Annotated in this window: 169 protein-coding genes, 1 other RNA gene and 3 pseudogenes; 70 read left to right on the top strand and 103 right to left on the bottom strand. The window is 64.6% G+C overall.

Features of this window, described 5'->3' with window-relative positions:
* Positions 1–110 precede the first annotated feature (110 nt).
* From AC0Z2B_RS07110 to AC0Z2B_RS07100, 3 genes are all read right to left on the bottom strand, one after another.
* Positions 111–956, bottom strand: coding sequence for a cache domain-containing protein (locus AC0Z2B_RS07110; RefSeq protein WP_476295712.1), 846 nt, complete (start codon positions 954–956; stop codon positions 111–113).
* A gap of 48 nt (positions 957–1,004) precedes the next feature.
* Positions 1,005–1,889, bottom strand: coding sequence for a DMT family transporter (locus tag AC0Z2B_RS07105; RefSeq protein ID WP_416426700.1), 885 nt, complete (start codon positions 1,887–1,889; stop codon positions 1,005–1,007).
* A gap of 138 nt (positions 1,890–2,027) precedes the next feature.
* Entirely contained in the window at positions 2,028–2,660 is a 633-nt protein-coding gene (locus AC0Z2B_RS07100; protein ID WP_476295711.1) for a TetR family transcriptional regulator, read from the bottom strand.
* A 247-nt stretch (positions 2,661–2,907) separates the two neighbouring features.
* Between AC0Z2B_RS07100 and AC0Z2B_RS07095 the strand changes: the two genes are divergently transcribed.
* The 4 genes from AC0Z2B_RS07095 to AC0Z2B_RS07080 all read left to right on the top strand — a co-directional run bounded on the left by AC0Z2B_RS07095 (position 2,908) and on the right by AC0Z2B_RS07080 (position 10,420).
* Complete coding sequence (locus AC0Z2B_RS07095; RefSeq protein ID WP_416426704.1) at positions 2,908–4,059, top strand: efflux RND transporter periplasmic adaptor subunit; 1,152 nt, start codon at positions 2,908–2,910, stop codon at positions 4,057–4,059.
* Positions 4,060–4,062: 3 nt separating this feature from the next.
* A complete protein-coding gene (locus tag AC0Z2B_RS07090; protein WP_476295710.1) occupies positions 4,063–7,236 on the top strand; it encodes an efflux RND transporter permease subunit in 3,174 nt (1,057 codons plus the stop codon).
* Complete coding sequence (gene adeC, locus AC0Z2B_RS07085) at positions 7,233–8,690, top strand: AdeC/AdeK/OprM family multidrug efflux complex outer membrane factor (RefSeq protein WP_476295709.1); 1,458 nt, start codon at positions 7,233–7,235, stop codon at positions 8,688–8,690. The genes AC0Z2B_RS07090 and adeC overlap by 4 nt, the downstream gene beginning before the upstream one ends.
* A gap of 467 nt (positions 8,691–9,157) precedes the next feature.
* Positions 9,158–10,420 carry an OprD family porin gene (locus AC0Z2B_RS07080; protein WP_476295708.1) on the top strand — a complete coding sequence of 421 codons (1,263 nt, stop codon included), beginning with the start codon at positions 9,158–9,160 and terminating at the stop codon, positions 10,418–10,420.
* An 850-nt stretch (positions 10,421–11,270) separates the two neighbouring features.
* Here AC0Z2B_RS07080 and pcaC read toward each other — a convergent pair.
* From pcaC to pcaR, 7 genes are all read right to left on the bottom strand, one after another.
* The gene (gene pcaC / locus AC0Z2B_RS07075; protein ID WP_027976947.1) at positions 11,271–11,663 is read right to left on the bottom strand and encodes a 4-carboxymuconolactone decarboxylase; all 393 of its coding nucleotides are present in this window, start codon (positions 11,661–11,663) and stop codon (positions 11,271–11,273) included.
* A 17-nt stretch (positions 11,664–11,680) separates the two neighbouring features.
* The gene (gene pcaD / locus AC0Z2B_RS07070) at positions 11,681–12,475 is read right to left on the bottom strand and encodes a 3-oxoadipate enol-lactonase (protein WP_476295707.1); all 795 of its coding nucleotides are present in this window, start codon (positions 12,473–12,475) and stop codon (positions 11,681–11,683) included.
* Positions 12,476–12,486: 11 nt separating this feature from the next.
* Entirely contained in the window at positions 12,487–13,851 is a 1,365-nt protein-coding gene (locus AC0Z2B_RS07065; protein ID WP_476295706.1) for a 3-carboxy-cis,cis-muconate cycloisomerase, read from the bottom strand.
* Between the two features lie 48 nt (positions 13,852–13,899).
* Positions 13,900–15,189, bottom strand: coding sequence for an MFS family transporter (locus tag AC0Z2B_RS07060; RefSeq protein ID WP_476295705.1), 1,290 nt, complete (start codon positions 15,187–15,189; stop codon positions 13,900–13,902).
* 135 nt (positions 15,190–15,324) lie between these two features.
* A complete protein-coding gene (gene pcaF / locus AC0Z2B_RS07055; protein WP_416426713.1) occupies positions 15,325–16,530 on the bottom strand; it encodes a 3-oxoadipyl-CoA thiolase in 1,206 nt (401 codons plus the stop codon).
* Between the two features lie 265 nt (positions 16,531–16,795).
* Positions 16,796–18,142, bottom strand: a complete 1,347-nt coding sequence (gene pcaK / locus AC0Z2B_RS07050; protein WP_416426714.1) for a 4-hydroxybenzoate transporter PcaK — start codon at positions 18,140–18,142, stop codon at positions 16,796–16,798.
* 265 nt (positions 18,143–18,407) lie between these two features.
* A complete protein-coding gene (gene pcaR, locus AC0Z2B_RS07045) occupies positions 18,408–19,250 on the bottom strand; it encodes a pca regulon transcriptional regulator PcaR (protein WP_416426716.1) in 843 nt (280 codons plus the stop codon).
* A gap of 579 nt (positions 19,251–19,829) precedes the next feature.
* On the opposite strand from pcaR, the gene AC0Z2B_RS07040 reads away from it, so the two are divergent.
* Positions 19,830–20,030, top strand: a complete 201-nt coding sequence (locus AC0Z2B_RS07040) for a hypothetical protein (RefSeq protein WP_416427463.1) — start codon at positions 19,830–19,832, stop codon at positions 20,028–20,030.
* A 301-nt stretch (positions 20,031–20,331) separates the two neighbouring features.
* Positions 20,332–21,804 carry an inorganic phosphate transporter gene (locus tag AC0Z2B_RS07035; protein ID WP_416426717.1) on the top strand — a complete coding sequence of 491 codons (1,473 nt, stop codon included), beginning with the start codon at positions 20,332–20,334 and terminating at the stop codon, positions 21,802–21,804.
* Between the two features lie 160 nt (positions 21,805–21,964).
* Here AC0Z2B_RS07035 and AC0Z2B_RS07030 read toward each other — a convergent pair whose 3' ends face one another.
* Positions 21,965–23,434 carry a helicase HerA-like domain-containing protein gene (locus AC0Z2B_RS07030; RefSeq protein ID WP_473004391.1) on the bottom strand — a complete coding sequence of 490 codons (1,470 nt, stop codon included), beginning with the start codon at positions 23,432–23,434 and terminating at the stop codon, positions 21,965–21,967.
* Positions 23,435–23,584: 150 nt separating this feature from the next.
* Here AC0Z2B_RS07030 and AC0Z2B_RS07025 point away from each other — a divergent pair, with 150 nt between their 5' ends.
* From AC0Z2B_RS07025 to AC0Z2B_RS07010, 4 genes are all read left to right on the top strand, one after another.
* On the top strand, positions 23,585–25,474 hold the full coding sequence (locus AC0Z2B_RS07025; protein ID WP_476295704.1) for a methyl-accepting chemotaxis protein: 1,890 nt from the start codon (positions 23,585–23,587) through the stop codon (positions 25,472–25,474).
* Positions 25,475–25,555: 81 nt separating this feature from the next.
* Complete coding sequence (locus AC0Z2B_RS07020) at positions 25,556–26,677, top strand: glycosyltransferase family 4 protein (RefSeq protein WP_476295714.1); 1,122 nt, start codon at positions 25,556–25,558, stop codon at positions 26,675–26,677.
* Positions 26,670–27,425 (top strand): DUF2334 domain-containing protein, encoded by a 756-nt coding sequence (locus tag AC0Z2B_RS07015; RefSeq protein WP_476295703.1) that lies wholly within the window; start codon positions 26,670–26,672, stop codon positions 27,423–27,425. Before AC0Z2B_RS07020 ends, AC0Z2B_RS07015 begins: the two co-directional genes overlap by 8 nt.
* On the top strand, positions 27,422–28,417 hold the full coding sequence (locus AC0Z2B_RS07010; RefSeq protein WP_476295702.1) for a lysylphosphatidylglycerol synthase transmembrane domain-containing protein: 996 nt from the start codon (positions 27,422–27,424) through the stop codon (positions 28,415–28,417). Before AC0Z2B_RS07015 ends, AC0Z2B_RS07010 begins: the two co-directional genes overlap by 4 nt.
* 371 nt (positions 28,418–28,788) lie before the next feature.
* Here the strand turns inward: AC0Z2B_RS07010 and AC0Z2B_RS07005 are convergent, their stop codons facing one another.
* Both AC0Z2B_RS07005 and purU read right to left on the bottom strand, forming a co-directional pair.
* The gene (locus AC0Z2B_RS07005; RefSeq protein ID WP_476295701.1) at positions 28,789–28,947 is read right to left on the bottom strand and encodes a hypothetical protein; all 159 of its coding nucleotides are present in this window, start codon (positions 28,945–28,947) and stop codon (positions 28,789–28,791) included.
* Between the two features lie 27 nt (positions 28,948–28,974).
* On the bottom strand, positions 28,975–29,826 hold the full coding sequence (gene purU, locus AC0Z2B_RS07000; protein ID WP_416426723.1) for a formyltetrahydrofolate deformylase: 852 nt from the start codon (positions 29,824–29,826) through the stop codon (positions 28,975–28,977).
* A 313-nt stretch (positions 29,827–30,139) separates the two neighbouring features.
* Here purU and mvaT point away from each other — a divergent pair, with 313 nt between their 5' ends.
* Positions 30,140–30,520, top strand: coding sequence for a histone-like nucleoid-structuring protein MvaT (mvaT, locus tag AC0Z2B_RS06995; RefSeq protein WP_416426725.1), 381 nt, complete (start codon positions 30,140–30,142; stop codon positions 30,518–30,520).
* An 80-nt stretch (positions 30,521–30,600) separates the two neighbouring features.
* Here the strand turns inward: mvaT and sbcB are convergent, their stop codons facing one another.
* Positions 30,601–32,031: an exodeoxyribonuclease I gene (sbcB, locus tag AC0Z2B_RS06990; RefSeq protein ID WP_476295700.1), complete on the bottom strand. Its 1,431-nt coding sequence runs from the start codon at positions 32,029–32,031 to the stop codon at positions 30,601–30,603.
* A 148-nt stretch (positions 32,032–32,179) separates the two neighbouring features.
* On the opposite strand from sbcB, the gene AC0Z2B_RS06985 reads away from it, so the two are divergent.
* From AC0Z2B_RS06985 to AC0Z2B_RS06960, 6 genes and pseudogenes are all read left to right on the top strand, one after another.
* Positions 32,180–32,905 (top strand): RDD family protein, encoded by a 726-nt coding sequence (locus tag AC0Z2B_RS06985; protein ID WP_476295699.1) that lies wholly within the window; start codon positions 32,180–32,182, stop codon positions 32,903–32,905.
* The gene (locus AC0Z2B_RS06980; protein WP_476295698.1) at positions 32,902–33,879 is read left to right on the top strand and encodes a stage II sporulation protein M; all 978 of its coding nucleotides are present in this window, start codon (positions 32,902–32,904) and stop codon (positions 33,877–33,879) included. The genes AC0Z2B_RS06985 and AC0Z2B_RS06980 overlap by 4 nt, the downstream gene beginning before the upstream one ends.
* The gene (locus tag AC0Z2B_RS06975) at positions 33,866–35,389 is read left to right on the top strand and encodes a DUF4129 domain-containing protein (RefSeq protein ID WP_476295697.1); all 1,524 of its coding nucleotides are present in this window, start codon (positions 33,866–33,868) and stop codon (positions 35,387–35,389) included. Before AC0Z2B_RS06980 ends, AC0Z2B_RS06975 begins: the two co-directional genes overlap by 14 nt.
* Complete coding sequence (locus AC0Z2B_RS06970; RefSeq protein WP_476295696.1) at positions 35,386–36,546, top strand: DUF4350 domain-containing protein; 1,161 nt, start codon at positions 35,386–35,388, stop codon at positions 36,544–36,546. Before AC0Z2B_RS06975 ends, AC0Z2B_RS06970 begins: the two co-directional genes overlap by 4 nt.
* A gap of 60 nt (positions 36,547–36,606) precedes the next feature.
* Positions 36,607–37,586: pseudogene (locus tag AC0Z2B_RS06965) on the top strand (AAA family ATPase); the annotation flags it as partial.
* Positions 37,586–38,917 carry a DUF58 domain-containing protein gene (locus AC0Z2B_RS06960; protein ID WP_476295713.1) on the top strand — a complete coding sequence of 444 codons (1,332 nt, stop codon included), beginning with the start codon at positions 37,586–37,588 and terminating at the stop codon, positions 38,915–38,917. The pseudogene AC0Z2B_RS06965 and the gene AC0Z2B_RS06960, both read left to right, overlap by 1 nt.
* A 45-nt stretch (positions 38,918–38,962) precedes the next feature.
* On the opposite strand, the gene AC0Z2B_RS06955 is transcribed toward AC0Z2B_RS06960, so the two are convergent.
* Both AC0Z2B_RS06955 and AC0Z2B_RS06950 read right to left on the bottom strand, forming a co-directional pair.
* Positions 38,963–39,304 carry a PilZ domain-containing protein gene (locus AC0Z2B_RS06955; protein ID WP_416426737.1) on the bottom strand — a complete coding sequence of 114 codons (342 nt, stop codon included), beginning with the start codon at positions 39,302–39,304 and terminating at the stop codon, positions 38,963–38,965.
* Positions 39,305–39,408: 104 nt separating this feature from the next.
* A complete protein-coding gene (locus AC0Z2B_RS06950; RefSeq protein ID WP_476295695.1) occupies positions 39,409–39,783 on the bottom strand; it encodes a tetratricopeptide repeat protein in 375 nt (124 codons plus the stop codon).
* A gap of 179 nt (positions 39,784–39,962) precedes the next feature.
* Here AC0Z2B_RS06950 and pyk point away from each other — a divergent pair, with 179 nt between their 5' ends.
* Entirely contained in the window at positions 39,963–41,414 is a 1,452-nt protein-coding gene (pyk, locus tag AC0Z2B_RS06945; protein WP_473004401.1) for a pyruvate kinase, read from the top strand.
* 218 nt (positions 41,415–41,632) lie between these two features.
* Entirely contained in the window at positions 41,633–44,224 is a 2,592-nt protein-coding gene (locus AC0Z2B_RS06940) for an NHL repeat-containing protein (protein ID WP_476295694.1), read from the top strand.
* On the opposite strand, the gene AC0Z2B_RS06935 is transcribed toward AC0Z2B_RS06940, so the two are convergent.
* Entirely contained in the window at positions 44,217–45,452 is a 1,236-nt protein-coding gene (locus tag AC0Z2B_RS06935; protein ID WP_476295693.1) for a hypothetical protein, read from the bottom strand. The genes AC0Z2B_RS06940 and AC0Z2B_RS06935 overlap by 8 nt on opposite strands.
* A gap of 141 nt (positions 45,453–45,593) precedes the next feature.
* Between AC0Z2B_RS06935 and AC0Z2B_RS06930 the strand changes: the two genes are divergently transcribed.
* Entirely contained in the window at positions 45,594–46,916 is a 1,323-nt protein-coding gene (locus AC0Z2B_RS06930; protein ID WP_476295692.1) for an NHL repeat-containing protein, read from the top strand.
* Between the two features lie 105 nt (positions 46,917–47,021).
* Entirely contained in the window at positions 47,022–48,386 is a 1,365-nt protein-coding gene (locus tag AC0Z2B_RS06925; protein WP_476295691.1) for an NHL repeat-containing protein, read from the top strand.
* On the opposite strand, the gene AC0Z2B_RS06920 is transcribed toward AC0Z2B_RS06925, so the two are convergent.
* Together AC0Z2B_RS06920 and AC0Z2B_RS06915 are read right to left on the bottom strand one after the other, a co-directional pair.
* Entirely contained in the window at positions 48,315–49,253 is a 939-nt protein-coding gene (locus AC0Z2B_RS06920) for an iron-sulfur-binding ferredoxin reductase (protein ID WP_476295690.1), read from the bottom strand. The genes AC0Z2B_RS06925 and AC0Z2B_RS06920 overlap by 72 nt on opposite strands.
* The gene (locus AC0Z2B_RS06915; RefSeq protein ID WP_476295689.1) at positions 49,246–50,352 is read right to left on the bottom strand and encodes a GGDEF domain-containing protein; all 1,107 of its coding nucleotides are present in this window, start codon (positions 50,350–50,352) and stop codon (positions 49,246–49,248) included. Before AC0Z2B_RS06915 ends, AC0Z2B_RS06920 begins: the two co-directional genes overlap by 8 nt.
* Before the next feature lie 336 nt (positions 50,353–50,688).
* Here AC0Z2B_RS06915 and AC0Z2B_RS06910 point away from each other — a divergent pair, with 336 nt between their 5' ends.
* Complete coding sequence (locus tag AC0Z2B_RS06910) at positions 50,689–52,212, top strand: fumarate hydratase (RefSeq protein WP_416426750.1); 1,524 nt, start codon at positions 50,689–50,691, stop codon at positions 52,210–52,212.
* 45 nt (positions 52,213–52,257) lie between these two features.
* Here the strand turns inward: AC0Z2B_RS06910 and AC0Z2B_RS06905 are convergent, their stop codons facing one another.
* From AC0Z2B_RS06905 to AC0Z2B_RS06885, 5 genes are all read right to left on the bottom strand, one after another.
* Positions 52,258–52,608 carry a type II toxin-antitoxin system HicB family antitoxin gene (locus tag AC0Z2B_RS06905; RefSeq protein ID WP_476295688.1) on the bottom strand — a complete coding sequence of 117 codons (351 nt, stop codon included), beginning with the start codon at positions 52,606–52,608 and terminating at the stop codon, positions 52,258–52,260.
* Complete coding sequence (locus tag AC0Z2B_RS06900) at positions 52,608–52,856, bottom strand: type II toxin-antitoxin system HicA family toxin (protein ID WP_476295686.1); 249 nt, start codon at positions 52,854–52,856, stop codon at positions 52,608–52,610. The genes AC0Z2B_RS06905 and AC0Z2B_RS06900 overlap by 1 nt, the downstream gene beginning before the upstream one ends.
* Before the next feature lie 171 nt (positions 52,857–53,027).
* Positions 53,028–53,345 carry a ribbon-helix-helix domain-containing protein gene (locus AC0Z2B_RS06895; protein ID WP_416426752.1) on the bottom strand — a complete coding sequence of 106 codons (318 nt, stop codon included), beginning with the start codon at positions 53,343–53,345 and terminating at the stop codon, positions 53,028–53,030.
* 10 nt (positions 53,346–53,355) lie between these two features.
* Positions 53,356–53,937: a DJ-1/PfpI family protein gene (locus tag AC0Z2B_RS06890; RefSeq protein WP_416426753.1), complete on the bottom strand. Its 582-nt coding sequence runs from the start codon at positions 53,935–53,937 to the stop codon at positions 53,356–53,358.
* A gap of 103 nt (positions 53,938–54,040) precedes the next feature.
* Positions 54,041–55,198 carry a phospholipase D-like domain-containing protein gene (locus tag AC0Z2B_RS06885; protein WP_476295685.1) on the bottom strand — a complete coding sequence of 386 codons (1,158 nt, stop codon included), beginning with the start codon at positions 55,196–55,198 and terminating at the stop codon, positions 54,041–54,043.
* 289 nt (positions 55,199–55,487) lie between these two features.
* On the opposite strand from AC0Z2B_RS06885, the gene AC0Z2B_RS06880 reads away from it, so the two are divergent.
* Positions 55,488–56,435 (top strand): antitoxin Xre/MbcA/ParS toxin-binding domain-containing protein, encoded by a 948-nt coding sequence (locus AC0Z2B_RS06880; protein WP_476295684.1) that lies wholly within the window; start codon positions 55,488–55,490, stop codon positions 56,433–56,435.
* A 13-nt stretch (positions 56,436–56,448) separates the two neighbouring features.
* On the opposite strand, the gene AC0Z2B_RS06875 is transcribed toward AC0Z2B_RS06880, so the two are convergent.
* From AC0Z2B_RS06875 to AC0Z2B_RS06865, 3 genes are all read right to left on the bottom strand, one after another.
* Positions 56,449–56,748 (bottom strand): amidase, encoded by a 300-nt coding sequence (locus AC0Z2B_RS06875; protein WP_476295683.1) that lies wholly within the window; start codon positions 56,746–56,748, stop codon positions 56,449–56,451.
* Positions 56,745–57,836, bottom strand: a complete 1,092-nt coding sequence (locus AC0Z2B_RS06870) for a serine hydrolase domain-containing protein (protein WP_476295682.1) — start codon at positions 57,834–57,836, stop codon at positions 56,745–56,747. The genes AC0Z2B_RS06875 and AC0Z2B_RS06870 overlap by 4 nt, the downstream gene beginning before the upstream one ends.
* Positions 57,837–57,899: 63 nt before the next feature.
* Positions 57,900–58,784 (bottom strand): acyl-CoA dehydrogenase family protein, encoded by an 885-nt coding sequence (locus AC0Z2B_RS06865; RefSeq protein WP_476295681.1) that lies wholly within the window; start codon positions 58,782–58,784, stop codon positions 57,900–57,902.
* 132 nt (positions 58,785–58,916) lie between these two features.
* On the opposite strand from AC0Z2B_RS06865, the gene olsB reads away from it, so the two are divergent.
* Positions 58,917–59,672, top strand: coding sequence for an L-ornithine N(alpha)-acyltransferase (gene olsB, locus AC0Z2B_RS06860; RefSeq protein ID WP_476295680.1), 756 nt, complete (start codon positions 58,917–58,919; stop codon positions 59,670–59,672).
* Entirely contained in the window at positions 59,672–60,442 is a 771-nt protein-coding gene (locus AC0Z2B_RS06855) for a lysophospholipid acyltransferase family protein (RefSeq protein ID WP_416426767.1), read from the top strand. The genes olsB and AC0Z2B_RS06855 overlap by 1 nt, the downstream gene beginning before the upstream one ends.
* Positions 60,443–60,517: 75 nt before the next feature.
* On the opposite strand, the gene AC0Z2B_RS06850 is transcribed toward AC0Z2B_RS06855, so the two are convergent.
* Positions 60,518–61,084 (bottom strand): acyl carrier protein phosphodiesterase, encoded by a 567-nt coding sequence (locus AC0Z2B_RS06850; RefSeq protein WP_476295679.1) that lies wholly within the window; start codon positions 61,082–61,084, stop codon positions 60,518–60,520.
* A 152-nt stretch (positions 61,085–61,236) separates the two neighbouring features.
* Between AC0Z2B_RS06850 and AC0Z2B_RS06845 the strand changes: the two genes are divergently transcribed.
* Entirely contained in the window at positions 61,237–61,542 is a 306-nt protein-coding gene (locus AC0Z2B_RS06845; RefSeq protein WP_416426769.1) for an ArsR/SmtB family transcription factor, read from the top strand.
* 48 nt (positions 61,543–61,590) lie between these two features.
* Positions 61,591–62,640, top strand: coding sequence for an alkene reductase (locus AC0Z2B_RS06840; RefSeq protein ID WP_416426770.1), 1,050 nt, complete (start codon positions 61,591–61,593; stop codon positions 62,638–62,640).
* 113 nt (positions 62,641–62,753) lie between these two features.
* Here AC0Z2B_RS06840 and AC0Z2B_RS06835 read toward each other — a convergent pair whose 3' ends face one another.
* The 3 genes from AC0Z2B_RS06835 to AC0Z2B_RS06825 form a co-directional block, all read right to left on the bottom strand.
* Positions 62,754–63,596 (bottom strand): ATPase, encoded by an 843-nt coding sequence (locus tag AC0Z2B_RS06835; protein WP_476295677.1) that lies wholly within the window; start codon positions 63,594–63,596, stop codon positions 62,754–62,756.
* 96 nt (positions 63,597–63,692) lie between these two features.
* Positions 63,693–64,694 (bottom strand): NAD-dependent epimerase/dehydratase family protein, encoded by a 1,002-nt coding sequence (locus AC0Z2B_RS06830; protein WP_473004417.1) that lies wholly within the window; start codon positions 64,692–64,694, stop codon positions 63,693–63,695.
* Between the two features lie 25 nt (positions 64,695–64,719).
* On the bottom strand, positions 64,720–65,613 hold the full coding sequence (locus AC0Z2B_RS06825) for a LysR family transcriptional regulator ArgP (protein ID WP_476295675.1): 894 nt from the start codon (positions 65,611–65,613) through the stop codon (positions 64,720–64,722).
* 91 nt (positions 65,614–65,704) lie between these two features.
* Between AC0Z2B_RS06825 and AC0Z2B_RS06820 the strand changes: the two genes are divergently transcribed.
* The 9 genes from AC0Z2B_RS06820 to AC0Z2B_RS06780 all read left to right on the top strand — a co-directional run bounded on the left by AC0Z2B_RS06820 (position 65,705) and on the right by AC0Z2B_RS06780 (position 78,848).
* On the top strand, positions 65,705–66,304 hold the full coding sequence (locus AC0Z2B_RS06820) for a LysE/ArgO family amino acid transporter (protein WP_476295674.1): 600 nt from the start codon (positions 65,705–65,707) through the stop codon (positions 66,302–66,304).
* A gap of 165 nt (positions 66,305–66,469) precedes the next feature.
* On the top strand, positions 66,470–67,066 hold the full coding sequence (locus AC0Z2B_RS06815; protein WP_416426779.1) for a superoxide dismutase: 597 nt from the start codon (positions 66,470–66,472) through the stop codon (positions 67,064–67,066).
* Between the two features lie 265 nt (positions 67,067–67,331).
* Entirely contained in the window at positions 67,332–69,383 is a 2,052-nt protein-coding gene (locus AC0Z2B_RS06810) for a putative bifunctional diguanylate cyclase/phosphodiesterase (RefSeq protein WP_476295672.1), read from the top strand.
* Positions 69,384–69,499: 116 nt separating this feature from the next.
* On the top strand, positions 69,500–70,828 hold the full coding sequence (locus AC0Z2B_RS06805) for an imelysin family protein (RefSeq protein ID WP_476295671.1): 1,329 nt from the start codon (positions 69,500–69,502) through the stop codon (positions 70,826–70,828).
* 114 nt (positions 70,829–70,942) lie between these two features.
* Positions 70,943–72,358, top strand: coding sequence for a di-heme oxidoreductase family protein (locus AC0Z2B_RS06800; RefSeq protein WP_476295670.1), 1,416 nt, complete (start codon positions 70,943–70,945; stop codon positions 72,356–72,358).
* A 20-nt stretch (positions 72,359–72,378) separates the two neighbouring features.
* Positions 72,379–73,443: an imelysin family protein gene (locus AC0Z2B_RS06795; protein ID WP_476295668.1), complete on the top strand. Its 1,065-nt coding sequence runs from the start codon at positions 72,379–72,381 to the stop codon at positions 73,441–73,443.
* Positions 73,444–73,445: 2 nt separating this feature from the next.
* A complete protein-coding gene (locus tag AC0Z2B_RS06790) occupies positions 73,446–74,501 on the top strand; it encodes a DUF1513 domain-containing protein (protein WP_476295667.1) in 1,056 nt (351 codons plus the stop codon).
* 182 nt (positions 74,502–74,683) lie between these two features.
* Positions 74,684–75,811 carry an efflux RND transporter periplasmic adaptor subunit gene (locus AC0Z2B_RS06785; protein WP_476295665.1) on the top strand — a complete coding sequence of 376 codons (1,128 nt, stop codon included), beginning with the start codon at positions 74,684–74,686 and terminating at the stop codon, positions 75,809–75,811.
* 13 nt (positions 75,812–75,824) lie between these two features.
* Positions 75,825–78,848, top strand: coding sequence for a multidrug efflux RND transporter permease subunit (locus AC0Z2B_RS06780; RefSeq protein WP_476295664.1), 3,024 nt, complete (start codon positions 75,825–75,827; stop codon positions 78,846–78,848).
* 90 nt (positions 78,849–78,938) lie between these two features.
* Here the strand turns inward: AC0Z2B_RS06780 and AC0Z2B_RS06775 are convergent, their stop codons facing one another.
* From AC0Z2B_RS06775 to AC0Z2B_RS06735, 9 genes are all read right to left on the bottom strand, one after another.
* The gene (locus tag AC0Z2B_RS06775) at positions 78,939–79,160 is read right to left on the bottom strand and encodes a hypothetical protein (RefSeq protein WP_476295663.1); all 222 of its coding nucleotides are present in this window, start codon (positions 79,158–79,160) and stop codon (positions 78,939–78,941) included.
* A complete protein-coding gene (locus tag AC0Z2B_RS06770) occupies positions 79,157–79,876 on the bottom strand; it encodes a lipopolysaccharide kinase InaA family protein (RefSeq protein WP_416426795.1) in 720 nt (239 codons plus the stop codon). The genes AC0Z2B_RS06775 and AC0Z2B_RS06770 overlap by 4 nt, the downstream gene beginning before the upstream one ends.
* Positions 79,877–80,037: 161 nt before the next feature.
* On the bottom strand, positions 80,038–81,315 hold the full coding sequence (locus tag AC0Z2B_RS06765; RefSeq protein WP_416426796.1) for a sensor histidine kinase: 1,278 nt from the start codon (positions 81,313–81,315) through the stop codon (positions 80,038–80,040).
* Positions 81,305–81,988 carry a two-component system response regulator ColR gene (gene colR, locus AC0Z2B_RS06760; protein ID WP_416426798.1) on the bottom strand — a complete coding sequence of 228 codons (684 nt, stop codon included), beginning with the start codon at positions 81,986–81,988 and terminating at the stop codon, positions 81,305–81,307. The genes AC0Z2B_RS06765 and colR overlap by 11 nt, the downstream gene beginning before the upstream one ends.
* A gap of 141 nt (positions 81,989–82,129) precedes the next feature.
* Positions 82,130–83,773, bottom strand: coding sequence for a chaperonin GroEL (groL, locus tag AC0Z2B_RS06755; protein ID WP_158155614.1), 1,644 nt, complete (start codon positions 83,771–83,773; stop codon positions 82,130–82,132).
* 48 nt (positions 83,774–83,821) lie between these two features.
* Positions 83,822–84,115, bottom strand: a complete 294-nt coding sequence (locus AC0Z2B_RS06750; RefSeq protein WP_027976889.1) for a co-chaperone GroES — start codon at positions 84,113–84,115, stop codon at positions 83,822–83,824.
* A gap of 971 nt (positions 84,116–85,086) precedes the next feature.
* Positions 85,087–85,572 (bottom strand): FxsA family protein, encoded by a 486-nt coding sequence (locus tag AC0Z2B_RS06745; RefSeq protein ID WP_416426800.1) that lies wholly within the window; start codon positions 85,570–85,572, stop codon positions 85,087–85,089.
* A gap of 64 nt (positions 85,573–85,636) precedes the next feature.
* Positions 85,637–86,368 carry a HugZ family pyridoxamine 5'-phosphate oxidase gene (locus AC0Z2B_RS06740; protein WP_476295661.1) on the bottom strand — a complete coding sequence of 244 codons (732 nt, stop codon included), beginning with the start codon at positions 86,366–86,368 and terminating at the stop codon, positions 85,637–85,639.
* Positions 86,369–86,555: 187 nt separating this feature from the next.
* Entirely contained in the window at positions 86,556–87,563 is a 1,008-nt protein-coding gene (locus AC0Z2B_RS06735) for a DUF481 domain-containing protein (protein ID WP_416426802.1), read from the bottom strand.
* A gap of 89 nt (positions 87,564–87,652) precedes the next feature.
* Here AC0Z2B_RS06735 and AC0Z2B_RS06730 point away from each other — a divergent pair, with 89 nt between their 5' ends.
* Together AC0Z2B_RS06730 and AC0Z2B_RS06725 are read left to right on the top strand one after the other, a co-directional pair.
* Positions 87,653–88,033: an MGMT family protein gene (locus AC0Z2B_RS06730; protein ID WP_473004427.1), complete on the top strand. Its 381-nt coding sequence runs from the start codon at positions 87,653–87,655 to the stop codon at positions 88,031–88,033.
* 42 nt (positions 88,034–88,075) lie between these two features.
* Positions 88,076–89,626: an AmpG family muropeptide MFS transporter gene (locus tag AC0Z2B_RS06725; RefSeq protein ID WP_476295659.1), complete on the top strand. Its 1,551-nt coding sequence runs from the start codon at positions 88,076–88,078 to the stop codon at positions 89,624–89,626.
* A gap of 85 nt (positions 89,627–89,711) precedes the next feature.
* On the opposite strand, the gene AC0Z2B_RS06720 is transcribed toward AC0Z2B_RS06725, so the two are convergent.
* Together AC0Z2B_RS06720 and AC0Z2B_RS06715 are read right to left on the bottom strand one after the other, a co-directional pair.
* Positions 89,712–90,551, bottom strand: coding sequence for a mechanosensitive ion channel family protein (locus AC0Z2B_RS06720; RefSeq protein ID WP_416426807.1), 840 nt, complete (start codon positions 90,549–90,551; stop codon positions 89,712–89,714).
* A 101-nt stretch (positions 90,552–90,652) separates the two neighbouring features.
* Positions 90,653–91,132, bottom strand: coding sequence for a YajQ family cyclic di-GMP-binding protein (locus AC0Z2B_RS06715; protein ID WP_027976882.1), 480 nt, complete (start codon positions 91,130–91,132; stop codon positions 90,653–90,655).
* A 170-nt stretch (positions 91,133–91,302) separates the two neighbouring features.
* On the opposite strand from AC0Z2B_RS06715, the gene AC0Z2B_RS06710 reads away from it, so the two are divergent.
* From AC0Z2B_RS06710 to AC0Z2B_RS06695, 4 genes and pseudogenes are all read left to right on the top strand, one after another.
* Positions 91,303–92,256, top strand: coding sequence for a GGDEF domain-containing protein (locus AC0Z2B_RS06710; RefSeq protein ID WP_476295658.1), 954 nt, complete (start codon positions 91,303–91,305; stop codon positions 92,254–92,256).
* The gene (locus AC0Z2B_RS06705; RefSeq protein ID WP_476295656.1) at positions 92,253–93,170 is read left to right on the top strand and encodes a putative 2-dehydropantoate 2-reductase; all 918 of its coding nucleotides are present in this window, start codon (positions 92,253–92,255) and stop codon (positions 93,168–93,170) included. Before AC0Z2B_RS06710 ends, AC0Z2B_RS06705 begins: the two co-directional genes overlap by 4 nt.
* A 61-nt stretch (positions 93,171–93,231) precedes the next feature.
* Entirely contained in the window at positions 93,232–95,265 is a 2,034-nt protein-coding gene (locus AC0Z2B_RS06700; RefSeq protein WP_416426812.1) for a sensor histidine kinase, read from the top strand.
* A 3-nt stretch (positions 95,266–95,268) separates the two neighbouring features.
* Positions 95,269–95,829, top strand: a pseudogene (locus AC0Z2B_RS06695) (cob(I)yrinic acid a,c-diamide adenosyltransferase); the annotation flags it as partial.
* 126 nt (positions 95,830–95,955) lie between these two features.
* Here the strand turns inward: AC0Z2B_RS06695 and AC0Z2B_RS06690 are convergent.
* From AC0Z2B_RS06690 to secA, 3 genes are all read right to left on the bottom strand, one after another.
* Complete coding sequence (locus AC0Z2B_RS06690) at positions 95,956–96,900, bottom strand: Nudix family hydrolase (RefSeq protein WP_476295655.1); 945 nt, start codon at positions 96,898–96,900, stop codon at positions 95,956–95,958.
* A gap of 112 nt (positions 96,901–97,012) precedes the next feature.
* The gene (argJ, locus tag AC0Z2B_RS06685; protein WP_416426816.1) at positions 97,013–98,230 is read right to left on the bottom strand and encodes a bifunctional glutamate N-acetyltransferase/amino-acid acetyltransferase ArgJ; all 1,218 of its coding nucleotides are present in this window, start codon (positions 98,228–98,230) and stop codon (positions 97,013–97,015) included.
* Between the two features lie 116 nt (positions 98,231–98,346).
* Positions 98,347–101,085 (bottom strand): preprotein translocase subunit SecA, encoded by a 2,739-nt coding sequence (secA, locus tag AC0Z2B_RS06680; RefSeq protein WP_476295653.1) that lies wholly within the window; start codon positions 101,083–101,085, stop codon positions 98,347–98,349.
* Positions 101,086–101,360: 275 nt separating this feature from the next.
* On the opposite strand from secA, the gene AC0Z2B_RS06675 reads away from it, so the two are divergent.
* On the top strand, positions 101,361–101,819 hold the full coding sequence (locus AC0Z2B_RS06675) for a DUF721 domain-containing protein (protein WP_476295652.1): 459 nt from the start codon (positions 101,361–101,363) through the stop codon (positions 101,817–101,819).
* 172 nt (positions 101,820–101,991) lie between these two features.
* Here AC0Z2B_RS06675 and lpxC read toward each other — a convergent pair whose 3' ends face one another.
* From lpxC to rsmI, 18 genes are all read right to left on the bottom strand, one after another.
* The gene (lpxC, locus tag AC0Z2B_RS06670; protein WP_008365412.1) at positions 101,992–102,903 is read right to left on the bottom strand and encodes a UDP-3-O-acyl-N-acetylglucosamine deacetylase; all 912 of its coding nucleotides are present in this window, start codon (positions 102,901–102,903) and stop codon (positions 101,992–101,994) included.
* A 112-nt stretch (positions 102,904–103,015) separates the two neighbouring features.
* The gene (gene ftsZ / locus AC0Z2B_RS06665; protein ID WP_416426822.1) at positions 103,016–104,206 is read right to left on the bottom strand and encodes a cell division protein FtsZ; all 1,191 of its coding nucleotides are present in this window, start codon (positions 104,204–104,206) and stop codon (positions 103,016–103,018) included.
* Positions 104,207–104,268: 62 nt separating this feature from the next.
* A complete protein-coding gene (gene ftsA, locus AC0Z2B_RS06660; protein ID WP_008365410.1) occupies positions 104,269–105,525 on the bottom strand; it encodes a cell division protein FtsA in 1,257 nt (418 codons plus the stop codon).
* 14 nt (positions 105,526–105,539) lie between these two features.
* Complete coding sequence (locus tag AC0Z2B_RS06655) at positions 105,540–106,409, bottom strand: cell division protein FtsQ/DivIB (protein WP_416426824.1); 870 nt, start codon at positions 106,407–106,409, stop codon at positions 105,540–105,542.
* A 4-nt stretch (positions 106,410–106,413) separates the two neighbouring features.
* Complete coding sequence (locus tag AC0Z2B_RS06650) at positions 106,414–107,373, bottom strand: D-alanine--D-alanine ligase (protein ID WP_416426826.1); 960 nt, start codon at positions 107,371–107,373, stop codon at positions 106,414–106,416.
* On the bottom strand, positions 107,370–108,824 hold the full coding sequence (murC, locus tag AC0Z2B_RS06645; protein ID WP_476295650.1) for a UDP-N-acetylmuramate--L-alanine ligase: 1,455 nt from the start codon (positions 108,822–108,824) through the stop codon (positions 107,370–107,372). Before murC ends, AC0Z2B_RS06650 begins: the two co-directional genes overlap by 4 nt.
* Positions 108,817–109,887, bottom strand: a complete 1,071-nt coding sequence (murG, locus tag AC0Z2B_RS06640) for an undecaprenyldiphospho-muramoylpentapeptide beta-N-acetylglucosaminyltransferase (RefSeq protein ID WP_416426830.1) — start codon at positions 109,885–109,887, stop codon at positions 108,817–108,819. Before murG ends, murC begins: the two co-directional genes overlap by 8 nt.
* A complete protein-coding gene (ftsW, locus tag AC0Z2B_RS06635) occupies positions 109,877–111,091 on the bottom strand; it encodes a putative lipid II flippase FtsW (protein WP_416426832.1) in 1,215 nt (404 codons plus the stop codon). The genes murG and ftsW overlap by 11 nt, the downstream gene beginning before the upstream one ends.
* The gene (gene murD / locus AC0Z2B_RS06630; RefSeq protein WP_476295648.1) at positions 111,088–112,434 is read right to left on the bottom strand and encodes a UDP-N-acetylmuramoyl-L-alanine--D-glutamate ligase; all 1,347 of its coding nucleotides are present in this window, start codon (positions 112,432–112,434) and stop codon (positions 111,088–111,090) included. The genes ftsW and murD overlap by 4 nt, the downstream gene beginning before the upstream one ends.
* A gap of 5 nt (positions 112,435–112,439) precedes the next feature.
* Positions 112,440–113,522: a phospho-N-acetylmuramoyl-pentapeptide-transferase gene (gene mraY / locus AC0Z2B_RS06625; protein WP_416426836.1), complete on the bottom strand. Its 1,083-nt coding sequence runs from the start codon at positions 113,520–113,522 to the stop codon at positions 112,440–112,442.
* Complete coding sequence (locus tag AC0Z2B_RS06620; protein WP_476295647.1) at positions 113,522–114,889, bottom strand: UDP-N-acetylmuramoyl-tripeptide--D-alanyl-D-alanine ligase; 1,368 nt, start codon at positions 114,887–114,889, stop codon at positions 113,522–113,524. The genes mraY and AC0Z2B_RS06620 overlap by 1 nt, the downstream gene beginning before the upstream one ends.
* Positions 114,882–116,345 (bottom strand): UDP-N-acetylmuramoyl-L-alanyl-D-glutamate--2,6-diaminopimelate ligase, encoded by a 1,464-nt coding sequence (locus AC0Z2B_RS06615; protein WP_416426838.1) that lies wholly within the window; start codon positions 116,343–116,345, stop codon positions 114,882–114,884. The genes AC0Z2B_RS06620 and AC0Z2B_RS06615 overlap by 8 nt, the downstream gene beginning before the upstream one ends.
* Positions 116,345–118,081 carry a peptidoglycan D,D-transpeptidase FtsI family protein gene (locus AC0Z2B_RS06610; RefSeq protein ID WP_416427465.1) on the bottom strand — a complete coding sequence of 579 codons (1,737 nt, stop codon included), beginning with the start codon at positions 118,079–118,081 and terminating at the stop codon, positions 116,345–116,347. The genes AC0Z2B_RS06615 and AC0Z2B_RS06610 overlap by 1 nt, the downstream gene beginning before the upstream one ends.
* Entirely contained in the window at positions 118,081–118,374 is a 294-nt protein-coding gene (gene ftsL, locus AC0Z2B_RS06605; protein WP_416426839.1) for a cell division protein FtsL, read from the bottom strand. Before ftsL ends, AC0Z2B_RS06610 begins: the two co-directional genes overlap by 1 nt.
* Positions 118,371–119,318, bottom strand: a complete 948-nt coding sequence (rsmH, locus tag AC0Z2B_RS06600; RefSeq protein WP_416426840.1) for a 16S rRNA (cytosine(1402)-N(4))-methyltransferase RsmH — start codon at positions 119,316–119,318, stop codon at positions 118,371–118,373. Before rsmH ends, ftsL begins: the two co-directional genes overlap by 4 nt.
* Complete coding sequence (mraZ, locus tag AC0Z2B_RS06595) at positions 119,315–119,770, bottom strand: division/cell wall cluster transcriptional repressor MraZ (protein ID WP_416426841.1); 456 nt, start codon at positions 119,768–119,770, stop codon at positions 119,315–119,317. The genes rsmH and mraZ overlap by 4 nt, the downstream gene beginning before the upstream one ends.
* A 309-nt stretch (positions 119,771–120,079) precedes the next feature.
* Positions 120,080–120,439, bottom strand: an RNA gene (gene rnpB, locus AC0Z2B_RS06590) — RNase P RNA component class A.
* 96 nt (positions 120,440–120,535) lie between these two features.
* The gene (rsmI, locus tag AC0Z2B_RS06585) at positions 120,536–121,378 is read right to left on the bottom strand and encodes a 16S rRNA (cytidine(1402)-2'-O)-methyltransferase (RefSeq protein WP_416426842.1); all 843 of its coding nucleotides are present in this window, start codon (positions 121,376–121,378) and stop codon (positions 120,536–120,538) included.
* 210 nt (positions 121,379–121,588) lie between these two features.
* On the opposite strand from rsmI, the gene AC0Z2B_RS06580 reads away from it, so the two are divergent.
* The 4 genes from AC0Z2B_RS06580 to AC0Z2B_RS06565 all read left to right on the top strand — a co-directional run bounded on the left by AC0Z2B_RS06580 (position 121,589) and on the right by AC0Z2B_RS06565 (position 125,035).
* Complete coding sequence (locus AC0Z2B_RS06580) at positions 121,589–123,364, top strand: penicillin-binding protein activator (RefSeq protein ID WP_476295646.1); 1,776 nt, start codon at positions 121,589–121,591, stop codon at positions 123,362–123,364.
* A complete protein-coding gene (locus AC0Z2B_RS06575) occupies positions 123,364–123,735 on the top strand; it encodes a YraN family protein (RefSeq protein ID WP_476295644.1) in 372 nt (123 codons plus the stop codon). The genes AC0Z2B_RS06580 and AC0Z2B_RS06575 overlap by 1 nt, the downstream gene beginning before the upstream one ends.
* A 131-nt stretch (positions 123,736–123,866) precedes the next feature.
* Positions 123,867–124,460, top strand: a complete 594-nt coding sequence (locus AC0Z2B_RS06570) for a phosphoheptose isomerase (protein ID WP_416426845.1) — start codon at positions 123,867–123,869, stop codon at positions 124,458–124,460.
* Positions 124,457–125,035 carry a BON domain-containing protein gene (locus tag AC0Z2B_RS06565; protein WP_416426846.1) on the top strand — a complete coding sequence of 193 codons (579 nt, stop codon included), beginning with the start codon at positions 124,457–124,459 and terminating at the stop codon, positions 125,033–125,035. Before AC0Z2B_RS06570 ends, AC0Z2B_RS06565 begins: the two co-directional genes overlap by 4 nt.
* Positions 125,036–125,180: 145 nt before the next feature.
* Here the strand turns inward: AC0Z2B_RS06565 and AC0Z2B_RS06560 are convergent, their stop codons facing one another.
* From AC0Z2B_RS06560 to rplM, 7 genes are all read right to left on the bottom strand, one after another.
* Positions 125,181–125,603 carry a ClpXP protease specificity-enhancing factor gene (locus AC0Z2B_RS06560; protein ID WP_416426847.1) on the bottom strand — a complete coding sequence of 141 codons (423 nt, stop codon included), beginning with the start codon at positions 125,601–125,603 and terminating at the stop codon, positions 125,181–125,183.
* A gap of 10 nt (positions 125,604–125,613) precedes the next feature.
* On the bottom strand, positions 125,614–126,237 hold the full coding sequence (locus AC0Z2B_RS06555) for a glutathione S-transferase N-terminal domain-containing protein (protein ID WP_416426848.1): 624 nt from the start codon (positions 126,235–126,237) through the stop codon (positions 125,614–125,616).
* A gap of 158 nt (positions 126,238–126,395) precedes the next feature.
* On the bottom strand, positions 126,396–127,172 hold the full coding sequence (locus AC0Z2B_RS06550; RefSeq protein WP_416426849.1) for a cytochrome c1: 777 nt from the start codon (positions 127,170–127,172) through the stop codon (positions 126,396–126,398).
* Complete coding sequence (locus tag AC0Z2B_RS06545; protein ID WP_476295643.1) at positions 127,172–128,383, bottom strand: cytochrome b; 1,212 nt, start codon at positions 128,381–128,383, stop codon at positions 127,172–127,174. The genes AC0Z2B_RS06550 and AC0Z2B_RS06545 overlap by 1 nt, the downstream gene beginning before the upstream one ends.
* Positions 128,383–128,976: a ubiquinol-cytochrome c reductase iron-sulfur subunit gene (petA, locus tag AC0Z2B_RS06540; protein ID WP_416426851.1), complete on the bottom strand. Its 594-nt coding sequence runs from the start codon at positions 128,974–128,976 to the stop codon at positions 128,383–128,385. Before petA ends, AC0Z2B_RS06545 begins: the two co-directional genes overlap by 1 nt.
* A gap of 409 nt (positions 128,977–129,385) precedes the next feature.
* Positions 129,386–129,778, bottom strand: coding sequence for a 30S ribosomal protein S9 (rpsI, locus tag AC0Z2B_RS06535; RefSeq protein WP_027976848.1), 393 nt, complete (start codon positions 129,776–129,778; stop codon positions 129,386–129,388).
* A 14-nt stretch (positions 129,779–129,792) separates the two neighbouring features.
* Positions 129,793–130,221 (bottom strand): 50S ribosomal protein L13, encoded by a 429-nt coding sequence (gene rplM, locus AC0Z2B_RS06530; protein WP_158155250.1) that lies wholly within the window; start codon positions 130,219–130,221, stop codon positions 129,793–129,795.
* A 248-nt stretch (positions 130,222–130,469) separates the two neighbouring features.
* Here rplM and AC0Z2B_RS06525 point away from each other — a divergent pair, with 248 nt between their 5' ends.
* Positions 130,470–131,510 carry an NADP(H)-dependent aldo-keto reductase gene (locus AC0Z2B_RS06525; RefSeq protein ID WP_476295642.1) on the top strand — a complete coding sequence of 347 codons (1,041 nt, stop codon included), beginning with the start codon at positions 130,470–130,472 and terminating at the stop codon, positions 131,508–131,510.
* A gap of 75 nt (positions 131,511–131,585) precedes the next feature.
* Here AC0Z2B_RS06525 and AC0Z2B_RS06520 read toward each other — a convergent pair whose 3' ends face one another.
* Positions 131,586–132,725: an acyl-CoA dehydrogenase family protein gene (locus tag AC0Z2B_RS06520; protein ID WP_476295640.1), complete on the bottom strand. Its 1,140-nt coding sequence runs from the start codon at positions 132,723–132,725 to the stop codon at positions 131,586–131,588.
* A gap of 240 nt (positions 132,726–132,965) precedes the next feature.
* On the opposite strand from AC0Z2B_RS06520, the gene AC0Z2B_RS06515 reads away from it, so the two are divergent.
* Entirely contained in the window at positions 132,966–133,862 is an 897-nt protein-coding gene (locus tag AC0Z2B_RS06515) for a GlxA family transcriptional regulator (protein WP_416427466.1), read from the top strand.
* A gap of 88 nt (positions 133,863–133,950) precedes the next feature.
* Here AC0Z2B_RS06515 and zapE read toward each other — a convergent pair whose 3' ends face one another.
* From zapE to AC0Z2B_RS06500, 3 genes and pseudogenes are all read right to left on the bottom strand, one after another.
* Positions 133,951–135,045 carry a cell division protein ZapE gene (zapE, locus tag AC0Z2B_RS06510; protein ID WP_476295638.1) on the bottom strand — a complete coding sequence of 365 codons (1,095 nt, stop codon included), beginning with the start codon at positions 135,043–135,045 and terminating at the stop codon, positions 133,951–133,953.
* An 85-nt stretch (positions 135,046–135,130) separates the two neighbouring features.
* Positions 135,131–136,480 carry a tryptophan--tRNA ligase gene (locus AC0Z2B_RS06505; protein ID WP_476295636.1) on the bottom strand — a complete coding sequence of 450 codons (1,350 nt, stop codon included), beginning with the start codon at positions 136,478–136,480 and terminating at the stop codon, positions 135,131–135,133.
* Positions 136,481–136,504: 24 nt separating this feature from the next.
* Positions 136,505–137,158: pseudogene (locus AC0Z2B_RS06500) on the bottom strand (alpha/beta hydrolase); the annotation flags it as partial.
* Between the two features lie 120 nt (positions 137,159–137,278).
* On the opposite strand from AC0Z2B_RS06500, the gene AC0Z2B_RS06495 reads away from it, so the two are divergent.
* On the top strand, positions 137,279–137,713 hold the full coding sequence (locus AC0Z2B_RS06495) for a Z-ring associated ZapG family protein (RefSeq protein WP_416426856.1): 435 nt from the start codon (positions 137,279–137,281) through the stop codon (positions 137,711–137,713).
* 79 nt (positions 137,714–137,792) lie between these two features.
* Here AC0Z2B_RS06495 and AC0Z2B_RS06490 read toward each other — a convergent pair whose 3' ends face one another.
* Positions 137,793–138,932, bottom strand: coding sequence for an acyltransferase family protein (locus AC0Z2B_RS06490; protein WP_476295635.1), 1,140 nt, complete (start codon positions 138,930–138,932; stop codon positions 137,793–137,795).
* Positions 138,933–139,045: 113 nt separating this feature from the next.
* Here AC0Z2B_RS06490 and AC0Z2B_RS06485 point away from each other — a divergent pair, with 113 nt between their 5' ends.
* Positions 139,046–139,492: a DoxX-like family protein gene (locus tag AC0Z2B_RS06485; RefSeq protein ID WP_476295633.1), complete on the top strand. Its 447-nt coding sequence runs from the start codon at positions 139,046–139,048 to the stop codon at positions 139,490–139,492.
* Positions 139,489–139,956 carry a DUF2269 family protein gene (locus AC0Z2B_RS06480; protein ID WP_476295632.1) on the top strand — a complete coding sequence of 156 codons (468 nt, stop codon included), beginning with the start codon at positions 139,489–139,491 and terminating at the stop codon, positions 139,954–139,956. The genes AC0Z2B_RS06485 and AC0Z2B_RS06480 overlap by 4 nt, the downstream gene beginning before the upstream one ends.
* Before the next feature lie 178 nt (positions 139,957–140,134).
* On the opposite strand, the gene cysN is transcribed toward AC0Z2B_RS06480, so the two are convergent.
* The 3 genes from cysN to AC0Z2B_RS06465 all read right to left on the bottom strand — a co-directional run bounded on the left by cysN (position 140,135) and on the right by AC0Z2B_RS06465 (position 143,872).
* Complete coding sequence (gene cysN / locus AC0Z2B_RS06475) at positions 140,135–142,036, bottom strand: sulfate adenylyltransferase subunit CysN (RefSeq protein ID WP_476295631.1); 1,902 nt, start codon at positions 142,034–142,036, stop codon at positions 140,135–140,137.
* 14 nt (positions 142,037–142,050) lie between these two features.
* Positions 142,051–142,968 (bottom strand): sulfate adenylyltransferase subunit CysD, encoded by a 918-nt coding sequence (gene cysD / locus AC0Z2B_RS06470; protein WP_476295630.1) that lies wholly within the window; start codon positions 142,966–142,968, stop codon positions 142,051–142,053.
* A gap of 145 nt (positions 142,969–143,113) precedes the next feature.
* Positions 143,114–143,872: a Nif3-like dinuclear metal center hexameric protein gene (locus AC0Z2B_RS06465; RefSeq protein ID WP_416426861.1), complete on the bottom strand. Its 759-nt coding sequence runs from the start codon at positions 143,870–143,872 to the stop codon at positions 143,114–143,116.
* Between the two features lie 115 nt (positions 143,873–143,987).
* On the opposite strand from AC0Z2B_RS06465, the gene algW reads away from it, so the two are divergent.
* Positions 143,988–145,151 (top strand): Do family serine endopeptidase AlgW, encoded by a 1,164-nt coding sequence (algW, locus tag AC0Z2B_RS06460; protein ID WP_416426862.1) that lies wholly within the window; start codon positions 143,988–143,990, stop codon positions 145,149–145,151.
* Between the two features lie 117 nt (positions 145,152–145,268).
* Here algW and hisC read toward each other — a convergent pair whose 3' ends face one another.
* From hisC to AC0Z2B_RS06410, 10 genes are all read right to left on the bottom strand, one after another.
* A complete protein-coding gene (gene hisC / locus AC0Z2B_RS06455) occupies positions 145,269–146,312 on the bottom strand; it encodes a histidinol-phosphate transaminase (RefSeq protein ID WP_476295629.1) in 1,044 nt (347 codons plus the stop codon).
* 3 nt (positions 146,313–146,315) lie between these two features.
* Positions 146,316–147,644, bottom strand: a complete 1,329-nt coding sequence (hisD, locus tag AC0Z2B_RS06450) for a histidinol dehydrogenase (protein WP_473004451.1) — start codon at positions 147,642–147,644, stop codon at positions 146,316–146,318.
* A gap of 138 nt (positions 147,645–147,782) precedes the next feature.
* Positions 147,783–148,418 carry an ATP phosphoribosyltransferase gene (gene hisG, locus AC0Z2B_RS06445; protein ID WP_249671737.1) on the bottom strand — a complete coding sequence of 212 codons (636 nt, stop codon included), beginning with the start codon at positions 148,416–148,418 and terminating at the stop codon, positions 147,783–147,785.
* Between the two features lie 119 nt (positions 148,419–148,537).
* The gene (gene murA, locus AC0Z2B_RS06440; RefSeq protein WP_027976827.1) at positions 148,538–149,803 is read right to left on the bottom strand and encodes a UDP-N-acetylglucosamine 1-carboxyvinyltransferase; all 1,266 of its coding nucleotides are present in this window, start codon (positions 149,801–149,803) and stop codon (positions 148,538–148,540) included.
* A 22-nt stretch (positions 149,804–149,825) separates the two neighbouring features.
* Complete coding sequence (locus AC0Z2B_RS06435; RefSeq protein WP_027976826.1) at positions 149,826–150,065, bottom strand: BolA family protein; 240 nt, start codon at positions 150,063–150,065, stop codon at positions 149,826–149,828.
* A 120-nt stretch (positions 150,066–150,185) separates the two neighbouring features.
* Positions 150,186–150,491, bottom strand: coding sequence for an STAS domain-containing protein (locus tag AC0Z2B_RS06430; protein ID WP_416426865.1), 306 nt, complete (start codon positions 150,489–150,491; stop codon positions 150,186–150,188).
* The gene (locus tag AC0Z2B_RS06425) at positions 150,488–151,129 is read right to left on the bottom strand and encodes an MlaC/ttg2D family ABC transporter substrate-binding protein (RefSeq protein WP_416426866.1); all 642 of its coding nucleotides are present in this window, start codon (positions 151,127–151,129) and stop codon (positions 150,488–150,490) included. Before AC0Z2B_RS06425 ends, AC0Z2B_RS06430 begins: the two co-directional genes overlap by 4 nt.
* An 11-nt stretch (positions 151,130–151,140) precedes the next feature.
* Entirely contained in the window at positions 151,141–151,608 is a 468-nt protein-coding gene (gene mlaD, locus AC0Z2B_RS06420) for an outer membrane lipid asymmetry maintenance protein MlaD (protein ID WP_416426867.1), read from the bottom strand.
* A complete protein-coding gene (gene mlaE, locus AC0Z2B_RS06415; RefSeq protein ID WP_416426868.1) occupies positions 151,608–152,405 on the bottom strand; it encodes a lipid asymmetry maintenance ABC transporter permease subunit MlaE in 798 nt (265 codons plus the stop codon). The genes mlaD and mlaE overlap by 1 nt, the downstream gene beginning before the upstream one ends.
* A complete protein-coding gene (locus AC0Z2B_RS06410) occupies positions 152,405–153,214 on the bottom strand; it encodes an ATP-binding cassette domain-containing protein (RefSeq protein WP_473004452.1) in 810 nt (269 codons plus the stop codon). Before AC0Z2B_RS06410 ends, mlaE begins: the two co-directional genes overlap by 1 nt.
* Positions 153,215–153,445: 231 nt before the next feature.
* Here AC0Z2B_RS06410 and AC0Z2B_RS06405 point away from each other — a divergent pair, with 231 nt between their 5' ends.
* The 10 genes from AC0Z2B_RS06405 (at position 153,446) to AC0Z2B_RS06360 (ending at position 160,493) form a co-directional block, all read left to right on the top strand.
* Positions 153,446–154,420, top strand: coding sequence for a KpsF/GutQ family sugar-phosphate isomerase (locus AC0Z2B_RS06405; protein WP_476295628.1), 975 nt, complete (start codon positions 153,446–153,448; stop codon positions 154,418–154,420).
* Positions 154,420–154,944, top strand: a complete 525-nt coding sequence (locus AC0Z2B_RS06400) for a KdsC family phosphatase (protein WP_476295627.1) — start codon at positions 154,420–154,422, stop codon at positions 154,942–154,944. Before AC0Z2B_RS06405 ends, AC0Z2B_RS06400 begins: the two co-directional genes overlap by 1 nt.
* Before the next feature lie 8 nt (positions 154,945–154,952).
* A complete protein-coding gene (lptC, locus tag AC0Z2B_RS06395; protein WP_476295626.1) occupies positions 154,953–155,525 on the top strand; it encodes an LPS export ABC transporter periplasmic protein LptC in 573 nt (190 codons plus the stop codon).
* Entirely contained in the window at positions 155,512–156,051 is a 540-nt protein-coding gene (lptA, locus tag AC0Z2B_RS06390) for a lipopolysaccharide transport periplasmic protein LptA (protein ID WP_416426873.1), read from the top strand. The genes lptC and lptA overlap by 14 nt, the downstream gene beginning before the upstream one ends.
* Positions 156,051–156,776, top strand: coding sequence for an LPS export ABC transporter ATP-binding protein (gene lptB, locus AC0Z2B_RS06385; RefSeq protein WP_416426874.1), 726 nt, complete (start codon positions 156,051–156,053; stop codon positions 156,774–156,776). Before lptA ends, lptB begins: the two co-directional genes overlap by 1 nt.
* A gap of 171 nt (positions 156,777–156,947) precedes the next feature.
* Complete coding sequence (locus tag AC0Z2B_RS06380) at positions 156,948–158,444, top strand: RNA polymerase factor sigma-54 (RefSeq protein ID WP_416426875.1); 1,497 nt, start codon at positions 156,948–156,950, stop codon at positions 158,442–158,444.
* A 111-nt stretch (positions 158,445–158,555) separates the two neighbouring features.
* A complete protein-coding gene (gene hpf / locus AC0Z2B_RS06375; RefSeq protein ID WP_416426876.1) occupies positions 158,556–158,864 on the top strand; it encodes a ribosome hibernation-promoting factor, HPF/YfiA family in 309 nt (102 codons plus the stop codon).
* A 12-nt stretch (positions 158,865–158,876) separates the two neighbouring features.
* Positions 158,877–159,341: a PTS IIA-like nitrogen regulatory protein PtsN gene (gene ptsN, locus AC0Z2B_RS06370; RefSeq protein ID WP_416426877.1), complete on the top strand. Its 465-nt coding sequence runs from the start codon at positions 158,877–158,879 to the stop codon at positions 159,339–159,341.
* Between the two features lie 2 nt (positions 159,342–159,343).
* Positions 159,344–160,201: an RNase adapter RapZ gene (gene rapZ, locus AC0Z2B_RS06365; protein WP_416426878.1), complete on the top strand. Its 858-nt coding sequence runs from the start codon at positions 159,344–159,346 to the stop codon at positions 160,199–160,201.
* Positions 160,202–160,217: 16 nt separating this feature from the next.
* Positions 160,218–160,493, top strand: a complete 276-nt coding sequence (locus AC0Z2B_RS06360; RefSeq protein ID WP_416426879.1) for an HPr family phosphocarrier protein — start codon at positions 160,218–160,220, stop codon at positions 160,491–160,493.
* A 597-nt stretch (positions 160,494–161,090) separates the two neighbouring features.
* Here the strand turns inward: AC0Z2B_RS06360 and AC0Z2B_RS06355 are convergent.
* From AC0Z2B_RS06355 to pmbA, 5 genes are all read right to left on the bottom strand, one after another.
* Positions 161,091–161,702 carry a superoxide dismutase gene (locus AC0Z2B_RS06355; RefSeq protein ID WP_476295624.1) on the bottom strand — a complete coding sequence of 204 codons (612 nt, stop codon included), beginning with the start codon at positions 161,700–161,702 and terminating at the stop codon, positions 161,091–161,093.
* A 1-nt stretch (position 161,703) separates the two neighbouring features.
* On the bottom strand, positions 161,704–162,135 hold the full coding sequence (locus AC0Z2B_RS06350) for a hypothetical protein (protein WP_416426881.1): 432 nt from the start codon (positions 162,133–162,135) through the stop codon (positions 161,704–161,706).
* 30 nt (positions 162,136–162,165) lie between these two features.
* Entirely contained in the window at positions 162,166–163,542 is a 1,377-nt protein-coding gene (locus AC0Z2B_RS06345) for a class II fumarate hydratase (RefSeq protein ID WP_476295623.1), read from the bottom strand.
* Complete coding sequence (locus tag AC0Z2B_RS06340) at positions 163,535–163,930, bottom strand: FagA protein (protein WP_476295622.1); 396 nt, start codon at positions 163,928–163,930, stop codon at positions 163,535–163,537. The genes AC0Z2B_RS06345 and AC0Z2B_RS06340 overlap by 8 nt, the downstream gene beginning before the upstream one ends.
* A 199-nt stretch (positions 163,931–164,129) precedes the next feature.
* The gene (gene pmbA / locus AC0Z2B_RS06335; RefSeq protein ID WP_416426884.1) at positions 164,130–165,476 is read right to left on the bottom strand and encodes a metalloprotease PmbA; all 1,347 of its coding nucleotides are present in this window, start codon (positions 165,474–165,476) and stop codon (positions 164,130–164,132) included.
* 109 nt (positions 165,477–165,585) lie between these two features.
* Between pmbA and yjgA the strand changes: the two genes are divergently transcribed.
* The gene (yjgA, locus tag AC0Z2B_RS06330; RefSeq protein ID WP_416426885.1) at positions 165,586–166,107 is read left to right on the top strand and encodes a ribosome biogenesis factor YjgA; all 522 of its coding nucleotides are present in this window, start codon (positions 165,586–165,588) and stop codon (positions 166,105–166,107) included.
* Between the two features lie 37 nt (positions 166,108–166,144).
* On the opposite strand, the gene tldD is transcribed toward yjgA, so the two are convergent.
* The 8 genes from tldD to mreB all read right to left on the bottom strand — a co-directional run bounded on the left by tldD (position 166,145) and on the right by mreB (position 177,282).
* Positions 166,145–167,587 carry a metalloprotease TldD gene (gene tldD, locus AC0Z2B_RS06325; protein ID WP_416426886.1) on the bottom strand — a complete coding sequence of 481 codons (1,443 nt, stop codon included), beginning with the start codon at positions 167,585–167,587 and terminating at the stop codon, positions 166,145–166,147.
* A gap of 2 nt (positions 167,588–167,589) precedes the next feature.
* Positions 167,590–168,441 (bottom strand): carbon-nitrogen hydrolase family protein, encoded by an 852-nt coding sequence (locus AC0Z2B_RS06320; protein WP_416426887.1) that lies wholly within the window; start codon positions 168,439–168,441, stop codon positions 167,590–167,592.
* 18 nt (positions 168,442–168,459) lie between these two features.
* Positions 168,460–172,272: a YhdP family protein gene (locus AC0Z2B_RS06315; RefSeq protein WP_476295620.1), complete on the bottom strand. Its 3,813-nt coding sequence runs from the start codon at positions 172,270–172,272 to the stop codon at positions 168,460–168,462.
* Between the two features lie 64 nt (positions 172,273–172,336).
* Positions 172,337–173,794, bottom strand: a complete 1,458-nt coding sequence (rng, locus tag AC0Z2B_RS06310; protein WP_416426889.1) for a ribonuclease G — start codon at positions 173,792–173,794, stop codon at positions 172,337–172,339.
* 89 nt (positions 173,795–173,883) lie between these two features.
* Positions 173,884–174,483 carry a Maf family protein gene (locus AC0Z2B_RS06305; RefSeq protein WP_476295618.1) on the bottom strand — a complete coding sequence of 200 codons (600 nt, stop codon included), beginning with the start codon at positions 174,481–174,483 and terminating at the stop codon, positions 173,884–173,886.
* Between the two features lie 52 nt (positions 174,484–174,535).
* Positions 174,536–175,027: a rod shape-determining protein MreD gene (gene mreD / locus AC0Z2B_RS06300; protein WP_475504933.1), complete on the bottom strand. Its 492-nt coding sequence runs from the start codon at positions 175,025–175,027 to the stop codon at positions 174,536–174,538.
* Positions 175,027–176,091, bottom strand: coding sequence for a rod shape-determining protein MreC (gene mreC, locus AC0Z2B_RS06295; protein WP_416427468.1), 1,065 nt, complete (start codon positions 176,089–176,091; stop codon positions 175,027–175,029). Before mreC ends, mreD begins: the two co-directional genes overlap by 1 nt.
* Before the next feature lie 153 nt (positions 176,092–176,244).
* Positions 176,245–177,282 (bottom strand): rod shape-determining protein MreB, encoded by a 1,038-nt coding sequence (mreB, locus tag AC0Z2B_RS06290; RefSeq protein ID WP_008371426.1) that lies wholly within the window; start codon positions 177,280–177,282, stop codon positions 176,245–176,247.
* Positions 177,283–177,504: 222 nt separating this feature from the next.
* Here mreB and gatC point away from each other — a divergent pair, with 222 nt between their 5' ends.
* The 6 genes from gatC (at position 177,505) to AC0Z2B_RS06260 (ending at position 182,738) form a co-directional block, all read left to right on the top strand.
* Entirely contained in the window at positions 177,505–177,792 is a 288-nt protein-coding gene (gene gatC / locus AC0Z2B_RS06285) for an Asp-tRNA(Asn)/Glu-tRNA(Gln) amidotransferase subunit GatC (protein WP_008371428.1), read from the top strand.
* A gap of 18 nt (positions 177,793–177,810) precedes the next feature.
* Positions 177,811–179,262: an Asp-tRNA(Asn)/Glu-tRNA(Gln) amidotransferase subunit GatA gene (gatA, locus tag AC0Z2B_RS06280; protein WP_027976799.1), complete on the top strand. Its 1,452-nt coding sequence runs from the start codon at positions 177,811–177,813 to the stop codon at positions 179,260–179,262.
* Positions 179,263–179,274: 12 nt separating this feature from the next.
* Positions 179,275–180,720, top strand: coding sequence for an Asp-tRNA(Asn)/Glu-tRNA(Gln) amidotransferase subunit GatB (gene gatB, locus AC0Z2B_RS06275; RefSeq protein WP_476295617.1), 1,446 nt, complete (start codon positions 179,275–179,277; stop codon positions 180,718–180,720).
* Between the two features lie 141 nt (positions 180,721–180,861).
* A complete protein-coding gene (locus AC0Z2B_RS06270) occupies positions 180,862–181,233 on the top strand; it encodes a septal ring lytic transglycosylase RlpA family protein (protein WP_416426893.1) in 372 nt (123 codons plus the stop codon).
* Positions 181,234–181,287: 54 nt separating this feature from the next.
* On the top strand, positions 181,288–182,340 hold the full coding sequence (locus AC0Z2B_RS06265) for a calcium/sodium antiporter (RefSeq protein ID WP_416427469.1): 1,053 nt from the start codon (positions 181,288–181,290) through the stop codon (positions 182,338–182,340).
* Between the two features lie 14 nt (positions 182,341–182,354).
* Positions 182,355–182,738, top strand: a complete 384-nt coding sequence (locus AC0Z2B_RS06260) for a carboxymuconolactone decarboxylase family protein (protein WP_475504937.1) — start codon at positions 182,355–182,357, stop codon at positions 182,736–182,738.
* On the opposite strand, the gene AC0Z2B_RS06255 is transcribed toward AC0Z2B_RS06260, so the two are convergent.
* Both AC0Z2B_RS06255 and AC0Z2B_RS06250 read right to left on the bottom strand, forming a co-directional pair.
* Positions 182,735–184,090 carry an amino acid permease gene (locus AC0Z2B_RS06255; protein ID WP_416426895.1) on the bottom strand — a complete coding sequence of 452 codons (1,356 nt, stop codon included), beginning with the start codon at positions 184,088–184,090 and terminating at the stop codon, positions 182,735–182,737. The genes AC0Z2B_RS06260 and AC0Z2B_RS06255 overlap by 4 nt on opposite strands.
* Before the next feature lie 57 nt (positions 184,091–184,147).
* Positions 184,148–185,089 carry an AEC family transporter gene (locus tag AC0Z2B_RS06250; RefSeq protein WP_476295614.1) on the bottom strand — a complete coding sequence of 314 codons (942 nt, stop codon included), beginning with the start codon at positions 185,087–185,089 and terminating at the stop codon, positions 184,148–184,150.
* Between the last annotated feature and the right edge of the window lie 143 nt (positions 185,090–185,232).

Raw genomic sequence — 185,232 nt, 5'->3', positions numbered from 1 at the left:
CTGCCGCCAGGCTGCGCTGGCCCTGAGCCTCACTGGAGATTTTCAGCGTATTCACGGGCCAGCGCAGCCTGGCGGCAGCGGCTACAACGACATCGCGTACGGCAGCAACATCAACGGCTGTAGTAGCCGACGGCAACCATCACCAGCCCCACCTTGCGCACATACACGTGCTTGTCCTCCACGTGGCTGGTCACCGGGTTGCGCCAGCGGTAGTCGTACTCGCCGCTGTCCTGTTTGGCCATCAGCGCCAGGATCGGCTCGCCCACCGGCTTGCCGTCGGGGTCGCGCACGGTGGTGAAGTCCACGCCCACCAGCCGCTGGTTGGTGCCGTGGGCCACGTAGCGGTGGCTGTTGAGGTCGACGACGAACACGTACAGGTCATCGTGCAGGAAGCCACCCTTGAGGTTGTTGATGTCCTGCACGGTCTGTTTCTGGTCGCTCTTGATGGCGGCCACGGCCTTGTCCAGCAGGGCCTGGGCCTGTTGCGGCGAGGCGCGCGGCAGGTAGTAGCCCACGGCAAGGATGCGGTTGCCGATGCGCTGGTAGAACACGCGCTTGCGCTCCACGCGGCCGTCCTGCCAGTTCTGCCATTTGTATTCGGTCTGCTGGATGCCATTGGCCTCGGGGATATTCACCGCCTGCTTGAACGCCTGCTGCAGGTCGGGGCCGATGACGTCATTGACGTTGCGCCCGATCAGCGCCGCCGACGGGCCACCGCTGGCGAGCATCACGCCCTGGGTGTCGACCACGAACACGTAGCGGTCGCCGTCGATGAACTGCCCCTGGCGGCTGAACGCAGCGAAGGCCTTGTCGCCGTTGTCGTGGTAATAGGCCAGGGCCTTTTCCAGCAGCGCCTTGGCGGCTGCCGCCTCCCTGGCATCGTCGTTGCCCGCGGCCAGTGCCAGCGGTGACAGCACCGCCAACAGCACCAGCAGCCAGCGCCTGAAATCCTTCATGGGCCACACCTCTTGTTGTTGTAATTCCAACAGAGCGTAGCCGCCGATTCAGCGTTTGCGTTGTGCCCAGGCCACCGCCAGGCCACTCAGGCAGATGACCGCGATGCCGGTCAGCGCCCAACTATCGGGGGTGTGGTCGAAGATCAGGAAGCCATACATGCCGGCGAACAGGATCTGCCCGTAGCTGAACGGCGCCAGCATGGCCGGCGGTGCGTGGCGAAACGCCTGGGTAAGCAGCAGGTGGCCGAGCATGCCGCAGGTGCCCAGGCCGATCATGAACAGCGCGTGCAGCCAATCGGGGCGCACCCAGAAGAACGGCAATAAAGCTGACATGATCAGCGTGTTGAATATGCCAGCCAGGAAGTTGCTGGTGGTGGGGCTGTCGATGTCACTGAGTTTGCGTGTAATCAGCTGATAGAAGCCGAAACACAGCGCTGAACCGAGCGGGTAGAGAATGGCCGGGGTAAACAGGTCTCCCCCCGGCCGCACCACGATCAATACCCCGATAAACCCCGTGAGCACCGCGCCCCATTGGCTGCGGGTAACTCGCTCGCCCAATATCACCACGGACAGGGCAGTGACCAACAAGGGCGCGAGGAAGTTGACCGAAGTGGCCTCGGCCAGCGGAATATAACGCAGGCCAGTGGTAAACAGCAGGCTGGTACCAATCAGGCACAAGGCGCGGACCAACTGCAGCCCCGGACGCTTGGTACGAATAACGCTGGAAAGGCCAGTGCGCGGCACAAATACCACCAGCATCAATAAGGTATGAACCAGATAACGCGCCCATACCACCATGACAATCGGGTAGATACCGGAGAGGAATTTCGACAAGGCGTCGTGGCTGGCAAATAGTAGTGTCGCGAGGCAGATCAGGCCGATGCCCTTGAGGGGCTGGTCGTTGCGGTCCAGCAGGTTGGTCTGCGAAGTCATTCACACGCTCGGCGCCAAAACAGAAAATACTTAGCCGGCTAACTATCCAAACCCAGGTTGAACGTGGATAATGGCACACAGCCAATAATTATTAATTCTGCTATCAGCTTATACGTTGATACAACTGGAATCACACTTTCATTTGCGCAGCGCCGGGCTCAGGCGCAGCATATCGAAACATGCGTCAACCCATTTTTCGGCCTGCTGATTCAGGTCAAAACTATCTGGCACCAACAACCACTGCCCCAGCATGCCGTCAATATAGGCATGCAAGACCACCGCGGCGCGAGCGATATCCAGGTCTTCGGGCAACTGCCCGCGGTTGACCGCGTTGCGCAGGGACAGATCGATGCGCACGTTGCAGTCCAGGCTGGCAGCTTGACGCTGGCGCCGAATGTCACACATCTCGTCGGTGAACTCGCATTTATGGAACATGATCTCGTTGATGCGCCGCGTGCTGGGGTCCAGCGCCACTTGCTGGAACAAATGCACCAGCAACTTGTGCATGCAGCCCAACGGGTCGAGTTCCTCTTCACTCTCGCTGGCCCGCGCCAGTTCGTCCAACGGTTCATGGAGGGAATCGAGCATCGCCTGCACCAGGTCAGCCTTGTTGCTGAAATGCCAATAGATGGCACCGCGGGTCACGCCCGCCAGCGCCGCGATGTCGGCCAGGGTGGTGCGCGCCACGCCACGCTCGTAGAAAGCGTTCTGGGCAGCTTCCAGAATCTGGTTCCGCGTCTCCTGGGCTTCCTCTTTAGTACGTCGGACCATGGCAGTAAAAACCTCTTTCGGGGGCCCCGCTGTGTTCGGCAGTCGGGGTCGGGACGGTGCGGCGTTTGTGTGCCTGCTACCGCGCTTGCTGAATCGTACCCGTAAGGCGTTTTCAGGGGCCTTCGGGTGTTTACAAACAACCATGAATGTAAGTATATTCGTTAGTAAGCTACTAATCTAGTAGCACCTCTTTTTTGCCATTCCACTATTCTTGAGCATTCACAGTGCTCCTGACCCGAGGATCTTCATGCAATTCAAGCCAGCTGTTACCGCTCTGGTTTCCGCCGTCGCCCTGGCCACTTTGCTCAGCGGCTGTAAAAAGGAAGAGGCGGCCCCCGCCCCACAAACTCCTCAGGTCGGCGTCGTAACCCTGCAACCACAAGCCTACACACTGACCTCCGAACTGCCGGGCCGCACCACTGCCTTCCGTGTGGCTGAAGTCCGTCCTCAGGTCAATGGCATCATTCTCAAGCGCCTGTTCACCGAAGGCTCGGACGTCAAGGCCGGCCAGCAGCTGTACCAGATCGACCCGTCGGTGTACGAGGCCACCCTGGCCAGCGCCCAGGCCACCCTGCAGGCATCCAAGTCGCTGGCTGATCGCTACAAGCAGCTGATCAACGAGCAGGCCGTGAGCCGCCAGGAATACGACAACGCCCGTTCCACGCAATTGCAGAACGAAGCGGCGCTGATGACTGCGCAGATCAACATGAAGTACACCAAGGTCTACGCACCGATCACCGGCCGCATTGGCCGTTCGGGCGTGACCGAAGGCGCCCTGGTCACCAGCGGCCAGACCGACGCCATGGCGACCATCCAGCAGTTGGACCCAATCTACGTTGACGTGACCCAGTCTTCGGCGGAGATTCTGAAGTTGCGCCGCGAACTGGCCAGCGGCGCCCTGCAGAAGGCCGGTGACAACGCCGCCAAGGTCAAGCTGACCCTGGAAGACGGCAGCACCTACGCCCAGGAAGGCAAGCTGGAGTTCTCGGAAGTGTCGGTCGACGAAACCACCGGTTCCGTCACCCTGCGCGCCGTGTTCGCCAACCCCGACCACACCCTGCTGCCGGGCATGTTCGTGCACGCCCAGCTGGAAGCCGGCGTTGCCGCCCAGGCCATCCTGGCGCCGCAACAAGGCGTGACCCGCGACCTGAAAGGCACCCCGACCGCACTGGTGGTGAATGCCGACAACAAGGTCGAGCTGCGTGAGCTGAAAGCCAGCCGCACCGTCGGCACCCAGTGGCTGGTGGAAGATGGCCTGAAGGCCGGTGACCGCGTGATCACCGAAGGCCTGCAGTACGTCAAGCCAGGCATCGAGGTCAAGGCGACCGAAGCGACCAACGTCAAACCTGCGAACCCTGCCCCCGCCACCAATGCGTCCGCAGGCGGCAAAGGGGAGTAAACCATGTCGAAATTCTTTATCGACCGTCCGATTTTCGCCTGGGTAATTGCCCTGGTGATCATGCTGGTCGGTGCTCTATCGATCCTCAGCTTGCCGATCAACCAGTACCCGGCGATCGCGCCACCGGCCATCGCCATCCAGGTAACCTACCCAGGCGCCTCTGCACAGACCGTGCAGGACACCGTGGTGCAGGTGATCGAGCAACAGCTCAACGGTATCGACAACCTGCGTTATGTCGCCTCGGAAAGTAACTCCGACGGCAGCATGACCATTACCGCCACCTTCAACCAGGGCACCAACCCTGACATCGCCCAGGTCCAGGTGCAGAACAAGCTGAACCTGGCGACCCCGCTGCTGCCGCAAGAAGTGCAGCAACAGGGTATCCGCGTGACCAAGGCGGTGAAGAACTTCCTGATGGTGGTGGGCCTGGTGTCCACCGACAACAGCATGACCAAGGACGACCTGAGTAACTACATCGTCTCTAACATGCAGGACCCCATCTCGCGTACCTCGGGCGTGGGTGACTTCCAGGTGTTCGGTGCCCAGTACGCCATGCGTATCTGGCTCGACCCGGCCAAGCTGAACAAGTACCAGCTGACCCCGGGCGATGTCTCCACCGCCATCTCGGCGCAGAACGTGCAGGTGTCCTCCGGCCAGCTGGGCGGCCTGCCTGCCGTGGCCGGCCAGGAGCTGAACGCCACCATCATCGGCAAGACCCGCCTGCAGACGGCCGAGCAGTTCCGCAACATCTTCCTGAAGGTCAACACCGACGGTTCCCAGGTACGCGTAGGCGATGTCGCCGAAGTAGGCCTGGGCGGTGAGAACTACAGTATCGATGCGCAGTTCAACGGTGCTCCGGCCTCCGGCCTGGCCATCAAGCTGGCCACCGGCGCCAACGCCCTGGACACTGCCAAGGCGATCCGCCAGACCATCGCCGACCTGGAACCCTTCTTCCCGCCTGGCGTGAAGGCCGTGTTCCCGTACGACACCACCCCAGTGGTCACCACCTCGATCCATAACGTGGTGGAAACCCTGGTCGAGGCGATCATCCTCGTGTTCCTGGTGATGTACCTGTTCCTGCAGAACTTCCGCGCCACCATCATCACCACGATGACAGTGCCCGTGGTACTGCTGGGTACCTTCGGTATCCTGGCCGCCGCAGGCTTCACCATCAACACCCTGACCATGTTCGGCATGGTGCTGGCGATCGGCCTGTTGGTGGACGACGCCATCGTGGTGGTGGAAAACGTGGAGCGGGTGATGGCCGAGGAAGGCCTGTCACCCAAAGAAGCCACGAAGAAGTCCATGGGCCAGATCCAGGGCGCCCTGGTGGGTATCGCCATGGTGCTGTCGGCGGTACTGCTGCCGATGGCGTTCTTCGGCGGTTCCACCGGCGTGATCTACCGTCAGTTCTCCATCACCATCGTCTCGGCCATGGCCCTGTCGGTAATGGTCGCGCTGATCTTCACCCCGGCGCTGTGCGCCACCATGCTCGCGCCCATCAAGAAGGGCGAGGATCACCACAAGCACGGTCGTTTCTTCAACTGGTTCAACCGTACCTTCGACAGCGGCGTGCAGAAGTACGAAGCTGGCGTGGGCCACGTGCTGCGCCGCAAAGTGCCATACCTGCTGGCCTACGTGCTGATCGTGGTGGGCATGGCGTGGCTGTTCACGCGCATCCCTACCTCGTTCCTGCCGGAAGAAGACCAGGGCGTGATCTTTGCCCAGGTGCAGACCCCGCCAGGCTCAACCGCCCAGCGCACGCAGACCGTCATCGACGACATGCGCAAGTACCTGCTGAACGACGAGAAAGGCGCGGTAAGCTCGGTGTTCACCGTGAACGGCTTCAACTTCGCCGGCCGCGGCCAGAGCTCGGGCATGGCCTTCATCATGCTCAAGCCGTGGGACGAGCGTAACGCCGACAACACCGCTGCCGCGCTGTCGGCCCGTGCCCAACAGCACTTCTTCAGCCTGCGCGACGCGATGGTGTTCGCCTTCGTACCGCCTGCGGTGCTGGAGCTGGGTAACGCCACCGGCTTCGACATCTACCTGCAGGACCGTGCCGGCATCGGCCACGACAAGCTGATGGAAGCGCGCAACCAGTTCCTGGGCATGGCCGCACAAAGCAAGATCCTCACGCAGACCCGTCCTAACGGCCTGAACGACGAGCCCCAGTTCCAGCTGGAAATCGACGACGAACGCGCCAGCGCCCAGGGCGTGACCATCGCCGACATCAACACCACCCTGTCGGTGGCGTTGGGTGGCAGCTACGTCAACGACTTCATCGACCGCGGTCGGGTGAAGAAGGTGTACGTGCAGGGCCAGGCGAACTCGCGCATGAACCCTGAAGACCTGAACAAGTGGTACGTGCGCAACAGCGCCGGCACCATGGTGCCGTTCTCGGCCTTCGCCAGCGGCAAGTGGATCTACGGCTCGCCGAAACTGGCCCGCTACAACGGCGTGGAAGGTATCGAGATCCTCGGTTCGCCAGCGCCTGGCTACAGTACCGGTGAGGCCATGGCCGAAGTGGAACGCATTGCCGCCAAGCTGCCCAAAGGCGTGGGCCTGTCCTGGACCGGCCTGAGCTACGAGGAACGCCTGTCGGGTTCCCAGGCACCGGCGCTGTACGCCATTTCCATGCTGATGGTGTTCCTCTGCCTGGCAGCCTTGTATGAAAGCTGGTCGATCCCGATCGCGGTCATCCTGGTGGTGCCGCTGGGTATCATCGGTGCGCTGCTGGCCACCAGCCTGCGCGGCCTGTCCAACGACGTGTACTTCCAGGTGGGCCTGTTGACCACGGTGGGCCTGGCGGCGAAGAACGCCATTCTGATCGTCGAGTTCGCCAAGGAACTGCATGAGCAGGGCCGCAGCTACACCGAAGCGGCCATCGAGGCTTGCCGGATGCGTCTGCGCCCGATCATCATGACGTCCCTGGCGTTCATCCTGGGTGTTGTGCCACTGGCCATCTCCCACGGCGCCGGCTCGGGCAGCCAGCACGCCATCGGTACCGGCGTGATCGGCGGCATGATCACGGCCACTACCCTGGCGCTGTTCTGGGTACCGCTGTTCTTCGTGTCGGTGTCAGCGCTGTTCGGTGACAAGCGCAAGAAGGATGAGCACGCGTCGCACGAGTCGATCGAATCGACCCAAACCCCACGTAACGAGGCTGGGCAATGAGCAAGTCCCTAGTGTCCATCGCGGTCGCCGCGGCCATCCTCAGCGGCTGCTCGCTGATTCCGGATTACAAGCAGCCGGCCGCGCCTGTGCCGGCCCAGTACCCGCAAGGGCAGGCGTATTCGCCTGCCCAGGCAGCCAGCATGGCCGCCGCCGAGCAGGGCTGGCAGCAATTCTTCCACGACCAGGCGTTGCAGCAGTTGATCCAGGAATCGCTGGTCAACAACCGTGACCTGAAAGTGGCGATCCTCAACGTGCAGGCCTACCAGGCGCAGTACCGCATCCAGCGTGCGGACCTGTTCCCGGCGGTCAGCGCCAACGCCACCGGCACCCGTGCCCGCACCCCGGCCGACCTGAGCTCTACCGGCAAGGTCGCGGTGGGTGGCGAGTACACCGCCAACCTGGGTATCAGCTCGTACGAGCTGGACCTCTGGGGCCGCGTGCGCAGCCTCAGCCAGCAGGCGCTGGAAACCTACCTGTCCAGCGAGGAAGCGCGTCGCTCCACGCAGATCAGCCTGGTGGCCAGCGTGGCCAACGCCTACTACACCTGGCAGGCCGACCAGAACCTGCAGAAGCTGACCCAGGAAACCCTGAAGGCCTACGAGGAAAGCTACCGGCTGACCTCGCGCAGCAGCGAAGTGGGCGTGTCCTCGGCGCTGGACCTGGCCCAGGCGCGCACCTCGGTGGAAACCGCCAAGGTCAGCCTGAGCAAGTACCAACGCCAGGTGGCCCAGGACGAAAACGCCCTGGTGCTGCTGCTGGGCGGCCCGCTGCCGGCCAACCTGGCCAAGCCGCAGCCGCTCGACGGCGACCTGCTGACCGAAGTACCGGCCGGCCTGCCGTCCGACCTGCTGCAGCGTCGCCCGGACATCCTTGAAGCCGAGCACGCCCTGAAGGCCGCCAACGCCAACATCGGCGCGGCCCGCGCGGCGTTCTTCCCAAGCATCACCCTGACCGCCTCGGCGGGTAGCGCCAGCTCGCAGCTGGGCAACCTGTTCAAGGGTGGCCAGGGCGCCTGGACCTTCGCGCCTTCGATCAACCTGCCGATCTTCAACGCCGGCAGCCTGAAGGCCAGCCTGGACTACGCGAAGATCCAGAAGGACATCAACGTCGCCAACTACGAAAAATCCATCCAGACCGCCTTCCAGGAAGTCTCCGATGGCCTGGCGGCGCGCAAGACCTTCAAGGAACAGCTGCAGGCGCAGAAAGACCTGGTGCAAGCCAACCAGGACTACTACCGCCTGGCAGAGCGCCGCTACCGCATTGGCGTGGACAGCAACCTGACCTTCCTGGACGCCCAGCGCTCGCTGTTCAGCGCCCAGCAGTCGGCCATCAGCGACCGCCTCTCGCAGCTGACCAGCGAGGTCAACCTGTACAAGGCGCTGGGTGGTGGCTGGTATCAGCAGACCGGCGATGCCCAGGCCAAGCAGGACCAGGCTGAAGCACCGAAAAGCTGATAGCTGCCCCGCAACACCAGAAGCCCGCCCTCCCCGGCGGGCTTTTTCGTGCCCCCCACGTAGCAGCGGCCAAAGGCCGCGTCCAGGGCCCACCAAAGATGTACGATAACTGATGAATTTCTGTCAATTTTGTCAGAATCAATGTTATAAAACACATGCGCTAACAAAAATGAAGGGGGTTGTGCGGAACTAACAAGTTAGTTAGTGTTCGTTTATCGCCCCGTTTCAGGTGCGACAGATTGATTCACCCCTTGCGACCAAGCACCATCCGCTCAACAGGACCGGTGAAGGAATCGCCAGATCCCGAACACAAAAAACACAATAACAACAGGTAAAGCCACCATGCACACCCTCTCTCCGCTTTCCAGCTGACCCACCCGCAACGCCAGAACTGCATGAATCACGACGACTTGAACAACCGTCGCGACGGCCCCCTGTTGCCAATAATTAGAGAGACCAGAACAATAATGAAAGCCATCACTCGCTCGTCCTACGCTCACAGTCTGATCGCCCTGGCCATCGCCGGCTCTTCCCTGCCCGTGATGGCAGACGACACCGGTGGCTTCATGGAAGACGCCAAGGTCAACCTGACCCTGCGCAACTTCTACTTCGGCCGCAACTTCACCGACGACAAGGCCCCACAAGGCACCCAGGCCGAGTGGACGCAGAACTTCATCCTCGATGCCAAGTCCGGCTTTACCCAGGGCGTGGTCGGCTTCGGCGTCGACGTGCTGGGCCTGTACTCGCAGAAACTCGACGGCGGTGGCGGCACCAGCGGCACTCAACTGCTGCCCCTGGACAGCAGCGGCAAGGCGGTCGACAACTTCGGGCGCCTGGGCGTGGCGGTGAAGGCCAAGATCTCCAACACCGAACTGAAAGTGGGCGAGTGGATGCCGGTGCTGCCGATCCTGCGCTCGGACGACGGTCGTTCGCTGCCGCAGACCTTCCGCGGCGCGCAGATCACCTCCAAGGAAATCACCAACCTGACCCTGTACGGTGGCCAGTTCCGCGACAACAGCCCGCGCAACGACGCGAGCATGCTGCCCATGCAGCTGACCGGCAACACCAGCCACGAGTCCGATCGCTTCAACTTCGCCGGTGCCGAGTACACCTTCAACGACAAGCGCACCCTGGTAGGCGCCTGGTACTCGCAATTGGAAGACATCTACAAGCAGCAATACCTGCAACTGATCCACTCGCAGCCGGTGGGCGCCTGGACCCTGGGGGCCAACCTGGGCTACTTCCACGGCTCCGACGACGGCAGCGCGCTGGACGGCAAGCTGGACAACAACACCTACTCGGCCATGCTCTCGGCCAAGTACGGCGGCAGCACCTTCTACGTCGGCCTGCAAAAACTGACCGGCGACAGCAACTGGATGCGCGTCAACGGCACCAGCGGCGGCACCCTGGCGAACGACAGCTACAACTCCAGCTACGACAACGCCCAGGAACGGTCCTGGCAGCTGCGCCATGACTACAACTTCGCCGCCGTTGGCGTCCCGGGCCTGACCCTGATGAACCGCTACATCCACGGTGACAACATCCACACCGCGACCATCGACGGTGGCAGCGAGTGGGGCCGCGAATCGGAAATCGCCTACACCTTCCAGGAAGGCACCCTGAAAGACCTGAACCTGCGGTGGCGCAACTCGACCATGCGTCGTGACTATGGCACCAACCAGTTCAACGAGAACCGCGTGATCGTGTCGTACCCGATCAGCATCCTGTAACCCCCGCCGCAACTGCGTCGCCGCTGCCGTCAGGCTGCGGCGACGTTTTCGTTTCTGCCCTTCCCCCACATCTCCCCCGCCGCCAACCTGCCGTTGACCTGCTTGGCTTTGGCTTTTGATCGTGATCTTGATCTTGATCTTGATCTGGCTCTTGATCTTGATTGTATGCCCCGTAAAGCGCCCGGGCCGACTGGAGGCGTCGATCAACGGGCTGCCCGAAGGGCCGAGGCCGCAGGCCGAAGAGACGGTAACCCGCAGGCTTCTATAGCGGGTGCCGTCTGCCCGTTGAGCGGCGCCGGAAGGAGGGGACCCGTAGCGCAGCGGAGGGCCCAAGCAGGGGCAAGCCTTTTTTGCTTACTTTTTGGGGCGACTGCCAAAAAGTGAGTCGCCGTAAGGGCGAAACGGTCGGTGGTCGCACCCCGAAAATGGATATATCCAGAAACGTCAGAAGCGGGATCCGACCATCGTGAACATATCCATTACCAAGGGTGATGCAGAATCACCTTTTCGGCCTTACGCCGACTCACTTTTTGTCAAACGCCACAAAAAGTAAGCAAAAAAGGCTTGCCCCTGCTTGGTCCCTACGCTTCGCTGCGGGTCCCCTCCCTCCGGCGCCGATCAAGCGGACGACGGCCCGGAATAGAAGCGTCTCCGGTTCCGTCTTCCTCGGCTCCGCCTCGGACCGCTTGCTCGGCGCCTCCAGTCGGCCCTGGCGCTTTACGGGGCACACAATCAAGATCAAAGGCCGCACGGGATCAAGATCAAAAGCCGATAGTGGTGGCGGCTGCCAACAGCGAATAAAAAAAGGCGATGATTTCTCATCGCCCTTTTGGTATTTCAAGCCCCGCGCTTATTCGCGCGACTCGACACCCAACTCATCCCACACCGACTCCGCCAGGTGGAACGTAGCGTTAGCCGCCGGGATCCCGCAGTAGATCGCGCTCTGCATCAGCACTTCCTTGATCTCCGCGCGGGTCACGCCGTTGTTGGCCGCAGCACGCAGGTGCAGCTTCAACTCTTCATTGCGGTTCATGCCGATCAGCATGGCAATGGTGATCAGGCTGCGGGTGTGACGCGGCAGGCCCGGACGGGTCCAGATGTCACCCCAGGCGTGGCGGGTGATCATTTCCTGGAACTCACCGTTGAACTCGGTGATGTTGGTCAGGCTGCGGTCCACGTGGGCGTCGCCCAGCACCGCGCGGCGAACTTTCATGCCTTCGTTGTAGCGTTCTTTCTCGTCCACGGATGACTCCTCGACTATCAGTGTTTGGCCAGCAGGAAATCCAGCACGCGCTGGGTGAAGGGTTCGCCAACCTGTACGTTGGACAGGTGCGCCGCATAGAACTCGGCGTATTCGGCGCCCTTGATGTGTTCTTGCAGGAAGCGACCGTCGGCCGGGGTGGTGACCGCGTCGCCGGTGCCGGCGATGACCAGGGTCGGCACCTTGATGGCGCCCAGTTGCTCGCGGAAGTCGGCGTCACGCACCGCGCCGCAGTTGGCCGCGTAGCCCTGGGGCGAGGTGGCGGCCAGCATGTCGGTGATGCGCTTGGCTTCGGCCGGGTTGGCCTCGGCGTAGTCAGGGGTGAACCAGCGCGCGATGGAGGCGTCGCGCAGGGAGACCATGGCCGCCTGGCCGTCGCGCAGCACCATCTCGATGCGCGGGTTCCACACGTCGGGGTTGCCGATCTTGGCCGCGGTGTTGCAGACGATCAGGCGGTGCAGGCGCTCGCCGGCGTTGATGCCCAGCCACTGGCCGATCAGGCCGCCCATGGACAGGCCGCAGAAATGCGCGCGCTCGATGTGCAGGGCGTCCAGCAGGGCGATCACGTCGCCGCCCAGTTGCTCGATGCTGTACGGGCCTTCGGTAACCAGCGAACCGCCGTGGCCGCGGGTGTCATAGCGCAACACGCGGAAATGCTGGGTCAGGCCGGCGATCTGCGTGTCCCACATTTCCAGGGACGTGCCCAGGGAGTTGGACATCACCAGCACCGGCGCGTCAGCCGGGCCATCGAGTTGGTAGTTCAGTTCACCATCAGCGAGTTGAATCTTGCCCACAACGGTTCTCCTCAGGCACTAAAACGGGAATGTTCAGCCACGGCACGCTCGACCCAGGTTTGTGCCTGGCCCAGGTAGTGCGCGGGGTCGAGCAGACGATCAAGCTCGTCCGCGGAAAGTTCGGCGGTCACCTTCGGCTCGTCGCCGAGCACGGCGCGCAGGTGGCGTTTTTCGGCCACGGCGCGCTTGCAGCACTGCTCCAGCAGATGGTGCGCGGCGTCGCGGCCCAGGCGCTGGGCCAGGACGATACTGACCGCTTCGGCCAGCACCAGGCCCTGGGTCAGGTCGAGGTTCTTGAGCATGCGCGCGGCGTCCACTTCCAGGCCGTCGGCGAACAGCTGCGCCTGCTCCAGGGCGCCGGCCACCAGGCAGCAGATCTCCGGCAGGGTGTCCCACTCGGCGTGCCACAGGCCCAGGCTGCGCTCGTGCTCCTGGGGCATGGCGGCGAACATGGTGGAGACCAGGCCCGGCACGCGGGTAGCGGCGCCAATCAGCACGGCGGCACCCACCGGGTTGCGCTTGTGCGGCATGGTCGACGAGCCACCCTTGCCCGGCGCCGAGGGTTCGAAGACTTCGGCGGCTTCGGTCTGCATCAGCAGGCTGACGTCACGGCCCAGCTTGCCCAGGCTGCCGGCGACCAGGCCCAGCACCGAGGCGAACTCCACCAGGCGGTCGCGCTGGGTGTGCCAGGGTTGCTCGGGCAGGGTCAGTTGCAGCTCTTGCGCCAGGGCTTCAGCCACGGGCATGGCGTTGTCACCCAGTGCCGCCAGGGAACCGGAAGCCCCGCCAAATTGCAGCACCAGCAGGCGCGGCTTGAGTTCTTGCAGGCGTTGGCGGCTGCGGGTGACCGCACCCAGCCAGCCAGCTATTTTCATGCCCAGGGTCACGGGCGTGGCGTGTTGCAGCCAGGTGCGGCCCGCCAGTGGCGTGGCCTTGTAGCGCTCGGCCTGACGCGCCAAGGAGTCGCCCAGGGTGGCGAGGCGAGCCTCCAGCAGCTGCAGGGCATCGCGCAATTGCAGCACCAGGCCGGTGTCCATCACGTCCTGGCTGGTGGCACCCAGGTGCACGTAGCGCTCGGCTTCCGGCGCCTGGCTGGCGATCTGCTTGCCGAGCATTTTCACCAGCGGAATGGCCGAGTTGCCGGCGCTGCAAATGGCCTGGCCCAGCGCCTGGTAATCGTAGCGAGAGGCCTGGCAGGCCGCCTCGATCGGCGCCACCGCTTCAGCAGGAATCACCCCGGCGCGGGCCTCGGCACGGGCCAGGCCCGCTTCGAAATCCAGCATGCCCTGCACGCGGCCACGGTCGCTGAAAATGTCGCGCATGGCATCGGCGCTGAAGTAGGCGTCGAACAGTTGGTTGCTCGGTCTCTCGCTCATAAACCTTCCTTAAAGGCGCGCGCCCGTGTCAGGCGCGCGCTGGCTGGATCAGTGATCGTGATGCAGGTACGACGGCTGCTTGGGCAGGCGCAGGCTGAACAGGAAGGCGATGGCCATCATGATCGTCACGTACCAGTAGAACGCGTTTTCGTTGCCGCCGGTCTTGAAGCTCAGGGCGACGAATTCCGCCGAGCCGCCGAAAATGGCGTTGGCCACGGCGTAGGCCAGGCCCACGCCCAGGGCACGCACCTGCGGCGGGAACATCTCGGCTTTGACCAGGCCGCTGATCGAGGTGTAGAAGCTGACGATGGCCAGGGCCAGGGTAATCAGCACGAACGCCAGGAACGGGCTGGTCACGGTTTTCAGCACCAGCAGGATCGGCAGGGTGAACAGCGTGCCCAGGGCGCCGAACCACAGCATTGAGGCGCGACGGCCGATCTTGTCGGCGAGCATGCCGAACAGCGGCTGCATGCACATGTACAGGAACAGTGCGCCGGTCATGACGAAGCTGGAGGTCTTGGCGGTCATGCCCGCGGTGTTCACCAGGTACTTCTGCATGTAGGTGGTGAAGGTGTAGAAGATCAGCGAGCCGCCGGCGGTGTAGCCCAGCACGGTGATGAAGGCCGGGGTGTGGTTGCGGAACAGCCCGACGATGCTGCCGGCGTCCTTGTCCTTGCGGGTCTCGGCGCTGGTGGTTTCCTTCAGGGTGCGACGCAGCAGCAGCGAGATCACCGCGGCGATGGCGCCGACCACGAACGGAATGCGCCAGCCCCAGGCACGCAGTTCGTCCTCGCTGAGCACTTGCTGCAGGATTACCACTACCAGCACAGCCAGCAATTGGCCGCCGATCAGGGTCACGTACTGGAACGAGGCGAAGAAGCCACGCTGGCCACGCAGGGCCACTTCACTCATATAGGTAGCGGTGGTGCCGTATTCGCCGCCCACCGACAGGCCCTGGAACAGGCGCGCCAACAGCAGCAGGGCCGGGGCCCGCAGGCCGATGCTTTCATAGCCTGGCAGGCAGGCGATCACCAGCGAACCGGCGCACATCATCAGCACCGAGATCATCATGGAGTTCTTGCGGCCGTGGCGGTCGGCCACGCGGCCAAAGATCCAGCCGCCAATGGGGCGCATCAGGAAGCCGGCCGCGAACACGCCTGCGGTGTTGAGCAACTGCACGGTAGCATCGGCGGACGGGAAGAAATGCGGTGCGAAGTAAATCGCGCAGAAGGCATACACGTAGAAGTCGAACCATTCGACCAGGTTGCCCGAGGAAGCGCCGACGATTGCAAAGATGCGTTTGCTCCGCTCTTCGCCGGTGTAGTGAGTTGTTGTCATGTTCTTATCACTCGTTAAGGTTGGTACTGGTAAGACATATACCGTAACAACCTCCCTCAACAAAACAATTACCCGAAAGCCCAGCGGCCTTGCGTGGAGGCCGATGGGCGTTTCGGGTAACCGGACTGCTCTGTATCAGACGCGTTCGATGGCCAGTGCCAGGCCTTGGCCAACGCCGACGCACATGGTCGCCAGGCCTTTCTTGCCGCCGGTTTTCTCCAGCTGGTGCAAGGCGGTCATGACGATGCGCGCGCCGCTCATGCCCAGCGGGTGGCCCAGGGCAATGGCGCCGCCGTTGGGGTTGACCTGTGGGGCGTCGTCGGCCAGGCCCAGTTCGCGCATGACGGCCAAACCTTGGCTGGCGAAGGCTTCGTTGAGTTCGATGACGTCGAAATCGTTGACCGCCACGCCCAGGCGCTCGATCAGCTTGCGTACCGCTGGCACCGGGCCGATGCCCATGACGCGCGGGGCAACGCCGGCGCTGGCCATGCCCAGCACCCGGGCACGTGGCTTGAGGCCGTGCTTCTTCACGGCTTCGGCCGAGGCCAGAATCAGCGCGGCGGCGCCGTCGTTGACGCCCGAGGCGTTGCCGGCGGTGACGGTCTTGTCCGGGCCGTTGACCGGCTTGAGCTTGGCCAGGGTTTCCAGGGTGGTGTCGGCGCGTGGGTGTTCGTCGGTGTCGACGATGGTCTCGCCCTTCTTGTGGGCAACACGCACGGGCACGATTTCCTCGGCGAAGTAGCCGGCAGCCTGGGCGGCGGCGGTGCGCTGCTGGCTGCGCACGGCGAAGGCGTCCTGGTCGGCGCGCGAAACCTTGTAGTCGTCGGCGACGTTGTCGGCGGTCTGGGGCATGGCGTCCACGCCGTACTGGGCCTTCATCAGCGGGTTGATGAAGCGCCAGCCGATGGTGGTGTCTTCCAGCTTCATGTTGCGCGAGAACGCCGCGTCAGCCTTGCCCATCACGAACGGGGCGCGGGACATGGACTCGACGCCGCCGGCGATGGCCAGCTCCATTTCGCCGCTGGCGATGGCGCGGAAGGCAGTGCCGATGGCGTCCATGCCCGAGGCGCACAGGCGGTTCAGGGTAACGCCGGGGATGGACTCGGGCAGGCCGGCCAGCAGCAGCGCCATGCGCGCCACGTTGCGGTTATCTTCGCCGGCCTGGTTGGCGCAGCCCAGGAACACTTCGTCCACCGCGTTCCAGTCCACTTGCGGGTTGCGTTCAATCAGGGCCTTGATGGGCGCAGCCGCCAGGTCATCGGCACGCACGGTGGACAGGCCACCGCCAAAACGGCCGATGGGGGTGCGAATCGCGTCGCAGATGAATACTTCACGCATCAATCTTCTCCTGGTAACGGGCCGTGAGCGGTGGCAGCTCAGAATAAAAAAAGGCGCGAGGGGCACGCCGGAATGGGTAGCAGAGTAAGCTGCCGAATTTGTTGAAACAATCCGATAATCGACCTTTTGTGCGATCACCGAACCAATCCTTGCCTTGCTATGTATCCTTGTAGGAGCCGACCTTGGTCGCGATGCGGCCAGCGCCGATTCACCTGCCTGGCGATCGGCGGCGCGCTCATCGCGACCAAGGTCGGCTCCTACGCGAACCTCAGGTTGCGTCAGCGTGGCTGACCATGCCTTTGATGACCACCGCAGTTGTGGCCAGCGCCGCCGGGATCACCAACGCCGTCAGCACCTGTTCGAAGTTCCAGCCCAGGCCCAGCAGGGTCGCGCCCATCCAGGCACCCAGGATGGCGCCGAAGCGACCAATGCCCAGCATCCACGATACGCCGGTGGCGCGGCCCTGGGTGGGGTAGAAACGCGCGGCGAGGGACGGCATCGCCGATTGCGCGCCGTTCACGCACATGCCCGCCACCAGCACCAGGGTCGCCAGCACGGTGATGTGGCCCAGGCTCTGGCCCACGGCGTAGGCAAACACGCCGGCCAGCAGGTAGAAGGTGCCGATGACCTTGTGCGGATTGAAGCGGTCCATGGCCCAGCCCACGCCCACGGCGCTGAGCACGCCGCCGAACTGGAACAGCGCGCCGATGAAGGCGGCCTGTTCCATGCTGGCGCCGCTGTCACGCATCAGCGTCGGCAGCCAGCTGGTCAGCAGGTAAACGATCACCAGGCCCATGAAATAGGTCAGCCACAGCAGCAGGGTGCCGGCGCTGTAGGTGCCCGAGAAGATCACCGCCAGCACGTTGCGGCCCTTCACGGTCTTCTGCTCCGGCACGCTGAAGCTGCCCGCCTCGGCCACTACCGCCGGGGCGATGGGCGCCAGGGTCTTGCGGATGCGGTCGGTGCCACGGTTGCGCACCACCAGGAAGCGCGCCGATTCAGGCAGCCACACCAGCAGCACCACGCCCAGCACGATCGGCAGCAGGCCGCCCACCAGCAGCAGGCTGTGCCAGCCGTAGGCCGGGATCAGCTTGGCGGAGATGAAACCGCCGCCGGCCATGCCCAGGTTGAAGCCGCAGAACATGCTGGTGACCAGCAGCGAGCGGAAGCGCTCGGGCGTGTACTCGGACAACAGCGTGGTGGCGTTGGGCATGCCGGCGCCCAGGCCCAGGCCGGTGAGGAAGCGCAGCACCAGCAACTGGTCGACGTTACCGCTGTAGGCAGACGCCAGGCTGAAGGCGCCGAACAGCAGCACCGCGCCGACCAGCACCACCTTGCGGCCGAAGCGGTCGGCCAGCGGGCCGGAGCCCAGGGCGCCAAACACCATGCCGATCAGCGCGGCGCTCATCACCGGGCCGAGGCTGGCGCGGTCGATGCCCCAGTCCTGGGACAGCGCCGGGGCGATGAAGCCCATGGCGGCGGTGTCCAGGCCATCGAGGAAGACAATCAGGAAGCACAGGATGACCACTCGCCATTGGTAGCGAGACAGCGGCTGGGCGTTGATGAAGGACTGCACATCGAGGCAGTTCCCTACAGCGGTTTGGGGACGATTCATTATTTTTATTTCCGCAAGAGACGCGCAAGCGCACGTATGCAGGCACGGGGCCGCATATTCAAAAGAATAGCTGAAAGGGGGTCAGGCTCCGCGGGATCGCAGGCGCACGAAGGGGATCGGAGTCATGGGGTCAACCTCTGCACTTTATTATTGGAAGGGTCGAGTCGGGCTCGACCTGTGCGGGCGACATTAATCAGCAGCGCTGCGCGGCGCAATTCGACAAACGTGGATCTGTGCGTTTATCGAACAGCAACCGCTGGGTGGCTCAGGAGAACAATTGCGCGCTGAGGCCGCGGCTGGCGTTGAGCATGATCGGCAGGATGCGCTGTTCAAGGTCGGTGCGGCTGGCACGGCCGGCGTGGGTGCTGACGTTCAGCGCGGCCAGCACCTGGCCCGAGGCGTCGTACACCGGCACGGCGATGGAGCGCAGGCCCTGCTCCAGTTCCTGGTCGACGATGCACCAGCCTTGCTGGCGCACCAGCTGCAGGCATTCGAGCAGCGCTTCGCGCGAGGTCAGGGTGCGGCTGGTCTTGGGCTGCAGCTCGACGTGGTCGAGGTAGTCCTTGAGGGTCACGTCGTCCAGCGCTGCCAGCAGGATGCGGCCCATGGACGTGCAATAGGCCGGCAGCCGACCGCCCACCGCCAGGTCCACCGAGATCAGCCGCTGGGTGGTGGCGGAACGGGCGATATAAAGGATGTCGTCGCCTTCCAGGGTGGCCATGTTGCAGGCCTCGTGCAGCTGCTCGCTCATGCTGTCCAGGTACGGCTGGGCGGTAACCGCCAGCGGTGTGGACGACAGGTAGGCATGGCCCAGGGTGAGCACTTTGGGCAGCAGCGAATAGGTGCGGCCATCGGTGGTGGCATAGCCCAGCTTGATCAGCGTGTGCAGGCAGCGGCGCACGGCTGCGCGCGGGATCTCGGTGCGGTGGCTGATCTGGGCGATGGTCAGGTGGCGCTTGCGCTCCTGGAACGCCTGCACCACGGCAAGCCCGCGCGCCAGCGAGGTCATGAAGTCCGGATCGCCGGCGAAGGCCTGGATACGCTTGGCCGGCGACGCCACGATGGGCGGGGCCAGTGAAGTGAATGAATTGCGCAGTTGATCGTTCATTCCGGGTCCTTTGCATGGTCAATCAGTACGACGGGCACCGCTGCCTGAGAAAAAAGCGCTCCCGAAGGGCGATTATCGAACGATTGGCCGATAATCGCAATTGACGATTCGACGGGTTGCTTATACCTTTTCACTGCCACCATGTGGCTTCTTGGAGAGACTGGTCAGGTACCCACCAAAGAAGTCCCAGGCACGGCCTTGCCCAGGCAAGGCCGTTTTTCTTTTCTTGCGGCTGCCACGTATGCCCGAAGGCATCTTGCAACAGCGTTGTTGTTCAAACCGTTGTTTATCGCCGTAACAAAAAACACACGAAACTTGCAGATACGTCGCTACCTTGCCGATAGTGTTATCTGCAAGGGTTGCTATAATAATTTCCGTAAGCCTTGTGACAGTTTAGTTCACCACGGCAGACACCTTGCCTGGGCCACTCCACCCCCGCCCATGCACATCCGGCACACCACTGCCGGCCTCGACCAATAACCAGACTGTTGCTACGACAGCCCCCGTTCTGGTGACGTGGCCGCCTGCCTCTCGTGGCAGTGCGCAACACCGGAATACAACGGACCATTAGGTAACAATGTGACGAAAGATGAACTGCGCGCGGAACTTGAGCGCCAGGAACAACGTTACAAGGAAGTTTACGGTGGCGAAGTCACCACTTACGCCGCCCAGCCCGAGCCGGAACGCAAGCCGTGGCGCAAGCGGGCCACCCTGCTCGACCAGGCGTTCGCCCAGGAAATCCAGAAAATTGAAAAGGATTTGAAAGGCGAGGAACCTTGACGCCTGATCGCACTCTGATGGCGTGCCCGGTGCGGCACGCATCATGACCGAGTGATGACTATCCGGTGACAGGGAAATTTCATACGCCCGTTTGAGGGTGCCTGAACCGGCACCTGAGGTCGCGTTTTCCCCGCCAAAGCCCGCTGTTTAGCGGCTCCGCCCTGCCTGCACCCGCAGGCGGGAAGCGCTCGGTCGACCTGACCAAATTGTCGAAATTTGTTACCGGTGAGCAGCAGGGGCATCGATTTCCGGGGTTTTCTGGCATAATCGCGCCCCCTTATGACCGGGTCAGAAAACCTTCATGATTGATTTATTCCACGGAGTCGACGCCTGGGTACTGGTGAGCCTTTTCTTCGCTCTCGCCTTTGTCCTGGCTTTCGAGTTCATCAATGGCTTTCATGACACCGCCAACGCGGTCGCTACAGTCATTTATACCAAAGCCATGCCGCCGCACCTGGCCGTGTTCTTTTCCGGCGCCTTCAACTTCCTGGGGGTGTTGTTTGGCGGCGTGGGCGTTGCCTACGCAATCGTTCACCTGTTGCCGGTCGAGCTGCTGATCAACGTCAACACCGGCCAGGGCCTGGCCATGGTGTTCTCGCTGCTGGCCGCCGCCATCGCTTGGAACCTGGGCACCTGGTACTTCGGCATTCCGTCGTCCAGCTCGCACACGCTGATCGGTTCGATCCTGGGCGTGGGCCTGGCCAACGCCATGATCAACCACATCCCGCTGGGCAAGGGCGTGAACTGGCAGAAGGCAATCGACATCGGCGCCTCGCTGGTGGTCTCGCCCATCGTCGGCTTCTTCCTGGCCGCCCTGGTGCTGATCGCGCTGAAGGCCTGGCGCCCGCTGTCGAACATGCACAAGACCCCTGACGAGCGCAAACGGACCGACTCCAAGAAGCACCCGCCGTTCTGGAACCGCCTGGTACTGGTGGTCTCGGCCATGGCCGTGAGCTTCGTGCACGGTTCCAACGACGGCCAGAAAGGCATTGGCCTGATCATGCTGGTGCTGATCGGCATCGTGCCTGCGCAGTTCGTGCTGGACCTGAGCAGCACCACCTACCAGATCGAACGCACCCGCGACGCCACCGTGCACTTGAGCCAGTTCTACAAGCGCAACGAAGCGACCCTGGGCGAGTACCTGGCCCTGGGCAAGGCCCAGAGCGGCGACCTGCCGGACCAGTTCCGCTGCGAGCCACAGCAGACCGAGCCGACCATCAATGCGCTGATGACCACCCTCAACGGCGTGTCCGACTACCACACCCTGCCCGCCGAGAAGCGCATCGAAGTACGCCGCTACCTGCTGTGCCTGGATGACACCGCGCGCCAGGTCGGCAAGCTGCCGGCCCTGGATTCGCGTGAGAAGTCGGACCTGGAGAAACTGCGCAAGGACCTGACCACCACCACCGAATACGCGCCCTTCTGGGTCGTGGTTGCAGTGGCCCTGGCCCTGGGCCTGGGCACCATGATCGGCTGGAAGCGCGTGGTGCTGACCATCGGCGAGAAGATCGGCAAGCAGGGCATGACCTACGCCCAAGGCATGTCGGCGCAGATCACCGCGGCGCTGTCGATTGGCCTGGCCAACGTCTTTGCCCTGCCGGTGTCGACCACCCACGTGCTGTCCTCGGGCGTGGCCGGCACCATGGTGGCGAACAAGAGCGGCCTGCAGGGCGGCACCATCAAGACCATCATGCTGGCCTGGGTACTGACCCTGCCGGCGTCGATGGCGCTGGCGGCCGGGCTGTTCTGGCTGTCGTCGAAAGTCGTGGCGTAAAACCACCGCTGTTGAAAAAGGCGCCCCGGGGCGCCTTTTTCATGCCTGAAGCAAACCCGTAGCAGCTGCCGAAGGCTGCGTCCGAATTCGCTGCGGCGTGCCGGGGGAAGCGCGGCGCCTTGGACGCGGCCTGCGGCCGCTGCTACAGCGAACATCACGCTCACCGGCGCTTCTTGCCGCCCAACAACGACCCCATCAGCCCCCGCACCAACTCGCGCCCCAGCTGGTTCGCCGCCTGGCGCATGGCCGACTTCAACGCCTGCCCCGCTACCCCGCCCAGCAGTTCCCCGGCCTTGTCCGCCAGGCTCGGCTCTGTGGGCGCCGCTTCCTGGGGCGCCGGCGCCTTGCGTGCCAGCAGCATTTCGTAGGCCGATTCCCGGTCGATGGGCTGGTCATAACGCCCCGCCAGCGGCGAGGCGGCGATGATGGCCGCCCGCTCCGCCTCGCTCAACGGCCCGATGCGCGACTGCGGCGGCGCCACCAGCACGCGCTGGACCATGGCCGGAGTGCCCTTGTCCTGCAGGGTGCCCACCAGCGCTTCGCCGATGCCCAGTTCGGTCAGCACCGCCAGGCTGTCGAACGCCGGGTTGGGACGAAAACCATCGGCCACCGCCTTCAGCGCCTTCTGCTCCTTGGCGGTGAACGCCCGCAGGCCGTGCTGCACGCGCAAGCCCAGTTGCGCCAGGACGTTGTCGGGCAGGTCGGCCGGCGACTGGGTGACGAAGTACACGCCCACGCCCTTGGAGCGGATCAGCCGCACCACCTGTTCCAGGCGCTCCTGCAACGCCTTGGGGGTGCCGGCAAACAACAGGTGCGCTTCGTCGAAGAACAGCGCCAGCAGCGGCTTGTCGGCGTCGCCGCGCTCGGGCAGCTGCTCGAACAACTCGGCCAGCAGCCACAGCAGGAAGGTCGCGTAGACCTTGGGCGCCTCGTGCACCAGGCGGCTGGCGTCCAGCAGGTGGATGCGCCCGCGGCCGTCGGCGGCCGGTGCCAGCAGGTCCTGCAGTTGCAGCGCCGGCTCGCCGAACAGCGCTTCGGCGCCCTGCTGTTCCAGGGTGGCCAGGCGCCGCAACAGGGCCTGGCTGGAGCCGGTGGTCATCAGCGCGCTGTCGTCGCCCAGCACCTGGGGGTTGTCACGCAGGTAACCCAGCAGCGCTTTCAAATCCTTGAGGTCCAGCAACAGCAGGCCATCGCGGTCGGCCACCTTGAACGCCGCGTATAGCGCCGCCTGCTGGCTGTCGGTGAGTTCCAGCAGGCTGCCCAGCAACAACGGCCCCATCTCGCTCAAGGTGGTGCGCAGCGGGTGGCCGCTGTGGCCGTGCACATCCCACAGGGTCACCGGGTAGGCCTGGGGCCGATGCTGCAGCCACGGCATACCGGCGATGCGCTCGGCGATCTTGCCGCTGGGCGCACCCGCCGCGCCCAGGCCGCACAGGTCGCCCTTGATGTCGGCGGCGAACACCGCCACCCCGGCGTCGCTGAAACCTTCGGCCAGGCGCTGCAAGGTGACGGTCTTGCCGGTGCCGGTGGCGCCGGCGATCAGGCCGTGACGGTTGGCCAGGCGCAGGTCCTGGCCCAGGGGCTGGCCGGCCTGGTCGGCCCCAATGAGCAATTGCGCAACGTCAGGCATTTCGTCACCTCGCTTAAGTTTTCTCGCGCCGCAGTCGATATAGCGGGTGGAAGACCCAAACTTTAAAAAACGTTCGCCCCGCCTTTTAGGGATGAAGGCACTGCTTAATCCACCTGCCCCGAATTAAGACCTTAGCGGATCGTATCCCCCATGAATAAAAACCTGAGATTCAGCCACAAGATTCTCATCGCGGCCTCGCTCATCGTGCTGGCCGCCTTTGCGTTGTTCACCTTGTATAACGATTACCTGCAACGCAATGCGATCCGCAAGGACCTGGAAAGCTACCTGCATGAAATGGGCGACGTCACTTCGACCAACATCAGCAACTGGCTGGGCGGCCGTATCCTGCTGGTGCAGAACGTGGTGGAAAACATCCGCCTGAACCCGGAGCCGGGCAACGTCAACCGCGTGCTGGAACAACCGACGCTCAACAACAACTTCCTCAATATTTACCTGGGCGACCCCCAGGGCAACTTCTATAACAAGCCAGAAGCCACCATGCCCGCTGGCTATGACCCGCGCGTACGGCCCTGGTACAAAAGCGGCCTGGCCACCAGTGGCCCACTGCTGACCGAACCCTATATCGACATGAGCACCGGCAAGCTGGTGATCTCCATCGTGCAGGCCGCCAACCAGGGCAACGCCAACCTGGGCGTGGTGGGCGGTGACCTGAGCCTGGACACCATGGACAAGATCATCCGCTCGCTGGACTTCGGCGGCATGGGCCATGCGTTCCTGGTGAGCGCCGACGGCAAGATCCTGGTACACCCCAACCGCGACCTGGTGATGAAGACCCTCAACGACATGGCGCCGGGCAGCGACCTGAAGCTCGACAGCGCCCTGCATGAAGTGGAGATCGACGGCAAGACGCGCATCGTCACCTTCGCCCCGGTCAAGGGCCTGCCCTCGGTGAACTGGTACATCGGCCTGTCCGTGGACAAGGACAAGGCCTTTGCCATGCTGTCGCAGTTCCGCACCTCGGCGATGATCGCCACCGTAGTGGCCGTGGTCATCATCATCGCCCTGCTGGGCATGCTGATCCGCGTGCTGATGGGCCCGCTGCACACCATGATCCGCGCCATGGAAAACATCGCCGAAGGCGAAGGCGACCTGACCCGCCGCCTGCAGATCAACGGCAACGACGAGTTCGGCATGCTGGGCCGCGCCTTCAACCGCTTCGTCGAGCGTATCCATGGCTCGATCCGCGAGGTGTCGTCGGCCACCGAGCAGGTTAATGAAGTGGCGCTGCGCGTGGTCGCGGCTTCGAACTCGTCGATGCTCAACTCGGACGAGCAATCCAACCGCACCAACAGCGTCGCCGCGGCCATCAACCAGCTGGGCGCCGCCGCCCAGGAAATTGCCCACAACGCCGCGCAAGCCTCGCAACAGGCCACCAGCGCCCGGCGCCTGGCCGAGGAAGGCCAGCAAGTGGTGGAAAACAGCATCCAGGCCATGAACCGCCTGTCGGACCTGATCAGCACCTCCAGTGGCCATATCGAGACGCTCAACAGCAAGACCGTGAACATCGGCCAGATCCTGGAAGTGATCACCAGCATCTCCCAGCAGACCAACCTGCTGGCGCTCAACGCCGCCATCGAGGCCGCGCGTGCCGGTGAAGCCGGCCGCGGCTTCGCGGTGGTGGCCGATGAAGTGCGCAACCTGGCCCACCGTACACAGGAATCGGCGCAGCAAGTGCAGGCCATGATCGAGGAGCTGCAGGTGGGCGCCCGCGCCTCGGTGAGCACCATGGGCGAAAGCCAGCGCCACAGCCAGGACAGCGTGTCCATCGCCAACCAGGCCGGCGAGCGCCTGGGCAGCGTGACCGTGCGCATTGGCGAGATCGACGGCATGAACCAGTCGGTGGCCACCGCCACCGAGGAACAGACCGCCGTGGTCGACTCCATCAACATGGACATCAACGAGATCAACACCCTCAACCAGGAAGGCATCGAGAACCTGCACTCCACCCTGCGCGCCTGCTCGGACCTGGAACAACAGGCCACCCGCCTCAAGCAACTGGTGGGCAGCTTCCGTATCTGAGCCCCTGCCGGCGCACCTAGCGATCGGATGAAACAACTGTCCCTGCCAGCGGTCAACCTAAGGGAATGACACTGCGCAGGGATACCGATCGTGCATATCGCTGACATCACCATGTTCTACGCCCCCGCCAGCGGGGGCGTGAGAACCTATCTTGATGCCAAACACCGTCGCCTGATGGTCACGCCCGGGGTTCGCCACAGCCTGCTGATACCCGGCCCGGCCTTGAATGAAGACAACGGCATCTACCAGGTGCCGGCCCCCGCCCTGCCCTTTGGCAACGGCTACCGTTTCCCCCTGCGCCTGGCGCCCTGGCGCAACGTGCTCAAGGACCTGCAACCGGACCTGATCGAGGTGGGTGATCCCTACCTCACCGCCTGGGCCGCCCTCGACGCGCGCCGCCAGCTGGACGTGCCCGTCATCGGCTTCTACCACTCCGATCTGCCGCTGCTGGTGAGCAACCGCATGGGCAACTGGTTCACCCCCAACGTCGAGGCCTATGTCAGCAAGCTGTACGGCAACTTCGACCGGGTGCTGGCGCCCAGCCAGGTGATGGCCGACAAGCTGCGCGGCCTGGGCGTGGGCAATGTGCATGTGCAGCGCCTGGGCGTGGACCTCGCCACCTTCAACCCCCAGCGCCGCGACCCCGGCCTGCGCGCCGAGTTGGGCCTGGGCGACGACGTGCGCCTGCTGATATTTGCCGGCCGCGGCTCCAAGGAAAAGAACCTGCCGGTGCTGCTGCAGTGCATGAAGCGCCTGGGCCCCAAGTACCACCTGCTCCTGGTGGGCTCGCACATGCCGGCCAGCGTGCCGCGCAACGTCACGGTGATGGACAATTTCCGCCCTGCCCACGAACTGGCAAGGCTGCTGGCCAGCGCCGACGCGCTGCTGCATGCCGGTGACCAGGAGACCTTCGGCCTGGTGATTCTCGAAGCCATGGCCAGTGGCATCCCGGTGGTGGCGGTCGCGGCCGGCGCGTTCACGGAAATCGTGCAACCGGACTGCGGCCTGTTGTGCCGGCCCAACGACCCCCACGCCATGGCCGATGCGGTGCGCGACCTGTTCGCCCAAGGCGGCGACCTGGGCCGCCGCGCGCGCCTGCACGCCGAGCAGCATTACGCCTGGGACACCGTGGTGGCCGGGCTCCTGGAACATTACCGCGCGGTGCTTGGCACCAGCGCCCGCAAGGTGGTTCGCCATGGCTGATGTGTTACTGGTACTGCACGACGTGTCCCCGCAAAGCTGGGAAGACTACAAGCCCTTCGTTGACGCGGTCGATGCCCTGGGCGACATACCCATGACGCTGCTGGTGGTGCCGGACTTCCATCACCACAACCACCTGCACAACTTCCCCGCCTTCCGGCGCATGATGGACCTGCGCCTGGCCCGCGGCGACGAACTGGCGCTGCACGGCTTCTACCACGCCGACGACGGCCCCATGCCGCACACCCCGCGCGAGTACTTCATGCGCCGGGTGTACACCTGGGAAGGCGAGTTCTACCAGCTGTCGGAGGCCGACGCGCTGATGCGCCTGGAAGCGGGCCTTGAAGTGTTCGCCCGCAATGACTGGCCGGTCGAAGGTTTCGTCGCGCCGGCGTGGCTGATGAGCGAAGGCACCCGCCGCGCCCTGCAACGGCTGCCCCTGAGCTATACCAGTGGCCCACAACACTTGTACCGGCTGCCCGATTTCACCGAGATCCAGGCCCCGGGCCTGGTGTGGAGCGCCGGCAGCGCCTGGCGCCGCGGCCTGTCCAAGGTGCTCAGCGACTGGCGCGAGCAGCAATGGCAGCAGGCGTCGTGCATACGCCTGGGCTTGCACCCGGTGGACATGCGCCATGATTATTCGCGGCAGTACTGGCTGGACACCCTGCAACGCCTGCTGCAACAGGGGCGCCAGCCGCTGACCAAGCTGGCCTGGGTGCAACGCCAGGCCGTCGCCCGCCACGCCGCATGAAACGCTGGCTGTGGCTGGCGGCAGCCATCGCGGTCGCGGTGCTGATCCCGCTGTGGCTGGGCGGTGCCGACATGCTGGGGCGGCTGCAACGCTTCCCGCCGCTGTTGTGGCCCGCCATGTTCGCCATGATCGGCCTGTGCTGGTGCGTCAACGCCCTGCGCCTGCGCCTATTGCTGGGCGCCCTGGCGGACCGGCTGACCCTGCGGCGCTGCCTGGGCACGGTGATGGCCACCGAGTTCGCCATCTGCGCCAGCCCCGGTGGCAGCGGCGGGCCGCTGACGCTGCTGGCGTTGCTGGGCCGCTTCGGCGTGCGGCCGGCGCGGGCCAGCGCGGTGTTCGCCATGGACCAGCTCAGCGACCTGGCCTTCTTCCTGTGCGCGCTGGCGGGGATATTTTTCTACGCGCTGTTTCACCACCTCAACCATGGGCTGCAATGGCTGCTCACCCTCAGTGCCTTGCTGATGCTGGGGGCAGCGGCCCTGGGCCTGGCGCTGGTGCGCTGGCATCGCCAGGTTATCCGCCTCAACGGCCAGGTGCTGCGCCGCCTCGGCGTGGGCGCGGCCAAGCGCCGACGCTGGGCGCGCAAGCTGCTGCGCTTCCTCGAGGCCTTCGCCGACACCTGCAAACTGCCACGGCCGGTGCTGGCCAAGGTCTTCCTGTTGACCTGCCTGCACTGGGGCGTGCGCTACAGCGTGCTGTACCTGGCGTTGTGCGGGCTGGGGGCGGACGTGGAGTGGGCGTGGACGTTCCTGATCCAGATGCTGTCGTTGAGTGCCGGCCAATTCAGCCTGCTGCCCGGAGGGGCCGGCGCGGCCGAGCTAACCTCGGCGGCGCTGCTGGCGCCCATGGTGGGCAAGGCCAGCGCGGCGGCGGCGATCCTGATCTGGCGGGTGGTGACCTATTACTTCTACCTGATTGCTGGCGGCCCGGTGTTCGCCACCATGGTCGGCGGCCCGCTGCTGCGCCGCCTCAAACACCGCCCAACCCCGTAGCAGCTGCCGCAGGCGGCGTCCGGCACCGCCGCGGTATACCTGGACGTGCGCGGTGCCTGCGGACGCGGCCTATGGCCGCTGCTACGCGCCGCCATTCACGTAGCAGCTGCCGCAGGCGGCGTCCGGTAGCCCCGCGGTATACCTGGGCGTGCGCGGTGCCTGCAGACGCGGCCTATGGCCACTGCTACGAGGGCATTGCACGTAGCAGCAACTGTCTTGAAATGGCGTTGTCTGCATCGCGACTAAAGTCGGCTCCTACACTATTCGTGGTAGGAGCCGGCCTTGGCCGCGATGCAGGCGACGCGGTCTATGGGGTATCCGCATTCGCGTAGCAGCTGCCGCAGGCGGCGTCTGGCACCGATGCGGGGTTTTCAAGGGGCTTCGGGGTGGGTTTGCTCCCACAAGGCCTCGGCACCGGGGAACTCGGTGCCGTCCTCGTCGCTCAGGGCGTCGGGGTCGTAACGGGCTAGGCAGCCCTCGCCCAGGGTGGGCGGGGGCGTGGCAGCCGCCTTGTCGCGGGGGTCGCTCATGGGGCTGCCTCGCTGCTCAAGCCAGGGTCAGTTGAATACCACGGTCTTGTTGCCGTGCACCAGCACGCGGTCTTCCAGGTGGTAGCGCAGGCCACGGGCCAGCACCATCTTCTCGACGTCACGGCCGAACCGCACCATGTCCTCGATGCTGTCGCTGTGGCTGACGCGCACCACGTCCTGTTCGATGATAGGCCCGGCGTCCAGTTCCTCGGTCACATAGTGACAAGTGGCGCCGATCAGCTTCACGCCACGCAGGGAGGCCTGGTGGTACGGCTTGGCGCCCACGAACGACGGCAGGAAGCTGTGGTGAATGTTGATGACCTTCTGCGCGTATTCCTGGCACAGCTGCGGCGGCAGGATTTGCATGTAGCGGGCCAGCACCACCACGTCGGCCTGGTGATGGTTGACCAGGCGCGACACTTCGGCGAACGCCGGCTGCTTGTCCTGCGGGTTCACCGGCACGTGGTAGTAAGGAATGCCGTGCCACTCGACCATGCTGCGCAGGTCATCGTGGTTGGAGATCACGCAGGCAATCTCGCAGTCCAGCTCGTCGCTGTGCCAGCGGTGCAGCAGGTCGGCCAGGCAGTGGGACTCGCGGCTGGCCATCAGCACCACGCGCTTCTTCTGTTCGGTGTCGGTGATACGCCACACCATGGAGAACTCTTCGGCGATGGGCGCGAACGCCTCGCGGAAGGCTTCTATGCCAAATGGCAGGGTGTCGGCACGGATCTCGTGACGCATGAAGAACCAGCCACTCTGGTCGTCCGAGTGGTGGCTTGCTTCATTGATCCAGCCGTTATGGGAAGCCAGGAAATTACTGACTTTGGCAACAATGCCAACGCGGTCCGGGCAAGCGATAACCAGCCGAAAAGTGCGCATGAGGGAAAACTCCAAGACTTCGCAAAGGCGGCTATTCTAGCGGACACTCGAGGAAACTGCAGTATTCGTTGCATCGGCAGGCCACCGGCGCCTGCATATCCCTGCATCGATAAGGGTTATCCCCTGGCCACCGACGCGATGGCCAGCGACATTGGCGTATAACTGACCGTTCAAACTTAAATAGCTACCACTGGTCACGATTAAAATAACGTCATTTGTGAAGGCATCGGCGCTTTAATGTTTACTTGATCAAAAGCTATGACTATTATTGAGCCAAGTATCCCTGACACACAGCATTCACAAGGTCCTGCTCATGTCCCTGATCAACGAATACCGCGCCACAGAAGAAGCCATCAAAGAACTGCAAGCTCGTTTGAAGAACCTGTCGCAAGACGACAAACTGCAAACCGAGCTGGAATTCGAAGGCAAACTGCGTACCCTGATGGGCGAATATCAGAAATCCCTGCGTGACATCATCGCGCTGCTGGATCCTGAAGCCAAGCTGAACAAGGCTCCACGTGGCGCCGCCGTTAAAGTCACCGGCACCAAGCGCGCTCGTAAAGTTAAGCAATACAAAAACCCGCACAACGGTGAAGTCATCGAAACCAAAGGTGGCAACCACAAGACCCTGAAAGAGTGGAAAGCCAAGTGGGGCGGCGACGTCGTCGAAGGCTGGGCAACTCTGCTAGGCTAATTGATTCGGCCCGCGCCGTTCGATTCGCTAAAAAAAACGCCAGCTGATAGCTGGCGTTTTTTTATGCCCGAAACAAAGTGTTATAGGCCGAGCCGTGCTTGCAACCCGGCCACGTGGGTTTGCCACTGGGCCAGCACCTGCGCCTGCGCCGGCGTGGCCTGGGGCTGCCATTGCGCCAGGGCCTGGGCAAAGCCTTCGAGGGTATTGGGCGCACCCCAGGACTGATCGGTCAAACGCCGGCGGCAGAAGTCTGCCCAGGCCTGGCGTTCTTCTTCGGTCAACGTATCAGGGAAGTTACGTGCCCGATAGCGGAACAGTAATTCGGGCAGCCGCTCATCATCGAACATCCAGTTTTCCAGCGCCAGTTGATGCGGATCCAGTGTCCGCACCCGCTCACATAAACGCCGGTCACGATCACCAATAAAGCCATCGTATAGCTGTTGCTCCGGATCGCTCACCGTGCTGAAGGCTTCCTCGCCATACAGGCTCGCGAGTTTGTCCCGCCATTGTGCCTGCCCCTGAGTCAACTGCTCGGCGCGTTGCAGATAAAGGGCCATATCCAATTGCAGGCGTTGCCGATCTTCCTCGCGCACTACCGTCAACGGCGCCAACACCGGGCAGCGATTGACATGCACCAGCTTCAGCGGCACCGGCAATTGCCCTTCGGGCATTTCATCGCGGCGGGTGTACAGGCGCTGAAGCAAAACTTCCGCGGGTTCGTCCAACAATGGCCGTGGATCAAAATGCAGATCGCAGACAATCAGCGCATTTTTATTACGGGGGTGCCAGGCCAACGGCAGCACCACGCCCAAATAATTGCGCTCGGCGGAAAAGCGTCCGGAAATATGTACCAACGGCTGTAACAAGCGAACCTGGTCCAGCACTTTGGTTTTACTGCGCAGCTGATACAACCAGTTATACAATTTGGGTTGTCGATCGCGAATCAGGCGTGCAAGCGCAATAGTGGCCCGTACGTCGGACAATGCATCGTGGGCCTGGCCGTGATCAATGCCGTTGGCTGCGGTCAGCAACTCCAGCTTCATGCTGACCCGCCCGTCCACCTGCGGCCAGACGATGCCCTCGGGGCGCAGGGCATAGGCCGTGCGCACCACATCGATCAGGTCCCAGCGGGTGTTGCCGCCCTGCCACTCGCGGGCGTAGGGGTCGAAGAAATTGCGGTAGAGGCTGTAGCGGGTGACTTCATCATCGAAGCGCAAAGTGTTGTAGCCGGCGCTGCAGGTGCCGGCGCGGGCCATCTGGTCGTTGACCCGGGTCATGAACTCGGCCTCGCACAGGCCGCGTTCGGCCAGGCGCTGGGGGGTGATGCCGGTGATCACGCAGGCAGCCGGGTGCGGCAGGATATCGTCGCTGGGCTGGCAATAGAGGTTGATCGGCTCGTCGATCTCATTGAGGTTGGCATCGGTGCGAATACCGGCGACCTGCAGGGCGCGGTCATTGCGCGGGTTGATGCCGGTGGTTTCGTAGTCGTACCAGAAAATGCTGGAGTTCACGGGGTGTTCCTGTGCACAAAGTCGGCAAAGTCTAGGCGTTAGCGGCCAGCGGGACCAGCCATGCATGAATGTCAGGTTGCTTCGGCCCCCCAGGGTAGCTAGGATCGGAAGGCACGCAGTCAATATCGGCCCCGCACCCAAGGCATCCATGCCCCACACCACAGCGACGCGACGGAATGCAATGCTGGTCCCGCCAGTGGACACCCGCTACCAGATCGAAACCCCCGAAGGCATTGACCTGAGCCTGCGCCCGGCCGGGCTGGTGGTGCGCAGCCTGGCGTTCGCCATCGACCTGCTGTTGCGCGGCTTGCTGCTGGGCGTGCTGTTTACCGTGCTGGTGTGGCTGGGCAGCCTGGGCGTGGGGCTGGGCGCCATGCTGCTGTTCCTGGTGAACTGGTGGTACATGGTGCTGTTCGAGGTGTTCAACCAGGGCCGTTCGCCCGGCAAGCAGGCCATGGGCCTGCGGGTGGTGGAGGACGACGGCACGCCCATTGGCTGGTCGGCCTCGCTGCTGCGCAACCTGCTGCGGGTGGTGGACATGCTGCCGTTCGGCTATTTCCTGGGCGCTATCAGCTGCCTGCAACACCCCGCGTTCAAGCGCCTGGGCGACCTGGCGGCGGGCACCCTGGTGGTGTACCGCGACCAACCGAACCTGCGCCCGCGCCTGCCCGCCGCCGAGGCCATTACCGCGCCTTTCGCCCTGACCCTCACCGAGCAGCGCGCGCTGCTGAGCCTGGCCGAGCGCCAGGACGAGCTGTCCGCCGAACGCCTCGCCGAACTGGCCGCCATCGCCGCGCCCAGCCTCGACGTCAGCCCGGCCATGGCCATGGCGCGCATCAACGGCATCGCCCGTGGCCTGCTGGGGCCAACATGAAGCAGAGCCAATTCGAACAGTTGCACCAAGCCCAGTGGCTGGCCTTCGAACACCTGCTGACGCTGCTGGAGCATGGCAAGTCGCGCCCCGAGGCCAGCGAGACCTTCGCCCAGGATTACCGGCGGCTGTGCCAGCACCTGGCCCTGGCGCAGGCGCGCGGCTACAGCAGCCACCTGGTGGACAGCCTGCAGCAGCTGGCCCTGCGCGGCCACCAGCAGTTGTACCGGCGCCGCCATGCGCTGGGGGCCAACATCCTGGCCTTCGTGCTGGCCGGTTTTCCGCGGCTGGTGCGCCAGCAATGGCGCTTCGTGCTGCTGGCCTGCCTGGTGTTCTTTGGCAGTGTGCTGCTGACCGGGGTGCTGGTGTACGCCTTCCCCGACCTGGTCTACAACCTGATGGAGCCGGCCCGGGTGGCCCAGACCGAGGCCATGTACGACCCCGACCAGACCCGCCTGGGCCCCGCCGCGCAGCGCCTGGCCGGGCAGGACTGGATGATGTTCGGCTACTACATCATGAACAACATCGGCATTGCCTTCCAGACCTTCGCCAGTGGCCTGCTGCTGGGCCTGGGCAGCCTGTTCTTCCTGCTGTTCAACGGCCTGATGATCGGCGCCGTGGCTGGCCACCTCACCGAGATCGGCTACGTGCAGACCTTCTGGCCCTTCGTCATCGGCCATGGTGCCTTCGAGCTTACGGCGATCGCCCTCTCCGGCGCTGCCGGGCTGAAGCTGGGCTGGGCGCTGGTGGCGCCGGGCCGGCTGAGCCGCAGCCAGGCGCTGCGCCAGGCTGCGGGTGTGGCTATCCAGCTGGTGTACGGGGTGATCGCCATGTTGCTGATCGCGGCGTTCATCGAAGCGTACTGGTCGTCGCGCACCGACTTCAGCGCCGCCACCAAGTACACGGTGGGCACCCTGCTGTGGCTGCTGGTGGGCATATACCTGACCCTGGGTGGACGTCACCATGCGCCTGACTGACGCCAGCGTCGCGATTCGCCCGCGCAACACCTGGGAGGCCCTGGACCTGGGCGTGCTGCTGGCGCGCCGGCACCGGCGCCTGCTGATGCTCGGCTGGGCTATCGTCACCCTGCCGGTGTTCGCCCTGCTGACCCTGCTGCTGTGGGACTCGCCGTCGCTGGCGATGTTTCTGTTCTGGTGGCTGAAGCCGCTGTTCGAGCGCCTGCCGCTGCATATTCTTTCCCAGGCGCTGTTCAGCGACCCGCCCACCCTGGGCGAGGCCTTGCGCCAATGGCCCCGGCTGCTCAAGGTGCAGCTGTGGCCCAGCCTGTTGTGGCGGCGCCTGAGCCTGACGCGCAGCTTCCACCTGCCGGTGCAGCAGCTGGAAGGCCTGGACGGCAGCGAGCGCCAGCGCCGCCTGGCAGTGCTCGACCCCCACGCCGGGCGCACCGCGCGCTGGTTGACCCTGGTGGGCATGCACCTGGAAGGCGCGCTATGGATTGGCCTGATCAGCCTGTTCTACCTGATGGTGCCGCAACAGATGGAAGTGGAGTGGAGCTGGCGGCGCCTGATCGAGGCGGCCAACGGCCAATGGCTGTGGGTGGAGCACCTGACCAACGCCTTCTACGCCTTGGTCTTGGTGTTGTGGGAGCCGATCTACGTGGCCTGCGGTTTCACCCTGTACCTGAACCGCCGCACGCAGCTGGAGGCCTGGGACATCGAGCTGGTATTGCGCGGCCTGCGCCAGCGCCTGGCCGGGGTGGCGCCGCTGTTGCTGGTGGCGGCCCTGGGCGTGCTGGGCCTGGCCCCGCGCAGCGAAGCGGCACCGGCGCCGGCAGCCAATCCGTTCGACCAGCCGCGCCTGGTGCACCAGGCCGTCACCAGCCAGGCGGCACGCCAGGACATCAAGACCCTCCTTGAGCAACCGCCGTTCAGCAACAAGCAGACCCTGCACCTCTGGCGGCTGGGCCAGGCGGATGAAGCCAAGCCTGCGCCCGTGGACCTCAAGCGCCTGCTGGAACAACCCTGGCTGAAGCGGCTGGCGCAGTTCATGGAAGCGGCGCTGTGGAGCGCAGTGATCGCCGGCATCGCCCTGGTGGCCTGGCGCTACCGCAGTTGGCTGCGCACCTTCGTCAGTCGGCGCGCACCTGCGGCACCTGCCCAAGCGCAGCTGCCCACGCAGCTGTGGGGCCTGGCGGTGGGCGGCCACGACCTGCCCGACGACATCGCCGGCCACGCCCGCCAGCTGTGGGCCAGCAACCCGCGTGAGGCTTTGGGGCTGCTGTACCGAGGGTTGCTTAACCGCCTGCTGCATGATTATCGCCTGCCCCTGCACGAGGCGGACACCGAGGGCCAGGTGCTGGCCAAGGTCGCCGGGCTGCACGACCCGGCCCTGGAGGCCTTCAGCCAGGTGCTGACACGCCACTGGCAAGCCCTGGCCTACGGCCACCGCCTGCCAAGCGAAGCGCTGGCGATGCAGCTGTGTGACGACTGGAGCCAGTTGTTCAGCGCGCGCGGGGCACGGCCATGAACCGCCGCCGCGCCTGGCTGGTCGCTGTGCTGGTGCTGGTCGCCCTGGCGGCTGTCGGCTTCTATCTGGCCCGCCACCTGCACCCCTATGACGAAACAGTCGACCATGGCCCTTCGCCCGAGGCCCGCGCCAACCCCTGGCTGGCGGCCGAGACCTTCCTGCGCCACCGGGGCCTGAAAGCCGACATGGCTAACGGCCTGGAAGTGCTGCAACACCTGCCCGGCCAAGGCCAGAGCCTGTTGCTGCTGGGCGACCGCGCAACCATGAGCGCGCGCCAGGCCGAGGACGTGCTGGCCTGGGTGCGCGGCGGTGGCCGCCTGCTGTTCGTGGCCGAGGCGCTCTGGGACGACGACAAGGCCATGAGCGGCGACCTGCTGCTCGATCGCCTGCAACTGCGCCAGTTCCTGGCGGCGGACCTGCCCGCCCTGCCCCAGCTCAAGCCCGACCCTTACCCGCAGCTGACCAAGCTGTACCTGGAAAACGAGCAGGCACCGGCCTACTTCAGCTTCGACCCCGATTTCCACCTGGAAGACCCGGCCAACAAGGCCCAGTCCTGGGCCAACAGCAGCAATGCCACGCACCTGATGCAACTGCGCTACGGCGAGGGGCTGATCACGGTGGTCACCGACGCCGACCTGTGGACCAACGCCGCCATCCGCCGCTACGACAACGCCTGGCTGCTGTGGTACCTGAACCAGGGCACCGACGTGACCCTGGTGTTCCGCAGCGCCCGTGACAGCCTCGCCACCCTGCTGTGGCGCCACTACCCCCAGGCGTTGGCCAGCCTGGCGCTGCTGCTGGTGCTGGGCGCCTGGCACTTCGCCCTGCGCCATGGCCCCATCACGCCGCCGCCGGCGCTAGCCCGCCGGCAGCTGCGCGAACACCTGCGGGCCACGGCCGCGTTCCTGCTGCGCAACGCCGGCCAGGACCGCCTGCTGCGCGCGCTGCAGCAGGACATACTGCGCCGCGCCCGCCGCCGCCATCCCGGTTTTGAACGCCTGGCCGTGGCCGAGCAGTGGCAGGTGCTGTCGCGCCTGACCCGCCAGCCCACCGCCGCCATTGGCCAGGCCCTGCGCCCGCCCTTGAAACAGCGCCTCGGCGCGGCCGAATTCAGCCGCCAGGTGGCCCACCTGCAAACCCTCAGGAATGCCCTATGAGCGACCCGACCCACGACGTCCACGACGAACGCGACCAGCCCGTGCCCGCACCGGCCAGCCAGTCCCCCGAACACCTGGCCCAACAGCGCCACCGCGCCAGCCTGCTGGCCCAGGCCCTGCGCACCGAGCTGGGCAAGGCGGTGATCGGCCAGCCGGCGGTGATCGAAGACGTGCTGACCGCGCTGATCGCCGGCGGCCACGTGCTGCTCGAAGGCGTGCCGGGGCTGGGCAAGACCTTGCTGGTGCGGGCCCTGGCGCGCTGCTTTGGCGGCGAGTTCACGCGCATCCAGTTCACCCCCGACCTGATGCCCAGCGACATCACCGGCCACGCCGTGTACGACATGCAGACCGAGCAGTTCAAGCTGCGCAAGGGCCCGTTGTTCACCCACCTGCTGCTGGCCGACGAGATCAACCGCGCCCCGGCCAAGACCCAGGCGGCGCTGCTGGAAGCCATGCAGGAACGCCAGGTGACCCTGGAAGGCCGCGCCCTGCCCATCGCCCAGCCGTTCATGGTGCTGGCCACGCAGAACCCGCTGGAACAGGAAGGCACCTACCCGCTGCCCGAGGCCGAGCTCGACCGCTTCATGCTCAAGCTGCGGCTGGATTACCCGGACGCCGAGCAGGAGCTGGAAATGGTGCGCCAGGTGAGCCGTTCGGTGCGCGCCGACATGCTCGACGTGCAGCCCCTGCGCACACTGTTGCAGACCAAGGACGTGGTGGCCCTGCAACGTATCGCCAGCGAGCTGCCGCTGGACGACCAGGTGCTGGACTACGCCGTGCGCCTGGCGCGCGCCACCCGTAGCTGGCCCGGCCTGTCCATCGGCGCCGGGCCGCGGGCGTCGATCGCGCTGGTGCGCGGTGGCCGCGCGCGGGCGCTGTTGCGCGGCGGCGATTTCGTCATTCCCGATGACATCAAGGGCTGCGCCCTGGCGGTGCTGCGCCACCGGGTGCGGCTGTCGCCCGAGCTGGATATCGACGGCCTGTCGGTGGACCAGGTGCTGCGCCAGGTGCTCGACCAAGTGGCGGCGCCGCGCCTGTGATCAAACCGTCGCGGCTCCTGCTGGCCTGGCTCGGCGCGCTGCTGGTGGCCAACCTGATCCTGGGCAGCCTGGATGCCTGGGGCCTGGTGCTGCCCGAGGGGCTGCAAAGCGTGGCCTGGGGCATGCTGCTGGCGTTGCTGCTGTTGGGCGCGCTGGACGCCTGGCGGGTGCACCGCCAGCCCTCGCCGCGCCTGCACCGGCAGGTGCCCGGCAGCCTGCCGCTGGGGCGCTGGAGCGAGGTGCGGCTGGACATCAGCCATGATTTCGACCGGCCGCTGCCCCTGCAGGTGTTCGACCACGTGCCCGACGGCCTGGGCTTCGACGCCCTGCCCCAGGCCATCGACCTGCAGCCAGGCCAGGACAGCCAGCTGGGCTACCGCCTGCGGCCGCTGCGCCGCGGGCATTTCCACTGGGAGCGCATCGAGGTGCTGCTGCCCAGCCCGCTGGGGCTGTGGTTGCAGCGGCGTTTCATCGCGGTGAGCGACAGCACCCGGGTGTATCCCGACTTCGCGCGGCTGTACGGCGCACGCCTGCTGGCGGTGGACAACCTGCTCAGCCAGTTGGGCGTGCGCCAGCGCCAGCGCCGTGGCCAGGGCCTGGAATTCAACCAGCTGCGCGAGTTTCGCGAGGGCGACGCCCTGCGCCAGATCGACTGGAAAGCCACCGCCCGCCAGCGCATGCCCATCACCCGCGAATACCAGGATGAGCGCGACCAGCAGATTATTTTCCTGCTCGACTGCGGCCGGCGCATGCGCAGCCAGGACGGCGAGCTGGCGCACTTCGACCATGCCCTGAACGCCTGCCTGCTGCTCAGCTACGTGGCGCTGCGCCAGGGCGATGCCGTGGGGCTGTCGACCTTTGCCAGCGAACAACAGCGGCACCTGGCACCGGTGAAAGGCGCGGCGCAGCTCAACGTGCTGCTCAATGCGGTCTACGACCTGGACAGCAGCCAGGCCCCGGCCGACTACGCAGCGGCGGCCGAACGGTTGCTGGCGCGGCAGAAGCGCCGGGCGCTGGTGGTGCTGGTGACCAACCTGCGTGACGAGGACGATGACCAACTGCTGGGCGCGGTGCGCCGCATCGGCCGCCAGCACCGGGTGCTGGTGGCCAGCCTGCGCGAAGAAGTGCTGGACGAACTGCGCCAGGGACCGGTGCAGACCTGGCAGCAGGCGCTGAGCTACTGCGGCACCATCGACTACCTCAACGCCCGCGCCCAGTTGCATGAGCGCCTGGGCGCCCACGGCATACCGGTGCTGGATGCGCGGCCGCAGGAACTGGGGGCGCAGTTGGTGACACGCTACCTGAGCTGGAAGAAGGCGGGAACGTTGTAGGGGGAAACCGCAATCACGTAGCAGCGGCCGCAAGGCCGCGTCCGTTCAGGCCGACTCGTTCATCGGGAAGCTGAAGTAATCACGCAACGCCACCACCAACTGCTCGTACTCGGCATTGGCGTGCAGCAGCTGAAAGCCGGCGTCGTAGTGCCCTGGCGTCACGTCTTCGTGGCACCACAGGCAGGCCGCGGTCAGGTTGATGACCTGATCGGGTAGTTTGATCTGCAGTTCGAAATCCGGGCCAACCAGCAACGGCAGGTTGCTGATCAGCATCAATCCCTCTTCGTCGACATTGCCCAGGAATCCTATGGGCTGACCCGTGAACCGGTTGAAGACTTTCAGATAACACGGCAGCTGGTGACGCTCGATGCGGCGTTCGGTAAACATGTTCTCATCGCAGTTTAAAGATCACCGCCCATGATCTCACCCGGCCACCCTGGCTAAAAGTGAAGAACGACCAAGCGCCAGCCCACCCGACGAACAGTCACTCATCAATGGGCATCCTGGGGCTGCGCCGTAGCCACCGCACTGCGGTAATGCCCCAGCTGCTGCAACGTGTCCAGGCGCGCGCGGGCGCGGTAAGCGTATTCACTGTAAGGATACTGGGTGATGATGAACTCGTAGGTCTGGCCGGCGTCCAGGAACAGGTTCTGCCGTTCCAGGCACAGGCCACGCAACAGCGACACTTCCGGCTGCACGTATTGACGCGTGCGGCTGGTACGGTCGACCTGGGACAACTCCAGCATCACCTTGTTGCAGTTGCCGTAGTCGTACTGGCGGTACGCTTCGTCCAAGTGATGGTCCATCGACCAACGGGTACAACCGACGACACTGGCCGCCAGGGCTAAAACGATGAGGATTCGCATGGGTATCTCCTGTCCTGAGCGGTTTATCGACCAGGCCGCGGAATTCTTCAGTGCCGCTCGACCGGGGGGCTTGCTTGAGTATCGCCCACTGCCATGCCACCAAGGTAGTGCAGAGGAACAATGACTACAGCGCCCGAGAGGAGTAGCCTTTCGCTGCGCTTCAATAAAGGAGTCAGTGCATGACCGTTCGCCGTACCAAAATCGTCGCTACCCTTGGCCCTGCCAGCAACTCGCCGGAAGTGATCGAGCAATTGATCAAGGCCGGCCTGGACGTGGCCCGTCTGAACTTTTCCCACGGCACGCCGGACGAGCACAAGGCTCGCGCCCGCCTGATCCGTGACATCGCTGCCAAGCTGGGCCGCCATGTCGCGCTGTTGGGCGACCTGCAAGGTCCAAAGATCCGTATCGCCAAATTCGCCAACAAGCGTATCGAGCTGAAAGTCGGTGACGCGTTCACCTTCTCCACCAGCCACCCGCTGACCGAAGGCAACCAGGAAATCGTCGGTATCGATTACCCGGACCTGGTCAAGGACTGCGGCGTGGGCGACGAGCTGCTGCTCGACGACGGTCGCGTGGTGATGCGCGTGGAAACCGCCACTGCCGACTCGCTGCACTGCTCGGTGTTGATCGGTGGCCCGCTGTCGGACCACAAGGGCATCAACCGTCGCGGTGGTGGCCTGACCGCCCCGGCCCTGACCGAGAAAGACAAGGCCGACATCAAGCTGGCCGCCGAGATGGACCTGGACTACCTGGCCGTGTCGTTCCCGCGTGACGCCTCCGACATGGAATACGCCCGTCGCCTGCGCGACGAAGCCGGCGGCACCGCCTGGCTGGTGGCCAAGATCGAGCGCGCCGAAGCCGTGGCCGACGACGAGACCCTGGACGGCCTGATCCGCGCCAGCGACGCGGTCATGGTTGCCCGTGGCGACCTGGGCGTGGAAATCGGCGACGCCGAGCTGATCGCCATCCAGAAGAAGATCATCCAGCACGCCCGCCGCAACAACAAGGCGGTGATCGTGGCGACCCAGATGATGGAGTCGATGATCCAGAACCCGATGCCTACCCGTGCCGAAGTATCCGACGTGGCCAACGCCGTGCTGGACTACACCGACGCGGTGATGCTGTCGGCGGAAAGCGCTGCCGGCGCCTACCCGATCGAGGCCGTGCAGGCCATGGACCGCATCTGCAAGGGCGCTGAAAAGCACCCGATGAGCATGAAGTCCAGCCACCGCCTGCACACCCAGTTCGAGCGTTGCGACGAGAGCATCGCCCTGGCGGCGATGTACACCGCCAACCACTTCCCGGGCGTGAAGGCGATCATCGCCCTGACTGAAAGCGGCTACACCCCGCTGATCATGTCGCGCCTGCGTTCCTCGGTGCCGATCTACGCGTTCTCCCCGCACCGCGAAACCCAGGCCCGTGCCGCCATGTTCCGTGGCGTGGTGCCGGTAGCTTTCGACCCGGCCGCACTGCCGGCCGACAAGGTCAGCCAGGCTGCCGTCGACGAGCTGCTGAAGCTGGGCGTGGTTCAGCAAGGCGACTGGGTCATCCTGACCAAGGGCGACAGCTACCACACCATCGGTGGCACCAACGGCATGAAGATCCTGCACGTCGGTGACCCGCTGGTGTAATGCCCGGCGCTTCACCCAAAGCCCCCGGCGCGCGAGCACCGGGGGCTTTTTCATGCGCCCCGTAGCAGCGGCCGCCAGGCCGCGTCATGTTCCTTACCCCGTCTATTTTTTTCCGGAATGGCGAACGGTGAATATTCACTGACTGGTATTTCTGACAGTAGTCGCGCCCCCACTATCAGCGCAGGCTAGCCCTTTGCCAGTTAGAAGGGATGCTCGCCATGTCTGTAACCTACGCAATCGACACCACGTTTGGCCACGAAGGCCTGCTGCCTCTGCCCCTGCCTGATGCATGGCCAGCGGTACCCGTGCCGGGCAGCCCGCTACTAATGGATGAAAAGGTGGTGATCTGCAGCCGCTCCGACACCGAAGTGCGGCTATTGAGGCTCGACCAGGCTGGTGCCATTGACACAGGCTTCGGCCACCAGGGCCACCTGAAAGTCCGGGTAGCCGCGATTGCCGCGCACCTGGCACGGGTGCCCGGAGGCTGTCTGTTGCTGACCACGTTAAGCGTGGCTGGGCGCGGCCAGGTCGGTGAACTGGCCGTTACCTTGCTGCACGAGGATGGCACCTGCGTCGAAAGCTTCGGACACGACGGCCACGCCCGCTTCAACGTAGGTCCGATCGGCGACCTCGCCGCCCTGCGGCTACCGTCGCTCACCAGCCTTGCCGAGGGTGACGGCTTCGTCATTGGCCTCTCCTGCCAGCCGGGCGGCCCAGTGCAGTGGCATGCCCGGGTTATTCGCCTGAACGGCAAGGGGCAGGCGGAATTTGCGCTGAACGGCAAACCCGAGCAATTCCAATACCCTGGCATGCACACCGTGCTGACTGACATCGGGGCGTTGCCCGATGGCAAAATCCTGGCATGCGGCGTGCGTTGGGCCGACGGCGACGGTAGGCGCCAAGGCTTTCTTGCCAGGCTGAGCCGCAATGGCCAACTGGACGCTTCATTCGGCCAAGGCGGTTTTGCCGGGCTGCGCGGGATCGGTCGCGACAACCTGTGCGCACGCTTGAGCCCTACACTGCCGCACGGCGGCCGTTGGCTGGTGGGCGTGTCTGCCTCCGGCGGCAATCGCGGCAGCCTGCTGACGGTAACGGCGCTGGAGCGCGATGGCAGCCCCCAACCAGGGTATGCCGGCTTGTTGCCGGTCGAACGTGCAAACGTGCAGATAGCCGCGCTGCACCTTGGCGCTGACGGCCACGCGTTGATCCTGGGCCACGACGCCAGCGCGGCCGGCAAGGGAACCTTCGTCGCCGGCCTGCTGCCCAGTGGCCGTTTCGATGGGCAATGGGGGCATGGCGCTGCCATTCAGTGGTTCGAGGCAGCCAGGCCGCAAACACCCAGCGTGCAGCCGGATGGCAGCCTGCTGATGCTCAGCCCTGACCATCCGGGCGAACCCACGATCCGCCGGTTGCGCGTGCACCGCGAACCTGCCACCGGCGCTCGTCAGCGCCTGCCTTCGGACGGCGTGCTGGACCCGGACTGGGGCGGTGACGGATCGATCCCTCTGTCTGAATTCTATTTCCTGCCACTCGTCAGCCTAGAGCCGCGCGCTGAAGACCAGCGGGTGCTGGTGGGAGCCGCGTTCGCCAACGTGGCGCACCTGCAACGCTGGACCTCACGGGCAATACCTGACGACAGTTTCGGCGATGAACAGGGTGAGTCGATCCTGGTCGAGCTGCCGGTGGACGACGACACCAGCCTGGTGCTCGGCGACCTGATCACCCTTCCCGACCAACGCATCCTGGTGCTCGCCCACGCCACCAACGGCAACGATTTCGCCCACCCGCTGGTAGCCCGCTTGTTGCCCGACGGAACCCTGGATACGCAATTCGGCGACGCGGGGATACGCCTGGTCACCGAAATCGACCTGTTTGCCGGCGGCAGCCCAGGCGCCTGGTACGGCAAGCCACCGACGCCCCGGGCAGTCGTGCTGGCGGACGGCAGCGTGGTGCTCGCTTTCGCCAACCCCCACGACGTGAACGCCGTGGACCAGTTGATGGTCATCAAACTGAGCCCTCAAGGCCAGCTGGACGACGACTTCGGCGAGGAGGGCATTTGCGCCCTGCGCTACCAAGGCCGTCCGACGGCCAGCGTTGCCATCGCCTTGCAGGACGATGACAGGCTGCTGGTGGCCGGCAGTGTCGATGGCAAGGCACTCTTCTGCCGCCTGCAACGCAACGGCACGCTCGATGAGACCTTCGGCGAGCAAGGCTTCACGGTGATAGACGGCAGCGGCCAGGGCGCCGGCCAGTTGCAGGTACATGACCTTGCGGTCAGCCCCATCGATGGCTCGGTGCTGGGTACCGGCCACTTGTTTCGGCAACAGGGCGCCGTGGCCGGCCCCCAAGGCATGCTGATCCGCCTGCTGGCCGATGGCAGCCTGCACCCCACCTTCAATAACCAGCGTTTGCTGAGCCTGTACCTGCCATCGCCCAACGGCCCGGTCCCTTGCAACCTGCTGCGCAGTGACTTTGATGCACGCGGGCTTATCCTCGTGGCTGGCAATACCGAGCCGGTGCCCAACATGATGCTGGCGCGCCTGATGCCACACAATGGCAGCCCGGATCCCAGCTTCGGCGACGGTGGGTTCATCTTCACGCCGAAGCGCGACGATGAACCGTTCGAGGAAGCAGGCAGCCATGCGCTGCAGCAGGACGGCAGGATCCTGCTGATCGTCAATAGCCACGAACAGCAGATCAGGCTGCGGCGCTACCTGCCCAACGCCGCGGTTTCAGCACCACGGGCTGCCTGGCAAGGCTTCGCCCAGTGGCTACGCCGGCACTGGGGCAGGGTGTCGAAGCTCAGCTGAAGTGGTAGCGGCACACCAGGCCGGCTCGCGACGGCGAATGCGAGCCGGCTGCCAGCCATTTGCCGTCGCGCTGCAGCTTCAGGTCCCAGAACCCGAAACTGTTGTCCACGAACAAGGTGCCCTGCGGGCCGAACGCTTGATGCGGGGTGCCATCCAGGCCATGGCAGGTCAGCACGCCCTTGGACTCCACAAGGTTCAAGGCGTGATCCTGCCCCACCCCGCAGATCAGGCCGTCGAGCCCGGTCTCGAGGCGTTCAACGCGCAGGCGGGCAGCATCGGGGTCGAGCAACAACGGCTTTTCCTGGTTGAATCGAGGATCAAGGGTGCCGTCGGGCAGCAGGCTGGCGAGCAAGCCTTGATTGCCAAGGAAGCCACTGACCTGGAGTCGGTGCTCAGGTGACTGGAAGATCGACAGCAAGCGGGCCTGTGGAAGGTCGACTAACGCAACTCCCTCTTTGCCGAAGCTCGCATCGATTTCGCCTTGCGCGGTCAAGGCAACGATCAAGGTTTGATTCCTGGCATCGCAACGCCCGGTCAGCAACATACGGCCGTCCTCCAGGGTAGTGGCTGCCGGCAGTTCGCATGCGCTGTCTTCATAGACGATTTCCTGATAGCCCCTGCCGTGGTACCCGGTATCCAGCTTGCCGTTGGCCAGCAGGCGAATGACAAAGGTCTGTTCGTCGTTGACCACGAAAGGAATGACGAAGTGAGCAGCGGTGCCCATGACAGCACCCACCTGCGCAGCTGGACGAGCACCAGCCTGCGCCGCGCTCGCCACCCGCGCTTGGCGCAGCTCATCGAAAGGCACCACCGTGAAGCCTTGGTCACCGAAGCTGATGTCCAGGCTGAGATCCGCGTTGACCATGGCGAAACCGGGCACCCACAGCGCCTCGCCTTCGCCTTCAAGCCAGGCGGTGAACAACAGGCGGCCATCGGCCAGTTCCTGCACGCCTACGCCTTCTTCGAACTCATGGCCCTCGAATTCGAGGGGGATGTAACGGGCATGACCTGAAGGGCCGTCTGGCTGCCCATTGCTGTCGAGCGCAATCAACAGACCCCCTTGGCGATCTTCATCCGATGTGGCCAGGACTATCGAGCCATCTGCGCGCACGGCCATGGAATAAACACTGTTGGCAACGAGGTCCCCCAGCAGGGTTTTATCGCAAACAACCATGCCCTGCTTGCCAAAAGCAGGGTCAAGTCCAAAGGATTGTTGGGCGTAAATCATAGAGTTTGCTCCGGGTAAATGAGTAAACCCCAACAGTGCGCGCGATCTGCGCAGCGCGATACTGGTAGAACTAGCAGGTCCGCGCGCCACCCTGGCTGCGGTGAAATAGCCGCTTATTTCACCCACACAGGGAGGTGCAGCATGCACTCACGCACAACGACCCACCGCGAATCACCCCTACCCCTGCCCCGCGCACTCAGCCAGGCACTGGAGCACCAGGTGCTGGATATTGATGGCGACATCAAGGCCATCGCCCAGGTGCCGGGCAGCGACCAATGGCTGGTGGCGATCGATTCGGGCTACGGGTTCTGCGTGGCCCGCCTGCACGCCGACCTGACCCTGGACGACAGCTTCGGCTTGCCAGGCAGGGGCTATTTCTTCGACAGTTTCGACACCGCAGGCTTTGCCTTCACTGCCGTGAACCAGCTTGCCTGGGTAGGCGACAAGGTGCTGGTGGTGGGCGCCACCTGCGACTTCGATGTAGACCGCATCGCCCTCGCCCGCTACCACGCCGATGGCCGCCCGGACCTGTCCTTCAATGGCGACGGCAAGCACATCCTCGAACTGCCCCATTCGCGCCACCGGCCACGCAAACAACGCAGTGGCACCACCCATTCGGCGATCTTTACCCCGCAGACACCCGTGGTGCTGGCCGACGGCGGCGTGGTGCTGTTTTTCCTCGAAACCTGCGAGCAGCATCCCGACGGCCGGGCGTTCCTGGTGCGCCTGGATGCGGCCGGCGCACTGGATACCGGCTTCAACCAGCAAGGCTTTGCCCAGGTGCAGTTCGAGGGCCGCGGCGTGGTGCCCCGGGGTGTCGTCCGCCAAGGCAATGACCTGCTGCTGTACGGCGCCACCTGCCCGGACGACGAAGGCGCCACCCAGGGCCTGATCGCCCGGTTCGACGCCAATGGCCACCGCGACATGACCTTCAACGGCACCGGCTTCATTGTCATCGGCGACGCCTGCACCCGGGCTGTGCTCAGCCAGGTCAGCGTTGACGAACACCACGAGATATACGCCGCAGGCACCTTCGGCAGCGAGCTGTTGGTGACCCGCCGCCGCGCCGACGGCAGCCCGCACGCGGACTTCAACACCGGCGTGCCGCTGCTGGTCACGCTGCCGTTCGAAGTTACCGCGGTAAAGGCAGTGGCTCGTCAGGGTGATTCCCTGCTGCTGGCGGCCACCGCCGGCGCCAGCGAGTACAAGGGCACCCTGGTGCGCCTGGGGGCGGACGGCACGCTGGATACCACGTTCGCCGGCGGCGCCGGCTACCTGATGGCCGAACACGAGTCGGAATACCTGGCGCTGGGGCTGGAACGCGATGGCGCCATCATTGCTGCGGGGTATCTGTACCAGCAGGGGTATTACGCGTGGGTGCGGCGTTTTGATTGCAATGCGCTGCGACCCGTGCAACGCCCCTTCGGCAAGGAGCACCAGCGAAACCGACAGGCAGTAGGCTAGGGCGCACCTGTCAGTTCTTACAGTTTCGCGGCCAGCCCATGGGTTGCTTAATGGTTAGCGACGACACCGTTCCCGGGGTCGCCTCCATCATTGAGGAACATGACCATGGAAAATCCCGATCAGCCATTTGCAACACTGCTTGCGAAAATCAAGGCGTCACGGGCTGCCAGCCGGCCCGTCCACTTCGCCAGCGTCGAGGACTTCGAAGGTGAAATCGTCGCCATTCAGCCATTGCCGGACGACAAAAAGCTGCTCGCCATCCAACTTGCTGACGAGTTCGTGCTGGCTCGCGTGAATGCCGCACTGCAACTCGACCCCAGCTTCGGCGCAGGGGCCGGCTTCATCGCGGACGTGTTCAGCCATGAGCTCTTTGGTTACTCGGCAGCCTACGGCATCGCCGTCGGCAACGATGGCATTTTCCTGGAAGGCGAGTTCTTCGACTTCTTCGAATACACAAGCCTGGCAGCGCTGGCCAAATACAGGTTCGACGGCAGTGTGGATGCCAGCTTTGGCCAGGACGGCAAGCTGGTGCTGGAGCAATTGCCTGGGCGCGCCGCAAGCGGCCGGCGCGGCCTTGCGCGACGTTCTGCGCCGCAGGTGCCTTCGCACCTGCTGCTGGACGATGACAAGCTTGTCTTATTGCTGCTTGAAGCAACCTGGGAAAACTCCGACGGCACCACGCAGCTGATCCGCCTGAATGCCGACGGTACCTTCGATACCACGTTCAATCACACTGGCGTAGTGCATGTCAGTGTCGGTGGCCTGGAGATCAACCCCGGCGGCCTGCACCGGCTCGAGGGTAACAAGTTGCTGGTCTACGGTGGTACCCAGCCGGCGGAAGGCAGCGCCTATGCAGTGGTGGCGCGCTATACCCAGCACGGCCAACCGGACGATACCTTCAATGCCGAGTCGTCACCGGGATTCATTGCCATTGGCGAGCCGTCCCACCGGGCGCGGTTCGGCGCCCTGTTAGTGGACGAGCACGAGGACCTTTTCGCCATCGGCAACCTGGACGGCGACGTGCTCATGGCTCATTGCAAGAAGGACGGCCGCCCAGCCCCCGAGTTCAATGACGGGCAGCCCTTGCGCTTCGCGCTGCCACAGGTGCCGCTGGAGCGGTTCTACGCGGCGCATTGGCAGAAAGCCGAGTTGGTGGTGGCCGGTACCGCCGCCCTGGCCGGACAGCGCCGGGGCGTGCTGCTGCGCTTGAGCCGCAAGGGCGAGCTGGACGCAGGGTTCGGCCAGGGCCAGGGTTTCAGCGTGGCCCCTGTCGAGTCGGAATATTTCGACGTGCTGGTGGAGCCGAACGGCGACATCCTGACCGGTGGCTATTTCGCCGACCCGTTCGACCATGCCTGGCTGAAAAACCATGGCCCTAATGGCGAGACTGCCCTGCCGTCAGGATCTGACGGCAAACGCATCCATCAGTATCTGGTTGCGCGCCACCCCCGCCAGAAACAGGCGCTTTGAATAGGCCTCCACGCTGGATGGGCCGCCACACACCAGCGCCCAGGTCTGGCGCGACGTAGGCCTGAGGCCTGAGAGGGCTTGCTCCCAGTGCTCTGGGACCAGCAATTGCACCTGCATGCCGGGGTGCTGGCTGGCCAGGCTGGCCAGCTCCCCAGCCAGGTAGTGCTCATTGGCATCACGCGCCAGGTGCACCACCCGGATCGCCCCCTGGTGCCCCTGCCGCAACGCCTCACGCAAAATCCCATACAACGGCGCCAGCCCGGTGCCCGCCGCCAGCAGCCACAGCGGCTGGTCCTGCCAGTCCGGGTCATAATGCAGGGCGCCGCCACGCAACTCGCCCAGGCGCAGGGTGTCGCCCGCCTTCAAGGTGCGCGCCACGTCGACGAAGGCGCCCGGCTGGCGGCAGTCGATGTGAAACTCCAGGAAGCGATCTTCCTGGGGCAGGCTGGCCAGCGAATAGGGCCGGGCCACGCCGGTCTCGGTCCACAGCACCAGATGCTGGCCGGCCTGGTAGCGCAGCGGCCGCCCCGGTTGCAAGCGCAGCCGCAGCACGTCGGGGCTGGGCCAGTCGCAACTTTCCACCCGCGCCGGCAGGCCATCGGCCTTGGGGTCGAACACCGCCACGCTGAGGTCGTCGACTACCTCGCACTGGCACGCCAGGCGCCAGCCTTCAGCACGCTTGCCGGCGTCCAGCGCCTCGGACTTGCGGTCCAGCGGCTCGCCGCGCAGGCAATGCACCAGGCAGGCGTGGCAACTGCCGGCACGGCAGCTGTACGGCACGTTGAGGCCCTGGGCGTTGAGGGCGTCGAGCAGGTTCTGGCCCGGCGCCACCGACCAGCGCTGCTGGCCGACAGTGAGTTCAGGCATCAGCGGCTTCCCAGGCGGCCGCGCAGCGGTTGCGGCCGGCGTGCTTGGCACGGTACAGCGCCTGGTCGGCACGGTGCAGGGCGTCGTCCAGGTCATCGCCCTCCAACAGCAGGGTCATGCCTACCGACAGGCTCAGGTTTTGCACGTTCAGCTCACCCAGCTCGGCGGTGGCGAAGGCCAGGCGCAGGCGCTCGCAGCACACGCTCAGGCGCTCGGTGTTGGAGTCGGGCAACAGCAGCACGAATTCCTCGCCGCCGTAGCGGGCCAGCACATCGCCGTCGCGCAGGCAGGCGGCGGCCACTTCGGCGAACACCTGCAGCACCTGGTCGCCGGCGGCGTGGCCGTGCACGTCGTTAATGCGCTTGAAGTGGTCCAGGTCGATCAATGCCAGGCCGTGCTGGCTGCCAGCGCTCATGGCCAGCAGCTCGCGGCCGGCCAGGCTGAGGAAGTGGCGGCGGTTGTACAGGCCGGTCAGCTCATCGGTAGCCACCAGGTCCTCGAGCTGGCGCATCATGCCGCGCAAGGTGTCCTGGTGCGCCTGCAGCGCGTAGCGGCGCTGGCGCATGCGCTGGCGCGAGGCCTGCACATAGCTGGCGTACAGGCACAGCCACACCAGCACCACGAACAGCACGCACACCTGGATGGCCGCCAGGCCCGGGTCGGGCAGCTGCAGTTGGTAGCCTTCATAGAGGTTCAGCCCCGCGAAGCTGAAGAACACCAGCACGGCGCAGCGCACGAACACCCGGCGCGTCAGGTGGAACAGGCCGAACAGCAGGATCAACAGGTACAGCACCAGGAAAGTGCCACGCGCGCCGTCCAGGTTGGCCATCAGCCAGGTCTGCCAGCCCAGCGCCAGCAGCACCTGGAACTCGGTCAGGCTGGGGTCGCGGAAGCGGCGGTTCCAACCCTTTGAAAACACCAGGGCCAGGGCGCCCTGGGTCACGATCACCAACAGCGTGGTGACCACCGTGGTGGTGATCGAGGCGCGAAAGTAGTCGCTGAGCGTTGCCACCCAGGTCAGCATCAGCACCAGCACGTACGTGCCAGCGGCTAGGGTGAAGCGCTTGATCAGCAGCTTCTGTAGAAGTTTGTCGGTCACTCGTTGACTCACCGTGCTCAAAGGGATCCCTTCCCGTCCTGGCACCGAACGGCGCTATGGCCAGATGCCACTTTAGTGCTACCCGTCAAAAATAACTATCCAAATTTGCAACCGCTGTATAACAGTTCTGTACAGCTTTTTACTTTTCCAGTGCGCCGATAACCGCCCCGCCTTTGACTATCGGCGTGTGTCGGTGGCCGCCAGGTGCGGTATACTGCCGCGCCTTTTTTGCGTCGGTCGCAGCTGCCCGGCGCGTCTTGAAAGGTCGTTTCGATGGTCGCCCGACGTGTCGAAATACCTTAACGAATGTTCCCGTCTTTAAGAGGAGCGCGCCGCATGACCGTGATCAAGCAAGACGACCTGATACAGAGCGTCGCCGACGCCTTACAGTTCATTTCCTACTACCATCCGGTAGATTTCATTCAGGCCATGCACGAAGCCTACCTGCGCGAAGAGTCGCCGGCGGCCCGTGATTCCATCGCCCAGATCCTGATCAACTCGCGCATGTGCGCCACCGGCCACCGGCCGATCTGCCAGGACACCGGCATCGTCACCGTGTTCGTGCGCGTGGGCATGGACGTGCGCTGGGATGGCGCCACCATGAGCCTGGACGACATGATCAACGAGGGCGTGCGTCGCGCCTACAACCTGCCCGAGAACGTGCTGCGCGCCTCGATCCTGGCCGACCCGGCCGGTGCTCGCAAGAACACCAAGGACAACACCCCGGCAGTCATCCACTACTCCATCGTTCCCGGCAACACCGTGGAAGTGGACGTGGCGGCCAAAGGCGGCGGCTCCGAGAACAAGTCGAAGATGGCCATGCTCAACCCGTCCGACTCGATCGTCGACTGGGTGCTGAAAACCGTGCCAACCATGGGCGCCGGCTGGTGCCCACCGGGCATGCTGGGCATCGGCATCGGCGGCACCGCCGAGAAAGCCGCGGTAATGGCCAAGGAAGTGTTGATGGAATCCATCGACATCCACGAGCTGAAGGCCCGTGGCCCGCAGAACCGTATCGAAGAGATCCGCCTGGAGCTGTTCGAGAAGGTCAACCAGCTGGGCATCGGCGCCCAGGGCCTGGGCGGCCTGACCACCGTGCTCGACGTGAAGATCATGGACTACCCGACCCACGCCGCCTCGCTGCCGGTGTGCATGATCCCCAACTGCGCCGCCACCCGTCACGCCCACTTCGTGCTGGACGGCTCGGGCCCTGCGGAGCTGGAAGCACCGGACCTGGACGCCTACCCGGAAATCGTCTGGGAAGCCGGCCCGTCGGCCCGCCGCGTCAACCTCGACACCCTGACGCCCGAAGAAGTGCAGAGCTGGCAGCCAGGCGAGACCATCCTGCTCAACGGCAAGATGCTCACCGGCCGCGACGCCGCGCACAAGCGCATGGTGGAAATGCTCAACCGTGGCGAAACCCTGCCGGTGGACCTGAAGGGCCGCTTCATCTACTACGTCGGCCCGGTTGACCCGGTGCGCGAGGAAGTGGTTGGCCCGGCTGGCCCGACCACTGCCACGCGTATGGACAAGTTCACCCGCCAGATCCTCGACCAGACCGGCCTGCTGGGCATGATCGGCAAGTCCGAGCGTGGCCCGGTCGCCATCGAAGCGATCAAGGACTACAAGGCCGTCTACCTGATGGCAGTGGGCGGCGCGGCCTACCTGGTGGCGCAAGCCATCAAGAAGTCGCGCGTGGTGGCCTTCGAAGAGCTGGGCATGGAAGCGATCTACGAGTTCGACGTCAAGGACATGCCGGTTACCGTTGCGGTAGACAGCAAGGGTGAGTCGGTACACATCACCGGCCCTGCGATCTGGCAGCAGAAGATCAGCGAAAGCCTGGCGGTGGAAGTGAAGTAAGGCCACAGGCCTTGCGTTGAAAAAGCCCGGCCTGTGCCGGGCTTTTTATTGGGCTTGTGCGTGGGTTCCCAGGTATTCACTCAATGCCTGGCGTGTCAGGTCATTGAGCGAGATGCTCAGCCGCGCAGCGGCAACGCTCGCCGCCAAGTGCAAATCGTGCCCAATCCTCACATTGAACGAGCCCTTGCAGGGTGTTTCGGGAGCTTGTCCCAAGGTTTCGCACGTAGCAAGATAGTCTTCGACCGCTTCACGGAACGCCTCACTGAGTTGGGCTACCGTTTCCCCTTCATAGCTGACCAACGCTCGAATGAACTGGAGCTTGCCAAACAGGCAATTATCTTCGGGACTCGCTTCTATCGAGCCGTAATAGCCACGGTGTTGAAGCAATTTGCTCATCAGATCAATCCTCCTGCTTTCAATTGCTCGATGATCTGTTTCTTGATGTAAAACTTCAATTCATTACCGGGATGAGGCTTATGCAAGCTGATCATTGCCAACGGATTGCCGTTGTCAAACTTGACCCGGCTGCCGTCACCCTCGATCAACGCATACCCCAAGCCTCGAAGGAGTGTGACAAGCTCGGCCCAGGTGAAAAGACCCTGCCTGTTCAGCAGCTTGACGAGTAGTTTTTCATGCTTGGACATTACACCCCTCTCTTGGTTGCGACTAATTTTAGTTGCAAACAAAAGCGAAGGTCAAAGGGCGATGAACCCGTAGCAGCTGCCGCCAGGCGGCGTCCCGGCGCGCCGTGGTGTGCCTGCAATCCGCGCGGGGCCTGGGACGCGGCCTGCGGTCGCTGCTACAGGGCGGTCAGGTCAGGCGTGGGCGGTCATCGGTACGACCGACGCCGCGCGCGGCACCGCCGCCACCGCGCGCCGCTGGGTCAAATAGCGCATGCAGCTCACCCGCAAGAACGAGGCGAAATTCACTACCTCGCCACGGTAGTCCATCACCTCTTCATAGAGCTTGGTGATCAGCTGATTGGTGCTCATGCCGTCCACCTCGGCGATTTCGCTGAGGATGTCCCAGAACTGGTTCTCCAGGCGCAAGGTGGTCACCACCCCGCGGATGCGCAGCGAGCGCGAGCGGGACTCGTAGAGGATGGGGTCGGCTTTTACATAGAGCTCGCACATGGGCAAATCCTCACAGGATGATCTGGGTCCCCAGCAACCCCAGGAAGCCCGCCAGCCAGGCGGGGTGGGCGGGCCAGGCCGGGGCGGTGGCGAAGTTGCCCTGCACGTGGGCCTGGTTGACCTCGATGTCGACATAGCGGCCACCGGCCAGTTTCACCTCCGGGGCACACGCTGGGTAGGCGCTGCACTCGCGGCCTTCCAGCACGCCGGCCGCGGCCAGCAGCTGCGCGCCGTGGCACACCGCGGCAATGGGCTTGCCGCTCTGGTCGAAGGCCTGCACCAGTTCCAGCACCTTGGCGTTCAGGCGCAGGTACTCGGGCGCGCGGCCGCCGGGAATCACCAGGGCGTCGTAGTCACCGGCACGCACCTGGGCGAAGTCGAAGTTCAGCGCGAAGTTGTGCCCGGGCTTCTCGCTGTAGGTCTGGTCGCCCTCGAAATCATGGATGGCGGTGCGCACGCTCTGCCCGGCGGTCTTGTCCGGGCACACTGCGTGCACCACGTGGCCGACCATCTGCAGGGCCTGGAACGGCACCATCACTTCGTAGTCCTCGACGTAATCGCCGACCAGCATCAGGATCTTTTTCGCGGCCATGCTGTGACACTCCTATAAGACAGCGTAGATAACTTCACGCCTATCACGTTAGCCCCCTGGGTTGGCCACCGGGTAATACGCGGTTACTACTCATCGGAAAGTGTCATTCGCGGCGCCCGAACACGGTGATGGTCAGCCGGTCCAGCCAGCCGAACACCCGTTGCTGCACCCTGCCCCACAGGGGGCGCCGCCGCCAGTCTGCCAGCTCGACGCGCTGGCTAGCCTGGAAGTCGGTGGTGAAGCTGCGTTCCACCGCCAGGGTCAGCGAGGCGTCCAGCGCCTCGACATTGGCCTCCAGGTTGAAACGCAGGTTCCAGTGGTCGAAGTTGCACGAGCCGACACTGACCCAGTCGTCGATCAGCACCATCTTCAAATGGGAAAAGCACGGCTGGTATTCAAAGATGCTGACCCCAGCCTTGAGCAGCCGCGGGTAATAGTTATGCCCGGCATAGCGCACCGAGGGATGGTCAGTGCGCGGTCCGGTGAGCAGCAGCCGCACGTCCACCCCACGCGCCGCCGCCCGGCGCAGCGAGCGCCTGACCTTCCAGGTGGGCAGGAAATACGGCGTGGCCAGCCAGATACGCCGCTGGCCACTGTTGATGGCGCGCACCAGCGACCGCAGGATATCCCGGTGCTGGCGGGCATCGGCGTAGGCCACGCGCCCCAGGCCGGCACCGCTGGCCGGCACCCTTGGCAGGCGCGGCAGGCCGAAATGGGTGGCCGGCCGCCACGCCGTGCGGCGCAGGTTGGCGCGCCACTGGCGGTCAAAGAGCATTTGCCAGTCGGCCACCAGCGGCCCCTGGATCTGCACCATCACTTCATGCCATTCACTGTCGGGCTGGCCTGGCTGCCAAAATTGGTCAGTCAGCCCGGTGCCGCCCACCGCTGCCCATAGCTGGTCGACAATCAGCACCTTGCGATGATCGCGGTACAGGTTGCGCAGGCCCCGGCGCAAACGCACCGGGTTGTACCAGCGCAGCTCCACCCCCGCGTCGCTCAGCACCTGGCGCAGCTCGGCGCTCAGGGCCAGCGAGCCGTAATGATCGAACAGGCAACGCACGGCCACACCACGCCCGGCCGCCTCGGCCAGGGCCTGGATGACCACCTGGGCACACTGGCCGGACTCCACCAGGTACAGCTCCAGGTCGACCTGCTCGCGAGCCCCGGCGATGGCCGCGAGCATGGGCGGGAAAAATGCCGGGCCGTCGACCAGCAGTTCGAACTGGTTGTCGGGGCGCCAGGGAAAGATGGGGCCGGCCATGCAACCTCCGGTTACAGATTGTCAGGCCAACCTTAACCGGGCACCGCTCAGGTAGCAAAAAACATTACAAGTGCTCCGAATTGACGCCGAAGTCCAATATTAGGTCTCATTCCGAAACACAAGAAGGACACCCCAAGAGCCAGGCACCCTTTATCATCTTGCTCCTGGCGCTTGGCTGCGCAATAATCTGTCCCAACAACTAACCCTTGCAACCGGTGTGGCATGACCATCTGGTTTGAGGGGGAAAAAGCCGGCGAAAGCCGGTTTTTTCGTTTATGGAGCATCGTCAATGCATGGACCAACGGCTTCGACGCCGCTGCGAACCCGAATCTACATCGACGGCTACAACCTTTATTACGGCTGTCTGCGCAACACAGCGTTCAAATGGCTTGACCCGATAGCTCTATGCGAGCAGCACATTCTGCCCTCCATCCTGGCACCGGATCATCTCCTTCGCCCACGCTCTTGGGTACTCCTTCCGGCGCCCTCCCTGAAGTTCTTTACAGCGCGAATCATTGAAAGCGTGGCCAGCGATCCTGACTCGGTTTCATCTCAAGCCAGGTATCACAGCGCATTGCGAAAACTCCACGGCACCCGTATCGAGCTAATCGAAGGGTACTACGCTGTAAACCCCATGAAGGTGCGTCTGATCTGTGCAACTCAGCCAAAACGCCTACCCAAGGATTGCGACACCGGGTTGGCCTGGAAGGTGGAGGAAAAACAATCAGATGTGAATTTAGCCTTGCACGCGTACCACGATGCCTTGACCGGCACCGTCGATCAGGTCGTTGTCGTGACCAATGACACCGACTTGGCTCCGGCCCTGGAAATGATCAGAGCTAATACATCCGTTCGAGTAGGTCTGGTCATTCCCACAACCGGCCATCATCGGCATCCAAACAGCGAACTGGTAAAACTGGCCCACTGGGTTCGAAAAAGAATCGATACCCGCGAACTGGCGGCATCGCAGCTGCCTCGCGTCATTGCCGGCGGGCGCCAGGCAACCTTGAAGCCAGAGTCCTGGTACGCAAACCCCCAACGCTTGAAGCAGGTGCTTGGACCGGTGATAGATGCCAAAGGGAGTCGAGGCGCAGCGTTCAAATGGATGGAAGCACCCAACCCATTCCTGGGAGGGCGACCTCCCATGGAGCTGTTGGAGACAGAGCAAGGCACCGAGCAAATCCTGAGCTATATCAATGACTGGCGAAGCCGCCGTGAACCTGCTCAGGAACCGTGACGCCCGTTCAATTTCAGCGTTGTAGCCGGCACCCCTGCCGCGTGCCAGCCCACACCGCCGTGGCGCCCTGCCCCAGCCCCCGCGCCGACACCCGGGTGTTGGCCGCGTCATCTTCCAGCGCACTCAAGGGCAGCCACTGTTTGATGTAGCCGGCGCAGTAACCGGCCGATTGGCCCATCACGTAGCGGCACGAGCAGTATTCCTTGGCGCTGTAGGCGCTGAGGATGCCGGGAAACGACAGCAGCGCCACGCGCTCGTGCCACAGGGACAGGCCCAGGGCCAGCACGATGATCACCGTCACCCCGCGCCTCATTGCGCTTTGCCCTGGGCGAACGCGGCGATGGCCAGTTTCAGCAACTGGTTGTGCTGGTAGCTGGCGTCGCGGTCATCGCCGTAGCGGACGATGACCAGCTTCTGTTCGGGCAGCACGTACAGCGCCTGGCCCCAATGGCCCAGCGCGGCGAAGGTCTGTGGCGGGGCGTCGGGCCAGGGGCGTGGGGCATCGCCCACGGGCTGGTTGAGCCACCACTGGCCACCGCCGGTGGCTTCGCCTGGCTCGGCGACGGCGTGGTCGAAGGGCCGACGATTGAAGGCCACCCAGGTTCTTGGCAACAGCTGCCGGTCCTGCCAGCGGCCGTCGCGCAGCATCAAAAGGCCCACGCGGGCCAAGTCGCGGGCGCGCAGGTAGGCGTAGGAAGAGGCCACGAACACACCCTTGCCATCGGCCTCCCACACCGCCTGCTCAATGCCCAGCGGCTGGAACAGCGCCTGCCAGGGATAGTCGGGATAGTCGTGGGCGCCAACCATTTGCTGCAGCGCCGCCGACAGCAGGTTGCTGTCGCCACTGGAATAGCGGAACACCTGGCCCGGCGCGGCAAAGCTGTCGAGGCCGGCGGTGAACGCGGCCATGTCATCACGGCCTCGGGTGTAGAGCATGGCCACCACCGAGGAGTACAGCGGCGCGTATTCGTAGTCTTCCTGCCAGTCCAGCCCCGAGGCCCAGTGCAGCACGTCGGCCAGGTGCACCTCGGGGTGGCGGGCCATGGCCGGGTAATAGGTGGCTACCGGATCATCGAGCTGGAAGCGACCCTGGCCATAGGCGACACCCAGCACGCAGGCCATCAGGCTTTTGCTGATCGACCAGGTGCTGTGCAGGGAGTCGGCGGTAAAGGGCGGCGCGTAGCGCTCATAGACCAGGCGCCCGTCGCGAATCACCACCAGGGCGTCGGTGCGCACCCCGGTACGGGTGCTGTCATCGCGCGGGGGGAAGGCGTAGTCGGCCAGGGCCTGCACCGCCGGCGTGGGCGGTTGCAGGGCCTGGGCCCATTGCTCGCCGGGCCAGTCCTCGGCAAGGGCTGGCAGGGCGAAAACAGCGAGGAGGCAGAGCCAGGGTGTGCGCATGGCGCGCAGTGTAGAAGGCGAATGTGACAGGTATTCGCGCTCGGACGCTGCCTGCGGCAGCGGCTACAGGGCCAGGGTTTCCACGGCTTTATCCAGGCGTTTCTGGCGGGCGCCGCTGGCCAGGGTCAATAGGCCGCGGTCGCGTTGCCACACTGCTGCCAGGTCCGCAGGGCCGGTGGCGAACGCCTGCTCCAGGGGCCCGGCCAACGCCGCGAACTGCTCGAACACGCCGCCCAGCAGCACATGGCTGGCCGCCGCGTCCGCGCATTGGCGGGTGGCCTCGGCGCAACTGCCCAGCAGGCCGACCAGGCGCAGCTGCAACGCCTGCGGCCAACCGTGGTCCTGGCTGCAGGCGTACAGCCAGCCAAGCATGGCGCTGAGCACATACAGGTCTTCCAGGCTGCGGAACGGTTTGACGTAGGCGTCCCAGCCGTCCCCGGCCAGGCGTTCGCACAGGGCGTTGTCCAGGTGCAGGCGGCTGTGGCTGATCTCCGGCATCAGGGCGATCGGCGGCAACGGCTCCAGGCGCACGCCCGGCTCGCCTGGGTAGACCACCACCAGGCTCAGCCGTGGCGCCTGCCCGGCGCTTTCGCTGCGGGCGGCCACCAGCAGCCAGTCGGCGGCGTCGCCGGCGGTGACGAAGTCCTTGCGGCCGTTGAGGCGCAGGTCCGCCAGGCGCGTCTGCAGGTCGGCCGGGCGCAGGCTGTGCTGCTCGGTGGCGCAGATCGCGCCCAGGCTGGGCGGCGCACTGGGCCACAACACCCGCAACGCGGCCTGGTAGCCCACCAGGAACGCCAGCCCCGGGCTGTGCACGGCCTGGCCGCCGAGCACCGCCAATTCAAACGGCGACACCGGCCCCAGGCGCTCGAGCAGCGCGGCATAGGTATCAGTCAACGATGCCGCCAGCGGCAGGCGTTCACGCACATTCAGCAACTTGAGCCAGGACATGGGGCGCTCCTTGGGGGCTGTCATACAAGCATCACCAAAGCTTAACGGTGATGACACCGGGCCTACCTAGGCTGAGCTTGCACAACAAAGTGGACCGGCCGCAACCCCATGGCTGGCTTTTGGAGACTGGCAATGACTCAGATCGCTCTATCTGGCGTTACTCACACCGAACGTCGCCTGCAAGCCGAACGCCTGACCGGGGCCCAAGCCCTGCGCGAGGCCCAGAGCCTGCGTTTCAATGTATTCAGCGGCGAGTTCAACGCTAAGCTCAAGGGTGCCGAACTGGGCCTGGACATGGACGACTACGACGCCCACTGCCGCCACATCGGTGTCCGCGACCTGAGCACCGGCGAACTGGTGGCCACCACCCGCCTGCTCGACCACACCGCCGCCCACGGCCTGGGCCGTTTCTACAGCGAAGAAGAATTCAGCCTGCACGGCCTGGGTGGCCTGCAGGGCCCGATCCTGGAAATCGGCCGCACCTGCGTGGCGCCCGACTACCGCAACGGCGGCACCATCGCCGTGCTCTGGGGCGAACTGGCCGAAGTGCTCAACGAAGGCGGCTACAGCTACCTGATGGGCTGCGCAAGCATCCCCATGCAGGACGGCGGCGTGCAGGCCCGGGCGATCATGCAGCGCCTACGCGAACGCTACCTGTGCACCGAGCACCTGCGCGCCGAACCGAAGAACCCATTGCCTGAGCTGGACGTGCCGCACAACGTCATCGCCGAAATGCCACCGCTGCTCAAGGCCTACATGCGCCTGGGCGCCAAGGTGTGCGGCGAGCCCTGCTGGGACGAGGAATTCCAGGTGGCCGACGTGTTCATCCTGCTCAAGCGCGAGAACCTCTGCCCGCGCTACGCCCGTCACTTCAAGGCGGCGGTCTGATGGCACGCGGGCGCGTCTACGCGCGCGTCGCCCGGGTGCTGCTGGTGGTTGCCCTGGGCCTGGGCATGGCGGCCATCTTCACCCTGTATGAACGCCTGCGCCTGCGCAACTCGATGGTCCGGCGCCAGCGCTGGTCGCGCTTCTTCATGGCCCGCCTGAGCAACGCCCTGCCCTTTCGCGTGACCGTGCACGGCAACCTGCCTACCCAGCCGATGCTGTGGGTGGGCAACCATGTTTCCTGGACCGACATCGCCCTGCTGGGCCAACTGGCACCGTTGTCGTTCCTGTCCAAGGCCGAAGTGCGGGCCTGGCCGATCGCCGGCTGGCTGGCGCTGAAGGCCGGCACCCTGTTCATCCGCCGCGGCTCGGGCGACAGCCAGCTGATCCGCCGGCAGATGACCCGCCACCTGGGCAGCCAGTGCTCGCTGATGATCTTCCCCGAAGGCACCACCACCAACGGCCAGGCCCTGCGCACCTTCCACGGCCGCCTGCTGGCCAGCGCCATCGAGGCCCAGGTGCCGCTGCAACCGGTGGCCATCCGTTACCTGCGCAACGGCGCGCTCGACCCGCTGGCGCCGTTCATTGGTGACGACGACCTGCTTTCGCACCTGATGCGCCTGTTCAGCAACGATGTGGGCGAGGTTGAAATCCACCTGCTGGCACCGATCCCCAGCGCGGGCATGGAGCGCGCGGCGCTGGCGTTCCAGGCACAGGAAGCGGTGCGCGTGGCGTTGTTTGGCCAGGCTACCGAGCAGGCCGAAGCCGCGTAACCTTTGCAGCAGCGGCCACCAGGCCGCGTCCCCAGGCGCCACGGTGGTGTTTTCGGACGCCGCCTGCGGCAGCTGCTACGGGCGGGCGAACTGCTGGAGGATGGGGTAGAAGGCGCGGAAGTCCTCGGTGAGGGGTTCGTACAGCGCGCGCACTTCCTGCATCGCTCCCAGCATCCCTTCCGGCTTCGACAGCCGCCGCGCAATGCCATTGAACACCTGCTCCAGCACCTCGAATTCCGCGTACGAGCCCAGCCAGTCGTCGGCGATCATGTACGGCGCCATGCGCGCCAGCCGCCCAGGCAACTGCGGCTCGGCGGCCAGCACCCGGTAGACCCCGGCGGTGTATTGGTGCAACGGTACTTCGGCGTAATCCTGCCAATGCCGCGCCAGGCAGTGGTCGAAAAACACATCGAGGATAATGCCCGCGTACCGCCGCCGCGCCGCAGGAAAGCGCGCCAACGCCGCCAGCACCAACGGATGGCTATCGGTAAACGCATCGATCTGCCGGTGCAGCTGGATGGCCGCCAGCAAACGCGGCGCGTACTGCCCTTCCAGCCGGCCCTTGACGAAATCGCCATACAGGCTGCCCAGCAGTTGTTCAGGTTCCTGGCCGCCCAGGTGCAGGTGCGCGAGATAGTTCATGCCTTCAGCGTACCACCTGGCGAGCGTATCGTTATAACTCGATATACCGATTTAGCCTGTGCATAGCGCCCGATCATATTTGTATATCGCGATTTACAGATATATATTTCGTCCCAACGCGATATACGCTGACCCGGACGAGCACTGCTGCCATGCCCATCGATCTCGACGAAATAATAAAAGCCCTGGCCCACCCAGTACGGCGAGAAATCCTCAACTGGCTGAAAAACCCTGAAGTCGAATTCCCCGACCAACAGCACCACAGCACCGACATCGGCGTGTGTGCCGGGCAGATCGACCAGCGCTGCGGCCTGTCGCAGTCCACGGTGTCAGCCCACCTGGCGACGCTGCAACGCGCCGGGCTGATCAGCAGCCGCAAAGTCGGCCAGTGGCACTTTTTCCAGCGCAACGAGGAGACCATCCAGGCCTTCCTCAAGCAGATGAGCCAAGAGCTCTGAGCGCGCCCGTTATTCCCCTGCCAACTCCAACCCTGTGAGGCTAGTCCCATGACCACGATTTTCGATCCGATCAAACTTGGCGACCTCGAGCTGCCGAACCGCATCATCATGGCGCCCCTGACCCGCTGCCGCGCCGACGAAGGCCGCGTGCCCAACGCCATGATGGCCGAGTACTACGTGCAGCGTGCCAGCGCCGGCCTGATCCTCAGCGAAGCCACCTCGGTGACCCCGATGGGCGTGGGCTACCCCGACACCCCGGGCATCTGGTCCAACGACCAGGTGCGTGGCTGGACCAACGTCACCAAGGCCATCCACGGCGCCGGCGGCCGTATCTTCCTGCAGCTGTGGCACGTGGGCCGCGTCTCCCATGAAAGCTACCTGAACGGCGAGACTCCGGTGGCCCCGAGCGCCATCAAGCCAGCCGGCCACGTCAGCCTGGTACGCCCGATCACCGAGTTCCCGACCCCTCGCGCGCTGGAAACCGCTGAAATCGCCGACATCGTCGAGGCCTACCGCCAGGGCGCGGAGAACGCCAAGGCCGCCGGTTTCGACGGCGTGGAAGTGCACGGCGCCAACGGCTACCTGCTGGACCAGTTCCTGCAAAGCAGCACCAACAACCGCACCGACAACTACGGTGGCTCGCTGGAAAACCGCGCGCGCCTGCTGCTGGAAGTCACCGATGCCTGCATCGACGTGTGGGGCGCCGGCCGCGTGGGCGTGCACCTGGCACCGCGCGCCGACTCCCATGACATGGGCGACGCCAACCGCCTGGAAACCTTCAGCTACGTGGCTCGCGAGCTGGGCAAGCGTGGCGTGGCGTTCATCTGCGCCCGCGAGAAGCAGGCCGACGACAGCATCGGCGCCGCCCTGAAGGAAGCCTTCGGTGGCCCGTACATCGTCAACGAACGCTTCACCAAGGCCAGCGCCAACGCTGCCCTGGCGGCCGGCACCGCCGACGCCGTGGCCTTCGGCATCCCCTACATCGCCAACCCGGACCTGGTGGCCCGCCTGGCAGCCGATGCGCCGCTGAACGAACCCAAGCCGGAACTGTTCTACGGCAAGGGCGCCGAGGGTTACCTGGATTACCCGACGCTGTAAGAGCGCCGCTTACTCGTAGCCGCTGCCGCAGGCTGCGCTGGCCCTTGCCTGCACTGGAGATCTCCAGTGAGGCATAGGCCCCGCGCAGCCTACGGCAGCGGCTACAGTGGGTTTTACTGGCGGGTATTGATCTGCTGCTGCAGGTTCTGGATCTGGCTCTGCAGGGTGCTGATGTTGCGCGTGGTCTGCCCGCGGAACGAGTCGAACTCGGCGGTGTTGGTGCCGGCTGCCGGCGCCGGGCGGTTCTCCACCTCACTCTTGAGCACCACCAGGTCCTGCTCGACGCTGTCCAGGCGGCCGCCGACGTTGCCCTGCTTCTTCAGCGCCGCCACGTCATTGGCCACCGCCTTGATCTGCGCGTCCAGCTTGCCGCCGTCGGCCTGGCTGGCCTTCAAAGTCGCCAGGTCTGCGCCCAGGCTCTTGAGCTGCGCCTGCACCTGTTCGTTCGCCGCCTGCTGGGCACTGGCCTGGGCCAGGGCCTGGTCCAGGCGCTTGCCCAGGTCACCCTGCTGCCCGGCCACGCCCTGTTGTTGGCGGCCCTGGTCCTGCAGCTGCGCCTGCAGTTGCTTGATCTGCAGTTTCAATTGCTCGCTGCCGGTGGTGGCGCTGGACTCGGTGGCGACCACCTTGCCGCTGATGTCCTGCAGGCGCCCGGCGGCTTCCTCGCTGATGCGCGCGAAGCTTTCCTGGGTAGCCACCAGTTGCTGCTCCATCAGCGAGATCTGCTGGAAGCTCCACCAACCCAGCCCGGCCAGGGCAATGGTCAGCGCGCCCACCAGGGCCCACAGGCCACCGGTGCTGGGGCCCTTGACCTTGACCACCGGCGTGGTGCGCGAATACACCGTGGTGCGGTCGCGCTCGGCGGGGGTGGCGGGGGCGAAGTCGTCGTCATCCCCGTCCTTGGCACTCAGGCGGGGCACATTGTCAAAATCGTCGTCACGGGCGTCGTTGCGCATGGGGAAACCTTGTATGTAGCACGATGATGGCTAAATAGCGGTGCGAGTATACCCGCCCACGGGCCGCAGTGATCGACCACGCAGGCGCGCGCCGGTTCAACGGCTGCCGGTGCGGTCCTGGGCTTTCCACCAGCCGCAGAACTCATCCAGCGCCGACCACAGGCTGACCTTGGGCTCGTACTCCAGATAATGCCTTGCCCGGCTGATGTCGAGGGTGAAATCCTTGTTCATGATCTGCATGCCCAGGCGCGACAGGGTCGGTTGCGGCCGCCCCGGCCACAGCAGGCAGGCGCCTTCGTTCAGCGCCGCCGCCGTGTACGCCAGCTTGTAGCCGCGGTAACGGGTGGCCTGCGGCAGGTTCATCTGCCGCATCACGTAGTTGACCACGTCCCAGATCGGCACCGGGCTGCCGTTGCTGATGTTGTAGGCCTTGCCCAGGGCGGTGTCCCCGGCCATCAGCGCGCTCATCAACGCCTCGTTGAGGTTCTGCACGCTGGTGAAATCGACCTTGTTGAGGCCGTTGCCGATGATCTTCAGGCGGTTTTTCTTCTGCATCGCCAGCAGCCGCGGGAAGATGCTGACATCGCCGGCCCCGGTGACGAAGCGCGGGCGCAAGGCCAGCACCTCGAGGCCGAACTCGGCTGCGCCGAACACCTTCTGCTCGGCAAGGAACTTGGTCTTCGCGTAATGATCGTGGAAGCGCCGCGGCACCTGTTCCTCACGCAGGCCCAGGTGCGAACGGCCATCGAAATAGATGGAAGGCGAGGACAGGTGCACCAGGCGCCGCACCTGTTCCTTCAGGCACGACTCGACGACGTTTTCGGTGACCTCGACGTTGCCACGATGGAAGTCCTGGTAACGGCCCCAGTTGCCCACGGCACCGGCGCAATGCACCACCGCCTCGACACCGATGCACAGGCGGCGTACCAGGTCGGGGTCGGTGAGGTCACCCTGGACAAACTGTGCGCCCCGGCGCACCAGGTGCTCGACCCCTTCGGCCCGGCGGCCACTGACGCGCACCTCCAGCCCCTGTTCCAGCGCATGGCGGGCAAAGCGCCCGCCAATAAAGCCACTCGCGCCGGTCACCAGAATTTTCATGAAGCGCTCCGCATCGTTTGTATCGTTAAAGGGTTGTTACCAGCCACTGCCCGGCCTGGCGCGCCAGGTGGTCGGTGAGGTCAGTGAGCAACTGGCCGCCATGGCGCCAGTGGTGCCAGTACAACGGCACGTCGATCCAGCGCTCGGGCATCAGTTCCACCAGGCTGCCATCCGCCAGTTGCGGCTGCACCTGCAGTTCGGGCACCAGGCCCCAGCCCAGGCCGGCTTCGGCCATGCGCATGAAACCCTCGGAAGAAGGACACAGGTGGTGCATGAAGCCGCCGTCGATCCCCAGTGCGGCCATGTAGCGGTGTTGCAGTAGGTCGTCCGGGCCGAAGACCAGGGCCGGGGCGCGGGCCAATTGTCCCGCATCGAAGCCCGCAGGGAAATGCCTGGCGACAAACCCGGGGCTGGCCAACGCCCGGTAACGCATGGCACCCAGCAGCAGGCTGCGCGCGCCAGCCACCGGCCGCTCGCTGCCGCACAGGCAGGCGGCCACCTCGCCTGCACGCATGCGCTTGAGACCTACCTCCTGATCCTCCACCACCAGGTCCAGCAGCAGCCCGCGCTCGGCACAGAACCGGCCGACCGCCGACGCCCACCAGGTCGCCAGGCTGTCGGCGTTCAGGGCAATGCGCAGGCGCTCGGGCAAGCCCTCCTCGTCCAGCGCCGGCACCTGGCCCTGCAGGTCGCGCTCAAGCAAGCGCACCTGCTGCACATGGTTGAGCAAACGCCGGCCAACCTCGGTTGGCGTCGGCGGTGTGGCGCGCACCAGCACGGGCTGGCCAATGCGCGCCTCGAGCAGCTTGATGCGCTGGGAAATGGCCGACTGCGACAGGCCCAACACCTGGGCCGCGCGCTCGAAACCGCCCTGTTCGGTGACCGCCGCCAGGGCCGAGAGCAATTTGTAATCGAACATCACTTTTCCTAATGAGCGATCAGCAGTATTGGTTTTTCTTATACAGCAACAAGCCCCACACTCCAAAGCCTTGCAGAGGAGCGTGAAAGTCATGTGGCACAGTTATGTAAATGGTTTGTTGGTGGCGGCGGGGCTGATCATGGCAATCGGCACGCAGAATGCGTTCGTGCTGGCCCAGAGCCTGCGCCGCGAGCATCACCTGCCGGTGGCCCTGCTGTGCGTGCTGTGCGATGCCGTGCTGGTGACCCTGGGGGTGTTCGGCCTGGCCAACGTGCTGGCGCACAGCCCGCTGCTGCTGGGCGTGGCGCGCTGGGGCGGGGCCGTTTTCCTGCTGTGGTACGGCGCCAAGGCGCTGCGCCGCGCCTGCTCCAGCCAAAGCCTGCAACAGGGTGACGGCGATGGCCAGCGCTCGCGCCGCGCGGTGCTGTTGAGCGCACTGGCGGTGACGCTGCTCAACCCCCACGTGTACCTGGACACCGTCTTGCTGATCGGCTCCCTGGGCGCGCAGCAGACCATGCCCAGCGCTTATGTGGCTGGCGCGGCAAGCGCCTCGCTGCTGTGGTTCTTCACCCTGGCGCTGGGCGCGGCCTGGCTGGCGCCGTGGCTGGCACGGCCGGCCACCTGGCGGCTGCTGGACCTGATGGTGGCCGTCATGATGTTCGCGGTAGCGGCGCAACTTATATATGCCTAAACGCTCTGGAACCTCTATCCCACACAGTTGTTGCGTGGTTATGCCCAAGCCCCGGTGCTATGATCCAGAGCTTGCGCCGCAAAGAGTAAAAACTCGCCGGCGTATATCTGGCCGCCCGTGATCGGCCTTGCGCTCACCGCAACAGACCTGATTAGGAGAATCACCATGGCTTTTGAATTGCCGCCGCTGCCCTACGCCCACGATGCGCTGCAGCCGCACATCTCCAAAGAGACTCTGGAATACCACCACGACAAGCACCACAACACCTACGTCGTGAACCTGAACAACCTGGTGCCAGGCACCGAGTTCGAAGGCAAGACCCTGGAAGAAATCGTCAAGACTTCCTCGGGCGGCATCTTCAACAACGCCGCTCAGGTCTGGAACCACACCTTCTACTGGAACTGCCTGGCGCCAAACGCCGGCGGCCAACCTACCGGTGCCCTGGCTGAAGCCATCAACACCGCGTTCGGTTCGTTCGACAAGTTCAAGGAAGAGTTCAGCAAGACTTCCATCGGCACCTTCGGCTCCGGCTGGGGCTGGCTGGTGAAGAAGGCTGACGGTTCCCTGGCCCTGGCCAGCACCATCGGCGCCGGCAACCCGCTGACCAACGGCGACACCCCGCTGCTGACCTGCGACGTCTGGGAACACGCCTACTACATCGACTACCGCAACGTTCGTCCTAAATACGTCGAAGCGTTCTGGAACCTGGTCAACTGGAAGTTCGTGGCCGAGCAGTTCGAAGGCAAGACCTTCACTGCCTAAGCTTCGCGCTTGCTGAAAAAGCCCGGCCTGTGCCGGGTTTTTTTGTGCCTGGCGCCAGGGGGCTTGCCTGGATCCGGGATAAGGCTAAGATTCAAAAAAGGAAAAAATGCCGGACGGCGCTCAAGTGCGAGCCGGTTCCAACCGACATACTGGAAGGCGTCTGCATTGGCCACCCGTTGTCAGCCTGTTACCCCTTGACTGCCTACCGGGATTGCCAACGATAATGGCATATTGATGCCACTTGCACGCAACAAGGAATGGCCCTTTGAAGCTGGAACTCAAGAACAGCTTGTCGGTGAAGTTGCTACGCGTGGTACTGCTCTCGGCATTGATTGTCGGGGTGGTGCTCAGTTGCGCGCAAATCGTGTTCGACGTCTACAAGACCCGCCAGGCCGTGGCCAATGATGCCGCGCGCATCCTCGACATGTTCCGCGACCCCTCCACCCAGGCCGTCTACAGCCTGGACCGGGAAATGGGCATGCAGGTGATCGAGGGCCTGTTCCAGGACAATGCCGTGCGCATCGCCTCCATCGGCCACCCCAACGAGCCGACCCTGGCCGACAAGGCCCGGCCGCCGTTGCAGACCGCCACGCGCTGGCTCACCGACCCCATCCTGGGCGAAGAAAAGACCTTCACCACGCAACTGGTGGGCCGCGGCCCGTACAGCGAATACTACGGCGACCTGAGCATCACCCTCGACACCGCCCCGTACGGCCAGGGGTTCATCACCAGTTCGGTGATCATCTTCATTTCCGGCGTGCTCCGTGCCCTGGCCATGGGCCTGGCGCTGTACCTGGTGTACCACTGGTTGCTGACCAAGCCGCTGAAGCAGATCATCGAGCACCTGACCCAGATCAACCCCGACCGGCCCAGCCAGCACAAGCTGCCGCTGCTCAAAGGCCACGAGCGCAATGAACTGGGCCTGTGGATCAACACCGCCAACCAGCTGCTCGAATCCATCGAGCGCAACACCAACCTGCGCCACGAGGCCGAGAACAGCCTGCTACGCATGGCCCAGTACGACTTCCTCACCGGCCTGCCCAACCGCCAGCAACTGCAGTCGCAGCTGGACAAGATCCTCGTCGATGCCGGCCGCCTGCAACGCCGGGTAGCGGTGCTGTGCGTGGGCCTGGACGACTTCAAGAGCATCAACGAGCAATTCAGCTACCAGACCGGCGACCAACTGCTGCTGGCCCTGGCCGACCGCCTGCGCGCCCACAGCGGCCGCCTGGGCGCGCTGGCGCGGCTGGGTGGCGACCAGTTCGCCCTGGTGCAGGCCGACATCGACCAGCCCTACCAGGCCGCGGAGCTGGCGCAAAGCATTCTCGATGACCTGGAAGCGCCCTTCGGCCCGGACTTGGGCGAGATTCGCCTGCGCGCCACCATCGGCATCACCCTGTTCCCCGAGGATGGCGACAGCGCCGAGAAGCTGCTGCAGAAAGCCGAGCAGACCATGACCCTGGCCAAGCTGCGCTCGCGCAACCGCTACCAGTTCTACATCGCCAGCGTCGACAGCGAGATGCGCCGCCGCCGCGAACTGGAAAAAGACCTGCGCGAAGCCATCGCCCGTGGCCAGCTGTTCCTGGTCTACCAGCCCCAGGTCAGCTACCGCGACCACCGCGTGGTTGGCGTCGAGGCGCTGCTGCGCTGGCAGCACCCGGAACACGGCCTGGTGCCGCCCGACCAGTTCATTCCCCTGGCCGAGCAGAACGGCAGCATCGTCGCCATCGGCGAATGGGTGATGGACCAGGCCTGCCGGCAACTGCGCGAATGGCTGGACCTGGGCTTCAGCGACCTGCGCATGGCGGTCAACCTGTCCACGGTGCAGCTGCACCACGCCGAACTGCCGCGGGTGGTCAGCAACTTCCTGCAGATCTACCGCCTGCCGCCGCGCAGCCTGGAGCTGGAAGTCACCGAGACCGGCCTGATGGAAGACATCAGCACCGCCGCCCAGCACCTGCTGAGCCTGCGCCGCTCCGGGGCGCTGATCGCCATCGACGACTTCGGCACCGGCTATTCGTCGCTCAGCTACCTGAAGTCGCTGCCGCTGGACAAGATCAAGATCGACAAGAGCTTCGTCATGGACCTGCTGCAGGACGACGATGACGCCACCATCGTGCGGGCCATCATCCAACTGGGCAAGAGCCTGGGCATGCAGGTGATCGCCGAGGGCGTGGAAACCCTGGAGCAGGAAAGCTACATCATTGCCGAGGGCTGCCACGAGGGCCAGGGCTACCTGTACAGCAAGCCCCTGCCGGCGCGCGAGCTGACCCTGTTCCTGCGCCAGGCCCAACGCAGCCAGGCGGTGAGCCTGTAGACCTGTCGAATTTGCTTACATCTTCGCGGTTTACATGAAATGCATATCCTTCGCATCATTGCGCCGTTTTAACGAGCCTGCGGGCTCGTTTCCCCCTCACGACGCAGGATATCGCCATGACCCACATGCCCCTGGCCGCCGGCCTGCTGGCCATCGCCGTCTCGCTCGCCGGTTGCGGCGACAGCAAGGAAGACAAGCGCAGTGCCGCCCAGGTGCCGAGCGCCTCCAGCAGCACCGCGACCGGCAAGAAGAGCGTCGACGAGGCTGCCGCCCAGGCCGTGGTAGCCCACTACGCCGACCTGGTGCAGGCGGTGTTCAGCGACGCCCACACCAGCGCCCTGGCGCTGCAGCAGGCCATCGCCACCTTCCTCGCCACCCCGGACGCCAACACCCTTAAGGCGGCCCGCGAGGCCTGGGTGACGGCCCGGGTGCCGTACCTGCAGAGCGAAGTGTTCCGCTTCGGCAACCCGATCATCGACGAGTGGGAAGGCCAGGTGAACGCCTGGCCGCTGGACGAAGGCCTGATCGACTACGTCGACGCCAACTACGAGCCGGCGCTGGGCAACCCGGCGGCCACCGCCAACATCATCGCCAACGCGCAGATCCGCATCGGCGAAGACAAGGTCGACGTCACCCAGATCACCCCCGAGGCCCTCGCCAGCCTCAACGAGCTGGGCGGTTCCGAGGCCAACGTGGCCACCGGCTACCACGCCATCGAGTTCCTGCTGTGGGGCCAGGACCTCAACGGCACCGGGCCGGGCGCCGGCAACCGCCCGGCCTCCGACTACCTGGAAGGCCCGGGCGCCACCGGCGGGCACAACGACCGCCGCCGCGCCTACCTGACGGCCGTGACCCAGCTGCTGGTCAGCGACCTGGAGGAGATGCTCGCCCAGTGGCAGCCTGGCGAGGCAGACAACTACCGTGCCGCGCTGGTGGCCGAGCCTGGGGAGAAAGGCCTGCGCAAGATGCTGTTCGGCATGGGCAGCCTGTCCCTGGGCGAGCTGGCGGGGGAACGGATGAAAGTCTCGCTGGAGGCCAACTCGCCGGAAGACGAGCACGACTGCTTCAGCGACAACACCCACCATTCGCACTTCTACGACGCCCTGGGCATCCGCAACGTCTACTTGGGCGAATACACCCGGCTGGACGGCACCCGGCTGAGCGGCCCGAGCCTGTCGGCGCTGGTGGCCAAGGCCGACCCCGCCACCGACACGGCGTTGCGCGCCGACCTCGACGCCACCCAGGCGCGCATGCAGGCCATGGTCGACCGCGCGAACCAGGGCGAGCACTACGACCAGCTGATCGCCGCCGGCAACACGGCGGGCCAGCAGGTAGTGCGCGACGCCATCGCCGCGCTGGTCAAGCAGACCGGCAGCATCGAACAGGCCGCGGGCAAGCTGGGCATCACCGACCTCAACCCCGAGGCGGCCGAGCATACGTTCTAGCGGCGGCGTTCTAGCAGCGGCGACAGAGTAATTTGTATCAAACATTGACCCCGGCCAGTTACGGCCGGGGTGCCTGATAAGCTTGCCCCCCTGCCCTTCACTGCTGGATCCTCGATGTCATCGCTCCCGCCTCGCCTCGGCGCCCTGCTGCTCACCCTGTGCCTGGGTGGTTGCGGCGAAGCCGTGCGGCTGGAAGACGAGGAACCGGAAGAGGCCCTGGCCGGGGGCGCCGGTACCGTCGGCCACCGCGACGTCAACGCCTTCGCCCAGCCGTCCGCCAACCTGAGCGCCGAGCGCAAGCTCGACTTCAGTGCCGGCAACAGTTTCTTCCGCAGCCCCTGGGTCATCGCCCCTGCCACCACCACCGCGCGCGACGGCCTGGGGCCGCTGTACAACACCAACGCCTGCCAAAACTGCCACATCAAGGATGGCCGCGGCCACCCACCCGGGCCGGACGCCACCAGCGCCGTGTCGATGCTGGTGCGCCTGTCCATACCCGATACCACGCAGCAGGCAGCGCTCATCGAGCGCCTGGGCGTCAACCCCGAGCCGGTGTATGGCACCCAGCTGCAGGACATGGCCGTGCCCGGCGTGCGCCCCGAGGCCAGGGTGCGCGTGGCCTACGAGCCGCACCCGGTGACGTTCGACGACGGCACCACGGTGCAACTGCGCAAGCCACGGCTGCTGATCACCCAGCTGGGCTACGGCCCCCTGCACCCCCAGGCGCGGCTTTCCGCCCGGGTGGCGCCGCCGATGATCGGCCTGGGGCTGTTGGAAGCCATACCCGAGGCCGCGATCCTGGCCAACGCCCAGGCCCAGGCCGCCACGGATGATGGCGTGCAGGGCCGGCCCAACAGGGTCTGGGACGATGCCCTGGGCAAGACCGTGATTGGCCGCTTCGGCTGGAAAGCCGGGCAGCCCACGCTGAACCAGCAGAACGCCCACGCCTTCGCCAACGACATGGGCCTGACCACACGCCTGCACCCCCGTGACAATTGCACCGCCGCGCAGGCCGACTGCCTGCGCGCCGCCCACGGGGGCCACCCGGAGGTCAGCGACAACATCCTGCGCCTGGTGCTGTTCTACACCCGCAACGTGGCCGTGCCGGCGCGCCGCGACGTGGGCTCACCCCAGGTGCTGGCCGGCAAGCAGCTGTTCAAGCAGGCCGGCTGCCAGGCCTGCCACACGCCGCACTACATCACCGCCGCCGATGCCGCCGAGCCGGAGCTGGCCAACCAGCGCATCCGCCCCTACACCGACCTGCTGCTGCACGACATGGGCCCGGGCCTGGCCGACGACCGCAGCGAGTTCGCCGCCGGCGGCCAGGACTGGCGCACCCCGCCGCTGTGGGGCCTGGGCCTGACCGAAACGGTCAGCGGCCACACCCAGTACCTGCATGACGGCCGTGCCCGCGATGCCATGGAAGCCGTGCTGTGGCACGGCGGCGAGGCGGCCGCGGCGCAGCGCCAGGTGCTGTCTTTCAACGCTGCCCAGCGCGCCGCGCTGCTGGCCTTCCTGAATTCACTTTGAGTCTTGCCACGGAGCCCTGAATGTTTCGTCCCACCCTGCTGTTCACCAGCCTCGCCGCCCTGGTCCTCGGTGCATGCACGCCCCAGGACCGCCAGGCGGCCACCAGCGCGGCGATTGCCAACCAGGTCATCCTGCCCACCTACAGCCGCTGGGTGGCGGCCGACCAGCAGCTGGCCGTCAGCGCCCAGGCGTTCTGCCAGGGCAGCGCCAGCCTGGCCACCGCCCGGGCCGACTTCCTCCATGCCCAGCGCGCCTGGGCGCAGCTGCAGCCGTTGCTGATCGGCCCGCTGGCCGAAGGCAACAGCACCTGGCAGGTGCAGTTCTGGCCAGACAAGAAAAACCTGGTGGGGCGCCAGGTCGAGCAGCTGGTGAACGCCGACGCCACTGTAGACGCCGCCAGCCTGGGCAAGGCCAGCGTGGTGGTGCAAGGCTTGTCGGCCTACGAGTACATCCTCTTCGACGCGCGCCTGGACTTGGCCGACGCCAGCCAGAAAGCCCGCTACTGCCCGTTGTTGGTGGCCATCGGCGAGCACCAGCAACAGCTGGCGCAGGACATCCTCGGCCAATGGCAAGCCGACCAGGGCATGCTCTGGCAGATGAGCCATTTCCCCAACCCGCGCTACGCCGATTCCCAGGAAGCCATCGCCGACCTGCTGCGTGCCCAGGTCACGGCGCTGGACACCCTGAAGAAAAAGCTCGGCACGCCCATGGGCCGCCAGAGCAAGGGCATCGCCCAGCCAATGCAAGCCGAGGCCTGGCGCAGCGAGGCTTCACTGCACAGCCTGCAGGCCAGCGTCAGCGCCGCCCAGACGGTCTGGGCCGGGGTCGACGGCAACGGCCTGCGCGGGTTGCTGGGCAAGGACCAGCAAGCTTTGGCCCAACGTATCGACGGCGCCTACGCCGAGGTGCAGCAGTGGTTTGCCGAGCATCAAGGGCCGCTGGCCGAGCTGCTGGCCAGCCCCGCCGGGCGCCAGCAGCTGGAAACGCTCTATGACCGCCTGAACGTGCTGCACCGCCTGCACGAAGGCGAGCTGGCCAAGGCGCTGGGCATCGCCCTGGGCTTCAACGCCAACGACGGTGACTGAACATGGGCCTGGCACAGTGGTTCAAAAACCTCCTGGCCCCCGCCTCGTCGGGCGGCCTGCTGCTGTCGGCACGCGATGACGCCGAGGGCCGGCACTATGCCGTGGGCTACCGGCAGGATGGGCAGCAGGTGTTTGCAACCGCCGTGCCCCAGCGCTGCCACGCCGTCATCGAACATCCACGGTGGCCGCTGGCACTGTTCGTGGCCCGCCGGCCGGGCACCGAATGCTACCTGCTGGACCTGCGCGACGGCCGCCTGGTGCAGACGCTGGCCGCGGCGCCGGACCGGCATTTCTACGGCCACGCGGTCATCCATACCAGCGGCGACTGGCTGTACACCACCGAGAACGACACCCGCGACCCGGGCCGCGGGGTCGTCGGCGTCTACCGCTTCGAGGGCCAGCGCCTGGCCCCTGCGGGCGAACTGTCGAGCCATGGCATCGGCCCCCACGAGCTGGCCTGGATGCCCGACGGCGAAACCCTGGTAGTCGCCAACGGCGGCATCCGCACCGAGGCCGAAAGCCGGGTGGACATGAACCTTGAGGCCATGGCCCCCAGCCTGGTGCTGATGGGCCGCGACGGCACGCTGCACAGCCGCGAGACCCTGGCGCAACCCATGAACAGCATCCGCCACCTGGCCATTGCCAGCGACGGCACGGTGCTGGCCTGCCAGCAGTTCATGGGCGCGGCCGATGACAGTGCGCCGTTGCTGGCGATCAAGCGGCCGGGCCAAGCGTTCGAGCCGTTTCCGGTGGCCGAGGCGCAGCTGCGGTGCATGGCCCATTACAGCGCCAGCGTGGCGGTGCATGACACCCTGCGGCTGGTGGCACTGACGGCGCCACGGGCCAACCGGTGCTTCATCTGGGACCTGGACAGCGGCGCGCCACGCCTGGACATGCACCTGGCCGATTGCGCCGGGGTGGCGGCGGTGCCCCAGGGTTTCGTGGTCACCTCCGGCCAGGGCCGCTGCCGCCTGGTGGACTGCCGCTCCGCTACGCCGGTGGCCACGCCGTTGAAGTTGCCGGCGGGTTTTTGGGATAACCATTTGCACCGGTCATGACGCGGCCTGACGGCCGCTGCTACAGGGTGGGGCGCGGCAACTTCCCGTAGCAGCCGCCGAAGGCGGCGTCCGGCGGCTATCCTGAAGGGGGCGTAATATCCAGAAATACAGCGCAGTGGCGCCCCGCGCCCGACAAGCATAATGTGCTGCCCTCTCAGCTTTGCTTTCCAGGGAAACGGAATATGTTGCGCCGCCGCATGCTCACCATGTTGGGGATCGTGCTGGTGGTCGTCCTGCTGCTCGGTGGTTACAAGGCATGGTCGATCTACCAGCAGGTCCGGATGTTCTCGGCCCCCAAGCCGCCCGTTGCCGTGGCCGTCGCCACCGCCAGCGAGCGCGCCTGGCAGGCGCGGCTGCCGGCGGTGGGCAGCCTCAAGGCGCTGCAGGGCGTGAACCTGAGCCTGGAAATCGCCGGCACGGTGCGCGCCATCCAGTTCGAGTCAGGGCAGCAGGTCAAGGCCGGCCAGCCGCTGCTGCAACTGGACAGTGACGTCGAGACCGCGCTGCTGGGCACCGCCCAGGCCGACCTGGGCCTGGCCCAGCTCGATTACGGCCGGGGCGCGCAACTGGTGGACAGCCGCGCCATCTCCAAGGGCGAGTTCGACCGCCTCAACGCCGTGCTGCTCAAGAACAAGGCGACCGTCGCCCAACTCAAGGCCAGCCTGGCCAAGAAGAACATCCTGGCCCCGTTCAGCGGCACCATCGGCATCCGCCGGGTCGACGTTGGCGACTACCTGGCCAGCGGCACGGTGATCGCCACCCTGCAGGACCTCAGCAGCCTCTACGTGGACTTCTACGTGGCCGAGCAGGCCATCCCGCAGCTCCACGTCGGCCAGCCGGTGCTGGTCACCGTGGCCGCCTACCCGGGGCAGACCTTCGAAGGTACCATCAGCGCCCTCAACCCCAAGGTCGACGACAGCACCCGCAACATTCTCATCCGCGCCACCCTGGCCAACCCCCAGGGCAAGCTGCTACCCGGCATGTTCGCCAACCTGCAGGTGGTACTGCCCCAGCCGCATAACCAGGTGGTAGTGCCCGAGGGCGCCGTGGCCTACACCCTGTACGGCAACTCGGTGTACGTGGTCGGCGAGAAAAAGGACGAGCAAGGCAAGCCGGTCACCGGCGCCGACAACAAGCCGGTGCTGGTGGCCGAACGGCGCTTCGTCGACACCGGCGAGCGTCGCGACGGGCTGGTCATCGTCAGCAAGGGCCTGAGCGCCGGCGAGCAGGTGGTCACCGGCGGCCAGCTCAAGCTCACCAGTGGTGCCGCGGTAAGCGTCAGCCCCGACGCTACCCTCAAAGCCCACTGACAGGAGCACGGCCATGGCCTTTACCGACCCGTTCATCCGCCGCCCGGTGCTGGCCAGCGTCATCAGCCTGTTGATCGTGCTGCTGGGTTTCCAGGCGTGGAGCAAGCTGAGCATCCGCCAGTACCCGCAGATGGAAAACGCCCTGATCACGGTCACCACCGCCTACCCCGGGGCCAACGCCGAGACCATCCAGGGCTACATCACCCAGCCGCTGCAGCAGAGCCTGGCCAGCGCCGAAGGCATCGACTACATGACCTCGGTGAGCCGGCAGAATTTTTCGGTCATCTCCATTTACGCGCGCATCGGCGCCGACAGCGACCGGCTGTTCACCGAGCTGCTGGCCAAGGCCAACGAGGTCAAGAACAAGCTGCCCCAGGACGCCGAGGACCCGGTACTCAGCAAGGAGGCCGCCGACGCCTCGGCGCTGATGTACATCAGCTTCTACAGCGACCAGCTCAACAACCCGCAGATCACCGACTACCTGTCGCGGGTCATCCAGCCCAAGCTGGCGACGCTGCCGGGCATGGCCCAGGCCGAGATCCTCGGCAACCAGGTGTTCGCCATGCGCCTGTGGATCGACCCGGTGAAGCTGGCCGGCTACGGCCTGAGCGCCAACGATGTCACCGACGCGGTGCGCCGCTACAACTTCCTGTCGGCCGCCGGCGAGGTCAAGGGCGAGTACATCGTCACCAGCGTCAACGCCGCCACCGACCTGAAATCCACTGAAGGCTTCGCCGCCATCCCGCTCAAGACCGACGGCGACAGCCGCGTGCTGCTGGGTGACGTGGCGCGGGTGCAGATGGGCGCGGAGAACTACGACACCGTCAGCTCCTTCAACGGCACGCCCTCGGTGTACATCGGTATCAAGGGAACGCCCGGGGCCAACCCGCTGGACGTGATCCGCGAGGTGCGCAAGCTGATGCCCGAACTCGAAGGCCAGCTGCCACCCAACCTCAAGGCCTCCATCGCCTACGACGCCACGCTGTTCATCCAGGCCTCGATCGACGAGGTGGTGAAGACCCTGTTCGAGGCCGTGCTGATCGTCATCGTGGTGGTGTTCCTGTTCCTCGGCGCGCTGCGCTCGGTGATCATCCCGGTAGTAACCATCCCGCTGTCGATGATCGGCGTGCTGTTCTTCATGCAACTGATGGGCTACTCGATCAACCTGCTGACCCTGCTGGCCATGGTGCTGGCCATCGGCCTGGTGGTGGACGATGCCATCGTCGTGGTGGAGAACATCCACCGGCACATCGAGGAAGGCCGCACGCCGTTCGACGCGGCGCTGGAAGGTGCGCGGGAAATTGCCATGCCGGTGGTGTCGATGACCATCACCCTGGCCGCCGTGTACGCCCCCATCGGTTTCCTCGAAGGCCTGACCGGCGCGCTGTTCAAGGAGTTCGCCCTCACGCTCGCCGGCGCCGTGGTGATCTCCGGCATCGTTGCCCTTACCCTGTCGCCGATGATGTGCGCGTTGCTGCTGCGTGCCGATCCCAACCCCAAGGGCCTGGCCCACCGCCTCGACCAACTGTTCGAGCGCATCAAGCAGCGCTACCAGCGCCTGCTGCATGCCACCCTGCAGACCCGCCCGGTGGTGGTGGTGTTCGCGCTGATCGTGCTGTGCCTGATCCCGGTGTTCCTCAAGTTCAGCCAGTCGGAACTGGCGCCGGCGGAAGACCAGGGCATCATCTTCATGATGGCCACCGCGCCGCAGCCCACCAACCTCGACTATTTGAACACCTACACCGACCAGTTCCTGGGCATCTTCAAGGACTTTCCCGAGTACTACTCCTCGTTCCAGATCAACGGCTTCAACGGCGTGCAGTCGGGCATCGGTGGCTTCCTGCTCAAACCCTGGAACGAGCGCAGCCGCACGCAGATGCAGCTGTTGCCCGAGGTGCAGGCGCGCCTGGCGCAGATCCCCGGCCTGCAGATCTTCGGCTTCAACCTGCCGGCGCTGCCCGGCACCGGCGAAGGCCTGCCCTTCGAGTTCGTGATCAACACCGCCAACGACTACGAGTCGCTGCTGGACGTGGCCCAGCGGGTCAAGGACCGCGCCCAGGCCACCGGCAAGTTCGCCTTCCTGGACATCGACCTGGCGTTCGACAAGCCCGAGGTGGTGGTGGATATCGACCGCGCCAAGGCTGCGCAGATGGGCGTGTCGATGCAGGAACTGGGTGGCACCCTGGCGACCCTGCTGGGTGAGTCGGAGATCAACCGCTTCACCCTCGATGGCCGCAGCTACAAGGTCATCGCCCAGGTGGAGCGCGCCTACCGCGACAACCCCGAGTGGCTGAACCAGTATTACGTGCGCAACAACCAGAACCAGCTGCTGCCGCTGTCCACCCTGATCACCGTCAGCGAGCGGGCGCGCCCGCGCCAGCTCAACCAGTTCCAGCAGTTGAACTCGGCGATCATCCAGGGCTTTCCCATCGTCAGCATGGGCGATGCGGTGCAGACGGTACGGCAGATCGCGGTCGAGGAAGCGCCAGCCGGCTATGCCTTCGACTACGGCAGCAGCGCCCGCCAGTACGTGCAGGAAGGCAACGCCCTGTGGGTCACCTTCGGCCTGGCGCTGGCGATCATCTTCCTGGTGCTGGCGGCGCAGTTCGAAAGCTTCCGCGACCCGCTGGTGATCCTGGTGACCGTGCCGCTGTCCATCTGCGGCGCGCTGATCCCGCTGTTCCTGGGCTGGTCGAGCCTGAACATCTATACCCAGGTGGGGCTGGTGACCTTGATCGGGCTGATCAGCAAGCACGGCATCCTGATCGTCGAATTCGCCAACCAGCTGCGCCGGGAGAAAGGCCTGGACGCGCGGGAGGCGGTGGAGGAAGCGGCAGCGATTCGCCTGCGGCCGGTGCTGATGACCACTGCGGCCATGGTCTTCGGCATGGTGCCGCTGATCCTGGCCACGGGCGCCGGTGCGGTCAGCCGCTTCGACATCGGCACCGTGATTGCGACGGGCATGTCGGTGGGCACCCTGTTCACGCTGTTCGTGCTGCCGTGCGTGTACACCCTCATCTCCAGGAAAACCCCGTAACAGCGGCCGCCAGGCCGCGTCCCGGGCGCCCCACGGATGCAAAAAGGCCCCGTCATTGACGGGGCCTTCGGGCCGATCGGTATGGCAACCTCAGCCCTTGCGTCCCTGGGCCATGCCGAACACGAACAGGAGCAGGTCCTGGTCCGGTCGCACCGCCGCCTGGGATCTGGCCGCTCGAGGCAGGGGGCAAGCCCCCGCGCCCGTTTCAACACTCAGCACACCCGGCCGAGGTTGATCCAGGGCTGCAATCGCAGCAGTACTGACCGCCAGGGCAGCGAGCAAAAACAAACCTCGAGCAATTTCTAGTTTCATGACTCTAAACCTTTGATCGGGCTGCCAAACGCCGTCTTGTAAAAATAGAGCAGTTTGCTCCAGTCTGCGTCGCTGAACGACGAGTGGCGGCGAAGTTGCTTGAGGTCATGACGGGCCGCGCTCTGGGCGCTGAACCGTTGGCGGCACTTTTCCAGGTCGAGGGTGGCGATCTCCGGGCGCGCTGCTGCGCCCTCGCCCACTACCCGCAGGAAAATGTGTTTTGCATACAGGCAACTGTGCTGCCAACGGCCCTTGTGCATGCGCGCCAGGGTGTCGGCCAGTTGCTTGAGTATGGCTTCATGCAGCGCTTCACCGTAGTGCGCGCGGTCATGGCTTTCATACCACTGGTCGATTTCCTGGAACCCGTCTAGGGCCTCGGTGACCAGCAGCGCACGCCACTGGCCCTGGGTGTCACGCTGGGCACCGCAAAACACCAGTTTCGGCACGCCCACGCCAAGGGCGGCGAGGCTCTGCAAGGCATCGCGCTCGCGCAGCACCGTCGGCCGCCCCATGGGGTGGCGCAGGCTGCGGTAGGTGTGGCCCACCTGGCGCTTGGCATACAGCAGTTGGCCATTGGCGGAATGCAGGCGCTGCACGCCGCTTTCGCCGCCGCGGCGCACGTTGGGCTCTTCCACCCATTCGCCCTGCTGGTTCCAGAAATAATCAAAGCGCGTGTCGGGCGCTGAAGGGCTTGGGGTCGCGTAGTCGACGGCCATCACCGGTACTCCTTGGCTAGGATGTGAACACGCCACACCGCATACAAATCGCGATCACCTTAGTCAGGCGGTCGTGAAAAATGTGTAGAAAACCTCAGTAAGCGAGCCGGGGTTTTACACAGGAACAATACTGGCACAGGGCCTTCAGTGCTACCCGGCAGTCAATCCGGCCGGTTCAGGCTGACCTGGAAGCAGCAGCCGTGGGGCTCGCGGGGGGTAAGGTCGACTTCCCAGCCCTGGTCATCGCAGATCCGCTGCACCAGCGACAGGCCCAGGCCCAGGCCCTCGCCGCGCTTCTCGGTGGCGCGCACGAACGGCTGGAACACCGCCAGGCGCTTCTCCTCGGGGATGCCGATGCCGCTGTCCTCGACCTTGAAGCCGCCCGGCTCAAGGGTCAGGCGGATGAAGCCAGCGTCGGTATAGTGCAGCGCGTTGCGCAGCAGGTTGCCCATTACCGCGAGCATGAAGGTGGCGTTGTAGCGGGTGTCGGGGAGTTCGGTACGGGCCACTTCCAGGGTCAGGCCCTTGTGCTCGATGGGGCCACGCCACAGGCCCAGCAGGTTGTCGGCCACCTGGTCGAGGGTCAGCTGCGCGCTCATCTCCGAGTCGTTGCGCTGGGCCCGGGCCAGCATCAGGAAGGTCTGCACCAGCTCGCGCATTTCCTCGCAGGCGCGGGCGATGCGCTCTACCTGGGCGCGGGCACGGCCATCCAGCGCAGGGTTTTCCAACAGCAGTTCGCAGGAGGTGGCCAGCACCATCAACGGCGTGCGCAGTTCGTGGCTGACGTCGCTGGTGAACAGGCGCTCGCGGCTCAAGGCATCGCGCAGGCGGCCCAGGGTAGCGTCGAACGCCACGGCCAGCTCACCCACCTCGTCTGCCGCGTAGTCGGGGGCCAGCGGCGGGGCCAGGCCCAGCAGCTGGTCACGGTGGCGCACTTGCCGGGCCAGGCGCACCACGGGGGCCATCACCCGCCGCGCCAGCACCCAGCCGAGGAACACCGCCAAGGCCAGGCTGAGCACGAAGCCCACCACCACCACGGCGAACAGCACGCGCTCGCGCTCTTCGAAATCGCTCTGGTCCTGCAGCAGCACGTACCGGCGGCCATCGACGATTTCGACCATGGCGTGGTACGACAGGTCGCCGCGGAACACTTCATGGAAACCGGCGCTCAGGTGGCGCAGGTCCTTGGGCAAGGCATAGTCACCGCGGCCGCTGCTGTAGTAGAACAGCTGGTCGGGCTCGGGCCGATGGTTCCAGTCGCTGACATTGTCCATCAGCAGCAGGCGTTGCAGGTCGCCGCCCAGCCCCGCCGAAATCAGCTTTTCCTCGACCAGGTGCACCGTGGCCACGATGCCCACGGCGAAGGCGCCGGCCACCAACGCGCTCATCAACGCAAAGGCGATGATGATCCGTTGCGCGAGGCTTTGCTTAAACTCCATCTTTGCCCTCGGCCAGGCGGTAACCCACGCCATGTACCGTTTGCAGCAGCGGTTTGTCGAACGGCTTGTCGATCACCTGGCGCAACTGGTGCACGTGGCTGCGCAGGCTGTCGCTGTCTGGGCAGTCGTCGCCCCACAGCGCTTCTTCCAGCACTTCGCGGCGCAGCACGTGGGGGCTCTTCTGCATCAGCACCGCCAACAGCTTCAGGCCGACCGGGTTGAGCTTGAGGGTGCGGCCCTGGCGCGAGACCTCGAGGGTATCCAGGTCGTAGCTCAGGTCGCCCACCTGCAGGCTGCGACGACCGCCGCCCTGGGCGCGGCGCAGCACGGCTTCGATGCGTGCGGCCAGCTCCGACAGGGCGAACGGCTTGACCAGGTAGTCGTCCGCACCGGAGCGGAAGCCCTGCAGGCGGTCGTCCAGCTGGTCGCGAGCGGTGAGCATGATCACCGGGGTTTCCCGGCGCGCGTCTTCGCGCAGGCGCTTGCACAGGGTGTAGCCGTCGATGCCGGGTAACATGATGTCGAGCACGATCAGGTCGTAGTGCTCGGTGGCCGCCAGGTGCAACCCCGACAGCCCGTCCTGGGCACAGTCGACGGTATAGCCCTTCAGGCCCAGGTAATCCGCGAGATTGGCCAGGATGTCGCGGTTGTCTTCAACCAATAGAATTCGCATGGGCAGGTTCTCCATCCAGTGTGTTTGCCCTTGGGCGCAGGCAGCTTACGGCGTTAGGCCCCCGAGGGCCAGTGGTGGCGCCCGCGGGCATAAAAAAACCCCGCGCAAGGCGGGGTTCTTTTTAAAGCGGGTAAGGCTGGCTTACATCATGCCGCCCATGCCACCCATGCCGCCCATGTCTGGCATGCCGCCAGCTGCAGGAGCGTCTTCCTTGATCTCGGCGATCATGGCTTCGGTGGTGATCATCAGGCTGGCGATCGAGGAAGCAGCCTGCAGTGCCGAACGGGTAACTTTGGCTGGGTCCAGGATACCCATCTGGATCATGTCGCCGTATTCGCCAGTGGCAGCGTTGTAACCGAAGTTACCTTCGCCTTGCTTGACCTTGTCGACAACCACGCTTGGCTCGTCACCGGAGTTGGCAACGATCTGGCGCAGCGGTGCTTCAACAGCACGACGCAGCAGAGCGATACCGACGTCCTGATCGGCGTTGTCGCCTTTCAGGCCAGCGATGGCTTGCAGCGAGCGAACCAGGGCCACGCCACCGCCAGGTACCACGCCTTCTTCGACGGCTGCACGGGTAGCGTGCAGGGCGTCTTCAACGCGGGCTTTCTTCTCTTTCATTTCAACTTCGGAGCCAGCGCCAACCTTGATCACTGCAACGCCGCCGGACAGCTTGGCCAGGCGCTCTTGCAGTTTTTCACGGTCGTAGTCGGACGAAGTGTCGGCCACTTGCTGACGGATCTGGGTAACGCGAGCCTGGATGTCAGCCTCAACGCCAGCACCGTCGATGATGGTGGTGTTTTCTTTCGACAGCACGACGCGCTTGGCGTTACCCAGGTGCTCCAGGGTAGTGCTTTCCAGGCTCAGGCCGATCTCTTCGGAGATAACGGTACCGCCGGTCAGTACGGCGATGTCCTGCAGCATGGCCTTGCGACGGTCGCCGAAGCCTGGAGCCTTGACGGCTGCAACCTTGACGATGCCACGCATGTTGTTCACAACCAGGGTCGCCAGGGCTTCGCCTTCAACGTCTTCAGCCACGATCAGCAGTGGGCGGCCGGCTTTGGCAACGGCTTCCAGCACTGGCAGCATTTCGCGGATGTTGGAGATCTTCTTGTCAACCAGCAGGATCAGCGGGCCGTCCAGCTCGGCGACCATGGTGTCTGGCTTGTTGACGAAGTAAGGGGACAGGTAGCCGCGGTCGAACTGCATGCCTTCAACGACCGACAGTTCGTTTTCCAGGCCCGAGCCTTCTTCAACGGTGATCACGCCTTCTTTACCAACTTTTTCCATGGCTTCGGCAATGATGTCGCCGATCGAGGAGTCGGAGTTGGCCGAGATGGTGCCGACCTGGGCAATGGCTTTCGAATCAGCGCATGGCTTGGACAGGCCTTTCAGCTCTTTGACGATGGCGATGGTCGCCTTGTCGATACCGCGCTTCAGGTCCATCGGGTTCATGCCGGCAGCGACGGCTTTCAGGCCTTCGTTGACGATCGACTGAGCCAGTACGGTAGCGGTGGTGGTGCCGTCACCGGCGTCGTCGTTGGCACGGGAGGCAACGTCTTTGACCAGCTGCGCGCCCATGTTTTCGAAGCGATCTTTCAGCTCGATTTCCTTGGCTACGGAAACGCCGTCCTTGGTGATGGTCGGAGCGCCGAAGCTCTTCTCGATGATCACGTTACGGCCTTTCGGGCCCAGGGTCGCTTTTACCGCGTCAGCCAGGACGTTTACGCCGGTCAGCATTTTCTTGCGGGCGGAGTCGCCGAATTTAACTTCTTTAGCAGCCATGATCGATTTCCTTGAATACTGGGTAGTAAAGGGAGAGCAGCGGGGTTATCAGCCTTCGATAACGGCGAGGATTTCGTTCTCGCTCATTACCAGCAGGTCTTCGCCGTCTACTTTCACGGTGTTGCTGCCGGAGTAAGGGCCGAACACGACCTTGTCGCCCACTTTCACGGACAGTGCACGCACTTCACCGTTGTCCAGCACTCGGCCGGTACCGACCGCGATGACTTCACCATTGTTGGCTTTCTCGGCAGCCGAACCTGGCAGAACGATACCGCCAGCGGTTTTCTTTTCTTCTTCGCTGCGACGGATAACGACGCGGTCATGCAGAGGACGAAGCTTCATTGTCGATCTCTCCTAATTATGGTTTTCAGCGGCCGGTGTCTGTACCGGCGTTGTGGTTCATCCGGCGGGGCCGGTCGCGGCTCGCTGCGCGAGACGCGGAATAATGTCTGGCAAAGCCAGAAACCTTGCGGTGACCCATACATGAGGTCGCCGGTTGCGATTACAAGGGTGGGGGATAAAAATTTTTGCAGCACACCCCCCTCCCAAGCACCAACCGCCTTTGGCTTTGGCTTTGGCTTTTGATGTTGCTTTTGATGTTGCTGTTGATCTGGCTCTTGATCTTGGCCCCGTAAAGCGCCAGGGCCGACTGGAGGCGTTGACCAGGCGGCAGCCCGCAGGGCCCTTCGGCGCAGCCGAAGGAAACGGCAGCCCGCCCGCTCTGTTAGCGGGGGCCGTTTTGCCGCCTGGGCGACGCCGGAGGGAGGGGACCCGTAGCGCAGCGAAGGGCCCAAGCAGGGGCGAGACCTTTTTGGTGACTTTTTGGGGCGACTGCCAAAAAGTTACTCGGCGTAAGGCCGAAACGGTCGGTGGTCGCACCGCGAAAATGGATATGTTTGAAATCGGCGAAGCGGGATTCGAAAGCCGTATGAATATCCAGCACTCAGGGTGATGCAGAATCACCTTTTCGGCCTTACGCCGACTCACTTTTTGTCAAACGCCACAAAAAGTAAGCAAAAAAGGCTTGCCCCTGCTTGGGCCCTACGCTTCGCTACGGGTCCCCTCCTTCCGGCGCCGCTCAACGGGCAGACGGCACCCGCTATAGAAGCCTGCGGGTTACCGTCTCTTCGGCCTACGGCCTCGGCCCTTCGGGCGGCCCGTTGATCGACGCCTCCAGTCGGCCCGGGCGCTTTACGGGGCATACAATCAAGATCAAAAGCCACATCAAAAGCCAGATCAAAAGCCAGATCAAATGCAGATCAACAGCCAACAAAAACGGCCCCGTAGGGCCGTTTTTCTTTCGGTGGTGCAGCTTAGTCGCGCTTCTCGAACTCACCCTCAATCACGTTGGGCTCACGCCCCACCGCGTGGTTGGCCGCCGGCCGCGCATGGCCTTCATAGGTCCGGCCATGCATCTCCTCGGCAAACGAACGCTGGCGCGACGCCTGCTCGCGGGCCTTTGCCTGCAGCTTGCCGGCAATCAGCTTGCGGGTGAACGGCAGCAGGCACAGCAGGCCCAGCACATCGCTGATGAAACCGGGCAACAGCAGCAGGCCGCCGCCGATGGCCAGCATCAGCCCCTGGAACACCTGCTCGGCCGGCAGTTCGCCGCGTTGCAGGCTGGCACGGGCATTCAGGGCGGTGGCCAACCCGGCCACCCGCACCACCAGCACGCCAATGGCGGAGCCGGCAATGATCAGCGCCAGCGCCGGGAAAAACCCGATCGCCACGCTGACCTTGAAGAAGACGAAAAGCTCCAGCACCGGGAAGAGCAGGAACAACAGTAAAAAGACACGCATCAAGGTTTCCTCTGCGGAAGAACGACTTCCAGTAAACCTTAGATGACGTCGATGTTTCGTGAATTCAAGCCTCGACCTGCCCAGTCGTCGGCCAGACCTCGGCGTGGGCCAGTGAAACCAAGGCCTGGCGGACCTCCAAAGGAGTGTTACAAGGCTTTTCAAAAGCCAACCAGTACAACCCCTGGCCGATGCGCAGGTGCATGCCCTCGCTGTCCACGCCGGCCAGTTGCGCCGGCACGTCCGCCGGCAACCCGGCCAGCTCCACGTAGTGGGCGATGGCCTTGGCGTGGTCGGCGTTCATGTGCTCGACCATGCCGGTCTCGGCCTGGCCGACGAAGGGGTTGGCCAGGGTGACCTGGTCCAGCCAGTGAATGGCGCCGAAACCGCCGATGTAGCGATGGCGCACCGGCTCCAGCACCCAGAAATCGAAATCATGGGCGTGGTGGTAGTTGGCCGAGTCCGGGAAGTAGCGGTAGTAGCGCTGGGCCGCGGCCTCGATGGCTGCTTCGTCCTCCAGCTTGCGCGCCTGGGCCATCACCGTCAGGCGGCCGACGGCCTGCACATCCTCGGCGCCGCGCTCGCCCACCAGCAGCGAGCACTTGGGGTCCTGCAGCAGGTTGTGGGTGTGCTGGGCGATGCGGCTGATGAGGATCAGCGGGTTGCCGCCGGCGTCCAGGCAGTACGGCACCACCGACCCGAACGGGAAGCCGGGCATGGACTTGGACAGGGTCGACAGTACGCCGCGGTATTCCTTGAGCAGCAGTTCACGGGCCTGACGCAGGGCTTTGGCGCTCACCTTGGGCTCCTTGGTGTAATAAAGGAAAGCCCAAAGGTAAACACTGGCAGGCGGGTTGTCACCTGGCGCCAGCCTGCCTCGATTCGTAGCCGCTGCCGTAGGCTGCGCTGGCCTTATGCCTCGCTGGAGATTTCCAGTGTGCATTCGGGCCAGCGCAGCCTGCGGCAGCGGCTACAGGATCGGAGGCTTACCAGGCCACGCCGAAGCCTGCGGTGTAGCGGCTGGTGTTGAGGTCGGCGTTGCTGGAACCGGTCACCAGGTCCTTCTCGTACTTGAGGTTCAGCGACGCCCACTGGGTGACCTTGTAGCGCAGCCCCACTTCCGAATCCAGGCTGTAGTCGGCCACGCCACTGAGCGGCTTGCCCACTTCGCCGTTGGTGAAGAACTCCACGGTCTTGCCGATCAGGAAGCGGTTGTAGGCCCACTTCACGCCCACCGAGTAGAAGTCGGACTTGGCGCCGTCGGAGTATTCGTAAGTGCTGTGGTTGAGCAGCGAACCCAACGAGAACGCGCCCAGTTCGTCATCCCAGAACTGGTAGCCCGGGCCGGTACCCACGGTGCGTTGCTTGGACAGGTCCTCGACGAAGTCGCGCTTGACGTTAACGCGGCCCTGCCAGTACCACTTGTCGGTGATGAAGCGGTCCAGCGCGTATTCGGCGTTCCAGTTGTTGGTGCCGATCACGCCGTCGGTGGCCTCGCGGTTGTACTCGGCGTCCGCCGTGTGGCGCCAGCGGCCGCTGCGGGCACTGGTCTTGAAGGCCAGGTTGTAGTCGTCGGTGTTGCTGTCGGCGCGCTTGAAGTCCAGGGCGGCGTCGATGTTACCCTTCCACACCAGGTCTTCGACCACCGGCTTGGGCTTGATGATCTGCTGGATGCTGGCCAGCTCGACGGTCTTGGGCGCCTCGCCGTTCTGCAAGGTCACCTTGCCGTCGTCGGAAGGCTTCAGGGCCTTGGCCTTCTGGCCGGTGTAGGCGTCCTGCTTGACCAGCAGCTCCTGGTCGCTCTCCAGGGTCTTGACCTGTTTCCAATCCAGGGCGACGGAGCCACCATACGGAGTGTCGAGCATCAGTTTGCCACCGTCGAACACGGTGATCTTGCCGGTCAGGCGGTCGCCGTTCTTCATCCAGACCGTGTCGGCAAGGGCAGTGGTTGAGGCGCTGGCAATGGCGAGGCACATAAGGGTTCTGGACAGCATAAGCAGATTCGGGCTCGAGTTTTGAAGGTTTTTGAGGAAAGCCGGGCATCATCCGGATGGACAGCTCCCGCGCAAGGAATGACCGACAAATGGCCAATGAGTTCAGCAATCGTTTGCAACCACCTGGTGACAAAAGCCCCCCTGACCCGGCTGCGGAACGTCGCACGGCCCTGTATGTGGTGTTGTCCCAGGTGCCCGAAGGCAAGGTCGTGACCTACGGCCAATTGGCCGAAATGGCTGGGCTGGGGCGGGCTGCGCGGTGGGTGGGGCGCACCTTGAGCCAGTTGCCCGAAGGCAGCCAGTTGCCCTGGCACCGGGTGATAGGTGCCGGTGGTCGGATAAGTCTCGCCGCCGGTACCGTGGGAGGCGAGGAGCAACGGGCGCGGCTACGTGCCGAGGGTGTAACTTTCATGAATAATCGGGTGGATATCCGTCGCCATGGCTGGCGTCCCATGGACCCTAACGGTTAGAGTGCGCGCTTTGTTTTCGTAAACTGAGGCAGATTCCAGCCCATGCCCCGTAAAACCTGGCGCGCCGCGCTCGCCGCTTATGCCAGCCCTTCGACGCTTGTCCTGTTGCTGCTCGGTTTCGCCGCCGGCCTGCCGTACATGCTGGTGTTCTCCACCCTCTCCGTCTGGCTGCGTGAAGCCGGCGTAGCCCGCGAGACCATCGGCTATGCCAGCCTGATCGGCCTGGCATATGCCTTCAAGTGGGTGTGGTCACCCCTGCTGGACCAATGGCGCCTGCCATTCCTGGCCCGGATGGGCCGTCGCCGCTCCTGGCTGGTGCTGGCGCAGTCGCTGGTGATCATCGGCCTGATCGGCATGAGCTTCTGCGACCCGCAAAAACACCTGTCCTGGCTGATCGCCATCGCGGTCATGGTGGCGTTCGCCTCGGCCACCCAAGATATCGCCGTGGACGCCTACCGCCTGGAGATCGCCGACGACAACACCCAGGCGGCCCTGGCTGCCAGCTACATGGCCGGCTACCGCATCGCCGCGCTGCTGGCCACCGCCGGCGCGCTGTTCTTCGCCGAGGCGTTCGGCTCCACCGGCTACGCCTACCTGCACAAGGCCTGGGCCGGTACTTACATGCTGTTCGGCGTGCTGATGGTGCCGGCGCTGATCACCACGCTGGTGATGCGCGAGCCCGCGGTGCCGCTGCGCACCCAGTTGTCGGCCGGCCGCTACAAGTTCGGCCACCAACTGGTGTCGGTGTTCGTGTTGATCGTCCTGCTGATCTCCGTGCCAGCCATGTTCACCCAGCTGTACAACACCGACTTCGCCAGCGTGATCTTCCACGGCGAGAGCCTGGTGAACCTGCTGATGACCGACCGGGCCTTCCTGCGCGCCATCCTCTACATCACCCTCACCGCCCTGTGCCTGTCGTCCATGGGCCGCCGCGGCCTGGCGCCGGTGCTGACCCCGGTGAGCGACTTCGTCACCCGCTACCGCTGGCAGGCGTTGCTGCTGCTGGGGCTGATCGCCACCTACCGCATGTCGGACACGGTGATGGGCGTGATGGCCAACGTGTTCTACATCGACCAGGGCTTCACCAAGGACCAGATCGCCAGCGTCAGCAAGATCTTCGGCCTGGTGATGACGCTGCTGGGCGCCGGCGTCGGCGGCCTGCTGATCGTGCGCTTCGGCATCCTGCCGATCCTGTTCATCGGCGGCGCTGCCTCGGCGGCCACCAACCTGCTGTTCCTGATGCTGGCCGACATGGGCCCGAACCTGCAGATGCTGATCGTGACCATCTCCCTGGACAACTTCAGTTCGGGCATGGCCACCTCGGCGTTCGTGGCGTACCTGTCGAGCCTGACCAACCTGAAGTTCTCGGCCACCCAGTACGCCCTGCTGAGCTCGATCATGCTGCTGTTGCCGCGCCTGATCGGCGGCTATTCGGGGGTGATGGTGGAGAAGTTCGGCTACCACAACTTCTTCCTGATCACCGCGGTGCTGGGCGTGCCCACGCTGTTCCTGATTGCCCTGCACTGGCACCAGGAAAGCCGCGGCAACCGCATGGAGGCAGTGGAAGAAGAAGTGGCAACCGAAAAACCGTAGCAGCGGCCCCCAGGCCGCGTCCCCAGGCACCACCGTGCCATGGCCGGACACATGAAAAAGCCCCTGGAAAGGGGCTTTTCTGTTCTTACTGGGTGGCTTCCGACACCACTCGCACCACGCGTTGCGGGAACGGGATGTCGATGTTCGCCGCCCGCAGGCGGTCGCGGATCTCGGCGTTGATCATGTTGGTGACCCCGCCCATGTCCGAGGTGTTCACCCAGCACCGCAGCGACACGGTGATCGAGCTGTCGCCCAATGCCGAGATCACCGCTTCAGGTGCCGGCGATTCCAGCACGCGCGGGTCCTTGGCCAGGTCCAGGAGGATTTCCCGGGCCTTCTGCAGGTCCGCGTCGTAGTCCACGCCGATGTCGTAGGTGATCTTGCGCGTCGGCTGGCGGTTGGTGTTGGTGATGATGCCGTTGGACAGCGGGCCGTTGGGCAGGATCACGGTCTTGTTGTCACCGGTGCGCAGCACGGTGTGGAAGATCATGATGTTGTCCACGGTGCCCTGCACGCCCTGGGCTTCGATCCAGTCGCCAATGCGGAACGGCCGGAACAGCAGGATCAGCACCCCACCGGCGAAGTTCGCCAGGCTGCCTTGCAAGGCCAGGCCCACGGCCAGGCCGGCGGCACCGATGGCGGCGACGAAGGAAGTGGTCTCGATGCCGATCATCGATGCCACACTGACGATCAGCATCACCTTGAGGGCGATATTGGCCAGGCTGCTGATGAAGCCTTGCAGCGCCAGGTCGGCGTTGCGCAGGGCCAGCAGCTTGCCCACCCGCAGGGTCAGCTGGTTGATCAGCCACCAGCCGATGGCCAGGGTGACCACCGCCAACAGCACGCGGCTGCTGTACTGCATGATCATCGGGATCCAGGTCTGGGATTTCTGGACGAGTTGGTCCACTTCTGCGTTTACATCCATAAGGGCTCTCCTATTGCCGGTCGGCGCAATCGTTTCACCCGCGCCACGGGGGTGGGACGCCGCGAGCCCCGCTCAGGTTCCCTGCGGCGTCCCCCGGGCAATCAGTCGCGGAAGTTGTTGAACTGCAGCGGCATGTCGAATTCCTTGGCGCGCAGGGCCGCGATGGCTTCCTGCAGGTCGTCGCGCTTCTTGCCGGTGACACGCACCTGCTCGCCCTGGATGGCGGCCTGGACCTTGAGCTTGGCGTCCTTGATGTGAGCGACGATTTTCTTCGCCAGCTCCTTGTCGATGCCTTCGCGCAGGGTGGCTTCCTGCTTCATCACCTTGCCCGAGGCATAGGCGTCCTTGACTTCCAGGCACTTCACGTCCAGCTTGCGCTTGACCAGCGCCAGCTTGAGGATCTCGATCATGGCTTCCAGCTGGAATTCGGCCTCGGCGGTCAGGGTGACGGTCAGTTCCTTGAACTCGATGGTGCCTTTGCCTTTCAGGTCGTAGCGGCGGTCCAGTTCCTTGACCGCGTTTTCCACGGCGTTGGTGACTTCGTGCTTGTCCAGCTCGGACACTACGTCGAACGAGGGCATGTAAAATTCTCCAAAAAAAACGGCGCAGCTCGGTACAGATGGAGCACGCCTGGCTTGACGGTTAAAATGCCGGGTCATTATAACGGTTGCCAGCAGTGCACAACGCCCCTTCATGCGCGAAGTTGCAGCCATGGGAGGGCAGATCGTCTCCCCAACCCCGTGAGTCACGTATGCCTAACCCGAATCTGAGCATTGTGCTGGTCCATGACGATCCCGCGCGGGCCGCGGCCCTCGCCGCGCAACTGCATGACGCCGGCTACCACGCCGTCACCGCCTGTACCCACGCCGAGGCGCTGGGCCGCCAGGAGCGCCAGCCGGCGAGCCTGATGCTGCTCGAGGGCGCGCAGGGCCTGGCCCTGGCCGCGCGGGTGCGGCAGTTCGACGAGATGGGCGAGCACTACACCTACATCCTGCTGGTCAGCGACCAGCCGCCCGCGCCGCTGCTGGACGAAACCGCCGACCACGGCATCGACGACGTGATCCACCCCCAGGCCCTGGCCCAACAGTTACCCGCGCGCCTGCACGCCGCCGAGCGGCTGTACAACATCATCCAGCGCCCGCGCCAGGAAAACAGCCTGCTGCGGCAGAACATCGCCAGCCTGGAGCAACGCAACCTGGTGGACTCGCTCACCGGCCTGGGCAACGCCCGCTACCTGCGGCAGAAACTCACCGACAGCCTGCGCCAGGTGCAGGCCCGCGGTGGCGCCCTGTGCTACCTGCTGATCGGCCTGCAAAACGCCGGTGACCTGCAACGCGAGCACGGCAGCGAGGGCTTCGACGAGCTGTTGCAGGGCGTGGGCCGGCGCCTGCAGCAGATGGTGCGGCCGCTGGACGTGCTGGGGCGCCTGGACGACCAGCACTTCGTGCTGCTGACCCTGCCCCCCGACCTCAGCGAATGCGCACCCAGCAGCTTCAAGCGCCTGCACGACGGGCTCAACCTCAAGGCCTTCATGACCGCCGCCGGCCCCGTGGAAATCGTGGCCGGCATCAGCCTGATCGGCGCCGACCGCGACAGCCTGCCCGACAGCCCGCAAGCGCTGTTCGAGGCGGCCCGCGAGCTGCTGGGCGAGTCCTATGACAGCGGCCTGGTCAGCGCCAGGCGCCTGCCGGTGCGCAGCGCATGAGCACGCCCTGGCACGTACTGGGCGCCGGCAGCCTGGGCACCCTGTGGGCTTGCCGCCTGGCCCGCCATGGCCTGCCAGTGACGCTGATACTGCGCGACGACGCCCGCCTGCGCAGCTACCAGGCGGCGGGCGGCCTGACCCTGGTGGAACAGGACGTCAGCCACCTGTACCCGTTGCCCGCCGAGACCTTCGACAGCCAGGCGCCCATCCAGCGCCTGCTGGTGGCCTGCAAGGCCTATGACGCCGAGCACGTGGTGGCGCGCCTGGCACCGCGGCTGGCGGCCGGCGCGGAGGTCGTCCTGCTGCAGAACGGCCTGGGCAGCCAGGATGCGGTGGCAGCGGCGGTGCCCCAGGCGCGCTGCATCTTCGCCTCCAGCACCGAGGGTGCGTTCCGCTCCCGGGACTGGCACGTGACGTTCGCCGGCCATGGCTTCACCTGGCTGGGCGACCCCGCCGCGCCCACCGCGCCGGTGTGGCTGGACGACCTGGCGGGCGCCGGCATCCCCCACCAGTGGACCCCGGACATCCTCACCCGCCTGTGGCGCAAGCTGGCCCTAAACTGCGCCATCAACCCGCTGACCGTGCTCCACGACTGTCGCAACGGCGGCCTGCAGCAGCACCCGGCGCAGGTGGCCACCCTGTGCGCAGAGCTGGCCGAACTACTGGAGCGCTGCGGCCAGCCCGACGCTGCCAGCGACCTGCACGCCGAGGTGCTGCGGGTGATCCAGGCCACGGCGGCCAACTTCTCTTCCATGCACCAGGACGTCGCCCAGGGCCGCCGCACCGAGATCAGCTACCTGCTGGGCTATGCCTGCGCGGCCGCCGCCCGCCACCAACTGGCCCTGCCGCACCTGCAACAACTGCACGCGCGCCTGGTCCAACACCTGCAGGCCCTGGGCCTGCCCAGCGTCTGAGCCCGGCGACGCTTTGATACACTCAAGGTTGAACGCCCTTTCCAGGAAGACGGAACCGTCAATGCCATTGCGCCAGCGCCTCGAAAACCTGCCGGTGGGGCAGAAACTGCTCGCCGCCCTGCTGGTCCTGCTGACCACCGTACTGCTGGTCGCCAACCTGACCTTCATCAGCGCCGCCTACTGGATCTCCCAGGAAAGCATGGCGCCCCAGGCCCTGCAGACCATCGGCAAGCTGGTCACCAACCCGGCCCTGGCCATCGAGTCGCTGGACTCGCCGCAGAGCGCCCAGGCGTTGCTGGAGGAGCTCAACAGCTACTCGCCGCTGCGGGCGGCGGCGGTCTACGACACCGACGGCAAGCTGCTCGCGCAAACCCAGCACGGCCAGCAGCTGAGGCTGCCCGAGCACTTCCGCAACGTCGAGAAGTGGCGCCAGACCGAATTCCGCAGCACCCAGGTGGTCAACCTGCCCCGCAGCGGCAAGCCGCCGGGGCACCTGCTGCTGATCGCCAGCAGCGAACTGCCCATGGCCTTCTACACCGGCACCCTCACCGCCAGCCTGGGCATCCTGGTGTTCAGCGTGCTGTTGTGGTTGGTGATTGCCCGGCAGATCAAGCGCCTGATCACCCAGCCCATCTACCGCCTGGAAGAACTGTCACGGCAAGTGACCCGCGAGGAGAACTACTCCCTGCGCGCCGCCCCCGGCAACCATGACGAGATCGGCAGCCTGGCCGAGGCGTTCAACACCATGCTGTCGCGCATCGAAGCCCGCGAACAGCAGCTCAAGCGCGCCCGCGACGACTCCCAGGCCGCCTATGACCAAGCCCAGGGCCTGGCCGAGGAAACCCGCCACACCAACCGCAAGCTCGAGCTGGAAGTGCAGGTGCGCAGCAAGATCGAGAAGAAACTCACGGGCTTCCAGAACTACCTCAACAGCATCATCGACTCCATGCCCTCGGCGCTGATTGCCCTGGACGAACAGCTCTACGTGACCCAGTGGAACCAGGAGGCCAGCGCGCTTTCCGGCACGCCCCTGGACGAGGCCCTGAACCAGCCGATATTCCTGGCGTTCGAACCGCTGAAGCCATTCCTGCCGCAGCTCAAGACCACCGTTGAACGCCACACCGTGGCCAAGATCGAGCGCGTGACCTGGGTGAAGGATGACGTGGCCCACCACTACGCCCTGACCTTCTACCCGCTGATGGGCGGCGCCGGCCGTGGCGTGGTGATTCGTATCGACGACATCAGCCAGCGCCTGTCCATGGAAGAGATGATGGTGCAGTCGGAGAAGATGCTCTCGGTGGGCGGCCTGGCCGCCGGCATGGCCCACGAGATCAACAATCCCCTGGGCGCCATTCTGCACAACGTGCAGAACGTGCGCCGGCGCCTGTCCGCCGACCTGCCGCGCAACGTCGAGGCCGCCGCCGAGGCCGGTATCGACCTGGCGACGGTCAACCGCTACCTGCTCAACCGCGAGATCCCGCAGTTGCTCGACGGCATTCAGCAGGCCGGCGCACGGGCGGCGAAGATCGTCACCCACATGCTCAGCTTCAGCCGCCGCAGCAACCGCCAGCTGGCGCCCTGCGACCTGCCGGCGCTGATCGACCAGGCGGTGGAAATCGCCGGCAACGACTTCGACCTGGCCATCGGCTTCGACTTCAAGGGCCAGAACATCATCCGCCAGTTCGACCCCAACCTGGGGCCGGTGCCCGGCACCGCCAACGAGCTGGAGCAGGTGCTGCTCAACCTGCTGAAGAACGCCGCCCAGGCGATCCACCAGCGCCCCGAAGGCGGCGAGCCTGGGCGCATCACCCTGCGCACCCGGCTGAACCCGCCGTGGGCCGAGATCCAGGTGGAAGACAACGGCATCGGCATGCCCGAGCAGGTGCGCAAGCGCACTTTCGAGCCGTTCTTCACTACCAAGGAAATCGGCCAGGGCACCGGCCTGGGGCTTTCGGTTTCCTATTTCATCATCACCAACAACCACAAGGGCCAGATGGAAGTGCAATCGACGCCGGGGCTGGGCACCTGCTTCACCCTGCGCCTGCCGCTGACGGCCAGCACCGTCGCCACTCCCCTGTTGACCTCGGAGACTTGAACCATGGGCTTTCGCCTGTCGAAGATCTACACCCGCACCGGTGACAAGGGCGAAACCGGCCTGGGCGACGGCCGCCGCGTGGGCAAGGACCACCCCCGCGTGGAGGCCATTGGCGAGGTCGACACGCTGAACAGCCAGCTGGGCCTGCTACTGGCCGGCTGCGCCGAGGATTCGCGCCTGAGCGAGGTGCTGGAGGCCCTGGCGCCGTGCCAGCACCGTTTGTTCGACCTGGGTGGCGAGCTGGCGATGCCGGCGTACCAGGCGCTGAACGCTGCCGAAGTGGAGCGGCTGGAACAGGTGATCGATGCCTGGAACGAAGAACTGGGCCCGCTGGAGAATTTCATCCTCCCGGGTGGCTCCACGCTGATCGCCCAGGCGCACGTGTGCCGCAGCCTGGCGCGCAGCGCCGAGCGCCGCTGCCAGCATTTGAATGCGGTGGAACCGCTGGGGGGCGTGGGGCTGGCCTACATCAACCGGCTGTCGGACCTGCTGTTCGTGGCAGCGCGCATCATCGCCCGGCGCCAGGGTGTACCCGAGATCCTCTGGCAACCCGCCGAAAACCCCTCAACCCCCCCCCCCGTAGCCGCGGCCGCCAGGCTGCGCTGGCCCCATGCCTCACTGGAAATCTCCAGCGAACCCGAGGGCCAGCGCAGCCTGGCGGCAGCGGCTACGCGATAGCGGCGTTTGAAATCACGCCTCTGGCCAGAAGGCGCGGATGCCGGCTACACCTTGCGCACCCAGGTCCCAGGCGCGCTGCTTGTCGGCAGGGCCTACGCCACCCAGCAGGAACACCGGGTAGTTGAAGCCGGCGATCAGCTCGGCCGCCTGCTCCCAGCCCAGCGGTTGGGCATCGGGATGAGTCTGGGTCGGCTGCACCGGCGACAGGGTGACGAAGTCGACACCCATCTGGTGCGCCAGCGCCAGCTCCTCGGCGTTGTGGCAGGAGGCTGCCAACAGCCGCTCACGAGGGAACGGGCGGCCCTTGCTGGCGTATTTGCGCAGCTGTTCGGCGGTCAGGTGCCAGCCGGCCGAAGGGAAGTCCCCCAGCCATTCCAGCGGGCCCTTGAGCATCAGCTGCGCCTTGCCGGCACACAGGCCCACCGCGTCCACGGCGAGGTCGCGGTACTTGGGGTCGTAGCCATTGGGGGCGCGCAGCTGCACCAGCCGCGCGCCGTTGGCGATGGCCTTCTGGATGCCACGCAGCAGCTCGGGGCCTTCCAGCTCGCCGGGGGTAATCAGGTATTCGCTGGCCAGGCCCGCCGCCTTGACGATCGGCCGGTTGGCTTCGGGGAATTCGTAGTTGGGCAGCTCGCGGGCGGTGACCCAGGCCAGGGGTTGGCCTTCGGCGCCGTGGGGCTGGCCGGTGAAGGCCGACACTTCCCAGACGTCCAGCAGCACCTGCTTGTCCGGGTAGTCGTGCTGCACCTTGATCAGCGGGCGCGCCGCGGTCACGGTGATGCCCAGTTCCTCGGCCAGCTCGCGGCCCAGGGCGGCGCGCACGCTTTCGCCCTCTTCCACCTTGCCACCCGGGAACTCCCACAGGCCGCCCTGGTGCTGGGTGTCGGCGCGGCGGGCAATGAGGATACGGTTGTCAGCGCCACGGATGACCGCGGCGGCTACATGAATGCGTTTCACGATTCCTCCAGTGTCCTGTAGCCGCTGCCGCCAGGCTGCGCTGGCCCCCAAGTACACTGAATATTTCCAGCGCACTGCAGGGCCAGCGCAGCCTTAGGCAGCGGCTGCGGGGTTACGTGCGGTATTCGGCGTTGATCTTCACGTATTCGTGGGACAGGTCGGTGGTCCAGATGGTTTCGCTGCAGTCACCACGGCCCAGCTCGATGCGAATGGTGATTTCCTCGCGCGCCATCACCGCCGAGCCCTGCTCTTCGGTGTAGGTGGCCGAACGGCCGCCACGGCTGGCTATGCACACTTCACCCAGGTACACGTCGATCTTGCTCACGTCCAGCTCTGGCACACCGGCACGGCCGACTGCCGCCAGAATGCGGCCCCAGTTGGGGTCGGAGGCGAACAGCGCGGTCTTGATCAGCGGCGAGTGCGCAACCGCGTAGCCCACGTCCAGGCATTCCTGGTGGTTGCCACCGCCGTTGACCTGCACGGTGACGAACTTGGTGGCGCCTTCGCCGTCACGAACGATGGCCTGGGCCACTTCCATGCACACCTCGAACACGGCCTTTTTCAGGGCGTCGAACAGCGCGCCGCGGGCCTCGGTCACTTCCGGCAGGTTGGCCTGGCCGGTGGCGATCAGCATGCAGCAGTCGTTGGTGGAGGTATCACCGTCGATGGTGATGCGGTTGAACGACTTGTTGGCGCCGTCCAGGATCAGGTCCTTGAGCACCGCCGGGGCCACTTTGGCGTCGGTGGCGATGTAGCCGAGCATGGTGGCCATGTTCGGACGGATCATGCCCGCGCCCTTGGAAATGCCGGTCACGGTGACCGTCACGCCGTCGATCACGAACTGGCGGCTGGCACCCTTGGGCAGGGTGTCGGTGGTCATGATGCCGGTGGCGGCAGCGGCCCAGTTGTCCACGGACAGGTCGTCCAGGGCAGCCTGCAGGGCGCCTTCGATCTTCTCGACCGGCAGCGGCTCGCCGATCACGCCGGTGGAGAACGGCAGCACCGCGCTGGCGTCGACGCCAGCCAGCTTGGCCAGGCTGGCGCAGGTGCGCTCGGCGGCCACCAGGCCAGGCTCACCGGTGCCGGCGTTGGCGTTGCCGGTGTTGGTCAGCAGGTAACGCACGGTGCCCTGCACGCGCTGCTTGGCGATGATCACCGGCGCGGCGCAGAACGCATTCAGGGTGAAGACGCCAGCCACGCTCGAACCTTCGGCGCAGCGCATCACCACCACGTCCTTGCGCCCAGGGCGCTTGATGCCCGCCGAAGCGATGCCAAGCTCGAAACCAGCCACCGGGTGCAACGTTGGCAAAGGACCCAGACCAACAGCCATGTGAACACTCCTGCAAAGACGGACGCCGTGTTCCAGCACACGGCGCTAACGATGGAAAAACGCCGCGACGGCTGAAGCCGGTCGCGGCGCGGATGTTTCAGGTCAGAGCCGGATCGTCAGTTGATCTGGCCGTGACAGTGCTTGAACTTCTTGCCCGAACCACACCAGCACAGTTCGTTGCGGCCCAGCTTCTGGTCGTTGCGCACGGGGGCGGCGGCCAGGGCGACATCTTCGCCCTCCTCGGCTACCAGCTGCGGCGCTTCAAGGCCAGGTGCCTCGGCGTGTTCGAACTGCATGCGCGCAGCCAGTTCCTCGGCTTCGCGGCGCAGGCGTGCTTCTTCCTCGGCCGGATCTTCGCGGCGTACCTGCACGTGCGACAGCACGCGGATGGTGTCGCGCTTGATCGAGTCCAGCAGTTCCTGGAACAGGGTGAACGACTCGCGTTTGTACTCCTGCTTCGGGTTCTTCTGGGCGTAGCCACGCAGGTGGATACCGTGACGCAGGTGATCCATGGTCTGCAGGTGATCTTTCCACAGGTCGTCCAGCACGCGCAGCAGGATCTGCTTCTCGAAGGTACGCAGGGCATCGGCGCTGGCCTGCTCTTCCTTCTCGTTGTAAGCCTCCAGCAGTTCAGCCAGCAGCTTCTCGCGCAGGGTTTCCTCGTACAGGTGGTCGTCTTCGTCCAGCCACTGCTGGATCGGCAGCTTCACGCCGAAGTCGCTCAGCAGGGCCGCTTCCAGGCCAGCCACGTCCCACTGCTCGGGCAGCGACTGTGGCGGGATGTGGGCGCTGACGGTGCTGTCCAGGACTTCCTGGCGGAACTCGGCGATGGTGTCACCAATGTTCTGCGCGGCCAGCAGGCTGTTGCGCATGTGGTAGATGACTTTACGCTGTTCGTTGGCAACGTCGTCGAACTCCAGCAATTGCTTGCGGATGTCGAAGTTGCGGCCTTCTACCTTGCGCTGGGCCTTCTCGATGGCGTTGGTGACCATGCGGTGCTCGATGGCCTCGCCGGACTGCATGCCCAGGGCCTTCATGAAGTTCTTCACCCGGTCGGAGGCGAAGATGCGCATCAGGCTGTCTTCCAGCGACAGGTAGAAACGGCTCGAACCGGTGTCACCCTGGCGGCCGGCACGGCCACGCAGCTGGTTGTCGATACGGCGCGATTCGTGGCGCTCGGAGGCGATCACGTGCAGGCCGCCCGACTCCAGCACTTGCTGGTGGCGCTTCTGCCAATCGGCCTTGATCTGGGCGATCTGCTCGGGGGTCGGGTTTTCCAGGGAGGCAACTTCCACTTCCCAGTTGCCGCCCAGCAGGATGTCGGTACCACGACCGGCCATGTTGGTGGCGATGGTCAGTGCACCCGGGCGACCGGCCTGGGCGATGATCTCGGCTTCCTTCTCGTGGAACTTGGCGTTGAGCACCTTGTGCTCGATGCCTTCCTGGTTGAGCAGGTTGGACATGTGCTCGGAGGTTTCGATGGTGGCCGTACCGACCAGCACCGGGCGCCCCTGGGCCATGCTTTCCTTGATATCGGTGACGATGGCGGCGTATTTCTCGTCCGCAGTCAGGTAGACCAGGTCGTTGAAGTCCTTGCGCGCCAGCGGCTTGTTCGGCGGAATCACCATGACCGACAGGTTGTAGATCTGGTGGAACTCGAACGCCTCGGTGTCAGCGGTACCGGTCATGCCGGACAGCTTGTTGTACAGGCGGAAGTAGTTCTGGAACGTGGTCGATGCCAGGGTCTGGCTCTCGGCCTGGATGTTCAGGTTTTCCTTGGCCTCGATGGCCTGGTGCAGGCCTTCGGACAGGCGACGGCCGGGCATGGTACGGCCGGTGTGCTCGTCGACCAGCAGGATCTGGCCGTCCTGGACAATGTATTCCACGTTGCGGTGGAACAGCTTGTGGGCGCGCAGGCCGGCGTACACGTGGGTCAGCAGGCCCAGGTTGTGCGCCGAGTACAGGCTCTCGCCCTCGGCCAGCAGGCCGACCTGGGTGAGCATTTCCTCGACGAACTGGTGACCGGCTTCGTTCATCTCCACCTGACGGGACTTCTCGTCGATGGTGAAGTGACCGGCCTTGGTGACCTGGCCTTCGACTTCCTCGATGTGCTGCTCCAGGCGCGGGATCAGGCGGTTGATCTCGGTGTACAGCTTGGAGCTGTCCTCGGCCTGGCCGGAGATGATCAGCGGGGTACGGGCTTCGTCGATGAGGATGGAGTCGACTTCGTCGATCACGGCGAAATTCAGTTCGCGCTGGAATTTCTCTTCCAGGCTGAACGCCATGTTGTCGCGCAGGTAGTCGAAACCGAACTCGTTGTTGGTGCCGTAGGTGATGTCGGCGGCGTAGGCGGTACGTTTTTCCTCAGGCGGCGCGAAAGGCGTGACGACGCCCACGGTCAGGCCGAGGAATTCGTACAACGGGCGCATCCAGTTGGCGTCCCGGCGAGCCAGGTAGTCGTTCACGGTGACCACGTGCACGCCCTTGCCGGACAGTGCATTGAGGTACACGGCCAGGGTTGCGACCAAAGTCTTGCCCTCACCGGTGCGCATTTCGGCGATCATGCCTTCATGCAGCGTCATGCCACCAATGAGCTGGACGTCGAAGTGGCGCATGCCCATGACTCGCTTGCCCGCTTCGCGGCATACCGCGAAGGCTTCCGGCAGAAGCTTGTCGAGGGTCTCGCCTTTTGCCAGGCGGGCCTTGAACTCGTCGGTCTTGGCGCGCAGCTGCTCGTCCGAGAGGGCCACCATTTGCTCTTCGAAGGCATTGACGATCTGTACCGTCTTGAGCATGCGCTTGACTTCACGCTCGTTCTTGCTTCCAAAAAGTTTCTTTAACAAAGGCGCAAACATATCGGCAGGATCTTCCACACGTAGGGATGGAGGGCGGCCCCGTGAGTCGCCCGTGCAGCCCTCATGGCCGCATGCGAACGAGCATTCTACCCGGAAACGGCGAGGAGGAAAGTGGCGTTATTTCCACGATGCTGGCACAGCGCTTTGACGGGGCTTTTTTACAATAAGGGCTTTTTTCCCAACTTCAACCCATGGGGTGCAGAAGTTATGTAACAGCCGGCGGGAAACGGGCCCTTTCTGCTACCATGGCGGCTCTGCAATTTCAGGTTTCCCCTATGGCCTTCCGCCCCCTTCCCGCCCGGGCGCCCGGCGTTTTGCTGCGCGAAGCCAAGCCCCTCAAGGCCCTGTTCAGCCAGGCCCAGCGCCTGTCGCACCTGCAACGGCTGTTCGAAAGCCAGTTGCAGCCGGCTGCCCGCCCGCACTGCTACGTGGCGTCATGGCGTGAAGGCTGCCTGCTACTGATTGTCACTGATGGCCATTGGGCTACACGCCTGCGCTACCAGCAGAAGCGCCTGCAGCGCGACCTGCAGGCCCTGGCCGAGTTCGCCAGCCTGACGCGCATCCAGTTCAAGGTGCAGCCGCCCACGCTGCAGCGCAGCACCGGCGGCCGCAATATCGACCTGTCCGCGCAGTCGGCGGAAAACATCCAGTCCACCGCCGAAGGCATCACCGACCCCAAGCTCAAGGCCGCTCTGGAGCGCCTGGCGGCGCATGCGGGCAAGCCCAAGCCCTGAAGCTGGTGTAGCCGCTGCCGAAGGCTGCGCTGGCCGGCGTGAACCCTGAAAATCTCCAGCGAGGCACAGAGCCAGCGCAGCCTTCGGCAGCGGCTACGGGCGGTGATCGCGAGGCATAAAAAAGGCCACCCGAAGGTGGCCTCAAGAACATCTAGAGAAGAGAGTGTTCGACTTACACTGCCGCCACGGGACGCATGTAAGAGATCGGTGCCGTGCTGGCATCTTCGAAAGTCACCACTTCCCAGGCATCCTTCTGCTCGATGAGCTTGCGCAGGAGCTGGTTGTTCAGCGCATGGCCGGACTTGAAGCCACGGAACTCACCAATCAGGCTGTTGCCCAGCAGGTAGAGGTCACCGATGGCGTCCAGGATCTTGTGCTTGACGAATTCGTCTTCGTAGCGAAGACCGTCTTCGTTCAGCACGCCGTCCTTGTCGACCACGATAGCGTTTTCAACGCTGCCGCCGAGTGCGAGGTTGTGCTTGCGCAGGTACTCGATGTCACTCATGAAACCAAAGGTGCGGGCGCGGCTGACTTCCTTCACGAAGGACGTGCTGGAGAAGTCGACGCTGGCACTTTGGGTGCGGTTGCGGAACACAGGGTGATCGAAATCGATCTCGAAGCTCACCTTGAACCCGTCGAATGGCACGAAAGTGGCGCGCTTGTCGCCATCTTCCACTGTCACTTCGCGCAGGATGCGGATGAATTTCTTGGCTGCGTCCTGTTCTTCCAGGCCGGCAGATTGAATCAGGAATACGAAGGGTCCTGCACTACCATCCATGATCGGGACTTCGGACGCGGAGAGCTCGACGTAGGCGTTATCGATGCCCAGGCCAGCCATGGCCGAGAGCAAGTGCTCAACCGTGTCTACCTTGGTATCGCCGTTGACCAGAGTGGTCGACATCGTGGTCTCGCCGACATTTTCCGCTCGCGCAGGAATCTGCACCATTGGATCCAGGTCGGCACGACAGAAAACGATGCCAGTATCCACGGGTGCCGGCTTGAGGGTCAGGTATACCTTCTCCCCAGAGTGCAGGCCGACACCGGTGGCACGGATAATATTCTTCAGGGTGCGTTGTTTAATCATGGCATTGGCCGCTTCAGCGCAAATTGCGAACTGGTATCAACAAAGGCTGGCGATAATAGCAGACCCGGCCTTTGCTGAACACCAATCACCTTCATAGCCCTGATAAATTCCATCAATCGGCCTGACGACGCAGGAATGCCGGGATGTCCAGGTAGTCCAGATCGTCTTGCGGGTTGAGTTTGGCAGCCTGTGCCGCGCCTGCGTGTGCCTGGTTGCGCATCACGGTAGGACGGTCCAGGTCGCGGTAGTTCACCGACGGCAGTTCCTGACGAGCGGGCTGCTGTACGGCAGCTTGCTGGCTGGCGGCCTGCAGGGTGTTGTCGATGATTTTCACCGGCTTCTCGATCTTCGCGCCCAGGCCCGTGGCAACCACGGTCACGTGCAGCTCGTCGCGCATGTCCGGGTCGATCACGGTACCGACCTTGACCATGGCGTGGTCGGATGCGAACGCCTCGATGATGCTACCCACGTCGGAGTATTCACCCAGCGACAGGTCAGGACCTGCGGTGATGTTCACCAGGATGCCGCGGGCGCCCTGCAGGTTGACGTCTTCGAGCAGCGGGTTGCGGATGGCCGCCTCGGTCGCTTCACGCGCACGGTTCGGACCGCTGGCGCAGCCGGTGCCCATCATGGCCATGCCCATCTCGCTCATCACAGTGCGCACGTCGGCGAAGTCGACGTTGATCATGCCCGGACGCTTGATGATGTCGGAGATACCGCGCACGGCACCGGCCAGCACGTCGTCAGCCTTGGCGAACGCGGACAGCAGGCTGGCGTCCTTGCCCAGGATGGTCAGCAGCTTCTCGTTGGGGATGGTGATCAACGAGTCGACGCTTTCCGACAGCGCGCGGATGCCTTCGTCGGCGATCTGCATGCGCTTGCGGCCTTCGAACGGGAACGGACGGGTCACGACCGCAACGGTCAGGATGCCCATCTCCTTCGCCACTTCGGCGATGATCGGCGCAGCACCGGTACCGGTACCGCCACCCATGCCGGTGGTGATGAAGACCATGTTGGTACCCACCAGCACTTCGGCGATACGCTCGCGGTCTTCCAGTGCCGCCTGGCGGCCCACTTCAGGGTTGGCGCCAGCGCCCAGGCCCTTGGTCACGCCGGTGCCCAGTTGCAGGATGGTGCGCGCACCAATGTTCTTCAGGGCCTGAGCATCGGTGTTGGCGCAGATGAACTCGACGCCTTCGATGTTGCTCTTGACCATGTGATTGACCGCGTTGCCGCCGCCACCACCCACACCGATAACCTTGATTACCGGGCTTTGCGGGATGTTGTCTACAAGTTCGAACATGTTCCCTCTCCTTTCTCTAGTTTTAGCGCCTACTACTGCCTTTGAAGCTTTAAATCGGAAACTTAGAAGTTGCCTTGAACCCAACGTTTCAATCTTTCCAGCACAGGTGCCTTGGGTTCATCGCCATAGCTGTTGCTGTTACTCAAGCCGGTCAGGGTGGTGCCATCGTTCTGCTTCTGCAGCCCGTACATCAGCAGGCCCACGCCGGTCGAGTAAATCGGGTTGCGCACGACATCTGCCAACCCGCGAACCGAATGCGGTACGCCCAGGCGTACCGGCATGTGGAAAATTTCTTCGGCCAGTTCGACCGCGCCTTCCATCTTCGACGTGCCACCGGTGAGCACGATGCCGCCGGGGATCAGGTCTTCGTAGCCGCTGCGGCGCAGTTCGGCCTGGATCAGGGTGAACAGCTCGTCGTAGCGCGGCTCGACCACTTCGGCCAGGGCCTGGCGCGACAGTTCGCGCGGCGGACGGTCGCCTACGCTTGGCACCTTGATGGTCTCGCCGGCGCCGGCCAGCTTGGCCAGGGCGCAGGCGTAGCGGATCTTGATCTCTTCGGCGTACTGGGTCGGGGTACGCAGCGCCATGGCGATGTCGTTGGTGACCTGGTCGCCGGCGATCGGGATCACCGCGGTGTGGCGGATGGCGCCTTCGGTGAAGATGGCGATGTCGGTGGTGCCGCCACCGATGTCCACCAGGCACACGCCCAGCTCTTTCTCGTCGTCGGTCAGCACCGAGTAGGCCGAGGCCAGCTGCTCGAGGATGATGTCGTCGATTTCCAGGCCGCAGCGGCGCACGCACTTCTCGATGTTCTGCGCGGCGTTGACGGCGCAGGTGACCACGTGGACCTTGGCTTCCAGGCGCACGCCGGACATGCCCAGGGGCTCGCGCACGCCCTCCTGGTTGTCGATGGAGTAATCCTGCGGCAGGGTGTGCAAGACCCGCTGGTCAGCCGGGATGGCCACGGCCTGGGCGGCGTCCAGCACGCGTTCCAGGTCAGCACTGCTGACTTCGCGATCGCGGATGGCGACGATGCCGTGGGAATTGAGGCTGCGGATGTGGTTGCCGGCAATGCCGACGAACGCCGAGTGGATACGGCAGCCCGCCATCAGCTGGGCTTCTTCCACCGCCCGCTGGATCGACTGCACCGTGGACTCGATGTTCACCACCACGCCCTTCTTCAGGCCGCGCGAGGGGTGGGTACCGATCCCGACGATATCCAGCGAACCGTCATCCGCCACTTCGCACACCAGTGCCACCACCTTGGAGGTACCGATGTCCAGACCGACGATCATTTTCCCGCTTTGCACGTTTGCCATGGTCCTGCCTCTTCTTAATTCTTCGCGACGGCGGCTTGGGCCGTCGGCTTCGCATTCGGGTCACGCCAGGCCACGGCCAGGCCGTTGGCGTAGCGCAGGTCGATGCTTGCGATATTCGTGATCTGGTCTTTCAGGGTCTTGTCGTAAATGGCAATGAAACGGCGCATTTTCTCGACGAGGTGGTCACGCCCCAGCAACAGCTCGATGCCGGGACCTGCGCTTCCTGCGCCGGTGGTGAGGAACCAGCTGCCCCGCTCGCGCAGCTCCAGCCGCACGATGGAGAAGCCCATGGGCCGCAGCATCTGGCTCAGCACCTGGTACTGCTGCATCACTTGCTGCTGGGCGCGTTGCGGCCCCACCAGCTGTGGCAGGTGCTCGTAGTTGGCCAGCTCGCGCGGCGCAAACGCCTCACCCTGGTTGTTGAGCAGTGCCGAGTCCCCCCAACGGGCCACGGGCAGCTGCTCTTCCAGCCGGATCACCACCTGGTCAGGCCACACCCGGCGAACTTCGGCGTGGGCGATCCACGGCATCTGCTCAAGCTCGGTGCGCATGCTGGTCAGGTCGATGGTAAAGAACGTCGACGCCACGTACGGGGCGATGCGCTGCTGCACCGCCTGCTGGCTGATGTAGCTGAGGTCGCCCTGCACGTTGATCTTGGTGATCGGCCGGTCGGCGTAGGGCATCAGGTAGATGGCGCCCTCGTAGGTGCCGACGCCCAATGCCACCAGCAGCACGGGCCAGAACAGCTTCTTCAGGAAGCTGAAATTGGCCTTGCGTACCCGTGCGCCCATGGGCTCGTCGGCCACCATGCGGCTGGCGCCACGGGGCACCGGCTTGCTGCGGCCGGGTACGGGTTGCTGATGACGAAGCGTCGCGCCGTTCATGGGTTTACCCTCGCGCCTCTACGCTGTCGGCCAGGATCGCCAGCACCAGTTGCTGGAAATCGATGCCGGCAGCGCGAGCTGCCATGGGGACCAGGCTGTGGTCGGTCATGCCTGGGGCCGTGTTGACTTCCAGCAGCCAGAAACGCCCCTGCTCGTCCTGCATGACGTCGACGCGGGCCCAGCCGGCAATGCCGACGGCGTCACAGGCACGGGCCGTGAGGTCGATCAGCTCTTGTTCGCGGGTGGCGTCGAGGCCGCACGGGATTCGATACTGGGTATCGTTGGCCACGTATTTGGCGTCGTAGTCGTAGAACGAGTGCGAGGTGCCCAGGGCGATTGGCGGCAGGACCTGGCCACGCAGGGTCGCAATGGTGAACTCCGGACCTTGAATCCATTGTTCGACCAGGACTTGCGAGTCGTAGGTGCTGGCCGCTTTCCATGCGCCGATCAATTCTTCGACGCTGGACACTTTGGCCATACCGATACTTGAACCTTCATGGGCCGGTTTGACGATCAAAGGGAAGCCCAGTTCCGCACTTGCGGAAATACAATCTGCCTCGCTGGCCAAAACCGCGTGATGCGGGGTTGGCAGGCCCAGGCTTTGCCACACCTGCTTGGTGCGCAATTTGTCCATGGCCAGGGCCGAAGCCAGGATGCCGCTGCCGGTGTAGGGGATGCCCAGGCACTCCAGCAGACCTTGCATGCTGCCGTCTTCACCGCCACGGCCGTGGAGGATGACGAAGGCGCGGTCGATCTTCTCGCTTTGCAGGCGCGCCAGCAGGTCGTCGCCCACGTCCAGGCCGAAGGCGTCCACGCCGGCGCTCTGCAGGGCTTCAAGCACGGCAGCGCCGGACTTCAGGGAAACCTCCCGCTCGGCGCTCTTGCCGCCGTAAAGCACGGCCACGCGCCCGAAGTCCTTCGGGGCAATGGTCGATAGCAGGGAGGAAGTGGTGCTGGCTGTCATTTCAATTTCCCCTCGCCGGCCTTTTCAGCGGCGAACAACGGACTTTTCAGTAATTGCGGGGCGAGCCCGCCGATGTCGCCGGCGCCCTGGCACAGCAGGATGTCGCCGGCACGCAGCAGTGGCTTGACCAGTGGGGCCAGTTCCACGCCGCGCTCGATGTAGATCGGGTCCAGCTGGCCGCGCTGGCGGATGCTGTGGCACAGCTGGCGGCTGTCGGCCCCGGGGATCGGCTCTTCGCCGGCCGGGTAGACCTCCATCAGCAGCAGCACGTTGGCGTCGGCCAGCACCTGGACGAAATCGTCGTACAGGTCGCGGGTACGGCTATAGCGGTGCGGCTGGTAGACCATCACCAGGCGGCGCTCCGGCCAGCCACCGCGCACGGCGCGGATGACCGCGGCCACTTCGGTAGGGTGGTGCCCGTAGTCGTCGACCAGCATCACGCTGCCGCCGTCCACCGGCAGTTCGCCGTACACCTGGAAGCGCCGGCCCACGCCCTGGAAGCCCGACAGGCCCTGAACGATGGCCTCGTCGCTGACGCCTTCGTCAGTGGCGATGGCGATGGTCGCCAGCGCATTGAGGACGTTGTGGTTGCCGGGCATGTTCACCGACACGTTCAGCGGCTCGCGGTCGCGGCGCAGCACGGTGAAGTAGGTCAGCATGCCTTCCTGGCGGATGTTGATGGCGCGCACGTCGGCTTCTTCGCTGACGCCGTAGGTCAGGGTCGGACGGGCGATCTGCGGCAGGATCTCGCGCACCACCGGGTCGTCCAGGCACACCACGGCCAGGCCGTAGAACGGCAGGTTGTGGAGGAAGTCGACGAAGGTTTTCTTCAGCTTGTTGAAGTCGCCACCGTAGGTCGCCATGTGGTCGGCGTCGATGTTGGTGACCACGGCCACCAGCGGCTGCAGGTGCAGGAAGCTGGCGTCGCTTTCGTCGGCTTCGGCGATCAGGTAGCGGCTGGTGCCCAGCTGCGCGTTGGTGCCGGCGGCGTTCAGGCGGCCGCCGATCACGAACGTCGGGTCCAGGCCACCGGCGGCGAACACCGAGGCGATCAGGCTGGTGGTGGTGGTCTTGCCATGGGTACCGGCGACGGCGATGCCGTGACGGTAGCGCATCAGCTCGGCGAGCATCTCGGCGCGCGGCACCACGGGAATGCGGCGCTCAAGGGCGGTGGCCACTTCCGGGTTGGAGGTGTTCACGGCGCTGGACACCACCAGCACGTCGGCGGTGGCGGCGTTCTCGGCGCGGTGGCCGATGAAGATCTGCGCGCCGAACGACTGCAAACGCTCGGTGACCGGCGACGCCTTGAGGTCGGAGCCCGACACCTGGTAGCCCAGGTTCAGCAGCACCTCGGCGATACCGCACATGCCCACGCCGCCGATGCCGACGAAGTGGATGCGACGGATGCGGCGCATTTCCGGTTGTGGCATGGCTTTCTGATTCTCAACCATGGGCCACCTCCAGGCAGACGTCGACGACGGTACGGGTTGCATCGGGCTTGGCCAGGCGGCGTGCGGTGCTCGCCATGGTGTTGAGTTTTTCCGGTTGCATCAAAACCTCGTTCAGGCGTTCAGCCAGCTCGGCTGCGCCAGTTGTCGCTTGTGGCATCAGGAAGGCAGCGCCTTCACGGGCCAGATATTCGGCGTTGCGGGTCTGGTGGTCGTCGATGGCGTGGGGCAAGGGCACCAGCACCGAGGCCAGCCCGGCGGCGGCCAGCTCGCTGACGGTCAGCGCACCGGCACGGCACACCACCATGTCGGCCCAGCCATAGGCCTGGGCCATGTCCTTGATGAACGGCGCCACCTGCGCATCGATACCGGCGTCGCGGTAGCGCTGGGTGGTGACGTCACCGTGCAGCTTGCCGCACTGGTGGAACACTTCCGGGCGAATGGCCTCGGGCACCAGCGCCAGCGCGGCGGGGATCAGCTTGTTCAACGGCTCCGAGCCCAGGCTGCCACCGGTGACCAGCAGGCGTGGCCGGCGGCCGGCCAGGGCCTGGCGCGGGGTTTCCAGGAACAGCTCGGGGCGCACCGGGTTGCCGGTGGTGCGGCGCTTGGCCGAGGCACCAAAGGTGTTCGGGAAGGCCTCGCAGATACGCGCGGCCAGCGGCGCCAGCAGGCGGTTGGCGGTGCCGGCCACGGCGTTCTGCTCGTGGACGATCACCGGCACGCCGCACAGGCGCGCGGCCAGGCCACCAGGGCCGGTCACGTAGCCGCCGAAGCCCACCACGCACACCGGCTTGAGCTGGCGCATCACCTTGCGCGCCTGCAGCAGCGCGCGTACCAGCACGAACGGCGCCTTGAGCAGCGACAGCTTGCTTTTGCCCCGCAGCCCGGCGACGTTGATCAGGTGCAACGGCAGGCCAGCCTGGGGCACCAGTTCGTTCTCGATGCCACGCGGGGTGCCCAGCCAGTGCACGGTGTAGCCACGGGCCTGGAATTCACGGGCGCAGGACAGCGCCGGGAACACGTGCCCGCCGGTGCCGCCAGCCATGATCAATACGTTACCGGCCACGGGCTGGCTCCTCTGCGAAGTCGCTCTCGTTGAACTCGGTTTCCTCACTGCCAAGGTGCGTGCGGCTCTCCCATTCGATGCGCAGCAGCAACCCCAGGCAGGCACAACAGATCACCAGCGAGCTACCCCCGTAGCTGAGGAACGGCAGGGTCAGACCCTTGGTCGGCAGCAGGCCGACGTTCACGCCGATGTTGATCAGGAACTGGCCGATCCACAGGAACGACAGGCCGTAGGCCATGTAGGCGGCGAAGAACTGTTTGCTGCGCTCGGCCCAGACGCCGATGTACATGCCGCGAATACACACGAACACGAACAGCGCCACGGTGCACAGCGAACCGACCACGCCCAGCTCTTCGGCCAATACCGAGAACACGAAGTCGGTGTGCGCTTCAGGCAGGTAGAACTGCTTCTGCACGCTGTTGCCCAGGCCGGCGCCCAGCCAGCTGCCGCGACCGAAGGCGATCAGCGCCTGGGTCAGCTGGTAGCCGGAACCGAACTGGTCGGCCCAGGGGTCGGTAAAGGTGGTCAGACGGGCCATGCGGTACGGCTGCGCCTGCACCAGGATGAACACCGCGGCCACCGCCAGCACCACCATCAGGGCGAAGCGGAACAGGCCAACGCCACCCAGGAACAGCATGGCCGCTGCGGCGCCCATCATGACCACGGTGGCGCCGAAGTCGGGTTCCATCAGCAGCAGCACGGCCATGGGCAGCAGCACGATGAACGGCTTGAAGAAGCCCATCCAGGTCTCGCGTACTTCCTTCTGCTGGCGGATCAGGTAGCCCGACAGGAAGATCACCACGAAGACCTTGGCCACCTCCGAGGGCTGCACGTTGAACGCACTGAAGCCGATCCAGCGCATGGAGCCGTTCACCTCGCGGCCAATGCCCGGCACCAGCACCAGCACCAGCAGGCCGAAAGCGCCCAGCAGCATCATCCAGCCCAGGCGCTGCCAGGTGGCGATGGGGATCATCATGGTCACGCCGCAGGCGCCCAGGCCCAGCACCAGGTACACCAGGTGGCGGATCATCATGTACAGCGGGTTGCCCGATTGCACGGCGGCCACTTCGGACGACGCCGAGGTAATCATCACCAGGCCCAGGCCCAGCAGCGCCAGGCAGCCGGCCAGCATCGGGAAGTCGACGTCGATGCCGCGGCCAGTGATCAGCGGCGACGGGTAAGGCTTGATCACGCCAAAGATCATGACAAGCCCTCCACGGCCTGGGCGAACAGGCGCCCACGCTCTTCGTAGTTCTTGAACATGTCCAGGCTCGCGCAGGCCGGCGACAGCAGCACGGCATCGCCGGGCTGGGCCAGGGCGGCGCATTGTTCGACGGCTTCGTCGAGGGTCTTGACCCGCACCAGCGGTACGTCGTCGCCCAGCACATCGGCGATCAGCTCGGCGTCGCGGCCCAGCAGCACCACGGCGCGGCAGTGGGCGGCAACCGGGGCCTTGAGGCCGGAGAAGTCGGCGCCCTTGCCGTCGCCACCGGCGACCAGCACCAGCTTGCCGTCAATGTCGGCGCCCAGGCCTTCGATGGCCGCCAGGGCGGCACCGACGTTGGTGGCCTTGGAGTCGTCGTAGTAGCTCACGCCGTCACGCTCGCGCAGCCATTGGCAGCGGTGCGCCAGGCCGGCGAAGGTACGCAGGGTGGCCAGCATCGGCTCGAACGGCAGGCCCACGGCGTGGCCCAGGGCCAGCGCGGCCAGGGCATTGGCCTGGTTGTGCGAGCCGCGAATTTTCAACTCGCTGACCGGCATCAGGTTCTGGAATTCGAACGCCAGGTACTTCTGGCCGTTCTCTTCGCGCAGGCCGAAGGCCTTGAAGTCTGGCTTGTTGAGGCCGAAGGTCCAGCACGGCAGGCCCTCGCCCATCAGCGGCCGGGTCAGGGCGTCCTGGCGGTTGTAGACCACCTGGCGGGCACCACGGAAGATCCGGTGCTTGGCCAGGTGGTACGCCGGCAGGCCGCTGTAGCGGTCCATGTGGTCTTCGCTGATGTTCAGCACGGTGGCCACTTCGGCGTTGAGCTGGTCGGTGGTCTCCAGCTGGAAGCTCGACAGCTCCAGCACGTACAGCTCGACGTCATCGGCCAGCAGGTCGAGGGCCGGGGTGCCGAGGTTGCCGCCCACGGCCACGCGCTTGCCGGCCGCAGCCGCCATGTCGCCGACCAGGGTGGTGACGGTGCTCTTGGCGTTGGAGCCGCTGATGGCGACGATGGGCGCCTGCGCGTTACGCGCGAACAGCTCGATGTCACCCGACAGCCGCACGCCACGGGCAGCGGCCTGCTGCAGCGCCGGCGTGGCCAGGGCCAGGCCGGGGCTCACCAGCAGCTCGCTGGCGCGGCACAGGAATTCCACGTCCAGCTCGCCACAGCGCACTTCAACCTGCGGGTAGTCACGGCGCAACGTCGCCAGCTCCGGCGGATTCTCGCGCGTGTCGGCCACGGCAAAGGCAATGCCCCGGCGCGCCAGGAAGCGCACCAGGGACATGCCGCTCTTGCCGAGGCCGACAACGATGCGGAATTGGTCAGAAGCGATCAAAGACACTCGTTCTACCTCAGTTTCAGGGTGGCAAGGCCGATCAGCACGAGGATCACGGTGATGATCCAGAAGCGGACGATCACGCGCGGCTCGGGCCAGCCCTTGAGTTCAAAGTGGTGGTGGATAGGTGCCATGCGGAACACGCGGCGACCGGTCAGTTTGAAAGAGGCCACCTGAATGACCACTGACAGGGTCTCCATCACGAACACGCCACCCATGATGAACAGCACGATTTCCTGGCGCACGATGACGGCGATGGTGCCCAGGGCAGCGCCCAGGGCCAGCGCACCGACGTCACCCATGAAGACCTGGGCCGGGTAGGTGTTGAACCACAGGAAGCCCAGGCCGGCGCCGATCAGCGCGCCGCAGAACACGATCAGCTCGCCCGCGCCCGGCACGTACGGAATCAGCAGGTAGTCGGCGAATTTCACGTTGCCCGACAGGTAGCAGAAGATGCCCAGGGCACCGCCCACCATCACCGTCGGCATGATCGCCAGGCCGTCCAGGCCGTCGGTGAGGTTCACCGCGTTGCTGGAGCCCACGATCACGAAGTAGGTGAGGATGATGAAGCCCACGCCCAGGTAGATGCTGGCGTCCTTGAACATCGGGATGATCAGGGTGGTTTCCACGGCGCTTGGCGCGGTGGCGTACAGGAAGATCGCCGCGCCCAGGCCGAACACCGACTGCCAGAAATACTTCCAGCGGCTAGGCAGGCCGCGCGAGTTCTTCTCGATCACCTTGCGGTAGTCGTCCACCCAGCCGATGCCGCCGAACAGCAGGGTCACCAGCAGCACGGTCCACACGTAGCGGTTGGTCAGGTCGGCCCACAGCAGGGTGCTGATGCCGATGGCCGACAGGATCAGGGCGCCGCCCATGGTCGGGGTGCCGGACTTGGACAGGTGCGATTGCGGGCCGTCGTTACGCACGGCCTGGCCGATCTGACGAATCTGCAGGGTACGAATCATCCAGGGGCCCAGGAACAGGGCCAGCGACAGCGCGGTCAGCACACCCAGGATCCCGCGCAGGGTCAGGTACTGGAAGACCGCGAAGCCTTTGTAGAACTGTTGCAGATACTCCGCCAGCAGCAGCAGCATTAATGTTTCTCCCCGCTGGAACCGCACAAGGCCGCCACGACGTTTTCCATCGCAGCGCTGCGCGAACCCTTGATCAAAATAGTGGTGTTCTTGCCTTTCTCGGCGCCAAGCGCAGCGATCAGGTCAAGCTGTGTGCCGAAATGGCGAGCATTGGTACCGAACGCATTCACTGCGTGAACCATGTTCGGGCCCACGGCGTACAGGGTGTCGACCTTGCCGAGGGCGTATTCGCCCACTTGCCGATGCCCCTCTTCCGCCCATTGCCCCAATTCGCCGATGTCCCCGAGCACCAGGACGGTGCGTCCGGAAAAGCCGGCGAGTATATCAATGGCCGCGCACATTGAGGTGGGGTTTGCGTTGTATGTATCGTCAATTACACGCACGCCGCTGGGCGCGATCTGCGCCACGGTGCGGCCCTTGACCGGCTGCACGCTTTCCAGGCCGCGGGCGATGTCGCCGATGGCCAGACCAAAGGCATGGGCGGCGGCCGCGGCGGCCAGGGCGTTCTGCACGTTGTGGGTGCCCAGCAGGTTCAGCTGGACCCGCGCCGTGCCTTGCAGGCCGTGCAGGTTGAAGCTCGGGCAGCCGCGTTCATCGGCCTGGATGTCGCTGGCGTGGAAATCGGCTGCGGTGTTGGTCAGGGCGAAGCTGAGCACGCGGCGCTGGCCGGCACGGGTGTGCCAGATGCCGTAGGCCTTGTCGTCCAGGTTGAGCACCGCAGTGCCGTCGGTGGCCAGGCCGTCGATGATTTCGCCCTTGGCCTCGACGATCTTCTCCGGCCCGCCGAACTCACCCACGTGGGCGGTGCCGGCGTTGTTGAGGATGGCCACGTGGGGCTGGGTCAGGCCCACGGTGTAGGCAATCTCGCCCAGGCGCGAGGCGCCCAGCTCGATGACCGCGGCGGTGTGCTGCGGGGCCAGTTCGAGCAGGGTCAGCGGCGCGCCCAGGTCGTTGTTCAGGTTGCCACGGGTGGCCAGGACTTCACCCTGGGTGCGCAGGATGCCGGCCAGCAGCTCCTTGACCGTGGTCTTGCCGCTGGAGCCGGTGATAGCGGCGACAGGACGGTTGAAACGGCCACGGTTCAGCGCGCCCAGCTGGCCCAGCGCCACGCGGCAATCAGCCACCACCAGTTGCGGCAGGTCGACGCCGGCCACTTCACGTTCCACCAGCGCGGCGACCGCGCCCTTGGCGGCGACGTCGGCCAGGTAGTCATGGCCGTCGAAACGCGGGCCGGTCAGCGCCACGAACAACTGGCCGGCGACAATGGCGCGGCTGTCGATACTGACGCCGTTGAATTCCACATCCTGGCCATGCAAACGCGCAGCCAGTGGCTTGAGCAGTTCAGCCAGGGACATGGGCTTAAGCATGGTCCACCTCCCAGGTAGCCAGGGCCTTGGCGGCCTCCTCCAGGTCGGAGAACGCCAGGCGCTGGCCGTTGATTTCCTGATAATCCTCGTGCCCCTTGCCGGCCAGCACGATCACGTCGTCGGCATTGGCCTTGGCGATGAGCTGGGCAATGGCCGGGCCACGCCCCGAGACGAACTCGACCCGGGCAGCAGCGCTGAAACCAGGGCGAATGTCGGCAAAGATCTGCAGCGGGTCTTCGCTGCGCGGGTTGTCGTCGGTGACCAGCACGCGGTCGGCCAGGCGCTCGGCCACTTCGGCCATCAGCGGGCGCTTGCCACGGTCACGGTCGCCGCCACAACCGAACAGGCACACCAGCTCGCCTTTGGCATGCGGGCGCAGGGCCAGCAGCACTTTGTCCAGGGCGTCGGGGGTGTGGGCGTAATCGACCACCACCAGCGGCTGCTTGCCACCGCCCAGGCGCTGCATGCGCCCCAGCGGGCCTTCCAGCTGCGGCATCACCTTGAGGATGTCGTCCAGCGGGTAATCCAGCGCCAGCAGCGTGCCGACCGCGGCCAGCACATTGCTGAGGTTGAAACGCCCCAGCAGGCGGCTGCGCAGCACGTGCTCGCCCTGGGCAGTGACCAGGGTGGCGCGCACGCCATGGTCGTCGAACTCGGCTTCGCGGCAATACAGGGTGGCCGCCGGGTCCAGCAGGCTGTAGGTGATCAGCCGCGATTCATGGGCTTCCTCGGCCAGGGTGCTGCCGAAGGCATCATCCAGGTTCAGCACCCGGCAGCGCAGGCCGGTCCAGCCGAACAGCTTGGCCTTGGCGGCAGCGTAGGCCTGCATGCTGCCGTGGTAGTCCAGGTGGTCGCGGCTGAGGTTGGTCAGCACCGCCACATCGAACGCCAGGGCGGCCACGCGGCCTTGGTCCAGGGCGTGGGACGACACTTCCATGGCCACGGCCTTGGCGCCGGCCTTCTTCAGGTCGGCCAGGGTCGCCTGCACGGCGATCGGGTCAGGGGTGGTCAGGCGGCCGCTTTGCAGGGCTTCGTAGAAGCCGGTGCCCAGAGTGCCGATCAGGCCGCAGCGCTGGCCCAGCAGGTCCAGGGCCTGGGCTACCAATTGGGTGACACTGGTCTTGCCGTTGGTGCCGGTGACACCCACCACGTTCAGCAGCCGGCTCGGGTCGCCGTAGAAGCGCCCGGCGATGTCGGACAGCTGGCGCACCAGGCCCTTGACCGGAATTAGCGGCACGTCGGTGATCGGCAGCACGGTAGCGCCGTCCACTTCGTAGGCCACGGCGGCAGCGCCACGGCCCAGGGCGTCGGCGATGTGCGCACGGCCATCGACCTTGGCCCCTGGCACGGCCAGGAATAGGTCGCCGGGGCGCACGCTGCGGCTGTCCAGCGCCAGCTCGCGGATCAATGGATCGCGGTTGGCCTGGGCGAAAATCTTGCTCAGCGGCATGCTCATCAGCCACGCCCTCCCTTGCTGGCCGCAGGCTGGGCCTGGGCTGTTTCCTGCGGGGTGCTCGGCAGGTTGTCGGGGGTCACGTTCATCAGCCGCAGCGTGCCGGACATGACCTTGCTGAACACCGGTGCCGATACCAGGCCGCCGAAGTAACCGGCCTTGCTCGGTTCGTCGATGACCACGACGATGGCGTAGCGCGGATCGCTGAGCGGGCCGAAGCCGGCGAACAGCGAGCGGTAGGCGTTCTCGGTGTAGCCGCGCGAACCGATGGTGGCCTTACGGGCAGTACCCGACTTGCCGGCCACGTGGTAGCCCGGCACCCGCGCACGGTAGACGCCGCGCGAGTCCTCGATCACTTCCTTCATCATGCCTTGCAGGGTCTTGGCCACCTGCTCTGGCATCACCCGCGTGGCCGCCGGCTTGCCGTCGACCTTGAGGATGCTCAGCGGCACGATCTCGCCGTCGTTGGCGATGGCCGAATAGGCGTGCACCAGCTGCAGCGCGGTCACCGACAGGCCGTAGCCGTAGGACAGGGTCGCGGTCTCGGCCTTTTTCCAGTCGCGGTGGTTGGGCAGGTTGCCCACGCGCTCGCCCGGGAAGCCCAGGCCGGTGTATTGGCCAAGGCCCACGGCCGACATGGCACGGAAGATGTTCTCGCCGCCGACGTCGAAGGCCACCTTGCTCATGCCCACGTTACTGGAGTTGATCAGGATGCCGGTGAGGTCGAGGATCGGGCCCTCGGTCTTGGTCACGTCTTTAATGGTGTAGCGGCCGATCTGCAGGCTGCCGGGGTACACCTCGACCTTGTCGGTCGGCTTCCAGCGCCCGGTTTCCAGGGCCGCGCTCATGGAGATCGGCTTCATGGTCGAGCCCGGCTCGAACACGTCGGTGATCGCCCGGTTGCGCATGGACGCCGGGAACATGGTCTTGCGGTTGTTCGGGTTGTAGGTGGGCTGGTTGACCATGGCCAGCACTTCGCCGGTCTTCACGTCCATGATCACCAGGCTGCCCGCCTTGGCCTCGTTCTCGACGATGGCGTTGCGCAGCTCGCGGCTGGCCAGGTATTGCAGGCGCAGGTCGATCGACAGGGTCAGGGTCTTGCCCGCCTTGGCGTTCTTGGTGACCTGCACGTCCTTGATCAGGCGGCCGCGGCGGTCCTTGATGACCTGGCGCTTGCCCGGCACGCCGGCCAGCCAGTCCTCGTACGCCAGCTCCACGCCCTCGCGGCCGTGGTCGTCCAGGTCGGTGAAGCCGACCATGTGCGCGGTCACGTCACCGGCGGGGTAGAAACGACGAAATTCCTCGATGCCGTAGACACCAGGAACCTTGAGGTCGAGCACGGTCTGGCCCTGCTCCGGCGTGAGGCCGCGCACCAGGTAGATGAATTCCTTGGTGGCCTGGGCGTCGAGGCGTGTCGACAGTTCCTTGGGGTCCTGCCCCAGGGCTGCAGCCAGTGCCGGCCATTTGCTCTTGTCCGCCTGCATCTCCTTGGGGTTGGCCCACAAGGTGGTGACCGGCGTACTCACGGCCAACGGCTCGCCGTTGCGGTCGGTGATCAGGCCGCGGTGCGCAGGAATGGGAATGTGCCGCACGCTGCGGGCATCGCCCTGGCCCTTGAGGAAGTCATGGTCGATGACCTGCAGGTCGACGATGCGCCACACGATCGCGCCCACCATGATGCCCAGCAAGGCCACGAGCACCCGGAAACGCCACGGGTACAGGGCGCCGTCGAGTTTCATCATGGCGTCACCATCTTGATTTCGGCGGCGTCGGGAATACGCATTTTCAGTTGGCCGCTGGCCAGCGCCTCGATGCGGCTATGGGCGGTCCAGGTGCTTTGCTCCAGGATCAGCCGGCCCCACTCGGCCTGCGCCTTGTCGCGCTCGCTCAACTCGTTGTACAGGCTGTTGAGCAGCTGACGGTTGAGGTGCGCGCTATAGGACACGGCGATGGCCGACACCAGCACGGCAATGAACAGCAGCAGCATCAGGAAGCTGCCGCCCGGCAAAGGCTTGGCGTAGAGCTTGCTCACCGCAGCTTCTCCGCCACGCGCATGACCGCGCTGCGCGAGCGCGGGTTGGCCTTGAGCTCGGCTTCGGAAGCGAACTGGGCCTTGCCGTGAACCTTGATTTTCGGCTCGAACGCCTGGAAGCGCACGGGCAGGTTGCGCGGCAGGTTGTCGGCCTCGCCCTTGGCCAGCTTGCGCATGAACAGTTTGACGATCCGGTCTTCCAGCGAGTGGAAGCTGATCACCACCAGGCGGCCGCCGATTTCCAGCGACTCCAGCGCGGCTTCAAGGCCCGCCTCCAGGTCAGCCAGCTCGTTGTTGACGTGGATACGCAGGCCCTGGAAGGCACGGGTAGCCGGGTTCTTGCCCTTTTCCCAGGCAGGGTTGGCCACTTTCAGCACTTCGGCCAGGTCGGCGGTGCGCTCGAACGGCTTGATTTCGCGACGCGCGACCACGGCATTGGCCATGCGTTTGGCGAAGCGCTCTTCGCCGTATTCCTTGAACACGCGGGCAATTTCTTCGGCCGGGGCGTTGGCGATGAACTCGGCGGCGCTGACGCCGCGGCTCGGGTCCATGCGCATGTCCAGCGGGCCGTCGTTCATGAAGCTGAAGCCGCGCTCGGGGTCATCCAGCTGCGGCGAAGACACGCCCAGGTCCAGCAGCACGCCGTTGACCTTGCCGGCCAGGCCTTGGCTAGCAATTTCGCTACCCATTTCCGCAAAACTGCGCTGCACAATGACAAAGCGGCCGTCTTCGGCCGCCAGCGCTTGCCCCGTGGCAATCGCTTGTGGGTCCTTGTCGAAGCCCAGCAATCGGCCGTCCGGCCCCAGGTGCTTGAGGATCAACCGGCTGTGACCACCCCGCCCGAAGGTACCGTCCACATAGCAGCCATCGCCCTGTATGGCGAGAGCCTCGACGGCTTCGTCAAGCAATACGGTGATGTGGTTAAAGCCGCTATCTATAGTCACAGAATCAAATCACGCAGTTCATCAGGCATGGCGCCCGGTTGTTGAATAGCTGCCAGGTCCGCATCAGCAAGCGCGTTCCAGGCATCCTCGTCCCACAGTTGAAACTTGTTCAGCTGGCCTACCAGCATCACTTTCTTGTCCAGCTTCGCGTACTCGCGCAGGCGCGGCGGAACCAGAAAACGCCCGCTGCCGTCGAGCTCCAGGTCAACCGCATTACCAATCAGCAACCTTTGCAGACGGCGGTTTTCTTCCCGGAGCGACGGCAGCGCGCGCAGCTTTGTTTCAATTAATTCCCATTCGTCCAGCGGGTACACACACAGGCAGCGGTCGACGGCGTCGATGGTCACGATCAACTGGCCATTGGAGCGCGAAACCAGCTCGTCACGGTACCGGCTCGGCATAGCGAGACGGCCCTTTGCATCGAGACTGATGGCATTAGCTCCGCGAAACACAGAGGCGCTTCCCCAAGATTTAGTTTTTCGTGCCTAAAAACCCACTTTGTGCCACTTTCCGCCACTTGCGCACACTATAGGAATGCGCCCACACCACCGTCAAGGCACGCTCGTAAGGAAAACCCTTACAGATCGGCGATTTAGGTGACAAAAGGAAAGAGATGGGCTAAATCGAGGGAAACGCGGGGGTATAAAGCCAAGTTAACTCAAGGGTCTACGCGTCAAACTTAAAGTGATTTATTAAGAGTAAGATTTTTTCGGTATTACCAGGGCCGCTTCTGCTATTGATTGATGCAGAAGGGAAAAGAGGTGGAGAGTCGATCTGTAAGCCGGGTTCTGTCGAGGACAGTCATTCCTCTACGATGGCCATCACTGGACACCTTTAGCAACCTACCCGGTTCCAACGCGGGCCGCGCCATGTGGAACCCTATTTGGTCTTGCTCCGAGTGGGGTTTGCCTAGCCACGAACTGTTACCAGACGTGCGGTGCGCTCTTACCGCACCTTTTCACCCTTACCGGCGCCGAAACGCTTAGGCGGTTATTTTCTGTGGCACTTTCCGTAGGCTCGCGCCTCCCAGGTGTTACCTGGCACTCCGCCCTATGGAGCCCGGACTTTCCTCCCCCCGCTTTTGCGGAACAAAAGCAGGCAGCGACTGTCCAATCGACTCTCCGCCGACAAGGTTACGGAATAGCTAGGCCAGCTGCAAGCTTTAAGCTTCAAGCTGCGCGCTTGAGTGCCTGTCTTGCAGCTTGCCCCTCGCAGCCTTAGCTGCTTTTCTGCCGCTCCAATGCCACCTGGTACAGCACATTCTTGCGCGCGCCGGTAATTTCCGCCGCCAACGCCGCCGCGCGCTTGAGCGGCATCTCCTTGAGCAGCAGGTCCAGCACGCGCATCACCTCGGCGCTCACCACCTCGTCACTTTCGGGCGGCGTCCAGCCTGCCACCAGCACCACGCACTCGCCGCGCTGCTGGTTGCTGTCGCTTTCCACGAAGGCACGCAGCTCGGCCAGCGGCAGGCCCTTGAGGGTCTCGAAGGTCTTGGTCAGTTCGCGCGCCAGCAGTGCCGGGCGCTCGGGGCCGAACACCAGCTCCATGTCCTGCAGGCATTCCAGGATACGGTGCGGGGCTTCATAGAAGATCAGCGTGCGCGGCTCTTCTCGCACCTGCTCCAGGCGCGAGCGACGGCCGACGGTCTTGGCCGGCAGGAAGCCTTCGAAGATGAAACGGTCGGACGGCAGGCCGGCCGCCGACAGCGCCGCGATCAGCGCGCAGGGGCCGGGCACCGGCACTACCGGGATACCCGCGGCGCGCACCTGGCGCACCAGGTGGTAGCCGGGGTCGGAGATCAGCGGCGTGCCGGCGTCGGAGATCAGCGCCACGCTCTCGCCCGCCAGCAGCTTGTCGAGGAAGCGCCCGCCCTCGTCTCGCTCATTGTGCTCGTGGCACGCGGCCAGCGGCGTGTTGATGCCGAAGTGCTGCAGCAGGCGGATCGAATGGCGGGTGTCCTCGGCGGCGATCAGCGCCACGTCATTGAGGATCTTCAACGCCCGAGCGCTCATGTCGTCCAGGTTACCGATGGGCGTGGCCACCACATAAAGTGTTCCCATCGCGGAATTCGAAGCACCTGGAGCAGTCACAGCACACACCTGTCGTTGGCAAAAGCGGCATTGTAGCGCGCCCTTTCGCCCAGCGGCCAAAAAGCCCGCGGTAAAACCCTGAATGACCTTTGATGCGCCTTTCACGCCAGTGACATCGCACCGGGGGCCGTGCTTGGGTACAATTGCGGGCCTAATCGATCGAGTATCAGGAAGATATACATGACAGCTTGCCTGCGGCTGCTCTCAGCCCTATGCCTTGCCGCCCTGCTGGCGGCCTGCGCCAGCGCGCCTTCCAACAGCCTCGGCGAACTGCCGCGTACGCCTGACGCCACCATCGAGCAACTGCTCGGCCAGGCCGCCTCGGCCAAGACCCCGGCCGACGCCGCCGTGCTGCGCCTGAGCGCCGCCGACCTCGCCTACCGCCAGCACGCCAACCAGCGTGCCGCGCAAATCCTGGCACAGGTGCAGGTCGAGCAGCTCAACGTGGGCCAGCAGATCATCGCCAGCACCCTGGCGGCCGAGCTGGCCCTGGCCCGCAACCAGCCCAAGGAAGCCCTGGCCGCGCTCAACCACCCCAGCCTGCAGCGCCTGAACGAGGCGTCGGTAGAGCAGCAGGTCCGCGCCCACACCGTGCGTGCCCGCGCCCTGGAAGCCGACGGCCAGCCCTTGCCCGCCGCCCAGGAACGCGTGTTCATCGCCCCGCTGCTCAGCGGCGACGCGGCTGCCGCCAACAACGAAGCCATCTGGACCCTGGTCAGCAGCCTGCCGGTCGACCAGCTGCAATCCACCGGCACCGACGACCTGGCAGGCTGGCAGAGCCTGGCCCTGGCCGTGAAGAGCGCCGGCACCCTGGACCAGCAGAAGGCTGCCATCGACAACTGGCGCAGCAGCCACCCCGACCACCCCGCCGCCAAGCAATTGCCGGTGGCGCTGGTGAAGCTCAAGGAGCTGACCAGCCAGCCACTGACCAAGATCGCCCTGCTGCTGCCCCAGCAAGGCCAGCTGGCCTCGGTGGGCAAGGCCCTGCGTGACGGCTTCATGGCCGCCTACTACCAGGCCCAACAGGCCGGGCAAAAGCCACCGGTAGTGGAAGTGTTCGACAGCTCCCGCGTGACCTCCATGGATGACTTCTACCGCCAGGCCCAGGCCGCCGGCGCGCAGCTGGTGGTCGGCCCGCTGGAGAAACCGCTGGTGAAACAACTGGCCGGTCGCCCGCAACTGCCCATCACCACCCTGGCGCTCAACTACAGCGACGGCACCCAGGCCAACCCCCCACAACTGTTCCAGTTCGGCCTGGCCGCCGAGGACGAGGCCCGCGAGGTCTCCCGTCGCGCCCGTGCCGATGGCCTGCATCGCGCCGTGGCCCTGGTGCCGCGCGGCGAGTGGGGCGACCGCGTGCTGGCCGCCTTCCGCCAGGACTTCGAAGCCAACGGCGGCCAACTGCTGGGCTCCCAGCGCGTTGACCAGCCCGTGGCCCTGGCCCAGCAGATCGGCGACCTGATGCAGGCTCGCCAGGGTGGCAACGGCAGCAACGGCTCGCGTCGCCAGGACGTCGACTTCATCTTCCTGGCCTCCACCCCGCAGCTGGCCCAGCAGATCAAGCCGACGCTGAACTTCCAATACGCCGGTGACGTGCCGGTGTACGCGACGTCCAACGTCTACAGTGCCAGCGGCGACCAGGCCCAGTACAACGACATGAACGGCGTGCGCTTCTGCGAAACCCCGTGGCTGCTGGACAACAGCAACCCGCTGCGCCAGCAGGTGGTGCACCAGTGGCCCCAGGCCGGTGGCAGCCTTGGCCGCCTGTACGCCATGGGTGCCGACGCCTTTGGCCTGGCCCCGCGCCTGGCGCAGTTGAAAGCGCTGCCGGACAACCGCCTGCAAGGCCTGTCGGGCAACCTGAGCATCAACGCCGGCCAGCGCATCGAGCGCCAGCTGCCGTGGGCCCAGTTCGCCAATGGCCAGGTGCAGCGCCTGCCGGACACCGCGCAGTAATGCTCGCCAGCTCGCCGCGCCAGGCCGGCCAGGAGGCCGAAGCGCAAGCCCTCGCACACCTGCAGCAGCAGGGTTTGCAGGTGCTTGCGCGCAACTGGCTTTGTAAAGGCGGCGAGCTTGATCTGGTCATGCTTGATGGCGATACAGTAGTATTCGTCGAAGTTCGTTACCGCCTGCACGCACAATGGGGTGGCGCGCTCGAAAGTATCGACGCGCGCAAGCGTGCCAGAGTGGTCAATGCCGCACATTCGTTCCTGCACCAGGAAGCACGCTGGGCCAATAGCCCCTGCCGCTTCGACGTGATCGCCCTGGAAGGCACCGCCAGCAAGGATATGCGCCTGAACTGGCTACGCAACGCCTTCGACAGCTGACCAGGCCATCGTGAGCGCTGCCGTTTACCCCCTTATTCCAACGTTTTTTGCTCTTTGCTTTGCGGGCTGCACATTCATGTGCCGGGACGCTGAACAGCGCCCGACCAGCCGCCCTAATTAAGGTCACACTGATGGACATGCAATCCCGAATTCGCCAGCTTTTCCAGGCCAGTATCGATACCAAGCAACAGGCGATGGAAGTCCTTGCACCGCACATCGAGCAAGCCAGCCAGGTCATGGTCAACGCGCTGCTCAACGAAGGCAAGATGCTGTCCTGCGGCAACGGCGGCTCGGCCGGCGACGCCCAGCACTTCTCCTCGGAGCTGCTCAACCGCTTCGAGCGCGAGCGCCCGAGCCTGCCAGCCATTGCCCTGACCACCGACAGCTCGACCATCACCTCGATTGCCAACGACTACAGTTACAACGAAGTGTTCTCCAAGCAGATCCGCGCCCTGGGCCAGCCCGGCGACGTGCTGTTGGCGATCTCCACCAGCGGCAATTCCGCCAACATCATCCAGGCGATCCAGGCCGCACATGACCGCGAAATGGTTGTCGTAGCCCTGACCGGTCGCGACGGCGGCGGCATGGCCTCGCTGCTGTTGCCCGAGGACGTGGAGATCCGCGTCCCGGCCCACGTCACCGCACGCATCCAGGAAGTCCACCTGCTGGCGATCCACTGCCTATGCGACCTGATCGACAGCCAACTGTTCGGGAGTGAAGAATGACCCCTAATCGCCTTGGCCTGATGGCCTTGACCCTGTGCCTGAGCCTGACCGGCTGCAGCTCGTTCCTGACCGCTACCCGCGACAAGCCCATCGAGGACGACCGCGGCACCCGCACCTTCGGCAGCAAGATCGACGATTCGCTGATCGAGACCAAGGTGTCGGTGAACGTGGCCAAGGCCAGCCCTGACCTGGACCAGAACTCGCACATCATCGTCAGCAGCTTCAACGGTGTGGTGCTGCTGGCCGGCCAGACCCCGCGCGCCGACCTCAAGGCCATGGCCGAACAGGCCGCCGCCGGCGTGCAGCGCGTCAAGCGCGTGCACAACGAACTGCAGGTGATGGCGCCCTCCTCGATCCTGGCGCGCAACAACGACGCCTGGCTGACCACCAAGATCAAGACCCAGATGCTGGCCGACGCCAGCATCCCCGGCTCGCGCATCAAGGTGATCACCGAGAACGGGATCGTCTACATGCTGGGCCTGGTCACCCAGAAGGAAGCCGCCCAGGCAGCCTCGCTGGTGCAGGGCGTGGGTGGCGTGCAGAAAATCGTGAAGCTGTTCGAATACATCGACTGACCGCTTGTAGCCGCTGCCGCCAGGCTGCGCTGGCCCTGTGCCTCACTGAAGATCCTCAGGGTTCACGCCGGCCAGCGCAGCCTGGCGGCAGCGGCTAAAAATCCTGGCACAAAAAAAAGGCGATCCAACTGGATCGCCTTTTTTGTTACTTGACCACCTTCAAGCTAGGCCGCCCTGCCGGGCGTTGCGGTCGGCCGCCATCGGGCGGCAGGTCATCGTCACTGCCATCGAGCACGACTTCTTCTTCCTCGGCCAGCGATGGCTCCAGGTCGAAGACCATGCCCTGGCCGTTTTCCCGGGCATAAACGCCCAGGATAGCGCCGATGGGCACGTAGAGCGTGTGCGCGACGCCGCCGAAGCGACCTTCGAAGCTGACCGCGTCGTTGTCCATGTGCAGGTGACGCACGGCACTGGGCGACACATTGAGGACGATCTGGCCATCACTTGCAAAGCCCTTGGGGACCTGCACCGAACGGTGTTCGGAATTGACCAGCATGTGGGGCGTGCAATCGTTATCCACGATCCACTCGTAGAGTGCACGTACAAGGTACGGACGACTGGAGTTCATCAACGGCTCCTTAAACCGGGCGCATTTCACGTTCAGCGGCCGAGAGGCTAGCCTGGAAGGCCTCGCGGGCGAACTGACGTTCCATATAGTCCAGCAGCGGCTTTGCAGGCCGCGGCAATTCGATACCCAGCACTGGCAAGCGCCAGAGTATGGGCAGTAGACAGCAATCAACCAGACTTTGCTCCTCACTGAGGAAGAAAGGCTTGTCGGCAAACAGGGGCGAAACGCCCGTCAGGCTCTCACGCAGCTCCTTGCGGGCCTGTACACGCGCCGGTTCCTTGGTGCGCGCGTCGAGAATCAGGTCCACCAACCCGCACCAGTCGCGCTGGATCCGGTGGATCAGCAGGCGGCTGTTGGCCCGCGCCACCGGGTACACCGGCAGCAGCGGCGGATGCGGGTAACGCTCATCCAGATATTCCATCACCACGGTGGATTCGTACAGCGCCAAATCCCGATCGACCAGCGTCGGCAGGCTGCCGTACGGGTTCACTTCGATCAGCTTGGCCGGCTGCGAACCTGCCGCCACACTGATGATCTCGGCGCTTACACCCTTCTCGGCGAGAACGATGCGCACCCGGTGAGAATAGTGGTCAGCGGGGTCGGAGTAACAGGCCAACCGGTTGGTCACGCCCATGGCGGTCCTCCTCGCGTATAAAAAACATGAATAACACAAAAACGAGCGCGCCCCTGAAGCACTCCCTCGGCAAAGGTGACTGGAACGGCTTCCAGGTTCGCCATGCAACGGAGTCGCCAAAGGGGCGCGCGCATTTAACAGCAGATCTTACCGCATATTCAATGAACGTCTTTCCAGTATTCACGTTTGAGCAGGTAAGCAAAGATGAACAAAACAGCCAGGTACAGCAGCACGTACGTGCCGATTCGCTCGGCCTGCAGCTTGTTGGGGTTGGCCGAGTACGCCAGGAAGGTCACCAGGTTCTTGATCTTCTCGTCGAACTGCTCGGGCGTCAGGCTGCCGGTTTTCGGCAGCAGGGTCAGCTGGTCACAGGCCTCGTGGGTCAGCGGCGCGCCGGTGAGCGGGTCGTACTGCTTCTTGCCGTCGGTGACCACCTGCACCTGCTTGCAGCCGATCACCTGGCGGCCCTGCAGGCCGCCCAGCACGTTGGGCATGCCGACATTGGGGAACACGGCGTTGTTGACGCCCCAGGGCCGCGCAGGGTCCTCGTAGAACGAGCGCAGGTAGCCATAGAGCCAATCGGTGCCACGCACCCGCGCCACCAGCGTCAGGTCCGGCGGCGCCGCGCCGAACCAGGCCTTGGCGTCGGCGGGCTGCATGCCGATGGTCATGTGGTCGCCGATCTTGGCGCCGGTGAACACCAGCTTCTGCAGCATCAGGTCGTGGGGAATGCCCAGGTCATCGGCGACACGCTCGTAGCGCTGGAACTTGGCGCTGTGGCAGCCCATGCAGTAGTTGGCGAAGGTGCGGGCGCCGTCCTGCATGGCGGGCTTGTCGGCCAGGTCGATGTCGACCTTCTCCAGCTCCGGGCCTTCGGCAGCCAGGGTCAACGCGGGCAGTAACGCAAGAATGAATACCGCTAATAATTTTTTCATCAGCCAGTCACCCTTTCCGGTACCGGTTTGGTCTTCTCGAAGCGGGTGTAGAACGGCATCAGGATGAAATAGGCGAAATACAGCACCGTGCACACCTGCGACACCAACGTTCGCTCCGGCGTCGGCGGTTGCACGCCCAGGTAGCCCAGGGTCATGAACGACACGCAGAACAGCGTCAGGGCCACGCGGCTGACCCAGCCCTTGTAGCGCATGGATTTGACCGGGCTGCGGTCCAGCCAGGGCAGCACGAACAGCACCGCAATGGCGGCGCCCATGGACATCACCCCCAGCAGCTTGTCGGGCACCGCGCGCAAGATCGCGTAGAACGGCGTGAAGTACCACACCGGGGCGATGTGCTCGGGCGTCTTGAAGGCGTTGGCCTGCTCGAAGTTGGGTTTTTCCAGGAAATAGCCGCCCATTTCCGGGAAGAAGAACACGATGGAACAGAACACGAACAGGAACACCACCACGCCGACAATGTCCTTCACCGTGTAGTACGGATGGAAGGCAATACCGTCCAGGGGTACGCCGTTTTCGTCCTTGAGCTTCTTGATTTCGATGCCGTCGGGGTTGTTGGAGCCCACCTCGTGCAGCGCCAGGATATGCAACACCACCAGGCCCAGGATGACTATGGGCAGGGCAATCACGTGCAGGGCGAAGAAGCGGTTCAGGGTGATGCCGGAAATCAGGTAGTCGCCACGAATCCACTGGGTCAGGTCATTGCCGATCACCGGGATGGCGCCGAACAGCGAGATGATCACCTGCGCGCCCCAGTACGACATCTGCCCCCACGGCAGCAGGTAGCCCATGAAGGCCTCGGCCATCAGGGCCAGGTAGAGGAGCATGCCGAAGATCCACACCAGCTCCCTGGGCTTCTTGTAGGAGCCGTACAGCAGGCCGCGGAACATGTGCAGATACACCACGATAAAGAACGCCGAAGCGCCCGTGGAGTGCAGGTAGCGCAGGATCCAGCCGTAGGACACGTCGCGCATGATGTACTCGACCGAGGCGAACGCCTCTTCTGCCGAGGGCGTGAAGCTCATGGTCAGCCACACGCCGGTGATGATCTGGTTGACCAGCACCAGCAGCGCCAGCGAGCCGAAGAAATAGAAGAAATTGAAGTTTTTCGGGGCGTAGTATTTGGTGAGGTGCTCTTCCCACATTTTTGTCGCGGGGAAGCGGGCATCCACCCAGGCCATGAACTTGCTCATCACGCTTTCTCCTGATCGACGCCGATGACAATCACATCGTCCGACTCGTAAGAGTGCGGCGGCACCGCCAGGTTGAGCGGCGCGGGCTGGGACTTGTAGACGCGACCGGCGAGGTCGTAGTGGGAACCGTGGCAAGGGCAGAAATAGCCCCCCACCCAATCCTTGCCCAGGTCGGCCGGTGCCACCTCGGGGCGGAAAGTCGGTGAGCAGCCCAGGTGTGTGCAGATGCCGATCAGAATCAGCACCTGCGGCTTGATGGAGCGCAGCTTGGGGTCGACATAGGCAGGCTGGGTCGAGTTCTTGGACTCGGGGTCGGAGAGACGGTCTTCGATCTTGCCCAGGTTGGCGATGATCTCGTCGGTGCGGCGCACCACGAACACCGGCTGGCCACGCCATTCGGCGATCACCTGCTGGCCGGGCTCCACCTTGCTGATGTTGAACTTGACTGGAGCCCCCGCCGCCTTGGCCTTGGCACTGGGAAACCAAGACCCCACGAACGGGACCGCAGCCCCTACCGCTCCTGCTGCGCCGACCACGGACGTGGCCGCTACGAGGAAGCGACGCCGGCCTGCATTCACGCCGTCATTGCTCATTCAGTCCTCTCCCATCAGCTTGGTGGCCTGTTGCAACAGGCATCTACATTGTTGGTTCCATCCAGCCAGGCCCGGTCAGCCTGAAAATCTGCCGAATGGTAGTTAAAAGCCCATACATAGACAAGGGAAATACCCGCGGCAAACGACTGCGCCCCCGGCCTTGCGCGGCGTGCGCAGGTGCAGCAAGCCGCTGCACAAAAACTTCGCACCCCACGTCATTCATCGTAGCCGCTGCCGCAGGCTGCGCTGGCCATTTGCAGCAACACGAATCTGTAGTGAACATTCGGGCCAGCGCAGCCTGACGGCAGCGGCTACGGCCCCTTGACGCTCACCGTAGTCTAGCCGACATAAAAAAAGCCCGGTTCCAAAGGAACCGGGCTTTTTTTGAACGGAGTCGCGAAGCTTTGAATTAACGCTTCGAGTACTGCGGACGCTTACGCGCTTTACGCAGACCGACTTTCTTACGTTCAACTTCACGAGCGTCACGAGTCACGTAGCCAGCTTTACGCAGGGCGCTACGCAGGGTCTCGTCGTATTGCATCAGAGCACGGGTGATACCGTGACGGATTGCACCGGCTTGACCGCTGACACCACCACCGATAACGGTGACGTAGATGTCGAACTTCTCGGTGGTCTCGGTCAGTTCCAGCGGCTGACGAACTACCATGCGGGCAGTTTCACGGCCGAAGAAAGTGTCCAGAGAACGGTTGTTGATGGAGATGTTGCCAGTACCCGGACGCAGGAAAACGCGTGCGGTAGCGGTCTTGCGACGGCCAGTGCCGTAATTTTGAGTCGCCGACATAATGAACTATTCCGTTAAATCTTCAGTTCTTGGGGCTGCTGAGCAGTATGAGGGTGAGCAGCGCCCGCATAGACTTTCAGCTTACGGTACATGTCGCGACCCAGCGGGTTCTTCGGCAGCATGCCTTTTACCGCGGTCTCGATCACGCGCTCAGGGGCTTTGGCGATCAGCTTCTGGAAGTTGATCGACTTGATGCCGCCCGGGAAACCGGAGTGGGAGTAGTACATTTTGTCAGTGGTCTTGGCGCCAGTGACACGAACCTGCTCAGCGTTGATGACGACGATGTAGTCACCGGTGTCAACGTGAGGGGTGTATTCTGGTTTGTGCTTGCCACGCAGACGGCTCGCGATCTCAGTAGCCAGACGACCCAGGGTCTGACCAGCAGCATCAACGACGAACCAGTCGCGTTTTACTGTTTCCGGTTTAGCAGTAAAAGTTTTCATTCTTTATAGCCTCGAAGGCCGTCCAGCAAAAAGAGACGGCAGATCTTACTGAATAGTGCGTACTTTGACAAGTCAAAGGCAGCCGGATACAGACGCTATCGGGGGCTCGGGTCAGCGCGTCCAATATACGGCAAGATTCTTCGGCGAGCGGCGCATCACTTCCACTGCAGAGAGAGGGGGCGAATTATCCAGATTGCGAAAAAAATATCAACCTGCTTTTATGATTCCTTTGCCTTGAGGAGACGCAGATGGATTATCGCCGACTGGGACGCACCGACATCAAGGTCAGCGCCCTGTGCCTGGGCACCATGACCTGGGGCGAGCAGAACACCGAGGCAGAGGGCTTCGCGCAGATCGAGCGGGCCAAGCAGGCGGGCATCAATTTCATCGACACGGCGGAAATGTACCCCGTGCCCCCTCGTCCGGAAACCTACGCTGCCACCGAAAAAGTCATTGGCAACTATTTCAAAAGCCGCGGTGATCGCGCCGACTGGGTGCTGGCCAGCAAGATCGCCGGCCCCGGCAACGGCATCGCGCACATCCGCGACGGCCAGCTGCGCCACAACCGCCAGCACATCGTGCAGGCCCTGGACGCCAGCCTCAAGCGCCTGCAGACCGACTGGATCGATCTGTACCAGCTGCACTGGCCCGAGCGCAGCACCAACTTCTTCGGCAAGCTGGGCTACCAGCACACCCAGGACGAGCTGATCACGCCGCTGGAAGAAACCCTGCAAGCGCTGGACGAACAGGTGAAGGCCGGCAAGATCCGCCACATCGGCCTGTCCAACGAAACGCCGTGGGGCACCATGAAGTTCCTGCAACTGGCCGAGAGCCGTGGCTGGCCGCGGGCAGTGTCGATCCAGAACCCCTACAACCTGCTCAACCGCAGCTTCGAGGTGGGCCTGGCGGAAGTCGCCATCCGCGAACAGTGCGGCCTGCTGGCCTATTCGCCGATGGCCTTCGGCATGCTCTCGGGCAAGTTCGAGAACGGCGCCAGGCCGGCCAACGCGCGCCTGACCCTGTTCAGCCGCTTCAGCCGCTATTCCAACCCGCAGAGCGTGGCCGCCTGCAGCCGCTACGTGGCCCTGGCCCGCGAACACGGCCTGGACCCGGCGCAAATGGCCCTGGCGTTCGTCACCCAGCAGCCGTTCGTGACCAGCAACATCATTGGCGCCACCTCGCTGGAGCAGCTGGACGCCAACATCGCCAGCTTCGACCTGAAGCTGAGCGACGCGGTGCTGGAAGGCATCGAGGCGATTCACAAGGACCAGCCCAACCCCGCGCCTTGATGGCCCTGACGCGGCCTGCGGCCGCTGCTACGAACCCTGTAGCAGCGGCTAAAGGCCGCGTCCCGCCTAGCCCCCTCAAATCACCGAACGGGCAATGATCTCCTTCATGATTTCATTGGTCCCGGCATAAATGCGCTGCACCCGCGCATCCGCCCATGCCCGGGCAATCGGGTATTCCCACATGAAGCCGTAGCCGCCGTGCAACTGCACGCACTCGTCGAGCACCTTGCACTGCAGGTCCGAGCCCCAATACTTGGTCATTGCTGCCGTGGGCACGTCCAGCTCGCCCTTGAGGTGCAGCTCCAGGCAGCGGTCGATGAACACCCGGCCGATCTGCACTTCGGTAGCGATCTCCGCCAGCTTGAAGCGAGTGTTCTGGAAGTCGGTGATGGCCTTGCCGAACGCCTTGCGGTCGCGGGTGTAGTCCAGGGTCCATTGCAGCGCCGCCTCGGCCGAGGACACCGCGCCGATGGCCACGGTCAGCCGCTCCTGGGGCAGCTCCTGCATCAGGTAGGCGAAGCCCTGGCCGGCCTGGCCCAGCAGATTGTCCTTGGGAATGCGCACGTTGTGGAAGAACAGCTCGGAGGTGTCCTGGGCCTTCATGCCCACCTTCTCCAGGCGCTTACCCTTGTCGAAGCCCGGGGTGCCCGCCTCCACCACGAACAGGCTGGTGCCCTTGGCGCCGGCCTTGGGATCGGTCTTGGCCACCACTATGACCAGGTCGGCGAGGAAGCCGTTGGTAATGAACGTCTTGGAGCCGTTGATCACGTACTCGTCGCCGTCCAGCACCGCCGTGGTCTTCACCCCCTGCAGGTCGGAACCGGCGCCCGGCTCGGTCATCGCAATGGCGCTCACCAGCTCGCCGCTGACCAGGCGCGGCAGGTATTTGTGCTTCAGGGTCTCGCTGCCGTAGTGAAGGATATAGGGCGCGACGATGTCGGAATGCAGCGAGAAGCCAATGCCGCTCAGGCCCAGGCGGCTGATCTCTTCGATCACCACTGCGCTGTAGAGAAAGTCGGCGCCCATGCCGCCGTACTCCTCGGGGATGTGTGAGCACAACAGCCCCGCATCGCCGGCCTTGTTCCACAGCTGGCGGTCGATGTGACCCTGCTTCTCCCACTGGGCGTGAAAGGGCGCGGCTTCTTTCTCGAAGAACTTGCGCACGCTGGCGCGAAACAGTTCGTGGTCGGAGCTGAACACTGTCCTAGGAATCATCCTACACCTCTCGCTGAGCAATCCATGGTAGATAGCTGAGACTAAGCGCGGCGGCATGTATCGGCACTGGACACAACCGCCAAAAAATAAGACGATCCAGCCGCTTATTGACCACTATCCCTTATAAGAATAATGAACATGATGTTTACCCCGAATACCCCGTCACTGCGGCGCGTGAGCATTCTGGCCATCGACAAGGTGTTCGCCTCGACGCTGATGCATGCCAAGGATTTCTTCCACCTGGCCGGCCTGCGCCATGGCAAACAGATGGGCCAGGGCCTGACGTCGCTGTTCGAAACCCGCCTGATCAGCCCCGACGGCCAACCCGTGATTACCTTCAGCGGCGTACAGGTGCCCGTGGACGGCACCCTGGAAGACGCCGACATCATCGTGTTACCCGCCTTCTGGGATGACTTCGACGCCCTGTGCCTGCGCTACCCGCAGGTGCTGCCGTGGCTGCGCGCCCAGCACGCCCGTGGCGCGGTGCTGTGCGGCGAGGCCAGCGGCGTGTTCTGGCTGGCCGAGGCCGGCCTGCTGGACGGCAAGGAGGCCACCACCTACTGGCGCTTCTTCGGCCAGTTCGCCGAGCGCTTCCCCCAGGTGATGCTCAACCAGGACAAGCACCTCACCGACGCCGACAACCTGTACTGCGCCGCCGGCACCACCTCGGCCTGCGACCTGTACATTTATTTGATCGAGCGCTTCTGCGGCGCCAGCGTCGCCCAGGCCGTGTCGCGCGACATCCTCTACGAGGTGCAGCGCAACTACACCCCGGGGCGCATGGGTTTTGGCGGGCAGAAACTGCACCAGGACCTGATCATTTTGCAGATCCAGCAGTGGCTGGAGGAACACTTCGCCGACAAGTTCCGCTTCGAGGACGTGGCGCGCGAGCATGGCATGAGTATTCGCAACTTCATGCGCAGGTTCCAGAACGCCACGGGCGACAAGCCGTTGCACTACCTGCAGCGGCTGCGCATCGAAACGGCGAAGGGCTTGCTGTCGGGCTCGCGCAAGAGCATCAAGACCATCAGCTATGAGGTGGGCTACGACGACGCGAGCTTCTTCGCCCGCCTGTTCCGCCAGCACACGGCGCTGTCGCCGAACCAGTACCGGCAGCAGTTCCTGCAAGAAGCCTGACCCAGGCCGGTCCCTGCGGCCGTCCGGCGGCGTCCAGCCGGTGCACAACGGGGCGCCCGGACGCGGCCTGCCGGCCGCTGCTACGGGATCAAGGCTTGTGCGCGCGCGACAGGAATTCGTGCGACTGCATCTCCAGCAGGCGGCTGAGGGTGCGCTGGAACTCGAACATCAGGCGGCCGCCGGTGTACAGGTCCTTCAGCTCGACTTCGGCCGAGATGATCAGCTTCACGTTGCGGTCGTAGAACTCGTCGACCATGTTGATGAAGCGCCGGGCGATGTCGTCGGTGGCCACGCCCATCTGCTCCACGCCGCTGAGCAGCACGGCATGGAAGATCTTGCCCAGTTCGATGTAGTCGTTCTGGCTACGCGGGCCGTCGCACAGTTCGCGGAAGTCGAACCAGGCCACGTCGTCACAGGTCTTGAGCGCGCGAATCTCGCGGCTCTCGATCATCAGCACGTCGTTTTCCACCGCCGCGGTGCATTCCGGGGTCAGCGCCTTGAAGCTCTTGCGCAGGCTTTCCGCGGCCGCCTCGTTGAGCGGGTAGTGGAACAGCTCGGCTTGCTCCAGGTGGCGCAGGCGGTAGTCCACGCCGCTGTCGACGTTGACGATCTCGGTGTTCTGCTTGATCAGGGCGATGGCCGGCAGGAAGCGCGCGCGCTGCAGGCCGTCCTTGTACAGGCCGTCCGGGACGATGTTGGACGTGGCCACCAGGGTCACGCCGTTCTTGAACAGCTCTTCCATCAGCGTGCCGAGGATCATGGCGTCGGTGATGTCGGAGACGAAGAATTCGTCGAAGCAGATGACCCGGGCCTCGTCGGAGAAGCGCTTGGCGATCACCGTCAGTGGGTTCTTCTCACCCTTGAGGGTGCGCATTTCTTCGTGCACGCGCTTCATGAAGCGGTGGAAGTGGGTACGCACCTTCTCCTTGAACGGCAGCGCCTCGAAGAAGGTGTCCACCAGGTAGGTCTTGCCCCGCCCTACGCCGCCCCAGAAGTACAGGCCCTTGACCAGGGTCGGCTCCTTCTTGCCGAACAGCTTGCCGAACAGGCCCGGCTTGCTGTCATGCGCCGCGATCAGGTCGTCGTACAGACGCTGCAGGTGACGCACCGCGGTTTCCTGCGCAGCATCATGGAAGAACTCGGGGCGTTTGAGGTCAGTTTGATATCGTTCTAGAGGCGTCATATTCGTTAGCAGGGCAACAAAAACGGGCCGTCACTGTAACGACGACCCCGGGTTATGGCAATTAGACTTGCGACAGTTGGTCGCATTAGTCCTGTTGGGGCTGCAAGGCCACGCGCAGAGCCTCTACTGCGGCATCGCGAGCGTCGATATCTGCAAAATCCGGACTATCAGCAACAATTTCGTTATCCAAGCAAACCGAGAACCCGTTCATTTTCGGAAAAATGTCCAACTTCGCACCACTTTGCAGCTGCTTGCTGGCCTGGCCGGCGGCCTTGCCATCGGGGAATTTGCGCGACAGCAGCAGTTGCTCGCCATCGGCGCCCAGCAGGCGGAAGCGGAAGCTGCCGTCCTCGTCGCGGAAGCTGACGAAGCGCGCGGCCTTGGCAGCCTTCTTCTTGGTGGCAGTGGCGACCTGCGCCTGCTCGCGGAACGAGCGCAGGCCCACGGCTTCGCGCAGCTCACCGAGGAACGGCGTGGCCACCTTGCGGGCCTTGGCGGCGCCGGCCAGCAGGATGTCTTCCAGGTCGGCCGGGCGGGCGATGAACTGGTGGTATTTCTCGCGCGCTTCGCCCAGTTCGTTGTCCAGCAGGGTGAACAGGCGGCTCTTGGCCTCGCCCCAGCCCAGGCCCTGCAGCAGTTCTTCGCGGAACTCGGCCTGTTGCGCCGGGGTGGCGAAGGCCTGGTACAGGGTGAACAGGTGGGAGTTGTCCGGGTCCTTCGCCTCGCCGGGCGCTCGGGAGTCGGTGACGATGCGCGAGATGGCGTCCTTCATGTCCTTGGCGCTGGTAAACAACGGGATGGTGTTGTCGTAGCTCTTGGACATCTTGCGGCCGTCCAGGCCCGGCAAGGTGGCCACGCTTTCCTCGATCAGCGCCTCGGGCATCACGAAGTACTCGCGGCCCTGGCCGAACAGGTGGTTGAAGCGCTGACCTATGTCGCGGGCCATTTCCACGTGCTGGATCTGGTCACGACCCACCGGCACCTGGTGGGCGTTGAACATCAGGATATCGGCGGCCATCAGCACCGGGTAGCTAAACAGGCCCATGGTGATGCCGGCGTCCGGGTCTTCACCGGCTTCCACGTTCTTGTCCACCGAAGCCTTGTAGGCGTGGGCGCGGTTGAGCAGGCCCTTGCCGGCCACGCAGGTCAGCAGCCAGGTCAGCTCGGGGATCTCGGGAATATCGGACTGGCGGTAGAAGGTCACACGGTCCACGTCCAGGCCGGAGGCCAGCCAGGTGGCGGCGATTTCCAGGCGCGAGCGCTGGATGCGCAGCGGGTCATCGCACTTGATCAGCGCGTGGTAGTCGGCCAGGAAATAGAACGAATCGGCATCGCTCTGGCGGCTGGCGACGATGGCCGGGCGGATGGCACCGGCGTAGTTGCCCAGGTGCGGCGTGCCAGTGGTGGTGATACCGGTCAGGATACGTGTGGTCATGGGCTAATTCTTGTCTGTCTGCAATCAGTTCGAAAGGCGTGGCAGGACCAGATCTTTCAGGTCGGTCAGCTTGCCATGAAAAAAGTGTCCGCATTCTGCCACTTTCAGTAGCTCATGGGGACGTTGCAGCTGCGCGGACCAGGCATACACCAGGGCCGGGTCCACCACTTCGTCGGTTTCGGGCTGGATCACGGTCAGCGTGCCGCCCAACGGCAGGCTATGCTCCGGCGTCAGGCGCATGACTGCCGGCGCCACCATGAACAGGCGCTGCACGCTCTGCCCCGCGGCTTCCAGGCGCCCGCCCAGGCCGGCGGCAACAAAGCCGCCGAAGGAGAAGCCCAGCAGCGTCAGCGGCAGCTCGGGGTGCTGGCTGCGCAGCCAGGCAGCGGCGGCCTGGGCGTCATCGATTTCGCCGCTGCCCATGTCGTGGCTGCCGGCACTGGCGCCCACGCCACGGTAATTGAAACGCAAGGTAACAAAGCCGGCGTCACGCGCCGTGCGCTGCAGGGTCGAGATGACCTTGTTGAGCATGGTGCCACCCTGCACCGGGTTGGGGTGGCAGATCAGCGCAATGCCGCGCGCGTCGGGGGTGTCCAGGTACAGCGCCTCGAGCTGGCCCTGCGGGCCATCGATGAAAACGGGGGTTTCGCGGATCAGCAAGGGTACACTCCGTGACCTCGAAAGGGGTCGACTCGTCTAGTCGAAGGATTCTGTCTGAAATATTTGCGATTGCTCGCGGTATACAGCGCAGGTTAGAGCCGTTAACGTAAAGCAAAGCCGTTTATAGAGGAAGGACTCGTGGAACACTCGCTCTTAGTTTGGTTGTTGCCGACAATCGCCCTCGTCGTGGGTGTCGTGATTGGCCTGGTCGTCGCCCGCCTCGTGCCCAATGCCGCTCCCAGCAGCACTCAGCGCCAGCTGGACGAGATCCAGGAACGCTTCGACAGCTACCAGAATGACGTGGTCACCCACTTCAACACAACGGCTTCGCTGGTCAAGAAAATGACCCAGAGCTATCAGGAAGTGCAGGAGCATCTCGCCGAGGGCGCCAACCAGCTGGCCCTGGACGAACTGACCCGCCAACGCCTGCTGGCGGCCCTGCACGCAGAAAGTGCCGGCCCCCGCGAACGCCTCACCCCACCGCGCGACGCCGAGCCGCCCCGCGACTACGCGCCCAAGGCGCCGAACTCGCCCGGCATGCTGGACGAGCAGTACGGGCTCAAGCGCAAGTAACCTGCGTGGCATGAACAAACGGAGCCTTCGGGCTCCGTTTTTTTTTGCTTATCACCACCGTCACAGGCCGCAGCCAGGGTCAGGCGGCAGCCACTTGGGCGGTGGGCCGTGGGCGCTGGCGAATAAACGGGCGCTCGATGCCCCAGTACGTCGCCACACTCAGGCTTGCCACCAGCCACAGCACCACCGGCAGGAACCAGACGTAATGGCGGAAATCGGCCGCGTGGAAGTCGTAGAGGCCCAGCACGCTGAACAGCAGGTAGATAACGATGCCGTGCAGCAGGTAGATGCTGAAACTGGCTTCGCCCAGGATCTTCAGGCCACGATGTTCCAGCAGCCCATTCAGGCTGTTGCCCAGCACGAACAGGGCGAACGGAATTGCCAGGATGATCATCTGGGCCTTGGAATAAGGCTTCAGGGCCAGGCACAGCACCATCACGGCCGACGCCACCAGGGTGCACTTCCAACCGCCATAATTGATGGCCTTGGCCTTGAGCCAGTCTTGCAGCATGGCGACTACGATACCGGCGACGAACAGCTTGATGAAACTTCTGCTGAAGTGATCACCGTACAGTGGCCACAACGCTGCTAGTGCCAACACCGAGACTAGCGCTGCGGCAATGGCCAGGCGACGACGCAGCAGGCAATACAACAACGGCAACGCCAGGTAGAACACGGCTTCGTACAGCAGCGTCCACTGCACCCCAGCGTTGATACGGCGGGTATCGTCGATGCCGTTGAACGGCACGCCGATGAAAAGCAACCATTGGCCCAGCGACTGGCCGAAATCGGCAAGCGAGCCCAACTGCCCCCCTTGAGTATAAAACGAGATGGCCACGATCAGGGCGACACTGGTCAAGTACATCGGGAATATTCGGCGAATGCGCGAGGATGCGATGGCTGTCCACTGCGGTGCGCCGCGATAAATCTTACCGCCGAACAGGTAGCCGGTGATCATGAAGAACAGCGACACCGGCACTGCTCCCATGTTGTTGATCAGCCGACTGTCGGTCATCTGCCACACCGTGGTGGCCTGCCAGTAATAGCTGACCGTGAAGTGGTGCGCCAGCACTGCGGTGGCTAGCACGCCGCGCAGCCCGTCCAGCGACGAAACGCGGTGTTGCGCTTCTTCGGAGAGAATCGGCAGGCGGCTTGAACCTACGCAAAAAATGACCATCGCCACCAAATAGAGCGCGACCAGAAGCAGAGTTTCCATCATGCGGGTAATTTCATATCCAGAGATAGGCAGGAGTGCTGTCAGGCTTTTCTTTATTGCTGTACACGACATAAAGCGTGGCGCCTGAAGCGACATTCTAAACAGGTTCGACAAATATGGCGCACCTTCGCGCCAGCAAATGGCAGAATGCCACCCTCCCCTTGAAGGAACGCAGCATCGAGATGGATATCCCTTGCCCCTGGCTGCGCCCCGCCTTGCTGGCCGCTCTATTCTTTACCTGGTTGTGGACCGCCCTCACCTGCGTGGGGCCAGGCTATGAATGGGGTATGCGGATAATGGCCGAAGCAGGCGCCACCGGCGGGTTGGCAACGCTGGCGGTCATCGGCGGCGCCGGGTGCGACGCAGCGCTGGCCATCGGCCTGCTGTGCAAACACTGGCGCCGCCAGGTGCTGATGGCGCAACTGGTGTTGATGGCGGCCTACACGCTATTCATCACTGTGGTACTGCCCCACTACTGGTTCGATCCCTATGGCGGGGTATCCAAGAACCTGGTGCTGATGATCGTCACCCTGTGGCTATACGTCCAGGAGGCTCGCCCGTGAGCCTGTACCTGACCCTCAAGACCCTGCATATCCTGTCCTCCACAGTGCTATTTGGCACAGGCCTGGGTTCGGCCTATTACGCCCTGCGGGCATGGCGCAGCGCGAACGTCGCAGTGATTGCCGCCACCTTCCGCCACCTGGTGTTCGCCGACTGGGCGTTCACTGCTATGGCCGCGGTGTTCCAGCCGCTCAGCGGGCTGGGCCTGGTGCACGTGGCCGGTTGGCCACTGATGAGCCCATGGTTGCTTTGGAGCATGGGCCTGTACGTGTTCGCGGGGCTGTGCTGGCTGCCGGTGGTGTGGCTGCAGATTCGCGTGCACCGGTTGGCCGAGCAGGCGCTGGCACAAGGCACGCCAATGCCGTTGAATGCGCGACGCTACATGGCATGGTGGTTCGGCCTGGGATGGCCGGCATTCCTGGCATTCATCGCGATTTTCTACCTGATGGTGGGCAAGGGCGCGTAACCCCGTAGCAGCTGCCGCCAGGCTGCGTCGGGGCCCAACGCGGTGTACCTGATGTGCTGCGGTGCCCGGGACGCGGCCTGCGGCCGCTGCTACGGGGTTATTCGGCGATAATGCGAACAGCACTTATGAAAAAGCCCGCGGCTCTGGCGAGGCGCGGGCTTTTCCTACAGCGGGGGGCTTAGATGGCGCCGCGCGAGCGCAGCAGGTCCAGCACCTGTTTCACGCCATCTTCCAGCGAGACGCTCTGGGTGTCGACCACCAGGTCAGCGTTCAATGGCACATCGTACGGGAAGGACTCACCCGGGATGTTGTCGCCATCGGCAGCGTACAGGCCTTGCGGATCGCGCTCGCGGCACGCCTGTGGCGACGCCTGCACGTAGACGGTCAGCAGGCGGTCGGCGCCGATCAGCGCCTTGGCCTGTTCGCGGCCTTCGGCGTCCGGCGCCACGAAGGCGGCCAGGGTCAGCAGGCCGGCTTCGTTGAACTGGCGCGCCACGTGGGCGGCACGACGCCAGTTCTCGGTACGCCCGGCGCGGTCCTGCGGCAAGCCCTTGTTCAGGTCGTGACGCAGGTTCTGGCCGTCCAGCACGAACACCGCGCGGCCCATGTCGAACAGCTTGCGCTCCACGGCGTAGGCCAGGGTGCTCTTGCCGGCGCCCGACAGGCCGCTGAACAGCACGGTGGCCGGCTTCTGGCCGAAGCGCAGGGCGCGCTCCTCGGTGGCCACGTGGGCCAGCTTGCCGTGATGGCCTGCCGCGCCGTGCGGTACCACTGGCGGGGCGATGATCATGCCGGCGCCGACGGTGCCGTTGGTCAGGCGGTCGATGACGATGAACGCACCGGTGGTGCGGTTGCTGTCGTAACCGTCCAGGGCGATGGCGCTGTCCAGCGCGACCTTCACGCGGCCGATCTCGTTCAGGGCCAGCGCGCTGCCCGGGCCTTCGGCCAGGGTGTTGACGTCGACCTTGTGGACGATGCTGGCAATGCTACCCGGCACGTAGCTGGTGGCACGCTTGATGTCGTATTTCTTGCCCGGCAGCATCGGTTCTTCAGCCATCCACACCAGCATGGCGTCGAAGCTGTCGGTCACCGTTGGCACGTTGTCGGCATGCACCAGCAGGTCGCCACGGGAGATGTCGATCTCGTCTTCCATGGTCAGGGTCACGGCCTGGCCTGGGCCGGCCTGCTCCAGCTCACCTTCGAAGGTGACGATGGACTTGACCCGGCTGCTCTTGCCCGACGGCAGCACCACGACTTCGTCGCCCTTGTGCACGACGCCGCTGGCCAGGGTGCCGGCGAAGCCACGGAAGTTCAGGTTCGGACGGTTGACGTACTGCACCGGGAAGCGCAGGTCGGTCAGGTTGCGGTCGCCCGAGACTTCCACGGTTTCGAGGATTTCCATCAGCGACTGGCCGATGTACCACGGCGAGCGCTCGCTGCGGTTCACCACGTTGTCGCCCTTGAGGGCCGACATCGGCACGAAGTGCAGGCTGCTCGGCTTCAGGGCGATACCTTCGGCGAACTTCAGGTAATCAGCCTTGATCTCCTCGAACACACCTTCGTCGAAGCCCTTCAGGTCCATCTTGTTGATGGCAACCACGATGTGCTTGATGCCCAGCAGCGAGGCGATGTAGCTGTGGCGACGGGTCTGGGTCTGCACGCCATAGCGGGCGTCGACCAGGATGATCGCCAGGTCACAGGTGGAGGCACCGGTGGCCATGTTGCGGGTGTACTGCTCGTGGCCCGGGGTGTCGGCGATGATGAACTTGCGCTTGGCGGTCGAGAAGTAGCGGTACGCCACGTCGATGGTGATGCCTTGCTCGCGCTCGGCCTGCAGGCCGTCCACCAGCAGCGCCAGGTCAATGTCGTCACCGGTGGTGCCGACTTTCTTCGAGTCACGGGTGATGGCTTCCAGGTGATCTTCGTAGATCATCTTGGAGTCGTGCAGCAGGCGCCCGATCAGGGTGCTCTTGCCGTCGTCGACGTTGCCACAGGTCAGGAAGCGCAACAGCTCCTTGCGCTCGTGCTGGCCCAGGTAGGCGAGGATGTCCTCGCTGATCAAATCGGATTGATGCGACATGGTTCGACCCTAACTTAGAAATAGCCCTGACGTTTCTTGTCTTCCATCGAACCGGCGCCATCGTGGTCGATGACCCGGCCCTGGCGCTCGGAAGTTCGCGTCAGGAGCATTTCCTGAATGATGTCGGTCAGGCTCTCGGCCTCCGACTCCACCGCGCCCGTCAACGGGTAGCAGCCAAGGGTACGGAAACGCACTTTCTTTTTGACGATCTGCGCCTTCTCTTCCTCGGTGAGGTGCTCGAGGATGCGATCGTCGTCGATCATGATCAAGGTGCCGTTCTTCTCGATCACTTCGCGCTCGGCGGCGAAGTACAGCGGCACGATCGGGATACCTTCCAGGTAGATGTACTGCCAGATATCCAGCTCGGTCCAGTTCGACAGGGGGAACACGCGAATGGATTCGCCCTTGTTGACCTTGCCGTTGTACACGTTCCACAGCTCGGGGCGCTGGTTCTTCGGGTCCCAGCGGTGCTTGCTGTCACGGAACGAGTAGACACGTTCCTTGGCCCGCGACTTCTCTTCGTCGCGGCGCGCGCCACCGAAGGCGGCGTCGAAGCCGTACTTGTCCAGCGCCTGCTTGAGGCCCTGGGTCTTCATGATGTCGGTGTGCTTGGAGCTGCCGTGGGTGAAAGGGTTGATGCCCTGCGCCACGCCTTCGGGGTTCACGTGCACCAGCAGGTCCAGGCCCAGTTCTTCAACCATGCGGTCGCGGAACTTGTACATCTCCTGGAACTTCCACTGGGTGTCCACGTGCATCACGGGGAACGGCAGCTTGCCGGGGAAGAACGCCTTGCGTGCCAGGTGCAGCATCACGGCGGAGTCTTTGCCGATGGAATAGAGCATCACCGGGTTATCGAACTCGGCGGCCACCTCACGGATGATGTGGATGCTCTCCGCCTCCAACTGTTTCAAATGCGTCAGTTTGTCGACCATGGCTACTCACGGGGATTACATTCGTTATGGACGGCCTGCGGGCCGTGTTCGAGCCGCCCACTCTAGCACAGCGGCATCTTCTATCTAATTGGGTGGTTAGAACGAAGCAGTATAAGAATATGCCTGGGAGTTTGGGCCCTCCCCATCAGATGGGGTTGGGGATGTCGATGAAGATATGCTCCAACGCGAAGCGCCGCGCCAGGTAGTCGCCCAGCGCCTGCACGCCGTAACGCTCGGTAGCGTGGTGGCCGGCGGCGATGAAGCTCACGTCGTTTTCCCGCGCGCTGTGGAAGGTCTGCTCGCTGGCCTCACCGCTGATGAACAGGTCGACGCCGGCGGCGATGGCCTGGTCGATGTAGCCCTGGCCGCCGCCGGTGCACCAGCCGACGCGACGGATCATGTCGCTGCCTTCGATCACCAGCGGCTCGCGGCCCATGACTTCCTGCACCCGGCGGGCGAAATCGCGGGCGGTCATGGGCTCGGCCAGGGAGCCTACCAGGCCCACTACCCGGGCATTATCCGGGTCCAGCGGGCCTTCCACGGTGATGTCCAGCTGGCGGGCCAACTGCACGTTGTTGCCCACGTCGGGGTGCAGGTCCAGCGGCAGGTGGTAGGCCAGCAGGCTGATGTCGTGCTTGAGCAGCGTCTTCAGCCGGCGCTGCTTCATGCCCACCACGCAGGGGTTCTCGCCCTTCCAGAAATAACCGTGGTGCACCAGCACCAGGTCGGCCTGGGCCTCCACCGCCGCGTCCAGCAAGGCCTGGCTGGCAGTGACGCCGCTGACGATGCGCATCACCTGCGGGCGCCCTTCCACCTGCAGGCCGTTGGGGCAGTAATCCTGGATTTTCGCGCTGTTGAGGTAACGGTCGGCTTCTTCGACCAGGGTGCTCAGGGCAACAGCCATAAAAGACTCCTAAATAGCAGTTCAGAGCGGCTAAAGCACTCGTATAATGGCGCCCATTATGAGCCACCCAGGCGGGTTTGGCTCACGCTCCGTGCAAACTCCCAGGATCCGTTAAATGTTCAAGGCACTGCGTTATTTTGGCTGGCCGCTGCTGACTGGTTTACTCATCGCATTGCTGATCATCCAGCGCTTCCCGCAACTGGTCGGGTTGCCGAGCCAGGACGTCAACCTGCAGCAAGTGGCCCAGACCTCCTCCAGCGTGGTCCAGGGCCCGGTCACCTACGCCGACGCGGTGGTGCTGGCCGCCCCGGCGGTGGTCAACCTGTACACCACCAAGGTGGTCAACAAGACCAACCACCCGCTGTTCGAGGACCCGCAGTTCCGCCGTTTCTTCGGCGACAACCTGCCCAAGCAGAAGCGCATGGAATCGAGCCTGGGTTCGGGCGTGATCATGAGCCCCGAAGGCTACCTGCTGACCAACAACCACGTGGTCACCGGCGCCGACCAGATCGTGGTGGCGCTCAAGGACGGCCGCGAGACCCTGGCCCACGTCATCGGCAGCGACCCGGAGACCGACCTGGCGGTGCTGAAGATCGACCTCAAGAACCTGCCGTCGATCACCATCGGCCGCTCCGACAACATCCGCATCGGCGACGTGGCCCTGGCCATCGGCAACCCGTTCGGCGTCGGCCAGACCGTGACCATGGGCATCATCAGCGCCACCGGCCGCAACCAGCTGGGCCTGAACACCTATGAAGACTTCATCCAGACCGACGCCGCCATCAACCCCGGCAACTCCGGCGGCGCGCTGGTGGACGCCAACGGCAACCTGACCGGCATCAACACCGCCATCTTCTCCAAGTCCGGCGGCTCCCAGGGCATCGGCTTCGCCATCCCGATCAAGCTGGCCCTGGAGGTGATGAAGTCGATCATCGAGCACGGCCAGGTCATCCGCGGCTGGCTGGGCATCGAAGTGCAGCCGCTGACTCAGGAACTGGCCGACTCCTTCGGCCTGAAGGACCGCCCAGGCATCGTCGTCGCCGGCATCTTCCGCGACGGCCCGGCGCAGAAGGCCGGCCTGCAGCTGGGTGACGTGATCCTGAGCATCGACGGCCAGCCCGCCGGTGACGGGCGCAAGTCCATGAACCAGGTGGCCCGCACCAAGCCCAACGACAAGATCAGCATCCAGATCATGCGCAACGGCAAGGAAATGAAGCTCACCGCCGAAGTAGGCCTGCGGCCGCCGCCGGCGCCGAGCGCCACCGAAGAAGTGCAGTAACGAAAAAGCCCGCGCAAGCGGGCTTTTTCATGGGGCGGGGTGCCCCGGACGCAGCCTTCGGCAGCTGCTACGCAAACTCCGTAGCAGCGGCCGCCAGGCCGCGTCAGGGTCGCCCTATCACAGCGCGTCCAGCAGCGCCCGGTTCTGCGCGGGCGTGCCGATGCTGATGCGCAGGAACTGGGCGATGCGCTGTTGCTTGAAGTGGCGCACGATCACGCCCTTCTCGCGCACCTTGGCGGCGATGGCTGCGGCGTCCTGCTGCGGGTGGCGGGCGAAGATGAAGTTGGCCGCCGACGGCAGCACTTCGAAGCCACGCTGCTGCAGTTCAGCCACCAGCTTGTCGCGGCTGTCGATCACCAGCTTGCAGGTGTGTTCAAAGTACTCGCGGTCCTTGAACGACGCTGCGCCACCGACGATGGCCAGGCGGTCCAGCGGGTAGGAGTTGAAGCTGTTCTTGACCCGCTCCAGCGCCTCGATCAGGTCCGGGTGGCCTACGGCCAGGCCCACGCGCAGGCCGGCCAGGGAGCGCGACTTGGACAGGGTCTGGGTGACCAGAAGGTTGGGGTAGCGGTTGACCAGGCTGATGGCCGTCTCGCCGCCGAAGTCGATGTAGGCTTCATCGACCACCACCACCGAATCCGGGCTGCCCTTCACCAGTTGCTCCACTGCATCCAGCGCCAGCAGGCAGCCGGTGGGGGCGTTGGGGTTGGGAAAGATGATGCCGCCATTGGGGCGGGCGTAGTCTTCGACGCGGATCTGGAACTGTTCGTCCAGCGGCACCTGCACGAAGTCAATGCCGTAGAGGCCGCAATACACCGGGTAGAAGCTGTAGCTGATGTCCGGGAACAGCAGCGGCGCGTCGTGCTGGAACAGGCCGTGGAAGATGTGCGCCAGCACCTCGTCCGAGCCGTTGCCCAGGAACACCTGGTTGGGCTGCACGCCGTAGAACTCGCACACCGCCTGCTTGAGCAGGTCGCTGTTGGGGTCCGGGTACAGGCGCAGGCTGTCACCCAGCTCGGCGCGCATGGCTTCGATCGCCTTGGGCGACGGGCCGTAGGGGTTTTCGTTGGTGTTGAGCTTCACCAGGTTGGCGACCTTGGGCTGCTCGCCCGGCACGTAGGGCACCAGTTCCTTGACGAAGGGGCTCCAGAATTTGCTCATGTCTCAGTTCCCTTGCTTGTCGTCGGCGAGAATGCGGTATTCGGCGCTGCGGGCGTGGGCGCTCAGCGACTCGCCGCGGGCCAGGATGGAAGCGGTCTTGCCCAGTTCGGACGCACCTTGCTGCGAGCAGAAGATGATCGACGAGCGCTTCTGGAAGTCGTACACGCCCAGAGGCGAGGAGAACCGCGCGGTGCCAGAGGTAGGCAGCACGTGGTTGGGGCCGGCGCAGTAGTCGCCCAGCGCCTCGCTGGTGTGGCGGCCCATGAAGATCGCGCCGGCGTGGCGGATCTGCGGCAGCCAGGCCTGGGGGTCGGCTACCGACAGCTCCAGGTGTTCCGGGGCGATGCGGTTGGCGACTTCGATGGCCTGCTGCATGTCCGCCACCTTGATCAGCGCGCCACGGCCGTTGATCGAAGTGTTGATGATCTCGGCGCGGTCCATGGTCGGCAGCAGTTTGTCGATGCTGGCGGCCACTTTGTCGAGGAACTCGGCGTCGGGGCTGACCAGGATGGCCTGGGCGTCTTCGTCGTGCTCGGCCTGGGAGAACAGGTCCATGGCGATCCAGTCCGGGTCGGTCTGGCCGTCGCACACCACGAGGATCTCGGACGGGCCGGCGATCATGTCGATACCGACCTGGCCGAACACGTGACGCTTGGCGGTGGCCACGTAGATGTTGCCTGGGCCGACCACCTTGTCCACCTGCGGCACGCTTTCGGTGCCGTAAGCCAGCGCGGCCACGGCCTGGGCGCCACCGATGGTGAACACGCGGTCGACGCCGGCGATGCAGGCGGCGGCCAGCACCAGTTCGTTCACCTCACCGCGCGGGGTGGGCACCACCATGACCACTTCGGTCACGCCGGCCACCTTGGCGGGAATGGCGTTCATCAGCACGGAAGATGGGTACGACGCCTTGCCGCCCGGCACGTACAGGCCGGCGCGGTCCAGTGGGGTGACCTTCTGGCCCAGCACCGTGCCGTCGGCCTCGGTGTAGCTCCAGGAATCCTGCTTCTGCTTTTCGTGGTAGCTGCGCACGCGGGCGGCGGCGGTTTCCAGGGCCTGGCGCTGCTCGGGGGTGATACGCGTCAGGGCCAGTTCCAGGCGCTCGCGGCCCAGGATCAGCTCGGCCATGGAAGCCACTTCCAGGCCGTCGAAGCGCTGGGTGAACTCCACCAGCGCCGCGTCGCCGCGCTCGCGCACGGCCTTGATGATATCGAGCACGCGCTGGTTGACCGAATCGTCGGACACGCTTTCCCAGCTCAGCAGATGATCCAGATGGCGCGCGAAGTCCGGATCAGTGGCGTCGAGTCGGCGGATTGCAGTGGACGTGGTCATAGCGGGCCTCAATAGTTGGCGAATGCTGAAAATAGCAAATCTCAGGCGCCGCTAGACTACCAAGCCATCCGCGTGGGCACCTGAGAATTCTGGCTATGACACGGATAGATGGGCGCGGCTCAAGGCCGCGCGAGTGGATCAGCCGCGGTGTCGCGACTCCACAGCCTTGCGCAGGGTGTCGATCAGCGCCTGGATGCGGGCGTGCTGCATCTTCATGGACGCCTTGTTGACCACCAGGCGCGAGCTGATGGTGGCGATCAGCTCCTGGGGTTCCAGGCCGTTGGCACGCAGGGTGTTGCCGGTGTCGACGACGTCGATGATCTTGTCGGCCAGGCCAATCAGCGGGGCCAGCTCCATGGAGCCGTACAGCTTGATGATGTCGACCTGGCGGCCCTGTTCGGCGTAGTAGCGCTTGGCAACGTTGACGAACTTGGTGGCCACGCGCAGGCGGCCCTTGGGCTCGACGGCACCGATGGCGCCGGCGGTCATCAGCTTGCACTTGGCAATCTGCAGGTCCAGCGGCTCGTACAGGCCCTGGCCGGTGTATTCCATCAGCACATCCTTGCCCGCCACGCCGAGGTCGGCGGCGCCATGCTCGACATAGGTCGGCACGTCGGTGGCACGCACGATCAGCAGGCGCACGTCGTCCTGGGTCGTGGGGATGATCAGCTTGCGGCTCTTATCCGGATTCTCGGTCGGCACGATGCCCGCCTCTGCCAGCAATGGCAGGGTGTCATCGAGAATGCGGCCCTTGGACAGCGCGATGGTCAACATGGAAAACGTCTTTCCTTAATCAGGATTGTGCCCGGTCGCAAACGGCGCCGGGCCACTGCCAGGCCCACAAGGCCTGGCTGGACAGATTCATGGGGCGCGTCCCTGCGCCCGGTAGCAGGTTAGCCCGGCACGCGACGGATCTTCGCGCCCAGCATCTGCAGTTTTTCCTCGATGCACTCGTAACCACGGTCGATGTGGTAGATGCGGTCGATCAGGGTATCACCCTCGGCCACCAGGGCCGAGATCACCAGGCTGGCCGAGGCGCGCAGGTCGGTTGCCATGACTGGCGCGCCCTTGAGCTTCTCGGTACCGGTGACGATGGCAGTGTTGCCCTCGACCTGGATGTGCGCGCCCATGCGGTGCATTTCATACACGTGCATGAAGCGGTTTTCGAAGATGGTCTCGATGACCGCGCCGGTGCCTTCGGCAATGGCGTTCAGGGAGATGAACTGCGCTTGCATGTCGGTCGGGAACGCCGGGTACGGCGCGGTGCGCACGTTGACGGCCTTCGGACGCTTGCCATGCATGTTCAGCTCGATCCAGTCCTCGCCCACGGTGATCTCGGCGCCCGATTCCTTCAGCTTCTCGAGCACGGCTTCGAGAATGGTGGGGTCGGTGTCCTTGACCTTCACGCGGCCGCCGGTGGCAGCTGCGGCCACCAGGTAGGTGCCGGTCTCGATACGGTCCGGCATCACCTTGTAGGTGGCCGAGTCCAGGCGCTTCACGCCATCGATGGTGATGGTGTCGGTGCCGGCGCCGTGGATCTTGGCACCCATGGCGATCAGGAAGTTGGCCAGGTCGACCACTTCCGGCTCGCGCGCGGCGTTCTGCAGCACGCTGCGGCCGTTGGCCAGGGCAGCGGCCATCATGATGTTCTCGGTACCGGTCACGCTGACGGTGTCGAAGAAGAAGTTGGCACCACGCAGGCCGCCTTCCGGCGCCTTGGCCTTGATGTAGCCGCCTTCCACGTCGATGACCGCGCCCATGGCTTCCAGGCCACGGATATGCAGGTCGACCGGACGCGAGCCGATGGCGCAACCGCCAGGCAGGGCGACTTCGGCTTCACCGAAACGGGCAACCATTGGGCCCAGCACCAGGATCGAGGCGCGCATGGTCTTCACCAACTCGTACGGTGCGACCAGGGTCTTGATGGTGCGTGGGTCGATTTCGACCGACAGTTTTTCGTCGATCACAGGCTCGATGCCCATGCGACCGAACAGCTCGATCATCGTGGTGATGTCGTGCAGGTGTGGCAGGTTGGCAACGGTTACCGGGCCATCGGCCAGCAGCGTGGCGGCCAGGATCGGCAGGGCAGAGTTCTTCGCCCCGGAAATGCGGATTTCGCCATCAAGACGAACGCCGCCAGTAATAATCAGTTTGTCCATAAGAATCTCGACGCCCTCAGGCTCAGGTGCGCTCAGCCCAGGCTGCGCTGCTGAAAAATTTCATTGTGACCGCATGGATGCTGCCATCGACGATCCAGGGATTGAGATGAGCATAGATCTGCTGCTGACGCTTGACCGGACTCAAGGCGGCCAGCTCGTCACTGATCACGTTCAATTGGAAGTTGCAGCCTTCGCCTTCAACTTCGACCTGGACATTTGCCAGCTGTGCTTCAAGGAAGCTTTTAACTTCTACGGCCTGCATGCTCAACCTCGATCGGCGCCCTGTGCGCGCGGGTCGGCCATCATACAAAAAAAGCCCCTCGCCTGCGAACCCTGGTTGCAAGGACTCGGACGGAGGGGCTTGTTCATTGTGCCTGAATGTTCACGCGGCCGACAAAATACCGCTCACCTGGCACACTTCGGCGATCTGCTGCATGTCGCGCGGCAAGCCCCGGATAGCCAGGGTCTTGCCGGCGGCGATGGCGTCGCGCTGCAGGCACAGCAGCAGGGAAAGCCCCACGCTGCTGGACTTGAGCACGCCCGAACAGTCGAGCACCAGGGCATTGCCGGGGCTGGCCTTGACCAGCTTCTGGCCCTGGTTGCGCAGGGCCTTGCCGGTGCTGTAGTCCAGCACGCCGGTCAACAGCAGCTCGCCGCCAGCGCCTTGGCTGATGGCTGCCTCAGTCATTGCGCAGCACCCGTGCCCTTCTCGGCCTTGGCCTTGGCCACTTCGCCAGCCCAGCCGTCGATGGTCTTGTCCAGGTTGTTGCCGTTGCGCTGCATGGCATCGGCGAACTGGTCACGGAACAGCTTGCCCAGGTTGATGCCGTTGACGATGACGTTACGCACTTTCCATTCGCCATTCAGCTTGACCAGGGTGTACTGGACCGGATAGACCGCGCCGCTGTCGCCCTTGACGGTCATGTCGACGCTGGTACGGTCGCCCTCGTCGCCCTTGGCCGGGCCAACGGTGATGCCCTGGTTGTTGTATTCGAGCAGTGCATTGCCATAGAACTGCATCAGGCCCTTCTTGAAGTTCTCTTCAAAACGGGTGATCTGTGCAGGGGTGGCGCCCTTCGAGTACTTGACGGTCATGATGCTCTTGGAAATGCCTTCCGCATCGACAGCCGGGCCGATGATGTTGTTCAAGGCGTCATAGAACTTGGTCGGATCCGCCTTGTACTGGGCCTTGTTCGCCGCCAGGTCTGCCAGCAGCTCCTTGGTGGTGCGATCCACCAGGTCATGGGCGGACTGGTCGGCAGCATTGGCCAACAGCGGCACACAGGCCAACAGCACCAGCAGGCCACGTCGCAGGATGGACATCATGGAGTAACTCCTCATTTGGCGTCTTTGTTAACGGTATTGAGCAGGAATTTGCCGATCAGGTCTTCCAGTACAAGGGACGACTGGGTGTCGTGAATGGTTCCGCCGTCCTTGAGCAGGGTGTCTTCACCGCCCACGCTCAGGCCGATGTACTTCTCGCCCAGCAGGCCAGCCGTCAGGATAGATGCAGTGGAGTCAGTCGGCAGGTTATTCACCTTCTTGTCGATCTGCATGGTGACGCGGCCGGTGAAGGTGTCACGGTCCAGGTCAATGGCAGTGACCTTGCCCACGGTGACGCCGGCCATGGTGACCTTGGCGCGCACGGTCAGGCCGGCGATGTTGTCGAAGTTGGCGTACAGCTTGTAGGTATCGTTGGCGGCGCTGGTGGACAGGCCGCTGACGCGAAGGGCCAGCAGAATCAGTGCCAGAATCCCGGCCAGCAGAAACATGCCGACACCGATTTCCAGGGTGCGGTTTTGCATCAGAAATCTCCAAACATCAAAGCGGTCAGAATAAAGTCCAGGCCCAGGATGGCCAGCGAGGCATACACCACGGTCTTGGTGGTGGCCCGGCTGATGCCTTCGGAAGTCGGGTCACAGTCGTAGCCCTGGAACACGGCGATCCAGGTCACCACGAACGCGAACACCAGGCTCTTGACCACGCCGTTGAGGACGTCGTCGGTGAAATTGACGCTGTTCTGCATGTTGGCCCAGAACGAGCCGTCATATACGCCCAACCAGTCGATGGCCACCCACGAGCCGCCCCAGATACCCACGACGCTGAAGATCATGGCCAGGATAGGCAAGGAAATGAAGCCTGCCCACAGGCGCGGCGCAGCGATGTACTTGAGCGGGTCGACGCCGATCATTTCCAGGCTCGACAGCTGCTCGGTGGACTTCATGTTGCCGATCTCGGCAGTCAGCGCGGAGCCCGCGCGGCCAGCGAACAGCAAGGCGGTGACCACCGGGCCCAGCTCGCGCAGCAGGGTCAGGGCGACCATCTGCCCCACGGCCTGCTCGGAACCGTACTTGGTGAGGATGCTGAAGCCCTGCAGGGCCAGCACCATGCCGATGAACATGCCCGACACGACGATGATCAGCAGCGACATCACGCCGACCGAATACAGTTGCTTGACCAGCAGTTGGAAGCCACCGCCCACGCCACGACGCCCGACCAGCGCATGCATCAGGAACAGCCCGGAACGCCCCAGCACCGCCAGCATGTCGATGGCCGCGCGGCCGAACAGGCGAATGCGCTCCAGTAGTGATTTCTTGCGCATCAGCGCGTCCCCAGAAGATCGGCGCGGTAGTCCGGCGCCGGGAAATGGAAAGGAACCGGCCCGTCGGGGTCGCCTTTCATGAATTGGCGAATGCGAGGATTGTCCGCCGCCATCAGTTCCTGCGGCGTACCTTGCCCCAGCACCTGCCCGTCACCCACCACATAGATGTAGTCGGCGATGCTGGCGGTTTCGGCCAGGTCATGGGAGACCACGATGCTGGTAATACCCAAGGCATCGTTGAGCAGGCGGATCAGGCGCACCAGCACGCCCATGGCGATAGGGTCCTGGCCGACGAATGGTTCGTCGTACATGAGGATCTGCGGGTCCATGGCAATGGCGCGGGCCAGGGCCACGCGACGCTTCATGCCACCGGACAGCTCGTCGGGCATCAGTTCCACGGCACCGCGCAGGCCAACGGCCTGCAGCTTGAGCAGGACGATGTCGCGGATCATTTCCTCGGGCAGGTCGGTATGCACCCGCAGCGGGAACGCCACGTTCTCGAACACGTCGAGGTCGGTGAACAGCGCGCCGCTCTGGAACAGCACGCCCATGTGCTTGCGGGCGTCGAACAGGTCGCTACGCGACAGCGCCGGCAGGTTCTGGCCATTGACCCAGACCTCGCCGCCACTGGGGCGCAACTGCGCGCCCATCAGGCGCAGCAGGGTTGTCTTGCCGCAGCCGGAAGGTCCCATGATACCGGTGACCTTGCCTCTTGGAATGCGGATATCGACATTGTTGAAGATACTCCGCGAACCGCGCTTGAAGGACACACCCTTCAGCTCGACCGCGTAGTCATTATCGGCACTCATCTAAACTCCTTGCGATGCAGCCTGTCCTCGGACGCTTTCCCCCGTCGCGAAGACACGCGCGCTTCTGGCGGGCCAACTGGCGGCGAACTATATCACCCCAGACACACGCGCCCCAAGGCCGTTCCAAAAGCGAATAAGCAACAAGACATTTAATGGATGACGATCGAACGTGAGGGTTTCGATCAATACGGCTATAATCGCCGCCTTTTCATCAGGCAATACGTTTCCGACATGAGCCAATCCAGCGACCTGATCCAATCGGCACAGCGCACCATCCGCCTTGAACTCGAGGCGGTAGAGGGCTTGCTGGCCCATATTGATGCCGACTTCGTCCGCGCCTGCGAAATGATCCTCGCCAGCAAGGGCCGCGTCGTCGTGGTCGGCATGGGCAAGTCAGGGCATATCGGCAACAAGATCGCCGCGACCCTGGCCAGCACCGGCACCACGGCGTTTTTCGTGCACCCGGCCGAGGCCAGCCACGGCGACATGGGCATGATCACCCGCGATGACATCATCCTGGCCCTGTCCAACTCCGGCTCCACGAATGAAATCGTCACCCTGCTGCCGCTGATCAAGCGCCTGGGCATCAAGCTCATCAGCCTTACCGGCAACCCCGACTCGCCGCTGGCCAAGGCCGCCGAAGTCAACCTGGACGCCCGCGTGGCCCATGAGGCCTGCCCGCTGAACCTGGCGCCCACCTCCTCCACCACCGCGGCACTGGTGCTGGGCGATGCCCTGGCCATCGCCCTGCTGGAGGCACGCGGCTTCACCGCCGAGGACTTCGCCTTCTCGCACCCCGGTGGCGCCCTGGGCCGCCGCCTGCTGCTCAAGGTGGAGAACGTGATGCATGCCGGCGAGGAACTGCCGCAGGTGGTTCGCGGCACGCTGCTCAAGGATGCGCTGATGGAGATGACCCGCAAGGGCCTGGGCATGACCGTCATCCTTGAAGAGGATGGCCGCCTGGCCGGGATCTTCACCGACGGCGACCTGCGCCGCACCCTGGACCGCACCATCGACGTGCACAGCGCGCGCATCGAGGAAGTGATGACGCCCCACGGCAAGACCGCCCGCGCCGAGATGCTCGCCGCCGAGGCCCTGAAGATCATGGAAGACCACAAGATCAGCGCGCTGGTGGTGGTCGACAAGCAGGACCGCCCGGTTGGCGCCCTGAACATGCACGACCTGCTGCGCGCCGGAGTAATGTAATGACCCAGCACCTGTTGCAACGCGGCCGCGCCGTGAAACTGGCGGTGTTTGACGTGGACGGCGTCCTGACCGATGGCCGCCTGTACTTCTGCGAAGACGGCAGCGAGATCAAGACGTTCAGCACCCTGGACGGCCAGGGCATCAAGATGCTGATCAACTCGGGCGTGGCCACGGCGATCATCACCGGGCGCAAGAACCCGATCGTCGAGCGCCGGGCCAAGAGCCTGGGCATCGCCCACCTGTACCAGGGCCGCGAAGACAAATTGGTGGCACTGGACGACCTTCTGGCGCAACTGGGCCTAAGCTATGAACAGGTAGCCTACCTGGGCGACGACCTGCCGGACCTGGCTCCCATCCGCCGCGTCGGCCTGGGCATGGCCGTGGCCAACGCCGTGCCGTTCGTGCGCGAGCACGCCGATGGCGTGACCCAGGCCCGTGGCGGCGAAGGCGCGGCCCGCGAGTTCTGCGAGCTGATCCTGCGCGCCCAAGGCAACCTCGAAGCGGCCCTGGCCGCCTATTTATAGAGTTTCCCATGCCGAGCAAAAAACTGCGCAATCTCCTGCTGTTCTGTGTCGTCGTGGCGATCTTCGTCTCCGTCGGCTACTGGAACATCAACCCGGACACCTTCCTCGACAAGCCTGCGGCTGCAGTCGACGAAAGTGCCATCGACTATTACGCCATCAACGCCCACGCTGTGCAGTACCTGCCTGACGGCGGCGTGCAGTACCGCATGACCGGTGACAAGGTCGAGCACCTGCAGGCCAGCCAGATCACCAAGGTGACCAACCCGGACATGAACCTGTACCGCGGCACCGTGTACCCCTGGCACGTGACCAGCGACCACGGCGAAGTGAACCCCGACGGTACCCAGGTCGAGCTGATCGACAACGTCCGCGTGGCCCGCACCGACCAGAAAAACCGTCCTACCCTGATTACCACCACGCGCATGACGGTATTCCCACAACAGCAATATGCGCAGACTGACCGAGACGTTAGAATCGACGGCGCCGGTGGCGTCTCGACGGGCACGGGCATGAAGGCATATTTGAAAGACAGCAAGATCAACTTGCTGTCCAACGTAAGAGGACTGTATGAGGCTCGCTAAAACCCTCCCTTTATTGCTCTCCCTGGGCTCTGCACTGGGGAGCGCTGGCGCCTGGGCACTGCCAACGGATCGCGACCAGCCGATCCACATCCAGTCCGACGACGCACAACTGGATGACAAGCAGGGCGTGGCCGTCTACAAGGGCAACGTCATCATCACCCAGGGCACCATGAAGATCACCGGCAACACCGTGACCATCACCCGCAACGCCCAGGGCGACGTCGACACCTTCACCTCGGTGGGCAACCTGGCTTACTACGAGCAGAAGCCGGCGATCGACAAGCCCATCGTCCAGGGCTACGGCAAGACCATCCAGTATTTCTCGGCGCAGAACCGCATCATCCTGATCGACCAGGCCAAGGTGGTGAACGACGGCAACACGTCCGAAGGCGAGAAGATCGTCTATGACACCGTCAAGCAGGTAGTGAACGCCGGCCGCGCCACGGGCGCCAAGGTCACGCCACGACCACGCATCGACATGGTCATCCAGCCGAAAAGCAAAACCGACCAGCAGCAGGGCAAGTAATGGCTATCCTCAAAGCCCAGCACCTGGCCAAGGCCTACAAGGGCCGGCAAGTGGTGCGTGACGTCAGCATGTCCATCGAAAGTGGGCAGATCGTCGGCCTCCTGGGGCCTAACGGCGCCGGCAAGACCACCTGCTTCTACATGATCGTCGGCCTGGTGCGCGCCGATCAGGGCCGCGTGCTGATCGACGACCTGGACGTGAGCCACCAGCCCATGCACGGTCGCGCTCGCTCGGGCATCGGCTACCTGCCGCAGGAAGCCTCGATCTTCCGCAAGCTGTCGGTCTCCGACAACATCATGGCCATCCTGGAAACCCGCCCGGAGCTGGACAAGGCCGGCCGCGTGAAGGAGCTGGAAAGCCTGCTGCAGGAATTCCACATCACGCACATCCGCGACAACCTGGGCATGAGCCTGTCGGGCGGCGAGCGGCGCCGGGTGGAAATCGCCCGCGCGCTGGCCACCGCGCCCAAGTTCATCCTGCTGGACGAACCCTTTGCCGGTGTCGACCCGATCTCGGTCGGTGACATCAAGCAGATCATCCACCACCTCAAGAACAAGGGTATCGGCGTGTTGATCACCGACCACAACGTTCGCGAGACCCTGGATATCTGTGAAACCGCTTACATCGTCAACGATGGCCAGCTGATCGCCGAAGGCGATGCCGAGACCATCCTGGCAAACCAACTGGTGAAAGAGGTTTACCTCGGCCACGAGTTCCGCCTGTAACGGCGAGGTGTTTGGCTGGTTGCCCGGGGCGTGCCGCGAATTAATTGCGGTGTCGCTCTAGGCAAACACTTCGGTTTCAGGCATATAATTTGCTTACGACAAAAGCCGAGAGCCTCGGCGCCCGTAGTGGATGGCGCTTTGCGCCGGCGAATAAGGTGTTAAGCCCCTGCCATGAAACCATCGCTCGTCCTAAGAATGGGCCAGCAACTGACGATGACACCGCAGTTGCAACAGGCCATCCGCCTCCTCCAGCTCTCCACCCTGGACCTCCAACAGGAAATCCAGGAGGCCCTGGAATCCAATCCGATGCTCGAACGCCAGGAAGAAGGCGACGACTTCGACAACAGCGACCCCATGGCCGACAAGGCCGAGCAACAGGTCACGCCGGAAATCCAGGAGCCCAGCTACCAGGAAACCTCCGCCCCCACCGTCGACAACCTCGAAGACGGCGAGTGGAGCGAGCGCATTCCCAACGAGCTTCCCGTCGACACCGCCTGGGAAGACATCTACCAGACCAGCGCCAGCAGCCTGCCCAGCAACGATGACGACGAATGGGACTTCACTACCCGCACGTCGGCCGGCGAAAGCCTGCAGAGCCATCTGCTGTGGCAACTCAACCTGGCGCCCATGTCCGACACCGATCGCCTGATCGCGGTCACCCTGATCGACTGCATCAACAACCAGGGCTACCTGGACGAGACGCTGCAGGAGATCTGCGACTCCTTCGACCCGGAACTGGACATCGAGCTGGACGAAGTGGAAGCCGTGCTGCACCGCATCCAGCAGTTCGAGCCCGCCGGCATCGGCGCCCGCGACCTCAGCGAATGCCTGCTGCTGCAACTGCGCCAGATGCCCCCGCGCACGCCGTGGCTCAGCGAGGCCCAGCGCCTGGTGGCCGACTACATCGACCTGCTGGGCAGCCGCGACTACAGCCAGCTGATGCGCCGCATGAAGCTCAAGGAAGACGAGCTGCGCCAGGTCATCGAACTGGTGCAGAGCCTCAACCCGCGCCCTGGCTCGCAGATCGAGTCCAGCGAAGCCGAGTACGTGGTGCCCGACGTCATCGTGCGCAAGGACAACGAGCGCTGGCTGGTGGAGTTGAACCAGGAGGCCGTGCCGCGCCTGCGCGTCAACCCGCAGTACGCCGGCTTCGTGCGCCGCGCCGACACCAGCGCCGACAACACCTTCATGCGCAACCAGTTGCAGGAGGCGCGCTGGTTCATCAAGAGCCTGCAGAGCCGCAACGAGACCCTGATGAAGGTCGCCAGCCAGATCGTCGAACACCAGCGCGGTTTCCTCGACTACGGCGACGAGGCCATGAAGCCGCTGGTGCTGCACGACATCGCCGAGGCGGTGGGCATGCACGAGTCGACCATTTCGCGGGTGACCACGCAGAAATACATGCACACCCCACGTGGCATCTACGAACTGAAATACTTTTTCTCCAGCCACGTCAGCACCTCCGAGGGCGGAGAATGCTCGTCCACGGCGATCCGCGCGATCATCAAGAAACTGGTTGCCGCGGAAAATCAGAAAAAGCCATTGAGTGACAGCAAGATCGCTGGTTTACTGGAGGCACAAGGCATCCAGGTAGCCCGCCGCACTGTCGCCAAGTACCGTGAATCCCTAGGGATCGCGCCGTCCAGCGAACGCAAGCGGCTGATGTGAATCCTGGCAGCGCCAACGCGCTGCCAGTGGGCTTGCCGGATGTGCCACAGCGTTCCAGTGGCAGGTTAACCAACCTGTCTCTTTATGCACTGGCAATAAGGAGAAAGCGGTATGCAAGTCAACATCAGTGGACATCAACTGGTTGTGACCGACGCCATGCGCACTTACATCGGTGAGAAACTCGACCGATTGGAGCGCCATTTCGACAAGATCACCAACGTGCAGGTCATCATGGAGGTCGAGAAGCTGAAACAGAAAATCGAGGCCACCCTGCGCGTACCCGGTGGCGAAGTCGTGGCAAACGCGGAACATGATGACATGTACGCGGCCATCGACCTGCTGACCGACAAGCTCGACCGCCAACTCAAAAAGCATAAGGAAAAACAGCAGAGTCTGCTGCAAGGCCAGACCGCCCGCTGACACTCCCCCCTCATGATCCGACTTGAAAACATCCTGACCCCCGGCCGTTCCCTCGTGAACGCGCCGGGCGGCAGCAAGAAGAAAGTACTCGAACACATCGCCACCCTCATCGCCCGGGAAGTCCCGGGCCTTGAGATGCAGGTAGTGTTCGAAAGCCTGGTCGCCCGCGAAAAACTGGGCTCGACCGGTTTTGGCAACGGTATTGCCATCCCCCATTGCCGCCTGGTTGGCTGCACCACGCCGATCAGCGCCCTGCTGCACCTGGAGAACAAGATCGACTACGACGCCATCGACGGCGCCCCGGTCGACCTGGTCTTCGTGCTCCTGGTGCCCCAGGAAGCCACCAATGAACACCTGGCGTTGCTGAGCCAGATCGCCGGCATGCTCGACCGCGCCGACGTGCGCGAGCGCCTACGCTCGGCAAAGAGTAGCGACGCCCTCTACCAGGTTGTGCTGGACGAACAGAAAGGTCATTGACCATGCGCCTGATCATCGTCAGCGGCCGCTCCGGCTCGGGCAAAAGCACCGCGCTGGACGTGCTGGAAGACAACGGTTTCTACTGCATCGACAACCTGCCGGCCGGCCTGCTGCCGGAACTGGCCGAGCGCGCCCTGATCCGCACCGAGCTGGCCCAGCCGCTGGTGGCCGTGTCCATCGATGCGCGCAACCTGCCCAGCGACCTGTCGCGCTTCCCGCAGCTGCTGCAGGAAGCCCGCGACAAGCACATCCAGTGCGACGTGCTGTACCTGGACGCCGACGAAGAAACCCTGCTCAAGCGCTTCTCCGAGACCCGCCGCCGCCACCCGCTGAGCAACGCCAGCCGTTCGCTGGCCGAAGCCATCCGGGTGGAAACCGACCTGCTCAGCCCGATCGCCGACCTGGCTGACCTGAAGATCAACACCACCCACCTGAACCTGTACCAGCTGCGCGACTCGCTCAAGCTGCGCCTGCTGAACAAGCCGGAGCCGGGCACCGCGTTCCTGGTGGAATCATTTGGTTTCAAGCGTGGCATGCCGGTGGACGCCGACCTGGTGTTCGACGTGCGCTGCCTGCCCAACCCCTATTGGAAGCCGGAACTTCGCGACCATTCAGGCCTGGAGCAACCGGTCATCGACTACCTGGCCGCGCAGCCCGACGTCGAGGAGATGTACCAGGACATCTCAAGCTACCTGCTCAAGTGGTTGCCGCGCTTCGCCGCCAGCAACCGCGCCTACGTCACCATTGCCATCGGCTGCACCGGCGGGCACCATCGCTCGGTCTACCTGACCGAACGCCTTGGCCAGGCCCTGCAGCAGACGCTCAAGAATGTTCAGGTTCGCCACCGCGACCTCAGTTGAAAGGATCCCCACCGCGATGCCTGCTCGTGAAATCGAAATCATCAACAAGCTTGGCCTGCACGCCCGCGCGGCCGCCAAGTTCGTCGGCGTCGCCGGCCGCTTCGGCAACTGCCAGGTCCGCATCGGCCGCAACGCCGACAGCATGATCGACGGCAAGAGCATCATGGCCGTCATGATGCTGGCCGCCGGCAAGGGTACCCAGGTGTACCTGTCCACCGAAGGCGAGGAACAGGACGAAGCCATGGCGGCGATCGTCGAGCTGATCAACAACAAGTTCGACGAAGGCGAATGACCGCCCTGCCCCACCCCAACAAAAAGCCCGGCCAAGTGCCGGGCTTTTTGTTGGGCATATCGCCGAGACACTGATCTGCGTAGCCGCTGCCGAAGGCTGCGCTGGCCCCGCCCCTCGCTGGAGATCTCTAGCGTACATGAGGACCAGCGCAGCCTGGCGGCAGCGGCTACACGGCAGCCAAAGACATCGGCAATAGCTGGCCGGCCATTCGACGTTTAATAGCCCGCTTGGCACGACATCGCTGCTTCGAGCTCTGAGAATTTCTTTGTAATCACGTTTCGCATCACTCCCGACTGTCACGCTGCAAAGAGCGAAAAATCATCCCACCTAGCTGGCTGATCTGCGACGACATTTCCGTGAGATTTTGTTACCTACCACAACCCCGTAGCAGCGGGGGGGCGCGCCCCGGCCCGGGCGCGCCGACGCGGCGCGGCCGCCAGGCCGCGTCCCGGGGCACACTGCGGACGCGGCCTGGCGGCCGCTGCTACAGGGGTGGCGCGAAGCGCGCCAGGGCTTCGGTGATGATAATGGCCGCGCCCGCCAACAGCAGGGCGCTGCCCAGGATCAGCCGCAGCCGGGTCAGCAGCAGGCGCCGATTCAAGCCAGCGCTGCCTTGTAGCGCCGCTCTACCTCGGCCCAGTTGACCACGTTGTAGAAGGCATTGATGTATTCAGGGCGACGGTTCTGGTACTTCAGGTAGTAGGCGTGTTCCCACACGTCCAGGCCCAGGATCGGCGTGTTGCCGTGCATCAGCGGGCTGTCCTGGTTGCCGCTACTTTCCACCACCAGTTGCTTCTGCGGGGTCACGCTCAGCCATGCCCAGCCGCTGCCGAAGCGGGTCAGCGCGGCCTTGGTGAAGGCCTCCTTGAACGCGTCGAAACCACCCAGCTGCTTGTCGATGGCTTCAGCCACGCTGCCTTGGGGCAAGCCGCCGCCCTTGGGCGCCATCACGTCCCAGAACAGCGAGTGGTTGGCGTGCCCGCCACCCTGGTTGACCACCGCCGGCTGCAACTTCTCGGGCAACTGCTTGACGCTGCCGACCAGCTTGTCGATCGGCCACTCGGCGTACTCGGTGCCTTCCACGGCGGCGTTGAGGTTGTTGATGTAGGTCTGGTGGTGCTTGGTGTAGTGGATTTCCATGGTGGCCGCGTCGATGTGCGGTTCCAGGGCATCGTAGGCGTAGGGCAGCGCAGGCAAGGTATAGGGCATTTCAATGGACTCCGTGTTGGGGGGCCGCGCGGCCCCGGGTTTCCTGGCCGAACAACAGCCGGCTGGTGCGCGGGTATTCGCCGTATTCGCTGATGAAGGCCAGCAACTCGGCGTAGGTCTTGCTGCTGTGGCGCAGCGCTGCCTCACGCAGCGCCGGGGTAAGCCGCGGGTCCTGGGCGGCCTGCAGCAGGCGCTGGTGGATGGCGCACAGGTACTCGGCGCTCTCCTCCGGCTGCATCAGGCGCAGGTGCAGGTCGGCCAGGTTGTGATGGGAAATCACGCACGCCGCCACCGCTTCGTCGACATCCGCCCAGCGCTCGAACAGCACCTGGGCCAGCGCGAGGGCCTGCAGGTACAACTCCCGCGCATCGACCAGGTCACCGCGGGCGAAGCAGGCGTTGGCCATTTCGATGGTGCGTTTCCAGTGCTGCATGGTGTGCCTCCGAAGCGATAGAACAGCGGCTCAGATGCCGCCGGCGGTGAGCTTTTCCGGGTCCAGCAGGGTTTCCAGCTGGCTGCGTGACAGGTCCGTGTGCTCCAGCGCCACATCAATGATCGGGCGGCCTTCCTTGTAGGCGGTCTTGGCGATTTCGGCGGCCTTCTGGTAGCCGATGATCGGGTTCAGCGCGGTGACCAGGATCGGGTTGCGCGACAGCGCTTCCTTGAGCTTGGCTTCGTTGACCTTGAAGCTGGCAATGGCCTTGTCGGCCAGCAGGCGGCTGGCGTTGGCCATCAGCTCGATGCTCGACAGCAGGTTCTGCGCGACGATGGGCAGCATCACGTTGAGCTCGAAGTTGCCCGACTGGCCGGCGATGGCGATGGTGGTGTCATTGCCGATGACCTGTGCCGCGACCATGGCGGTGGCCTCCGGAATCACCGGGTTGACCTTGCCCGGCATGATCGAGGAGCCCGGCTGCAGGCCTTCCAGCTCGATCTCGCCCAGGCCAGCCAGTGGGCCGGAGTTCATCCAGCGCAGGTCGTTGGCGATCTTCATCAGCGACACGGCGGCGCCTTTCAGCTGGCCGGACACGGCCACGGCGGTGTCCTGGGAGCCAATCAGGGCGAACAGGTTCTGGCCCTGGGTGAACTCCACGCCGGTCAACAGGCTCAGCTGGTGGCTGAAACGCTTGGCGAACTGCGGGTGCGCATTGATCCCGGTGCCTACCGCCGTGCCACCCTGGGCCAGCGATTGCAGGCTGGGCAACAGGCCGCGCAGGTGGCCGATGTTGGCGCGGATCTGTGCCGCCCAGCCGTTGAGCACCTGGCTCATGCGCACCGGCATCGCGTCCATCAGGTGGGTGCGGCCGGTCTTGACGTAGGCGTGCACCTGCCCGGCTTTTTGCTCGATCACCTGCACCAGGTGCTCCAGCGCCGGCAGCAGTTGCTCGTGCAGCGCCAGGGCGGCGCTGACGTGAATGGTGGTGGGGATGATGTCATTGCTGCTCTGGCCGCAGTTGACGTGGTCGTTGGCGTTGACCGTGGCGCCCAGCCGACGGGTGGCCAGGGTGGCGATCACTTCGTTGGCGTTCATGTTCGAGCTGGTGCCCGAGCCGGTCTGGAAGATGTCCACCGGGAAGTGCTGCATGAAGTCTTCGGTCAGCAGTTGCTGGCAGGCCTGGACGATGGCGTCGCCCTGGGCGGCGCTGATCTGCTCGAGTTCGACGTTGGCCTTGGCCGCGGCGGCCTTGGCCAGCACCAGCGCGCGAATGAACTGGGTGGGCATGGGTTGCCCGCTGATCGGGAAGTTGTTCACCGCGCGCTGGGTCTGGGCACCGTACAGGGCCGCCTCCGGCACCTGCAGTTCGCCCATGCTGTCACGCTCGATTCGGGTATTACTCATCGGGATGTCCTTGCAGCAGATCGGAAAAGGAAATCGATGGCAGCAGCGTGCACACGGCCAGTTGCCGGCCATGCTGGTGCCACAGTTGCAGGTGTTCGGGGTTGCGCGCGGCCAGGCGCATGTCGCGCAGCGGGCGGTAGGCCTGGTCCAGGCACAGGCAGCGCCAGTGCCACGGCAAGGCCGGGTCGGCGGCGGTGTCCAGCAGCAGGCGGAAGCAGGTGCGGGCCACGGTCCAGGCCGATGCGGCACCACAACTGATGAGGAAACGGCCTTCGGCCATGTAGTCCTCGATGATGCGCGGGTCGTTCGGCGTCAATGCGCAGCGGATCTGCCGGCTTAACCAGCGCCAGTTTTCCAGGTAGGACTGCTCTTGAACGGCGGACTTCATCGACGCGGCCTCATGGCGATAATGATATTTATTATTAATTGATATTGAGAATCAAATCAAGCAGAAACAAAAAAGGCGTGACGCCCGAAAGCGTCACGCCTTTTGTCGAATCCCCGTAGCAGCTGCCGAAGGCTGCGTCAGGGGGCAACACCGCATTGCCTGTAGACGCGGCCTGCGGCCGCTGCTACGGGGGTGGGGGTTAGCTGCCGGCTACGGTCATGCGTTCGATCAGCACGGAGCCGGTGCGCACATTGCTGCGCAGCTCCAGGTCGCTGCCAACGGCGACGATCTGGCGGAACATGTCCTTCATGTTGCCGGCAATGGTCACTTCCTGCACCGGGAACTGGATCTCGCCATTCTCGACCCAGAAGCCCGCCGCGCCACGGGAATAGTCACCGGTCACCATGTTCAGGCCATGGCCCATCAGCTCGGTTACCAGCAGGCCGCGGCCCATCTGCTTGATCAGCGCAGCCTGGTCCTGATCGCCATGGGTGACGAACAGGTTGTGCACGCCGCCGGCGTTGGCGGTGCTCGGCATACCCAGCTTGCGGCCCGAGTAGGTGCTAAGCACGTAGGACACCAACCGGCCGTTTTCGACGAACGGCTTGGCGTAGGTGGCCAGGCCGTCGCCGTCGAACGCGGCGCTGCCCAGGGCGCGCTGCAGGTGCGGACGCTCGTCCAGGGTCAGCCACTCGGGGAACAGGGTCTGGCCCATGGCGCCTTCCAGGAACGACGACTTGCGGTACAGGTTGCCGCCGCTCACCGCCGACAGGAAGCTGCCGAACAGCCCGCCTGCCAGTTCGGCGCTGAACAGCACCGGCACTTCGCAGGTAGGCACCGGGCGCGCACCCAGGCGACCGGCGGCACGTTGCGCGGCGCGCTGGCCGATCAGCGCCGGGTCCTGCAGCAGCTCGCCCTGGCGGTTCACGTCATACCAGTAGTCGCGCTGCATCTGGCCATCTGCCTCGGCGATCATCACGCAGCTGAGGCTGTGGCGGGTCGAGGCGTAGCCACCGATGAAACCGTGGCTGTTGCCGTACACGCGGCAGCCCTGGTGGCTGCTGAGGGTGGTGCCATCGGCGTTGAGAATGCGTGGATCAGCGTCGAACGCTGCGGCTTCGCACGCCAAGGCGCGCTCGATGGCCTGCTCCGGGCTGATGTCCCAGGCGTGGTACAGGTCGAAGTCCGGCTGCTCGCGCGCCATCAGGGCGGCGTCGGCCAGGCCCGAGGCTTCGTCTTCGGAGGTGTGCTTGGCAATGGCCAGGGCCGCCGCCACGGTTTCGCGAATGGCGTCCGGGCCGCTGGCCGAAGTGCTGGCCGAGCCCTTGCGCTGGCCCACGTACAGGGTGATGCCAAAGCCCTGGTCGCGGTTGAACTCCACGGTTTCCACTTCGCGCTGGCGCACCGAGGTCGACAGCCCCTGCTCCAGCGACACCGCCACTTCACAGGCGCTGGCGCCCTGGCGCTTGGCTTCGGCGACGATCTGCTCGACCTGTTCCTGCAGGGCCGGCAGTGCCGCGGGACCGACGCTTTGAATTGCGTTCATGGTGTTCTCCACTCAAATTCTGCTGTCATCAGGGGGTCAAGCTACGACCGGGCCGGACAAGCGGCCCCTGACTGGTTATCATGGCGGCGTTTATTAGCGGACTGCCCCCATGGTTGATTCTTACGACGACTCCCTCGACGAGGGAAAAAGCAAATCTCAGGTCAAACGCGAGCTGCACGCGCTGGTTGACCTCGGTGAGCGCCTGACCACACTCAAGGCCGATGTACTGGCCAAGCTGCCCCTGACCGACGGTTTGCGCCGTGCCTTGGCCGACGCGCCAAAGCACACCGCGAACATCGCGCGCAAGCGGCACATCCTGTTCATTGGCCGGCTGATGCGCGACCAGGACACTGATGCGATCCTGCAACTGCTCGATCAACTCGATGCCTCCACGCGCCAGTACAACGAGCGTTTCCACAACCTGGAGCGCTGGCGCGACCGTCTGGTCTCGGGCACCGACGAGGTGCTGGAGAAATTCGTCGGCGAATACCCCGACGCCGATCGCCAGCACCTGCGCCAGCTGATCCGCCAGGCCCAGCACGAGACCGCGCAGAACAAACCGCCAGCGGCCACGCGTAAAATCTTCAAGTACATCCGCGAGCTGGACGAAGTGCAGCGCGGCTTGCGCTGACTGCTTGTGGGAGCTGGCTTGCCAGCTCCCAGCTTCTTCAAGCCCCGGTACCACCTACGGTAATCGCGTCAATCTTCAGCGTCGGCTGGCCAACGCCTACCGGCACCGACTGCCCGTCCTTCCCGCACGTACCCACGCCGCTGTCCAGCGACAGGTCGTTGCCGACCATCGATACCTTGCTCATGGCCTCAGGGCCGTTGCCGATCAGTGTCGCGCCCTTCACCGGGGCGGTGATCTTGCCGTCCTCGATCAGGTATGCCTCGCTGGTGGAGAACACGAACTTGCCGCTGGTGATGTCCACCTGGCCGCCGCCCAGGTTGGCGCAGTAGATACCGCGTTTCACCGAAGCGATGATCTCTGCCGGGTCGCTTTGGCCGCCCAGCATGTAGGTGTTGGTCATGCGCGGCATGGGCAGGTGCGCGTAGGATTCGCGACGCCCGTTGCCGGTGGCGGCCATGCCCATCAGGCGGGCGTTGAGCTTGTCCTGCATGTAGCCGGTGAGCACGCCGTTCTCGATCAGCGTGGTGCACTGGGTAGGCGTGCCTTCGTCGTCCACGCTCAGCGAGCCGCGGCGGCCGGCCAGGGTGCCGTCGTCGACGATGGTGCACAGCTTGGAGGCGACCATCTCGCCCAAGCGGCCGCTGTAGTTGGAGCTGCCCTTGCGGTTGAAGTCGCCTTCCAGGCCGTGGCCCACGGCTTCGTGCAGCAGCACGCCGGACCAGCCCGAACCCAGCACCACGGGCAAGGTACCCGCCGGCGCCGGAATGGCTTCCAGGTTCACCAGCGCCTGGCGCAGGGCCTCGCGGGCGTAGCCCATGGCGCGGTCGTCCTGCAGGAAGTAGCGGTAGTCGGTACGCCCGCCACCACCGTGGCCGCCACGCTCGCGGCGGCCGTTCTGCTCGACGATGACGCTGACGTTGAAGCGCACCAGCGGCCGCACGTCGGCGGCCAGGCTGCCGTCGGCGGCGGCCACCAGGATGCGCTCCCACACGCCAGCCATGCTCACGCTGACCTGCTGGATACGCGGGTCGAGGGCACGGGTGGCGACGTCGATGCGCTTGAGCAGCTCGACCTTCTCGGCGCGGCTCAGCACATCCAGGGGGTTATCCGGGGCGTACAGCTGCGCCACGTCCTGGCTGGTGAACGCCTGCACGCGGCCGTTCTGGCCGGCGCGGGAGATCGAGCGGGCGGCGCGGGCCGCCTGCAGCAGGGCGTCCTGGTTGATGGTGTTGCTGTAGGCAAAGCCGGTCTTCTCGCCGGACTGGGCACGCACGCCCACGCCCTGGTCGAGGTTGAAGCTGCCTTCCTTGACGATGCCGTCTTCCAACGACCACGACTCGGAAATCTGCCCCTGGAAATACAGGTCGGCAGCGTCGATGCCCGGCCCCGCGAGTTCGCCCAGCACCGACTGCAGGCTGTCCAGGGTCAAGCCGCCGGGGGCCAGCAGGTGTTCGCTGACGGTGGATAACATCTCGCTCATAATCACTCCGCGATAGACGCAGGCCGCGTGGCGCCCTGCGAGAAAAAGCGCCGGTGACTGGCCACCGGCATCCGCGCCCGTATGGACGCCTGTTCGCTGCTGTCCCGTTCGGCCAGCAGCACGGCTTCGCCTTGATCACGCTGGGCGACGATGCGCCCCCAGGGATCGACGATGGCCGCGTGCCCGTAGGTCTCGCGCGGCCCTGGATGAGTACCGCCCTGGGCCGCCGCCAGGACGTAGCATTGGGTCTCGATGGCGCGCGCCCGGATCAACACGTCCCAGTGCGCAGCGCCGGTCACCGCGGTAAACGCCGACGGTGCGGTAATCAGTTCGGCGCCGGCCTTGCGCAGTTCGCTGTACAGCTCGGGGAAGCGCAGGTCGTAGCACACGCTCAAGCCCAGGCGCCCCACCGGCGTGTCGGCTACCACTACCTCCTGCCCATGAGCATAGTCGTCCGACTCACGGTAGCGGCCGCGGCTGTCCGCCACGTCGACGTCGAACAGGTGCAGCTTGTCGTAGCGCGCCACTTCCTGGCCCTGGGCGTCGATCAGTAGCGAACAGGCGCGCACCTTGGCGTCGGGCTGCCCTTGCGGGGGCAACGGCAGCGTGCCGGCCACTATCCATAAGTTGAGGTCGCGGGCCGCCTGTTTCAACCATGGCAGGATCGGCCCCCGACCAAGGGCTTCGTCGCGGCCGATTTCAGCGCTGTCGCGGCGGCCCAGGGCGGAGAAGTTTTCCGGCAGCACCGCAAGCTTCGCACCACCGGCGGCGGCCTGCTCCAACAGGCGACGGGCGCTGGCCAGGTTGGCCAGCACGTCGCTCTGGCTGACCATCTGAATCACTGCCAAAGACATGGGGAGCTCCTGCTGCTGTCAGTTCGCTTTCTGGAAGGGCTTGTCGAAGGTAATCTTAGGCTCTTTCCACGGCCCTTCGACCTTGTATTGCACGCTGGCGAAGCGCGCCACGCGGTCGCCCAGCAGCTTGTCGACCAGGAACAGCGCGCCACCTACCGCTGGCGCGCCCACCAGCAGCGCGGCGATTGGCAGGTTGGTGGTCACCGGCAGGGTCACCAGCAGCTTGGCGTCGACCCGGTCCTGGTTCATGTCCAGGGTGCCGTTGAGCTCAAGGTTGGTGGAGGGGCCGGTCATGGTAATCGGCTCGCGGGTCACGTAGACGCCGTTGCTGGCCACCAGCAGGCCCTTGACCTTGTCATAGCCCAGGCCCTTGCCCACCAGGTCGGAGAAGTCCAGCCGCAGGCGGCGGCCGATGGAGTTGAAGTTCAGCAGGCCGAATACCCGCAGCGCCTGGGCGCCACCTTCCACTTCGACGAACTGGCCACGGTTGAGCGTGGCGTCCAGGCTGCCCGAGAAGCGCTTGAGCGCGGCCCAGGCCGGCGAACCCGGCCAGCTGCCGTCCACGTTCAGCTCGAAGTCCTGGCTGGTGGTGCTGGGCGCGTAGCCCCAGGCCTTGAGCACGTCGGCGAGGTTCTTGCCCTTGAGACTGCCCTTCAGCCAGCTGGCGGAATTGCCCGGCGCGCCTTCCCAACTGCCCTGCCCCACTAGGCTGATGCCCTTGAGGCCCAGATCCAGGTCCTTGAGGGCGATACCCTTGCCGTTGGGGCGAATTTTCAGCGCCCAGGCGCCCATCAGGTCGTTGCCCTGCCACAGCTTGAGGATCTTCACGTCCACGGCGGGAATCTTGCGCGGGTCCACCGAGGCCAGCGGGTCGGGGGCGTTCTCGTCGGTCACTGCTTTCGGGTCAGGGGCCGGCAGGTGCACGGCCTGCATGTCCACCAGGATCGGCACGCCCTTGGCGTCCGGCAGGCTGGCGGTGCCGGTGAGCTGCTTGGCGTCCACCGACAGGTTCCAGGCGCTGGAGCTGCGGTTGAGCATGACCCGGGCCTGGTCCAGGTCGAAACCGAAGCCGGTGACCTTGCCGATCTTCAAGTCGACGCTGTTCAAGGCCTGACGAGCGCTGCCACCGGGGTCGTCACCGGCGTAGCGGTCGACCTGGGCTTTCCATGGCGTCACGTCCAGGCTGTCCAGCGTGCCACGCACCCTCAGGCCCTTGTCGGCCGGCAGCTGCGGCGTGCCGCTGCCCAGCAGCAGTTCGCCACGGCCGTCGGCCAGCTTGCCGCCGGGCGCCAGGTAGCTGAGCATGGCCAGGTCGGCGTAGCTGGCGTCGATGCGCCGGTCGGCGCCCTGCAGGTTCATCTGGAACTGGGCGTCACGGGTATCGCTGGCGGCCTTGCCGTAGGGTGCCGGCAGGTCGATGGCCAGGCCCTTGAGGTCGCTCTTGATGCTCAGCTGGCTGTTGCCGCCCAGGTTGACCTGCAATTGGTACGGCAGGTCGCCAGAAGCCGGCAGGTTGGGGTTCACCTGCAGCCAGTCGGTGAGCTTGCGCAGGGCAATGCTGCCCTTGGCGGTGATACGGGTCAGCGGGCTGCCCGGCTTGCCCTCGGCAAAGATCTGCGCCGTCACAGGCCGGTCGAAGGCCTGGGCGGCGATGTTCTGGCCGCTCAAGCCCTTGTCGAAGTCGAAGCGGAAGTTGCCCTTGAGTTGGCTGAGGTCGAGGGCCGGCTCCTTGATCTTCAGGTCGGCGCCCTGGGTGTTGAAGTCGACCACCACCTTGGGCTCCTCGCCCTTGACCAGCGGAATGTCGAGGTTCAGGTTGCCCTGCAACGGCCCGGTGCCCTGCCAGCCGGCGAAGATCGGCCCGGTGCCGATGGGCGCGTCCTGGAGGATCTTCACGCCGTCGCCAAGGCTGCCGTCGAAGTCGCCCTTCACGTACAGGTGCGCGTGCTGGTCGGCCGGCACGTGGGGCACGGTGACCTCGACGTTGCTGACCTGGGTGTCGAGCAGTTGGCCCTTGCTGGCCAGGATCCGCACGTCACCGTCCTGGATGAACACGTCGCCCGCCACCTTCGACATTTCCGGCCAGCCCGGCTGGAACGCCAGGCGGGCGTCATGCACCTTGAAGTACAGGGTGATGCTGCGCGAATGGTCCGGCGCCGCGTGGCTCAGGGAGCCCTGGTACTGGAAGTAACCCTGGTCCACCGCGCCTTCGAGGATGGCCGTGCGCAGCCAGTGGTCCACCGCCGGGCTCAGCACCTGGGGCAAATACTTGGAGGTGAAGCGGCCGTCGCCCTGGGTCAGGCCCACGCGCAGGTCCATGTAGGGCTCGACGTCGTCGTGAAACGGCAGGCGAATCAGGAAGTCGCCGGCGATGTTGCCCTCGTCGCCCTTCACCTTCAGGTAAGGGGCAACCAAGGTGAAGCCGTCCTGGTTGATTTTCCAGGTCAGGCGCGCGTTGGACTGGTGGTAGTACCAGGGGTTGGCGAAGATCGGGTACAGGTGCAGCATGAACTGGTCGGTGGCCAGGCGCAGCTCGCCCTGGCCCAGGTTGCCGCTGATGGCGCCACTGACACCGCCCGCCGCGGGCGCACCGTGGGTGGCCTGGAAGCCGACGTTGTCGAGGTTGGCGGCGAAGCTCAGGCGTTCGTCACCGGTGGCCTGGGGGCGGTAGTCGAGGAGCACGTTGCGCAGGCCGCCGGTGACCTTCAAGGCATCGATGACTGCGGCCACTTTGTCCGGCACCGGCACCAGGGCGTCGAGCACCGGGGTGATCGGCGTCAGGTCGAGGCGGTCGGCCTGCAGGTGGTAGTTCTGCAGGGTGCTGTCGGTGGCGTCGGCCTGGCGCAGTTGCAGGTGCGACTCCCAGCGGGTCTTGCCCAGGCTCATGGCCAGGGAATCGACCGTCACGTCATAGCCGCCGCTGCTGCGCTGGAACCAGGCATTGAGGGCCAGGTTGTCGATACTGATGGCCTTGCGGTCGGCGTAGGCACCCTTGAACGTCGGTGCGTTGAGGCGCACCGCCGCGCTTTGCAGGGTACCCTTGCCCCACTGTGCCCACAGCTCGCCGCCGGCCTTGAGCTGGGCCAGCTTCCATTGCTGGGTGAGCCGCGCCGGCAGCCAGCGCGCCCAATCGCTCTGGGGCAGGCTCAGGTAGGCCTGGGCTTCGCCATCCTGCCAGTGGGCGGCGTCGATGCGGGTGCGCAGGCTCAGCGCCAGGGGCTGGCCATCGGGCAGGGTCAGGCGCAGGTCCAGGCGCTGGCGGCTAAAGCCGCTGGTCAGGCTGGCGCCCACGTAGGTGAGGGTCATGGGCGCGTGGTCGTAGGGCTCCAGGGTCAGCTGGCTGTCGAGCACCGACAGCTTGCTGACCTGCTGCATGCGTTGCAGCACCTGCCCCGGGTCCATGGGCCCGTTGTTCTGGGCCGGCAGGCCCTTGAGCGACCACTGGCCGCCCTGGCTTTCCTCGGCGGTCAGCTGCAGGCCGCTGAGTTCAAGGTGGGCGATGCGCAGCGAGCGGCTGCGCAGGCTGGCCCACAGGTCGGGCACCACGCGCACCTGGTCCAGGCGCAGGGCGCTGTCGCCCTCGCCCACCATCACGTCACGGGCCATCAACACGGGCGCCATACCGCTCCAGCGCCCCTGCAGGGCGCCGATGCTCACCGGCAGGCCCAAGGCCTCGCTGGCCTTGTCCTGGGCGTCGTAGCGGTACTGTTCGACCAGGGGCACCAACTGCCGGCCCAGGCTCACGTACACCGCCACCAGTACCAGCACCAGGGCACACAGCCCCAGGCCCCAGCGGGTCAGCGCGCCCAGCAGGCGGGTCAGGCGCGCCATGCGCGGAGGGTCCCGGAACAGGCAGTCAGGTCAGTGGCGCAAGGCCATGCGGGGGTGAACGAAATCAGAGCAGCACCACGTCGTATTGTTCCTGGGAATACATGGACTCTACCTGAAAGCGAATGGTTCGCCCGATAAAAGCCTCGAGCTCGGCCACATTGCCCGATTCTTCATCCAGCAGGCGGTCCACCACTTTCTGGTTGGCCAGTACTCTATAGCCTTCGGCCTGGTAAGCACGTGCTTCGCGGAGGATTTCCCGGAAAATCTCGTAACAGATCGTCTCAGGGGTTTTCAGCTTGCCGCGCCCCTGGCAGCTGATGCACGGCTCGCACAGCACCTGTTCCAGGCTTTCGCGGGTGCGCTTGCGGGTCATCTGCACCAGGCCCAGCTCGGTGATGCCGATGATGTTGGTCTTGGCGTGGTCGCGCTCCAGCTGTTTTTCCAGGGTGCGCAGCACCTGGCGCTGATGCTCTTCATCTTCCATGTCGATGAAGTCGATGATGATGATGCCGCCGATGTTGCGCAGGCGCAGCTGGCGGGCAATGGCCGTGGCCGCTTCCAGGTTGGTCTTGAAGATGGTCTCTTCCAGGTTGCGGTGGCCCACGAACGCGCCGGTGTTGACGTCGATGGTGGTCATGGCCTCGGCCGGGTCCACCACCAGGTAGCCACCGGACTTGAGCGGCACCTTGCGGTCCAGCGCGCGCTGTATCTCGTCCTCGACGCCGTACAGGTCGAAGATCGGCCGTTCGCCAGGGTAGTGCTCCAGGCGGTCGGCGATCTCGGGCATCAGTTCGGCGACGAACTGTGTGGTCTTCTGGAAGGTTTCCCGGGAGTCGATGCGGATCTTCTCGATCTTGGGGCTGACCAGGTCGCGCAGGGTGCGCAGGGCCAGGCCCAGGTCTTCGTAGATTTCGGTCGGCGCGCCCACGGTCTTGATCTGCAGGCCGATCTGGTCCCACAGCCGGCGCAGGTAGCGGATGTCCATGAGGATCTCGTCGGCGCCGGCGCCCTCGGCTGCGGTGCGCAGGATGAAGCCGCCAGCTTCCTTGATGCCTTCCTGGGCCACGCAGTCGCTGACCACCTTCTTCAGGCGCTCGCGCTCGGCTTCGTCCTCGATCTTCAGGGAAATGCCGACATGGCTGGTGCGCGGCATGTACACCAGGTAGCGCGAGGGAATCGACAGCTGCGTGGTCAGGCGCGCGCCCTTGGAGCCGATGGGGTCCTTGGTGACCTGCACCACCAGGCTCTGCCCTTCGTGCACCAGGGCGCTGATGGTTTCCACTGCCGAGCCTTCGCGCAGGGAAATTTCCGAGGCGTGGATGAACGCCGCGCGTTCCAGGCCGATGTCGACGAACGCCGCCTGCATGCCCGGCAGCACGCGCACCACCTTGCCTTTGTAGATATTGCCGACGATGCCGCGGCGCTGGGTGCGCTCGACATGGACTTCCTGCAGAACACCGTTCTCTACCACCGCCACGCGCGATTCCATTGGCGTGATGTTGATCAGAATCTCTTCACTCATGGCAGGGTCTCGTCAAAGGTAGTCACCGAAAATGATGGATTACGCCGCGCTTGTCGACGTTTCCATTCTCACAGGCTGGCGGCGGGCGCTCAGCCTGTCTGTTGGCCTTGCCAACAGGGTATGCCGAAATGGCCCAGCAGGTCTGCGGTTTCGCACAATGGCAGGCCCACTACCGCAGAATAACTGCCGGCGAGGCTTTCGACGAATATCGCGGCCAGGCCCTGGATGGCGTAGCTGCCGGCCTTGTCCCGGGGTTCGCCGCTGGCCCAGTAGGCGCGCGCCTGCTGCGCGCTGATGGGGCGGAAACGTACGCGACTGCTGACGCTGCGCACCTCACGGCGCTGGCCCGAGACCAATGCGATGGCGGTCAGCACCTGGTGCTCGCGCCCGGACAGCGCGGCGAGCATGGCCAGGGCATCGGCTTCGTCCACGGGCTTGCCGAGGATACGGTCATCGAGCACCACCGCGGTGTCGGCGCCCAGCACCACGGGGGTGGGGTCAGCAGGGTCCAGCAACGCCAGGCCGGCCAGGGCCTTGCCCAGCGCCAGGCGCTCCACATAGGCCAACGGGCTTTCGCCGGGCAGCGGGGTTTCGTCGATGGAAGCGCTCAGGGGCGTGAAGGCGACGCCGATCTGGGTCAGCAGTTCACGCCTGCGGGGGGAGCCGGAAGCCAGGTACAGCGGGTGCATGAAGACGTCTCCCTGTCGAAAATCGAATGCCGGGCGCCAGCCCGCGCCGCGCTCAGTTGATACCCAGGCGGCGACGCAGGCCCCGCAGGGCGAAGCTGACCCATGGCCACAGCAGTGCACTCATCAGCGCCGGCAGCAGCAAGGCCAGGGTGGGCTGGCGGTTGCCGGTCAGGGCGCTGAGCCACAGCTGGGCCAGTTGCCCCAGGCCGAAGATCACCAGGATCACCAGGCACTGCTGCCATACGTGGAAGGTGCGCATGCGCTGCGCCAGGGACAGGATCAGGAAGCTGATCAGCGTCAGGATCAAGGCGTTCTGCCCAAGGTAGGTGCCGTACAGCACGTCCTCGGCCAGGCCCAGCAGGAACGCCGTGGTCATGCCCACCTTGTGCGGCAGCGCCAGGGTCCAGAAGGTCAGCAGCAGGGCCAGCCACAGCGGCCGGAGGATTTCCATGAACTGCGGCAGCGGCGACACGCTCAGCAGCAGGCCGAGGGCAAACGTGAACCAGACGAACCAGCCGTTGCGCGGCCGGGTGCTATTGACCATCAGTGTCTCTCCCGGGAGGTGCCATGGGCACTGGCGGCCGGTTTCGCCGGCGCGGCGGCAGGCGTGGTGGCCGGCTTGGCTGCGGCAGCCGGGTGCTCGGCAGCGGCCGGCGCAGGCGTTGGCGCAGCGCTGGCAGCCGGGGCTGCGGCCGGCGCGCCGGGCACACCTGCCGTGGCGGTCTGGCCCTGGTGGTCAGCAGCTTCCTGGGCCTGGGCGGCCTCGGTGGCGCGCTGCTCGGGCGAACGGCTGTCGGAGAACACCAGCAACAGGTAGCGGCTGCGGTTCAGCGCCGCCGTGGGCACCGCGCGGACGATGGCGAACGGCTGGCCGGAGTCGTGGATCACTTCCTTCACCGTGGCCACCGGGTAGCCCGCGGGGAAACGCTGGCCCAAGCCGGAGCTGACCAGCAGGTCGCCTTCCTTGATGTCGGCGGTGTCCGCCACATGGCGCAGTTCCAGGCGCTCCGGGTTGCCGGTGCCGCTGGCGATGGCGCGCAGGCCATTGCGGTTCACCTGCACCGGAATGCTGTGGGTGGAGTCGGTCAGCAGCAGCACGCGCGCGGTGTAGGGCATCAACTCCACCACCTGGCCCATCAGGCCGCGGGCGTCGAGCACCGGCTGGCCGAGGAATACGCCGTCGCGCTCACCCTTGTTGATCAGGATGCGCTGGGTGAAGGGGTTGGGGTCCATGCCGATCAGCTCGGCCACCTCGACCTTCTCGTTGACCAGCGCCGAGGAGTTCAACAACTCGCGCAGGCGCACGTTCTGCTCGGTCAGGGCCGCCAGCTTCTGCAGGCGACCTTGCAGCAGCAAGGCTTCGGTCTTGAGTTTTTCGTTCTCGGCCACAAGCTCGGTGCGGCTGCCAAACTGGCTGGCCACGCCCTGGTACAGGCGCTGGGGCAGGTCGGTGATCCAGTAGGCCCGCATCAGCACCAGCGACGCCTGGCTGCGCACCGGCTGCAACAGGGTGAAGCGCGCATCCACCACCATCAGGGTGATGGACAGCACGACCAGCACCAACAGGCGCACGCCCAGCGAGGGGCCCTTGGAGAAAAGCGGTTTAATAAGCCGCTCCTCCCAGGCTGATGTTCATTGGCTCATTCATACGGCTTCAAACCGGCCCGGATGCAGATTGACAGAAATGCGCCAACGACAGGCGCAGGCCCGAGGTCGACAGCGCAAACTGTAGACCGGGCCCCGTGGTTGCCGCCAGCGAAGTTATTCGCTGGAGAGCAGGTCCATGGTGTGCTTGTCCATCATTTCCAGGGCACGGCCACCACCGCGAGCCACGCAGGTCAGCGGGTCTTCGGCAACGATCACCGGCAGGCCGGTTTCCTGGGCCAGCAGCTTGTCCAGGTCACGCAGCAGGGCGCCACCACCGGTCAGCACCAGGCCACGCTCGGCGATGTCGGAAGCCAGTTCCGGCGGCGACTGCTCCAGGGCGCTTTTCACGGCCTGGACGATGGTCGCCAGCGACTCCTGCAGGGCCTCCAGCACTTCGTTGGAGTTCAGGGTGAAGGCTCGTGGCACGCCTTCGGCCAGGTTACGGCCGCGCACGTCGACTTCACGCACTTCGCCGCCTGGGTAGGCAGTACCGATTTCCTGCTTGATGCGCTCGGCGGTGGATTCGCCGATCAGGCTGCCGTAGTTGCGGCGCACGTAGGTCACGATCGCTTCGTCGAAACGGTCACCGCCCACACGCACGGACTCGGCATACACCACGCCGTTCAGGGAGATCAGGGCGATTTCGGTGGTACCACCACCGATGTCGACCACCATCGAACCGCGCGCTTCCTCGACCGGCAGGCCGGCACCGATGGCGGCGGCCATTGGCTCTTCGATCAGGAACACTTCGCGGGCACCGGCGCCCAGCGCCGATTCACGAATGGCACGACGCTCCACCTGGGTGGATTTGCACGGCACACAGATCAGCACGCGCGGGCTTGGCTGCAGGAAGCTGTTCTCGTGAACCTTGTTGATGAAGTACTGGAGCATCTTTTCACAGACGCTGAAGTCGGCGATCACGCCGTCTTTCATCGGACGAATGGCTGCAATGTTGCCCGGTGTACGGCCCAGCATGCGCTTTGCCTCGGTACCGACGGCAACAACACTTTTCTGATTTCCGTGGGTCCGGATGGCCACTACCGAGGGCTCATTCAGGACGATACCGCGCTCACGCACGTAAATAAGGGTGTTGGCAGTGCCCAGGTCGATGGAAAGATCGCTGGAAAACATGCCACGCAGTTTCTTGAACATGGGAAAGTGACCCTAGGCAACGCGTGGGTAAAAAAGTGCGGCAAACTCTAACAACGGCGGGGATTTTGGGCAAGGCGCCAATATGTTAAATTGGCTGTTTTTCCGAGCAGGCCCTCACTCAATCGCGGCCATATGACCGTAGAATTGGCGTTCTGTTCCGACAATCTAACACACGGACTGACACTTCATTCGATTCCGTGCTGTTTTCCACTGGAGATACCCATGGCGCTTGATCGCTCCGACGTGGAAAAAATCGCTCATCTGGCCCGCCTGGGCCTGAATGAAGCCGATCTGCCACGCACCACCGACGCACTCAACAGTATCCTGGGTCTGGTCGACCAGATGCAGGCGGTCGACACCAGCGGCATCGAGCCCCTGGCCCACCCCCTGGAAGCCAGTCAGCGCCTGCGCGCCGACCAGGTCACCGAAAGCAACCATCGCGAGGCTTACCAGGCCATCGCGCCTGCGGTCGAGAACGGCCTGTACCTGGTTCCGAAAGTCATCGACTAAAAGGGAAAAGAGCCTGCCATGCATCAAATGACTCTGGCCGAGATCGCCCGCGGTCTCGCCGACAAGAAGTTTTCCGCCGAAGAGCTGACCCGCACCCTGCTGGCGCGCATCGCCCAGCTGGACCCGCAGCTCAACAGCTTCATCACCGTCACCCCGGAGCTGGCCATCGCCCAGGCCCAGGCCGCCGACGCCCGTCGCGCCGCCGGTGAAACCGGTGCCCTGCTGGGCGCGCCGCTGGCCCACAAGGACCTGTTCTGCACCCAGGGAGTGCGCACCAGCTGCGCCTCGAAGATGCTCGACAACTTCACCGCCCCCTACGACGCCACCGTGGTGTCGCGCCTGGCCAAGGCCGGCGCGGTCAGCCTGGGCAAGACCAACATGGACGAATTCGCCATGGGTTCGGGCAACGAGAACAGCTTCTACGGCGCGGTGAAGAACCCGTGGAACCTGGCCCACGTCCCGGGCGGTTCGTCGGGTGGTTCGGCTGCTGCAGTGGCAGCTCGCCTGCTGCCAGTTGCGACAGGCACCGACACCGGTGGCTCCATCCGACAACCGGCAGCTTTTACCAACCTGACCGGCCTGAAACCGACGTACGGTCGTGTGTCGCGCTGGGGCATGATCGCCTACGCGTCCAGCCTGGACCAGGCCGGCACCTTCGCCCGCACCGCCGAAGACTGCGCACTGCTGCTGCAAGGCATGGCCGGTTTCGACCCGCAGGACTCCACCAGCATCGATGAGCCGGTGCCCGACTACAGCGCCGGCCTGAACGGCTCGCTGCAGGGCCTGCGCATCGGCGTGCCGAAGGAATACTTCGGCGCCGGCCTGGACCCACGCATCGCCGACCTGATCCAGCAGAGCATCAAGGAACTGGAGAAGCTGGGCGCCACGGTCAAGGAAATCAGCCTGCCGAACATGCAGCACGCCATCCCGGCGTACTACGTGATCGCCCCGGCCGAAGCCTCGTCGAACCTGTCGCGCTTCGACGGCGTGCGCTTCGGCTACCGCTGCGAGAACCCCGCCGACCTCACCGACCTGTACAAGCGTTCGCGCGGCGAAGGCTTCGGCAGTGAAGTGCAGCGCCGTATCATGGTCGGCGCCTACGCCCTGTCGGCTGGCTACTACGACGCCTACTACCTGCAGGCGCAGAAGATCCGCCGCCTGATCAAGAACGACTTCATGGCTGCGTTCCACGACGTCGACGTGATCCTGGGCCCGACCACGCCAAACCCGGCCTGGAAGATCGGCGACAAGAACGCCGACCCGGTCGCCGAGTACCTGGAAGACGTGTACACCATCACCGCCAACCTCGCCGGCCTGCCGGGGCTGTCCATGCCCGCCGGCTTCGTCGATGGCCTGCCGGTGGGCGTGCAACTGGTGGCACCGTACTTCCAGGAAGGTCGCCTGCTCAACGTCGCGCACCAGTACCAGCAGGCAACTGACTGGCACACCCGCTCGCCCGAAGGCTTCTAAGGAGAAACTCACATGCAATGGGAAGTCGTCATCGGGCTGGAGATTCACACCCAGCTCACCACCCAGTCGAAGATTTTCTCCGGCAGTTCCACCACGTTCGGCTCCGAGCCCAACACCCAGGCCAGCCTGGTAGACCTGGGCATGCCCGGCGTGCTGCCGGTGCTGAACCAGGAAGCTGTGCGCATGGCGGTCAAGTTCGGCCTGGCCATCGACGCCGAGATCGGCCAGCACAACGTGTTCGCCCGCAAGAACTACTTCTACCCTGACCTGCCCAAGGGTTACCAGATCAGCCAGATGGAACTGCCGATCGTTGGCAAGGGCCACTTGGACATCACCCTGGAAGACGGCACCGTCAAGCGCATCGGCGTGACCCGCGCGCACCTGGAAGAAGACGCCGGCAAGAGCCTGCACGAAGACTTCAACGGCCTGACCGGCGTTGACCTGAACCGTGCCGGCACGCCGCTGCTGGAAATCGTCTCCGAACCGGACATGCGCAGCGCCAAGGAAGCCGTGGCCTACGTCAAGGCCATGCACGCCCTGGTGCGCTACCTGGGCATCTGCGACGGCAACATGGCCGAAGGCAGCCTGCGTTGCGACTGCAACGTCTCGGTACGCCCCAAGGGCCAGGTCGAGTTCGGCACCCGCTGCGAGATCAAGAACGTCAACTCGTTCCGCTTCATCGAGAAGGCCATCAACAGCGAGATCACCCGTCAGATCGAGCTGATCGAGGACGGCGGTAAGGTCATCCAGCAGACCCGCCTGTACGACCCGAACAAGGACGAGACCCGTCCGATGCGCAGCAAGGAAGAAGCCAACGACTACCGTTACTTCCCGGACCCGGACCTGCTGCCGGTGGTCATCGAACAAGCGTTCCTGGACACCGTGCGCGACACCCTGCCCGAGCTGCCACCGGCCAAGCGCGAGCGCTTCCAGAGCCAGTACGGCCTGTCGGCCTACGACGCCAGCGTGCTGGCTTCCAGCCGCGAACAGGCGGACTACTTCGAGCAAGTGGTGAGCCTGAGCGGTGACGCCAAGCTGGCCGCCAACTGGACCATGGTCGAGCTGGGCAGCCTGCTGAACAAACTGGGCGTGGAAATCGAGCAGTCGCCGGTCAGCGCCGAGCAACTGGGCGGCATGCTGGTGCGCATCAAGGACAACACCATCAGCGGCAAGATCGCCAAAATGGTCTTCGAAGCCATGGCCAATGGCGAAGGCAGCGCCGACGAGATCATCGAGGCGCGCGGCCTGAAGCAGGTCACCGACAGCGGCGCCATCGAGAAGGTGCTGGACGAAGTGCTGGCCGCCAACGCCGAGCAAGTCGAACAGTACCGCGCCGCCGACGAAGCCAAGCGCGGCAAGATGTTCGGCTTCTTCGTGGGCCAGGCCATGAAAGCCTCCAAGGGCAAGGCCAACCCGCAACAGGTGAACGAATTGCTGAAAAGCAAACTCGAAGGCTGATGCGCCAAGGGGGCACCACTGCTCCTGAATGGCGCCCCCGTAGCAGCTGCCGCAGGCTGCGTCCGGCATCACCTCGGTGAAACGCCGGACGCCGCCTGCGGCAGCTGCTACGGGGCTCAACCTATTCCTGGAGATTGCTGCATGCTGCGCCTGGTCGCCCCCCTCCTGCTACTCACCCTCCTCGCCGGCTGCGCCAGCCACGACATCGACCCCCGCGGCTACGATGAAACGGGCACCGCCAGCTTCTACGGCGCCAGGCACCAGGGCAAGCGCACCGCCAGCGGCGAGCGTTTCGACCAACACGCCATGACCGCCGCCCACCGCCGCCTGCCCTTCGGCACGCGCGTGCTGGTGACCAACCTTGCCAACAACCGCAAGGTCGAAGTGCGCATCAACGACCGCGGCCCCCACACCCGCGGGCGCCTGATCGACCTGTCACATGCCGCCGCAGAACAATTGGGCATGATCGGTAGCGGTTCGGCCAAAGTGCGGGTACAAAGTCTGAGCGACTAGGCCTCAAACCGGAGCTTTACCATTTTCGACCTGGACTCCTTTACCGTCTTCAGCCTGCTGCAACTGGCTGGCGGCCTCGTGCTGCTGATCCTCGGCGCCGAACTGATGGTGCGCGCCGCCGTGCGCCTGGCCGCCAGCTTCAAGGTGCGGCCGCTGATCATCGGTCTCAGCGTGGTAGCCCTGGGCAGCAGCGCGCCGCAGATGGCCGTCAGCCTGCAGGCAGCGTTCAGCCACGCGCCCGACATTGCCGTCGGCAGCGTTTTCGGCAGCAACATCTTCAACATCCTGGTGACCCTGGGCCTGTGCGCGCTGATCATCCCGCTGCGGGTGTCGCGCCAGCTGGTGCGCCTGGACATCCCGCTGATGATCAGCGCCAGCGCCCTGGTGTTCGCCATGGCCCTGAACCAGACCCTCGGCCGCCTGGAAGGCGCCGTGCTGCTGGTGGGCCTGGGCGGCTATTTCGCCCTGCTGCTGCGCCAGTCCCGGCGCCACCATCGGCCCCGGGTGCACACCCACGCCGTGGAACGCCAGGGCCCACCACCGTGGCTGAGCAGCGCTGCCATGACCCTGGCGGGCCTGGGCCTGCTGGTGTGGGGCGGCCACCTGATCCTCGGCGCGGCGGTTGAACTGGCCACCGACTATGGCTTCTCCGACCGCATCATCGGCCTGACCATCGTCGCTGTGTCCACCTCGCTGCCGGAACTGGCCACCTCGCTGATCGCCGCCATTCGTGGCGAACGCGAGATTGCCGTGGGCAACGTCATCGGCAGCAACCTGTTCAACCTGCTGGGGGTGCTGGGCCTGACCGCCGTCATCGCCCCCACGCCGCTGTCGGTGTCACCCAACGCCTTGGACTTCGACCTGCCGGTGATGCTCGGCGTGGCCGTGCTGTGCCTGCCGCTGTTCTATTCGGGCTACCGCATCACCCGCGCCGAAGGCCTGGTGCTGCTGGGGCTGTTCGCCGCCTACGGGCTGCACGTGATCACTTTCACCACCGGCATGCCCCTGGCGGGCCGGCTGGAACACCTGATGCTGTTCTACGTACTGCCGGTGCTGGGCCTGTTCGTGCTGGTCAGCACGCTGGTTGCCTGGCGCCGGCAACATTGAGAAAGGAGAAGCTGATGACCGCCAACAACCAGAACAAGCCTGGCGTCGAGATGCGCCGCCAGGTCATGGGGGACGCCTTCGTCGACCGCGCCCTGGGCAACGCCACCGAGTTCACCCAGCCGCTGCAGGACTTCGTCAACGAACACGCCTGGGGCAGCGTGTGGAACCGCCCGGGCCTGGAGCTGAAAACCCGCAGCCTGATCACCCTGGCGGCGCTGACCGCGCTCAAGTGCCCGCAAGAGCTCAAGGGCCACGTGCGTGGCGCCTTGAACAACGGCTGTACGGTAGAGGAGATTCGCGAAGCGCTGCTGCACTGCGCGGTGTACGCCGGCGTACCGGCGGCCATCGATGCCTTCCGTGCGGCGCAGGAAGTCATCGACAGCTACCAGCCGGCCTAGGCCTTGGCGCGGCGCTTGAAGAGGTAGGCCAGCACCAGCACGATGACCCAGGCTGGCATCAGCATCACCGAGATGCGAATGCCCGGCGTCAGCCACATCACCAGCACGATGCCGGCCACGAACAGCAGGCACAGGTAGTTGGTGAACGGGTAGCCCCAGCTTTTGAACGAGGTGTCTTCACCTGCCTGGCGCTTGGCCTTGCGGAACATCAGGTGGGTGATGCTGATGATCACCCAGTTGATGACCAGCGCCGCCACGGCCAGGGCCATCAGCAGGCCGAACGCCTGGCCGGGCATCAGGTAGTTGATCAGCACGCACAGGCCGGTGGCGGTGGCCGACACGCCCAGCGCCGTCAGCGGCACGCCACGCTTGTTGACCTTGAGCAGCGCCTTGGGGGCATCGCCCTGGGTGGCCAGGCCGAACAGCATGCGGCTGTTGCTGTACACGCAGCTGTTATAAACAGACAGTGCGGCGGTCAGCACCACGGCGTTGAGCAGCGTGGCGACGATGTTGCTGTCCAGCGCGTGGAAGATCAGCACGAACGGGCTGCCGCCAGTCACCACTTTCTGCCACGGGTACAGCGACAGCAGGATCGCCAGCGCGCCCACGTAGAACAGCAGGATGCGGTAGATCACCTGGTTGGTGGCGCGCGGGATGCTGCGCTTGGGGTCATCGGCCTCGGCCGCAGTGATGCCCACCAGCTCCAGGCCGCCGAACGAGAACATGATCACCGCCATGGCCATGGCCAGGCCGGCGATGCCGTTGGGGAAGAAGCCGCCGTGCTGCCACAGGTTGGCCACGGCCGCGTCAGGGCCACCGTTGCCACTGGCCAGCAGCCAGGCACCGAAGCCGATCATGGCGATGATCGCCGCCACCTTGACCAGCGAGAACCAGAACTCCATCTCGCCGAACACCTTCACTTGGGTAAGGTTGATCAGGTTGATCAGCACGAAGAAGATCGCTGCCGACACCCAGGTCGGCACGCCCGGCCACCAGTACTGCACGTAGATGCCCACGGCCGTCAGCTCGGCCATGCCCACCAGCACGTACACCACCCAGTAGTTCCAGCCCGACACAAAGCCCGCCATGCCACCCCAGTAGCGGCTGGCGAAGTGGCTGAAGCTGCCGGCTACCGGCTCGTCCACCACCATCTCGCCCAGCTGGCGCATGATGAAGAAGGCCATCAGGCCGGCGATGGCGTAGCCGAGGATCACCGACGGCCCGGCCATGTTGATGGTCTGGGCAATGCCCAGGAACAGCCCGGTGCCGATGGCACCACCCAGCGCGATCAGCTGGATATGGCGGTTCTTGAGGCCCCGGTGCAAGCCCGTGGGCGTCGATTGTTGGTCCATTGAAGCTTCCTTGAGCTCGGATGACTGCATGACGGCATGCGCAAAGGCGCACAGGATCTAGATCCAGCCGCCCCACTGCAATAGGAAAATGCCGATATTGGTGGTAATTGCAGCACCAACGGTCGTAATAACGATGATGGCCGCAGCCAATTGATGGTTGCCGTTGGCCGCCCGGGCCATGACATAGCTGGCCGCCGCAGTGGGGCTGCCGATGTACAGGAACAGGATGCCCAGTTCCGCGCCCCGGAAGCCGCACAGCCAGGCGCCCAGGGTGCCGAACAGTGGCAGCCAGACCATCTTCACCAGGCTGGCGCTCAGGGCCAGCTTGCCGCTTTCGCGCAGCGCCGCCAGCGACAGGGTGCCGCCGATGCAGATCAGCGCCAGCGGCAGGGTCATCTGCGCCAGGTAGTCGCCGCTGGCCAGCAGCCAGTTGGGCAGGCTGATCTGCAGGTAGGCCATGGGCGCGGCGGCCAGCACGCTGATGATCAGCGGGTTGGCCAGCACGCTCTTGAAGATGCTCCAGGGGTCGGACTTGATGTTGGGGCTGTAGATGGCCAGCACCACGGTCGACAGGCTGTTGTAGAGCAGAATCACCAGGCCCGCGAGGATCGCCCCCAGGGAGATGCCGTAGTCGCCGTACATGCTGGCCGCCAGCGCCAGGCCCACCACGCCGTTGTTGCCGCGAAACGCACCTTGGGTATAGATGCCGCGGTCTTGCACCGGGCTGCGCCAGATGGCCATGCCCCAGGCGGCGGCGAAGCTGGCGAAGGTCACCAGCACGAAATACAGCAGCAAACCCGGCTTCATGGCCGCGTGCAGGTCGGCGTGATAGATGCCCAGGAACAGCAGCGCCGGCATGCAGACGTTGAACACCAGGGCCGAGGCGATATGAATGAAGTTGTCGTTGATCCAGTCGATGCGCTTGAGGAACACACCGAGAAACAGCATCGCGAACACCGGTGCGGTGATGTTCAGCGTCTGTATGAAGATGGCCAGCATGCCAAGGGAACCTGATTGCCCGTTGTTAGGGGGCCAATGATAAGGCCTGCGGGGCTGTTGATGTGAAAATCAATCGTCCGTGACGCGGCCTGCGGCCGCTGCTACAGAAACCCTAGAATGGCGCCCCGCCCGCGGCCCGAGTT

The sequence above is a fragment of the Pseudomonas sp. GYB4201 genome, from assembly GCF_056312595.1.
This window is presented reverse-complemented; position numbering and strand designations above follow the sequence as displayed.

Bases quoted from the DNA above. Each gene is read 5' to 3' on its own strand.
- AC0Z2B_RS07110 (WP_476295712.1), bottom strand. From the start codon at position 956: ATGAAGGATTTCAGGCGCTGGCTGCTGGTGCTGTTGGCGGTGCTGTCA.
- AC0Z2B_RS07105 (WP_416426700.1), bottom strand. From the start codon at position 1,889: ATGACTTCGCAGACCAACCTGCTGGACCGCAACGACCAGCCCCTCAAG.
- AC0Z2B_RS07100 (WP_476295711.1), bottom strand. From the start codon at position 2,660: ATGGTCCGACGTACTAAAGAGGAAGCCCAGGAGACGCGGAACCAGATT.
- AC0Z2B_RS07095 (WP_416426704.1), top strand. From the start codon at position 2,908: ATGCAATTCAAGCCAGCTGTTACCGCTCTGGTTTCCGCCGTCGCCCTG.
- AC0Z2B_RS07090 (WP_476295710.1), top strand. From the start codon at position 4,063: ATGTCGAAATTCTTTATCGACCGTCCGATTTTCGCCTGGGTAATTGCC.
- adeC (WP_476295709.1), top strand. From the start codon at position 7,233: ATGAGCAAGTCCCTAGTGTCCATCGCGGTCGCCGCGGCCATCCTCAGC.
- AC0Z2B_RS07080 (WP_476295708.1), top strand. From the start codon at position 9,158: ATGAAAGCCATCACTCGCTCGTCCTACGCTCACAGTCTGATCGCCCTG.
- AC0Z2B_RS07065 (WP_476295706.1), bottom strand. From the start codon at position 13,851: ATGAGCGAGAGACCGAGCAACCAACTGTTCGACGCCTACTTCAGCGCC.
- AC0Z2B_RS07060 (WP_476295705.1), bottom strand. From the start codon at position 15,189: ATGACAACAACTCACTACACCGGCGAAGAGCGGAGCAAACGCATCTTT.
- pcaK (WP_416426714.1), bottom strand. From the start codon at position 18,142: ATGAATCGTCCCCAAACCGCTGTAGGGAACTGCCTCGATGTGCAGTCC.
- pcaR (WP_416426716.1), bottom strand. From the start codon at position 19,250: ATGAACGATCAACTGCGCAATTCATTCACTTCACTGGCCCCGCCCATC.
- AC0Z2B_RS07035 (WP_416426717.1), top strand. From the start codon at position 20,332: ATGATTGATTTATTCCACGGAGTCGACGCCTGGGTACTGGTGAGCCTT.
- AC0Z2B_RS07030 (WP_473004391.1), bottom strand. From the start codon at position 23,434: ATGCCTGACGTTGCGCAATTGCTCATTGGGGCCGACCAGGCCGGCCAG.
- AC0Z2B_RS07025 (WP_476295704.1), top strand. From the start codon at position 23,585: ATGAATAAAAACCTGAGATTCAGCCACAAGATTCTCATCGCGGCCTCG.
- AC0Z2B_RS07015 (WP_476295703.1), top strand. From the start codon at position 26,670: ATGGCTGATGTGTTACTGGTACTGCACGACGTGTCCCCGCAAAGCTGG.
- AC0Z2B_RS07010 (WP_476295702.1), top strand. From the start codon at position 27,422: ATGAAACGCTGGCTGTGGCTGGCGGCAGCCATCGCGGTCGCGGTGCTG.
- AC0Z2B_RS07005 (WP_476295701.1), bottom strand. From the start codon at position 28,947: ATGAGCGACCCCCGCGACAAGGCGGCTGCCACGCCCCCGCCCACCCTG.
- purU (WP_416426723.1), bottom strand. From the start codon at position 29,826: ATGCGCACTTTTCGGCTGGTTATCGCTTGCCCGGACCGCGTTGGCATT.
- mvaT (WP_416426725.1), top strand. From the start codon at position 30,140: ATGTCCCTGATCAACGAATACCGCGCCACAGAAGAAGCCATCAAAGAA.
- AC0Z2B_RS06985 (WP_476295699.1), top strand. From the start codon at position 32,180: ATGCCCCACACCACAGCGACGCGACGGAATGCAATGCTGGTCCCGCCA.
- AC0Z2B_RS06980 (WP_476295698.1), top strand. From the start codon at position 32,902: ATGAAGCAGAGCCAATTCGAACAGTTGCACCAAGCCCAGTGGCTGGCC.
- AC0Z2B_RS06975 (WP_476295697.1), top strand. From the start codon at position 33,866: ATGCGCCTGACTGACGCCAGCGTCGCGATTCGCCCGCGCAACACCTGG.
- AC0Z2B_RS06970 (WP_476295696.1), top strand. From the start codon at position 35,386: ATGAACCGCCGCCGCGCCTGGCTGGTCGCTGTGCTGGTGCTGGTCGCC.
- AC0Z2B_RS06955 (WP_416426737.1), bottom strand. From the start codon at position 39,304: ATGTTTACCGAACGCCGCATCGAGCGTCACCAGCTGCCGTGTTATCTG.
- AC0Z2B_RS06950 (WP_476295695.1), bottom strand. From the start codon at position 39,783: ATGCGAATCCTCATCGTTTTAGCCCTGGCGGCCAGTGTCGTCGGTTGT.
- pyk (WP_473004401.1), top strand. From the start codon at position 39,963: ATGACCGTTCGCCGTACCAAAATCGTCGCTACCCTTGGCCCTGCCAGC.
- AC0Z2B_RS06940 (WP_476295694.1), top strand. From the start codon at position 41,633: ATGTCTGTAACCTACGCAATCGACACCACGTTTGGCCACGAAGGCCTG.
- AC0Z2B_RS06935 (WP_476295693.1), bottom strand. From the start codon at position 45,452: ATGATTTACGCCCAACAATCCTTTGGACTTGACCCTGCTTTTGGCAAG.
- AC0Z2B_RS06930 (WP_476295692.1), top strand. From the start codon at position 45,594: ATGCACTCACGCACAACGACCCACCGCGAATCACCCCTACCCCTGCCC.
- AC0Z2B_RS06925 (WP_476295691.1), top strand. From the start codon at position 47,022: ATGGAAAATCCCGATCAGCCATTTGCAACACTGCTTGCGAAAATCAAG.
- AC0Z2B_RS06920 (WP_476295690.1), bottom strand. From the start codon at position 49,253: ATGCCTGAACTCACTGTCGGCCAGCAGCGCTGGTCGGTGGCGCCGGGC.
- AC0Z2B_RS06910 (WP_416426750.1), top strand. From the start codon at position 50,689: ATGACCGTGATCAAGCAAGACGACCTGATACAGAGCGTCGCCGACGCC.
- AC0Z2B_RS06905 (WP_476295688.1), bottom strand. From the start codon at position 52,608: ATGAGCAAATTGCTTCAACACCGTGGCTATTACGGCTCGATAGAAGCG.
- AC0Z2B_RS06900 (WP_476295686.1), bottom strand. From the start codon at position 52,856: ATGTCCAAGCATGAAAAACTACTCGTCAAGCTGCTGAACAGGCAGGGT.
- AC0Z2B_RS06895 (WP_416426752.1), bottom strand. From the start codon at position 53,345: ATGTGCGAGCTCTATGTAAAAGCCGACCCCATCCTCTACGAGTCCCGC.
- AC0Z2B_RS06890 (WP_416426753.1), bottom strand. From the start codon at position 53,937: ATGGCCGCGAAAAAGATCCTGATGCTGGTCGGCGATTACGTCGAGGAC.
- AC0Z2B_RS06885 (WP_476295685.1), bottom strand. From the start codon at position 55,198: ATGGCCGGCCCCATCTTTCCCTGGCGCCCCGACAACCAGTTCGAACTG.
- AC0Z2B_RS06880 (WP_476295684.1), top strand. From the start codon at position 55,488: ATGCATGGACCAACGGCTTCGACGCCGCTGCGAACCCGAATCTACATC.
- AC0Z2B_RS06875 (WP_476295683.1), bottom strand. From the start codon at position 56,748: ATGAGGCGCGGGGTGACGGTGATCATCGTGCTGGCCCTGGGCCTGTCC.
- AC0Z2B_RS06870 (WP_476295682.1), bottom strand. From the start codon at position 57,836: ATGCGCACACCCTGGCTCTGCCTCCTCGCTGTTTTCGCCCTGCCAGCC.
- AC0Z2B_RS06865 (WP_476295681.1), bottom strand. From the start codon at position 58,784: ATGTCCTGGCTCAAGTTGCTGAATGTGCGTGAACGCCTGCCGCTGGCG.
- olsB (WP_476295680.1), top strand. From the start codon at position 58,917: ATGACTCAGATCGCTCTATCTGGCGTTACTCACACCGAACGTCGCCTG.
- AC0Z2B_RS06855 (WP_416426767.1), top strand. From the start codon at position 59,672: ATGGCACGCGGGCGCGTCTACGCGCGCGTCGCCCGGGTGCTGCTGGTG.
- AC0Z2B_RS06850 (WP_476295679.1), bottom strand. From the start codon at position 61,084: ATGAACTATCTCGCGCACCTGCACCTGGGCGGCCAGGAACCTGAACAA.
- AC0Z2B_RS06845 (WP_416426769.1), top strand. From the start codon at position 61,237: ATGCCCATCGATCTCGACGAAATAATAAAAGCCCTGGCCCACCCAGTA.
- AC0Z2B_RS06840 (WP_416426770.1), top strand. From the start codon at position 61,591: ATGACCACGATTTTCGATCCGATCAAACTTGGCGACCTCGAGCTGCCG.
- AC0Z2B_RS06835 (WP_476295677.1), bottom strand. From the start codon at position 63,596: ATGCGCAACGACGCCCGTGACGACGATTTTGACAATGTGCCCCGCCTG.
- AC0Z2B_RS06830 (WP_473004417.1), bottom strand. From the start codon at position 64,694: ATGAAAATTCTGGTGACCGGCGCGAGTGGCTTTATTGGCGGGCGCTTT.
- AC0Z2B_RS06825 (WP_476295675.1), bottom strand. From the start codon at position 65,613: ATGTTCGATTACAAATTGCTCTCGGCCCTGGCGGCGGTCACCGAACAG.
- AC0Z2B_RS06820 (WP_476295674.1), top strand. From the start codon at position 65,705: ATGTGGCACAGTTATGTAAATGGTTTGTTGGTGGCGGCGGGGCTGATC.
- AC0Z2B_RS06815 (WP_416426779.1), top strand. From the start codon at position 66,470: ATGGCTTTTGAATTGCCGCCGCTGCCCTACGCCCACGATGCGCTGCAG.
- AC0Z2B_RS06805 (WP_476295671.1), top strand. From the start codon at position 69,500: ATGACCCACATGCCCCTGGCCGCCGGCCTGCTGGCCATCGCCGTCTCG.
- AC0Z2B_RS06800 (WP_476295670.1), top strand. From the start codon at position 70,943: ATGTCATCGCTCCCGCCTCGCCTCGGCGCCCTGCTGCTCACCCTGTGC.
- AC0Z2B_RS06795 (WP_476295668.1), top strand. From the start codon at position 72,379: ATGTTTCGTCCCACCCTGCTGTTCACCAGCCTCGCCGCCCTGGTCCTC.
- AC0Z2B_RS06790 (WP_476295667.1), top strand. From the start codon at position 73,446: ATGGGCCTGGCACAGTGGTTCAAAAACCTCCTGGCCCCCGCCTCGTCG.
- AC0Z2B_RS06785 (WP_476295665.1), top strand. From the start codon at position 74,684: ATGTTGCGCCGCCGCATGCTCACCATGTTGGGGATCGTGCTGGTGGTC.
- AC0Z2B_RS06780 (WP_476295664.1), top strand. From the start codon at position 75,825: ATGGCCTTTACCGACCCGTTCATCCGCCGCCCGGTGCTGGCCAGCGTC.
- AC0Z2B_RS06775 (WP_476295663.1), bottom strand. From the start codon at position 79,160: ATGAAACTAGAAATTGCTCGAGGTTTGTTTTTGCTCGCTGCCCTGGCG.
- AC0Z2B_RS06770 (WP_416426795.1), bottom strand. From the start codon at position 79,876: ATGGCCGTCGACTACGCGACCCCAAGCCCTTCAGCGCCCGACACGCGC.
- AC0Z2B_RS06765 (WP_416426796.1), bottom strand. From the start codon at position 81,315: ATGGAGTTTAAGCAAAGCCTCGCGCAACGGATCATCATCGCCTTTGCG.
- colR (WP_416426798.1), bottom strand. From the start codon at position 81,988: ATGCGAATTCTATTGGTTGAAGACAACCGCGACATCCTGGCCAATCTC.
- groL (WP_158155614.1), bottom strand. From the start codon at position 83,773: ATGGCTGCTAAAGAAGTTAAATTCGGCGACTCCGCCCGCAAGAAAATG.
- AC0Z2B_RS06750 (WP_027976889.1), bottom strand. From the start codon at position 84,115: ATGAAGCTTCGTCCTCTGCATGACCGCGTCGTTATCCGTCGCAGCGAA.
- AC0Z2B_RS06745 (WP_416426800.1), bottom strand. From the start codon at position 85,572: ATGCGTGTCTTTTTACTGTTGTTCCTGCTCTTCCCGGTGCTGGAGCTT.
- AC0Z2B_RS06735 (WP_416426802.1), bottom strand. From the start codon at position 87,563: ATGCTGTCCAGAACCCTTATGTGCCTCGCCATTGCCAGCGCCTCAACC.
- AC0Z2B_RS06730 (WP_473004427.1), top strand. From the start codon at position 87,653: ATGGCCAATGAGTTCAGCAATCGTTTGCAACCACCTGGTGACAAAAGC.
- AC0Z2B_RS06725 (WP_476295659.1), top strand. From the start codon at position 88,076: ATGCCCCGTAAAACCTGGCGCGCCGCGCTCGCCGCTTATGCCAGCCCT.
- AC0Z2B_RS06720 (WP_416426807.1), bottom strand. From the start codon at position 90,551: ATGGATGTAAACGCAGAAGTGGACCAACTCGTCCAGAAATCCCAGACC.
- AC0Z2B_RS06715 (WP_027976882.1), bottom strand. From the start codon at position 91,132: ATGCCCTCGTTCGACGTAGTGTCCGAGCTGGACAAGCACGAAGTCACC.
- AC0Z2B_RS06710 (WP_476295658.1), top strand. From the start codon at position 91,303: ATGCCTAACCCGAATCTGAGCATTGTGCTGGTCCATGACGATCCCGCG.
- AC0Z2B_RS06705 (WP_476295656.1), top strand. From the start codon at position 92,253: ATGAGCACGCCCTGGCACGTACTGGGCGCCGGCAGCCTGGGCACCCTG.
- AC0Z2B_RS06700 (WP_416426812.1), top strand. From the start codon at position 93,232: ATGCCATTGCGCCAGCGCCTCGAAAACCTGCCGGTGGGGCAGAAACTG.
- argJ (WP_416426816.1), bottom strand. From the start codon at position 98,230: ATGGCTGTTGGTCTGGGTCCTTTGCCAACGTTGCACCCGGTGGCTGGT.
- secA (WP_476295653.1), bottom strand. From the start codon at position 101,085: ATGTTTGCGCCTTTGTTAAAGAAACTTTTTGGAAGCAAGAACGAGCGT.
- AC0Z2B_RS06675 (WP_476295652.1), top strand. From the start codon at position 101,361: ATGGCCTTCCGCCCCCTTCCCGCCCGGGCGCCCGGCGTTTTGCTGCGC.
- lpxC (WP_008365412.1), bottom strand. From the start codon at position 102,903: ATGATTAAACAACGCACCCTGAAGAATATTATCCGTGCCACCGGTGTC.
- ftsZ (WP_416426822.1), bottom strand. From the start codon at position 104,206: ATGTTCGAACTTGTAGACAACATCCCGCAAAGCCCGGTAATCAAGGTT.
- ftsA (WP_008365410.1), bottom strand. From the start codon at position 105,525: ATGGCAAACGTGCAAAGCGGGAAAATGATCGTCGGTCTGGACATCGGT.
- AC0Z2B_RS06655 (WP_416426824.1), bottom strand. From the start codon at position 106,409: ATGAACGGCGCGACGCTTCGTCATCAGCAACCCGTACCCGGCCGCAGC.
- AC0Z2B_RS06650 (WP_416426826.1), bottom strand. From the start codon at position 107,373: ATGACAGCCAGCACCACTTCCTCCCTGCTATCGACCATTGCCCCGAAG.
- murC (WP_476295650.1), bottom strand. From the start codon at position 108,824: ATGGTTGAGAATCAGAAAGCCATGCCACAACCGGAAATGCGCCGCATC.
- ftsW (WP_416426832.1), bottom strand. From the start codon at position 111,091: ATGATCTTTGGCGTGATCAAGCCTTACCCGTCGCCGCTGATCACTGGC.
- mraY (WP_416426836.1), bottom strand. From the start codon at position 113,522: ATGCTGCTGCTGCTGGCGGAGTATCTGCAACAGTTCTACAAAGGCTTC.
- AC0Z2B_RS06620 (WP_476295647.1), bottom strand. From the start codon at position 114,889: ATGCTTAAGCCCATGTCCCTGGCTGAACTGCTCAAGCCACTGGCTGCG.
- AC0Z2B_RS06615 (WP_416426838.1), bottom strand. From the start codon at position 116,345: ATGAGCATGCCGCTGAGCAAGATTTTCGCCCAGGCCAACCGCGATCCA.
- AC0Z2B_RS06610 (WP_416427465.1), bottom strand. From the start codon at position 118,081: ATGAAACTCGACGGCGCCCTGTACCCGTGGCGTTTCCGGGTGCTCGTG.
- rsmI (WP_416426842.1), bottom strand. From the start codon at position 121,378: ATGGGAACACTTTATGTGGTGGCCACGCCCATCGGTAACCTGGACGAC.
- AC0Z2B_RS06580 (WP_476295646.1), top strand. From the start codon at position 121,589: ATGACAGCTTGCCTGCGGCTGCTCTCAGCCCTATGCCTTGCCGCCCTG.
- AC0Z2B_RS06575 (WP_476295644.1), top strand. From the start codon at position 123,364: ATGCTCGCCAGCTCGCCGCGCCAGGCCGGCCAGGAGGCCGAAGCGCAA.
- AC0Z2B_RS06570 (WP_416426845.1), top strand. From the start codon at position 123,867: ATGGACATGCAATCCCGAATTCGCCAGCTTTTCCAGGCCAGTATCGAT.
- AC0Z2B_RS06565 (WP_416426846.1), top strand. From the start codon at position 124,457: ATGACCCCTAATCGCCTTGGCCTGATGGCCTTGACCCTGTGCCTGAGC.
- AC0Z2B_RS06560 (WP_416426847.1), bottom strand. From the start codon at position 125,603: ATGAACTCCAGTCGTCCGTACCTTGTACGTGCACTCTACGAGTGGATC.
- AC0Z2B_RS06555 (WP_416426848.1), bottom strand. From the start codon at position 126,237: ATGGGCGTGACCAACCGGTTGGCCTGTTACTCCGACCCCGCTGACCAC.
- AC0Z2B_RS06550 (WP_416426849.1), bottom strand. From the start codon at position 127,172: ATGAAAAAATTATTAGCGGTATTCATTCTTGCGTTACTGCCCGCGTTG.
- AC0Z2B_RS06545 (WP_476295643.1), bottom strand. From the start codon at position 128,383: ATGAGCAAGTTCATGGCCTGGGTGGATGCCCGCTTCCCCGCGACAAAA.
- petA (WP_416426851.1), bottom strand. From the start codon at position 128,976: ATGAGCAATGACGGCGTGAATGCAGGCCGGCGTCGCTTCCTCGTAGCG.
- rpsI (WP_027976848.1), bottom strand. From the start codon at position 129,778: ATGTCGGCGACTCAAAATTACGGCACTGGCCGTCGCAAGACCGCTACC.
- rplM (WP_158155250.1), bottom strand. From the start codon at position 130,221: ATGAAAACTTTTACTGCTAAACCGGAAACAGTAAAACGCGACTGGTTC.
- AC0Z2B_RS06525 (WP_476295642.1), top strand. From the start codon at position 130,470: ATGGATTATCGCCGACTGGGACGCACCGACATCAAGGTCAGCGCCCTG.
- AC0Z2B_RS06520 (WP_476295640.1), bottom strand. From the start codon at position 132,725: ATGATTCCTAGGACAGTGTTCAGCTCCGACCACGAACTGTTTCGCGCC.
- zapE (WP_476295638.1), bottom strand. From the start codon at position 135,045: ATGACGCCTCTAGAACGATATCAAACTGACCTCAAACGCCCCGAGTTC.
- AC0Z2B_RS06505 (WP_476295636.1), bottom strand. From the start codon at position 136,480: ATGACCACACGTATCCTGACCGGTATCACCACCACTGGCACGCCGCAC.
- AC0Z2B_RS06490 (WP_476295635.1), bottom strand. From the start codon at position 138,932: ATGATGGAAACTCTGCTTCTGGTCGCGCTCTATTTGGTGGCGATGGTC.
- AC0Z2B_RS06485 (WP_476295633.1), top strand. From the start codon at position 139,046: ATGGCGCACCTTCGCGCCAGCAAATGGCAGAATGCCACCCTCCCCTTG.
- cysN (WP_476295631.1), bottom strand. From the start codon at position 142,036: ATGTCGCATCAATCCGATTTGATCAGCGAGGACATCCTCGCCTACCTG.
- cysD (WP_476295630.1), bottom strand. From the start codon at position 142,968: ATGGTCGACAAACTGACGCATTTGAAACAGTTGGAGGCGGAGAGCATC.
- AC0Z2B_RS06465 (WP_416426861.1), bottom strand. From the start codon at position 143,872: ATGGCTGTTGCCCTGAGCACCCTGGTCGAAGAAGCCGACCGTTACCTC.
- algW (WP_416426862.1), top strand. From the start codon at position 143,988: ATGTTCAAGGCACTGCGTTATTTTGGCTGGCCGCTGCTGACTGGTTTA.
- hisC (WP_476295629.1), bottom strand. From the start codon at position 146,312: ATGAGCAAATTCTGGAGCCCCTTCGTCAAGGAACTGGTGCCCTACGTG.
- hisD (WP_473004451.1), bottom strand. From the start codon at position 147,644: ATGACCACGTCCACTGCAATCCGCCGACTCGACGCCACTGATCCGGAC.
- hisG (WP_249671737.1), bottom strand. From the start codon at position 148,418: ATGTTGACCATCGCGCTGTCCAAGGGCCGCATTCTCGATGACACCCTG.
- murA (WP_027976827.1), bottom strand. From the start codon at position 149,803: ATGGACAAACTGATTATTACTGGCGGCGTTCGTCTTGATGGCGAAATC.
- AC0Z2B_RS06435 (WP_027976826.1), bottom strand. From the start codon at position 150,065: ATGCAGGCCGTAGAAGTTAAAAGCTTCCTTGAAGCACAGCTGGCAAAT.
- AC0Z2B_RS06430 (WP_416426865.1), bottom strand. From the start codon at position 150,491: ATGACTGAGGCAGCCATCAGCCAAGGCGCTGGCGGCGAGCTGCTGTTG.
- AC0Z2B_RS06425 (WP_416426866.1), bottom strand. From the start codon at position 151,129: ATGATGTCCATCCTGCGACGTGGCCTGCTGGTGCTGTTGGCCTGTGTG.
- mlaD (WP_416426867.1), bottom strand. From the start codon at position 151,608: ATGCAAAACCGCACCCTGGAAATCGGTGTCGGCATGTTTCTGCTGGCC.
- mlaE (WP_416426868.1), bottom strand. From the start codon at position 152,405: ATGCGCAAGAAATCACTACTGGAGCGCATTCGCCTGTTCGGCCGCGCG.
- AC0Z2B_RS06410 (WP_473004452.1), bottom strand. From the start codon at position 153,214: ATGAGTGCCGATAATGACTACGCGGTCGAGCTGAAGGGTGTGTCCTTC.
- AC0Z2B_RS06405 (WP_476295628.1), top strand. From the start codon at position 153,446: ATGAGCCAATCCAGCGACCTGATCCAATCGGCACAGCGCACCATCCGC.
- AC0Z2B_RS06400 (WP_476295627.1), top strand. From the start codon at position 154,420: ATGACCCAGCACCTGTTGCAACGCGGCCGCGCCGTGAAACTGGCGGTG.
- lptC (WP_476295626.1), top strand. From the start codon at position 154,953: ATGCCGAGCAAAAAACTGCGCAATCTCCTGCTGTTCTGTGTCGTCGTG.
- lptA (WP_416426873.1), top strand. From the start codon at position 155,512: ATGAGGCTCGCTAAAACCCTCCCTTTATTGCTCTCCCTGGGCTCTGCA.
- lptB (WP_416426874.1), top strand. From the start codon at position 156,051: ATGGCTATCCTCAAAGCCCAGCACCTGGCCAAGGCCTACAAGGGCCGG.
- AC0Z2B_RS06380 (WP_416426875.1), top strand. From the start codon at position 156,948: ATGAAACCATCGCTCGTCCTAAGAATGGGCCAGCAACTGACGATGACA.
- hpf (WP_416426876.1), top strand. From the start codon at position 158,556: ATGCAAGTCAACATCAGTGGACATCAACTGGTTGTGACCGACGCCATG.
- ptsN (WP_416426877.1), top strand. From the start codon at position 158,877: ATGATCCGACTTGAAAACATCCTGACCCCCGGCCGTTCCCTCGTGAAC.
- rapZ (WP_416426878.1), top strand. From the start codon at position 159,344: ATGCGCCTGATCATCGTCAGCGGCCGCTCCGGCTCGGGCAAAAGCACC.
- AC0Z2B_RS06360 (WP_416426879.1), top strand. From the start codon at position 160,218: ATGCCTGCTCGTGAAATCGAAATCATCAACAAGCTTGGCCTGCACGCC.
- AC0Z2B_RS06355 (WP_476295624.1), bottom strand. From the start codon at position 161,702: ATGCCCTATACCTTGCCTGCGCTGCCCTACGCCTACGATGCCCTGGAA.
- AC0Z2B_RS06350 (WP_416426881.1), bottom strand. From the start codon at position 162,135: ATGCAGCACTGGAAACGCACCATCGAAATGGCCAACGCCTGCTTCGCC.
- AC0Z2B_RS06345 (WP_476295623.1), bottom strand. From the start codon at position 163,542: ATGAGTAATACCCGAATCGAGCGTGACAGCATGGGCGAACTGCAGGTG.
- AC0Z2B_RS06340 (WP_476295622.1), bottom strand. From the start codon at position 163,930: ATGAAGTCCGCCGTTCAAGAGCAGTCCTACCTGGAAAACTGGCGCTGG.
- pmbA (WP_416426884.1), bottom strand. From the start codon at position 165,476: ATGAACGCAATTCAAAGCGTCGGTCCCGCGGCACTGCCGGCCCTGCAG.
- yjgA (WP_416426885.1), top strand. From the start codon at position 165,586: ATGGTTGATTCTTACGACGACTCCCTCGACGAGGGAAAAAGCAAATCT.
- tldD (WP_416426886.1), bottom strand. From the start codon at position 167,587: ATGAGCGAGATGTTATCCACCGTCAGCGAACACCTGCTGGCCCCCGGC.
- AC0Z2B_RS06320 (WP_416426887.1), bottom strand. From the start codon at position 168,441: ATGTCTTTGGCAGTGATTCAGATGGTCAGCCAGAGCGACGTGCTGGCC.
- AC0Z2B_RS06315 (WP_476295620.1), bottom strand. From the start codon at position 172,272: ATGGCGCGCCTGACCCGCCTGCTGGGCGCGCTGACCCGCTGGGGCCTG.
- rng (WP_416426889.1), bottom strand. From the start codon at position 173,794: ATGAGTGAAGAGATTCTGATCAACATCACGCCAATGGAATCGCGCGTG.
- AC0Z2B_RS06305 (WP_476295618.1), bottom strand. From the start codon at position 174,483: ATGCACCCGCTGTACCTGGCTTCCGGCTCCCCCCGCAGGCGTGAACTG.
- mreD (WP_475504933.1), bottom strand. From the start codon at position 175,027: ATGGTCAATAGCACCCGGCCGCGCAACGGCTGGTTCGTCTGGTTCACG.
- mreB (WP_008371426.1), bottom strand. From the start codon at position 177,282: ATGTTCAAGAAACTGCGTGGCATGTTTTCCAGCGATCTTTCCATCGAC.
- gatC (WP_008371428.1), top strand. From the start codon at position 177,505: ATGGCGCTTGATCGCTCCGACGTGGAAAAAATCGCTCATCTGGCCCGC.
- gatA (WP_027976799.1), top strand. From the start codon at position 177,811: ATGCATCAAATGACTCTGGCCGAGATCGCCCGCGGTCTCGCCGACAAG.
- gatB (WP_476295617.1), top strand. From the start codon at position 179,275: ATGCAATGGGAAGTCGTCATCGGGCTGGAGATTCACACCCAGCTCACC.
- AC0Z2B_RS06270 (WP_416426893.1), top strand. From the start codon at position 180,862: ATGCTGCGCCTGGTCGCCCCCCTCCTGCTACTCACCCTCCTCGCCGGC.
- AC0Z2B_RS06260 (WP_475504937.1), top strand. From the start codon at position 182,355: ATGACCGCCAACAACCAGAACAAGCCTGGCGTCGAGATGCGCCGCCAG.
- AC0Z2B_RS06255 (WP_416426895.1), bottom strand. From the start codon at position 184,090: ATGGACCAACAATCGACGCCCACGGGCTTGCACCGGGGCCTCAAGAAC.
- AC0Z2B_RS06250 (WP_476295614.1), bottom strand. From the start codon at position 185,089: ATGCTGGCCATCTTCATACAGACGCTGAACATCACCGCACCGGTGTTC.